This is a genomic window from Natronomonas sp. (genome assembly GCF_046483325.1).
GTDB lineage: Archaea > Halobacteriota > Halobacteria > Halobacteriales > Haloarculaceae > Natronomonas.
The window spans coordinates 1-221,881 of sequence record NZ_JAWODL010000012.1; the positions used below are offsets into that span (position 1 = coordinate 1).

Genomic DNA, 221,881 nt, shown 5'->3' on the forward strand with positions numbered 1-221,881 from the left:
CTGTAACAAGTCACTTGTCAAGTACCTCGATGAATACTACTGGCTACGATTTGCTGACAGCCTGCCCATCCCACCGCCTTGGACTCCGACTTAGTCGCGGTTTGGGGAAAGGGAGAGACCGAATACCCACTTTGACGCTTGCGGCCAGCAAGGCCCGTGTAATGTCAGCTAGTCCTCCTTTGCCGGCGCAAGGCTTTCTCGTCCTACAATCCGGTACCAGTCTTCATAGCAATAGACTCCCTGAAAGCAAACCCGTCCACGTCCTTCAGCGCGGCGACGAGGTCAAAGACATCGTCAACCTCGCCGGCGTCGCCGTCGTCGACGCCCAACCGGAGGATACCTGACCGCGAGACCCACCGGGCCGAGCGGCCTTTTCGGTCCAGGGTTTGCCGCTCGGGTTCGCGGTCGCTCACCGCTCGCGGCAAACCCCCGGAAACGACATCGTCCACCCCGCCGGCGGCGACGCCGGCGACGCCCAAACCGGCGACGCCCAAACCGGCGACGGCCGAATCGGTTCGGAGGCTGTCCGGCCGATCCCCGGCTCGACGGATGCTGAGTTCGCCGTGAACGACGATCCTCCGAGGCCGTGGCGAAATGTCTCTCACGATTCGCGTTCGACGCAACGGCCGAGGTCGACCCCCGAGTCGGAGACGTCCTCGGATCGGAACTGAGCTGATTCCGTCCTCGCCGGTGCGTTACATGAACTCCGAGAGCCCGGACTGTCCGTCGTCCTCCTCGGCCGCCTCGGCGCGTTCGGTGGCAGACGGGTCGTCTTCGGCCGCGTCGTCGGCACCGGCACTCGATCCCCCTTTCGAGTCGCTCGTGCCGAACGCCGCGAGCGTCCCCGCGCTCTCGTCGTCTGTCTCGTCGCCGCCTTCGTTGTCCGCCCCGGAGAACTCACCCCCCGCGAACGCGCCCTCGGAGTGCTCAACGGCCTCGGTCTCGAGTCGTTCTCTGGCCTCCTCGACGATTCCCTGCACTTTGTTCGTCGTCTTTCCGGAACCGGTGAGAAAGGAGACGTGGTCGGCGTCGAGATCGTATCGGGCGGTCATCTGAACCGTTATCTCCCTATTGCGACAGTGGTGAGTCATGGCAGCGAGATACGGCATGATCTCCCGTCTGGCCGTTGCCGTCGAGACGCCCGCGGTCGCGGCGATCCGTTCGGCGATGTGGTCGCGCGTTGAATCGCGTGAAGAGCGGTACGGCGCGCCGCCGTAGCGCGTCCAACCGCCCCGGTCGGACCGCCTGACGGCGGCGACCCCAGCCGCGACGTTGTCCGTCGCGTAGCGCCAGTACGTGTAGTTCTGCGTCGCACGGACGCGTCCGAGCCACACGTCGGCGTCGGCGAGATGCTCGTAGGCGTCGGCAAGCTCGTCGCCCTCGTAGACTTTCGGTACCTTGTCCTCGATCCACTGAACTAAGTTGTCGGGCGTCTCGTCGACGGCGTAGGCCGTCTGAAGCGCCTCTTCGGCGGACTGTTCTTTCAACACGGCGTCGAGGAACGAGAAGATATCTTCCGTTCGGTCGCGTTCGCCCTCGCTGCCCTCCGCGCGTATTTCGCCGTCCTTCTCACGCGTCTGCATGTCCTTTATCGCGCCCCGGAGGTCGCCGCGGTTCGACTCGGCGATCCGTTCGAGCACCGCCTCGTCGAACCCGACGCCCTCTTGCCGACAGATGTCGCGGAGGACCGGGACGATCGAGCGCGCGGAGATGTCCCGAAACTCGATCTCCCGGCAGGCGCTTCTGAGCCCCGAGGACATGTCGTAGTACTCGTTCGCGATGAGGACGATCGGCTGGGTCGCGCCCTTGACGAGCCGCGTCATGGCTGCTGCGCCGCCCCGATCTTTGTGTCGGTGGAGGTTATCGGCCTCGTCGAGGATGATGAGCTGTCGCTCGCTACCGAGCGTCGTGTTCGCCGCCGCCCGCCCCGCGAGGCGTTCGATTTCGTCTTTCGTCCGCGCGTCCGAGGCGTTCATCTCGAGGATGGGCCACCCCATGTCGTTGGCGAGCGCGTGGGCCGCCGACGTTTTGCCGACGCCCGGGGAGCCGTGGACGACGACCGCCTCGCCGTGTTCGTCCCAGGTGTCCGCCCACGCTTTCAGCGCGTCGCGGGCCTTGTCGTTGCCGCGGACCTCCGACAGCGTCGTCGGGCGGTATTTTTCGGTCCAATCGCTCATTGACGGACGAAGGCGGGAGACGCGTTTAGTGGTTGCGGACGCGGGTTCGATCAGTAGCGACGAGCGATCGAGTCGACGACGGCTCGTCGTCGCTCGCCCAACGTTCGGAGCCGACCTAGCGTCGAGGTGATGACCGGAAACGGCGTATCGAGCGCTCGGTAGAGATACTCCTGCAGGAACGTCCGCTTCGACCGGCGCTGGACGTGTCGGTTGTTGACGTGGATTTCGTGTTGACGCTCCTCGAGCAACTGCTGGTACGATTCCATCGCCCCGCGAATGTCCCGATCGTATTCGAGTAGCTCCTCGAACGAACTGTGGATGAGTCGGCGTGGATCGGTTCGTTCGACAAGCCGGTCGGTTTCTTCGAGCTGCCTTCCAGCGCTCACCACGGAGTCGCGTTCGACCGAGAGCGCGTCGAGGTGTCGCTCCCGGTCGGCGATGGACGTCGAGGTTTGTGTGAGAAGCAGCTGCTGGACGGGCCGCGTGAACCGCGCCCCGCCGTTGACGACGACCGTGAGGTCCTCTCCGAACTCCGCGGCGAAACTCCGATCGAACCCGTCGTCGTAGATCTCGTCGTAGTCCGGGACCGACATGACCGTCTCTCGGTACCGTGCTCGTATCTGTGCGAGTTGTTCGGTGTTTCCGGCTCCCACGGCGAGAACGGGCGCGTTCGAGTTCACATTCGGTCCGCCCTGAGCGGTCATGGCGCGTACGTCCGCCGCAAACGCTTCGAGTGCGTCCCGTTCGGCCTCGGTGAACTCCCGTTCGGTCTCGATTTCCCCCAACGCATCACGTATGTATCCCCCCGCGAACGCCACGCCCGCGATCCACTCTCTGTTCGTAAGCTCCCAGAGGAGGTGAATGGTGATCGAGTTGAGAAATCCCCCGATCCCACCGAGGAGGTGCAGAACCCAGACCGGCGCGATCTTCGGGAACAGAAAGACGCTGAAAACCATCCCCGCGACCGGGAGGAGCCCTCTAGTACCGGCCGATCGAGCAGCCCCCAGTGCCCGCGCGACTACCATCGACGTGACGTATGTGTCGGGTTAGCATTAGTGTCACGGTCCGCTCGAGTGCCGATCCCGCACGGCCCCATCGTTGCCCCGCCTCAGATTCCGCGGCTCATGAGGCGGCTACGGACGATGTCGGCGTCCTTGCTGCCGGCGGCGGTGTTTAGGAGCACGACGGTTTCGTCGTCGTCGAAGGCGCCGTTTTCGGCGAGCTCCCACGCGCCGGCCGTGGCGGTCCCACAGGCGACCGAGATCTCGAGTCCTTCGTGTTGGGCGACCGTCACCGCGCTGTCGAGTAGATCTTGGTCGTCGACGGCGACGCCGGCCCCGCCGCTGGCTCGTATCGCTTGCGTCGCGGCCAATCCGCCCGACGGGTCGGGGATCTCGAGGCTTCCGACGACCGTGTCCGGAACCTCCCAGGGTTGTGGATCGCCGCCGGTTTCGAGCGCTTCGATGACGGGCGCACAGCCGTCCGGTTGGGCGGCGTGCAACTCGGGCGTGTCATCGACGATTCCGGCCGATTCGAACTCCCTGGCACCCTTCCAGAGTCCGGCGATCGTCGCGCCGTGGCCCACCGGTGCCACGATCGCGTCGGGTGCCGCCCATCCCAACTGCTCTGCGATCTCGTAATAGATCGGCTTCGTTCCCTCGTGTCTGAACGGCGAATCGAACGGCGCCGCCGGGAACCACGTCTCCCGCTCGGCCGCCGGCATGGACTCGCGCTCCTCCTCGTACACCGCCCGCGCGTCGTCGAACCGCCCCTCGACGACCCGCATGTCGCCGCCGTGGACGTTGATCATCGCCTTGGACATGAACGGTGTTCGGCTCGGAACGAACGAGCGAGAGAGCAATCCGGCGCGGGCGGCGTAGGCCGAAGCCGACTGGCCGCCGTCGCCTGTCGTCGGTAACGCGAGCGTGTCGGCGTCGGCCCGAACGGCGGCTTCGGCGACGAGCGAGAGCCCGCGATCGGTGATCGAACTGGTGGGGTTGTGCGCCTCGTTTTTGATCAGGACGCGCCCGACGCCCAACTCGTCGGCGAGTCTGGGCGCCTCGATGAGCGGGGTTTCGCCCTCACCCATCCCTGACGGGACGAACGGCAGCAGTTCGCGGTGCTTCCAGCCCCCCGAGCGTTCCGCGAGCGTCTCGGACGACAACTTGAGCCCGTCCAGATCGTAACGGGCATCCAAGGACCCGCCGCAGTCAGGACAGCGCGTCGCGCCATCGTCGTCGGTCGTCGCCCCACAGTCGGTGCAGTGAAAGCCCTCGAACGCACTCATACCCGTCGGTTCGCTCGCCGCCGGCAAAGCCCTGTCCTTCGCGGTCGCTGACGCGTTCTGTCGTTCGGGCGGTCGATCAGGTCCGCTCGAACAGTGTGCCGTCACGGATCGAGGCCGCGAGCCTTTCGATTTCAAGGCTATTGAGCGTCCCGCGGGCGACGACCGGCGGCTCGATGTCCGGTCTCTCGCCGAGTGCGATCTTCGGGTACGGCGAGTCGTGAAAGCCCTCGATGAGGATGAAATCGTACCCCTCGGTCCGGAGCCGTTCGACGGTCGCTTCGAGTAGCGCGGACTCGCTTTCGGCCGCCGCTTTGCCGCCCGGTGTGAGTCGGAATGATAACGTTGGCGTGAGCCCGACGACGGTCTCCGCGCCGGCCGTTCGGTGTCGGTGGGTGTCCTTCCCGGGCGTGTCGATCTCGATGTCGTGGTCAATGGATTTGATCGTCCCGACCCGGCCATCGGCTCCGAGAACGGGGACGAGCGACTCGATCAGCGTGGTTTTCCCGCTGTCACTCGGGCCGACAACACAGACCGGAGATACCATGCTGCGAGTCCAACCGCGAGGAATAAAACTGCTGTGTCCCGACAGTCCCGAGCGCCCTGTAGGTGTTTCCACGACCCCCCCATAGCCGACGGAAACCTGTTTGTCGGTCCCCCCCGAAGCCGACCCATGCACGTCGTCGTCGCCGGAGGCGGCCTCGCTGGGCTCGTCGCCGCGCGCCACCTCGCCGAATCGGGGGCCGAAGTCGAACTGTTCGAGACCGAATCGACCGTCGGCGGACGCGTCCGATCGCGAATCGTCGACGGCTACACGCTCGATCGGGGGTTTCAGGTCCTCTTTACGGCCTATCCGGCCGCCCGCCGTGAGCTCGACTACGGTTCTCTCGATCTTCGAACGTTCGCTCCCGGCGCGACTATCGCGCTGCCGAACCACCGTTCGACGCTCGCGGATCCGCTCGGCGATCCCGGTGCGGCCCTCCCCACGCTGTTGAACCGCGACATCCGGACCGCCGACAAGCTCAGACTCTTTCAGCTGCAGCGGGAACTCAAGCGCCGCGACTGGGCGACTCTCTTCGAGGACGACGGTGGAATGACGATCCGGGAGTACCTCGCCGATCGGGGGTTCTCCAGGGCGTTCGTCGAGCGCTTTGCGGCACCCTTCTACGGTGGCATCACGCTCGACCGGTCGCTGGGCACGTCCGCTTCGGTATTCGAGTACACGTTCAAAGCGCTCTCTGTGGGCGAAACCGTGGTCCCCGCCGACGGGATGGGTGCGATCGCAGGCCAGCTCTGTGAGCGTGCCGAATCAGCCGGCGCGACGATCGAAACCGACGCCGCCGTCACGGTCGTCGATGCCGACGGTCCGCACGTCGAAACCGACATCGGGTCCCGCTCTCCCGACGCCGTCGTCGTCGCGACAGATCCCGAGACAGCCAGCGAACTAACCGGCGTCGACACGCCGACGGGGACGAAGGCCTCCGTCACCGTTCACTGCTCGCTCCCCGAGCACCAGTCTCTCGATACGGGATCGCGGATCGTTCTCAACGCGGCCGATCAAGAGCCGAACACCGTCGCCCCGATGAGCGCCGTCTCGCCGGAGTTCGCTCCGAAGGGTAAACAGCTCTTGAGTGCGACGTTTCCGGGTACTCGCGATGAGACCGACGCCGAACTCGGCGCGGTCGTCAAGAACGCGCTCTCCTCGTGGTTCCCCGAGAACCACTTCGGCGAGTTCGAGGTTATCGCCGTCGATCGAGTCGAGTTCGCCCAATTCTCCCAGCCACCCGGATTCCACGAGGAACTCCCGAGCGTCGACGCCCCCGACGGCGCGGTGTATCTGGCCGGCGATTACACGCAGTGGTCGTCGATCGAAGGCGCCTTGGAGAGCGGAAACCTGGCAGCGGACGCGGTGTTGGATCGATAGCGCCAGGGCAGCTTTCCGATACGATGGGTGAGGAGCGCGCCGCCCGTGCATAGGTTTATACTCGGTTCACGGACAGATGCTACCATGCCGAACAGAACTGTCGGCTTTATCGGACTCGGAATCATGGGTCTCCCGATGGCGAAGAACCTGCTCGATGCGGGGTATCGCGTCGTCGGTCACAATCGGTCCGAAGAACCGACCGAGGAACTCGTCGCTCACGGCGGCGAAGACGGCCACTCCCCGGCGGGCGTCGCCGAACGGAGCGACGTCGTCCTCGTGTGTTTGCCCGACTCACCGGACGTGGAAAACGTCGTCCTCGGGACGGGGGCAAAAGCTGATCCCGTGATCGATGGCGTGACGGAGGGTATGACGATCATCGATCACTCGACGATTTCACCGACGGTCGCCGAATCGGTCGCCGACCGCCTCGCCGACGAGGGCGTTTCGACGCTCGACGCGCCCATCTCGGGCGGCGAGAGCGGTGCGATTGAGGGGACGCTCTCGATCATGGTCGGCGGCCCCGAGGACGTCTTCGACGAGCAGATCGACGTTCTCGACGTGATGGGCGAGACGATCACCCACTGCGGTCCGAGCGGCGCGGGACAGACGACGAAGGCGTGCAATCAGATCGTCGTCTCCGCGCAGATGGTCGCGGTCAGCGAGGCGCTCGTGTTCGCCGATAACGCGGGGGCCGATCTCGAAGCCGTCGTCGACGCGATCAGCGGCGGGGCGGCGGGTTGTTGGGCGCTCGACAACCGCGCGCCGAGCATGATCCACGGCGATTTCGATCCGGGATTCTTCGCGGAGTACCAGTACAAAGACCTCCGGATCGCTACCGACGCGGGTGAGGCGTTCGGCTCGCCCATGCCGCAGACGGCGCTCGTTCACGAACTCTACAAGACGATGGTACAAAACGGGATGGGCCGGGACGACAACTCCGGTGTCATGCAGGTGTACGAGAGGCTGTCGGGGTCGGAAGCCAGAGTCGACAAATAAGTACCTGTCTTGGGGGTCGATCGATTTTATTTTGCGTCTGTGTCTGCAAGTCACGTCGTAGAAACGGGAAGCCTCGGGGCTTGACCCCGAGGCGATTCACTTGCAAGTCGTGGACGCCACGCTTTCGGAGGGCTCTTCGATCGACATGGGCGGAACGGATCCGCTGTCGATGTCGACCGGCGCATTAGGGGCCACACTCACCGTGGAATCGGGATCCGAGACCGACGGTTAGACTGGCGATTATGCCGGCGGAGAACGACGATGGGACGTGGGAATTGGGCGCTGGTATACGGGTACCACCCTCCTAAATCGAGATCCGTCACTCTTTCCCTCCCTGTCTCACTCCTCCGCTTCGATTCGTTCCGCTCGCGAAACCGTCACGTCTGGAAGTCCACGTTCGATCTCCTCGCGACGACTCTCGAACGTTCCGGGCAGGACGAGCCGTTCGCCGAGTTCGTCGAACGGCTCGTCGCTGTCGTATCCTGGCCCGTTCGTGGCGAGTTCGAACAGCACGCCGCCGAACTCGCGGAAGTAGACCGACCGGAACCAGTGACGGTCGATCTGCTCGGTCGGGCGCAGTCCGGCCGACTGTGCGGCCTCGCGCATCGCCGCCTGGTCCTCGTCGGTCGGCGTCTGGAAGGCAACGTGGTGGACCGTTCCCGCCCCCTGTCGCCCTCCCTCGATGGTCGGGAGCACGTCGACGTATTCGCCGACGGGCCCTTCTGCGGCGAATCGGGTCCGCTCGTCGCCGGGGGTGTCACCAGGCGATTGTTCGGTCCCCTGCTCTTCGAAGCCCATCGTCCGAAGCAGATCCTGCGTCGGATCGGGGTCGGCGAGCCACAGCGTCACCGAGTGGAACCCGCGGATTGCGGCCTCCTCGGGAACGAACTCCGTCCACGGAACGGTCGGATCGTCGTCGGGAATCTCGACTCCGACGAACTCGACCGGCAGGCCGTCGGGGTCCTCGAACGGGAGGACGGTCTCGCCGAAGCGCTCGACGCGGTCGCCGTACTCGACGCCGTACTCGTCGAAGCGAGCCTCCCAGTAGTCGAGGCTTCCCCCGGGGACGCGGAAGGCGGTTCGGGCCACCTGCCCGGACCCGACCTTGCCGCGGGAGATGTCGCCCCACGGGAAGAACGTCATGCTCGTTCCGGGAGTCCCCTCAGCGTCCGTGAAAAAGAAGTGGTACGTGCTGGGATCGTCCTGGTTGATCGATCGCTTCGCGAGCCGGAGGCCGAGCGTCTCGACCCAGAAGTCGAGGGTTCGCTGGGGATCGCTCGCGATGCACGTCACGTGGTGAATGCCGGGTGTCAGTGGTGGTGTGTCTGCCATTACCGACCCATAAGGGGTTGGGGCACTTGAGTTCGCGCTGACACCGATGTTACCGGGTGCGCGTTTCGGCGTTCGGTCGGCCTACAAAAACCGCCGAAGCCGTCGAAGCGGCGGGAACTCGTGAGTCGTATGGTTCCCCTCGTCGTGGACGATCGGGCGGAGCGATCCGACGTCGGTGACGAGCGGCGATTGAAACTCCGACGCCGACAGCCCGTTCACGCGGATCCCCGCCGGGAGACGGCTAAACGACGGTAGCATCAGCACACCCGCGCCGTGGTACTGGTCCGGGCCGTACAGATAGCAGGGCCGACGAACGCCCTCGATCTCGATCGTTGGGTGGTCGTGTCCGACGACGTACCACTCGGCATCGGTCTCGGGTTCGACGTGCCCGTGGGTGATCACGACCGATTCGTCGGCGTCGGCACTTCCCTCGACGAGGTGTTCGGCTTCGATCGGACCGTCCCACAGTTCTTCGAGCATCGTGTCGTGATTGCCGGGCGTCACGACCAGCCGAAGGTTCGCATCCGTCGCGAGGCCGACGAGCGCTCGAACCGTCGCCGCCGCCCCCGTCGGAATCCGATCGAACGAGTGCAGCAGATCACCGGCGACGACGACCACCTTCGGCTCGTATCGCTCGAGGAGAGCGCCGAAACGCGCAGTGAGGTCCTCGTGTTCGCCGACGCGGAACTCGACGTCCGAGGTCGCGTCCCGCCCGATGTGGAGATCCGCACAGACGAGCGTCCCGGTCGCGGGGAGGTAGGCGGCGCGATCCCGGGAATCGAACTGCATACCGGTCGATCGGTCGCCGCGGACAAAGCGCTGGTGGGATCGCCCGTTCAGTTCGACGCTCGGCCGTCGAGTCGCGGGTGTTTATAAACGGCCGACCCGACATAGTCGTATGGTCGACGTCCTCGACAACAAGCGGTCCGCGACGAAGTTCCGCGTGCTCGTCGAGATCGCCGAACGGCAGCCGGCGGTGAACCAGGGGGAGATCGCTGAGGCGGTCGGCGTCACGAGCCAGGCGGTCTCGGAGTACATCCGCGAACTCGTTGACGAGGACTTCGTCGACAAGGAGGCTCGCTCTCGCTATCGGGTGACGAAACAGGGGGTCGATTGGCTCTTCCAGCAGGCCTCGGACGTTCGCCGGTTCGCCGATCACGTCACCGAGGACGTCCTCGGCAGCATGCAGGAGGACGCCGCTTTCGCGACCGCCGGGATCGAGGCCGGCGACACCGTCTCGCTCTCGATCCAGGACGGACTGCTTCACGCCGCACCCGGGGGCGGCGGGCCGGCGACCGGCGTGGCGACGACGGACGCCTCGGCCGGATCCGTCGTCGGCGTCACCGGGTTCGCCGGTATCATCGACCTCGACCCCGGCGATGTTACGGTCTTTCAGGTCGCACCGATCCGTTCGGGCGAGCCGAACGGATCGCAGGCCCTAGCCGATGCCGCCGCTGCGGCCGACGTGGTCGCCGCCGCGGGCGTCGAGGCGGTCGCGGTGCTCAGAGAGTCCGGTGTCGCCCCCGACGTCACCTTCGCCGCGGGCGATGTCGCTGCCGACGCGGCGAGTCGCGGACTGGAGGTGGTCGTCGTCGCCACGACGGATCTCGCGGGTCGCGTCACCGACGCCCTCCGAGATGCGGGGCTCGCCTACGAAGTCGACGATCTCTGATCGGCGCTCGCGTCGGGTTTCGACGTGTGTCCGCGCCAGAACGGTTATATTTCCAAAGACGCGTTATGGGACAATGACGGAGCCAGTTCGGATCCTCTACGTCGACGACATGCTCGATTCCGCCGAGATGACGGCGACGTTTCTCGAACGCGAGAACGACTGGTTCACCGTCGAGACGGCCGAGGGCGCCGACGAGGGCCTCGGGTATCTCGCCGATCACCGCGTCGACTGCGTGGTGTCCGATCACGATATGGACGGCCGGAACGGCATCGAGTTTCTCGAAGCCGTCCGCGAGGACGATCCGTATCTCCCGTTCATCCTTTTCACCGACAAAGGCTCGGAGGAGATCGCGAGCGACGCCATCTCCGCGGGGGTGACCGAATACCTGCAAACGGAGGGCGGGGTCGAACAGCACGCGGTCTTGGCGAATCGGATCGGGCTCGCGGTCGAGAAGGCGCGCGCCCAACGCGAGCGCCAACGACAGCTCGACGCCATCGAAACCGCCCAGGAGGACATCAGTATCCTCGACGAGGAGGGTCGATTCATCTACGCCAATCCGGTCTACGCCGACATCCACGACTACACTCCCGAGGAGATGGTTGGCAAACATTGGGAGGTGGTGTACCACGAGGAGCGGATCCCCGAACTCCACGAGGTGATCTGTCCCGAGATCGAACGAAGCGGACGCTGGAGCGGGACGACGACCGGGATCCGAGCCGACGGTTCCACCTTCACGAAGTCCCACACCATCGCGGCGACTGCTCACGGTGAGTACGTCTGCACCGGACGCGACGTCACCGAGCGGAGGGAGCGCGACCGCGAGCGCGAACGCTACGAGACGATCATCGAAGCGCTCGGCGACCCGATCTACGCGCTGGACGCGGAGGGCCACTACACGTTCGTCAACGACGCGTTCATCGCCGAAACCGGCTATCCGCGCTCCGAGATCATCGGAGAACACGTCTCGAAAGTGATCTCCGAGGACGATCTCGAACGCGGCCGGGCGATCATCCGGGGGCTCTTGCGGGCCGACGATCGGCGGGCGACGACGTGGGAACTCACCCGAGTCACCGCGGACGGACGGCATGTCCCGATCGAAAACCACATGGCGCTGTTACCCGCCGAAGACGACGGTTTCAGGGGCACCGCCGGTGTGCTTCGAGACATCACCGAGCGAACGGAGCGCGAACGCGAACTCCAGCGCGAGCGTGGTCTCCCACGATCTCCAGAGCCCGCTGAGCGTCGCGGACGGACGATTGGAACTCGCTCGTGAGGAGTGCGACAGCCATCATCTCGACGATGTCGACCGCGCTCTCGATCGGATGGGCGAGTTGATAGAGGACCTCCTGATGTTGGCACGGGAGGGCGACCGAATCGACGAGGTGGAGTCGGTCGATCTCTCGGAACTCACATCGCGTTGTTGGCAGAACGTCGAGACGGTCGAGGCGACCGTCGAGACGGCGTGCGACGGGACGATTCGCGCCAACCGCGGCCGCCTCCAACAGCTGCTCGAGAACCTCCTTCGAAACGCCGTCGACCACGGTGGGCCAGACGTGTCAGTCACCGTCGGCGACCTCGACGACGGATTCTACGTCGAGGACGACGGCCCGGGGATCCCCGACGGCGAACGCGAACGAGTGTTCGAAGCGGGCTACTCGACGTCCGAGGAGGGGACGGGATTCGGACTCCGGATCGTCAAACAGATCGCGGACGCTCACGGGTGGGACATCGAAGTGACGAGCGGGGCCGACGGCGGCGCCCGGTTTGCCGTCACCGGCGTCGAGTCGGTCGACCGCCCCGAGTGAGACGCCCCGTATTTACAACACGTCGCCGAACGCGTACCAACCGGGATCCCTGCCGGCGAGCCACTCGGCCGCGTCGACGGCGCCGGCGGCGAACACGCGTCTCGATTCGGCGCGGTGCGTCAGTGTCAGGACCTCGTCGTTGCCCGCCAAGAGGAGTTCGTGTTCACCGCGGACGGTCCCGGCGCGTCGGACGTGGACACCGACCTCCGAATCCTCGCGGCGATGTTCGCCCTCGCGGCCGTGAGTGCGATCCAGCTCCGATCCGGCGGCCGAATCGACCACGTCGAGAATCGTGTTCGCGGTGCCGCTCGGCGCGTCGCGCTTCCCGCTGTGGTGGGTCTCCGTGAGCTCGATATCGTACCCTGGGAGCGCCTCGACGCCCGCCCCGACCAGTTGCAGGAGGGCGTGGACGCCGCGAGCGAAGTTCGACGCCTTGAGGATCGGTATCGACTCGCTGGCCTCCCGAAGCGCATCGAGCCCCGCCTCCTCGAGGCCAGTCGTCCCCACGACGTAGGGGACTCCCGCCTCGACGACGCACTCGACGTGTTCTCGGGTCGCCGCGGGGACGGTGAAGTCGATCGCGGCGTCGGCGTCCTCCAGCAGCCGCGGGAGTTCCTCGTTCGAATAGACGCGCACGTCCTCGACGGTGTCGGAGGCGGTGGCGACGCCGACCACGTCGTGGCCGCGGCCGCTGGCTTCGGCGACGACCTCGCTGCCCGTTCGGCCGGTCGCGCCGATGACGACGAGACTCATCGTTCGAGGTCGTCGAGGACGGCCCGTAGTCGCTCGCGGTGCTCCGGCTGCAGCGGGCTGAGCGGTGATCGCATCGTCGCCGAGTGGATGCCGCGCATCTCCATCGCCTCGTTGACCGGGATCGGGTTCGTCTCGATGAACAGCGTCCGGAAGAGATCGCCGAGTTCGTACTGGAGTTCGCGGGCGCGATCGAAATCGTCCTCCAGGGCCGAACCGACCAGCGCGACCGTGCGTTCGGGTTCGACGTTCGCCGAGACGCTGATACAGCCGGTGCCGCCCTGCGCGATGACCGGTAGCGTGAGGGCGTCGTCGCCGGAGAGCACCTCGAAGTTCTCCGCTCTGGTCCGTTCGATGACCTCGTTGATCCGGTTGAGATCCCCGCTCGCGGCCTTGTACCCGACGATGTTCTCGTGGGAGGCGAGCGAGACGGCGGTCTCGATCGCGATGTTACGCCCGGTTCGACTCGGAACGTTGTAGACGATCTGTGGGAGGTCGACCGCGTCGGCGATCGTCCGGAAGTGATGTTCCATCCCGGCCGGCTCGGGGTTGTTGTAGTACGGTGAGATGAGCAGCAGCCCGTCGGCGCCGGCGTCGGCGGAGCGTTCGGAGAGATTGAGCGCTTCGCGGGTGTTGTTCGATCCCGAGCCGGCGATCACGGGGACGTTCTCGACCGCGGCGACGACCGTCTCGACGACCTCGATGTGTTCGTCGTGGGTCATCGTCGCGGATTCGCCGGTCGTGCCGACGGGGACGAGCCCGTCGACGCCCGCGGTTTCGAGCCGCTGGGCGTGCGCGCGGAGGGTATCGTGATCGATGCTTTCGTCGTCGTGGAACGGCGTGGTCATTGCGGGGAACACGCCGGTGAATGTGTCGTGGGTCATTGTGGTGTCAGTTGGGGTTCGGTGAACTGTCGAAATCGATGCGTTCGGAGCCGACCTGCGACGGGGGTGCCACGCCCGCCGTAGACCGTTCTACGAGCGTTTGGGTTTCGAAAAAGCGGTCGGGACGACGCGCTCGCGGCTGCCAGCGTGGGGCGGACCGACGAGCACGCGGTGTCGCATACGCGAACGGGCGTCGGCGAGCGACTTATGCGTTTTGAGTTCGCCCGAGCCAGAAGCCATTTGACTGCCAGCCCCCTATACGATGGCTACATGCAACACGTCGGACTCAAAGCCAGAATGGCCGTCGTCGGGAGCATCCTCTTTGCCTTCTATGCGCTCGTCGCCATCATCGCCGTCGAAGCCTTCGGTGTCGGGATACCGATCGTCCTCCTCGGAACGATCGGCTTCGCCGGCTTCCAGTACGTCGTCGGAAAGAAGGTCGCGCTGTGGAGCGCCGGCGCGGAGGACATGCCCGAAGAGCGCTATCCGGACATCCACCGCGCGGTCGAGCGGATCGCCGACGACATGAACCTCGACAAACCGCGGCTGATGGTCGCCGACATGGGCGTGCCGAACGCCTTCGCGGTCGGCCGCCGCGGCGCGGGCGTCGTCGTCGTCTCCTCGGAGCTCATCCGACTGCTCGATCGGGACGAACTCGAGGGCGTTCTCGCCCATGAACTCGCCCACATCGACAACCGCGACGTGATCATGATGGTGATGGGCCAATCGATCGCCTCGATGCTCGGGCTGGCGGCGTACTTCGCGATCGCCTTCTCGCGGGAGGGCGGCATCGGGAACATCGTCCTCGGCTACCTCGCCAGTGTCGTCGTCCAGATGGTCGCGATGGTGTTCGTGCTCGCGATCTCGCGGTACCGCGAGTACGTCGCCGACTCGGACGCCGCCCAGCACGTCGGCGGCGACGCGATGGCGCGTGCGCTGCAGAAGATCTCGACGGCCGGCCAGCGGAGCAACGCCGAGTTGGACGACAACGTGGCCGCGCTGTGCATCTTCGGCGGCGAGCGGTCCTCGCTCGAACGGATCTTCGCGACCCACCCGCCGATCGAAAGGCGGATCGCAGCCGTCCGTGACGTCGAGCGAAGTTACTACTGATCGGTCAGCGAGTGCGCCTTTTCGGTTCGGGCGACGACCGTCCCGGCGGGACGCCCCGGGTGCTCCTTAATTGTAAACGAAATTTACATACTGTTCGTAATACTCGATATGTAATAACTGTCCACTAGCCGGGGCCCGTCTTCTCCAGTGGGAGATCGATTATTTATATACCCGAATATAAATTTTATAAATATCACGTGCGATTCCCTGTCTGCTGCGACGTTTATGATCATATTGGTAAATGCTCGGCTATACCGTTCGCCTTCGATCCCGTGTATATCGCTTTTAGGGGTGCTGAACGGCGATACTGACATCTTTTTGCGCAACGGCGGAGTGTGACAGGTCTGATCGCGGTCGTACCGTTCAAATTTTATAACAATATATTGTTATTTTAGGAAAAACATAATTTTATAAATACTTTGACTGCTGTCCAGCCGTGGATACGCGCTCTCGGTCGATACGCACATATCCCTGCATCGCGAGTGCGGCATCTACCCACCCGTTCACCGCGTCCCGATCTCCCGGTTTTGTCGACCCGGGGCTTCAGACACCGTTAGAGTAATGAACGCTCGACGAAAATCGCCGGACAATACGACCATGACAGAAAATATCGAGGAACTTCGCGACGAGGTCGTCCACGACCCGGACCCGGCGTTCGCCGAATCGACCAACGTCGCGGCGTTCATGGACGAGTACAATATCGCCGACGACGACGAGCTCATCGAGCGGACGACGACGGAGATCGAGTGGTTCTGGGACGAACTCCCCGAGTACCTCGGAATCGAGTTCTACGAGGAATACGACGCCGTGCGCGACGACACGGACGGCCCCCAGTTCACGAAGTGGTATCCCGGCGGCGAATTGAACGTCGCACACAACACCGTCGACCGACACGCCGCCCTCGATTCCGAGCGGCGCAACAAGGTCGCCTGCATCTGGGAGGGCGAGGAGGGCGACGTGCGCGAACTCACCTATCACGAACTCGGCCGCCAGTCGAATCAGGTCGCCAACTACCTCGAATCGGTCGGCATCGACACCGGGGACACCGTCGGCCTCTACATGCCGATGGTCCCCGAGGTCATCTCGATCCTCTACGGCTGTTTCAAGACCGGCGCGATCGCGGTCCCCATCTTCTCGGGCTTCGGCGTCGACGCCACCGCGACCCGGATCGAGGACTCGGAGTGCTCGGTGCTGTTCACCGGTGACGGCTTCTACCGCCGCGGGGGCGAAATCACGCTCAAAGACGCTGCGGACGAGGCGATCGATGAGGCCGGCCACGTCGAACACACCGTCGTCTTCGATCGGCTCGGCGCGAGCGACGACGACAGCGACCTCGGCGTTCCCTTCGACGACGGCCGCGACGCGTGGTGGGTCGACGCCGTCGAGACCCGATCCGACGAGTACGAGACGAAATCGCTGCCGAGCGATCAAGAGTGCATGCTCCTGTACTCGTCGGGGACGACCGGCAAGCCGAAGGGCATCGTCCACACCCACGCCGGCGCACAGCTCCAACCCGCGAAGGAACTCCACTTCGCCTTCGATCTCAAGCCTGCCGATCGGTTCTGCTGGGTGTCGGACATCGGCTGGATGATGGGGCCGTGGACGCTCGTCGGGACGCACACCTTCGGCGGGACGATGGTGATGTACGAGGGCGCGCCGGATCACCCCCAGCCCGACCGGTTTTGGGAGATGATCGACCGCCACGGGATCACCCAGTTCGGCATCTCGCCGACCGCGATTCGCGCCCTCCGCAAGCAGGGCGACGAGTGGGTCGAAGACCACGACCTCTCCTCGCTTCGCCTGCTGGGTTCGACCGGTGAGCCGTGGGATCCCGAATCGTGGCTGTGGTACTACGAGCACGTCGGCGGCGGCGACACCCCCATCATCAACATCTCCGGCGGGACGGAGATCTTCGGTTGCTTCCTGTCGCCGCTGCCGATCCAGCCGCTGAAACCCTGTACGCTCGGTGGCCCCGGTCTGGGGATGGCGGTCGACATCGTCGACGAGACGGGCGCGTCGGTCAGAGACGCCCACGAACGGGGCTATCTGGTCGCGCGCGATTCGAACCCGGCGATGACCAAGTCGCTTTGGGGCGGCGACGACCGCTACCTCCACGAGTACTGGTCGGCGTTTCAGGATCCGCCGATGTGGAATCACGGCGACTGGGCCCAAAAGGACGCCGAGGGCTTTTGGTTCCTGCACGGTCGGGCCGACGACGTGTTGAACGTGGCTGGTCGGAAGGTCGGCCCCGCCGAAATCGAGGGCGCGGGAATGGAACACGACGGCGTAAATCAGGCCGCAGCGGTCGGCGTCCCCGATGACACGACGGGCACGGCCGTCGTGTTGTATCTGATCGTCGAGGAGGGCGTCGAGGAGACCGACGGCCTCCGAGAGGAGGTCCGCGAACTGGTCGGCGAGGAGCAGGGCAAGCCGTTCCGCCCGCGCGAGATCCTCTTTGTCGACGAGTTCCCCAAGACCCAATCGGGCAAGATCATCCGCCGGGCGGTCGAGGCGACCTACACCGGCGAGGACCTGGGCGACCTCTCCTCGATCGAGAACCCCGACGCCCTCGACAACATTGAGCACGCGCGGTAGGTCGGGTAGGAAACCCCTCGCAGCCGACCTGCCTCGCAGGACGCCACGTTCGCCGACCCGGTCGCTGGGAAATTTGTTTATGGGTGGGGTGAGCATATCCTATCGTATGTACGACAGCACGGTGCTCACCGACCTCGAAGAGCAACTGGAGCGGGCGGCCGAACACGACCTCTACGCCGGGACGTTCGACGACGCCGACGTCGACCCGACCGACCTCGACTCGTGGGCGGAGTTTCAGTCGATCCCATTCACCGAGACGGACGATCTAAAAGTCGACTTCAATGAACACGGTCCCGAGGGCTCGCTGTACACCGAGGGTGCGATGATCTCGTTTTCGCCGCTCGGCGACGATCTCGCGCCGATGTTTGACACCCGCGCGGACCTCGACTACGAGGCGGGTGTCAACGCCGATATCTTCGAGGCGGCGGGGATCGACGCGGGCGACCGCGTGCTCAACACGTTCGGCTACCATCTCTTCGGGACCGGTATCCTCCTCCACCGCGGCCTCGAGGAACTCGGCGCGGAAGTGTTCCCGGTCGGTCCGGGCGATTCCGAACAGGCTGCCGGCTTCATTTCGGAGTACGATGTCGACGCGCTGGTCGGCAATCCGAGCTTCGCGCTGAAGATCGCCGAGGCCGGCGCGTCCGTCGATATCTTCGTCGGCGGCGGCGAGCCGTTCACGTCGATCCCCGGCTACCGAGAGGAGGTCAAGGAGGCGCTCGACTGTGAGACGGCGATCGACTACTTCGGAACCCGGCACGTCCTTCCGATCGCCGCGGAGACGGACGCCGAGGACGGCCTCCACGTCGCCACCGACTACGCGATCGTCGAGATCGTCGATCCCGACAGCGGCGAGCCTCTCCCGCTCGGCGAGCGCGGAGAAGTCGTCGTCACCCATCGTCGAAAAGAGGGGTTCCCCCTGGTTCGGTTCCGAACGGGCGACCTCGCGGAACTCGAGCGCCGCGGCGACGACCTCGTCCTTCCCGACGGGGTCATCGGCCGAACCGACGATCGGCTGAAGATCAAGGGCGTGAAGGTGTACCCGGAGAGTATCCCCGCGGTCCTCGCCGCCTTCGACGGACTGACCGGCGAATACGCCGTTCGCGTGACGCGACCCGGATCGACGGATCACCTCGAAATAGTCTGTGAAGGCACCGCCGAGGAGACCGAACTCGCCGAGGCGCTCACCGGCCGACTCGTCATCTCCCCGGACGAGATCACGCTCGTCGACGACCTCGAGGAGCAGGGCGTCTTCGACGAGCGGTACTAGCCGTCGATCCCGAGGAACTCGATCGCCGTTCGGTAGAATATGTCTCGATACGTCTCCTCGGGCAGGTCACGGCCGAGCAGTTCGGCCCGTTCGGCCCGGTAGGGATACGGAATGTTCGGAAAGTCGCTCCCGTACATGATCGACCCCGAGAGTTCGACGAACACCTCGTCGTCGATGCTCGAGGGGTCGAACCCCATCGTCTCCTCGGCCTCCGTCGACATCGCGAACGTCGTATCGAGGTAGACGGTGTCGTGTTCGCGGGCCATCCCGACGAACGCATCGACCTCGTAGGTTCCCATGTGCGCGCAGTTCACGCGGAGTTCGGGAAACGACTCGACCACCTCGGCGAACCGATCGGCCCCGACGTTCGGGTCGTTCTCGTACATCGGCGCGGTGTTGCCGTGGTAGGTGATCGGCCGATCGTATTCGACGGCGACTTCGAGCGCCGGTTCGATGCGTGGATCAGCGGGCGCGCAGTTTTGCACCGGGCAATGGAATTTCAATCCGCGCGCACCAGCCACGAACGCCTCCCGGACGATCTCGTCGACGCCTTCGTCGTCAGGGTGGACCGTCGCGAACGGAATCAGTCGCTCGGAACCGGCCGCTTCCTCGGCGAGCCATTCGTTAAGTCCTCGGGCGATACCGGGTTTGTGCGCGTAGGGTAGCGCGACGTAGCGTTCGACGCCAGCGTCGGTCAGGGTGGCTTCCATCGAGGGTCGGTCGGTTCGATAGGAGAACTCCCAGTCGGTCGCCGCGGTGAGCGTCCGCTGGATCGCGTCGGCCAGCCGTTCCGGAAACAGGTGGACGTGCGCGTCGAGGGCCGGCGCGAACGCGTCCTCATTCGGGTTCGACATTCCGTTAGTTTCCACAGACGAGGACCGGACGCTTGGTGTTCAGGATGACGTCCTGCGTCACGCTGCCGAAGACGGCTTTCCCCGCCGGACTCCGCTCGCGGCCGGCGACGCAGATGAGGTCGGCGTCGTGGTCGTCGGCGACGGTGACGACGATAGTTGCCGGATCGCCGCTCCGCTCTTCGAAGGAGACGTCGACGCCGTGCGATTCGAGGAGCTTTCGCGCCTTACGGGCCGCGCCGACCTGATCGATCGAGGCCCCTTCGGGATTCTTCTCGAAGGAGTGCGTCAGGATCACCTCGATGTCGTCGATGGGTAGCTTGGTGATCTCCTCTGCGACCCGACGTGCGCGGCCCGTGTCCGTGTCGACGCCTGCAACGATGGTGTACATACGCACGTGTGATCGCGCATCACAAATATATGTGTCGGGCACGCCGGTTTCGGTGACGGCTACGGCGGTTCGGTTCCGCTCCCGACGCGTCTGCGGGTCCGACTCGACGCTCGGTCACCCCGACGGAGCGCGACCCCCGTCGGGGCGAAGTACCCGTCAATAGGCGTAGGGCCACTTCCGCAGGTAGTCTTTGATCTGTCCGAGTCCTGCCAGCAGCCCCTTCGGCTCGACCGCGAGGACAACGATGATGAGGATCCCGAAGAACACCGGTTCGAGAGCCGTCGCATCCGACGCGTAGGCAACCAGGAAGTCCCGGATCCCCTCTTCGAGGATAGTCACGATCGAGACGCCGAGTACGACGCCCCAGACGCGACCCATCCCGCCGAGCAGCAACATCACGTAGTGTTCGAGCGTGAGCTCGATCGTGAAGTAGTCGGGGCTGATAAAGCCGATGTACAGCGAATAGAGCGCGCCCGAAGCGCCGATCATGAAGCCGCCGATCGCGTACGCGAGCAACTTGTTTCGGAAGACGTTGATGCCCAACACGGCCGAGGAGAGGTCGTTCTCGTGGATCCCACGGAACATCCGTCCGATCCCCGTTCGGCTGAGGTTGAACGTCACCAGCGCGAACAGCGCCATCGTCGCGAGGACGAAAAAGTACTGCTCGGTCGCCGAACTGATGGTGAGGTACTCGCCGACCAGCCCGATATCGCGGGGGAGGTTCTGCTGGGAGCCGCCGTGGACGAACGCCAGCTGGTTGTTCTCGAAGAACCAGATCGCGATGAACTGCAGCGCGAGCGTCGATATGGCGATATAAAAGCCCTTGACGCGCCAAGATGGCAGGCCGAAGAGGACGGCGACGAAGGCGGTCAACAGCCCGCCGGCGAGCATCCCGGGGACGATCCCGACGCCCGCCTCGGCGACGAGTCGAGTCGAAGCGTACGCGCCGATCGCCATGAACGCCCCCTGTGCGAGAACGATCTCCCCGGCGTAGCCGAGGATGACGTGTAACCCGAGCACGGCGATGATGAATATGTAGATGCGCGTGATCATCGAGACCGCTCCGCCCCCGAACACGAAGGGGATGAGAAACGGGATCGGCAACCCGAGGACGAAGGCGATGCGTTCGATGCGCCAGCGGACCAGTCCCATCCGGTCCTCGTAGGAGGTGAAGTACTCGCCGCAGGGCATCAGACGCACCTCCCGGTAGCCGCGTCGGTCGACGTCGATTCGGTCCGTGCGTATCGTGTGTTTGATGCCATGGTTAGAGCCTCTCTATTCGTTCGGTTCCGAAGAGTCCGTACGGCTTGACGAGGATGACGACGAGCAAGAACACCATCGGCAGCACTTGCCCGACGCCCGGGCCGACGATCGGCTCGGCGTAGTACGCGCCGAGTTGCTGTATCAGGCCGACGACGAGCGAGCCGAGGAACGCGCCCGGAATGCTGTCGAGCCCGCCGAAGACGACGGCGGCGAAGATCAGGATGCCGACCGCTTCGATGGTGAAACCCGCACCCCCCGCCGACATCGCGAACAGCAGTCCGCCGATCGACGTGATGGCGATCGAGAGCGCCCACGACAACAGGATCGTCCGCTCGATCGAGATGCCCAGCACCATCGCGGCCTGCTGGTCGCTCGCGCCGGCGCGGAGGATCGAGCCGAGCACGGTATATCTGAAAAACAGCATGAGCGCGATCACGACCACGAGCGACAGGACGACGCCGAGGGTGAAAGAGGCACTCAGGTCCACCCCGAACGGGAGCGGCAGACTCCAGTCCGGGCGAAGCGCTTCGGGGTACGCGCGGTACTGCGGGCCGATCAGAAACCGGATGCCGCCCGTGATGATCCCGCCGAGCGCGAGCGTGACGATGATCACGGAGAGCACGGGCTCCCCGATGAACTGTCGGAATATCACTCGCTCGAGAACGATGCCGAGCAGCAATCCGAAGATCAGCGTCACCACGATCGCCGCGGCGGCCGGCAACTCGACCGCGATCAAAAGCGGCGTGGTGAGGACGACCACGAGGTACGCGCCGAGCAGCGCGAACTGCCCCTGTGCGAAGTTGAGCACACCCGTCACCTTGTAGATGAGCGAGAACCCGATCGCGACGAGAGCGTACACCGCGCCGAGACCGATCCCGGTAACGATGACCTCGAAGAGGGTTGCGACGTCAACCATCGATCTCACCCTCCACGAGCGCGTCGGATTCGGTCAGATCGACGACCGTCATCTCGCCACGCTCACGCGACTCTCTGCCGTCTTGATACGTTATTGTCACGTCCATCTCGACCGTGTCTTCGTCGCTGTATATCCCCTCGATTAACTCCTCGTATCTGTTCGTCACGACCTCTCGTCTGATCTTGCCAGTTCGCGTCATTTCGCCGTCGTCGGCGTCGAACTCCTTGAACAAGATGACGAACCGATCGATGGCCGGTCCCTCGAGTCGCTCGTTCGTGTCCGCGACGACCCCGCGGAGGAGTTCGAGCACTGGTTGCTTCTGTGTGAGGTCCTTGTATCCGGCGTACTGGATGTCCCGTTGGTCCGCCCACTCGGCGACGTTGTCGAAGCGGATGTTCAACACGGCAGCGAGCGAGTCGCGGCCGGCCCCGACGATGAGCGCCTCCTTGATGTACGGGTTGAACTTGAGCTTCGTCTCGACGCTGATCGGAGCGACCGCGGTCCCGTCCGAGAGCTCCATCACGTCGTCCATACGGTCGAACACCTTGATGTGGCCGTCTTCGGTGATCGCCCCGAAGTCGTCGGTGTGGAGCCACTCACCGTCGAGGGCCTCCGCGGTCTTTTCGGGCTGGTTGTAGTACCCCGAGGTGACGACGGGACCGCGAACGACGAGTTCGCCCTCCGGCGTGATCCCGACGCGAACGTTCGGGAACACCTCGCCGACGGTCTCGACCTGAATATCCTCGTTTCGGTGCATCGTCACGAAGCCACACACCTCGGATTGTCCCCAGATCTGCTTCAGGGGCACGCCGAGCGCGTGGTAGTACTGGAAGTGATCCTCGCCGAGCGGACCGCCGCCCGTGTAGACGTTCTTGGCCCGCTTGAGTCCGATCTTGTCGAGGATCGGTCGGTAGGCGATCCAGTAGGCGATCCAGTGTTGGAATCGGAGAAGAGCCGACGGTTCCTCGTCGCGCTTGTCGCCGCTGACGTACTCGGCGTGGCGCTCGCCGACGTCCATCGCCTTCTCGTAGACCCACCGCTTCAGCCGGGTCGTGTTCTCGATTTTCGCTTTGATATCGGCGACCCACCCTTCGTATGCGCCCGGCGACGAGAAGATGATCTCCGGGCCGATCTCGCGGAGATCCTCGCTTTCGGTCTCGGCCTCCTCCGGGAAATTGGCCGTCCAACCGCCCAAAAACGCCGCGGCCATGAGGATCATCTGTTCGCCGATCCAGGCCATCGGCAGGTACGAGAAGTAATCGGACCCCTCCGGCAGCGGGTCGATCTCGATGGCCGCGTTCGCGAGATTGACGAAGTTGAAGTGCGAAAGCTGGACGCGCTTTGGCATGCCGGTCGTTCCGGAGGTCGGCGGTAACATCGCCGGTTCGTGGGGATCGACGTTTCGGATCCGCGCTTCGAGATCGGAATCGGTCACCTCGCCGCCGTCGAAGCGCTCCTTTCCACGCGTCTCGATCTCCTCGTAACTAATCACGGGGACCTCCGTGTCGTCGTATCGGAACATTCCCTTCTCGTCGCGGTAGACGATCGCCTCGATCGAGGGCGCCCTGTCGACGACCTTGAGGAGTTTGTCGACCATCTCCTGGTCTTCGGCGTAGGCGACCCGCGGCGAGAGGAGTTCGAGCTGGTTGCCCACCGCCTCGGGAAGCATGTCCTCGTAATTCGGCGCGGCCATCCCGCCGAGCGTCTGTGCGCCCATCCACGCCCACAGCTGGTGCGGCCGGTTGTAGCCGATGGTAAAGAGGATATCACCCTCGTCGAACCCCAGCGTTTCGAGCCCCATCGAGAAGTGTTTGACGCGGTCGTAGTACTCTCGCCAGGTGAACTCCTGCCAGACGCCGTACTGCTTCCACCGAAGCGCGATGTCGTCGCCGTTCTTTTGGACGTGGTCCAAGAGCACTTCGGGGAGTGCGGTGTCCTCGACGATGTCGATGTCGCCTTCGGGCGGTTCGACGATCCGGTCGATCGTCGGCCCGTCGCCCCCTTTGTGCTCGGTGAGGCCCTCTTCGGCGTCGGCCATCTCAGTCCACCCCCGTGTAGATGTTTTGAACCTCGGGATCGTCGGTCACGTCGTCCGGCGGCCCGCGTGCGATGACGCCACCTTTGTTGAGCACGATCATCCGCTCGGAGACGTCGGTGACGACCTCGAGGTCGTGTTCGATCATGACGAGCGTCAACCCCTCCTCCTCGTTGAGATCGGCCAGGAACCGGACCATATCGTACTTCTCGTCGAACGTGAGTCCACTCATCGCCTCGTCGAGCAACAACACGTCGGGATTGAGCGCGAGCGACCGCGCGAGATCGACCCGGCGCTGGATGCCGAGCGGAAGACTCGACACGGTGCTGTGGCGGTACTCCCAGAGTTCGAGGTAATCGATGATATCTTCGACCCGTTGCATGTTCCGGGCTTCGACCCTCCGCCCGGTGCCGTAGAACGCGAGCGCCGAGAGCAGATTCGGGCGTTCCTTGACCGCCCGGACCGTCATGACGTTCTCGAGGACGTCCTCCTCCTCGAACAGTTCGAGCCCCTGAAACGTTCGTCCGAGTCCCTTTCGCGCCCGCTTGAACGCCCGATCGGCGGTCACGTTCTCCCCTTTGAAGAAGATCTCGCCGCCCGGATCGGGGTCGTAAAACCCGTTGAGAACGTTCAACAGCGTCGTCTTTCCGGCTCCGTTCGGCCCGACGATCGACACCCACTCCCCCTCGTCGATACCGATCGAGACGTCATCGCAGGCGGTGATCGCGCCGAAGGTCTTCGTCACGTTCCGACAGCCGAGTACGGCATCGTCCGGTGGGACGTACGGGCCGCCTCTGATACCTGCGTTACCGCCCGTCGTTCGTGTATTCTGGGTGCTCATGTATTCAGGTGTAGCGCTTCCGTATCTTGTAGTGGCGGATGTCCGAATATCGGCTCTCTTCGCTGCTGGTGCCGAGATAGAACTCCTTGATCTCCTCGCGGTTCATCAGCACGTCGGCGGGGTCGTTGAGTTCGATCTGGCCGTTCTCGAGGACGTATCCGTAATCGGCGATCTCGAGGGTCCGCTGTGCGTTTTGATCCGCAATGATCATCGTAATGTCCTCCTCGCGGTTGATCTCCCTGAGGGTCTCGTATATGTCCTGGACGAGCTTCGGTGCGAGACCGAGAGACGGCTCGTCGAGCAACAGGAGGTTCGGCCGGTGGATCAGCGCCCGGGCGATGACGAGCATCTGCTGTTCGCCGCCGCTCGTGTATCCCGCCTGCACGTCGAGGAGGTCCTCGAGCTGCGGGAAATAGTCGAAGGCGAGCTCGTAATCCGATTTATCGTATCTGATCCGCCGGCCCTGGCGGTACAGCCCGCACCGGAGGTTCTCCTCGACGGTCAGATCCGCGAAGACGCGTCTTCCCTCCAGGATATGGGTGACCCCACGATCGACCATATCTTTCGTCCGGAAGTTCGTGACCTTCTCGCCCTCATAGAAGACGTCACCGCGGGTCACCTCGCCGCGCTCGGAGCGCCCGATGCCGGAGATCATCTTCAGGATCGTCGACTTCCCGGCCCCGTTCGGGCCGAGCAGCGCGACGATGTCGCCGCGGTCGGCTTTCATCGAAACGCCTTGCACGGCCAGGAAGTTCCGGTCGTAGACGATTTCGGCGTTGTCGAGTTCGACGACCGGCGGCTCGTCGTTCCCAGCCGTCCAGCCGCTCGATTCGGTCTCGCTCATATTACGGGAGCCAGTCCTCGCGACGTTCGAGCTCGACCATCTCATCGGGGACCATCTCGCCGTCCTCGACCACGTAGGTCTGTCCGTTCATCGTCGGTCGGCGGTCGCCGTCCTGATAGTCGTAGGTCTCGGGCAACAGCCCCCAGGCGTCGAAGTCGTCCATGTCGATGAGCGCTTCCCGGACGTTCGCGCCGTCGGTCGGATCGAGGCCCATTTCCTGGGCGTGACGGATCCCTTCGACCGCCAACAGCGCGTGGACGACACCGCGGACGTAGTTGATGTTCGCGATCTCGGGGTCGTCCATGCTGTGCTCCTCGCGCTCGAACGACTCCTCGATGATCTGCCACCCATCGGCATCGGAGTCCATCGCTTGGGCAAACGAGACGTTCGAGTTGACGTATCTGACGCCCTCGAACAGATTGGGTGCCTCCTGCGCGCGGAACTCGTCGACGGTCCAGGTGAGTCCCATCACCTCGATGTCGGATTCTCGCTCCTCGATGGAGCTCAAAAGCACCTGCATCGGTGCCGCCGTGTTCTGGTGAATGAGGTAGTCGACGTCGTTGCTTTCGGCTCGCTGGACCTGCGTGTTGGCGCTGTTGGCGTCGAGTTCGAGGGCGATGCTGTCGACGACTTCGAGCCCGAGTTCCTCGGCGTAGGCCTCCCCCCCTTCGACGGGGGTCTCACCGAACGGGGTCGTGTTGTGGATGTACGCGATCGTCGCGTCCGGGTCGTTGTCGGCGATCCACTTCAGGTGTGCACGCCCCTGGCTGGTGTAATCGAGGTTCGCAAAGAAGTTGTACGGCGTCTCCCCGCCGAGTAGTCCGTCGGAATACGACGCGGAGATGTAGACGATCTCGTCGGCCGCGACGTCACTGGCCAGTGCCTCCGTGTCAGCGGTCCCCCAGCCGATGATGATCGGCGGTTCGCCGTTGGACGTGAAGCTGTCGTAGTTCTGTTGGGCCTGGGGAACTTCGTAGGCGTAGTCGACCCAATCGTGGACGATCTCGAAATCGACCTCGTCGTTCTCGTTGAGCCAGGCCATCGCGTCCCGCGACCCGATGCCGGTCGGCCGACCGACGTCGGCGGTCCCCCCGCTCAGGTCGTAGAGTGCGGGAATGTCGATCTCGGTGACTCCACCGTTACCGTTGCCACCGTTACCGTTGCCACCGTTACCGTTGCCACCGTTACCGTTACCGTTGCCGTTGCCGTTACCCGAACAGCCCGCTAGCCCGACGGTCGTGGCCGCTGCGGCGGCTCCACCTGCCTTACCCAAGAATCCCCGTCGACTGTGAACAGCAGTCTCTGGTGTATTGTCATCTATGTTCATGCTGGTACGATCCCTACATACGAACATGATTATTTAAATCATTCGCTCGATTTTCGGCTTCGGGTGTTTACGGCCTCGGAGACGTCCCTTCGGGAAAACAGTGATTGCGAAGTCATACCGATGGCACGACCCGTGTCCTCGGAAACCGACGGTTTCGGGGATGCTGAAAACGCGCGGCGTTTTCAAGCACGGTTCGCGTGGGACGACCACGAGTGGTCGGGGAAACCACACCCCCACGAACGTCTCAAAGAAGCGTGCACGAACCCGCAAGTTGCCTCCGTGGGTCAGTAGCCGAACCCCCAACGGAGGAATCCTCGCGTTTCGACGCGCGGAGGGTGTAGAAACGCGTCGTCGAGTCCCCGGACACAAACTACTAAATGGGATGAACGACCGAATACAGACGAGGAACGACCATGACATTCGAGACGAGTGCCGAACACTCGATGATCTCTTCGACCGCGACGGAGATCGCGACGGAGTTCGGCCCCGAGTACTGGCGAGAGAGGGAGGAAAACGGGGAGTTCGCGGCGGACTTCTGGGACGAACTCGGTGAGGCCGGCTTCCACGGTCTCCTCGTGCCCGAGGAGTACGGCGGTGCCGGAATGGGGATGGCCGAACTCGGCTTGGCGATGGAGACGCTGTGTGCGGAAGGCTGTGGGATGGCCGGGACCTGGTATCTCGTGTTGACCGCCGGCATGGCGACCGTCGGATTGAACAGGTACGGTACCGACGAACAGAAGGAAACGTATCTGACGGACATCGCGACCGGCGATCGGAACTTCTCTATCGGAATCACCGAACCCGAAGCGGGGACGAACACGCTCAACGTCGCAACCCATGCCGAAAAGGACGGCGACGGGTACGTCCTCAACGGCCAGAAGGCGTGGATCACGTTCTCCGATCGCGCCGACGACATGATCATCGTCACGCGCACGACACCACGCGAGGAGGTCGACCGGGGTACCGACGGTATCAGCCTGTTCATCATCGACATGGACTCGCCCGGAATCGACGTCTCCCCGATCGAGAAACACGCGATAAACTACTCGAAGTCCTGCGAGGTCTTTTTGAACGACGTTCGGGTCCCCGAGGAGAATCTGCTGGGCGATCGCGACGACGGCTGGTGGGCGCTCGTCAGCACGCTCAACCCCGAACGGATCGGGTTCTCGGCGGCGGCGACGGGGATCGGTAAACTCGCGGCCCACACCGCGATCGACTACGCCAACGACCGCGAGGTGTTCGGCACGCCGATCGGCACTCACCAGGGGGTCTCGTTTCCGATCGCGAAACCGTACGCCCGTATGGAGGCGGCCGCCCAGATGCGACGGAAGGCCGAGTGGCTTTACGATCAGGGCGAACCCTGCGGTTACGAGACGAACATCGCGAAGGCGACCGCCGTCGAGGCCGGCATCGAGACGGTCAAACAGTCGATGCAAGCCTTCGGCGGCTGGGGATACGCCACCGAGTACGACGTCGAGCGCTGGTGGCGCGAGATCAACCTCACTCGCCTCGCGCCCGTCACCCAACAGATGGCCTACAACCACATCAGCCAGGAGATCGGGTTCCCGAAATCCTACTAAACATGTTCGAGAAACTACTCGTTGCGAACCGAGGCGAGATCGCGATCCGCGTGATGGCCGCCTGCGAGGAACTCGGAATCGAGACGGTCGCGATCTACAGCGACGCCGACCGCAACGCCGGTCACGTCGCCTACGCCGACGAGGCGTACAACGTCGGGCCCGCACCCGCAGCCGACTCCTATCTCGACGGCGAAACCATCGTCGAGACGGCGAAGCGAGCCGGCGCGGACGCGATCCATCCTGGGTACGGGTTTTTGGCCGAAAACGCCGACTTCGCCCGTCGGGTCGAAGACGCCGAGGGGATCACCTGGGTCGGTCCGAAAAGCGAGACGATGGAGCGGCTGGGCGAGAAGACGAAGGCCCGCACCGTGATGGACGAGGCTGGCGTCCCCGTCGTTCCGGGGACGAACGACCCGGTCGAGGACGCCGAGACGGTCGCCGAACTCGGCGAGGAGTACGGTTATCCGATCGCGATCAAAGCTGAGGGGGGCGGTGGCGGTCGCGGCATGAAGATCGTCCGCGACGCGGCCGAGGTCGAAGACGCACTCGAAGCGGCAAAACGGGAGGGTGAGGCCTACTTCGACAACGATTCCGTCTACGTGGAAACGTATCTGGACTCGCCGAAACACATCGAGGTTCAGATTCTCGCGGACGAGCACGGAAACGTCCGTCATCTCGGCGAGCGCGACTGCTCGCTCCAGCGTCGCCATCAGAAAGTCATCGAAGAGGCGCCGAGCCCGGCGCTCTCGGACGCGTTGCGGGAGGAAATCGGCGAGGCGGCCCGTCGCGGCGTCCGGGAGGCCGGCTACACGAACGCGGGGACAGTCGAGTTCCTCGTCGAAGATAGCGTTGGGCCGGAGGCACAACGAGGGGGAGGCAGCGACGCCGCAGGGCCGGCGTTTTATTTCATGGAGGTCAACACCCGGATCCAGGTCGAACACACCGTCTCCGAGGAGATCACCGGCATCGACATAGTCGCTTGGCAGATCCGCGTCGCCGCCGGCGAGGAACTCGATTTCGAGCAGGATGACGTCGGCTTCGACGGCCACGCGATCGAGTTTCGGATCAACGCCGAAAACCCCGCAAACGAGTTCGCGCCGACGCCGGGACACCTCGAAACGTACGATCCGCCCTCAAGCGTCGGGGTTCGGCTCGATCACGCCGTCTCACAGGCGGACGACATCGGCGGCGACTACGACTCGATGATCGCGAAACTGATCGTCCACGCCCCCGACCGAGAGCGATGTTTTCGGCGCTCTCAGCGCGCGTTAAAACACTTCGAGGTCGAGGGCGTCCACACCACGATCCCGTTTCACCGGTTGATGCTCGAGAACGACGTCTTCCGCGGCGGCGAGCACACGACGAGGTATCTCGACGAGGAACTCCCTCCGGAGCGGCTCACCGACGCCGTCGAGCGGTGGGGATCGACCGCCGGCGGGGCGAGCGCCCGGCCGGCGTCAGCTCGAACGCTGACCGTCGAAGTCGACGGCAGGCGCTTCGAGGTGCTCGTCGAGAACGGTCTCGTCGCGGCCGAGGACGCCGCAGCCGGCGATGCCGGAGATGGGGGCGGGGCCTCGCCCGCGGAGGCTGGCGCGATCACCGCCGAGATGCAGGGGACGATCCTCTCCGTCGACGTCTCGGCCGGCGAAACGGTGTCGGCCGGCGATGTGGTCTGCGTGCTCGAAGCGATGAAGATGGAAAACGACGTCGTCGCCGCGGTGGACGGCACCGTCGCCGACGTTGCCGTTTCGGCCGGCGACTCCGTCGATCAGGGCGATACGTTGCTAACTTTGGAGTGAACACACATGCGAGTCAAAGTTTCCGACGATATGGCGGTCGAACAGGCACGCGCGGTCGCCGAGGCGCTCGCCGAACGGTTCGGCGACGACGTGACGGTTCTCTCGGCGGACGGCGAGGAACTGGGTCACGCGAGTTACGACGGCGACGGGGACAGCGAATTCACGGCCGATGCCGACCCCGAAGCCGACCTCGATCTCGGCCCCACGGAGCGCGAAGAGCTCCTGTGGGAGCAGATCGAGGAGATCGAATCCGGCGGCAAGGAGAAGTACAAACAACAACTCCCCGAACAGGGCAAGAAGTTCGTCCGCGATCGGATCGATCTGTGGTTCGACGACGACTCGGACGGCGACGGCTTCCTCTTTGAGGACGGCAAGTTCGCAGAGTTCGACGCCGACGATGTGCTTCCCGCGGACGGTCTCATCACCGGCGGCGCACAGTTCGAAGGGCGGAACGTCCACTTCATGGCCAACGACTATACGGTCAAGCGCGGCAGCATGGCCGCAAAGGGCGTCGAGAAGTTCCTCAGGATGCAACAGCGCGCGCTGAAGACCGCGCAGCCGGTGTTGTACCTGATGGATTCTTCCGGTGGTCGGATAGACCAACAGACCGGCTTCTTCGCCAACCGCGAGGGGGTGGGCAAGTACTACTACAACCACTCGATGCTGTCTGGGCGGGTTCCACAGATATGCGTGTTGTACGGCCCCTGTATCGCCGGAGCCGCCTACACGCCGGTTTTCGCGGACTTCACCATCATGGTTCGCGGAATGAGTTCGATGGCGATCGCGAGCCCGCGGATGGTCGAAATGGTCACCGGTGAGAAGATCAGCCTCGAAGACCTCGGGGGTCCGGACGTACACGCCACGCACTCCGGAAGCGCGGATCTCGTCGCCGACGACGAGGAACACGCCCGCGAGCTCGTCGCCAAGCTCATCGGCTATCTGCCGAACAACAGCGACGAAAAGCCGCCGCGGATCGATCCGGTCGCGCCCGCCAAACCGCCGAGGGGTATCGACGGCGTCATCCCGCAGGAACCGAATCGCGGCTACGACATGGTCGATCTGATCGATCGGATCGTCGACGCCGGCTCGTGGTTCGAACTCCGTCCGGAGTACGGCAAGGAGATCCTGACCGGCTTCGCCCGCATCGACGGGCGATCGATCGGTATCGTCGCCAACCAGCCGGCCCACCGCGCCGGCGCGATCTTCCCCGATTCCGCCGAAAAGGCCGCCGGGTTCATTTGGACCTGTGACGCCTACAATATCCCGCTTTTGTACCTCGCCGACACGCCGGGCTTCATGGCCGGCTCACAGGTCGAAAAGGAGGGCATCCTCGAACAGGGCAAGAAGATGATCTACGCGACCTCGTCGGCGACGGTGCCGAAACAGTGCGTCGTCGTCCGGAAGGCCTACGGAGCCGGGATCTACGCGATGAGCGGTCCGGCATACGATCCCGAATCGACGCTCGCGCTCCCCTCCGGTGAGATCGCGATCATGGGCCCGGAGGCGGCGATCAACGCCGTCTACGCGAACAAGCTCGCGGCGATCGACGACGAGGAGGAGCGGAAACGACGCGAGCGGGAACTCCGCGAGGAGTACCGCGAGGACATCGACGCGCGACGGATGGGAAGCGAGGTCGTCATCGACGAGATCGTCCCGCCGAGCACGCTGCGCGAGGAGCTGAAGAACCGGTTCGCGTTCTACGAGAACGTCGAGAAGGATCGCCCGGACAAAAAACACGGGACGGTACTATGACCGGACGCTACTACGAGGAGTTCGAGGTCGGCGAGACCATCGAACACGGGAAACGACGCACCATCTCGGAGGCCGACAATCAGGCCTTTTGCGATATGACGATGAACCAACAGCCGTTGCATCTGGACGCCGAGTTCGCCGCCGACACCGACTTCGGCGAACGGCTCGTGAACGGGCTCTATACGATGAGTCTGGCCGTCGGGATCACGATTCCCGACACGACCGACGGCACCATCGTCGCAAACCTCTCGTACGACAACGTCGAGCACCCCGAACCGGTGTTTCACGGCGACACGATCCGAGTCCAATCGACGGTGACGGACAAACGTGAGACGTCGGACGGCGAGCGCGGGATCGTGACGATGCATGTCGAGGTGTTCAAAGTGAACGAGCCGGAGGAGCCGCTGGTCTGTTCGTTCGAGCGCACCGCGCTGTCGTTGAAGGGTCCCGAGAACTGACCGAGCCGCGGGGACGGACGCGATGCCCGTTTTCGCCCGACGCGACGTTACTGGCTGAACTCGTAGCCCGCCTCGCGGTCCCATGCCGATCCGACGCCGCCCTCACGAAGGCGCTTACGCCTGATCTTACCGGTCGGGCTCCGCGGTATCTCGGTTCTGATCTCGATGTAGCGGGGCACCTTGAGGTAGGGGAGCGATCGTTTGGAGTGTCTGTAGACGTCGATCGGGCTCAACGCCGCCTCTGCGTCGTCCTCGGGGATGACGACCGCCTTGATCTCCTCGGTGCCGCTTCGGTTCTCGACGCCGACGACGACGGATTCGCGAACGCTCGGATGGGCATCGATGACGCCTTGAATCTCCAGTGAGGAGACGCGGCCAGCGATCCGGCCGCGGTAGATTGAGTTGTCCTCGTTGGCAATGAAGTAGACGAAGCCGTCCTCGTCTTTGTACCCGATGTCACCGCTGTGAATCCACTGGTTTCGACAGACTTCGACGGTCTGTTCGGGCTCGTTGAGGTATCCCTGCAGCATCGTGTTGGGCCGCTTCGGGCGGATGACGATCTCGCCGGACTCGCCTGCATCGACGGGCCAGTCGTCTTCGTCGACTACCTCGACGTCGGCGTACGAGACCGGCTTTCCGGATGACCCGATCCGGCGGTCGTCGGGGGTGTTGTACGTGGCAATCGTCGACGTTTGCGTAACCCCGTATCCCTCCAACACCGTGATGTCGAAGCGCGACTCGAACTCACGGATGAGCGTCTCGTCGGTGCCGAAGCCGAAGCCGTGACCGATCGCCATCCCGACCGTCTCCGCCGCCGGTTCCGGACCGGTCGATCGGTTGTACAGCACCGATAACAGCCGGCCCAAATACAGTATCACCGTCGCCTCACAGTCGCCGACGTGCCGCCAGTACGTGTCCGGGTCGAACGGGTCCGAACACACGAACTCGGCGTCGCCGAAGAGCGCTCCGACGACCCCGAGTTGGAACGTGAAGATGCTGTACAGCGGGAGCGTGGTGAATATTCGGTCGTCGGGCCCGAACCCGAAGAGATCGGTCGCGACCTCCCAGCCGGTGTTGACGTAGGAGTACTGCGGGAGTCGAACCCCTTTGGGCTGCTCGGTCGCGCGGCGCTGGACGAAGGTCACGGAGACGGTGTCGGCTTGCCCCGGGTCGGCGGCCGGCGCGCGATCGCCGTCGGCGTCGAGCAGCGACTCGAATGACCGGTACGGTCTATCGCGGCGTCTCCCGACGAAATACTCCGACGTGACGTTCGGTAGGTCCGCACGGACCTCCTCGTAGGCCTCTCGTGTCCGTTCGTCGACGAAGATCGTCTCGGCCTCCGACTTCGAGAGCGCTGCGGCGAGCGTCTCGCCGGTAAACCGGGTATCGATTGGAGCGACGATCGCGCCGAGTTTCGCCAGCGCGAAGTACAGGTGGACGTACTCGGCCGAGTTGTACATGAACAGACAGACGGTATCGCCAACGTCGACTCCGCGAGAGGAGAGTCCGTTCGCGACGGTGTTTACCGCCCGGTTCAATTCGGCGTGCGTCTCCCACTCGTCGTACCGAAAGAACCGCCGGTCCGGTGCCGTCTGTGCCTTCCACTCGAGGGCACCGCCGAGCGTCTCGACGTCGCCCGGTGGGCGGTCGCTCGACACGTCAGTTCACCTCCGTCTCGGCATCGATGTCCGCGACCGCGCGCCCGAGCGCCGTTGTCACCTCGCGGTCCGGCGGCGTGCTGAAGTCGTGTGAGTACCCGAAGATCCCGATACCGTGGTGGCCGCTCGCGGGACCCTCGAAGGCGACCCCGACCGACCGGACGCCCAGTGCTGACTCGCCGTCGCCGACCGCGTAACCCCGATCCCGGATCGCCGCCAGCTCCGAATCGAGCCGTTCGGCCTTCTGGATCGTCTCTTTGGTGTGGGCTGTGAGCCCGTGATGCTCGACGATATCCTCGACGTAGGTAGCCGGAAGGGACGCCAGGATGGCCTTCCCCGGCGCGTGGGTGTGGAGGTAGGACCGCTTGCCGACGCGGCCGTACACGGGTGTCGCCCCGTCCGGAACGGCTGACTCGACGAAGAGCCCGCGACCGTGCTCCTCCGTGATCCACCAGACGGGTTGGTCGACCGATTCGGCGAGCGTCCCGAGTGAGTCCGCCACCGCACCTCGAATGCGAAGCCGGCTCTTCGCCGCCATTCCGTGCGTTAGAAAACGGAGGCCGAGGTAGTAGGTACCGTCGCGTTCGACGACGTATCCCATCGACTCGAGCGTCGAGAGGTAGTTGTGGACGGTGCTTTTCGCCAGCCCGACCTGTCGTTCCAGTTCGTCGAGCCCGGCGCCGTCGTGGTTCTGCAGGATCTCGATAATCCTGAAACCGGTCCGGACCGACTTGACCTGCCGGGCGGACGTTTTCCGAATCATATCTCCCTTTTTGAGGGTGGTTTCTTATATTTGTCCCCCGAAAAATTTTTCCAGTTATATAATATTGAAAAATTTAACTCGCTATTCACTTATACTGAACACACCCACTCGTCTGGCGTCATCCGCTGCAGCATGTGTGAACCGCCTCGCTCGGACGCCCAAATCGGCGCGTGCATAACACCGATAACTCTGTGATGAAATATACGCCGCCGACGAGTCTCGTCGCACTCCCCCGTTTGCCCGATGAAGATACTCCCGACTGTGCGGCGACCGCCGTCGATCAGCTCGGTCTCGACTCGTTGATGACCCTACGTTTTTGTGCTCGGCTCGCTAAGGCGTCGAGTATGAAAGGCACGCTCGACCACACGATGATTCGCGTCGCGGACATCGACGCCTCGATCGACTGGTACGAAACCCACCTCGACTACGAACTGAAGGACCGCCACGACGGCGACGGCTTCACCATCGTCTACATGGGGCCCGAAGACATGGGCGGCGACGAGGCCATGCTGGAACTGACGAGCAACGAGGGCCAAGACGAGATCGGGATCGGTGACGCGTGGGGACATATCGCGGTTCGCGTCCGCGATCTCGAGGACGCCTACGACGAGTTGATGGCGAGCGGCGTCGGGGACTACCGCGACCCCGAATCCTGCGGTGGCCGATACGCCTTCGTGAAGGACCCCGACGGCCACGAGATCGAGATCGTCCAGCGCGACCACGGCTCCCGGTGGAGTCTCGATCACACGATGATCAGGGTCGAGGACGCCGACGAGGCGCTCGGCTACTGGGTCCGGAAGTTCGACTACGTCGAGACCCGCCGCTGGGAGGCCGACACGTTCGCGAACTACTTCGTCGAACCCGAGGACGCCCCCGAGGAGGCGATGAGCGTCGAGTTGACGTACAACTACGACGGCCGAACCTACACCGAGGCCGACGGCTGGGGGCACCTCTGTGTCCAACTCGACGACCTCCACGACGACTGGGAGCAACTAATGATCCGCGAAGCGCCCGACTACCGTGACCCCGAATCGTGCGACAACATGTACGCGTTCACCAAGGATCAGGACGGCCACGAGATCGAACTGATCGTCCGCGATTCCGATGCGGGGTCGCTGTTCCCGTTCTGACCGGGACCGATTTTCGACTTTCGACACAGCCGAAAGAAAGAATCGGTGGTCCAAATCGCCCCGCCTTCAGGCCGTGACGAGCGTCTCCTGATACGCGCCGTAGTGGTCCTCGAAGACTGCCATGATCTCGCCCATGGTCGCGTAGGCTTTCACCGCGTCGATGATCGGTGGCATGACGTTCTCGTCGTTCTCGATGGCCTCTCGGACCGCGTCCAGACACGCCTCGACTTCCTCGTCGTCGCGCTCTTCCTTGACTGCCTCGAGCCGGCCGAGCTGTCGATCGCGCGTCTCAGGGTCGACGTGGAGGAGCTCGGGTTCGGTGTCCTCTTCGATCTCGTATTTGTTCACCCCGACGACGGTCTCTTCGCCCGCGTCCACGCGCTGTTGGTACTCGTAGGCGGCTTCCTGGATCTCGCGGTGGAAGTAGCCGTCCGGAATCCCCTTCAGGACGCCGTCGCGAACCGAGCCGTCGCCCATCTCCTTGATCTCCTCGATGTACGCCATGATTTCGGCCTCCATCTCGTTGGTGAGTTTCTCGATGGCGAAGGAGCCGCCCATCGGATCGACGATGTCGGCCGCACCCGACTCGTCGGCGATGATCTGTTGGGTCCGCAGCGCCACTCGAACCGCCTCCTCGCTCGGCAGCGCGAGCGCCTCGTCGTAGCTGTTCGTGTGCAGCGACTGGGTGCCGCCCATCACGGCGGCGAGCGCCTGAATAGTCACCCGAACGATGTTGTTGAGCGGCTGTTGGGCCGTCAGGCTCTGCCCGGCCGTCTGGGTGTGGAACTTCATCCGCTTCGAGGCCTCCTTCTCGGCCCCGTACCACTCCTCCATCACGTTCGCGTAGACCCGGCGGCAGGCGCGGAACTTCGCGATCTCCTCGAAGATGGAGTTGTGGGAGTTGAAGAAAAACGAGAGCAGCGGCGCGAAGTCGTCGACGTCGAGCCCGCGGTCGAGACAGTCCTCGACGTACGCGAACCCGTCCGCGAGCGTGAAGGCGGCCTCTTGAGCGGCCGTCGAGCCGGCCTCGCGGATGTGGTATCCGGAGATCGAAACCGGGTGGATTTTCGGCGTCTCCTCGACGGCGAACTCGATGGTGTCGGTTACGACGTCGAGCGACGGCTCGGGCGGAATCACCCACTCCTTCTGGGCGATGAACTCCTTGAGCATGTCGTTTTGGAGCGTCCCTCGGATCTCATCACGGGGCACGCCTTTCTCGTCAGCAAGGGCGATGTACATCGCGTAGATGACCGCCGCGGAGGGGTTGATAGTAAAGGAGGTCGACACCTCGCCGATGTCGATGCCGTCGAAGAGGATCTCCATGTCCCGGAGCGTATCGACGGCGACGCCCTCTTTGCCGACCTCGCCCTCGCTCATCGGGTGGTCGGAGTCGATTCCCATGAGGCTCGGCATGTCGAACGCCGTCGAGAGCCCGGTTTGCCCCTCGTCGATCAGGTAGTGGAACCGCTCGTTGGTCTCCTCGGCAGTTCCGAACCCGGCGAACTGCCGCATCGTCCACGTTCGTCCCCGATACATCGTCGGGTACGGGCCGCGGGTGTACGGTGAGTCGCCGGGGAAGCCAATGTCCTCTTCGAAGTCGATATCGTCGATGTCTTCGGGGGTGTAGAGCCGGTCTACCTCGTGGTTCGAGACGGTCGCGAACCGGTCTTTTCTCTCGCCGCGCTCCAGGAACGGATCGAGCGTCTCCGATTCCCACTCCGCTTTTCGGTCGCGAATCGCTTCGAGATCGTCGTTATCAAACATTACTCCTACAGACTCCAGCTATCTGCAAAAACGTTGCTCTTCTAATAATCTTATTGACATATTGGTGCTCACGTCCGTTTCGGAACGCTTAATCGAAAACTGCACGAACCCCCGAGCATGGTACGAGCACTCGATTCGATCGACCGGGTCGGCGTCGTCGGGGCTGGAACGATGGGCAGCGGAATCGCACAGGTTGCTGCCACCTACGGTTACGACGTTGTCATGCGCGACATCGAGGAGACGTACGTCGAAAACGGATTCGAAACGATCGCCGGAAGTCTCGAACGACTGGTGGGCGACGAAACGCTCACCGAGTCGGAGGCGAAAGCCGTCGAGGATCGAATCTCCGGTACGACGGCGCTCGACGACCTCACCGAGTGCGATATCGTCGTCGAGGCCGCGCTCGAAGAGATCGACGTCAAACGAGATATCTTCGCCGATCTCGACGATATCGCCCCCAACGAGACAGTGTTGGCCACGAACACCTCGACGCTGTCGATCACGACGATCGCCGCCGCGACCGAGCGCCCCGAATCGGTCGTCGGCCTCCACTTCATGAACCCGGTGCCGGTGATGAAGGGTGTGGAGGTCGTCCGCGGCGAAAAGACCGCCGAAGACGTCATGCATGTGGCCCACGCCTTCGCCGAGGACCTCGGCAAGGAGACGTGGGAGTCCGACGACAAGCCGGGGTTCGTCGCCAACCGCATCCTGATGCCGTGGATCAACGAGGGGATCCGCGCCTACGACGAGGGCGTCGCGACGAAAGAAGACGTCGACAGCGGCATGAAACTTGGGACGAACGTCCCGATGGGCCCCCTCGAACTCGCCGACCACATAGGCCTCGATATCTGTCTGCACGCGACCGAGACGCTCCACGAGGAACTGGGCGACAGATACACGCCCGCGTATCTGCTCAAGCGGAAGGTCGAGGCGGGCGACCTCGGCAAGAAAACAGGTCGAGGATTCTACGGGCACGAGTAAGCCGCCGTCTGCACCTCACCCGTCGAGGTGCCGCGAGATGATCTCCTTTTGAACCTCCGATGTCCCCTCGTAGATCGTCGTGATCTTCGCGTCCCGGTAGTACCGTTCCACGTCGAAGTCCTTGGTGTAGCCGTAGCCACCGTGGACTTGGACGGCCTCGTTCGCGACGTCCACGGCCGTCTCGCTGGCGAAGTACTTCGCCATGCTCGCGGCCATCGGATCGATCCCGTCGTCGTTCTTTTCGGCCGCGTCCCTGGTCAACAGCCGGGCCGCCTGCACGTCCGTCGCCATGTCTGCGAGTTTGTGCGCGATCGCTTGGTGTTCGGAGATCGGTTTGCCGAACTGCTCTCGCTGGTCGGCGTACTCGACGGCGGCGCTGAGGGCGGCCTCGGCTACGCCGACCGCCTGACTCGCGATGGCGATCCGGCCGCCGGTGAGGATCGAAAACGCCGCCTTGAGGCCGTCGCCGACCTCGGTGAGTCGGTTCTCGGCGGGGATCCGTGCACCGTCGAAGATCAACGTCGTCGTGTCGCTGGCTCGGAGCCCGAGTTTGTCCTCCTTTTTGCCGACCTCGAGGCCGTCGGTGTCCTTCGGAACCAGAAACTGCGTCACCGTGTCGGGGTCGTCCCGGTCGGTCTTGGCGAAGAGGACGACGACGCCCGATCGCTGACCGTTCGTGATCCACTGCTTCGTCCCGTCGATGACGTACTCGTCGCCCTGCTTGCGGGCTTCGGCCGTCATTTCGGCGGGATTCGACCCCGCCTCGGGCTCCGAGAGCGCGAACGCCCCGACCGGCCGACCCGCCGCCATGTCGGGGAGCCACGCTTCCCTGTGGGCGTCCGTGCCGAACATTTCGATACACGAGGTCGCGAGACAGTGCACCGAGAGCGCGGTCGCGACCGAGAGGTCGCCCTTCGCCAACTCCTCGTTGACGATGCTGTAGGTCAGTTGGTCGGCGTCGAAGCCGCCGTGCTCCTCCGAGACGGTGAGGCCGGTCAGGTCCAACTCGGCCAGTCCGTCCCAGACGGTCTCCGGAAACGTCTGCGTCTCGTCGGCCTCGGCGGCGGCCGGACGCACCTCGCGGTCGACGAACTCCGCGACGGTATCCGCGATGAGTTGTCGTTCGCTCGCTGTCGTCATACCAGTATATTACCGCCCGGGCTGATAATTCGTACGGGTTCATTCACGATACCCATCACGCCATCACACGTAATCCATGTTCACCTGCGTGATGTTCGCCACCCGCCGGATCGTCGGCAGCATCTCCTCGCGTCGCTCCTCCGTCATCCGGCTTTCGGGTCCACAGACGCAGATCGCTCCTCGGACGGTGTCGCCCCGGTCGAGGACGGGGACGGCGATACAGACGAATCCCGCGATGCGCTCCCCCCGGTCGATCGCGTATCCTCGCTCGCGGATGGTCTCGAGCTGTTCGAGCACGACGTTCCTGTCGGTCGTCGTCCGCTTCGTGATCGGCTCGAAGGCCTGCCGGTCGAGGAGCGTTTCGAGGCGGTCCGGTGAGACATGTGCAAGAATCGCCTTACCTCCCGCGTTCGCGTACAGCGGGACGCGGGCACCGGGGTATGCCGGTAGGTCGACCGCCTGCTCGCCCTCGGCGACCGCCAACAGCACGCCGTCGCCCCCCTCCTCCACGATCAGCGTGGCCTGCTCGCCCGTCTCCTCGGCGGCGGTGGACAGTTCCTCGGCGACCGCCGTGTAGATCTCCCGCTGGCGTCGATCTCGATGGCCGATCTCCAGAAACCGCGTCGAGATCCGGTACTCGGTCCCAATTTTGACCACGTGACCGGTCGAGCGAAGCGCCTGCAGGTAGTCGTGGACAGTGCTCACCGGCAGATCGACCGCCGCTGCCAGTTCGGAGACGCCCATCCCGTCGTGCTTCGAGAGCGCATCGACGATCCGGAAAGAGCGCGTGACGGACCGGTTTTCGGCATCGGGCATGTCCCTACCCGCGTGCCGCGGAGAATTAATGGTTTCGACTGAGTCGAAATATTTTGTTCACCACGCGACCACTAGACACCGCAGAGGTCGTCGGGTCTGCGTACTCGATATCGGAACACGTCTGTCCCCTTCGTTGCGCCCGAATCCTCTCCGATACGACGCGACGCGCTTTGACCGTCGTCGGTCGTAGCGACTGGTACGTTCGGACTCGGTAGCCCCGAAATCGCGTACGACGGACCTCCGTTGCCGATCCGTCGCCGTCTAAGTACATCACTCGACGTCCAGAGCCGAGGGAACTGCTCGTGTACCCCTCGCTGTTTTCGGGCTAACCGAATAACCGTTCGGATTACCGACGGCAAGCCGCGGATCGCGTTTACATAACAGGTATAACGACGTTAGCGTATACGACGCTTCTTCTCCGATGGCAGTCACGTTCGCCACGCCTCCCTGGTCCGCCCCCGACGGTGCCCAACGGAAATATATAATATTTATAAGAATTATTTTCATCTGATATTAATACCCTCCTCGTTTTCGCAGTAGCATTCTCACCGGGGGTTTCGTCACGTTACACGACCCTCTATCGGCGGGTCATTTCCATATTGTTTTTATATTTTTGCCGTACCACGTACTTTATACGCATAGTTCTACGTTTTCGGCCAAAATAACATAAAATTCGTGCCTGAACGGATTCGTATGCAACTGCGATCTTCCGCGTTGTCGACGGATTCGACTGGCTGGCCGTCCTCCGTATATCATATAAGCCAAATATTTATTTCTTCTAATTATATTTTAATTGTTATATCTGGTCCTCTCGCATCCCGACGACGGAAAGCGAAAAGGGATAAACCGTTCGCCACACTTCCATCGGTATGGAGTACTACGAGGCGGCGAATTTCCTGTTCGGCCTTCGGCGGTACCCGTCCCGGACGGGTGTCGCTCCGACCCGACGGCTGCTCGACCATCTCGGGTCTCCGGGAGACGATCTCCGGATCATCCAGATCGGCGGGTCCAACGGCAAGGGAAGCACCGCCCGTATGATCGAGTCCGTCCTCCGCGAAGCCGGATACGACGTCGGACTGTACACCTCGCCACACCTCGACGACCTCCGCGAGCGGGTCCGGATCAACGGTCGCCCGGTCACCAAAGCCGCTGTCTGCAGGTACGTTTCCGAGATTGAACCGTACGTACGCGAGGAGACGGTCGACGGCGATCCGCCGACGTTCTTCGAGGCAGTGACGGCGCTCGCCGTCCGAACGTTCGAACGCGAGAACGTCGACGTGGCCGTCGTGGAGGTCGGAATCGGCGGCAAACACGACGCGACCAGCGCACTCTCCCCCGACGCCGCCGCGGTGACAAACGTCACGCTCGAACACGCGGATCTCCTCGGCGACACGATCGAGGAGATCGCCCTCGACAAGGCCGCTATCGCGCCCGAGAGCACCCCCCTCGTGACGGCTGCGACGGGGGCGGCCCTCGACGTGATCGACGCGGTTGCCGACGAGACGCTTCGGGTCGGCGGTCCGGACGACGAAGTCGAGGTGGCGGTCGTCGACGAGGGTCGAACCGGTGTCGAACAGGGTGTGACGATCACCGCCACCGACGGCTGGCGCGTTTCGACGGCGCTCCCACTCCTGGGAGGCCACCAGTGTGAAAACGCCGGGATCGCCGCCGCACTCTGCCGCCAGATCGGCGACGTGACACCCGGGGACGCGGCCCGTGGGCTCCGAAACGCCCACTGGCCGGGGCGCTTCGAGGTGATGGATCGCGATCCGCTCGTCGTCCTCGACGGCGCGCACAACCCCGGAAGCTGTGTTGGCGTCGCGAACACGCTTTCGACGTTCGAATACGACGAGTTACACCTCGTTTTCGGCGCGATGTGTGACAAGGACGTCCCCGAGATGGTCGCGGCGCTGCCCGCGGCGGCGGCAGTCTACGCCTGCCGTCCAGATTTCGATCGAGCCGAAACCACCGACTCTCTCGCCGCGATCTTCGAGGCCGACGGGCGATCCGGATCAATCGATCGACACGACACCGTCTCCGGGGCGGTCGAATCGGCGCTCGCCGCCGCCACCGCGGACGACGCGGTCGTCGTCTCCGGATCGCTCTTCGTCGTCGCCGAGGCCCGCAGACGGTGGACTCGAACCCACGTCACGAGCCGAGTTCCCGACGGCGACGCGGCGGCCGAACTCCTCGAAAGGGCCGACGTTTTTCCGGGGGCGGTTCGCCACCTTCGAGACGACGGCGTTCACCACGTCGTCACCGCGCGCGTTCGCCCGGCGCAGGCCGACCGCATCGAGCGTGAACTCCTCTCTCTCGGCGGCGAGTGTGCGATCTCGGCCGTCGACGCGGAGTCGCACGAACTCGTCGACGCGGTGTTGATGGGGACGCGCTCGCAGTTCGACCGATTGCTCGAGACCCTCGGCGAATTCGGATCGGGTCCCTCCGCGGTCGCGGCGGGGCTCGAACGGGAACTCGACCGTCTCGACCGACCAGCGAACACTCCCTGGGCCGACAACACCGCCGTCATGGGTATTCTCAACGTGACGCCGGATTCGTTCTACGACGGCGGCCGCTACGAGACGACCGACGATGCGATCAACCGAGCCGAGCGGCTGATCGACGCCGGGGCGGACATCGTCGACGTCGGCGGCGAGTCGACGCGCCCCGGCGCGGAGTCGGTCCCCGTCGACGAGGAGATCGACAGGGTGGTCCCGGTCGTCGACGCGCTCGCCGAGGTCGACGCCGCCGTCTCCGTCGATACCCGCAAGGCGGCGGTCGCCCGCGCCGCACTCGACGCCGGGGCGGACATCCTCAACGACGTCTCGGGGCTCGAAGACCCCGAAATGCGGCTAGTCGCCGCCGAATACGACGTTCCGGTCGTCGTCATGCACTCGATACACGCCCCCGTCGATCCCGACGCCGACGTCGAATACGACGACGTGGTCACGGACACCATCGACGCGCTCGACGAGCGGGTGTTACTCGCCGAGAAGGCCGGGCTCGACCGCTCGCAGATCGTCGTCGACCCCGGAATCGGGTTCGGCAAATCGATCGCCGAGAACTTCGAGTTGCTCGGCCGACTCGACGAGTTCCGTTCGCTCGGCTGTCCGGTGTTGGTCGGTCACTCGCGAAAGTCGATGTTCTCGCTCGTCGACCGGGGGGCGGCCGACGAGCGACTCGCCGCGACCGTCGCCGCGAGCGCGCTGGCGGTCGAGCGCGGCGCCGACATCATCCGAGTTCACGACGTCGCCGAGAACGTCGCCGCGGTGAAGACCGCGGCCGCGACCGCCGATCCCGATCGGTTCGACGCCCAGTGATTCGGTCGACTCTCAGCGCGCTTCGACGCCGAACCTGCGGAACAGGTCGACGTATTCGCCCATGATCGCGGCGTCGTCGAACGATCGAAACGTCTCGTCGATGTCGCGGAAGCCGAGCCGCCACGACTCTTCGATCGCCTCGTCTAGGGCGTCCATATCGGTTACCCTGATGCCGCGCTCGCGGCGTTCGACCAGTTCGTGCGCGCTCGAATCGCCCTGTATCTCGACGACGCCGACGCAGCCACAGGCCAGCGCCCACAGCAGTTCCCGGGCGAACGTTTGCCGACGGGCGGTCTGGACGAAGGTGTGTGCGCCGCGGTAGACGGCGATCCGCTCCTCGCGGGAGAGATCGCCGACGAACTCGACGCGATCGTCGATCAGGAGATCGCGGGCCTGCGTCTCGTATCCAGCCCGCTCGGGCCCGTCGCCGATCACCGTCGCCGTCCAGTCGTCCCGGTTTCGGAGTTCCGCGAGCGCCAAGAAGAGATCCTCCAAGTTCGAGTCGTCGTCTAACTCCGCCGCGTAGGCGATCTCGCGACGCTCGCCGGGTGCGGTCGACGGTATCTTCGAGAAGTCGATTCCGTCGGGAACGACGACCGTGTCGTCCTCGCTGGCGCCGCACTCGCGGACGCGGGTTCGCTGAAACGCGGAGGGCGTCACGATCTGCGTCGGCAGACTCGCGGCTCGCCCGAGCCACCGCGAGTCCACGCTTTCCGGTTCGTCGCCGTACCAGTCGCAAAACAGCGGGACGCGAGCGATCCGGGCCCCGAGCCACGCCGCGACCACCGCCTCCGGCGGCGAGGCCGAGGTCACGATCACGTCCGGATCGTATCGAGCGAGCAGACCGGGCAACCGCGTGTAGTACAGCGCTGAGTGCTCGAAGGTGACGCCCTCGTGGCTGAGGCCGTTGATCTCGATCCGGCGGCTGGCCCCCTCCCACCAGGGGAGACAGTAGACTGTGACCTCGTGACCGCGATCGTCGAGCTCGAGGGCGAGCCGTCGAAGCCGGTCGGCACCGGGGCGCGCCGATTGCGGGGGCGGATCCCTGAGGACGACCGCGATTCGCATACGACGGGCGACGACGGCCTCTGGCAAAAAGGGCCCGGAACGCGGTAGGGGCGAACGGCTAATACTCGTCCGCTCTCACGGACGCGTGTGTACGAGTACGACATCGAACGCTACCTGAACGTTCGAAACGCCTTCGGCGCGGCCTTCCGAACCGACGGGGCCCTTTCGTTTCGAATGGACACGACGGGGACGCCACAGCTGTGGACGATGGCCGGGGCGGACGGGTGGCCGACACAGCGGACCTTCTACGATGAGCGCGTCACGTTCGCCTCGCCGTCGCCCGAACGCGTCGAGACGATCTTCGGCATGGACGAGGGCGGCAACGAACGGCAGGGGCTGTTCCGTCTGGATGACGACGGCGTGGTGACCCCGCTGACAGAGGCCGACGCGAAACACCGGTGGGGCGGGTGGAGCCACGACGGCGAGCGCTTCGCGTTCGCCTCGAACCGCCGAGAACGCTCCGTCTTCGACATCTACGTCCAACCCCGCGACGGCGGCGACGAGGACGCCCGCCGCCTCCACAAGGGCGGCGGCTGGCTGTCCGTCGCAGGCTGGTGCCCGGCCGATTCCCGCCTGCTGGTCCACGAGGCCCGATCGAACTTCGATCAGGACGTCTACGTTCTCGACGCGGAATCCGGCGACCTAACCCATCTTACCGATCACGACGGGGACGTCCGGTACACGAGCCTCTCGTGGGGCCCCGACGGCGGGGGGATCTACTGCTGTAGCGACCTCGACGGCGACACGCTCTCGCTCGTGCGCCTCGACGCCACCGACGGATCGGTTTCGACCGTCGAGGACGGCGGCTCGTGGAGCCTCGACGGCGTGGCGATCGACCACGAGACCGGCCGCCTCGTCTACTCGCGAAACGTCGACGGCTACACCGAGTTGACGGTGGGCGATCTCGTCGGGGCGACGGAAATCGATGCGGGACCGGCTCTCGATTTGCCGTCCGGAATCGCGGGCGGCGTCTCCTTCGACGAGGGGGCCGAGCGGTTCGCCGTGACGGTCACCGCCGATACGGTCAACGCGAACGTCTACGTCGTCGACGTCGAAACCGGCGAGGCCGAGCGCTGGACCCACGCCCCGACCGCCGGCATTCCGGACTCGACGTTCGTCGAGTCAGAACTCGTCCGCTACGGGACGTTCGACGATCGCGAGATCCCCGGGTATCTATCGATTCCAGACACGGTTCCCGAAGACGGCGCGCCGACCGTGATTGACATCCATGGCGGACCCGAGAGCCAGCGACGGCCATCTTTTTCTGCCGTGAAACAGTACCTCCTCGCGCACGGGTACGCCGTCTTCGAGCCGAACGTCCGTGGTTCGACCGGCTACGGGCGATCCTACGCCGCCCTCGATGACGTCGAGAAACGACCGGATTCGGTCGCGGATATCGATGCCGCCGCCGGGTGGCTCGACGATCACCCGGACGTGGACGGAGAGCGGTTAATTCTCAAGGGCGGCTCGTACGGCGGGTTCATGACTCTCGCCGCGCTGACGGCGTACCCCGATCGGTGGGCGGCCGGGATCGACATCGTCGGCATCGCCAACTTCGTCACGTTTCTCGAGAACACCGGGTCGTGGCGCCGAGCGCTCCGGGAGACCGAGTACGGCTCCCTCGAAGAGGACCGCGAGTTCCTCGAATCGATCTCGCCGATCAACACGATCGACCGGATCGAGGCCCCGCTTTTCGTTCTCCACGGCGCGAACGATCCCCGCGTCCCCGTCGGCGAGGCCGAGCAGGTCGCGGCGGCAGCCGAGGACGCCGGCGTCCCCGTTCGAACGCTGATATTCGACGACGAGGGGCACGGTATCTCGAAACTCGACAACCGGATCGAGGCGTACACGGCGATCGTCGATTTCCTCGACGAGCACGTCTGACCGTTCGGATTGGCCGGTGACGGCTCGGAGGGGGAACGGTTTTGCATCGCCGCCTCCTACGCCGTCGCATGTACGTCCGGGACGCGAAAAATCGCGACGAGGCCTGGCTGTTGGAGCACATCGAGGCGATGGACCTGGACGAGACGGCGTTTCGGTCCCGCGATTACGTCATCGCCGTCGACGAGGCGTCGAACACGCGGGCCGGGTTCGGTCGGATCAGGGTCCACAAGGTCGGCGACCGGGAGGTCTGCGAGCTGACGAGCATCGGCGTGTTGGACGGGTGGGAGCGCCAAGGAGTCGGCGCGCACGTCATCGAACGACTCATCGACGGCGCGGAGGCAGAGGGGTTCGATCGCGTCTACTCGCTCACGAGCGCCCACGAGTATCTCGGGGAGTTCGGCTTCGAGGGCGTCCCCGAGGCCGAACTCCCCGAGGTGCTCGCCGACCGCCTCGAAGCGAAGCGAGCCAGTCTCGATCCGGACGCGGTTCCGATGGTGATAGCGACCGACGAGTTTCGGATGCCCAATCGGCTCAGAGAGCGTTTCAAGACCGCTGCGGACATCGACCCCGAACCGGAACCCGAGGAGACGCCCGAGGATTTCGGCATCGACCCCGAGGAGGCGACCTACAAGTACGATACCGGACGCTGACGGCACTCCGATCGATTCGCCGGCCATTATATACCCCTCGCCCGCGAACGACCGGCATGCGCTTGACCATCGGCATCCACGACTCGGTCGACGCCGTCTTTCCGCCCGAGGAACTCCGCGATGTGCTTTCGACGGTCGACGCCGACGTCTCCATCGTCTCTTCCGACGAACTCGGCGACCACGACGCGCTCGTTACCCTCGCGTACGACGACCGATTTCTCTCCGCGGGTCTCGAGTGGATCCACTCGATACAGGCGGGTGTCGACCGATTCCCGTTCGAGACGCTCGAGGCCGACGGGATCGCACTGACCAACAGCACCGGTATTCACGGCGACACTGTCGGCGAGACGGTTCTCGGATACATGCTCTCGTTCGCCAGGGGACTGCACCGCTATCGCGATCGACAGCGCGATCGCGAGTGGACCAAACAACCGTGGAACGTCCCGTTTAGTCTGTCCAACTCGTCGGTCTGCGTGGTCGGACTGGGAACGCTCGGTTGCGGCGTCGCCACGCGGGCCGCGGCCATCGGGATGGACGTCGTCGGGGTGAAACGGACGCCGACGCCGGTCGACGGCGTCGAGACGGTCTATCCGTCCGGGAGACTCGAATCCGCGATCTCCGACGTTCGCTTCGTCGTCCTCACCGTCCCCCTGACCGACGATACCCGGGGACTCATCGGCGAGGCCGAACTCGCCGCGATGGGGCCCAATTCCGTGCTTGTAAACGTCGCTCGCGGGCCTGTCGTCGACGAGGGGGCGCTGATAAACGCACTCGAAACGGACGCGATCGGCGGCGCGGCGCTGGACGTCTTCGAAACCGAACCGCTGCCGTCCGACTCACCGCTTTGGGACGCGGAGAACGTCATCGTGACGCCCCACGTCGCCGCGGCGACGGAGGCGTACTACCGCCGGATCGCGGCGCTCGTCGAGGAGAACGCCATCCGATACGCCGCCGATGACGCGCTTACGAATCGGGTCGTCTGATCCACAACGCGCATTCAGCCGCGATCACAGCGGCATCGGCCCGCTCCTGCCGTCCGCGTCGGCGTCGCTCCCTGACCGGGCCCGCGAGAGCAACTCCGCGACCGGCGATCGGTACTCGTAACCCGGGACGATGCCCTCCATGTACGTCCCCTCGACGTACTCGGTGATCGTTTTCGCGATGTCCGGGACCTGGTCGACGTTCCCCCACTCGAAGTCGAAGACGGCGACCGCGTCGCCGGCTTCCTCGAACACGCGGCGATCCTCGAACTCGACGTCCTGTCGAACGGCCATCCCCGCGTCTTCGAGCCGTCGTTCGTAGGTCTCGAACCAACCCTCCTCGACCGCGGGCCCGACTTCGTCCGCCGTCGCACTCGAGAGCATCGGGGCGCGAACTTCGAGCGTGTAATACAGCGCCCAGTCGTCGGTCTCGTCGGCGGTCACGCGACCATCGAACTTCGTCGTCGTCACCTCGAACCACCGGCCGTCGCGCTCGAAGGCGGCGTGCCCGTCGAAGGCGCGGACGGCGCGGTCGGGAAGTTCCTGGCTCATTGGGTCCCGATAGGATCCGTCGGTTAAAAAGTGCGTCGTGAGACCGTCGGCTATACGCTCGTTTTCGAGATCGCTCCCGACGGTCGCGTTCTCGCCATGCGAGGGGAGGGATTCGAACCCACGGACCCCTACGGGAGCGGATCTTAAGTCCGCCGCCTTTGTCCAAGCTCGGCCACCCTCGCGCAACCGAACCTGAGACGTGGCGAGGAATGTGTGTTTCGGTCGTCGGCCGTCACCAATCGACCGAGAGCGTCCCGTCCCCGTTCGGGTCGGGTGCGATCTCCTCGTTCGTTCGGCGGTCGACGACGTGGATGACGCCCCGATCCTTCTTGGCCGGACACTTCTCGGCGGCGTCGATGTTGTGTTCGAGATCCGCTTCGTCGAAGAAGTAAACCCTCGGCTTCGCGATACCGGTCGTGATGTCCATCGTCCAGTTTGCCGAGACCTCGGCGCATTTGCCGGCCGCGATGCACTTGTTCGCCTCGAAGATGATCTTGTAGGGGGCCTCCTCGATCGGCGGGGCGTCCCCTTCGCCGATCTCGCTCGGATCGATGGGTTCGTCGGCCATACCTCGATTCAGGCGTCGTCGGATTTGGCTCTGACGGATTTCCGGTCGGGCACTCGGTACTGGTCCCCCAGCGATCAGTCGTCCGAACTCGATCGGGCGTCGGCCGCCGTCGTGGTTGCCGAGGTCTCTACCTTCCGCAGCCGATCCGGGCGGCCGATCGCGTACAGCGTGTCGCCGACGGCGATCTCTCGGTGGCGAGTCGGGATCGCGACGATCTCGCCGTCGGCGGTCCCGACCGCGACGACTGCGACGTCGAGCGAACCGACCGGATTTCCGACCAGCAGGCTCCCATCCGCGATGGTCACGACGCCCATCGTCTCCTCCGCAGTTCGGAGTTGGGAGGCGAACTCCCGGTCGGCGCGGACTTCGATCGGGAGTGTCACGAGGCGATAGCGGCGATCCGTATCGAGGCGTCTGGCGTCAGATTCGTCCATCGCGAGGGTCACGATATCGCCCGCAGTCCCGCGGATCTCGGCGTTCGTCACGCGCTGGGGTTTCGTTTTCGAGTTCGCCGTTGCGTCCGTCTCCACATCCGCGTTTGGGACCGAACCCGGAGTCGATCCGGCGTCACCGCTCGTCCACACCTGTACCGCATCGCCCGGACTCGCGTTGTTGGGTGGGTCGGCCCTGACGGCCACCGCGGCGCTCCCCGGCGGAAGCGTCGCGCCGATCCCCGATTCGCGCCCCCCCAACGCGAGATACTCGACCGTGGCGTCCTCGGCGAAGTCGACGTCGACGTGTCCGACGCCGTAGTCCGTCCGGAGCCGATCGGCGAACCGCGTCCGAAGCTCTTCGAGCGTCAGGCGTCTCGGGAAGACGAGCGTGTGGCCGATCAGTTTCTCCTTCGTCGCCGCGTCCACCGGATCGTAGCCGTCGATGTCGCCGATCTCCTCGGGCAACTGGACCGTCGTGACCCGGCCGACGGTTCGAACGATGCGGCTGACGTCGCTATCGAGGCTCTTCGCGCCCGAGACGGCGAAGACGTCCACGCCGAGTCGATCGCCGAGGCGGCCACCGCCGGCCGCTGCCACGCCCGCGAGCAAGAACGTGACCGTGTTGAAGATCGCCGTCTCCACGGCGAGCAGTTCGACCTGGCCGCCGATCACCTCGCCGAGCGCGCCGGCGGTGTTGAGATACAACGCGACAACGCTCAGACTGACGAGTACCGACAAGCCGTCGGGAACGCGCGTACCGGCGTACCACCGATGTACGAAGCCGACGAGTGTTCCGGTCGCCACGGAGACGACGACGAGGGCGGACACTCTGGCGATATCGATCAGGAGCTCGTCGATGAGCCCCAGCTGGCCGGCGGGAATACTCACGTCACCCCCTCCTCGAACGCGTCGAGTGCGTCGCGTTTTCCGACCACGAACAGTTCGTCGCCCACCTGTAGCTCGGCCTCACCGCGCGGTGCGACGAGCCAACCGTCGGGTCGTTTGATCGCGAGGATCGCGACGCCGTACGCCTCTCGGACGCTCAACTGACCGATCGTCTGGCCGGTTAGCTCGCCCCTCGGCTTGACCGAGATCGTTCGGAAGCGTTTGCCGGCGCGCCGAAGCAACGAAATCAACTCGAACTCCCGACGGGTTCCCCGTGACGTGACCATAACCTTCGCTCGCACCGACTCCAACAACGCCCTCGCCTTCGACCGATCCACGGCGACCGTGATTCTCCCGTCGCCGCCGGTCGCCGTCGGCGCGGTGGTCGTCGGCAGCGGTGTCGGATCGATCGTTCCACCGTCCGTTTTGGCCATCTCCTCATTTTTCACCGACGACTTCGCGGCGATGACCGTCCCCGCGAGCTCGGTCTCACCCATCATGACCGTGACCTCGTCACCCCGGGCCAGCCCGGTCGGAACCAGTGTCTCGACCGAGACGGCGCGCTTTCGGGCCGGTATGCGCTTTGAAATCCCCGATAGCGGCGGGGCCGCGATCACCGAGGCTCGGCCGTGGTCATCGATATTCACCGAAATATCCGCGAGATCGAGTTCGGTCCGAAGCCGCTCTTCGAACCGCGTTTCGAGCTCGGAGATCGGCAGATCCGCGGGCAGCCGCCAGTCACCGTTCCGGATATCCGATCGCGTCTCCTCCGAGAGCGGCGGATAGCCCTCCATATCGACCACGTCGCCGATGACTTCGATCCGCACCTCGCCCCGCGAGCCGATGAGCTCGACGACGTCGCTCGATAGTGTCCGATCGCGGAGTTTCCTCAGCGAAAGCCGCTTCGGGACCGACGCCCCCATCTCATCCCCCTTCGAGTGGGCGTACATCGCTAGCATCATCACGACGATCAACGCGACAATAACACGAGATCCCGACTGGATGACTGCGGGGTCGTTCAGGGCCAACAAGCCGCCGTTGATGCCCGCGAGCGCTAGGGCGAGCACGACGACACCGAGAGCGGGAATCGAAACGCCGGTCACGTATTTGAATATAAATCCGAGTCCCCACGAGACGAGGGCCGGAAACATCCCGGTTAACACGCCGAGATAAATGCCGAGGAGGATCTCGACGGGAAGCGGCTGTGTCATGGCTCGTATCTCTGGGGCCACTAATATACGATTGTCGACACCCGGGCCCCGTATCGACGCGCAAACGATGGCTTATTATCGACACGTGGGCAAGCGGATGCTGTAATGGGGGCCACCCACACGCCCGGGGGCGATGACGGCGCCTCGCCGACGCTCCTGCGGACGCACGCCGCGGTCTTTCTCACTGGTCTCGTCGCCGTTCTCTCGGTTATCACCGGTATCGTCAACATCGGTGCGACGGCGATCTCCGGACCGCTGGCCCTGTACATCCCGGAGATCGTGGCTCGGACGGCCGGATTCACCGGGACGATGACCGGCTTTCTGATGTTGTTGAGCGTCTACGGCCTCCAGCGCGGCTACCGGATCGCGTGGTACTCGGTCATCTTTTTGCTTCCGGTCACGGGGCTGCAGGGGTTGGCACAGTCGAGCGTTCTGTCCTTTCCGCTCGTCGTGACGTCCATCGTCGCGTTCCCGACCGTCTTCGTGAACCGAGGGTATTTCACCCGAAACGTCGATCTCTCGTTGACCCAACTCGCCTCGCTCGCTGCCATCCTCGCCGTCCAGGTGTACGGAACCGTTGGCACCTATGCGCTCCGCGAGGAATTCAACGGCGTCGACACGGTACTCGACGCGTTCTACTTTACGCTCGTCACCGCCTCGACCGTCGGCTACGGCGATCTCACGGCCACCTCGCAGTTCGGTCGGCTCTTTTCGATGTCCGTCCTTCTCACGGGGGTGGCGAGTTTCGGTGTCGCCCTCGGTACCCTGCTCGGTCCGCTGATCGAAGCCCGTTTCGCAACCGCACTCGGAAACATGAGCGACAAACAACTCGACCTACTGGAGAACCACTACATCGTCACCGGCTACGGCGATCTGACCGAACCGATCCTCGAGGCGCTCGACGACGCCAACGCCGTCGTCATCGTCAGCGATCCCGAAGACGCCAAACGGCTTCGCGACCGCGGTTACGAGGTCGTCACCGACGATCCGAGCGACGAGGAGCCCCTTCGACGGCTGCACATCGAACGGGCACGCGGGCTTATCGTCGCCACGGAAAACGACGCCGAGGACGCGATGGCCATCTTGACCGCTCGGGAACTCAATCAGGAACTTCGGATCGTTGCGGCGGCGACCGACCGCGAGAACGTTCGAAAACTCAAACGCGCCGGGGCGAACACCGTCTTGAGCCCGTCCGTGCTCGGCGGTCGACTACTCGTCGAATCGGCTTTCGGGACCGACGAGACCGAACGCGCCGTGGATAAACTGTTGGGCGATTGGGAAAACGGAGAATAACTACCGCTACAGTTCCGTGACGGCGTCGAGTGCGATTCGAATCGCACGCCCGACGTTATTCTTCGCCTTCTCGGGGAGTTCCTCGGCGTCCGTCTCGCCTTTCTGTGTCCCCGCGACGAGGTTGCCGTCGACCGTACAGATCGCTCCCGCGGCGAGTCCCTTTCGGCGGGCGAGCGTGAACAGCGCCGCCGCTTCCATCTCGACGCAGAGCAGCCCCGCCTCGGACCAGGCGTCGACGTACTCGTCGCTCTCGGCGTAGAAGGCGTCGTCCGTCGCGATGGGGCCGACGTGAACGGGCGCGTTTCGCGTCTCCGCAGCGTCGACGAGCGTCGAGAGCACGTCGTAATCCGGGACGGCGGGGACGGTTGCGGCCTCGTAGCGCTTTGTCGTTCCCTCGTCTTTCGCCGCGCCGGTGGCGACGATCATGTCCCCGATCTCGATGTCCGACTGGAGCGCGCCGGTCGTGCCGACGCGGATGAACGTCTCGACGCCGACGGCGGCCAACTCCTCGGCAGCGATGGCGGCCGACGGCGAGCCGATCCCCGTCGAGCAGATCGACAGCTCGCGGCCCCCGTAGGTCGCGTTGACGAGCTTGTACTCGCGGTTCTCGGCGACGGTTCGGGCGTCGTCACAGTGGTCGGCGATCCGGTCGACGCGGCCCGGGTCTCCGGGCACGAGCGCGACGTCCGCCAACTCGCCGGACTCGACCAACAGATGTGGTTGTTTCGCCATATCGGTGACTCGACGGGTAGGCTCAAAAGTCGGTCGGGTCACCGATCTAGCATCGACTCGATCCGCTCCCACGAGAGGTTCGCGTCCGGACCCTCCTCGCCGACGGCGAGCGCACCGCAGGCGTTACCCACTCCAAGCGCACGAGCCGGCTCGCGCTCGTCGAGCCAGACGGTCAAAAACCCCGCCGCGAAGGCGTCCCCGGCGCCCGTCGTATCGGCGACGGCTCCGACGTCGATTCCGCCCGATTCGACGACGCCGGCGGGTCCCGACCACCTCGCACCCTCCGCACCGAGTTTCGTCACGGTGACGGGTACGTCCACGTCCAGTGTCTGCGCCTCCTTCTCGTTGACTAAGAGTACGTCTACGTGCTCGAACACGGCGTCGTACGCTCTGTCCGCACCCCGACGTCCCGGGTCGAAACTGACGACGGCGTCGGCTGGCGCTCGCCGTGCGAGCTCGGCCGCCGTCTCGGGACGCTGCCCGGTGAGGTGGAGCGCTCCCGCCGTGTCGAGCGTCCCCGCTGGCAGGTCGTCGGCGCCGAAGGATTCGTTGGCCCCGTCGGTCCCGAGCAACGCGACCTCTCCCGCGCCATTCACGAGGACGTACTTGACTGTCGTCGGCGCTTCGGCGATCCGAACGTGGGGCTCGACGCCGGCTTCCTCGAGACGAGCAGTCGCTTCGGATCCCCGCTCGTCGTCGCCGGCAGCACCGAGCAAGTGGGCGTCCTCGCCCAGTTCGGCGAGGCCGACCGCGACGTTCGCGGCGCTGCCGCCGCCGGATTCGTGTCGACGCTCGATCAGCCCCTCGTCGCCCGGCGTCGGCAGCCGATCGACGTGGAGTCGAACGTCCCAGTTGATATGTCCCGCACAGACGATGTGCATCGCTCGGGTCCGGTGCATCGACTCTCTCCGATCGTTTGTGTTTTTCGTCTAGGCGATGGCGAACAGAACGAGGTTGTGAGCGCCGGGGCCAAGTCCAACGGCGACGACGAGCCCGAGGAGCAGATAGCCTTCGGTCGGTTCGGCGCGGACGTACTCCTCGAAGAGGACGACGATCAGCGCGCCGAGCCCCACCTTCACGAGCGCGAACAGCCAGCCGGCCCCGATCAGCTCCGCCGTCGGCAGCGCCGCGCCGGCTTCGATGATGAGCCGCGACAGCGGGGTCTGTTCGCCGAACCCGAGCAGATCGTAGCCGACGGCCGTCGAGACGCCGTCGAGTGTGTGCCCGAAGACGGCCGATGCGCCGACGGTTCCCGTCGCGTGTACGTCTCGGAGACTTCGTACTCCGGTCCAGACCGCGGCGGCGACGCCGATCGAGACGATCAAAATCACGATCGAGATGATCGGGCTCGCGCCGACCGTGTTCGGCGTGGGGCCGACGGCGGCGATCGCGACGGCGACGAGCAGCACGAGACTTCCGCATCCCGCCAGTATCGCCGGCGCTCCCGTCGGCTCCCACGTATCGGCCGGCCGATCCGCAACGGCGGCCCAGAGGAGCGACGCGAGCACGCCCGTGGTGACGTAGACCGCCGGTGAGCCGAACAGGGGAGCGATCGAGTCCGGCGGTATTCGGGCCTGATACAGCGCGTACAACGCGCCACCGCCCGCCATCCACGGCGTGAGGGCCGTTACCGTCGCCGCGGTGACTGGCGGTCTGCGACGATTCAACGCCGCGAGGGCGACGGCTATCGCGACGACGAGCGCCGCGAGATACGGAAGGGCGGGCAACGAAAACCCGGTCGGAAGTACCACTGTTTCAAACGGGCGCCCCGGCGGTCGAAAGCGTTGCGGTTGCGTCGAACCGGCGTCCCCCTCGTTCGAATTCGAACGCAACCCCTTTTATTCGACCCGGCGAACGACGGGGTATGAGCGTCGATCTCACCGACGAGCAATACGAGAAACACCGCGAAGCCGGCGAGATTCTCGCACAGGTGCGCGACGAAGCCGCCGACCGAGTCGAGGTCGGCGCACGCCATCTCGACATCGCCGAGTACGCCGAGGATCGTATCCGCGAACTCGGCGGCGAACCGGCGTTCCCGGTCAATATCAGTGTCGACGAGGAAGCCGCCCACGCGACGCCGGAACCCAACGACGATTCGACGTTCGGCGAGGAGATGATCAATCTCGACATCGGCGTCCACGTGGACGGCTGGCTCGCCGACACCGCCGTCACCGTCGACCTCTCCGGAAATCCGGACCTCGCGGAAGCGCCCGGGGAGGCGCTCGAAGCCGCGATCGAGGTCATCGAACCGGGGATTCAGACCGGCGAGATCGGCGCCGAAATCGAGTCCGTCATCGACGGCTACGGCTACAATCCGGTGGTCAATCTATCGGGTCACGGACTGGGTCACTGGAACCAACACACGGAGCCGAACATCCCGAACCGCGCGGTCGAACGGGGCGTCGAACTCAACGTCGGCGACGTCGTCGCCATCGAACCCTTCGCGACCGACGGGAGCGGCAAGGTCAACGAGGGTGCCGACGAGGAGATCTTCGCCCTCGAACGGGAGGCGAGCGTGCGAAACCGCGACGCTCGTCAGGCGCTCGAACAGATCGTCGAACAGTTCAAGACGCTCCCCTTCGCCCGCCGGTGGCTCGACACCCGCCGAGCCGAGATGGCGCTTCGGCGGCTCAAACAGCAGAACGTCGTCCACGGATATCCCGTCCTCAAGGAGGACGACGGATTCCTCGTCAGTCAAAAGGAGCACACGGTTATCGTCACCGAGGGCGGCTGCGAAGTGACGACGCGCCCGCAGTGAGTCCCGGGCGACGCGCTCACTGGTCTTCCGTCTTCGATACGAGTGTCCAACTGCATGACATCGGACGATGCGCTCGATCAATATCACCTATCGTCTCGGATACCGCGCTCGTGGCTAGATACGCCGTTGTACGAACGTGCCGCCCGCTCGGCCCGTAATAAAACGCAGAAGTTTTGTTGTGCCGCCAAAGGCGGCTGTTCGTAATCGATTATACGCGGACGACGTTCGTCGCGCGGGGGCCCTTGGGGGCGTCCTCGATTTCGAATTCGATCTCGGTCCCTTCCGTAAGATCCTCTCCGCCAACGTCTTCCATGTGGAAGAACACGTCCTCGTCGGAGTCCTCAGTCGTAATGAAACCGTAGCCGCCAGTGTCGTTGAAGAAATCAACTTTTCCGTCTGCCATTGCAAATAAAAGAATGGTGAGTACACGTATAAGGCCTTCGAATGTCTGTCCAGATCTCGGTCTATGAAAACTATTCAATAAATATGTTCGTCAAGCGATCGAACGACCATTCCGTCGGTTCGGCGCTCCGAAACCGACTGGTCCGTCGGAAGGCGACCTGAACACCGACCGATCGGGGCTTTGCGTCCCGGCAGACGATCAGTCATGAGCGTCCCCGCCCGGTCGCTCCCGCTGGACGACGAACACCGGGCCGAGAAACCGTTCCGCGACCTTGTCAGCCGGGAGACCAAAGACGAACGTCGCGATCGATGGATCCGATTCACCGATAACGACGACGTCGAACAGCTCGGCGGTCTCCGTGATCGAATCGAGCGGCTTCCCTCCGTGTCTAATCGTGAGCGTAATCCGCTTTGGGCCGATGCCCTGTTCTGCCAGTCGGGCCACGAGTCCATCGAGCAACGTCCGAGCGTCCTCGTTACTCTCCCCCTCCTCGGTGATATGGTACAACGTCACCTTGACATCGGTGTCAGCGAACAACCCCGAGACGACCCGAGCAATGCGATCGAGACCAACGGTACCACGGATCGGAACCAATACGTTCTCTATACGCCCGACTGCATCCGGATCCAACACCGCGAGACAACCGTGTTCGTATATCACTCGATCGATCGTTTTCTGCCCGTCCCGAGTGAACACGAGTTGGGTCTCGACCGTCGCACCGGCTGATTCGAGTAGTTCTTCGAGTTCGTCGAGGCGATTTTGCGCCTGCGATTCGAACTGCATTTGCATTTGTCCCGGTGTGGTCTGTTCCGGGACGACGTGATAGCCGAGCAAGACGACGTGGGTGTTCGCGAGCAGTTCGGGAATCCCTTCCGGCAGCGATTCACCTTCCAGCACGCGCACGGGAACGAGTATTTTGGTTGTTTGCATGATCAGAACGCTCCTTTGAGTTCGACCGTTCCAGCGTAGTACCGATACCACAGATACGAAATGAGCATGACGACGACCCCGATGCCGATCGAGGCGGGTCGCATGAACGCGACCAATCCGAAACTCGCCACTGCCCCGATCACCGGTAGAGCCGGGACCCCGGGCATTCGATAGCTCGGGTCGTACCACGGAGGATCGCGTCGTCGAAGGACGATCACGGCGACGCAGATCAGTCCGTACATGATCAAATGGAGAAACGAGGCGACTTCCGCGAGGAGTTCGACCTGCCCCGTCCCGACGAGAAGCAAGATCGGGGCGCCAGCCGCGAGCAACGCGATGTGCGGTGTTCCGTATCGGAGGTTCACCTCGCTCGCACGTTTCGGCAAGAGCGCATCGCGGCTCAGTGCGTAGACGGTTCGAGAGGCGCTGAGAATCGACGCGTTCGCGCTCGAAAACGTCGCCAACAGGCCGGCGAGGAGAATCGCGACCGCGCCGGGGCGACCGAGGAACTCCCTGGCGACCTCGACCATCGCGGTTTCGCCGAACTCCGAGAGCCGCTCTGCACCGAACGCGCTCGTCGCGACGAATATCGTCACGACGTAGAGTACCGCGACGACGAGCACCGATCCGACCATCGCGAGCGGAAGATTCCGGCTCGGCTTTTGAATATCGCCCGCGACGGTCGCGACCTGTGCGAAGCCGAGATACGACGTAAAGACGAGCGCGGCGGTGCTAAACACCGGAAACACCCCTCTTGGAAAGAACGATTCCGGGGCGGTTTCGCGACCGAACACGCCGAGCGCATCGAGGGATCCATACGAGAGAAACAGCGTCAGAATGATGAGCAAGATACCCACGACGAGATTCTGTATCTTGGCGGTGTTTTCGGTCCCGCCGATGCTCAACCCCGTCAGCGCGATACCGAACAACAACCCGAGCGGGACGACCGGGCTGATCGAAAGAACGAGCCCCACTTCGGCGAAGATAGCCGCGGCGTAGTGGCCCAATCCAACGAGATAAAACGCCGACGCGAAGACGAGTCCCAGCCACAGTCCGAGACCGACGACTGACCCGTACGCCGTCCCCATGCTCCGGGAGACGAAAAAGTAGCCGCCCCCACTCCGCGGCATTGCGGTCGCGAGTTCGGAGGTTGGCAAGGCGACGAGCAGAGCGATTACACCGCCGATAGCAAACGAGAGGGCCGCGGCTGGACCGGCGTTTCCGGCCGCCAGGCCCGGAAAAACGAATATCCCTGCCCCGATCATCGTCCCAACCCCGATCGCGAGACCACCCGTGAGGCCGATCGTCCGCTCGAGTTCGGTTTCGCCGGCGTGAATCGTCGCCTCGTCACTGATCGACTCCGGGTCGATCTCGGGTGACTCACCCCCGACGTTCGCGCCGCTCGATTCGGGTGGTACGCCCGCTTTTTCCTCAAACCGGTCGACGTCCCCATCCACCATATGAAAAAGGGCTCCGAATAGCCACATAAATCTGGTGGCGACTACCCGCCTCCGGGACTGCAGCGGTATCGCCGTCGGCCGGGGCGCTACAGTTCGAGTTCGGTCGCGTCGCTGACAATAAAGCGCGTCGCCTCGGGCTCGCCGCCCAACAGTTCGGGTAACTTCGCCTCGAAATTCTGGAAGTGTTCCGTCCCGATGTGGGCCTCGAACGCGTCAGCGTCCTCGTAGCGCTCGATGAACCGGATGTGGGTATCGTTTTGAACGTCGACCGCGGCACGGTAGTCGACCATCCCCGGCTCGCGGTTCGATTTCTCGACGAGTTCGTCGACCAGTTCGAGCGCTTCGTCCATCCGGTCGGGGTCGATCGGAAACATCGCGTGAACGACAAGCATGATTCGAGCGTACTCTCCGAACCGAACATATTCACGTTACTGGATCAGGACATTTGTGCCTCGAAGACGTACCCGCCGTATGGATCCCGTCAGTTCGTCTCGGTCCCGTCGTCTTCTGGCTCACTCTCACCGTCCTCACTCGCATCACTCTCGCGAACTACCAGCGTCGAAATCCGGGCCCCGTCCATCCGTACGACCTCGATGACATGCCCATCGATCTCGATGTGATCACCGGATTCGGGAACGTGCCCGAGGTGGTCCAGCACGGCCCCTCCGATCGTCTCGAATCCATCGCTGTCGAAGGTCGTGCCGAGCGACTCGTTGACCACCGATAACGGAACGCTGCCGTCGACGTCGTATCCCCCGTCATCGCGCTTCTCGATCGTGTGTTCGCGCTCGTCGGTATCGAACTCGTCGCGGAGGTCTCCGACGATGGCTTCGACGACGTCCTCCACCGTGGCGATCCCTTCGAGTGCACCCCACTCGTCGACCACCGCAGTCATCTGTTGGTGCTCGTCGCGGAACTGCAACAGGAGTTCGTTTATCGCGATGGTCTCGGGGACCATGAGGATTCCTCTCGCGAGATCCGCCGCCGTGACGTCGGCGTCGCCCATCTCGCTCGCGCGTAACGCGTCCTTGACGTCGACGAATCCGACGATCTCGTCGTCGTTCTCGGAATCGATGACTGGATAGCGGGTGTGTCCGGCGCTGAAGACGATTTCTCGCAGTTCGTCGAGCGAAGCGTCCGCCGGCACGCTCACCACGTCCGGGCGGGGGACCATAACCTCTCTGACGGTGGTGTCGTTGAGGGCGAACACGCGCTCTATCATCTCGACCTCCGAGACGTCGATGTGACCCGCTTCGCCGGATCGAGCCAGCACCCGCCGAATCTCGCGCTCTTTGAACGTCTCGTCCGTTTCCGAAGCCGGTGGGACGCCGATCATGCTCGTGAACGCGTTGGCCGTTCCGTTGAACACGACGAGGCCGGGGTAGAAAATGTAATAAAAGAACTTCATCGGCGGCGCGACGAGCAGCGAGATCCGCTCGGCCTGAGCGATCGCGATCGTCTTCGGCGCGAGTTCACCGAAGACGACGTGAAGGAAGGTGATGATTCCGAACCCGATCGCGAAGGCGACGAGATGAATGAGACTCGCCGGAAGGAACGCTTCGAGTGTCGGTTCGATGAGCGCCGCGACCGCGGGTTCGCCGACCCACCCCAGTCCGAGCGATGCGATCGTGATCCCCAGTTGGGTGACCGCGAGGTAGTCGTCGAGACTATCGGTTACTTCGGTCAGCGTCTTCGACCCTGCAACGTCGTCCTCGGCCAGCCGTTCGACGACGGTCGAGCGGATTCTGACGAACGCGAACTCGGAGGCGACGAAGAAGCCGTTCAACAGCACGAGAAACAGCGCGAGAAGGATCTGCCCAACCGAGAGCGCAACGTCTACCATCGTCGTCTCCCGGCACTTCCGATCGGTGATTGGGGATCGGCCATACCTCCCGTTCTCACCGATCCTTGAAAACGTTGGCTAGGGCGAAAGACAAACGCGCGTACGCTTCCGATCAATCGGCGGTGCTGTTTTCGGCGGGTGACTGCTCGATGACGTATCGTTGTCCGACCATGGGGTCGAGCAGGCTATCGACCGGCGCGTGGTCGTCCGTCAGTATCGGCACGTCGTCGGTCGGTTCGCTGTCTCGGTAGGATTCGATCTCGTCCCCGAGTTCGATTCCGATGTCCCGTTCGGCGTTCCGCGCTTGCAGTTCCGATTCCGTCACTGTCTCGGGGTTTTTCGACGCGACGACCTCGATGTTCTGGACGACTCCCGGTCCGGCAGTCGGGAAGCTGTACACCTGCGGAAACACCTGCTGCATCGTCCGGTACTCGGCACGGTAGAACTCCGAAGCCGGACCGCTCGGCGCGGAGATGACGTTCGCAAAGAGAAACCCGTCTTCGGAGAGGCGGTCGTCGGCCAGTTGCATGAACTCGACTGTGGTCAACTCGAACGGTACTTTGTCCTTTTTGTACGCGTCCAACACGATCAGATCGTACGTTTTGTCCGTCTCTTGGAGATACTGGCGACCGTCGTCGTTGTATATATTGAGCCGGTCGGACTCCTCGACCGCAAAGTACTCCTTCGCGACGTCGATGACCTCTGGATCGATCTCGACCACGTCGACGGTCGCGTTGTATTCGGTCGCGAACCGCTTCGGCCCGGTGAACCCGCCACCGCCGACGAACAACACCCGATCGATTTCGTCAGGATCTTCGGCGAACAGATACGGCATGTGGAAGTATCGGGTGTACTCGAAGACGTGCCGGTTCGGGTCGTTCAGATCCATCGCGCTGTGCCGTTGGCCGTCGAGATACAGTGTCCGGGTATCCCCGAGATCGGTCACTTCGAGTTCCTGATACGGCGTCTGCGTCTGATAGACGATCTGTCCGCCTGTCGAGATGCCGACCGCACCGCTGCTGATCGCCGCCACGAGAAGGATCGCGACGCCGACGGTGGCGAACAGCGGTTCGCGGTCCATCGACGGAAGAAGGATGAAAAACGCCGTGCCGACGAGCAGCGCTCCGAAAAGAAATCCGATCATCTCGATGCCGAGCGAGGGGATGAGGAGGAACGTCGTTCCGAACGCGCCGAGGATGCTGCCGACGGTCCCGACGGCGTACACCCGTCCCGACGCTTCGCCGACTGCCTCGGTGTCGGAGAGTTCGGCCGCGTACGGACTAATAAAGCCGAGGAGGTACGTCGGCGGGCCGAAAAGCAGCGTGATCGCCGGAAGCGATGCGAATCGACTCGGTAGCGGGAACGCCGACCCCACGGCCAACAGTTGATCACCGGCGAAGATCAACAGAGCGACGTAGGCGGCGGTCCCGAGCAGGAGCCACGACAGTCGGTCGACGCTCGCCCGTTCGGCGGCTCGCTTGCCGCCGTAGTGGTAGCCGAGGCTCAACGCCGCGAGGAACACGCCGATGATACTTCCCCACGTGTAGATGCTGCTGCCGAATTCGGGGGCGACCATCCGCCCCGCGAGGATCTCGAGTCCCATGCTCGCCACCCCTGAGACGAACACCGCGAGTTCGGGGGCCGACACCCGGTCAACGGACCGACCCAGGGACGACGTCATGTACTAACCGTACGGTGTTTCGGAAATAAACCTTGGCGAAGCCACTCGCCGACACTCTCAAGTCGCCGCCCCGTCTCTCCCACGTCGATGTCAACGATCCCCGAGGATTTCCACGACCTCTTCGAGAAACGAACGTTCGCACACTTCGCGACACTCCTACCGGACGGGCGGCCGCACAACTCGGCGGTCTGGATCGACTACGATCCCGAAACCGACCGCCTGTTGATCAACTCCGAACGCGGCCGACGGAAGGTTCGGAACGTCGAGAACGATCCCCGCGTGAGCGTGAGTATGATCGACCCCGACTCCCCATATCGACGGATGACCGTCGTCGGGACCGTCGACAACGTCGTCGAAGAGGGTGCTCGCGAGCACATAGACCAACTCTCACAGCGCTACTCGGGCCACGACTACCCACATCCGGTCGATACGGCTCGTGTCATCATCGAGATCAGGCCCGATCAGGGGGTGGGTCAAGAGTACGTCGGCGATCGGTCGGAGAGCGAATTACGCTCGGTGAGTTTCAGCTACGAGACGTAAGCGTTCGTCGCTACTGTCCCGATTCAGTCGTCGCTCGCGGGCACGTCCTCCAATGTGTCAGAACTCCTAGCGCCGTTGGCGGCGTTCGACCCGTCGAAGTCGGGCGAACCGTCCGCGCGTGGGAAGTTGTCGATCGTGTCAGCACGGAAGACCGATTCGTCGAACTCGTACTCCCCGTCGAAGAAGTCCATCAGAGTCTGCGTATCCTTCATCGCGTTCTTGAGACACGTCGATGCGCCCGGAGACGGGGTGATGTTGAAGATGATGTCCTCGCCGACGATCTTCGCTTCGCCCATGTCGAGTGACTTGTTGTTTGTGTCGACGATCTGGGGACGGACGCCGCCGTACCCCTTCGCGCGCTCGATGTCGTCGAGTTCGACGCTCGGAACGACCTTCTGGACGTGGGGAAGGAACGCTTTGGGTCCGACCTTCGGTAGATCGTACAGGAGGTTCTTGAGGACATAGGGGAGGAGGATCCGATCCGAGAGGATGTTGGCGTAGCTGAGGAATGCGGCGGCGTTCAGTCCGAACACGTCGAAGAAGTCGCTCACAGTCGAGATCCGGCCGCGTTCGAGCGTCGGCACCAGTTTCGCGGTCGGTCCGAACCGCGTGATCGAGGGGTCGTGAACGTCCGCGTCGCCGTGGACGGCGGCGAACGGGAGCTTCTTCATTTGGAGGGTGTACACTTTCCCGTTCAGCAGATCGTCCGCGAGGAAGAAGCTCCCGGCGACGGGGAGCAACACCTTGTCCTCGCCGTAGCCGAGTTCCTTCGCGATCTGGAGGCTGTGGGAACCGGCGGCGACGGTGGCGACGTCACAGTCGAATCGACCGGCGTCCGTCTCGAGGGTGTACCCGTCCAGCGTCGGCGTGATGTCCGTCATCTCCGTGCCGGTGTAGACGTCCACACCGTCTTCGTCCTCGGCGCGTTCGACGAGCGATTCCGTCACGGCACCGTAGTCGACGACGTAGCCGTCAGGCGTCTGGAGGGCGAGCATCTCCTTTCCGGGATCGCGGTCCTTGACGACCTTCGGCTCCAGTTCGGCGATCTCCTCGCGGCCGATCGCTCGAAGCTTCGGGAAGAGGTCGCCGAACCCCTCGTCGTCGTAGCGACGTTCGAGCTTCTCGACTTCCTCGTCGCCGACGCCGAGCACCATCTTGCTCCGCTTTGCGTGCATCTCGCGGTTGCCGTCGTAGTGTTCGAGATAGCCCGCGAGAAGCTCCGCGCCCTCCTTGACCTCCTCGGCCTTCTCGAGGGTGTAGTTGGTCTCGATGTCGCCGAAGTGCAGCGTCTGGGAGTTGTTCGTTCGGTGAGTGTTGATCGCGGCGATCTCCGGTTCCTTTTCGATCAGTGCGATAGAGTCGATGTCGGTGAACTTCGCCGTCGTGTACAACAGCGACGCGCCACTGATTCCGCCACCGACGATGATGAGGTCGTACTTACCAGACATGGTTTCGGATCGGTATCTCGATGAGTGTGCTCCTGACTGATAATGTATCTTCTTTCCGCATCGATGATCGACGAAACGGTATTCGACAATGTAACATCACGAGGATGCCCTCCTCCTTGTTTTCGTCCGTGACCTCCTTCGACGTCGGACAACCGAGCGAGTTCGTCTGACTCGGTTCAGCGGCCGACGAACGCCTTCTCATCCCCCACTCGCCCGTGGAACGCTCTCGTGTACGATTCGAATCGAATCCCTCGGCTCCGATCGCTCTGAGGGTTCGCATCGTCGACGGGCCGGTCCGTGGGGACAACGACGACGACGATGCGCCACCGGTCGCGGTTTGCGAACACAGCCGGTCGGTGTGGGACCGTACCACGCTCCAGTAGGTTTCCGAGCGAATGACTGCCGTTCGCCACGCCATCTCGCGAGCACGACGAAGCGCCGACGCCGATCACCGTTCGTCGAGGTCAGCTATACCATCGCCGGCCGCGGAGAGCCCAGGGGCGTATCGCTCGGTGAGTAGTTCTCGTTGGACGACCACGAGACGCGCGAGTATCGCGTCGATCCGCCGGTGGCCCGCGTGCTTGACGTCGCGACCTGGATAAGGATCGACATCGGTGAACGTCAGCGCGAGATCGTAGACGATGTGGGCGTTGATTCCGAGAAATGCGTCTTGGATCACGACAGCCGGCCCATGGATCGCAGTCCCGAACGCGATGGGCCACGGATCCGGAACGTCGGCGTACGCCCCACGTTCGAATCCGACGAACGCGCATCGATAGTACTCCGCAACCCGAACGAGGTAACGGCGCATCCACTCGGGGTCGTCGAAGCTCCCGCCGTCGATCGTGCGTGCCGTCTGTGCCGTCATCTCCGCGTACCGTGAGAAAGATCAACCGATGGTCGACACGTTCGATTGCTTCTTCGCGGTCGAGCTCGCCGTCGAGGTACTGCCTGAGAACGGGGCCTTCCCACAGGCTTTCGCCGTCCGGTTTATACTGCAATGTTTTTTTAATATGTGGGGTGTTATCTGTGGGTATGCGAAACGACGGAATCGGTCGGAGGATCCTCCCCAGTCGCGATTCCCTCCCACTGGTCGCTGCCGTCGGTGCGCTCTACCTTCTCGTCACGCTGGGAGAGCGGGTGCTCTCCGGGGCTGTGTCGATTCCGGCGTTCTCGGTCGTCGAGTTGACCGCGGTGCTCCCGGTTCCGGTGCTGTTGGCGGCAGGGCCCGCGGCGCTGTGGGGAATTCCGCTCGGATACGTGCTGAGCGATGCGGCGACGAGTTCGCTCGGACCGGGCACCCTCGTCGGCGCGGGCGCCCACCTGTATCTCGGCTACGCAACGTGCAAACTCCTCCGATGGTTCGACGCCGACGCCCCCCGTGTCTCGGTCGGTTTCGGTCGATTCGTTCCCGCCGTCACCATCGCAGCGGCCGGCGCGGCAGCCATCTCCGGATGGGGCGGCGAAGTCATCCACCGGACACCGTTTTTTGTCGCCGCGCCCACGGCGTTCGCCGAGTTCGCCCTCCTGAGTATCCCGTTCGCGCTCCCGCTGGCCGGTCTGTTTGGACGGGTCGCGTCCGCGGGCGCGTCGGCGCTCGGGGTCACAGCCGCCCCGCGACGGCGGTTCGACGGCCGGCCCAACCTCCGCCGAGTCGCAGCCGTAACGCTCGGATGGGTCGGCCTCGGGACGGTAGCGAGCGTCGGCTACCGGACGTTCGAGAAGATTCCCGCCGGTGCGTTCACGAGCCGCGACCTGGAGTTCGTCCTCCTGTTGCGTCAGCCGACGCTGTTCGGACCCGGTGCGGGCCGGCTACAGGTGCTGTTGGGTTCGGTGCTTCTGTCGGTGCTCGTGGTCCTTCTGGTCGAGCCGTCGGAGCGAGAGCGGTCGGAGGTCCCCGCCCGATGAGACCGACTAGACGGCAGGCCCTCCTGGGTCTGGTCGGTGCGAGTTCCGCGGGCGGTCTCGGCGTCTACGAGCTGCTCGACCGGACGATGGTCGACGGCCCGCTCTCCGACGCCGGAATGGACGGCCTGCTCACCGTCGCCGATATCGTCCACCCGGCGGCGCCCGAAGACGTCGAACCCGTGATTTCGGCCTACGTCGACGGACTGAGCGACGACCGGATTCGTGAACTCGTCACCGCCCTGTACGAGCTCGACAGTCGCTCGCGCCGACACTTCGGCGTGTCGTTCGGCGCGCTCTCCCGAGCGCGTGGCGAACGTCTGCTGGCGACGCTCGGGGTAAACCGAGCTCAATCGAGACCGAAGGGGACGCTGGCCGAACGCGTCCGCTATCACATCGTCAACGCCGTTCTGTACGCGCTGTTAACCCGACCCGCCGGGACCGAACTGTTCGGTATCGGCAACCCGGTCGGCTTTCCCGGCGGGTTCGCCTCCTACACGGGGGAACCATGAGCGCGGACGACGGACGACCGACGCAGGTCGATCGCTCCCCGTCGCCGAGGGCGGACGTCTGCGTCGTGGGTGCCGGCGTCGCCGGCGGACTCCTCGCACACTCGCTGGCGACGGCGGGACTCGACGTGGTCGTCCTCGAAGCGGGACCCCGATTCGAGTTCGGCTCGCGAATCGAGCGGATGGAGCGTGCGCTCCGTCCCGACAGCGTCCAGTCCGTCTGGGACATGGGCGGCGAACGCGACGCGTTCACCTCCTCGGGGCCGCAGCACTACACCCTCAATCAGAGACGTGTCAAGGGCGTCGGCGGCACGACGCTCCACTGGGCGGGGTACACCCCGCGCCTCCACGAGAAGGACTTCGAGATGCGCTCGCGGTACGGTCTCGCAAGCGACTGGCCCCTCGGATACGACGACCTGCGGTCGTACTTCGCCGAGGCGGAGACGGAACTGGGCGTCGCGGGCGGCGACGACAACCCGTTCTCCCCGCCGCGCGAACATGACCACCCGCTCCCACCGTTCCCCACGGGACCGGCTGACTCGCGCTACGTCGAAGCGTGTTCGGACCTCGGGATAACGCTGCACTCGGCGCCGCAAGCCCGAAACTCCGAGGGGTACGACGGCCGCAGTCAGTGCATTGGCTACAGCACCTGTATCCCGGTCTGTCCCTCGGGCGCGAAGTACAGCGGCGACGTGCACGTCCGGAAGGCAGAAGAGGCGGGCGCGCGCGTCGTCGACCGCGCACCCGTTCAGTCGCTCGAACACGACGATGCGGGGGAGACCGTCGAAGCCGCGGTATACAACACGCCCGACGCGACGGAACTGCGTCAGGAGGCCCGGTACTTCGTGCTCGCGGGTGGCGCGGTCGAGATTCCGCGCCTCCTCCTGTCCTCGACTTCGGAGGCGTACCCCGAGGGACTGGCGAACTCCAGCGGTCTGGTGGGCAACTACTTCATGGAACACCCCATCGCGAGCGTCCGGGGGACGATACCGAAGCCCGACGGTCAGGAACCCATCTTCTGGTGGCCGCTCGAATCCCACCAGTTCTACGACCACGAAGAAGCGACGCCCGGAAGCATCAAACTGGAGTTCAAGCAGGGGAGTCAGACCGACCCAACCGGCGCGCTCCGCGGGTCCGACAGCTTCGCCAGCCCGGTCGTGGGCGACGACTTATCGGTCGAGGACAGCCCTGAGTGGGGCGGCTGGCGGCTGACGATAAGCGCGCTCGTCGAGATGCTCCCGCGAGAGCGTAACCGCGTGGCGCTGGACGAGAGCCAGACGGACGACCACGGAAACCCCGTCCCGGACGTGGCGCTGGATGTCGGAGATCGAGAGGTCCAAACGCTGGAACACGCTATCGACATCGGCACGCGCATCCTCGAATCGATGGGCGCGACGGACATCGAGACGACCGACCCAGAGAACCCCGGCTACGCGTCGCACCACATGGGTACCACCCGGATGGGAGCGGACCCGACCGAGAGCGTGGTGAACCCGCAGTTGCGGACGCACGACCTCGCCAACCTGTTCGTCTCCTCGTCGAGCGTCTTCGTCACGGCGGGGGCGATGAACCCGACATTGACCATCGGAGCGCTGTCGTTACGGCTCGCGGACCACATCGTCGGGCTGGGGTGAATCCGGTTTTTTGTTGCTGTTCGACAGTCGGCCAAAATCAATCCGGGGGCCAGACGCAGCTTATACCTGACCCAACGCTATCTGTCGGATTTTGGTCGTCGGATGAATCAAACGCGCTCGACGGGCGCGCGCTCTCGTAGGGAACGAAACGTCGCTTCAGATCTAACACGCCGAAAATCGGGCGGCTCAGATCACGGTCAGATCGTGATTTGCGTCACGAAGCGCGATGAGTCGTGAATCACTCGACCCGAAAACCGGAGTAAAACTGCACCTCGCAAACGTATGGATAAAGAGCTGGCCTCAGCACTCATAGGGCTCGTCACCGCCGGCTGCCTACACCGACTCGGGAAAGAGCGCTCGTCATCGGCCGACAAGACGTACGCACGCGAAGAATTAAAAACCTCAGTCGTCGGTGGCGGGCGTCTCGAGCGCCCCCGGCCCGTCCGCGGGTGCGGATCGAACAGCGGGCTCTGTCGACCGGGGACGGACGCGTTCAACAGGAGCGCAACAGCGCGGTCACGACGACGGGCTAGCCGAAGAACGTCTCGGCGGCCTCGGGAGGTCCCGCGAGTGCGCCGAGCCGAGTGGAGACGCCGAACCCGGGCCTCAACGCGACGGCGATGATGACCATGTTGCGCCGGTTGCGGTCGGTCTGTGAGAAGATGAGTCGTGTCCCGCTGGCGGCGATCATTCCAGCCGTGTGCAACACGGCTCCGCCGGAGACGGCGCTCGGGTTCGTCGTGACGAGCGCGCCGATCTTCGGGCTGAGACCCAGCGCCGCGAGAACGATCCCGCCGATACCGACGACGTATCGGCTCATGACGCCGGTGAAGCCGACGATCGCGACGGGGATGAGGTACGGTCCGATAACGATCGGTCGCCAATGGGGCACAAAAGTTGGTTCGTTCTCCCGTTCGAGAGAATGGATTTATGTATGCCAACGCGGTACCATATATCATGGGAACCGTTGAACTCCACCGCTGTCGACGATGTGGTTTCGAGGCGCCACCGGACGCGGGTGCGTGGGGATCGGTCTATCACCCGCCGCTCGGGGAACTGACACAGTGTCCGGAGTGTGGGAGCACGGATACGGTCTCCCTGTAGCGTTCGGGACGGGGTTCGACCACGAACGACTTTTGCTGTCGATCACTCGATCGCATCGAGTGCGCCGGCGACGACGAGTGGAAGCGTGATCGTCGCGTCCGCGTACACGGAGACGTTTCGAGCCTCTTTTTTCAGTTTCCCCCACGATCGGGCCTCGTCGAGCGTCGCCCCCGAGAGGCCACCGGTCTGGGGCGGATCCATCGTCAACTGGACGGCGTAATCGTACGCACCGGGCGTCACGAGCATCGTCTGGAGAACGTAGTTTTTCGGCACGCCACCGCCGATCACCATCGCGGCCGTCGAGTCGGCCTCGTAGGCGAGGTCGTTCAGCGGTGACATGTCCGCGAGCGCGTCGAGCGAAAAGCCGCTGACCTGAGAGTGAAGCCACGCCTGTAGTCCGAGGACGGAATCTTGGATCGCCGGGACGTGGATCGGGACGTCGTGTTCGTACGCCGCCGCCGCGATTCCCGCGTCCTCGTCGATCTCCTCGCGGGCGTTCACATCGGCGTTGGCCCGTCCGAGTTCGCGCGTGAAGTCGGCGATGGAGACGACTTCCTCGCCGATCGCGTCGAACACCTCCGCCCGGAGATGCTCCTCGAAGAGCGTGAAATGCTCCTGGGGAAGGTAGACGTTGTATATCCGGTCGACGCCTTCATCGCGGAGTCGTTCGTCAAACTCCCGCTCCTCGTAATCGGGATGCTCGTGCGTTCCGTGGTGGTGTTTGCCGCCGATCGCCTCGATCGAATCGTGGGTCAGGTTCGCCCCGGTCGTCACCAACGCATCGATGTGCCCCTCTCGGATGAGGCCAGCGACGATCGCGCGCATTCCGGCCGGGACCATCGCCCCAGCCAGCCCGAAAAATACGGTCGTGTCCTCGCGTTCGAGCAGCTCGGCAGTCACGTCGATCGCTTCCGCAAGATCCGCCGCGCCGATCCCGGCGTTCCCGTACTCGGCTGCCAGTTCGGCGACCGTCATCCCCGCGGAAATCTTGGCGTGTCCGATCGGATCGTGACAGAACGCTTCCCGTTCGGGTGATCCGTGGTCGTCCTCACCGGTACCGTCGTCAGTCATTATTCGTGTCTGGGGTGGCGGTCGGTTAAGTTCGCCGCTCCGGCGACGCCGTCGTTCGATGGACGAATCGATCGGTCATGATCGGAGATCGAGTCGAAGCAGTTGGTGGTGTGCCGCCGACCGTCGTCGCGAAATTCGATCCGGACCGGTATTCCTGATGGGCTGAAAAACGACCGGTGTTGTCCCCCTAGCGGTCGTCTCTCGGCAGGCAATGGGGAGTCTTTATTACCGTTCGGCCAAAGACCCACCTTGATGGCAGTGCCCGGTGCCGACAGGCGAAAACCCACCGATGGAATCCGGACGGATGGTATCGATCCGACGACGCCCGACCGTTCGGGGTCCGGTGGTTCACCCACGGCGTCCGGCTCCGACGGTTCGAACCGATCCGTCGGGGTCAGAGTAGCTAACGTGGGATCGTTCGCCGACAACACGGGCAGTCGAGAAGTTCAGGTACTGAACGGAATCGCCGAAACGGACGACGGACTTGCCACCGCACCTCCAGCCATCGAGGTTGTCACGGGGCCAACCGCCGTCGCGGAGCAGTCCGGCGGTACTCCGGACCGGAGTACCGGGTCGGACGGCAACTTCGGTGAACATAGTATTTATCTGCACTGTTTGGACCCCGATCCGGATGCGCACCGACGTGCTGCGATCGTCGATTTGCGCGATCAACCGTGTCCGGACGGGACAGTATCCGTGGCGGGACCACGGAAAACGGTGATTACCAAATGAGTAGAGACGACGACTCCTGTGGTCACGGCAGTTGTGGCTGCGGGGACAACGACAACACAGCGGACGAATCGTTCCATCCGATGGGGGCCGAGCACGAAGACGAGATGCGGGAGATGCTCGACGAAACCGAGTACGATACCGAACTCGGCATGGAAATGGCTAAGGATTCCATGCGGCTCATCCAGGGTGAGATCTCCGAAGCGGAGTTCCACGAGAAATACAACGAAGCGGTCATCGAGGAGTTCGAAGTCGACGACCGGCCGACGGTCGAGGCCTTCGAGGAGATGGAAGCCGAGGAGAACAAAGGGCTCCTCGACAAGCTATCCGGCGACGGAAGCGTCGTGGAGAAACTCTCGAATCTCGATGCGGAGATGAACCAGAGTCGTCGAGACACGATGAAGAAGATGGGTGCCGGGGCTGCGGCACTCGGTCTCGGCGGCGTCGCATCCGCGCAGAGTTCGGGTGACCCCAAAGACGACGGGTACGGTGCCGAACCCGTCGGCGATACCTCCCGAAGCGGCAAACAGATGGGAATGGTCATCGACCTCGAACGCTGTGATGGCTGTCTCGAGTGCGTCACTGGCTGTATCGAGGAGAACCAGACCTCGACCGGTGCGAACTGGATGTACGTGCTCGCCTACGAGGACGAGAACACCGAGCAGGAGAACCTGCTCGTTCGCCCATGCCAGCACTGCACCAACGCGCCGTGTGAAAAAGTCTGCCCGGTTCGTGCGCGACACACGCGAGAGAAGGACGGCATCGTTCTCACGAACTACGAGACCTGTATCGGGTGCCGGTACTGCCAGGTCGCCTGCCCGTACGGCGTCAACTACTTCCAGTGGGGCGAACCCGACGTTCCGTACGAGGAGCTTCCGGGCTCCGAGAACGACTTCGAGGAGCTGAAACAGCTCCCCGATGAGGAGCGCAACCAGCAACTCGTCGACTCCAACGACCACATCCACGACGGACGCGGTCAGTGGAACGATATGCGCCCACCGCAGGGTGTCATGGGCAAGTGTACGTACTGTCCGTCGCGACAGGACGGCCACCAGGGCGAAGAGAAGGTCGGAACGACCGCCTGTCAGGACGCCTGCGATGCGGCCGGAATGAGCGCGATTCACTTCGGCGACATGAACGACCCCGAGAGTCGCCCGCAGCAGTACCTCCGTCAGCGCGCAGAGCAGGAGTTTGAACAAGACACCGAACTCGACAACGGTGAAGATTGGGGCGAGACGGTCACCCCGTGGGGGAAGATGTCGGCGTTCAAACTCCTCGAGGACCTCGGCACCGACCCGAACGTCGTTTACTTGGGTAACGAACCCGGTCCCGAGGCCGAGCAGGTCGATGGCCCGGTCACCTACGAACAGATCGGCGTCGAGGACAACCGAAAACACCACCTCGATCAGTTCACGTTCGGGGCGGGTGATGACTGATGTCGTCGAATACACCCTCTGTCGACGACATCGTGCGCCCGATGCAGAGCACCTCGATGGGATACTACATCGTCTTCGCGGTCGCCAGCGTCCTCGCATTGATCTGGTTCGGCCTGTGGTCGATCCAACTCCAGCGCGGGCTGGCGGTCACGAACCTCGCCGACTGGGGATCCGCGGGTGGCGTCACTTGGGGCCTCTACATCGGCGCGTTCATCTGGTGGGTCGGGATCGCTCACGGTGGTATCATCCTCTCGGCCGCGGTGCGGCTGTTCGGGATGAAACGATACCTGCCGGTCGCTCGACTCGCCGAGCTTTTGACCATCGGCGCGTTGAGCATGGCTGGATTCTACATCATGATCCACCTCGGTCGTCCGGACCGAATGGCCTGGAGTGTGATTCAGTCGTACCCGGTCACCGTCCACCAGTCACCGCTGGTGTGGGACGTGACCGTCATCACGATGTACATGGTGATGACGCTCACGTATCTCGGGTTGACGATCCGTTACGACCTCGCCCGCATTCGCGATGACCTGCCGGATATCCTCGAACCGGTGTACAAGATCGCGACGCTCGGCTACACCGAGACCGAAGACGAGATCATTGAACGGATCGTCTGGTGGCTCGCGCTGGGCGTCATCGTGATGGCGCCGCTGTTGCTTCACGGTGGCGTCATTCCGTGGCTCTTCGCGCTGTTGCCGTCGATGCCCGGCTGGCAGGGCGCAGTTCAGGGTCCGCAGTTCCTGACGATCGCGCTCACGTCCGCTATCGCAGGCGTCATCATCCTCACGCTCGTGTTGCGGCGTGCCTACGACTGGTATCATATCCTCACGGACGATGTCGTCCGTGGACTGACGCTGTGGCTCGGCCTGTTCGGGCTGCTCTTCCTTTGGCTGCAGCTCCAGCAGGTCATCACGGGCGTCTACGCCGCGCCGTTGGATCAACGCGCCGTCGCGGGTGCGAAGGTCACCGCACCGGCGTATCAGTTCGCGATCGGGGTCGTCCTGATCGCAATGGCGTACATCTTCGCACAGGCGGTGAAACCGGACGTCTTCAGTCCCGTCCGTTCACTCGCTGCGTCGCTGTTGATACTCTCCGGTACGCTTGTCGAGAAGGTGTTGTTCGTCTTCGAGGGGCTCGAGTACCCGACGTTCAGCATGTACTACAACTCCCCGGGACACTACTTCCCCAGTCCGATCGAGATGGCGTCGCTCGTCGGAACGATCGCGCTGTGTACGCTGTTCTTCCTTGTGGTGTTGAAAGTCATACCGGTGATCGAGTTACACGCGATCGAAGAACTCCGTGACGAGGGCCACGGATCAATGGAGGGTGATGACTGATGGCCGAATTCGACGTGTGGAACGTTCTATATCCCGGCACTTGGGTAATCTTCGGTATCATCGGTCTACCGGTGTACACCGCGATTATCGGCTGGTTCGTCGGAAAGCCGCGCGATCTCGGTAAAGCGATGCTGGCACTGACGTACCTCGTCGGCTTTATCGTCTCGATGTGGGTCGGAGTTTACATCTTCACGATCCTGCTCGGCATCGTCTTCCCGCCCGCGATGTAGGGCGGCCGCGATCCGATCTCTTTCAGTCTCGCGTCATCGTTGAACGTCGCCTGTGCCGATCGAACGAAGATAAAGTCTCATACGTCCGCAAGCCGTAGAGGAGCCGATCAGATGACCGAACTCGAATCGGAACTCGAAGCGCGGCTCCGGGAGGTCGAAGATCCGCTCGTCGGCGAGGACATCGTCACGATGGGATTGATAAACGACGTGACGATCGACGACGGTACGGCTTCGATCTCGCTGGCGTTCAACACCCCCTTCGCACCCGCGGAACTCGAACTGGGCGACGCCATCCGAGCGGCCGTCAAAGACGTTGGCCTCGAACCGGACCTGTACGCCGAAGCCGGCGAGGAACACGGCTTCGACGAGGAGGTCATGCCGAACGTCCGAAACGTCGTCGCCGTCGCCTCTGGGAAGGGAGGCGTCGGAAAGACGACCGTCGCCGCGAACCTCGCTGCGGGACTCGAACAGATGGGTGCGCGCGTCGGCTTGCTCGATGCGGACATACACGGTCCGAACGCCCCCCGCGTCCTCCCCGTCGAGGATGACCCCGGCGTGACGCCACAGGAGAAGATCGTCCCGCCGACCGCCGACGGAGTAAAGGTCATGAGCATGGGCTTTCTGCTCGGCGAGGAGGACGACCCGGCCATCCTCCGCGGCCCGATGGTCAACAACGTGATGACGCACTTCTTCGAGAACGTCGAGTGGGGCGCGCTCGATTACCTCATCGTCGACCTCCCGCCGGGGACCGGCGACGCCTCGTTGGACCTCGTCCAGACGCTCCCCGTCGCCGGCGTCGTCATCGTCACGACGCCCCAACAGATGGCCGTCGACGACGCCCGCAAGGGGCTTCGCCTCTTCGAGAAACACCACACGCCCGTGTTGGGCATCGTCGAGAACATGAGTCTGTACCACTGTCCGAACTGTGACGACGTGCACGACCCGTTCGGACGGGGCGGAGCCGAGGAGATCGCCGAGGCCTACGACGTTGACCTGCTCGGGCAGATCCCGATTCACGCGGACTTCGGCGCGGACGGCACGGCCGCTCCCGCCGTGAAACTCGAGGACAGCCCGGTCAGAGAGGCGATGGTCGAGTTGATCGATACGATCGCCGACCACATCGGCGAGGTCAACCGCCGCAAGGTCGCCGGCATGCTCGACGTGGGCCGCGAGGAGGACAAGAGTCCGGTCGACGGCTCGCCGCCGGGTGGCGCTCCCGGTTCCCAAGGTCCGCCCAGAGGCGGGCCGCAGGGCGGTCCGGGGCCGAAACTGTAGCCCTGCTCGTCAGTACGGCCGTCCGATTCGTCGTTAATTGTACTCGCGCCAGCGGTAGCCGCAGTCTCGGCACTTGAAAAACCGCGTCGGCGGTTCATCCGCCGCGCCGGTCTGTTTGATCGTATACCACGCCTCCTCGTGGCCGCATTTGTCGCAGATAACGTCGGTCGCCGTGGGTTTCCCCTCGAAGTCCGCGTCCGCCGATGACTCGATCACGTCGTCGTCGGTCTGGGCTTCGGTGCTGACGAACGACTCGGCGCGCGTCGCGTCCTTTCGCTGTACGGCTCCGCAGGACGAACAGACCATCTCGTCGCCGTCGGCGTGCATCAGGGAGCCGCAGTCGTCGCAAAACTGCATGGCCGTGGTTAGACCGTCCCGTTGAAAAGCCTGAGGGCGTCGCGAGTAGTCGGTGTCGGTGCGTCGTGACGGTCCACGGAACCGCGCGCCCGCCCGAAAGCCCTCGGCCGTCTCGACGCCCGCGGCTCGTCGTGCGCGGTCGCTCGCGGTGCACGCTCACAGAAATCGACGAGGAAGCCCACGAGATCAGTCGTGGGTCACTGACGCGCTTGGGTCGCCGGGGTTCGTCGGGACGCCTCGCCTTTTCGATCGGCGGTGGTGGGACCGCGACTGCGCGACGAATCGTGGCGGACGACAGCGGTTACGATCCGTCCGAAAAGACGGCGTCCTCGCGCCGCCGCTCTACGATCGGGCAGTTTCGAACTCGGAACGAGTCGACGCCGACCAACTCGACGATCTCGGTGCCAGGATTCCTGCAGGTCGCGTTGGGTGGTTCGGAAAAATGCTCACAGGTCGTACAGTAGCGCTCTTTCGGCACGACGGCTTCCGGTGGCTCGCCAGACGGATCCGCCGCCGTCTCACCGGCCGCCTCCTCTTCCTCCTCCGTTTCGATCGCCGCCCAGACGGCTTCGTCGTCGAGCGGCGAGACCTCCATCTCCTCGAACAGCGCGTCAGCGTCGACTTCGAGTTCGATATCGTCCCCGTCCAACTGGGCGAACGGGTCGTCGGCGAGCGGGTCCCGATCGCCGTTTTTTCTCGCGGCTGGCTCGTCACTCATCGGCGGACTCCCGCGTTCCCGACCCGACGGCCAGCGTCGGCGACGCGAACAACCCGAACAGCGAGTTCGATTCGTCGAGCCCGCACAACCGGCGATCGCAGTGCGGACACGTCGGGGTCGAGAGGAGCCCGATCCGAACGGACTCGCCACAGCCGCCGCAGTCTGCCGTCGCCGTCCCGCGTCGGTTCGCCGCCTGCTGGAGCTCGTTCAGTTCGGCGTCGGCCGCCGCGTTGGCCTCAGTGTGGCGCTTCCGAGCGACGAGGGCGCGGGCGAGTCGATCGAGCTTCTCCTCGGCCGTCTCGAGTCGGCCGTCGACAGGGCTGATCTCCGCCTCGACGGCTTCGAGCGACGCCTTGACCTCGGCGACCTCCGCTCTCGCCGTTACGAACTCGTCCGAAAGCGTCTCGATGCGATCGGAGAGCGTTTCGAACTCCGCGTGGGAATGGTCGGCTGGCGCGCGTTCCTCGATCGCGTCCCGCAACTGGATGACGCGCTCGCGGAGGTCCTCGACGTTGTTCGTGAGCTTCGCGTCGAGTTCGTTCACTCGACCGTCGATGTCGGTCGTTCTCGCCGCCACCTCGTCGATCCTGTCGTCGGTCTCCTCGAATCGAACGTCGATCCCGTCGAACACGAGCCGGTCGCCGCTCTCGACCGACTCGAACAGCGATCGCGACCCCTCCTCGTCGAACTCCGCGGCCGTTCGGTGCGTTTCGAGCAACTGGACCAACAGTGCCTCGCGCTCGATTCCGAGCGCGGCGGCTCGCTCGTCGAGCCACTCGCACAGCGACGGGGGAAGTGCCACCGACAGTTCTGCATCGCCGGCGGATTCGGTGTCCATTGGGAAGTGGTAGGGCCGACCTACTGTTAAGCGTTCGGCCGATTCGGCGGCTGAAACGGCTGTCGTCGTCCGCTATCTGATCTTCCGGACGTCGCTGATGTCGAATCCGGATTCGCCGATTTCGGTTTCGAACCGGACGATGTCTTCGGCCTCGATTCGCGAGAGCACTCCCCGGAACTGTTTCACTACCATCGTCCGATCGCGCGTCGAGCCGCCGCTTTCCCACTCGAAGAGGAGCGTTCCGTCGGCGGCGTCGACCAGTTGACCGTGCCGCTGCTCGTCGAGCGACTCCCTGTTGACGTGAACGAGTACCATCCCGCCCCATTCGAACGCTGCCCGGGAAATTCCTTTTAAAAGAACGGGGATGTCGTCCCACGCCAGGTCGTCGGTCGGCGCGTCGATGAGATCGACGAGCGAGTCGATGATGACCAGATTACCGGGTGCGTGGTCGGTCAGCGTATCCCCGAGCGCTTCGGGGACGCTCTTTCGATCCCGTGTTTCGCCCGGCTCGAACATGAGGTTCGCCCGCTCGGCGTACCACGTGCGTGGAACCGGACTGAGGCGAAAATACTCGGCCGCGAGGTCGTGAAAAATAACGTTGTCGACGGCTGCGTCGACGATCTCCCCGTCCATCGTGAGTGCCATCTCGGATCGAAGCTGTCGCTTTTCGGCGGTGAATGAGACGTAGTGGACTTCTGGGGGTGCGTGCGCATCTGGCGAAAGCGACCCATAGTACAACTCGAAGAGATCAGTATCGCTCTCGACGAGGCCGTTCATCAGCGCTGTCGTGTAAATGAACTCCCGGGCACCGGCGCCTGCCTCCCCCGACAGCAAGACGACGCTCCCGGCGGGCACGCCGCCACCGATCGTCGTATCCAACCGGCGAATCCCGAAGGGGATGCGGTCCATACGCGCCTCTCGAACGCAACAGGCTTAAACGGTTACCGGATTTCGGTGATCCGCGCGCCGTCGTTTCGGGGTCGGACGATCCGAACGTCGCCTTCGACGTCGATCGACGAGAGCGCCGCTGCCGCGGTGTCTCGTGCCTCCTCGGCGAGCGATTGGTCGGTGATCCCGTACACAGCGGGCCCCCACGAGGACTGACCGACGCCGCGAACGGCGGGCGATTCGGTCAACTCGTCGATGAGTCGGCCGGCCGGGGGCCGGTAGACACCGCCTTGCTCGTCGGCGTACCACGCACCGTTGAGGCGGCCGAAATCGCCGACGGCGTCGCCGAACGCTTCCAGTCGTCCCTCGGCGGCGGCCGGGAGGAGTCGACGAATCAGAAGCGTCGCGAGCGAATCGGCGACCGACGGATCGGCGTTCTCGACGACGCTCCGCATGCTCTCCTCCTCGTTCTCGCCGCTTCGTCCCTCGTTAGCCTCGGGGAGGACGATCAAAAACCGCCACTCGTCGGGAAGGCGGTGCCGCGCCGTGACCGCCGGGACGGTCCACTCGCCAGCCGCCGGTGGCGCGGTGGTGAATCGCTCCGTCGGATGGCCGGCGTCGACGACGAACCCACCCCGTTCGAAGGTCGCGACGCCGACGCCGCTTCGACCGCCTCGGTTGAGCGACGGGGCCAACTCGCGGACGCTCACCGTCACTCCGTGTGCGCGCGAGACAGCGGCGAGCGCAGCGAGTGCGGTCTGCGTCCCGCTTCCGACCCCGACGTGTCGCGGGAGCGCCTCGATCACGTCGATCGACACGCCTCCGACGCCGAGCAGGTCACAGCTTTGCTCCGCGTACGCTTCGACGAGAGCGTCCGAGCAGACGATCCGGTCGGTGGGTTCGGCCTCCAAGACTACTTCGGGTGATTCGAGCGCGACGCCGACGCCGCCGTACAGCCGCTCGTGGGCCAACGAGAGGTTCTGAAACCCGACGTGTAATCTGGCACCGGCGTCGACACGGACGCGCATTGGCGGTCGTATGCGGACGGGACGGTTGTGCGTTTCGACAGCGGGGTAGCGTGCGCTGGTATGCCTGCCGATTACCATTTCGTACAACGGAGTAATGAAGCGAGCCAACCGGTTCGACGTTCACAAATCAACTTTTCGAGCAGTTCCGTGACACCACGGAGCGAATCGCGTACTACCAATCGCTCCTCGAAACCCGGAAAGGGTCCAGCAAACGTATCGACCGATTGCACCGCAAGCGCACGAATCGTCGCACCCACGCCCAGGACAGCCTCATCCGCAATCTCATGGAACGCCGATACGATGAAGACGTTTCGATGTCAACGTGGGCGGTATCGAAGGCGTTCTCTCGACGCACTGGTCTCCGGTTGTGAACGAGAAGACGCACAACTTCAGGGCGTACCGCCGATTCATTAACCGCCTCGGGGACGGTATGCGAAGAGTACGGTATCACGGTCGAAGAAGAATCCGAGGCGCGGGACGAGTTAGGAGTGTCCCAAGTGTGCCAAACGAGAAGAGACGATTCGTCACGAAGATTCGCTGACGTGTCCATGCGGGGTTGAACGACACGCTGACTTGGTAGCGTCGGACTCGTAGCTGAGACAGCAGACGACCGCGGTTGAGTCGATGGCACGACCCGTGTACCTCGAGTGGAACAACCACCGTTGGCGGGACGACCAGCGCCCGCTCTCCCTTGTGGAGACGACGGCCAACGAGGAATACACAAACCAGAGTACTGCTATGGGCGGGAATATCGCTCTCAGGGACTCAGACGACTGAGACTCCAACGAGAGGAATCCCACGACTTCAGGCGTGGGGGGTGTCAAAGGTCCCGTGACCGGCCGAGATGTAACAACTCGCCGCCGCATTCCTCACACGTTCCCGGGTTGATCCCCTCGGCGCGAACGCCACAGTAGAAACATTCGTACACTTCAAAACACGTTTGGGTGTTATTTGGGCGCATACGTGCCGATATGGTAGCAACATAGGTAGTACGTGGCCTAATACAACTAGTAGTATGTAAACACACGTCGCGACGACGGTGGACGAACGTCCACCGTCTCGGAAATCGAGTTACCCCACGTCCCGCGGCTTGGGTGAGATGCGGGTGATTAAGTCGTTCGGCATCTTGGCACACGTATGAGCCAGCAGACTCCATCAAAACAGGAGCCCGGCCGATACGGAAAAGACGAGAGCCTCCGGAGCCGCGACGTGACGGAGGGTCCCGAACGCGCCCCGCATCGGGCGATGTTCCGCGCGATGGGCTTCGACGACGAGGATCTCGCCTCCCCGATCGTCGGCGTGGCGAACCCCGCCGCCGACATCACGCCGTGTAACGTCCACCTCGACGACGTCGCCGATTCCGCCCTCGAAGGGATCGACGAGGCCGGCGGGATGCCGATCGAGTTCGGAACGATCACCATCTCCGACGCCATCTCGATGGGGACCGAGGGGATGAAGGCGTCGCTTATCAGCCGCGAACTCATCGCCGACTCCGTCGAGTTGGTCTCCTTCGGCGAGCGGATGGACGCGTTGGTGACAGTCGCCGGCTGTGATAAGAACCTTCCGGGGATGATGATGGCCGCGATCCGAACCGATCTCCCCTCCGTGTTCCTCTACGGTGGCTCGATCATGCCGGGGCAACACGATGGTCGCGACGTGACGATCGTGCAGGTGTTCGAAGGGGTCGGTGCCTACGCGCAGGGAGAGATGAGCGGCGAGGAACTCGACGACCTCGAACGGCACGCCTGCCCCGGGGCTGGCTCCTGCGGTGGCATGTTCACGGCCAACACGATGGCGTCTATCTCCGAGGCGTTGGGGCTCGCGCCGCTCGGCAGCGCCTCCGCGCCAGCCGAGGATCACGAACGCTACGCGATCGCCCAACGAGCCGGCGAACTCGCCGTCGAGGTCGTCGAGGCCGATCGACGTCCCTCCGACATCATCTCGAAGAAGTCCTTCGAGAACGCCATCGCGCTACAGACTGCGATCGGCGGCTCGACGAACGGTGTGCTCCACCTGCTCGCGCTGGCCGCCGAGGCGGGCGTCGACCTCACGATCGAGGAGTTCGACGAGATCTCCCGTCGGACGCCGAAGATCGCCGACCTCCAGCCCGGCGGCCAGCGCGTCATGAACGATCTCCACGAGGTCGGCGGCGTCCCCGTCGTCATCCGACGCTTGCTCGATGCTGGGCTGTTCCACGGCGACGCGATGACGGTCACCGGTCGAACGATCGAGGAGGAACTCGCCTTCTTGGAGGACGAACACGGCATCCCCACGGACGACGAAATCGAGGCCGACTTCCTCTACACGATCGACGACCCCAAGGAGCAGGAGGGGGCTATCAAAATCCTCAAGGGTAACCTCGCGCCCGATGGCGCAGTGCTCAAAGTCACCGGTGACGACGAGTTCCACCACGAGGGGCCTGCCCGTATCTTCGAAGACGAGGAGGACGCGATGGCCTACGTCCAGGAGGGCGGGATCGAGTCCGGCGACGTCATCGTCATCCGAAACGAGGGACCGAAGGGCGGTCCCGGCATGCGCGAGATGCTCGGCGTCACCGCGGCCGTCGTCGGTGCCGGCCACGAGGACGACGTGGCGCTTCTCACCGACGGTCGGTTTTCGGGCGCGACTCGCGGGCCGATGATCGGCCACGTCGCCCCGGAGGCGTTCGTCGGCGGTCCGATCGCCGCCTTGGAGGACGGCGATCACGTGACGGTCGACATTCCGGAGCGTCGCCTCGACGTCGATCTCTCCGAGTCGGAACTGCAAGCTCGTCTCGACGCGTGGGAACAGCCCGACCCCGCCTACGACGGCGGCGTGCTCAGAAAGTACGGCGACGCCTTCGATTCGGCGTCCAACGGCGCGGTCACGAACCCCGGAATCAAGCGGGACGACTGAACCGCTCCCCTCGGTTGCTCAAGGGGTTTTTTCGGCCTTGATGAACAAATCGTCGGTCTCGCTACGCAGATGGATCGGAACGACATCGAACCCACAGCGGAACAGGACCTCTACGACCTCGGTCAATGACCATCTCTCGAGGAAGTTCTCGAAGATGTGCTCAGGGCGCTTTCGCTGAAACGTCATCGGGAGATGGACTTCGAGATACACGAGGCGACACTCATCTCTCGAGAGGATCTCCTCGAGGCCTTTCACGACGTCGCCCTCGGCACCGAAGACATCTATCTTCACTACTGTCGGGGTCGGTAGTTCGTCGTCATCGAGTATTTCCACCGCGTTCGTCGTCGTGAACTCGGGCGCATCTGTATCACCCAACAGTCCGACCCGCCCGCTATGCGAGTAGTATTGCTCACTCCCCTCGTTGCTTATTGCTTTTTCGACGACGGTGGCTTCCAGCTGTGCGTCCGCCAACCGTCGCTTGAGCCGGGTCGCTCCATCTCCGGGCTCGAAAGCCACGACACGGTCTCTCCCGAGCATACTCGCGACCGGTTCTGTGAACAAGCCGGTGTGTGCTCCAACATCGTAGAACACATCGTCCGCACGGAGGTTGGCGAACAGGTCGCGGAAAATTGGCACCTCCGTCGACATCGCGGCGCGCAATCCCCGCCTTGGATCGATGCCGTATTTCACTGCCCAAACGAACGCCGTGAACCAACCGACGGCGTATAGTTTCCCAACCCGAAGGAACGAGGCCACTCCACCCTCTTCGATGAGCCGGATACTACGGAGTGCCAGGTTTTCGTTCGATCCCATATCAGTGTCCCTTCCTGGCGATGATGCCCGTCCACGGGAACCACTTGAAAAAGACGTCGACGTCGTTCTCCACGTCGAATCCAACGTCAGCGAGAAGGCGCTCGTACTCTTCGACCGTCAGTGGTCGGAGTTGGCCGCGAAGGGTCTTCGCCTTTCCGAGGATCTGCTCGTCTTCGAGCCCTTGCTCGGCTTTGAAATCCCAGTACTCCTCGTTCCAGATATCTTGGAAGAACGGGGATTGTGCGCGCGTCTTTTCGCAGAAGATCAGTGCGCCCCCGTATTCGAGATCATCGTATATCTGTTCGAGGAGCGACTTTCGCTGTTCTTCACGGATAAAGCTGAGCGTGAACAGACTGATCACCAGCGAGGCGTTCGGAAATGACATGTGTGTCGAAATATCAGCCTGGAGGATGTTTACGGCATCTTCGTGTCCCACGCGTTCGCGAGCTTTCTCTAACATCGGCGCTTGGAGATCGATCCCGACGAACTTCGGCGGCGCATCTGCCCCGTGACGTTCGAGCAGTCGCTCGATCGTCGTCCCCGTTGCACATCCGAGATCGTAAACGCGCTCTTCACCCTCCGATTTTAGAAACCACTCGGACAGCTTAACGACTCTCGTTTGGATCTCATCATACAACGGGATAGACTTTCTGACGTGTTCGTCAAACTGCCCCGCGACGCTTTCGTCGAACACCCACTCCCCTTCGCGTTGGCGTAAGTTCGTATCGACCGTCGTCTTCTGTGACATCTTCGTAACCCCTCTCTGTTCGGCCGTTCCCCCTGGTGATACTTCATTAAGAACTGTCTAACGGGCGGTTAGATGCTGCCGAAGATCCTCGCCGACGGATCGACTACGCACGCCCGGTCTGTTCAAAACAGCCCTTCGTCGTCGCCGATCCCGAGCCGTTCGCCGAACTGATCGAGTTCGTCGTTGATGTCGGCACCCTCGGATTCGCCGGGGAGGATGTCGCCCAACGCGCCACCGAAGGCTGCCGCCGTCCAGACGACGGAGATCCGTGCGAGCGCGACCAACGGATCGCTCCACCCGTCGAGACGCCCCCAAAGCGTCATGGTGAACGTCGCGGTCACGAACGAAATGATGACGACCGCGGTCAACCGGCGCGGAATGACGCCGAAGATCGGTCGGTGAATCTTGACGTCTCGGAAGTCGGCGTAGTACAGGAGCCCCGTGGTCAGCGTGATCAAGAATACGACGTTCGCCCCGAGGAACGCGGGCGTCCCGACGAAGTGATCCGCGATGTCGAAGACGCCGTCCTCGACGAGCAACGGCAACGAGATCAGGATGCTCCCGACGAACGCCTCGGCGATATCCCGCCTCGTGAACTTCCGGATCCCGTCGCGGATCGACGGTGTCGGCAGCCGGTCGACGAGCCCGATCGCCCTCCGGACCTCCCGACGCTCGTCGGGGTGGTCGACGGTCCGCTCTAGCGCCTCGAGTTTTCTTCGAACCGCGTCGATGTCGATGTCGTCTCCTCGCGGCTCCGACTCACCGTCTCGGGTGACTGGATCGTGATCACGGGCATCCTCGTCCATAGTCGAGGGTCCGCCGAGCGATCGAAAAAGGTTCCCACGACGGTGGAGCTATCGCCCCGATTCGATCGTCGTTTCGTGACCGTCCGCATGGCCGAGCGACACCTCGTGACCGGTGTGGCGGGCGTGCGTCTCCGCCCACCGCCGCGCCGGACGCTCCGTGAGGAACTCGTCGCCGTCCGAACACTCGGTGCAGCCCACACACCACGGCTGCACGTCGTCCGGGAAGTGGCCCGCGTGACGCTTGTGGTCGAGCGCGAACCGCTCGACGGCTCGGTTCCCGACGCGAAGCGTGTCGAGTTCGTAGTCGAGCGCCCACGTCTCGTCACACCTGCTGCAGGCCACTGTCGGGGTGTCGTCGATATCGTCCGGCTCGAGCCCGCCACCGTCGAACTGGTCTGACACGTCAGCCAATTGGACGGGCTCATATATAGTCGCACGGACCCGCAATCGCGGGGCCCGACCGATCTTACATATGTTGTATAATGGTATTCTGTTTCACCGCTACATATATAGTGAATATTATGTCCTTGGACGACGATTGAATCGATATGGAGACACGGAAGGTACAGCGGCTGGGGCCGTCGACGCTCGCGATGACGCTGCCCGCCGAGTGGGCGACCGCACAGGGTGTCGAGAAGGGGGACGAGGTGTCCCTCCGGATCGGTAGCAAGGGGACGTTGACCGTCATGCCCGAATCCGTTCAAAAGGAAGAAAGCGAGGCGATCATTCACGCGCAGAACCTCGATGCCGATTCCGTCGAGCGCGCGATCGTCGCCCAGTACGTCCTCGGCCGACGGATCATCCACGTCGAGGTCGAAAACGGCGGGACGCTCGACTCTTCGCAGATCAACGCCGTCTACAACGCCGAAACGCAACTGATGGGGCTCGGCGTAATCGAGGAGACGCCCGAGCGGATCGCCATTCGCTGTTCAGTCGATCCGGAGGATTTCACGCTCGATAACCTCCTCGAACGGCTGGAGTCGACCGGTTCGACGATGCGAAACGAAGCGATCAAAGCGCTCGCCCACGGCAACCCCGATCTGGCCCAGCGCGCGTTGAACCGTGAACGGCAGGCCAACAAGATCTTCGTCCTCCTCTTGCGCCTCATCTTTACGTCCTATCAGAACCCGAACCTGGCCCGTGCGGTCGGGCTCGATTCGGGCTTTCCGCTCATCGGCTACCGCTCGATCGCGAAGAACCTCGAGTTGACCGCCGATAACGCCGAGGACATCGCCGAGATCGTCCTCGAAACCGAGGGCCACACGCTCAACGTCGATTCGGGAACGATGCGACGTATCCGGGAGTTCACGGATCAGGTCAACGAGATCACGGAACTGGGCGTGCAGGCCGCAGTCCACCGCGATTACGACATGGCGATCGACACGCGAAACAAGTTCGCGGAGATCCGCAACCGAGAGGTCGAGATCCTCAACGACCTCGAGGAGATGCCGAACGAGGATCTCCTCCGCGTGCGGGAAGTCCTCGTCAGCCTCGGCCAGACCGCGCAGTTCGCGGTCAGAAACGCTGAGATCGCGACGAACCTCGCGCTCAACGAGGACAGCGAGCACGTCACGATCAAGTAGCGATCCGGCTCACTCGTCGTCCGATACGTCCCGGAGGCTCGGATGCATCGTCGGTCGGTCCGGGTGCGGCGTCTCGAAGGCGTCCGTCATGATCGCAATCGACTCGCGCTCGCGCCGCAATCGCTCGTCCTCGTCGATTTCTTCACAACCCGGCGGAACGTCGCGTCCGCGATCGGTGAAGTACCCTTCCGGTGCCACCCAGTCGTGATAGAACGGCACGTCAGAATCGTGAATGAGCGTCAACGCGACGTCAGCGCCGTGTCCGGCGCAGACGACGGTTTGATGTTCGGCACCCGCGAGTCGTCCGGCGGCGTACAGGCCGTTCAGCCCGGTACGACCGTCGTCGTCGATATCGACGTACGTCTTCGAGCCACGCTTGACGAGGCCGACCGAATCGAGTGCCTCCAGGTACGTCGAATCGGCCCACGACGCCGCGATGACGTACTCCGCCTCGAGCGTCGATGGCGCCTCCCCGCCCCTATCGGCCCGCGCCTCGAATCCGCTCTCAGTCGGCGTGATCGCCTCGACGATTCCCTCGTGAACGAGGCAGCCGTTCCGCTCGGTCTGTCGCTCGAGCAAGTCCGCAAAGAGCCGTGGATTGATGCCCGCCGGGAAGCCGGGAACGTTTTCCAGGTGAGCGTTTCGCCGAAGGATGGACTCGCCGTGGGTGAGAACGACTGTGTCGAAGCCCGCCCGAGCGGTGAACGTCGCCGCGGTCAGTCCGGCGACGCCGCCGCCGATGACGACGACGCGCGGTTGCCCGTCCTCCACTCTCTCTGTGGGTTCTGGATCATTCATACGGCGGCTTCGCACACAGGACGTACAAACATCTCGATCTGCCGTCCGCTCTCCGCGTTCACGGTGAGCGCTGCGGCGAGTTCAGGCGCCGTCCGGTGTCGACCTCCGCCGATTCCGGAGGTACAACACGAACGTGCTGGCGAACGCGAGCACGGCCACGCCGGTCGTGATCGCGAATGCGACCCGGTAGCCGAACTCGGTGTAAACGACGGATCCGGCGACGACGTCGTCGGTCCGGTAGCGATCGACGGCAACTCCCATGACCGTCGGGAGGATGGTCGCGCCGAAAAAGCCCGCGCCGTTGACGATCGCGGTCGCGACGCCGCTGGCCTCCGCCGGGTACTGCTCTTTGATGATCGGCAACGCGAGTACCGTCACGCCGAGACAGCTCCCTATAAAAAAATACACTACGGCGATGACCGCCAACGGTGGATCACCGAACACGGGGATGACGGCCAATAGGAGCGCGAAGAACCCGAACCCGATCACCATCGGGAGCCGCCGCCGTCCGATCCGATCGGATATCCACCCCACGCCGGGGCCACCGACCAGGATCCCGATGGATCCGAGGAGGGTGAAATACGACGCGGTCGTGACGTCGAGGTCGTAGACGGCGACCAGATACGGCACGCCCCACAGGCCGATCACGGTCAGAATCGTCCCCATCCCCGAAAAGAACGCGAGCGACAGCAACCACTGCTCGATGTCGCCGACCAGCTCCCGGAGATACCCACCGGTCTCGGCGAGCGTCACCGACGCCTGCTCGGGCACGTTCTCGATCGGATCGAGACCGGCGGCGGCGGGCGACTGTCGCGCGAGCGAAAAGACCGCAGCGGCCGAGGCGAAGCCGACGACAGCGAGGCCGTAGATCGTTCGTTGCCACCCGAACCAATCGACTGCGACCGCAAGCGGCGTGGTCGCGAAGATGGCACCGACTCCCGCCATTCCGGACGTCAACCCGGACATCGTCGCGAACTCGTCGATGCGGAACCAGTTCGCACAGAATCGCAGCGTCGAGATGAATATCACGCCGCTACCGAATCCGATGAACGCCCGCGAGAGGACTGCCGTGAGGTATCCGCTGCTGGACGCGAAACCGATCGCGCCCACACTGAGCACGAACGCGCCGACCGATCCGACGTACCGCGGACCGTACCGATCCGCCAACACGCCCGTCGGGATCTGTATGAACGCGTAGATGACGAAAAACGAGGCGTGAAGCGTCCCGAGCTGAGCGGCCGTAATCCCGAAATCGGCCGTGAGTTGCTCCGATAAGACCGCCGTCGACAGTCGGTGCAGATTGACCAAAAGGAAGACGAGCGCCAGCGATCCCCACGCAAGCCAGCGCCGCTTCGTAGGGTCCGTAAGGAGGTTCACGTTCCCCGTTCTCCGCTGGGTTTGGTAAGCGTTATGATGTCACTACTGCGTCGCGATGTATCCGCCTGCCACGGGCGGATTTTTATCCCCCGGCGACGACGGTCTCGCCGATGGTTCGCTATTTCGAAGATTACGAGACCGGGCTCGTGTACGAACCCGACGGACGGTACGAGGTGACGAAAGACGAAATCAAGCAGTTCGCGGAACGATACGACCCGCAGCCGTTTCACATCGACGAGGAGGCCGCGAAGGATTCGATCTTCGGCTCGCTCGCGGCGTCGGGATGGCACACCGCGTCGATGTGTATGCGAGTGTTCGCCGACGGCTTCCTCGACGAGGAATCGTCGATGGGCGCACGAGGGATCGACGAACTGCGGTGGCGCAAACCCGTCTATCCCGGAGACACGCTCCGCGTCGAGGTAGAAATTTTGGACAAGCGGGTCTCGGAAAGCCGCCCGGAGATGGGACACGTCCGAACGAAACTCAGGGGGTACAACCAAGACGACGACTGCGTCGTCGAGTGGGTCGCACTCGGGATGCACCGTCGTCGGGATCCGGACGCCGAGTAGGCGCTATCGCGGTCGCGCGCCCGTCCCGGCATCGACTGCGCTGAGGTCGAATCGCCCCGCAGTCACGGGGACGCCCGCGTAGGGATCGCTTTCGAGCAACAGCGAGCCGTCGAGATCAGCATAATCGAGCAGCGGCAACAGCTGTGCTGCCCCGGCGATGGCTGCGTTCGTCTCGATCATACACCCGCACATCACCTCGAGTCCGTGTGCGCGAGCCGTATGAATCAGTTCGATCGCGGGCGTCACGCCCCCCGTCTTCATCAGTTTGAGATTCACGATGTCGCATCGATCCGCGATCCGCGGAACGTCGGCGGCGGTGAGACAGGACTCGTCGGCCGCGATCGACAGCGGTGAGTGTTCGTAGACGTGTCTGAGTCCCTCAGGGTCCTCGGCGGCGACCGGCTGTTCGACGAACTCGACGCCGAACGTTTCGAGCGCGCGACAGTTTCGGACGGCCTCCTTCGGACGCCACGCCTCGTTTGCGTCGACGCGGATGATCGCTTCGGGTGCGGTCGACCGGATCGCCTCGACGATCTCGAGATCCCGGTCGGTGCCGAGTTTCACTTTCAGAATCGAGTAGCCCGAATCGATCGCTTCGCGTGCGCGCTCTGCCATCGCCGTCGTCTCATCCAAGCCGATCGTGAACGAGGTCTCTGGACAGCCGTGGGCGTCCGGCGAGAGGCCGAGCAACCGATACACCGGCAGATCGAGGAGTTTCCCGGCGAGGTCCCACAGCGCGAGGTCAACGGCGGCCCTGGCGGCCGGATTGTCGCGGGCGACGGACAGCACCCGATCGGCGATCTCGCGTCTGGCGTGGGGATCGCCGGCGTCTTCGGCGGCGGCTAGCAGGTCGGGCAACAGCGCCTCGACGGTCGCCGCCGTCTCCCCGTAGTGCGCGGAGGGTGCCGCCGCCCCGTAGCCCGTCTCGCCGCCAGCGTCGAGCGTCACGACGACGTTCTCGGTCGTCTCGGCGGTCCCCCGCGAGATCGTAAACGGCACGTCGAGCGTCAACTCGACGGTTTCGAACGCGGTGTTCATCGGTCGTCCAGCAACCGCTCTACGATCGCGTCGGCGCCGTCGCGTACGGGATCGACCGCTGGGGCACCGATCGATCCCTCGTACTCGGTGATCGCTTCTTCGGCCTCGTCGGCGTCGAGTTCGTAGGTGTTCAACGAGCCGCCGAGCAACTCCGTCGGTGCGACCGGTTCGGCGAGGTCGGCGTACAGTTCGACGAGATCGGCCGGATCGGGGATCGGGAACGACTCGTAGCCGTGGATCGCCTCCCGGCCCGCCTCGTGGCAGAGTACGAGGTGGTCGGGCTGTGCGCCGTGGAGGATACCGCAGGTGACCGCGGAGTAGGCAGGATGAATGATCGACCCCTGCCCCTCGACGAAGAGGTAGTCGTACTCGTCGGCGCGCTCTCGGATCAACCGCTCCGTGGCCCCGTTCGTGAAGTCGCTGATCGTACGATCGATCGGGATCCCACCGCCGTCGATCATGATCCCGGTCTGTCCCGTCGGGACGAATCCCGCGTTCAGTCCGGCGTCTCGAGCGGCTTCGACCAGTTCCAGCGTCGCCGTCATCTTGCCCGTCGAGCAGTCCGTTCCCACGGTGAGGATCACTTCGACGTCGAGACCGCGGACGATTCCCTCGGCGACGGTGAGATCGTCCGGGGGTTTCCGAACGTCGCGCAACTCGATGCCGTGGTCGGCGGCGAGCGCGGTGAACTCCTCGTCCTCGGCGAGGAAGTAGTGGAGGCCGGAAACGACGTCCGCGTCGCGTTCGATGGCGCTCCGAACGTCGTCCCGCCAGGATTCGTCGAAGCCGCCCCCGATGGGCGCGATGCCGATCAGGAGTGCGTCGAAGTCGGGCGCGTCCGCGACGCGCTCGACGACCGGAACCCCCTCGGCGCCGACGTCAGGGAGGTGATCGCCGACGGTGGTCCCCGCCGTCTCGCGGTCGAGGACGGCGACCACCTCCTGGTCGCCGTAGCGGAGGACGCCGACCGCGGTCTTCGCGCGGTCGGGAAACCGTTCGTGGGCAAGGATTGCGACTCGCATACGCGATCAAAGGACGGCCGCCGGTAATAAGCGCATCAATCCGCGAGCAGATACGTGACGACGCGGCCACACCTTCCGAGTGTCACAGTCCGTGCAGTCGTACGGACCAAAAGTCCGAGAAGGCGTTCTCGAGTGCGTCCCTCGGCTTTCCGCTCGCGTCGACGGCCGCCGTTTCGTCGGCGTCGAACCCGGCGATCAGTCGACGGTCGCCGACGACGTAGCGGCGCTCCGCCTCGACCGACTCGAGCGCTTCCGAGCAATCATCCAGGTGGGCCGCGATCTGCTCGTCGCGGAGTCGCTCGAAGCGCCCCTGCGAAAATCCGCCCTTCGAATGATCGCTTTTCACCCGGCTCTCGAATCCCTCGTACGAGATCCGCTCGCTCCCCTCGTAGACGCCGACCGCGAAGATGTCCGAGCGTACCACCGCCAGCGCGAACCGGCCGGTCGGCCGGAACCACGAACGGTCGATTACCGGGCTCTCGGCCCATTCGCTGAACGTGTCAGGGGTCACTGGCGGTCGGAGCGCGACGGCGACGATCCCGGCGTCGTCCACACAGACGAGACACGGCGACGCACGCGCAGCGAGGGGGGTTCGATCCCCGAGGAGTTCTCGGAGCCCCGCCGACGGTTCCTCTTCGACGTACGAGGTGAGTACGCTCTCGGGACCGCCGCCGTACGACGCGAGTCGGTCGAGAACCGAATCGATTCGTCCGCCACGAAGCGTTTCCTCGTATCTAAACCCGACGTTCGCGTTATCGGTGTCCGTCTCGGCGGCTTCGAGCCGTCCTTCGAGGTCGGCGATGCGGTCTTCGAGCCGATTCGCCCGTTCCTCGACGCTCTGTTTTGCGCTGACCGCGTCCGCTCGGCGCTCGCTTTCGGCCTCGAGTTGGGCTTCGAGGCGATCGCGACGCTCCTCGAGAGCTTCGATTCGCGCCTTCAGTTCGGTCCGACCGAGAAGATCATCGAGCATCGACGGATCGACGATCGGGTCGGATTAAAATCCCGCGGGACCGTCGGGGTCGAACTCGAGCAGTTGCCGGGCGCGATCGGCCTTTGCGAGGAGTACCTCGCGGAGCATCGGCGGATTGTCCGTTCCGGTCGCCGACAGCGCGCTCTCGGGAAGTGCGACCGTTCGTCCGGGAACGTTGTCGGCACCGTGAACGGCCACGTGTGTCGAGCCGATCTTCATCACGAGCGGTTCGCGTGCCGACTCGTACAACTGCTCTGTAACCCGTTCGTGGTGCTCGCGGTGGATTACGGCGCGGTCGCCGTCGTAGGGTTCGACGTAAAGACGACCCAGGTAATACCCGCTGGAGAACTGTTCGAACATGCCGTCATTTCCCTGTTGTATGTTAGCACATATAAGTATTGTCCGGTTGTCGGCTGCCGGTACCCGAAACCGGTGTATTGGTCGCGGTGCCTCGACCGACGACTCCCCCGATAGGCTCCGGGTCGTCCGACCGGGGACGCGTGTGAACGGGCGGCGCTCCTACAGTTATAAACGGTTTTACCGCTTCTCGATCCATGCATTTGAATCGTTAAACGGTTCGAACGGAGCGTGGGTTTTTATTCGATGACCCGTCTATCCCGTCGTAATGAGCCGAGGTCTCGTCGGTATCGGTACGCTCGTCGTGTTCGCCGGGGTCACAGGCGTTCTCGTCTTCGGGGTGGCCACCGGCCCGGTCGGCGCAACGACTCCGGCAGACAACGCCTCGCTCGGTGCGGATATCTCCTCGTTCATGCAGGCCAGCGACGTCGAAACGGCTGACAACGTGGAGGAAGGGCGATTCGAGGTCGCGATGAACCGAACCGAAGATTCCGACGAACGTCGGGCGCTGATCCGGGCACGACAGGCGCGATTGGAGGAACGAAGCGAACGGCTTCGCTCACAGCGCGAGACGCTGGGCGAGACGCCCGATGTCCGGAACCGGTCGGTTGCGACGGGAATCTCGATCGGCGCGGCGGGACTCGAACGCTCCGTGAACGAGACCGAGCGCCGTGCCCAAGCCGCTGACGTCCCCACGGAGCGGTTCTCGGAACTCCGCGAGAGTGCCCGAGCGGTTCGCGGTCCGGACGTTGCGGGATTAGCCCGCGGGGTCGGTCGACCGCCGAACGCGGGACCTCCTGACGGGACTCCCCCCGCGAACCGATCCGGGACGCCCGGCCCTCGCGAGAGAGACGAACAGGTCCCCGAACCGTCCCGTTCGCCGATCGAAAGCGACGCACCGACGGACGCCCGCGATGTCGACCAGGGCGGATCGCGGGGTAGTGACGGCGGTTCCCTGGGAGGTGAGTCACCTGACGATGGACCGCCGGGTGCCGACGCTGCCCCCGGCGTCGATTCCAACAACGACGACGGTGTAAACGGGACGAACAGCCCGACGGGGAACGGTGAGCACGGACCGCCGACCGCCGCAGGATCGTCCGGGAATCCTGGAACGGACGGCCGTCCATTGCCTCCCGGTAGCGACGCGAAGAAGCCGCCGGAAAACAGCGGACGATAACGCTCGGTGCGGTTCCGTCGATATCGGCGACCCGAACGTTGATAGCGGATAAACGACAACCGAAAGATATGCCGGACATACTCGCTGAGAACCTCTCGGATAAAGAGGTCATGGGATCGGACGGGTCCAGCCTCGGCACCCTGTACAACATCACGATGGATCTGAAGACGGGAACGCTCCAACATCTCGTGTTGGATCCCGGCCAGCAGACCGGTGAACTCGAGTTCGAACGCGACGAGGCGGGGAACTACCGGGTTCCGGTCGGCCGCGTTCAGGCGGTCAAAGACACGATCATCATCGACCGCTGACCTCGTTATGAACGTTCTCGATTCGTCGGCGTTCATAGACGAGTACACCACCGACGAGCCGGTCGCGACCATTCCGATGGTTCGTGAGGAACTCCAGGACGAGGCGGGGTATCGGTTCGATGCTCTCGAAGGATCGGGGATGCGCATTCACATCCCCGATCCCGAAACCGTCGAACGGATCGAACGCGCCGCCCGCGAGACGGGCGACGCCGAAACGCTCTCGCGGACGGATATCCGCCTGCTCGCGACGGCGTTCGAACTCGACGCCGTCCTCGTCACCGACGACTACGCGATGCAAAACGTCGCCGAGAAGCTCGATATCGCCGTCGACGTGATCGCACAGGGAGGGATCGACGAACGAAGGGACTGGACGTTCCAGTGTCAAGGCTGCGGTCGCGTCTTCGACGACAACCGTGATCGCTGTGAGATCTGCGGCAGCGAGCTCACGCGCAGGCGGCCCTGAGCTAGCGGGTCGGGGCGCTGTCGAGTTCGTCGAGACCGACCTCGACGAGCTGCCCGACGACTTCCTCCTCGGTCAAGCCGTATCTGGTTGCAATCCCCTCTATCCGCCGGGCCAATCGGTCGTCGCACTCGAGGTAGTATCGGGGCATAGCTCGCGGTATGCCACCCGTTCGCATAAATATGTGTCAGACGTATGACGGACGCGCGTTGCCAGACGGACAGGCTTAATCGACGACCGCCCCAACTCGGAGCAATGAGTGAGTCATCCGATCGGCCCTCGCCCGGTCGCCGCCTCGCCGCGATGACGGTACTCGGCGCGATCGGGTTGCTCGTCGGGCTCATAGTCGGGATCGTGACGCTCGGGCTTATCGGAGCGCCGCTTTCGCTCTCGGTGGACGCACCGTCCGGCCAGTTGCTCTTTACGCTCGGTACGTATCTCGGAATGGGGGGTGTCGCGTGTCTCTATCTGCTCCGCCACGAGATCTCGCTGTCGTACGTCGGACTACGTCGCCCGACCCTCCACGATATCGGAGCCATCACCGCCACGACCGTCGTCCTGATCGCGCTCGCCGTCGCGATTCCCAATCTCATCTCGTGGCTCGGGCTCCCCTTTACCGAACACAGCGTGACCGAGAGCATCGAAATGAACCCGTCGATCGCGCTCGTTTTCCTCCCCCTCTCGATTCTCGTGGTCGGCCCGGCCGAGGAGTTCCTCTATCGAGGAATCATCCAGACGCGACTCGGGGACGTGTTCGATGCCGGCACGGCGATCGCGCTGGCGTCGCTCATCTTCGCCGTCGTCCACTTTTTCGCGTATCTCGACCCCGCGAACGTCCCCGGTACCCTCGTGACGATCTTTCTGCTCTTGTTGCCGCTCGGTGCGATCCTCGGCGTCGTCTACGAATACACGGGCAATCTCGTGGTCCCTGCGCTCGCTCACGGGATCTACAACGCGATCACCTACGCCACCGTCTACGCCGAGGTCGTCGGCCTGTTCTGACGGTCTCCGTTTCGATCGCCCGGGCTATTCGACGCGCCGAACGGTCTTATGATCGACCGCATCGGCCTCTTCGAACTCGCCGCCGCCCAACAGCCCGCGAGCGGCTCGTTTGCCCCACTCGACGGCGGGTTGCGTGAACGTCTCCACGCCCGATAGCTCGCCCACGAGGATGCACGCGGCCTCCAGATCGTAGAGCAATCGCCCGACGCTCCTCGCGTCGAGACGGTCGATCTCGAGTCGGACGTTCGCCTGTCCGGCCGCGGCCAGCGAGGCCTCGGTCGCCTCGAACTCCGCGTCGAGCAACTCGCCGAGAGTCACGCCGCCGAGATACGACAGCGATTCGACGCCGGTCTCGGGAATCGGTACGTCGGCCCGCTCGCGGGGGCGAAGCAGCGTGACGAGTTTGTCCGTGCGACCTGCCCGGTACAACTGCAGTTGGGAGTGTTGGTCGGTCGCGCCGAGAGCACGGACAGGGGTCTGGCCGAGGCCGTCCTTACCGAGGCTTTCGGCCCACAGCTGGGCGAACCACTCGGCGAGCGGTTCGAGCGACTCGGCGTACGGAACAAAGGCGTTCATCGTCGCACCTCGTGACTCGAGCGCGTACGCGACCGCGCCGTAGGCGTAGGCCGGACACTGGAACAGCGACGGGGCGAGCGTCGCCCGTCCCGCTGCCCCGCCGTCGAGTACCGTTTCGATATCGCACCCGAACGCGGCGGCCGGCACCAATCCGACCGGCGACAGCGCCGAAAATCGGCCGGGGACGCCGTCCGGGACGGCGCACGTGGGGAGGTCGTGTTCGTCGGCCAGCTCCCGGAGCGGTCCCGATTCGCCGGTCGTGACGATCGTTCGATCCGCCCACTCGACGCCGGCTTCTGCCATCGCATCCTGTATGACGAGGAAGTTCGCGAGCGTTTCGGCGGTCGTTCCGGACTTAGAGACGACGTTGACCAGCGTCGATTCGAGGGGCAGTTCGTCCAGGAGCCGTCGCGTTCGGGCGGGATCGACGTTGTCGAGGGTGTAGTGTTCGGAGATCCCCAGCGCCGCGGTGATCGTCTCCGCACCGAGCGCCGAGCCGCCGATTCCCACGGTCAACACCGCGTCGGGATCGAACCCCTCGACGGCCGCTTCGATCGCCTCGGGATCGGCGTCCTCGGGCAACGCGAGGCTCGCGTAGCCGAACTCTCGATCCACGATTCTCGCTTCGATACGGTCGTGAATCCGCCGGACGCGCTCGTCGAGCCGTTCGAGCGAGGCCTCCGAGACACCGAGCGTCGCCTCCGAAGCCAGCGCGTTGCCGAAATCTACGTTCATACGTTCTACCGTGTGGCGGGTGACAAAGGTGTTGACGATCGGATCGGGCGGAGACCGGTCGTCGCCGAAACCCCAAAAAGGGACGGGAGCGTTCCTCCCGTATGGAACAGGAGGGACGGTTCGTGGTGACGCATGCCGACGCCGACGCGGCGGTACTGAAAGACGTCGACCGTGGACAGGTCCACACGCTCGGGGGCAATCCCGGCGTCGAACAATCGGAGGTCATCGAGGGCGTGCTCGAACCCGAACCGCCGATGGAGGTGACGTACCGGCTCGTCGAGATCGAGACGCGACGACATCTCCCCATCGAGGAGAGCCCCGAACCGCCGACCGAACAGGAACGCGAGCTCGCGGCCGAGCAGGCCGCCGGGGAGGTGACGAGACGCGAGCGGGCCGGGATCGGCGAACTACACGTGCTAACCGTCCCCGACGAAACCACCGAGGCAGCCGTCGAGGACGTGCTGGACGACGAGGCGACGCTGGTCCGCGCCGCGCGCCTCGAGGTGAACCGCGTCGAGATCCGCAGCGAACCGGGCGTCGTGAGCGTCAGATACCTCCCGTGACATGAAGCGGTATCCGTCGATTCCGAGCGTCGAAGATGCTCCGGACGGGATGTTCGAATCCGGTCACCTGTGGGTGCTCGAAAAGATCGACGGCGCGCTCTTCCGGTTTCAGCTCCGCGAATCGGGACTGGTTCGGTTCGGGGATCGGACCCGCGTTTACGACGATCCAGACGCGATTCCGGCCCCATACGAACACGCGGTCAGGCACGTCCAACGTCGACTCGACCGCGGGGCGCTCCGAAACGCCGTCGACGACGTCGAGTCGGTCGTCTTCTTCGGCGTTTCGACCCACCGACACGCGATCGAGTACGACTGGGATCGGCTGCCGTCGTTTCTGGGATTCGACGTCTACTCGACCGGAGCGGACGCGTTTCGTCCACCGGGCGCTACTCAGGGAATCTTCGAACGGCTCGGTCTCGATCCGGTCAACGCGTTCGCCCGGGAACTGCACACGCGGGACTTCGATCCGGAGTCGTACTCCGTCCCGGACTCGGCGTGGTACGACGGTCCCGCGGCGGGCGTAGTCATCCGGAACAAACGCCGTGGTCGGGCGACGATCCTCAACTCCAACGCCCCGACGAACGACGGGACCGGCTCAGATCTAATTTCGCCCGACACCTCCGCGGCGGAACTGGCGGAGACGTACGCCACCGACCACCGACTCCGCCGGCTCACGTCGTCTCTCGAGGCCGACGGCGAGGCGGCGACGGTCGAGACGCTGTACGATCGAGCGATGGCGGAAATCGTCCGCGAGCATCACACGCGACTCCTCGACGGCGCGTCGTCGGTCGACATGTCGGCGTTCCGGTCGGGGGTCGCCGCTCGGGTTCGGTGGTTTCTGGATGGGACGCCGGGATAATTCCCCCGAACCCCGAGTAGAAACCGTTTTGTGTCCGACCCGACGAAGTACGGACGGGAACCGCGCGACCGTAAGTCCGACTCGCCGGTCGATTGGCCGGCTTGGGATTGCGGTAGTGCTGGCGCGGCTGCCGGGACGGTATCTCCCGTCGCGGCGACCAGCGCCGTTAGGAGCGGTCCGTGCAGTTCCAATTCACAGAAACAATGGCACGAATGCATTCACGCCGCCGAGGGTCGTCCGGATCGGACCGCCCCGCGGCAGACGAACCACCGGAGTGGAGCGACGTAGACGAGGACGCGATCGAGGAGCGAGTCGTCGAACTGGCCGAGGATGGGTACGGACCCAGCCAGATCGGTCTGAAACTCCGTGACGAGGGCGTTCAGGGTGTTCCCGTCCCGGACGTGAAACTCGCGACCGGCAGGAAGGTCACCGAGATCCTCGAGGACAACGACTCGACCGGCGACCTACCGGAGGACCTCCGAAACCTGATGCAGCGCGCGGTCGGCCTGCGCGATCACATGGAGCGAAACCCCGGCGACGCCCAGAACAAGCGAGCGCTCCAGAACACGGAGTCGAAGATCCGCCGACTCGTCGACTACTACCGCGGCGACAAACTCGACGAATCGTTCACGTACGAGTACGACGAAGCCAAAGAGCTGCTGGAGTAATCCGATGTCGGCAGCCGGTCATCCGGAGGAAAATCGCTCCCGCGTCGCCGCGGCGCTCACCGACGCCGAGTTCGTTCGGCTCGTCGGGACCGCCGACGGCGACGCGTTAGCCGCGGCCGGGCTCGTCGCCCGCGGGCTCGACGCCGCCGGGGTTCCCTATCAGGCGAGCCTCGCGGCCGTCCCCGACTCCCCGGCGACCGATGCCGACTGCACCGTCGCCATCGGCCACCCGGCCGGCGACGTCGTCGTCGTCGACGACTCCCTCGCCGTCGAAGCGGCCAACATCGTCACCGAGTTCGCCCCCGAGGCGGTCGATCCGGAACTCGCACTCGCCGGTTCGATTTGCGCCGGCGTCGAACCGTCGGGACGACCCCTCGAACGGGCTGACCTCGACCGCCGTCCCGGCGTCGCGATCCCGATCGGCGATCCGATCGAAGGACTGGCCGGAACGACGCTCCTTCACGCGTCGTTTTCGGGCGACGGACGGGCCGTCGAAGACGTCCTTTCGACGCTCGACGCCCCCGACGATCGGGAACTCGCTTCCCTCGTCGCGCTGTCGGCGATCGAGGGCGCGCCGCCGCGCGCGGCCGAGGCGGTCGAACGGGCGCTTCGCCCGTACGTCACAGATCGCTTTGAAACGCTCGGCGGTTTGGCCGACGTGCTCGACGCGCTCGCCCGGACGCAGCCCGGAACCGGCATCGCGCTGGCGCTCGGCCACGAGGTCGAGACTGCCGCGATCGACGCCTGGCGCGCCCACGGCCAGCGGGCGCACACGGCGCTTCGGGAGGCCGACACGGGCCGATACGACGGCGTCTACGTCGTCCGGATCGACGACGCTTCGCCGGCGCTGCTCGGAACCGTCGCCCGACTGTGCTTTTGGTACCGATCGCCGGAACCGATCGCGCTCGCCGTGACGGACGGCGGAGCCGCGGCCGTCGGCGCCGGGGTTGACGCCCCGTTTCGCGCGGCCGAGACGGCTCTCGGCGGCCGAGTACTCGTCCGAGACACACACGGCGTAGCGACCTTCGACGGAACGATTTCGGGATTCACCGCGGCGTTCAGGGAGGCGCTATGACGGCCGAGGACCGCCGAGCGACGATCCGGACGGTCCACGCGCACCCCGACGTGATCGCCGCGGCGATCGCCCCCGACAACACCGACGAGATGTCGACGCGCGTCGACTCCGAGGGCTCCGGTGGCGGAGCCGTCGTCACGACGATACGGCGCGAGACGACCGGCGGCCTTCGGACGACGGTCGACGATTACGTTTCGAACCTCACAGTTGCACAGCGAATAACCGACACGACAATTCAATCATGAGCGAACGTTCAGTATCCAAGCGGAAACAGGAGAAACGATGGTACACCGTGATGGCCCCCGAGATGTTCGACCGGGCCGAACTCGGTGAAACACCCGCGGACGAACCGGAGATGGTGTACGACCGCACCATCCAGACGACCCTCGGCGAGTTGAAAAACGACCCGAGCGAGAACAACACGAAGCTAACGTTCCAGATCACGGACGTCGGCAGCGACGCCGCCTACACCGATTTCGTTCAACACGAACTCACCCGTGACTACCTGCGCAGCCTCACCCGCCGCGGCACCTCGAAGGTCGACGCCTTCGTCACCGTCCTGACGACGGACGACTACCGCGTGCAGGTCCAGCCCGTCGCCTACACGACCAAGAGCGCGGACCACAGCCAAGAGCGCGCCATCCGAAAGACGATGGTCGATCTGGTCGAAGAGGCCGCCGCCGAGCGCACCTTCGAGGGGCTCGTCGAGAGCATCGTCGAGGGGCGACTCTCCTCGGCGATGTACAGCCAGGCGAAGACGATCTACCCGCTTCGACGCGTCGAGATCCAAAAGACGCGCGTCGAGGCCCAACCCGAAGAGGTCGCCGCCGAGGAAGAGGCGAGCGTCGACATCGACGAGGACGAGGAGTAGCCGCGTTTTCGCGCCGACGAGGTTCTTTCGCGATGTACACGCCCGGAGCGACGGCGCTAGCGCTGATCATCGTGCTTGAGCGGGATCGGTGAGTCGAGGACGAACCCGCTTGTCGGCTACGATAATCAGTATAATATACGGCCGCTCCGATCGTCGCCGTATGCTCATCACGCTCGAAGGGATCGACGGGGGTGGCAAGACAACGGTTCGAGAGGCGCTCGAATCGACGCTTCCCGCCGAGCGCACGGTCTTCACCCGAGAGCCGACCGACTCGTGGTACGGCGACGCCGTCTATCGATCGATCGGCGACGACGACGCCGACTCTATCGCGGAGCTGTTTTTATATACCGCGGACCACGCGGATCATCTCTCCCGCGTGATCCGCCCGGCGCTCAACGATGGGAACACCGTCGTCTCCGATCGGTACTCCGATTCCAGATACGCGTATCAGGGGGCGACGCTCGCCGGCGCGATCGAGGAGCCGATGGAGTACATAAGAGCGATCCACGAGCCGTTCACCCGGCCCCCGGACGCGACGCTGTATCTCGACGTGCCGCCCGAAATCGGGGCCGAGCGCGCCGGCGCGACGAACAAGTTCGAGACCGCGGCGTATCTACGCGACGTGCGCGAGAACTACGAGCGTCTTATGCATGCCGAACCGGGCCGATTCCACCGGATCGACGCGACGCGACCCGAGGCCGAGGTCATCGAGACGGCGCGCGAGATCGCCGCTGGCCTTCTCGAGTAGATCGTTCGGCGTGCCCTACACCCCAAGATATATCGATCGAAACGCCAGATATTGAGACACAATGTCAACCGAAGTCGCTCCCGGCGTGTATCAGCGGCGACTCGCCCACTCGAAGGTCGTCTACCTGTCCGAGGCGAATCTCCTCGTCGATACCGGCCCCGAGTCGGAGTGGGACAGTCTCCCGGAATTCCTCGATGAACGGGGCGACGTCGACCGATTGTTCGTCTCCCACGCCCACGGCGATCACGTCGGCAACGTCAAGCGGGTGATAGAGACGTACGATCCCGAGGTGCTCGTCCCCGAGAACGAGCCGCTCGACGAGGTGGATTTCGGCGACGCGTCCGTCACCGAAGTAGCCGACGGCGACGAGATAGCGGACGGCGTGTCCGTCGTGGAAGTCCCCGGTCACACCGAAGGGATCTGCGGGATTCATATCCCCGAAAAATCGCTGTTGCTCTGTACCGATATCTTGGATGGGTCGGATCGCCGCGGGCTTCCGGCCGGATTCTTGCTGCCGCCGCCCGCGATATACACGTGGGACAGCCGAAAGGCGGAGACGAATCTGGAGAGGCTCCTCTCGCTGTCGTTCGACACCGCCGTCGTCACCCACGGCACGAACGTCGACGACGATCCTCGCGGGAAACTCGAGGCGTATCTGGACTTCCCGAACCACTACCGGAAGGACCTCCTCGCGGAACGTTCCTGAACGCCGACGTTCGACGGCCGTCACTCCTCGGTGTCGCTACGATTTTTACCCCCTGGCCCGTCCCCCCGGTATGCACCGTGTGATCGGCGAACGCGCTCCGAGCGGGATCGACGGCGAGTTGGCTCGGTCGCTCCTCCGATCGATGGTCCGCGCTCGCGTCTTCGACGAGCGGGCCGTCTCGCTCCAACGACGCGGCTGGATGAGCGGCTATCCGCCGTTCGAAGGGGCGGAGGCGTCACAGGTCGGCGCGGCGACGGCGATGGCCGACGAGGACGTGCTCGTCCCGACGTATCGGTCCAACGCCATGCAGTTGGCCCGAGGCGTTCCGATGGCGGACATCCTTCGATTCCGGCGCGGCTTTCCGGAGTACGGCTCCGGACACGACGTTCCGGTCTTTCCGCAGTCGATCACGATCGCCACGGGTATCCCGCAGGCCGTCGGCATCGGGATGGCCGCGACGCATCGCGATACCGGCGAGGCGGTCCTCTGTTACTTCGGCGACGGCGCGACGAGCGAGGGCGACTTTCACGAGGGGTTGAACGTCGCGGGCGTCTTCGACGCGCCGGTCGTCTTCTTCTGTGAGAACAACGGTTGGGCGATCTCGACGCCCGAACCCCGACAGACTGCCAGCGGGACGATCACGCAAAAAGCCGACGCCTACGGGATCGGCCGAAAGCGCGTCGACGGCAACGATCCGATCGCGGTGTATGAGACCGTTCGAGAGGCGCTCTCGGCGGCCCGCGCCGGCCTTCCGGTGCTCGTCGAAAGCCTCACCCATCGGCGCGGCCCGCACACGACGAGCGACGATCCGAGCCGGTATCGCGACCGCGCGTCGTTCCCCGAGTGGCGGACGGCCGATCCGATCGAACGGTTCGAGGCATATCTCCTGTCGGGCGACGTACTCGATGCTGATCTCGTCCAGTCGGTCAGGGCAGCAGTCGAGGACGAGCTCGACGCTGCCGTTCAGGAGGCGGAGCGAGCGACGCGAGACCCAGAGGACCTCTTCGAGTGGGCGTACGCCGAGGCGACACCGGCGCTCGATCGACAGCGCGAGGCGATTCGGGAGTGGCTGGACCGACACGACGACCCGTACGGGAACGAGAACCAAAACGAGTAGCTCGTCCTCACTCGAGACAGACGTACGTCTTCGTGTCCTCGACGTCTTCGAATCCCCGAATGCGGGTGGCGACGGAGTGGATGATGTCGTACACCTCCTCGGCCTCGGCCTCGACGATCACGTCGAAGTTCCCGGCGACGACGTTCGCGACGGTGACGTGATCGAGTTCGCCGAGTCGGCCGGCAAGCGCTTCGGCGTGTCCCGTCCCGGCTTTCACCATAATGAACGCACGCATCATGTATGTGAGTCATTGTCACTGAGCAAAAGTCTTTCCCGGACATCCGAACACGTTAGCCGGCGTCCCCGGCGGGTGCGGCCAGCAATCGAAGTTCGACGATCGACCCGTCCGGAGTCTCGCGTATATCCAGCGAGCCCTGAGACGCTTTCAGCACCTGGTCGGCGAACCCAAGCCCGAGTCCGCGTCCGTGATGGGTCTGTGAGAGCTCCGCATCGGGGGCCAACACGTCGCGTTCGACCTCCGGAACGCCGGGACCGTTGTCGGCGATCAGGATCCCTACGTCGTCGTTTCTTCGGTCCGGACGCACGGTTACGTCGACGGCGGGATCGTCCCGTTCGGCGTGAACGATCGCGTTCTCGACCAGTTCGGCTATCGCCTCGTCGAGCTGTGGGACCGCCGAAACGCGGAGCCCAGCCGGACAGTCCACCGCTATCGTGCTCTCGGGGAACCGCTTTCGGGCGTCGGTGGCGATTCGATCCAGCATCGCTCCGATGAGTATCGACCCGTTCTCCGGTGGATCGACGAGGAGGCCGACGATCTTCCGTTTCGTCTCGGCGAGGGTGACGAGTTCCTGTCCGGCGTCGATGATGCGGTCCGTGACGGTCTCGTCCCCGTCGTCCAGCTCGTCGCGTACGAGTTCGGCGTTGCCGAGGACGATCGACATCTTGTTGTTGATGTTGTGTCGGAGGATCCGAACCAGGACTCTGAGCTGCCGCTCGCGTTCGAGTTGCTCGGTAACGTCTCGACAGATGGCGATAGTACCATCGACGCTCCCGCGCTCGTCACGCTTCGGATATCTGGTCGTGACGAAGGACCGTTCGCCCTTGGTCGGCAGCGTCGGCCTCACCTCGTAGGTCTCCGGTTGCTGGTTCTCCAGGACACGCCGTTTCCGCTCGGCGATCGCTTCGGCGGCCGCTCGATCCATGAACGCGAACTCGTCCGAGCCGATGAGTTCGCTACTCGGCGCGCCCGCGTACTCGCCGACGGCGTCGTTTGCGAGCTCGAACTTGCCCTCGGCGTCTTGAATCATGATCGGGTCGTCGACGCGTTGGACGATCCGTTTGAACGTCTCGAGTTGCTCGCGAGTTTCGATCCGCTCCGTGACGTCCGTCTGAACGGCGACGTATCCCTCGATTTCCCCCGACTCGTCGGTGAAGGGGGCGATCGTCTCCTCCGCGTGGTATAATTCGCCGGATCGGCGTCGGTTGAGTATCGGCTCGGACCAGACGTCACCCGAGCGTATCGTCTCCCAAAGCGTCGAGTAGTACCGCTCCGGTATCCGTCCCGATTTGAGTATCCGCGGCGTGGATCCGATCGCAAACTCGGCGCTGTATCCCGTGATCTCCTCGAACGCCGGGTTGACGTACTGGATGTATCCGTCGGGATCGGTGATGAACACGGCGTGTCCCGCGGCATCGATCGCCCGATCCAATCGCGTGCTCTTGAAGCGACTGCGCGCCCGCTCGGCAGTCTGTCGACCGTCGATCGTCTGACGAATCGCGTGTATGAGTACGGCGTGATCGTCCGTATCGGTCGACTGTCGGAGGTACCTCGTGATCCCCGCGTCGACGGCGCGTGTCGCCATTCGATCGGCGTGGCGCTTCGGGTACAGGATGACCGGTACGTCCGCTTCGATCGTCCGTAGTTCGTCGAACAGCGCCAGTCCGTCCGTGTCCGGAAGTTCGTACTCGCTGACGACGCAGTCGATCGATTTCCCCGTGAGTGCTCGCATTCCGTCTTCTCCAGTCCGAACGATCCGGACGGACAGCGAGGGGTCCGCTTGACCTGCGGCGTCTGAAATCGACCTCGGCAGATCGGCTCGACCGCTGATCAAAAGCAACTCCGTCGTTTCGTGGCCGTCCGAACTAGGTTCGTCGTCGGCCAACGTCTCGTCTGTCGCGGGCAACTCTACCGAGCGCTTGCGTGCAGACGATTAAACCCTTTGCGGATTAATATATATTCGCAGACGGACCCGTCCGCAGTTGCGTGTTTTTGTCCGACACGGCTTTATCAATGCCTCCCACGGACCGATGGCTCCACTCGAGACGTTGGATCCCATGACGCTTCGCCCATCCGTCCACACGGCGGGGTCGACCCCCACGAGTGTGAGAGGGAGTAACATTCTTGAGCACCGTCGGCATAGTGTGTGTCATGAAATTCGTTATCGTGGGTGCCGGCCGGGTCGGTATGCGAACCGCGCGCGTCCTTCGGGAGGAAGACCACGAGGTCGTCATCATCGAACCCGACGCGACCAAAGTCCAACGGCTCCGTGACGAGGGGTTCGAAGTCATCGAGGGAGACGGCAGCGACGAATCGACGCTCCTCGATTTGAATCTGGACGACATCGACGGAATTGCAGCGCTCTCGGGCGATATAACCGTCAACTTCATCGCCTGTATGGTCGGCAAACGGCACGAATGCCGAACCGTCCTACGGGTCGACGACGACGATCACGAGTACATGATCGGCAAGTACGCCGGCGACGTCGACGAGGTCATCTACCCCGAGCGTCTCGGTGCGATCGCCGCGAAGAACGCCCTCGTCGGCGGGAGCGTCAAGGCCGTCGCCGACATCGCTCACAACCTCCAACTGGTCGAACTCACCGTCACCCCCGGTTCACCGATGCGCGGCTACTCGCTGTCCGAACTCGAACTCCCGGCCGATTCTCGCGTGCTCGCTTTCGGCAAGGACGGCGATCCCCTCCAACTCCCCGACGCGGACGCCTCCCTGGAGGTCGGCGATAGAATCGTCGCTATCGCCGATTTCGGCGTCCTCCGCGAAGTCGAACAGATCATCGTCGGCGAGTCGGGAGGCGTGCTCGCGCAGGGGGGTGCCTGAGATGGTCGTCGCCTACGTCATGGTCAAAGCCCACACGGGCGAGGCAGGGCGACTTCGAGACGATATCGAGGCGATCGACGGCGTCGTCTCGGCGCATATCGTCGCCGGAGACATCGATATCATCGCCAAGGTCGACGTGGATTCGCCCGCCGGCGTCAAGGATATAGCCGCCGACGCGATCCAGGCGCTCGATGGGGTCGAGGACACGCACACGTATATCGCGATGGGATAAGAGAGAGGTCGAGTGTCGGCAGTAGTTTACCGCTATCCGCACCTATATGTTTCTTGGTAGCTAACATCAAGATTGGCCGATCCGGCCATTTGGGGATATATCATGAACGGAATACAAGACGGTGTCGCGATCGTATCGGGTGCGAGTTCGGGGATCGGACGGGCAACGGCGAAGCGGTTCTCGACGGAGGGTGCACGGGTCGTCGTCGCCGATATCGACACGGACGGCGGCGAGGAGACTGCTTCACAGATCGAGTCGGACGGCGGTGACGCCGTGTTCGTCGAAGCCGACGTCACCGACGAGTCCGACGTCGAGGCGGTGGTCGAGACAGCGGTGGATACGTACGGTGGGTTGGACTTCGCGTTCAATAACGCCGGCATCGAGGGCGCCTCGGCGTCGACGAACGAACAGTCGCTGGAGAACTGGTCCCGGGTGATCGACATAAATCTCGAGGGCGTCTTCTTGGGTCTGCGCGCACAAATCCCGGCAATGCTCGAAGACGGCGGCGGGGCCATCGTCAGCACCGCGTCGGTCGCCGGCCTGTTGGGCTTTCCGAACCTCAGCCCGTACGTCGCGAGCAAACACGGCGTCATTGGGTTGACCAAGACGGCCGCCGTCGAGTTCAGCGGTGAGGGAATCCGGGTGAACGCCGTCTGTCCGGGAGTCATCGACACGCCGATGGTCGCCCGGACGAAAGAGGAGGACCCAGAGACGATAGACGCGACGGCCGCCGCGACGCCGATCGGCCGTCTCGGTCAACCCGAGGAGATCGCCTCGGCGGTCGTGTGGCTCTGTTCGGACGACGCCTCGTTCGTGACCGGCGAGTCGCTCGTCGTCGACGGTGGCTTCTCGGTGCAATAAGGCGTCCTTCGACGCGTCACAAATCGGGAGCGAGCGAGAATCAGTCGTCGCTGGTCACCGACTGTTCCTCTCTCGGTCCGCCGGGATGCCCCTCGTGGGTGACAGCGTGACGGAGGAGTCTCTGTGAGATCGCCGGCACGTCGGCTTCGGTGACGGGGCCGAGATCCTCGATCGCATCGAGGTCGCGGGGGAACGCCCGGAGATCGTAGTGGTTACCGATCCCACAGCGAGCGCCCTCACCCATCGCCGTCGGAATCTGGTTGTGGCCGGGGGTAACGTCACCGACGGCGTAGACGCCGTCGACGGTCGTTCTACCGTGGTCGTCGACGGCGATCGTGCCGTCGTCGTTCAACTCGACGCCGAGCGATTCGGCGAGATCGGTGTTGTAGTTGGAACCGTACATCGGGAAGCCGCCGCGGTACTCCCGAACGGTTCCGTCCTCGAACTCGAACGCGGAGAGCCACCCGTCGTCGTCTTTCTCCATGCCGACGATCTCTTCGCGAACGACGTCGATCGGGTGGTTTTCGAGCAGTTCGGCGGTCTCGTCGGACCACTCGATCTCGTTGCCCCGCGTGAGAACGTCGACGTCAGGGGTGAAATTCAGCATTATCATGGCAACGTACGCGGCGGAGTCGCCGGTGCCCATCACGTAGACCGGCTCGTCGACGAACATGTACGCGTCGCAGTGCAGACAGTAGTGCAGCCCCTTTCCTGTCCGCGGGAGCGGTGGATCCGGACGGGCGTCGGAGAAGCCGGCCGCGAGGACGACGTGGTCGGTCGTCACCTCGACGTTCCCGGCCGTGACGTGAAACCCATCGCCATTGGCGGTTTCGATCGGTTCGATCTCGGTGACGTAGTCTTGGAAATAGTCCGCGCCGTACGATTGTACCTGTTCAGTCGCCGTCGCGAGGAACTCGTTACCTGATGTCTCCTCCGTGACGCCGATGACGTTGTGGGTATCGAGCATCATCGCCGCCCGTCCGCCGCCGCGGTTTATGACCGCAGTGTCGTGGCCGAGTCGGGTGGTGTACAGCGCCGCAGTTAGTCCGGCCGGCCCGCCGCCGACGACCGTCACCTGGTAGTGGTCTGTCATCGACGCTCTCTAGCGCGCCGATCGGCTTAATTCCACGGCCGGTGTGTTGCGCGATCGAACGACCGTTACGGATCGCTATCGTGGTGTGACATACCAGCACACCCTGAAGGACAGGTGATATAAGTAATGAACTCCTACAATCGGTCGTACCACTCGCGCCAGGGGACATCCCCCCGATGTGGGACAGAGATACCATGACCAGTCGCGTATACAGACTTCATTCGACACTGGAACTGAAACTCGACGACGTTCACGAATTCTTCGACGGTTACGAACTGCCCGTCGAAATCGAAGACGTCGAGGTGACACGGCGGAACAACACGCTCATCGTCAGCGCTGTCGCCGCCGAGGACAACATTTCGAAGTACACGCCGACGGCACAGCTGAAGGCGAGCATCACCGAGAACAGGCTCTACGAAACCGAAGACGGATGGCAGGAGACACCCCCTGAACCGGACGCCGGCGCATCCGTCGGCGACGATGACGGACCGCAGTGGGGAAGCTTCAGCGACAGCGCGCAGATGCAGGAAGAGCCGGAAATAAACTCGAAACTCGTCGAGTACGCCTGCTTCAAGGGCGACCGCGAGACTGTGCTTCAAAACACTGCCTTGCAGTATCCGATGTTCGAAGTGCTGTGTGACCTCGCTAAGTTCGCCGAGAAGGGAACGCTCACCGCGATCGCGGCCGTCGACGACGAGCTGGTCGCCGTCCGGATCGTCGACGGCGAGGAACGATCGGCGAGCGTCGAGGTCGTCGATGATCCCCGCGAACGCGAATCGGAAAACACCGTCAACTGGCGCGACAACAAGTTCATCAGCGGCTGAGACCCGAAACGAATCCGTGTCTTTCGATTCCGTGAGCCACTGCTTCGGCAGCGGTTGTCTCGACTAGGACCCGTCCGCCCAACGGACTTCCCTCGGCGTCGACGGTGACGAACGCGTCACTTGTAACCGTCGCTCGCGAGATGGTGGTTCATTACCGTTTCGAGCCCGTCTACGAGCGATTCACCGTCGATGCTTTGGAGTTCGGCCGCCTGTTTACGTGACGCTTTTTGTCGGATCTCCCACTCTCGGATGAACTCCGCCTCGATGCCGTGCGTCGTGATCCGGTCGACGAGTCGATCGATGTCCCCGCGTCTCGCTTCCGAGGCGGTGATGACGCGGCGTCGGATCGCACAGACGACGATACCCGAACTGAAGTCGCCCTCGGTGAGTTCGCGCTCCCACGTTGTCAGCCAGTTGCCGATCCGTGCCATCTGTTGGAGTTCGCACAACAGACTTCGAAGCGCACCCAACTCCCGTCGTTCGAAAGACGGGGAGTACATCAGGTCGAGACACGCGTACGGGAACATACACATGTTGTACGCGTCGTATCGGTCCGTTTCCATGCGGTTGGCCATTGCCGGATTGGCGTTTAATAATCTGGCGTGCTCCATCGCGTTTATGGTCTGTCTGAAGTCGTACTCGAAGATATCCGCGAACTCGGCGTAGCGCGGTGCCTGTTCGATCCCGGTCCGAATCGCCTTCCAGAGGTCCTTGAGGAACCCCCATAGCTCGGGATCGATATCGGGGGCGGAGTCGCGTTTCGCGGGCGTCGTTTCCGCGAACGGGATCCAGCGGACACGATCGAACGCGTCGTCGCCGTCGTTTCGTTCAGCCAGGTCATCGAGGGTCGTGACGAGGATCGTCAAGAGGCTCTTCCGCTCGCGGACCTCGTTGAGCACGTCGTGGGGGACGCAACTCAAAGTGAACTCGTCGAACAGGTTGTGGATCCACTTCCAGAGAAAGCGGTCGCGGTGGCCAACTACTCGGTCGTATCTCTCGACGAACTCCCGCACCGTCGACGGTAGCTCAACTTCGCCGATCGTTCGCTCGTATTCGCCCGGTGGCTGTCGGTTCAATCCATTCGTCCGTCTCGTCATATGGTGGCCAGTCTCCGTCGACGCCCAGTCCGTCCTGTGTGCCATGGGTGGTTAGTATTCCCATAATGGTATAACACTTTTGTTCAGTATTTATCAACTAATAAAAAGTCTAATAATATGACTGTCATTATTCTTCTAATAAATATATTTATATATCCACGAATTCGAGCTCTCTGGCGTTTGTGCCGTCGCTTAAGCTTTCATTACCGGTCGATCGTGGAGCGAAGGAGATCGGGTATGTCCATATTTATTTGATACTACTATCGACGCTGGCAAAATCTCCGCATCTGTCGGGGCGTTTATATACTACTACACGAGACCATACGGCATGGTTCGGAAGCGATCGGATATCGCACTCCCCGACACCTCGGATACGGCGGTAGATCCTTCCTTAGTTCCCCGATTTGGGGCGTTCTTGGATCGGGCGAACATCGGTCTTCTGTTTGCGGACGAGGGGCTGGTCGTGACTCGCGTAAACCGAACGATCGGGGAGCTTTTGCAGCTCCCCGACGACGCGGTTGGGAAGCCACTCGGATCAGTCGGCCATGAGATAGACGACGAGATACTGGCCGCGGTTCGAGATGCGGTGCAAACCGAGGCCGTGGTAGAATTCGAGACGATGATCGAGGGAGGTGAACACGTCGGGATCCGAGCGGTTCCGGTGGCCGATGGCGTGACGCTCTACGTCGAGGACGCGAGCGACCGTATCGACTTACGCCGAGGGCTCAAACGCTCGAGACGTATCCTCGAAACGCTCGACGACGGGGTGTACACGCTCGACGAAGCGTTCGTCATTACCTCGGTCAACGAGGCCGTGACGAGCATGACCGGTTACGACCGCGAGGAGCTCGTCGGCTCGCACGCGTCGATGCTCGCGGGCGATGAGACGCTGTCGATGGCCGATAAAATCCTCGAACAACTGCGCTCGAACGGATCGGACATCGGCCTGATCGAGTCGTCCATACAGCGCAAGGACGGATCGAGGCTACCGATCGAAACCCGGTTTTCGACGGTCGAATTCGACAACGGGGATCGTCAACGGGTCGGCATTCTCCGGGACGCGACCGATCGGAGACGCCACGATCGTACGCTCCGCGAACTGAACCGTTCGGCGAGGCTACTTTTGGACGCGGACAGCGAGACCACTGTCTGTGAAACGGTCGTGTCGGTCGCGAATTCGGTGTGGCCGACTGCGTGCGTCACGGTGTATCTGCTCGACACCTCGAGTTCGGTACTTCGCCCGGTCGAGGCCTCGGGCGACGACCCAAAGAGCCGTGGTCCGGGTACGATCGAATGGGAGGCGTTCGTGAGGGGGGATGGGTCACCCGGAATCGACATCGACGCCGACGTCGAGCAGGATACCACCGTGGACGACGCGCTGTCGTTTCGCCAACTGAGCGATGCATCTGGGCCACAGTTCGGGAGCACCGCGGCCGATCGAGACGGGCCGAGTGGATACGTCATCGAGCGATCCGACGACGGCGAACCGAGCTCGGAACGAACGCTGTTCGCCACGCTGGCTGAATACGGGCTGTTGCGGATCGAGTTCGGCTCGGAGGCGGATTCTGAGACGCTCGCCGAACCCGTCGAACTGCTCGCGGCGAACGCGATCGCCGCGCTCGGCCGCGTCGAACGCGAAGCCGAACTGTCACAGCGTCGCGAGGCGCTCGCCGAGCGGAACCGCCGGCTCCAGCGCCTCCACGGATTCAACGACCTCCTTCGACGGATCAACGGCGCGCTCGTCGAAGCGGACGCGCTCGAGGACATCGGACGGGCGGTCTGTGATCACCTCGTGAGTGCCGAGGGGATCGCGTTCGCGTGGCTCGGTGAATGCTATCGGTCCGGCGGTGGGATCCAGTCCGTCGCGCGTGCAGGTGACGGTGGGGGATACCTCGACGGACTCGGAGTTCTCGAGACGGGTGCCGCTGGCTCGACCGGCGGGACGGCCGAACCGACGCATCGTGCGCTCGATACCGGAGACCCCGCCGTGGTCTCGAACGTCTCCTCCGGGTTGCACGACGCACAGTGGCGCGAACGAGCGCTCGTGCGCGGCTTCCAGTCGGTCACCAGCGTCCCGCTGGAATACAACGGGCTTCAGTACGGCGTGCTCTCCGTGTACGCCGATCGAGCGGACGCCTTCGATGGACCGCTCGGCGAGTTACTCGAGGAGTTCGGCACGACCGTCGCGAACGCGATCAACGGCGTCGAGGCGAAGCGCTCGCTGCAGAGCGAGGCGCTCGTCGAACTCGATCTTCGAATCGACGATCCGAACGAACTGCTCGCTCGCCTCTCCGCCACGCTCGACGAGCAGCTTCGGATCGACGGAACGGTTCCAAAGGGCACCGATCGCTCGGTGATCTATCTCCGATCGCCGGTGGACCCCGATCGACTGACGTCTTCGGCTCACGCCGTCGAAGCGGTCCGGTCGGTCGGCGACGATACCGATCCCCGCGTCGAGGTCACGGTGCGTGAATCGACCGTCGCCAACTGGCTGGGTGACTACGGCGTGAGCATCGAGGAACTCGTCGCCGATCCGGAGGGAGTCGACGCCACCGTCGTTCTCCCCCGCACGGCGGACGTTCGTACGCTCGTCGAAAGTCTCGGCGAGCGGCATCCATCCGTTGAACTCCTCGCTCGCCATGAATCAGACGTATCGACGGCCGGAATGGCTGAACTGGCGGGTGCGAGTAAAGATCGGCTCACGGATAAGCAGCGACAGGCGCTTCGAACGGCATACCTCTCCGGGTACTTCGAATGGCCCCGTGCGAGTACCGGCGAGGAAGTCGCGGACGCGCTCGACATCACGCAACCGACCTTCAACAGGCACCTCCGGACGACCGAGCGAAAGCTCTTCTCGGCGCTGTTCGAGGACTGATAGGGATTGTCGTAGGAATTCATACGTTTTCAGCGGGAGAATCGGGACACAGCGTCGAACGCCCGACTTCGAAATCGCTGGGCCGCTATCGGTGGCACCGGACGCTGACGGTCGATACCGGTGTACTACGGCATCGATACTACACATGTAGTATACGATTTCTTGACATACTATGTGCGTTTCATCAATGCCGATGCCCCCTGGACCTGTCTTTGTCGATAGAACACGAAGATGGACTCCGATTCGAACAGCACTCTCTGTTGGCGTATTATCAGCGAAATCGCACAGGAACGCGGTGTCGATCCGACGAACGTCGACGAACGCCTATACGATGTCATCGACGTGGAATCGCTCACCAAACTCGCCACCCAGGCGAACCACTCCGACGAGATCGATCTGTCGGTCTCGTTCAGGTTGAACGGCTGCTTCGTCACCGTAACCGGAGATAACACCGTGCGCGCCACGTGCCCGAATTGAAGCGGTAGATCGATCTTTCCTCGATCGCCGTTCTCGGCGAGTCACGACGAGGCGGTTCGGTCGGCTCCATTTCGATGGAGCGTGCGCCCATGGTAAACCGATACTATAATTTCCGTTGACGAACAGTCTCGACCATGGGAAACACCACAACGACGAACGTCGATCTCGTCGGAGACGAAACCGCACTCAACGTCGCCCGCGCCGCCCTTTTCGCCGCGCTCTTGGGTGCGTTCGCGTACGTATCGTTTCCGTACCCGCTCTCGCCAGCCCCGGTCACTCTGCAGGTTCTCGGCGTCTTCCTCGCCGGACTGTTTCTCGGGCCGCTTTGGGGCGGCGCTGCGATGGTACTGTATCTCCTCGCCGGGGCACTCGGCGCGCCGATCTTCTCGGGCGGCGGTGCCGGACTCGGCGTGTTGCTCGGGCCAACCGGTGGTTACCTCTTCTCGTACCCGCTCGCGGCTATCGCGGTCGGGGTGATCACTCACGGCGGGTTCGGACTTCGATCGCTGTCCGACAGGTCGATCGGTCGCCTCGTCGTCGGGATGGCCGCAGCCACCGTCGTCATTTACGGAATCGGCGTGCCGTTCCTGTGGTGGAACCTGGACATGACACTACAGACCGCCGTGATAACGGGTGCGGTGGTGTTCATCCCCGCCGAGGCAGTCAAAATGGCGGCGGCGATCGGGATCGTTCGGAGTGATGCGATCCGAGCGGAATGATCGCGGTACAGGACCTCGTCAGCCGACGCGGCGACACGACCGCCCTCGATGGTATCTCGCTTCGGATCGATGACGGCGAGTCAATCGCTCTCGCCGGAGCCAACGGATCAGGCAAGACGACGCTCGTTCGACACCTGAACGGGCTACTCGAACCCGAACGCGGGTCGGTTGCTGTGGACGGAACTCCAGTTTTGGACGATCCCGTCGCCGCCCGAACCTCCGTCGGGATGGTCTTTCAGAATCCCCGCGATTGCTTCGTCGCGCCGACCGTCAGTGCCGACGTCGCGTTCGGCCCGGAGAACCTCGGACTCGCCCGCGAAGAGATCGAGAGACGGGTGCGCGATTCCCTCGAAAAGGTCGGAATGGCCGACCACCGTGACGCACGTATCGACCGGTTATCTGGCGGCCAACAGGCCCGCGTCGCGATCGCGGGCGCGCTGGCCATGGAATCCAACCATCTCGTGTTGGACGAGCCGTTTACCGGGCTCGACGACCCCTCGCGGACGGCGATCCTCAGTCGGCTCGACGCCCTCTCCGCCGATGGAACGAGCCTGATCGTCGTCACCCACGACCTCCGCGATCTCGACGGCCTGGTCGACCGAGTCGTCGTCCTCTCGGAGGGACGGATCGCCGCCGAGGTCGATTCGACCGACGACGATCGACTCGCGGCGTACGGCGTCCGCCCGTGTTGAGCTACGAGTCGGGCGAGTCGTTCGCCCATCGACTCGATCCACGTTCGAAACTTGCGGTACAGTGTGGGTTCGCCGCCGCGGCGTTCGCCTACACGACTCCGCGTGGGCTCGCCGTGTTGACGGCCGTCGCGCTAGCCATCCTGCTCGCCGCCCGGACCTCACCATCAGGGGCACTGTGGGAGTTTCGATTCGTCTTTCCGTTCCTCGTCGCCGCTCCGCTCCTCGAGGGGCTCTCGTGGGGTGCGTGGTTCGTCATCGAAGACGCAGTCGCCCCCGCACTCGCCGGCTATCGGGTTCTGCTCGTCTTGCTCGTCGCCGCCGCGTACGTTCGAACGACACCCGTTCGGGACTCCCGTGCGGCGATACAGTGGGCCGTTCCGGGACGCACCGGTCGGCTGCTCGGGATGGGTGTCGCGTTCGTCTTTCGGTTTTTGCCCGTCTTGCAGGCGGACATCGGGCGAATCCGCGATGCCCACCGTGCCCGACTTGGGACCGAACGGTCGGTTTCCGACCGGATGAGTTCCCTCGCCGTCGCGGCGTTCAACCGCGCGTTCGAACGGGCTGATCGGTTCGCACTCGCCCTCAGAGCGCGATGTCTCTCGTGGAATCCGACGCTTCCGGCGCTTCGGTTCTCGCGGTCCGACGTGGGTGCCACGGCGGTTGCGATCGTTCTCTTCGCCGTCTCACTCTACGCCGCCGTCTGACCGGCGGACGGCCGTGAACTCCCCGAGCGTGTGTCTCCGTGTAACAAAACTTAAGCGCGTCCGCTCCTGCGTCTTCTCGTATGCTTCCGGTGGTTCCGATGCAGGCGGCGAACGAGGTCACCCGCAAAACCTTCTGGCTCATCTCTAGCTACGAGAAGGTCGTTTTCTACTTCCTGGCTACTGTGACGGTGTTCGTCTTCGCCTACGGCACGTACCAACGCTTCGGGCGGTACGCTCAGGGGAGCGACGACTGGTTCGATCGCCTCGACGACCTGCCCGGCCGTATCGCCTCGGCAGCGAAGATCGTCGCCTCGAACGAAAAGCAGTTCAACCGCGACCTGGTCGGCGGGCTGATGCACGCGTTCATCATGTGGGGTTTTCTCACCCTCCTGATCGCCACGACGATCCTGTTCGTCGACGAGTGGTATCGCGTGTTCACGATCGCGCTGGGCGAACGACAGTCGTTTTGGGTCGGGGACTTCTATCTGTCCTATCAGCTCGTGACGGACGCCCTCGGGCTCCTCTTCGTCGTCGGGCTCGGCATCGCGCTGTGGCGGCGCTACGTCGTCCGAACCGAACGGCTCTGGGGCAAACACACGAACTGGGAGGACGCCTTCCTCGTGTGGTCGCTCTTCGCACTCGGCGTCGGCGGCTTCCTGCTCGAAGGGCTCCGCATCGTCGGGGCGGGCGAGCCGATTCCGACCGTCGAACCGGTGAGCTTCGTCGGCACGGCGACCGCGCTCGGCCTCGCTGCGCTCGGAATGGACGCCTCGGCTGCGGCGACGGTGTACCCCGTCGCGTGGTGGTCCCACGCGCTGTTGGCCTTCCTCTTCATCGCAGCGATCCCCTACGCCAAGCCGTTCCACATGATCTCGTCGTTCGCCAACGTCGTCACGCGTGATGAGAAGTCCGGAGCACGCCTTCCCGGCATCCCTTCGGACCTCGATGCGACGAACGCCGAATCGATCGACGACTTCTCCTGGAAGGAACTGCTCGACCAAGACGCCTGTACGAAGTGCGGTCGCTGTTCGTCTGTCTGTCCCGCGAAGGCGTCGGGCCGTCCGCTCGACCCCCGCGACGTAATCCTCGATCTCAAATCCTATCGGGAATCGCTCGAACGCGAGGGCGGCGACGAAAAGGAGATCGTCGCCGCCGACGGCGGCGTCATAGACGCCGCGACGATGGAGTCGTGTATGGCCTGCATGGCCTGTATGGACGCCTGTCCGGTCGAGATCGAACACCTCAACAGCTTCACGCGGTTGAACCGCCAGCTCACCGATCAAGGCGACATCCAGCCGAGCATGCAAGACGTCTTCCAGAACGTGATGATGAAGGGCAACACGTTCGGCGACTCGCCGAGCGCGCGCGCCGACTGGACTGATGACCTCGAATTCGAGGTCGCGGACGCCAGAGAGACCGAAGTCGAGTACCTCTGGTACGTCGGCGACTATCCGAGCTACGACGACCGCAACAAGAAGGTCGCCCGCTCGCTCGCGAAGATCTTCGAACACGCCGACGTCGAGGTCGGGATCCTCTACGACGAGGAAGTCTACGACGGCAACGACATCCGCCGGGTCGGCGAGGAGTTCCTCTACCTCGAACAGGCGGGGACGCTCATCGACTCCTTCGAGGCGTGTGAGTACCAGAAGATCGTCTGTACGGATCCGCACTCCTACAACACGTTCAAAAACGAGTATCCGGAGATCGATTTCGAGGAGTTCGCCGACGATCCGATGATGGAGTTCGAGATCGAGGGCTTTTGGAACGCCGAGGGCGACGTCGAGGTGTACCACTGGACGCAGGCCGTCGAGGAGTTGGTAGAAACCGGTGCCGTCGCACTCGACGGGACTGAACTCGACTACACCGTCACCTACCACGATCCGTGCCACCTGGGCCGGTACAACGACGAGTACGAAGCCCCCCGCGAGCTGGTCATGGCGACCGGCTGTGACCTCTACGAGATGCCCCGAAACCGCGCCAACAGTTTCTGCTGTGGCGGCGGTGGCGGTGGCCTATGGATGGAACTCGACGAGGAGGGGAAACCGAGCGAGGAACGGCTCCGCGAGGCGCTCGAAGACACCGGCGCCGGAAGCTCGGTCGAGAAGTTCGTCGTCGCCTGCCCGATGTGCATGACGATGTACGAGGACGGCCGAAAGACCGGCGACTTCGAGGACGACATCGAGATCGTCGACGTCGCCGAACTCATCGTCGAAGCGCTCGAAACGAAGGATGCGACCATCGCGGCTTCGACCGACGCCGACGCGAGTCCCGACGCCGCACCGGCCGATGACTGAGCGATAACCGCAGTCGCCTACGCGGTCGGGTCGTCGCGCCACGCCGTTTCGCCGGTTACCCCGCTGGTTTTGTACGTTCCTCTCGCCATCGCGATCGTTCGTTTCTCGTCGTCCGTTACCGTCACCTCGACCGTGGCGACGCTGTTGCCGTTTCTGACGATCTCGGCTTCCGCCCTGAGGGTGCCACCGGTCGCCGGGGCGAGGTAATCGATCCGCATGTCGATCGTCGGGGTGACGGTCATGTTAGCGGCGACGACCGCAGCGCCGGCGACGGTATCCGCCAGCGCGTATGCGACGCCGCCGTGTGCGATCACGCGGTCGGGGTTCGAGGAGTGTTCGACACCGAGTTCGAGCTCGCCGATCGCGTATCCATCGCCGATATCGATCACCTCGATGCCGAGGCGTTCGTTGAACGGCATGCGGTCGAACATCTCGGAGACGTCCATACGGTGTCTGAATGCCGGGATGATAAAAGGGCGCTCGGTTCCGTTCGGTCTCGGGGAAACGACTGCACACCGAGGCGCGGATCCGGACGTAACTGACAACACACCCCGCCTCGATGTCCGTATATGTTCGACGAGATCATGCGGAAATTCGAGGACAGCCCGAGCCAGCAGGCTGTCATCCGACTGCTGCTCGAACGGGGGTTTTCGGTCAACGACGAGGGGCGCGTCGTCTCCGGCGGCATCGAGATCCCGAACACGGGGATCGCCCGCGAGATCGACGTCGACCGCCGGGTCGTCGACGCGACGACGGACGCGATCCTCGCCGACGAGGAACTCAAACACATCTTTCAGAACATCTCCGCGATCCCCTCGCTTCGGGACCTCGCACCCGTCTTGAATCTGACCGTCCTGACCGTTGACGTACTCGACGCCGACGAGCCCGGAATCGTCGCCACGGTAACCGGACTGCTCGCGGATCACGGCATCTCGATCCGGCAGACGATAAGCGAGGATCCGGAGTTCACCGACGAGCCGGTGCTCTACATCATCATGGACGCCGATCTAGACGGCGAAATAATAAACGAACTTCGCGATCTTCCGTTCGTTCGACGGCTCTCGATCGAGTGAGCGGTGGCGATTCGGTCCGGTGTTCAGGTTTTGTTTGGATCCGATCTGCCGTCGGTCGTTTGGGACTCCGGTGGGGCGTGTCCCTCGACGGCTTCCGCGATGTCCGTCTCCTTCGGCGTATCGACGTGCCATCTGTCGACCGACTGCTCGTAGTCGGCGAGCTTGTTCGACACCCGTATTTTGAGGTCGTCGTCGTTGACGTTGATCTCGAAGACGTAATCGCCCGAGTCGGCCTTCGCGCGATCGAGGTTCGCGCTGACGAGTTCGTTGTCGAAGTAATACGGCGACATCTGCGTCATCACCTTCTCGTAGACCTCCCCCTCGACCTTCCGGATCGCCTTTCGAGTCGCCGAATCGGCCGCACGCGCGACGTAGTTTATCGACTTTCGCCACTCGCTGACGGCCTCGCTCGGCTTCTCGAGTCGATCGTACGACTCCGACAGCTTCTCGCCGGCGGTTTTGAGGTCTTCGTCGGGCGCTTTGCCGGCCCTTTCGCCCTCCCCCTCACCGATACTCGCCTTATCGGCGGTCTTTTCGCTGACGTCCTCGCCCAAGCGCTCGTCCGCTTTCGGCCGCCACTCGTCCCACTCATCGAGGGGCTCGGCGTCGACCGGTTGATCACCGCCTCGCAGGTCCTTCAGTGCCCGCGTGATGCGCTCACCGTGTTCGACGATCTCTCCCCAACTCCCCCGTACCTTGAATCCAGAGACGCTCTCCTCGACGTCCATCTGGTTAGGGATACGCGTCGAGCGACTTTATACCATCGACCTTGATGGCCACCGTTCCGGCTTCAACGAATGGGGTTTAAGCCCGCGGAGGTCGCCTGTACCGATATGCCCATCGAGGACCGCGGTGATGCCCACGTCATCACACACGCGCTCGCGAAACACACACTTTCGAAGCTCCGATCGAGCGACACCGATCAGGTGGCGTTCCGAAACGGTCTGATCGAACTCGGGCGACTTTGCGGGTTCGAAATCATCGACGGGATGATGGACACCGAGTTTGTCTCTATCACGACGCCGCTTGCGGAGACGACCGGCGAGGTCGTGAAGGGGCTCGACGACGTCGTCATCGTGAACGTGCTTCGAGCCGCGACGCCGTTCGTCGAGGGGCTCGTCGGAGCGTTTCCCGGCGCCCGACAGGGCGTCATCTCCGCCGGCCGTGACGAGGAGGCCGGGATGGACGAAGACGGTGAATTTCCGATCACGGTGGATTACGTCAAAATCCCGGATATCGACGATGACGACACCGTGATCATCGCAGACCCGATGCTCGCGACGGGCAGTACGATCGTCGCGGTTCTGGAGGAAGTCCTCGAGGTGGGCGATCCCGACCGGCTCGTCATGCTGTCGGCCGTCAGCGCACCGCCGGGGCTCGTTCGCGTCGGCGACGCGTTCCCCAGCGCGGATATACTCACTGTGAGCATCGACGAGCGACTCGACGAGGACGGCTATATCGTTCCGGGCGTCGGCGACGCTGGCGATCGGTCCTTCGGTACGTAACCCCTCTAACACAACCCCTTGTTTTCCGCTGGACTCGCTCGCAGTGGTGCGGTTTCGTTCCTAATGAAACGTCAGACGAACGGCTGACGGCGGGTTATCGCAGTTCGATCCGGCCGCTCGTCGCGCTTCGTAGCCGATCGAGAACGCCGGCCGCATCAGTCGTTGGCACCGACACATCGAAGACGACGCGCTCACCGTACTCCGCGTCGAATTCGGCGCCTTCGCTCTCGAGGATCCCGCGTACGGTCCCCGAATCGCCGTACTCGACGACGGCCTCGAACCGCGTTCGTGGGCGCTTTTCGACGATTTCGGCCGCATCGAGGACGCCCTTCGTCGCCGTCGAGTACGCTCTGACGAGGCCGCCGACACCCAACTTCGTCCCTCCGAAGTATCTGGTGACGACCACGCAGACGTTTTCGAGTTCCCGTCCCCGAAGCACGGACAGCATCGGCTTCCCGGCACTTCCGGACGGTTCGCCGTCGTCCGAGGAGTACTCTCTGAACGGATCCGATCGGACTCGATACGCAGGGACGTTGTGCGTCGCGTCGGCGTACTCCGTTCGGACGTCGTCGACGAACGCCTCGGCGGCCGCTACCGTCTCGACCGGCGCGACGTGACCGATGAACTCCGATCCCCGGACGGTAAACCGCGTCATCGCCCCCTCGGTGATAGTCAGATATACGTCCGTTTTCGACACGGTTTCGTCTCGGTTCGGGCTGACTTTACCGTTTTCGTCGGCGACGATTCGCACGGAGTATCTGACGACTCACCGAACGTCGGTGGTATGGATCGGCGATGATCGATGCCCGACTGCGGCTGTCCGTATCCGGCAGACGCTGCCGTCCGACGGGTGTTTATACGTCCGGATAGTGTACCCGTTATCGATGGATGCAGCGACCGTCGCGACGTTTCTCGCGGCAGGGGGTGCGAGTCTGTTCATGGCGTGGGCGATCGGTGCCGGATCATCAGGATCGACCCCGTTCGCACCGGCCGTCGGCGCGAACGCGATTTCCGTGATGCGTGCGGGATTTTTCGTCGGTATTCTCGGATTGCTCGGCGCGACGCTGCAGGGTGCGAACGTCACCGAAGCGGTCGGCCGGGATCTCGTCGTCGGGACGACGCTGTCGCCGATCGCCGCGATCGTCGCGCTCTCGATCGCGGCGGGGCTGGTCGCGCTCGGTGTCTTCGCCGGCTATCCGGTCGCGACGGCGTTCACCGTCACCGGTGCCGTCGTCGGCGCGGGGCTGGCGATGGGCGGCGCTCCGGCGTGGCCGAAGTACTACGAGATCATTGGCGTCTGGACGCTGACGCCGTTCGTCGGCGGTGGAATCGCCTACGGGACCGCAAAGCTACTTCGACACGGATCGGTCCCCGAGGCCGTCGCCACACCGGCGCTCGCAGGTCTCGTCGGGGCGATTTTGGCAAACGTCGAGTTCGTCTTGCTCGGGCCGTCGGATGTCGCAGAAAGCGTCGCCGGGACGGTCGCATCCGGAGGGCTTGGACGGATCATCGTCACCGCGGCCGTCGCCGTCGCCGTCGCCGCGATCATGGCCGCGGACGTGCGGACCGACGTCGCGGCCGGACAGCGACACTTTCTGTTGGTTCTCGGCGGGTTGGTCGCGTTCTCGGCCGGCGGTAGTCAGGTCGGGTTGGCGCTCGGACCGCTGTTGCCGCTGTTCGATACGGTCGACGTCGCGATCCCGCTCATCGCGCTGTTGTTCGGCGGTGGACTCGGCCTGTTGGCCGGATCGTGGACGGCGGCCCCTCGGATGATAAAAGCGATCGCACAGGATTACTCCTCGCTCGGCCCCCGTCGCTCGATCGCCGCGCTCATCCCCTCGTTCGTGATTGCCCAGGCGGCCATCCTGCTCGGCGTACCGATCTCGTTCAACGAGATCATCGTCTCCGCGGTGATTGGTGCCGGTGCGGCCGCCGGATCCGGCGGTATCAGTCGCGGAAAGATCGGCTACACCGTCCTCGCGTGGGTCGGTTCGCTCGTCGGTGCGGGCGTCCTCAGCTTCGGACTGTACACGGCGTTGAACGCCATCTTGTAACCGACTGTCGACCCGGGTCCGAGCGCTACTCGGTCGGTTCCTCGATTTCGCTCTCGGGTTCCCGTTGTTCGTAGGCCTCACTTCGCGTTATGCGGGCTTTCATGATCCGAGTGTTTTCGACGCGTTCGACACCGATCTCGATCCCGTCGTACTCGATGCGCTCGCCTTCCTCGACGAGGCGGCCCGCGCGATTGAATATGAACCCCGCGATCGTCTCGAACTCCTCGCCCTCCGGGATGTCGATGTCGAGCGCCTCGTTGACTTCGTCGATATTGAGTTCGCCTTTGACGATCGCCTCGTTGTCGCTGACGAACTCGATCGGTTCCTCCTCGCCGGCTTGGAGGATCTCTCCAACGATCTCCTCGGTGACGTCCTCCATCGTGACGAGCCCCTCGGTCGTCCCGAACTCGTCGATGACGACGACCATGTGCATCCGCTGTTCGCGCATCTCCGCGAGCAGTTCGTCGACGTTCTTCGATTCGGGGACGTGCAGCGTCTCCTCGATCAGGTCTTCGAGCGCGACGCCATCGCGCTCGCCGTAGACGTAGTCGCGCACGAGATCGGAGATGTGAACGATGCCGAGGATGTTGTCGAGACTCCCGTCGTAGACCGGCAACCGCGTGTGGCCGGACTGGACGCACTGTTGGATCGCCTCGTCGACCGTGGCGTCCTTCGAGACGGCGTCCATGTCGAGTCGCGGGGTCATCACCTCCTTCGCGATGGTGTTGGTGAACCGAAAGATCCGCTGGAGCATCTCGCGCTCGTCCTCCTCGAGGACGCCCTCTCGCTCGCCGGTCTCGATGATGTCGCGGATCTCCTCGCGGGTTACGTAGGTCGATTCGATCTCCGCTCGCCCGCCCGTGACCCGGTTGACCTGTCTGGTCAGATAGTCGAACGTGACGATGAGTGGCAACAGGAGGTACTCCGAGAGCTTCAGCGACCTCGAGATGCGAAGCGCCCACGATTCGGTGTTCTCGACCGCGTAGGACTTGGGCGCGCTCTCGCCGAAGAGCAACACCAAGGCGGTGATGCCGAACGTCGCGGCGAGGACGGCCACCGACTGTGAAAAGTAGTACGAGAGCAACCCCGTCGCTATCGAGGACATCGCGATGTTGACGATGTTGTTCCCGACGAGAATCGTGACGAGCAAGCGGTGAGGGTCTTCCTTGAGGTCCTTCAGCGTTTCCGACCCCGGCACGTTGTCGGCAACCAGCGCGTCGACCCGATGTGGGGGCAACGAGAACATGGCGATCTCCGAGGATGAAAAAAACGCCGAGAGTACCAACAGGAGGATGATAACTGCTCCCCCGACGATGGCGACGGCGGTGTCACTCAGCGGGAGTTCACCTGTGTTGGGGGCGGCCTGCATCACGACTGTAGAGACATTCCACGGGAGAGAGCCCATTTAGACGTACGCCCTTGAGGGGGGGCGAGATTAAGGCTTGCCATGACCACCCGCCGTGGCTGTCCGCGACGGTAACCAAACGGCGATACACTTAGACGACGCCCGGCCCTACCAGTGCCCATGAGCGATCCCGACATAACGGTGTATCGGCTGCAGGCGTGTCCGTTCTGCGAACGTGTCATTCGGGTGTTGAACGACCTCGATATCCCCTACCGGTCGCGGTTCGTCGAGGCTCGTCACTCACGCCGCGACGTCGTCAAACGACTGACCGGCGCTCGGACGGTGCCGGCGCTCGTCGACGAGCGAACCGGCGTGACGATGAGCGAAAGCGCCAACATCGTCGACTACCTCGAAACCACGTACGGTGAAGATACGGCTGTACGGGAAGAATCCGCCGCGAGCGCGGCCGACGGGGGGACAGTAGAATGAAACTCTCGTTCGACGTCGTCGAGCTCGGTCCGGTGGATCACCCCGAAATCGGCGAGAAAGCCCCCGATTTCACGCGTCCGCTCGTCAACGACGAGTACTGGGAGGACGTCTCCCTCTCGGAACTCACGAACGATAGACCGGTCGTCCTCGTCTTTCACCCCATGGACGGCGACTTCCCGGCGACGTACATCTGGCAGGAGATCCGAGATCGGGAGTGGGACGAGTACGACGCCGAAGTCGTCGGCCTCTCTATCTCCACGCCGTACGAACATTCCAGATTCCTCGAAGAGTGGGACGTCGAGAGTTTCAGACTGTTCTCCGATCCCGGGAACGAGGTCGCTGAACGGTACGGAATCGCACACGAACTCGACGGCATGTCCGGCATCGAAGAGCCCCGCCCCGCGGTATTCGTCATCGACGAGGACCGGACGATCGAAACCGGGTGGGTAGCCACCGAGTGGCCCGAGTTCCCGCCGTACGACGACATTGAGTCAGCGATCGAGGGCCTGTGAGCGACCCGGATCTCACTGACGCCGTCGCGGCGATCCGCCGCGGTGACCTCGTCATCTATCCGACGGAGACGGTGTACGGACTCGGCGCGAACGCGCTCGACTCCGAAGCCGTCGAACGGGTGTTCGACGCGAAGGGTCGATCGCGCGACAAACCGATCTCGATGGCGCTGCCCGAACTCTCGGTGGCCGCCGACTACACTCGAATGACCGACCGAGAGTGGCGGTTCTGCGAGCGGTTCCTCCCCGGCCCGGTGACGGTGCTTGTCGAGCGGACCGACCGGATTCCCGACTCCCTCGTCAGCGGCGCCGATCGAGTCGGCCTCCGAGTTCCGGACCACGAGGTCGCACGCGAGTTGGCCCGCCGAACCGGCCCGATCACCGCTACCAGCGCGAACCGGTCCGGCGAGGGGAGCGCCCGCCGAACCGACGAGATCGCCCCCGATCTGGTGGAACGGGCGACGGTCGTGGACTGTGGCGAGACGCCGGGTGGCGAAAGCAGCGTCGTCGACGTCGTTGCCGGACGCATCGTCCGCCGCGGCGCGCTCGCGGACGAAATCGAATCGTGGCTGACCGCACCCTCCGACGCGTAGTTACAGCGAGAGCCGCGACCGGAGCGACCGCGTTTTCGTCCCACACTCGCCGCGATACGCGCAGCCCTCACAGCGCGAATCGTCACGTAGCCGTGGTGGGGGACCGTCGACCGATTCAGCGACCCGGAGTGCTTTCCGGTATATGGCCTTCCGACGCGTTGTCATTCGAACGTGTCGAACGACGCCGTAGGCGGGATACTCGACGTACGCGGTTTCGACCATCTCCCCTTGCTCCCACGAAAGTGCCTTCGCGGCCGCGGTCGCCCACACGCTATGTGACTCCCACACACCTTCGTTCGGGGGACTCCCCGGAGAGACGATCACCGGAGCCGAGGGATTCGACAGGAGTTTGTGTGCGATCCCGTTGGCGTCTTTCCCTCTCAAAAGCGCTCGCGTCTCGGGCGGGTCGACGAGTTCGTCCCAGCGATCGAGGCGGGCCTTCACACGTCCGAGGTTCGATCGATAGCTCGTCAGCGTGGTGGCGATCGGCTCGGCGTCCAAGTCGGCTCGCGGATCGAGAAGCTCTCGATATCTGAACGCGAGGTTTCGGATCGATGCGACGTTCTCGGACGGTTCGAAGTCGTCGTGGAGACGCCGATAATAGAGTTTTCGCGGACAGTACGCTGCCGTCGCGAGGTCGGTGAACGCTTGCACGAGCGGTCTGGTCCGGTGTTCGTATATAAGTTGTCGGCCGACCGTTTCCCCTACTTCCCGTTCGTCTTTTCGAGATATCGCAGAACGCCGCGGACGTTCATGTCGATCTCTTCGGCGGCGTTTCGTTCGCCCCACACCGCGGTCGTCTCCGATCGCTCGACGAGCCGTTCGACGATCGCGTCCACGTCGCCGACCTCCTCTCGCATGTCGGCGATCGTCTCAACCCAGCGTTCGGTCACGTGGATGTACTCTTCGATTCGGTCGTCGGCGGGGGCCGGCCCGAAGTGCCCATAACAGATCGTCTCCGGATCCAAGTCGTCGATCATCCGCGCGTCGGCGATGACACCTTCGAGATCGAAGCCCGGCGGCGGTGACGTCTCGGCTATGGCGTCGAGCGCCGGCACGTAGATCCCGGCGGCGTCGGCAGCGAACACGGTCTCGGCGGCGGCATCGTGAAATATCGCCTGATGGAACGCATGCCCCGGTGCGTGATACACGTCGAGCACCGCGTCGCCGAGATCGATCGCGTCTCCTTCCTGGATCGGATGCACCCGATCGGCCGGAATCGGTTCGGGCTCGGTGTAAAAACGGATCCGGTCACCGACCGCCTCTTTGGTTCCCTCCCAGAGGCGCGTCGGGTCGATGATGAAACCGGCCCCCGTTTCGTGGACGTGTACGTCGGCGTCGGTCTCCGCCGCGAGAAATCCAGCACCCCCCGCGTGATCGAGGTGGACGTGCGTCGGGATGATGTACTCCAACTCGTCACGTCCGATCCCGAGTTCGTCGAGTGCGCCCAGAATGTACCGGTAGCCAGTCCCGATGCCGGTATCGAGTATTGCGGGACGATCGGTATCGTAGATGTATACGGCCCCGTACTCGAATCGATCGTACATGCCCGTATCCACGTAGTAGCAATCCGGAACCGACTCCACAGCGTGTACGTCACCGACTCCCATACTGACGATTCTGTCGTCCGCTATTAAAATTCCACGTTTCGGCCGTTCGATCGATACGACTTTGCCACGCCGTGGCGAATCGACGCCAAATGCTATCGAGGCAGTTCGTCCGGGAAAATCCAGCCGAGGTCCGACGTGCGCTCGAGATCAAAAGCGTCGACGTCGATCTCGACCGGATCCTCGAAATCGACGACGAGTGGCGCGGTCTCAAGGCGACGGGCGATGACCTGCGACGCCAGCGAAACGAGGTCTCGAAGGAGATCGGCGAACTCAAACGCGACGGAAAAGACGAGGAAGCCGAGGCCGCGATCGAACGCTCGAGTGAGTTAAAAACGGAACTCGAGGAACTCGAGACCCGTGCCGACGAGTTGGAATCGAAACTCGAAGCCGCGCTGCTCGAACTCCCGAACGTTCCCCATCCCCATGCCCCGGTCGGTGACGACGAAGCCGACAACGTCGAAGTCGATCGATGGGGGTTCGACGACCCGCGGGAGCTCCCCGACCCGGTCGTCCCCCATTACGATCTCGGAGAGGAACTCGAAATTCTCGATTTCGACCGCGGCGCGAAGGTCGCAGGCGGCGGGTTTTATTTCGCGAAGGGTGAGGGGGCACAACTGGAGCACGCGCTCGTCCAGTTCATGCTTGACCTCCACCGCGAAGAGCACGGGTACACGGACGTGTTTCCGCCGATTCCGGTCAACTCCGCGTCGATGCGGGGGACCGGACAGTTCCCGAAGTTCGTCGAGGACGCCTACCGCCTCGGTGCCGACAACGACGAAGCCTACGAAGACGACGATCTCTGGTTGCTCCCGACAGCGGAAGTGCCAGTCACCAATATGTACCGCGACGAGATCCTCCTCGACGACGATCTGCCGATCAAACATCAGGCGTACACGCCGAACTTCCGCCGGGAGGCAGGCGAACACGGCACCGAAACGCGCGGTATCGTCCGCGTCCACCAGTTTAACAAAGTCGAGATGGTGAATTTCGTTCGGCCCGAGGAAAGTTACGATCGACTCGACGGACTGCTCGGGGAGGCGACCGACGTCCTCGAACGTCTCGGACTCCCGTATCGCGTCCTGGAGATGTGTACCGGTGACATGGGATTCTCGCAGGCGAAAAAGTACGACGTCGAAGTTTGGGCTCCCGGCGACGACATGGAGGACGGTCCCGAGTTCGGCGGTCGCTGGCTCGAAGTCTCCTCCGTCTCGAACTTCGAAGACTTTCAGGCACGCCGTGCAGGTATTCAGTACCGCCCCGAACAGCACGAGTCCGCGGAGTACATCCACACGCTCAACGGGTCCGGACTCGCCGTGCCGCGCGTCGTCGTCGCGATACTCGAATACTACCAGAATCCGGATGGCACCGTCGAGATCCCGGAAGCGTTGCGACCGCACATGGGCGGTGCCGAACGGATCGAAGGGCAGCCTTCCGTCGGCGAATCGGCGCTCGGTCGCGGCGAGTGACGGCTACTGGCCGTTTGGAACACCGGACTTAGCTACTCCGGATCGGCGTCGGTGTACGTCTGAACGGTTTCAATTCTCGACCCGGCGAGTTCGAACGTGTCGACGAACCGAAACCACTCTTGCTCGGCGTCATCGAGCAGTCGACCTTCCGCCGCGATTTTTCCTCCGCCAGATTCGACGTAGACCGATCCGACGTCGTGTGTCGTCTCCCGTTCGGGTCGACCGCGCTGCATGAACGTGACGAACTCATCACGCCCCTCGATCGTTCGATCCGGCCGTTGATGGACGAATCCGGCCGATAGGAGTTCGGTGAGCGATCCGTACTCGTCTTCGTCAATCGTCCGGTAGTACTCGGTGACCAACGTGACACCGTCCATGTCTCGTACGGTTTTGCGCGACGGGTATATATCCGCCGGGTACCGTCGGGCGAGCGACTTTTATTTACCCCACGGCAATGCAAGCCGTGGAGTTACACGTGCGCTACGAAGGCGATGACGATCCGGACAAGTGCTCGGCTCGAAAACTCGACCGCTTCGACTTGGCGACTCTCCACCGATCCGCTCGGTCGACGCCATCGGGAATCGTGCTCGACCCGTACGCAGATCGCGCGCTTTCGCCGGCTGAGGGTGCTACCCACAGCGTCGGCTCCGAGCGGCTTGTTGCCCTCGATTGCTCCTGGGAAACCGCCGAATCGGAGGCGTTCAAGCTCGACGGTCCTCACCGGTCGCTACCGTTTCTCGTTGCCGCGAACCCGGTCAACTACGGGACGCCGTTCCAGCTCAACACCGTCGAGGCCTTTTCTGGGGCGCTCTGTATCCTCGGCCATCGCGAGCACGCCGAAGAGATCCTTGGGAAGTTTCGGTGGGGTCACACGTTTTTGGAGCTGAACGACGAGCCGCTCCGGCGGTACGCGGACTGTGCGGATTCCTCAGAGATCATCGAGATTCAATCCGAGTACCTCGACGCCTGAGCGTCCGTCGTAGGCGCCGTCCGACCGTTTATATACGATCACGCGGCCATCTCGTCGCGTGACGTGAGCTGTATCCGTGGCGACCACGGCTGGGGTCCGGCACACCGCCACGGAGTCGAGCGAGTGTCGGCTGTTAGCCCAATCGAAGCGGGTCGGCCGTCGGTTCAATCCGAACGGTGAGTTCGTCGCCCACGGAGGACCTGTGGCCAGCGTGGAACACCAACTTTAGGCCGAACTGCTTTCGCGATGTGAAGAGCGAAAGCCCGGTTGCTCGTCGGCCGTTGGCGTACACCGCTACATCGCCCCAGGTGACGTCTCGTCCGTCGCCCGTCCCGATCGGCGTCCCGAGGAGCGATCTTTCTCCGCTGACCGTTTGTAACGCGCCACCGCCGCTGTAGTGAGGGAGCCCGCCATCGAGCGGAACGCCGTCGTCATCGGCGAGCGCGGCGAACCCCGATCCACCGTGATTCGGTGCATCGAGCCGAACGTGTGTCTTCCCGGTTTCGACGACCGTTCCAGTTCCGTCCCACGCGAGACCTGTTACCGACACGTCCGGCTGGATCGGCATCGAGCCGCTCGCTCGCTGAAGATTCTGCTCAGGACGCCGGAACCCCAGGTGGATGTGGTTGTCGACCCATCTACCGAAGAATCCCGACCGGACCAACGTCCCGAGCCGATCGCCGATCTCGACGCGGTCACCGGCGTCGACAGCCGGGTCGACGTGTAGAATCCGCGCGACGTGCGTCTCACAGTCGATGAGAATCAGGTGATCCTCCGAGACGGCGTACGGTCGTGCCGGACAGCGAACGGTTCGAACGGCTCGAACGACGCCGGCGACGGGCGAGACCGCCACGTCGTTTCCCGGGTACAGATCGATGGCACAGCCGGCGTCGTGCGCTGGATACGGCGAGTTGTAGAGCGAAAACCGCTCGTATTGGCTGATTACGTCCGCCGACACCACGACCATGAGTGCCGTTCGTCCCGTGCCGCTTTAGCCCCATCGACCCGTACGGTCCGTATGCGTCTCGTCCGCGGTTCGATAAACGACGTTATCCGTGACCGATCGGTTACGAATGCGCTCGTTGACATCGCTTCGGAGACCGGTGACCCAGTCGTCCGCGTGTGGACGCCGCCGAGACAGATCGCGTTCGGCCGCCGCGATACGACCACAGACGGGTACGCCCGAGCGCGGTCGATCGCCGTCGAACGCGGGTACGAACCGGTCGAGCGCGACGTCGGCGGGAGCGCGGTCGCCTACACCGGACGAACCGTCGCGTTCGCACACGCCGTCCCCATCGACGGCGGACGTAACGGGATCGATCGCAGGTATCGGGAGACGATCGACTCGCTGGCCCGGGCCCTCGGTGATGTCGGCGCGACCGTCTCGCGCGGCGAGCCCGATCGGTCGTTCTGCCCCGGCGATCACTCGATTCAGGGCTCCGGCAAGATCGCCGGAATCGCACAGCGCGTTCGAAAATCGAGCGCCCTCGTCGGTGGCTGTGTCATCGCTCGCTCGTCCGATCGTCTGTCCATCGCCAACGTCCTCGATCCTATCTACGCCGAACTCGACATCCCGTTCGATTCGGACTCGATCGGATCGGTGGCGAACGCCGGCGGCCCCGACGATGAGCGGGCGGTTATCGATGCGCTCGAGGATGTTCTCACAGCTGGTGGCGACTCCAGCGTCGTCTCTGCAGTCGAATTAGCCGATGGCGGTCCGTGAGGCTTAGGGCCTTCGGCGGAGGAGACGGTAGCATGCTCTTTCACGACGCGACCCTGGCCGACGGACGGGTACGCGACGTTCGAGTGGAGGGAGAATCGATAGCCGAGATCGGGTCGGAGTTGGAGACCAGCGACGAATCGATCGACGCGAGCGGGAAACTCCTGCTACCCGGGATGATCGATGCGCACGTTCATTTTCGCGAACCCGGATTCTCGGACAAAGAAACCTGGGAGACCGGCGCTCGAAGTGCCGCTGCCGGTGGCGTTACCACCGTTTTCGATCAGCCGAACACCGACCCACCGACCATCGACGCAGCGAGCTACGAAAAAAAAGCCGAGTTCGCCGCGGAGTCGATCGTCGATTACGCGATCAACGGCGGCGTGACGGACGAGTGGGTTCCGGACGAACTCCTCGTGAAGCCGCTCGGCGCGCTCGGTGAGGTGTTTCTCGCCGATTCGACCGGCGAAATGGGGATCGGCACCGATCTGTTCGAGAAGGCTGTCGAACGCGCCCACAATGAGAATATTCCGGTCACGGTACACGCTGAGGATGCGGCGCTGTTCGACGAGTCGGTTCGAGACCGTACCGATGCCGACGCGTGGAGCGCCTACCGGACTGCCGAGGCGGAGATCCAGGCGATAGAACACGCCTGCAGCGTCTCAGATCGGCTGAACTCGACCGTCCACATCGCCCACACGTCGACACCGGAGGGCGTCGACGTCGTTTCCGAAGCGGGAATGACTTGCGAGGTATCGCCTCACCATCTGTTCTTGTCCCGCGACGATCTCGCCGAGCTGGGGACGCTCGGGCGCATGAATCCGCCGCTCCGAAGTGAGAACCGGCGCGGTGACATGTTTCGGCGACTCGTGGATGGTACCATCGATATCGTCGCGACGGATCATGCCCCTCACACGCTCGAAGAGAAGGACGCGGGCATCTGGGACGCCCCGAGCGGCGTTCCGGGAGTTGAGACCGCGCTCCCGTTGCTTTTGGAGCAAGCTCGTCGAGGGCGGATTAGCTACGAACGGGTCCGAGACGTTACGGCGGCGAACGTTGCGGAGATCTTCGACCTCGATTCGAAAGGACGTATCGAGGCGGGATTCGACGCCGATCTCGTGTTGGTCGACCCGGACGAGAGTGCTGAACTTCGTGCAGACGAGCTACACTCGAAGTGTGAATGGACGCCGTTCGAAGGAAAGCACGGCGTTCTCCCGGAGCTGACGGTGGTTCGCGGCACGATCGTTTTCCGCGATGGGACGTTCGCGAGTAACGACGGTCGAAACGTTCGCGCTTAATCGCTCGCTTCGTCGGTCTTCGCTTCCATCTCGTGGCCACAGTTCGGACAACACAACTCGTCGTGTCTGAGCGCGGCCGATGATTCTCTGACCTCGCGCATCACGCTCGAAATCCGTTCTTCGGCGTCCAGCTCCTCGTCGACGGTCAACTCGACACCCTCGACTTCGAGTAAGAACTTCGCGACCTCCGTGATCTCGTACATCAACTCGTCGAGTTCCTCCGCGGTGTAGAAATCACACATCGCCCCATAAAGGAACGTCGCACCGGCCTTCCTGACCTTCCCGTCGAAGGACGAGCGCGCTTGGTTCACCGCCTGTGGACTGTACGTGTCCGTCATGAACGGGACGAGTTCGGGCAGGTTCTCCCCGATTTTCGTCATCTCGACGCCCGTCCCGGTTCTGAAATCCGCACAGAGCCGAGCCATCGCCCACTCGCGGGCAGTGATGTACGTCCGGTCGCGGAGAAACTCGTTGGCACGCTCGTACGTCGCCCCATCGATCTTCGAAAACCGGGCGTACTCGCGGACGTCTTCCGGCAGGTCCTCACCGGTTGAACCGTCGACCGGCCGGTCCTCGTCGTCTTCAGCCGCTTCCGTTCGGTCCCCATCGACCGTCGCCTGTGCGTCCTCGGGCATACCGAACGTAGCGACCCGACGCCGAAAAAGCGTATCGGCGATGTCTGACGGGCGACGGACGCACGATTTCATCCGCAGGCGGGAGGCTTTTGCTTTCAGGGACTGAGGGCCAGGTATGAAGACGCTGTTAGGGATCGGCGGAAGCGAGGATTCGCTTCGAGCTCTGGAAAAAGCGGTCGATCGGGCCAAAGAGGCCGGCGACGAGCTGACGATCGCGATCGTGGAGAACCCGGACGCATCCCTTTCGAAAGCGGAGATCCGAGCGCACGCGAGTGACGTTCTCGACGCAGCCGGCTTCGAGGCGGAGATACGGACGTTGTCGGGCCATCCGGGAAGTCAACTACTCGAACTCGCCGAACGTGGCTCGTACGACCGCATCGTTCTCGGCGGCGGTGAAACGAGCCCCCTCGGAAAGGTTCAACTCGGATCGATCTCCGAATTCGTTCTGTTGAACGCTCGAACGACGGTGACCCTCATCCGATGACCCGCGAATACCCAGACACCGTGGCAGGACCGTACGAGAGTCCACCGTGTGAGTTCGACGATCGTAACGGTCGGCACATAGAAGTTCGTCGCTACGACGATGGAATCGAGACGTTGCTCGACATGTACCGTCAGTTCGATCCTGAGGATCGCGCCCAGGGGATCCCACCGGCCAACGAGGAGCAGATCAGAAATTGGCTCGAGAAGCTACTCGTCAAGGACTGCATCAACGTCGTCGCGTGGCACGACGAGATGCCCGTCGGCCACGCGATCTTGGTTCCGGACGGACACGACGCGTTCGAGCTCGCGATCTTCGTTCTCGGTGAGTACCAGAACGCTGGGATCGGAACCGGCCTGATACAGGGGCTGCTCGGTGCCGGGCGCGAGGACGGTGTCACGCACGTCTGGTTGACCGTCGAGCGCTGGAACAAATCCGCAATCGCGTTATATCGAAACGTGGGATTCGCTCCAACGAACGACGGGAGCTTCGAGTTAGAGATGGCGGCGAGGTTACTCGAAGACTGACGCCTCGACTTACTAAAGCCCACTCGAGATTGCGATCGAGGCGACCGTCCTCTCGTGGTGAATAAACCGTATTTCGATCTATCGAACGATCGTAACCCAGCACGTTTTACACCGAGAGAACCGGCTGTGAGGCGTACGCGAGGACGTACTCGGCCGCCTTCTCGATCACGGCCTCCGTGTCTCCAGTGACCGGTTCACGGGGAACGACGATGAACTCGACGTCCAGCATCTCGGCGACATCGAGGATGACGCTACCGGGATGTTGGCTCAACCTGGATACCGAAAACCCACACGCAGAGGAGTGATCGATCGGGACGCTGCCGCCGGCTGCCCTGACGCCAGCCATGACCTGTTCGCCGCGGTCGGCGACGGCTTCGGCTTGAATACTCCCGTCGTCCATCGCGACGGCGGCGTTCTCTCCGATGAGATACAGCGCGTGAACACATGCGCCGTACCGGTCCGCGATCGCGATGGCGTATTCGACTGCCTCCATCGCCGCCCGGGTGCCGTCAACCGGAACGAGTACCGTATCGATCTTCATACCCGGGCTTCGAGAGATACCGACATAAATCACACCCGATGTGTTATGTTCGTTCGATCCGGTCGTTCGCCAACGGGACGGCACGTAATACATCGTGTACGCGATCGCCCGCCACCAACGCATAGCGTATGGGTTTATGGTTATCGCGAATCCAGCAAAACGCATGTTCGAGACGGTGGTCGTGGCGACGGACGGCTCCGAGAGCGTTTCGCGGGCGGTCGAGTGTACGCTCGATCTCGCACGGCGGTTCGACGCCACCGTACACGCGCTCTACGTCGTCAACGAGGGCCGCGTACAGCCGCTTCCCGAACGAGTACAAAACGACGTTCGAAGTGCCCTCGACGAACAGGGTGCGGAAGCGCTCGATCGGATCGTCGACGCGAACCAGTCGCTCGACGATCCTGTGGAGTTGGAGACGGCGGTTCGCGTCGGTCACCCCGGCGAACAGATCGTCGGGTACGTCGACGACATCGGGGCCGACGGCGTCGCGATGGGGACGCGAGGTCGAAGCGGTGAACACTCGTTTCTCCTGGGAAGCGTTGCAGAACACGTCGTTCGAACCTGTCCCGTGCCCGTACTGACGGTTCGACAGCTCGAATAACGACGCCGCGAAACTGATGTTGAACGGGAGGCTTATGACTGCGCCCCTCGGTCGTGAGGTATGGATGATCGACTAATCGACGACGGGACGATTCCGCTGTACCGTCGATCACTGCTCCCGGGCGAGGGATTTTTCACTCCGGACTCGTTCGACGATACCGTCGCCGAGCGCGAAGCGAAGGAGGCGATCTCCGGGGTCGAACGGGTCGTCATCGCGGATCCAGACGCCGACGGACTCGGCTGTGTCGCTCTGTTGCGAGTCGCCTTCGGAGCTGCTGGCCTGCTCGCAGCCGGCCCGCATGAACTCGGTGAGGCACTCGAATACGTCGCCGAGTACGGAGCCCTCGGCGTCGAACTGTATATATGTGATCTCTGTCCCGATTCCGAACGCGATCTCGAAGCGCTTCCGGCGGTCGCCGATATGGCGGCAGACGTGTACTGGTTCGATCACCACCAGTGGGACCCGTCGCTTGCCGACACCGTTTCGGAACACGCCGAATTAGTCGTCGGGGATTCGGATGCCGTCTGTACGACCGATGTAGCGCTCGACACACTGGATTACGACTTTGAGGACCGGTACGTCGATCTCGCCACCGTCACTCGCGACCACGATCTGTGGCTGCGCGAGGATCCTCGCAGCGACGATCTCGCGGACTACGCGTACTGGATCGAGCCGGAGGAGTACATCGAGACGGTCGTCGAACACGGTGCTGACCTGCCAGGGTCCGTCATGTCCTTTCTCGACGAACAACGCATCGAAAAGGAGGCGCTCATTGAGAAAGCGGTCGACCGCGCGGAGTACCGGGAAGTCAGTGACTGGACGGTCGGCGTTACCTACGGTCGGTGCTCACAGAACGAGGTCGCGGAGGCGATGCGACAGGAGGGCGCGGACGCGTCGGTTATCGTCAAACCTGCGGGATCGGCGTCGATTCGTGGCACTGATCGATTCGAGCGATGTCACGAGGTCGCCCGGCAAGTCAACGGCGGTGGGCACCCGAAGGCCGCCGGTTGTAAACCCGATATCTACGACGACATGCTCGATTACGCCCACCACTGGACGACCCACGGTGCGATCGCGAAACGAACGATTCTCGACGCTTTCTTGACGCTCGATACGGGCGAATCGACCGAGTAAAGCCTCTCGGTGGCTGATTCGGACCGTCAGGCTTTACCCGTATCTCCCGATAACCGGTGTATGGATCAGCTTCAGCGGTCGTTGCTCGAATCGCCGATCGTGAAAAAGGACGATTACCACTATTTTGTTCACCCGATCAGCGACGGCGTCCCGATGCTCAAACCGAGCCTGCTCCGCGAGATCGTCATCAAAATCATCCGAAAGGCCAAACTCGAAAACGTCAATAAGATCGTCACGCCGGCCGCGATGGGGATCCACATTTCGACCGCCGTCTCGCTCATGACCGACATTCCCCTCGTCGTCATTCGAAAGCGCGAATACGGTCTCAAGGGCGAGACGCCGCTGTTCCAACGAACTGGCTACTCGGAAAATCAGATGTACATCAACGACGTTGAGGAGGGGGATAACGTTCTCGTCCTCGACGACGTGCTCTCGACCGGCGGAACGCTCTCTGCGATCTGTGCCGCACTCGAGGACATCGGCGCCAACATTGTCGACGTTGTCGCCGTTATCAAGAAAGTCGACGGAACGAACGAACTGGACGACTCGCCCTACAGCGCGAAGACGCTCATCAACGTCACCGTCGAGAACGGCGAAGTCGTGATCATCGATCCGACCGGCGACAACTGATCGGGAGTATTGTGGGTGTGTATAGATTCGCGGCACCGATTTGAGAGGCATCTCCGAGGAGTTCTCTGGCACCCCACCCTGCTACGATACCCCCCTACGAGGCTCGTTTCCCCCTCGATAATTACGGTCTCGCCAGCCCACGGCGTTCGGTCATCAAATAACGACGATCCGTGCGTTCTCCGAGTCGCAGACGTACGTCTCACGAATTAATACTCGAAGAGAATAGCGGGAGGACGATTTGAACGTCCGATCTCCGGGTTATGAGCCCGGCGGAATCTCCTGGCTATCCCATCCCGCTATTACCTCGTAGTTGGGTCCGCCAATTAAGGGTTGTGATTGACCCGCCGTCTGTGGAATCCTGGTGTGACAGTCTCACTCGTCATCGATGGAGTCGCCACGTGATGAGACTCTCCGTGACGTAGTTGACGAGCATTCCACAGCCGATCCCGGCCGCGCTGGCGACGAGGAGCCACAGATCTAGACCGAACACCAACAACTCGATATACAGCCACCGGTAGACGAGAGAAAAGACCACGAGCTGGACCGCTATACCGCCGATCCGAACGACGTTCGACGTCGCCAATCGTCGTAACGTCGGCACCAGCCCCGAGCGCCCGGCTTCGGCGAACGTCCAACGTTCGTTAAGGACGAACATGACCGCGATCGCCGTTTCGATACCGACGAACTTCGCGAGTTCCGGGAGCACTCCAAACGTCGTTAGTGTGAGTAAGACGGCGTTGTCACAAACTGCCCCGACCGCACCGACGCTCACGAACCGACCGAACCGGAACGGTGCGTACAGCGCCTCGCCGATCTCCGTTAGGTCTATCATCGGTTCCGGTCGACGAGCGCGATCGGATCGCTTCCACGCTGAATCGCGTGGTGAAACGAACTGTCTTGGAGTCGTTTCGTCCGGTGTCGGGTCACAACGAGCGATCTCGCCATCGAGAGTGTGGTTGTGATCGGCGACACCGTCGATCCAGGCTGGTCTTCCCAGACGATCGGGACCTCTCGAATCCCCAGGTCGAGCGCCCCGGCGACTGCGAGAACTTCGAGATCCCACGCGAACCCGGGTTCGTATATATGTGGTCGAATGCGCTTCCAGGCGTTGGCGTCGATTGCCTTGGCCCCACACTGGTAATCGTGGAGGCTCGGTTCCAGCGCTCGCCGGGCGAGCCACGCGAACCCATCGCCGAGCAGTCGGCGGACGTACGTTCGGTGGCCGACGATGATCGATGCGGGATGCCGTCTCGAGCCCACCGCCACGTCGGCCGAGTCCAGCGCGTCGATAACGCGCCCGAGTTCCGACGCGGACGTACTTCCGTCCGCGTCGGTGAACGCCAATCGATCGGTCGAGAGCGCTTCGAAGCCGGCCGTGACCGCAGCACCCTTGCCCCGACGGTAGGGAACTGCACTCACCTCTACGCTCGGAATATCGATCGCCGAAAGTCGCCGTACACGATCTTCGCCCGGGTCATCGATCTCGACGCGGATCGTCTTCGGAGCAAGTTCTGTGTGTAGCCCACCGATATACTGCTCCAACCGCTCGATATCCGGCCGAAACGCCGGAACGACGATCCCGAGCGAACTCATACTGTAGCCTGAACCGGCCGTCCGCAAAAGCGATTCGACTTTGCGTGGCGCGACTCCACAAGCGATATACGGTCACACACCGCCGATACGCCTAATGGAGTACGGTCTCGTCGTCCTGTGGCTCGCCACGTACCTCGTGATCGGAGCACTCGCGTTACCACTCTCCGCAGTCGCGTTCCGACGATTCCACGACTCGGGAGCGGCGTTCGCGATTCCGATCGCCCTCGTTACGATCGCCGTCGTCGGGTATCTTGTCGGACATCTCACGTTCGGAATCCCTGCATTGGTCGCTGGATTGGTTGTTCTCGGTGGATTGAGTCTTCAATTCGGCGACCACGGCAGAGTCGAGTGGCGATCCTACGCCGAAGTCGGCGTCGTCTTCACGCTCGCGTTTTTTATTATGATTTCGATCCGTGCCGCCTCGCCGGCCATCGCGCCGCTGCCGATCTCTGCGGGTGAGAAATTCCTCGATTACGGGCTGCTTCGGACGCTACTCAGAAGCGACGCCTTACCGCCCGAGGATATGTGGTTCGCCGGTGAATCGGTCCAGTACTATTACGGTGGACAGATGTTGACTGCGCTTTTGACGATCCTCACTGGAACCGCGCCGCGGTTCGCTTACAACCTAGCACTCTCCGGCTTCTACGCGTCGCTCGTCACCGCTGCCTACGGGCTTGCGGGTTCGATCGCGGCTGACCACGGCGCGCCACGCCGTTTTGCGGCGGCGATAGGCGCGTTCTTCGTCGGTCTCTCCGGGAACCTCTACACCGCCGTTCAGGTCGTAGCGTGGCTGCTTCCATCGACCGCCGTCACTGCTGTCCCCGGTATCGGCCGGGATTCGGAACTGCTCACGTGGTCTCCGTCGTCGTTTTACTATTGGGATTCCAGTCGGGTCATAGAGGGAACGATCAACGAGTTTCCGCTTTTCGCGTGGCTCAACGGTGACCTCCACGCCCACATGATAACGACGCCGTTCACGCTTCTCGTCGCCGGACTCTGTTACAGTTACTGGCGAACGCCCGAAGCGCAAACCGGACGCCGACGCGCACTGGTGCTGGCGACGGCACCGGTCGCCGGCTTTCTCGCCATCACCAACACGTGGGACTTTCCAGTTGCCGGCGGGCTCGTCTTTCTGACGATCGCGTTCGCACCGGCCGATCCGGCGACGCTGTTGCCGACGCCGATCTCGATACGATTTCCCGCACGGGCTGGTTTTCGCGAAGAGATCCGACGCGACGGAGTCTCGCTCCTCGGAGCGGCGGCGGTACTCGTCGCCGGCGGACTCGTCGTCGCCCCGTTTTGGCTGTCGAGTGCGAGCACCCGAAGTATCGGATTCTTCCCGTCACGGAGCGATCTCGGACCGTTGTTGATCGTCCACGGCGGCTTTTTGTTACTTTTCATTCCGTATCTCACGCATCGGATCGTCGCCGACCTCGATGATCGGAATCCCTCGCGAATGATCGTCGCCGCTGTTGCCGTCGGTGCGGTCGTCGCGTGGCTCGCCGGATTCGCCGCTATCGGGCTGTTCGGTCCGATCCTGCTCGCCGCGTGGCTGCTCCTTCGGGGTCGGACGGACGTCGGCTTCGAGACGGTTCTACTGCTCGCCGGACTCGGGCTCGTGCTCATCGTCGAGTTCGTCTACGTCGTCGAACCCCAACAGCGAGGTACCGGTCTCGAGCGTCTCAACACCGTTTTCAAGGTGTACTCACAGTTGTGGGTCCTCTGGTCGTCAGCCGCGGGCGTTATCGCGGCTCGACTGGTCGCCCATCGTGTCCCCGGTTCGGCGAACGTACTCGGATCGATCGAGACCGATCAGTGGCGATCGGTCGGAACCGTGATTGTCGGCATTGCCGTCGTCTCGACGGGACTGTACGCGGGCTTGGCCATCCCGGCCCATCTCGGCGGCGAACCGATCGGAAGCGACGGCGCGACCCTCGACGGCGAAGCGTATCTCGACGCGAGATACCCCGGTGAAGCAGCGTCGATCGCGTGGCTCGACGACCGCGAGGGCCAACCCACGATCGTCACGGCTGCCCCCGGCGGATACCAATGGATTCCCGAGGACGGTGAGGGTGCCTCGGCGCCCGCGAGTCTCACCGGCGTCCCGACGGTGCTCGGTTGGTTCCACGAGGCACAGTACCGTGGGAGCGAGCCATACGAGGTGCGGCTCGACGACGTGACGACGATCTACGAAGGGGACCCCGAGCATCAGTCGGCGCTCCTCGACCGATACGACGTTTCGTACGTCTACGTCGGACCCGCGGAGCGAGCCTCCTACGAACTCACGGTCGACGAACATCCACGGCTCACACCTGCCTTCGAGGACGGTGACGTAGTCGTGTACGAGTACGAGGCCGACTGAACGGCAGTCATCGAACACGAGCGACTACGTTCGAACAGGCGGTGTCCCCGCCGACGATCCGTCCACCGCGCTCCCGCTCGCGGACCGTCGGTGATCAGTCAGCGCATACGCGCTGTGGCCCCGGTCTCAGTTATAAAACCTCGCCCGGTCGACCAGTTTCGGCGACCTCCTCGGCGACTTCCAGCAGCGTCTCCCACGTATTTAACGCCGCTCGCAGCGCGACGAGATCGTCGGCTTCGATCTCGATGACGACCGTCGAACCGTGTCGGAACAGCGCGGCCGTCGCCCGGTCCCCATCGATCTCGCCGACTTCCCGTTCGACCGCGTCACAGACGAGCGCCGCCGCTCCCTGAGAGCGATACTGAAACCGAAGTTCGGCGGTGTGCACGCTACTCGACGTCGACTTCTTTGATATCGCGGCTCCGCTCTTTCAACAGCACGCGGTGGCCGCAGTACGGACAGCGGACGCCGCCGTACTCGTCGAGTTCGACATCGCGCTTACAGCGGGAGCACTTGTAACTCATCGGTCGTTATTCGTCGTCTTCGTCGCCGATTGCGGCTCGAATGGATCGCTTGACTGTCTTCCCGGCCGGTGTCTCCGGCCGGTAGGCACCGCCGGTGAACGTCTCGCCGGTCTCTTTGTTGACCCAGATGCCGGTTCCGACGCGTTTGACGCTGTCGCCGTCGACCGTCGCGCTCTGCATGTCGGATTCGATCTCCGCAACTCGGCGGCGTGCGACCCGTCCGTAGCGTGCCCCGAACCGACCGGCGCTGCCTGTCTTGCCCTTCTTGGCCATAGTATCGTACTATGGCCGTAGCGAACGGATAAATCCCACGTTTCGCGCCGGCCGATGTGGCGTACTCATCCCCGAAGATCGGCCTCCGAGAGCGCATCGTTGAGGTCCGCTCGGACGTGCTCGCCGAGTTCGCGGCTGCCAGCCGTCGTGACGATCCGGTTCTCCTGAACGCTCGACCCGTCTCGAATCAACAGGCGGACGTTCCCGTGTTGATCGGCACGGGTGGCTTTCGCTCGGACGCCAGTTCGCGAGCTGGAGCCACCGGCGTCTATCGGCCCGGGGATGATCTTCTTGACGTGCGGGTGTTCGGCGACCGTTTGCAGCGTTCGACGTCCGATGCGTCCACCGATTACGGTACTGTGGCTACCGCCGAGTTTCTCTTCGACCGTGGCTTCAACTACCTCCAGTGCGGGCTGGCCGCGCTTTCGTCGGACCGCTTCGATCGGAGCGTCGTCTTCGACGCGGTAGAACGGGAAATGAAGCTCCGCCCGAACGGCGGCGATCACGTCTCGATCCCCCGTCGCGTACACCTCCTCGGGTCGCTTTCTGCGCGCTTCGTCGGCGATTCGCCCCGCGAAGTTCCGGCGTTCGGTCGGTGCCCACCGTTCGTCGGTCTCGCGCGTCGTCGTGACCGTTCGTTGGCTGACGATCTCATCGTCGAGCAGCGTGGTTACCGCCGCTCGCTCCGCGTCGCATTCGATGACGACGGTGTCGGCGTTGGCGCTTCGACACACCAAGCAGTAATCACCCGGTCGATCGAGTGACGACGCACAGCACCGACAGTCCATATCTGATTGGAAGCGATCGGCTCGGATAAGCGAGGCGGTTTTTCGAACGGATCAGGCGAGGCCGCCGGGATCGACTTTCAGGAACTCGCGAGCGAGCACGGTCGCGTAACTTCCCTTCGGCAGCGAGAACGCGAGCGTGAGCGGCTCCGATCCGAGTCCAAGATCAGTGGCCACCCGGATCGCCCGACGCGTCCCGCTCGATCCGAACTCCCCGGGACGATCGAAGTCAGGTCGATCGAGCCCGAGATCGTCGAGGACGCGCCGAGCGATTGCCGCCGGTTTCCCGTCTCCGAACTCCGTTTCGGTTCCGACGAGCGGGGCGGTGACGAATGCACGATTCCGCTCGCAGTGTCGCTTTATGATTCCCAACTGGTCCTCCTCGACGACTTGCGTTCGATCCGGATCCGGAAGTCCATTCTCGTCGGCGAAACAGACGATGTCGCCTTCGATCGGTCGGCCGAACGGAAGCCCCCGGCGGAGCCGCTCGGATACGATTCGGTTGAACGCGTACGATTGGGCGGCATTCGTGAACATTCGCTGGAGATTCGTCGGCAAGCGTTCGAGTGCGGCCCGGTAGTCCTCGTCGGTTTCGGCCCCCTCGGCCAGCCGACTGGCGATCGCCCGTTCGAACCGAAGCCCTCCGGGAAGGAGTTCGTCAGCCCGTTCCCACTCGCGGCTCTCTCCGAGGCGCTCTCTGGCCGTTCGAGTCCGTTCCGGTTCACGCTGGCTCGTTTCACAAATGTAGCGGGTGGCCGCGGACTTCCAATCGCCACGCACGATGTCGACGCCGACGCGGTGGGTGATCGCTCGCTTCGAGCCGAACCGCTGTTGGCCGAAGTAGTTCGGAACGGCGACGTCCTCGCTTGTGCCCTCGCCCTCGCCCGCAAACCGACGAAGCTCATTCGCGATCGCCTCGGCGTTTTCGGGCCGATCAGCGTCGCGGACGACCAACTCGAACTCGTTGCCGATGAGGTCGCCGAACAACACCGGCCGCCCCGCTCGGCCGAGCACTTCGATCTCGGCACCGGCTATCGCCGGTAGGTCGTTCTCTCCGTGCTTCACGGAAAACAGCTGAGTCGTGACCGCGTGTTTGTCCTTCGTCCCGGCCCACGAGACGCGCTCGCGGCTGATCGCGAGTTTGTTCGAGAGCGCCGAGGCGAAATCGTTCGTATCCCACCCCCGAAGCGTCGCCCGGAAGACGAGATGTGGATACGAACCGACAACGGCGTCGAGTCCCCGGAGGTCCGCGCCGAACGCCTCCCGCTCTCGAACCCGGAAATCGGTCGGTCGATCCCGGAGATGGCCACCGACGCCGTCGGAATCAGTGACGTAGTACTCGATCCCGACGGCGGCCTCGACCGAGTGCGAATCGCGCATATTAGCGTGTACGCATCCCCGAACATGGCTCTTCGTATTCGGTTCGGTGGATGGGGCCTCCCAATCGACGAACGGTGACCGAATTCACGGCTCGGAACGGCTGACCGATATACGAAGGGTCTTTTGACTCCTCCTCGAATCCGGAGTACATGCATCTGTTCACTCCGTTCGAGTGTCGGGACGTAACCGCCAGAAACCGCGTGATGGTGTCGCCGATGTGTCAGTACTCCTGTGAAGACGAAGATGGTCTCGCGACCGATTGGCATCTGGTTCACCTCGGCAGTCGAGCGACCGGCGGTGCCGGTATCGTGATGACCGAGGCGACCGCGGTCGAACCCCGCGGACGGATCTCCCCACAGGACCTCGGAATCTGGAGCGACGAACACGCGGAAGCGCTTCGCCCGATCACGGAGTACATCGAATCTCAGGGCGCGACGTCAGCGATCCAACTCGCCCACGCCGGTCGAAAGGCATCCGCGTTCAGACCGTCCGATGGCGGCGGTCCGATCCACGGTGACTCGGGGTGGACGCCAGTGGGCCCGACCGACGAACCGTGGCCGTACGACGAACCGATCGAAACTGAAGGTCTCGATGCCGAGGGTATCGAAGACCTCAAACAACAGTTCGTCGATGCCGCCATCCGGGCCGTCGACGTCGGCTTCGATATCATCGAGATTCACGCGGCCCACGGGTACTTGCTCCACGAGTTCCTCTCGCCGGTGACGAACACCCGGGAGGACGAATACGGCGGCAGTTTCGAGAACCGGACGCGGCTGGTCGAGGAGATCGTTACCGAGGTTCGGGACGTGATCCCGGAAGGTATGCCGCTTTTCGTCCGCGTTTCCGCGACCGACTGGCTCCCGGACCGGGAGTCGTGGACCGTCGAGGACTCAACGAAGCTCGCCGGCGAACTGCAGCCGCGCGGCGTCGATCTCGTCGACGTGAGCGCAGGCGCGATCCACCCCGACCAACAGGTTCCATCGACAGGTCCACACTATCAGGTCCCCTACGCCGAGCAGGTCGCCGAAAGCGGCATGCCGGTCGGCACCGTCGGTGCCATCACGACCCCGGAGGGTGCGGACGAAATCATTCGGAACGGCCGCGCAGATCTCGCGATCCTCGGCCGAGAACACCTTCGGGACCCGTACTTCGCGATCCGTGCCGCACAGGAACTCGGGCGCGACGCCCCCGTCCCACGGCAGTACCACCGCGCGTTCTAGGGGGATTACGAAAGCCACGGGTCACCCGACCCGTGGTCGTTTACCGGTCTCAGTCCCCGATACCCATCTTCAGTAGAGACTCAGATCGCCGGTCACCTTGTCGACGATGTTCTCGGGCCCCGGACCGACCGCCAGCGCCGTCACCGTCCCCGGTTCGAGTTGTGTGTGGCCGGCGTCGGTCACGAGCGCGTACGGAAGCCGCTCCTGACGCGCCTTGTCGGCGAGTTTCCGGAGTTGTCTCTCACCCGAACACTTCAAGACGATCTTCTTTTGCCCGTCAGATTTCCACTCCCGTTGGGCGTCCGCACCGGCGTTTTCGTACGCTTTCAGCGACGCGTGGGCGACCTGTGCCGCGAGCTTTCCCGTCCCCATTCCGATGTCAGTCCGGGCGACGATCGCTTGCTTCATACGTGTGTCTCGGGACACCCGTCCCTGAACGTTCCGACGCTACGTCGTCCGCCACCCTCGCTCGCGTCGGTTGGCTGCTGTCACGTCGGCGAGGTCCTCGAGCGTCGCGTTGGCCACGTCTCCCGGTTCGATCGGTGCCATCTCCCACGCCGGCAGTCTGGTATCCAGTTTCGGTCGCTCGATCGCGTCGGCGTAGGTGTCTATCTGCGCCAGTTCATCGGCCCGATCGTACTCGAATCCATTGAATGCGGCGTCGAGCGCGTAGCCATCGACGAGGCGCTCGGCAGCCGTACGGTATCGGTCTTCGAGCGTCTCGTAGGGCGGCTCGACCCCGTTGTCCTCGAGCGCCTGGAGCAATGTGCGTCCGACCTGTCGGGACATATCCGAGAGTCCGCTGGGTCCCGAAACGGCTCGGTGATCGTGTTCGTGTACGCCGAGATCGACCTGTGCGGATCCCTCAGCACCCACCAGCCGGAACGCCTCGCCGAGCGTTCCGACTTCCAGTCCCCAACCGCGTTGGATACGGAGTCGTCGAGCGAGTCGGCCGGTCGTGGCGAACTCCCCCGCGAGCGCGTACCGAAACGCCCCGAGATACTCGAGTATCGGCGCGTCACGTTCGGCTTCGATCGCTTCGATCAATGGTCGATAAAACAGTCGGAAGAGTCGGCCGTACAGTCGGTCGTTCTCCACGCGGGCGTAGTACCCCTTCGAGACCGCTTTTCCGTGCGCGAGCGGGAATAGGAGCTTCGGAACGTGACGCGCGTCGTAGCTCTTCGCATCGGCGTCGTGAACGACGATGTATTCACTGTCGCTCGCGATTCCGAGTGCGAGCCACACGTCACGACCCTTTCCGCGGGCCCCGTTGAGATCTGCCTCCGACAGGAGTTCCGAGAGCCGCGGGCCGTCACACCAGAGTATCGACAGCGGGAGGTCGAACTCGTCGAGCCACTCGACAATTGCCTCGACGCGATCCGCCGACGCACGCAGCGGAACGACGACGCGCTCCGGGGACACGGCTTCGAGCGCCGAGAGGACGCGTTCGGCAGCTAATCCTGCGTGTTCTCGCTCCGTCATCGGGACGACGACGGTTGCGCTGTCCGTCGGGGCGGCTGGGCTGGCGTCGCCGAAATCGTGGAGTGTCGCGATACCCTCTTGGACGTATTCCATCGTCTATCGACACGGACTGTGCGTCGAAAAAGGCCGTGTTTGCGGCACCGTCTGCGGTTGCTCCCGAATCATTGTCCGCGACGGTAGTCGTCGATGGCTGCTCGGTACCCCTCTCGGTACGTCGGGTAAGTGAACGTATATCCCAATTCGCGGACTCGATCGTTCGAACATCGCTTGCTCGTTAGGATCCGTCGGCGAGCGGCGTCCGAAAGCCCTTTGTCGTCGAGGCGTTCGGGTTTCGTTCGCTTCGGCGGACGCTCGACGCCGCATGCGTCGGCCAACCAATCGGCGAACGACCACTTATCGACCGGTTCGTCGTCGACGGCCAACAGCAATTCCTCGTCGGTGGATTCCAGCATGAACCGGACGATTCCGGCGGCGTCGTCGCGGTGAATCATATTTAGATATCCATCCGTCACCGGTCCGTTCACGTACCGGTCCAATCGGTAACGGTCCGGCCCGTAGAGTCCGGCGAACCGCGCGACACCCCCGTCGATCCCGTACTTCGGCGCGAGTTCGCGGGCGATCCGTTCGGCTTCGGCGAGCACTCGCGTCTTGTCGGTCGTCGGCGATAGCGGCGTTTCTTCGTCCACCCAGTCGCCGCCGTGATCGCCGTACACTCCCGTACTCGACGTGTATATCAATCGATCCGGCGTCGTGTCACGCTCGCCGAATTCCTCGACGACCGTCCGGAGGCCATCGACGTAGACTCGCTCGGCGGCCGCCGCTCCACGGCCCCCCGACGACGCCGCGAACACGAGTGCGTCCACGTCCGGAATCGATTCGAGGGACGTCCGGTCGGTAACGTCGGCCTTGATCGCCGTCGCGCCGGCGGCCTTGACCGCGGCGAGTCCGTCCGCGGACCGTCGGACGCCGATCAAGTCGTGCTCCTCGGAGAGCTGTCGGGCGAGCTCGAGTCCGACGTACCCGCAACCGAGGATCCCCACCTGCATCCTTACCGTGCCCCGTCGATGTACTGATACAACAGGGCGAACTCCCGCAGCGTCATCGGGAACCGGCCCTCTATTTTCGATTGGATCTCGCGGGCTTCGAGTTCACCGTCGAGGCCGGACTCGACGGCTTCGACGTCCAGTACCGCCGTCGTCATCCCCATGAGCAGTTCGTCCCTAGCTATCATCGCGATCGTTTCGGCGTCGCCCGTCTCATCGACGAGCGACAGGATCGCTGCCGCCTCCTCGAGCGTCAGTTCGGCTTCACCACCGTCGACCAGCTCGCGTAGCACCTCCTCATCGACGCCGGATCGTTCTGCGACCGTCTCGACGCCGTGTTCGGTGATCGCCGCGACGATCGACTCGAGATACAGTTCGTAGAGTTCAACCGGCGTTCGATCCCCCGGTGAGTCAACTTCGTGGAGCATACTCACTGTTCGGTCTCCCGGTTGAAGTAGCGTTCGGGCCGTCGATTACGATTCCCATCCCGGGGAGTGCTTGTACGGTTCCCCGTCGGTGTCCCCGACACCGCGTGGACCCGGTGGAACGACCACGACGACTGCGGTTTGGGTCCGAAACGAGACCGGCTCTGCCGTTCCGAGCTGTTTCGATTCGCTGCCGTGGGTGACCCACGCCGTTCGGTTGTCCCGCAGGTACGCTGTCGATCCGACTCCGTCGCCCCGGTTTGTCCGGACGGCGAATCGCTCGTACTGTCCGTCGATCGTCACGTACCAGACGTTCGCCGTCGCGTACCAGTATCCCGGAATCGGTGCGACCGGAAGTCCCGCGGGAATCGCACCCAGGCGTTCGCCGAGCGCATCCTTTCGCTCGCGCTCCTCCGCGGCCTCGACGCCGTCAGCGAGCAGATCCTCGAGCTTCGTTCTGTACTCCCGTTGAAGCTGCTGTTGTGCGTTCGTCGTCGTCGCCTCCGTCGGACGTGCTGCGGTTTCCTCAAGCTCTGAATCGAGGCGCGTCCGCAACCGAAGCTCGATCCGTTCCGTCGTGGCCGGTCCGTCGATCGATTCGGCCGCCCGTTCGACCGTCGTCCCGTTCGTCAGCATGAGCGCTTCCTCGGCGGTAGATGCGTCCGTTCGGAGTGCGCGCCTCGCGTCGTGTTCCGAGACGCCGATATCGACCAGCTCGGCGACCAGTTCTCCGCGGACGTGTCTCGTCGAAGACTCGACCTCGCGTTCGAGGTCGCCGTGTCGGTCATACCCGTCGGCCGCTGCCAGTGTCCGCGCCGCTGTCGACAGCGGGACGCGCTCGGTGTCGAGAAACGGGATCCGATCGAAGATGCCGCTCGAAACCTGTCCGTGTGGTGAACTGAAGACGTTGATACTCCGCGTCGAGAGCGGGTAGATCGTTCCGCCCCCACGCTCGTCGATCCGGTCACGGGTCACTTCGCTCGTCGTCAGATACGACGGCGCCGTGTCGACTGCCATGGTGAGATTTCCGGCCGGATCGGTCATCGGCGCGGCCGATGGATTCGACGCCGCCCTGTGGGCGCCCAACGCACCATCGAGTCGGTCGGCGTCGAGATGTTCACCGATCGCGTCGCCGATTCCAGCGCTCGTATCGTCGAACGCACCCGTTCGGGTTTCGAGCTCCGAATCGAGCGAGTCGAGATATTCGAGCCGCGCCGCACGAATCGCCCGCTCGCGTGTCGTTCGATCCGCATCGATCAGCAGTTCTCCGCGTCGGTCCGCCATCGTCTCGCGTAACTGTTCCGGGGGATTCGCCCGTCCGGTCCCGACTGCGGGTGCCGGAAGCGTCACGCTGATCTCCCGACTCCGGTCCCTGACCGTCCCGAGATCGGACTCCAATGTGGCTCGATCGATAGCCGGTGACGCGGTCGCCCTCCCGGTCGATCGAACTGCGCTCCCTCGCGCTGCGCTCCGGGCCGCTCCATCGAGTCCCCCAACTCCGTCGAGTGCGTCGTCGACAGCGCGGTCGGTCGCACCTCGGAGGTGGCCGTCCAGCCGCCCGGCCGGAACGCCTTCGACCGGGACGGTCCGAGCTTGAGCGGCGACCTCGACGCGATAGGTCCGCCTTCGAGTCTCACTCGTCATCTTCGTCTCGTTACCGTGTTTCCACCGTCGTGTTGTCGTCCGTGTTCTCGTCACGTCGAACGTTCCGCCGTCTACCGTCTCCCAGTTCATGTCGTGGGGCCCCCAGTTACTGACCCGGTCGATGGTCGTTCGCTTCCGCGTCCCCATCGACGCGAGCGTCCAATTCCCGCCCGGTTCGACGCCGCCCCACCGGCTCCGACCCCGGAGATCCGATGAGATTACGACTCTCGATTCGACCGTGTGTGCTCGATCGACGACGCTCCCAACCCGATCGCGACCGCGAACGCCGATCGCATCGGCGAAGGCGTGATCCGCCGACGCGTTGACGCCGACGGTGACGGATGGATCTTCCGGCTCGTCGAACCAGGTTCCGACCGGTCGCTCGGCTGGTCGGTCCTCCCGGAACTCGTCGGTGGACCCCAACACCTCGTCGTGCCACTCCTCGTCGCCACCGACTCCCGCGATGATATCGGTGTTTACCACGCGCCCTCCGGCGGCCGAAACGCCGCGATCACCGTCCGGATCGGCCTCACCGAAGACCGCTCGCTGTTCGGCGAGCAGCGCGCCGTTCGTCGCGAATTCGACGTGGCGCGTTCCGAGCACCGTCGAGATCGGTGCGCCGCCGTACTGGGCGTAACCTCGCATCCAAGCGATGGGATAGAGCCGCGTCGTCAACCGCTGTCCGAGTCCGCGTCTCGTCACCGGCGCGTTCGCCCGACGCTCGAATTGCTCGGTCCGGTCGTGGAGGGCGAGAACCGGGTTCGCGACGACGAACTCCGGCGATCGTTCGACTGTCGCGACAGTTCGGCCATCCCTGACGGCCGACAGCCGCACACCGTCGATTTTCACCCGCATTGCTGCGTCGTCCTCACCGGCACGTTCGATGTCGACTCGCCCTATGGCACGTCGGTAGCCGTCCGTGGTCGGTTCGACCGTCGGCAGAGCGGCCGTCGCCGTCACCGGTCCCCGAGTCGTTTCGGTCCCGTCGATCCGTTCGACGACGCGCAGGTATATCCGTAATTTGAGCGCATCTCTGAACGGGTGGTCGTCGTCTAGTGCACGGCCTGCTGGCGTGTCGTTCGGCTTTGTGACTGGCGCGGCCGAAGCTTCCTGTGCGGCGTCGTCGGCCGCCCCTCGGAGTTCTGTCACTGCGGCGGCGGTCGTGCCGTCCATTGCGGCATCGACGTGTGGCGATTCGTTCGTCTGCTGTGTCACAGTCGTTACGGCAATCGTCGTGCTGGTGAGCACGAGCAACACGCCGACGAGTGCGAAGGGAACCCGGCCACGATCGCTCATCGTTCCCACCGCCTGACTACGATCTGTACGTCGCTTGCGACCGTCCCGTTCGGTACCGACTCGATCGTTTCATACGCCGTTCGTAGATCGTCTTCGATTCGGCCGGTCAGTTGCGCTTTGAGACGCTCGTTCGCCCGTCTCGACGATGCATCGGTAATCGGCGGTTCGATGTCAGTTCCCACGACCCCGGCCATCTCTCTATATCGATCCCCCGTCGCTGTCGCGGTCCTGGAGTCGACGAGTCGGACCCTGGTCCGCTCCGGTGGGAAGAGTCGGTCAACGTACGCGCTGGCTATGGATTCGGCGAGCGAACGGAACGACGATGGTGATCCCGCTGTTGCCATTCCGCCATCGATTCGCACGCTCGTTGCGGCCGTGTCGGCCGTCGAAGGAGGTGTCGGTCCCGCTTCGACCGTACTCCGCAGGGGCGACTCCGGATACGGTTCCCATCGCGCCGTGATGTGGACTCTACTCTCGGTTCGCTCCTCGACGGTGTGCCGGACGGCATCCGGATACGGTGAATCGGTGAGTCGCTCCCCGTCCAACGTCGCGTTCAACACGGTCGCCTGGGCGAGATGCTCGGCGAGCGTCGCGTGTGCGATTTCGTGTTCTTCGCTCGATACCGCGGCCGTTTCGGTTAGCACCGAGTTCGCGATCGAATCACTGTCGACCGTCATCGCCGCCCGTTCGTTCGGAATTGCCGCCGTGAGCGTACCCACAGCGACGCCGACCAGCAGGAGACACAGCGCCACGTCTAACACCGTGCTTACCGCTCGGGCCATACACACACCTCCACGGTTCCCGGTCGAACGGTACCGGGAGCGGTTCGAACGCTCACCATCCGCTTCACACAGTCCGCAACGTCGGTCCTCGCCGGACCTTCAACCCACGTTCCCGAGTTGGCTTGGAGAGTCACATTCATCGCATGCCCGTTCGGGCGTGCGGCGTCTACGGCCGCTCCGAGGGGCGGCTGAACGACGCCGAAGGACGATGCCTCGGCTACGAGCGTTTCGGCCGCGATCGGTGCCATGTCGTCGCCGCCCGCCAGCGAGGTGAGCGTCGAATCGAGTACCCCAACGTATATCGAGAGTCCGACTCCGAGTGCGACGACCGCCACGAGTGCGGCGAGTGGCTCCGTCTGTCCTCTATCCGACGAGGACAGCATCCGTTCCCTCCCACTGAACGCGACGGACGATCAACCGGTCGGCACCCTGCCACCGTTGATCCGCTAGCTGAGCGTGACGGATCGCCCCATCGAACTGTTCCGGACTCTCGAAGATCCGATGGGGTAGCTCACCGAGGAGCAGGCTCCGAAGCTCCGTATCCTGCAACACGGGAACGACGGGACCGTACCCGAACGACGCGTGTTCGGTTCCACCCGCTCCCCGAACCGAGATCGAGTCCGTGCCGACTCGGACGGTCTCCGCGTTCGAGAGTGGGTGTTTCCCGACGGCTTCATGCTCGCTTGCAGCCACGCCGTCGACCGTTCGCGCCGCTCCCTCCGCGTCGGGCGGTGCAGCCGACGGGAGGGCAGTCGCCACGCCAAACGCGGTGCTGCTGACGATCGCCAATCCGATCCACACGTACCACGCATCCAACGGGACGTCGAACATGGAGGGTCTGCCCCCGTCATCGGTTATAAACCTCCGGAGACCGCAGACGTGACAGAAACCGCCACTAAATACGTCACGGTCGCCGTACAGAGGGCGATCCCTATCCGGTAGCCGACCGTAGCTCGATCGATCCCATGCTGTAGCCCCGTCGAGAGCCCGGTGAGTATCGCGGCCATGAGCAGCACGTATACGCCGACCGCGATTCCGAGGCTGGCAGTCTCGGGGGAACTTCCACCCAAAGCGTCGGTCGCCCCGACGCTGTCTGCGAGTGCGACGGTCGCCCCGCCGACGAGCGGCCCGAAGAACGCGGCCGTGTTCGAAAGCGTCGACGTCACTCGGCTGAGATCCTGTCTCGCGTCGCGCTCGACTCGTCGAAGCTCGTCGAGGTGATCGGCCGTCTCGACGAGTGCCCGACCGGCTGGTGTTCCGGCACCCGCCGCCATCCCGAGCAAGCGAGCCGCACTCTCCGCGCGCTGGCTGGGTAGGTCCTCGAGTGCTCCGTACTCCCCGATGAACGCGGCTTCAACGCCGATTCGGAGCTGGCGCTGTCGTTTGGCCGCCGCCTCGAACGTTTCGCCGGCGATTCCATCCAGTTCCCCAGCGGAGTCGGCGACCGCCTGTTCGACGGCGATCCCCTCGGAGACGCGCCGCCCCACGAGATAGAGCGCGTCCGAAAGCGTCGCTTCGAGTTCCTCAGCCCGCTCTCTGACTGCGACGATCGGTCGGTGCCGCACGATGAGGGCGACGCCGACGCCGACTCCCACCGTCGCGAGGGGGACGGTCCATTCGGGCAACAGGAAGTGAGAAGCGGCAGCTGAACCCGCACCGACAACGATACTCGTCCCCACGTAAAGTGCGGGATGTGTCGCCACCTCGGAATCGACCGGTATCGGCGGAAACGCGACCGGGCGGTTGGCGAGCAGCCACCCACTCGTACACACCAGCCCGATGGGGAGGATGAAATCGTACACCGCGACGATGGCAGGAAGCGTGGCGTCGACACCCGCCGCACCCGCCGCCGGCAAAACGCTGACGAGCGCGAGCGGGAGGAGAACACCGAACGCGTACACCGCCGTCGATGGACCGCGAAGCGCGTTGGCCGCTTCTCTGGCCCGATCTCGCGTCCCGTCTAAGATCGTGTCCATCGCTCGATCGAGCGTTCGATCCCGCTCACCTGCAGGCGCGTTCGAGGCAGCTTCGACGAGCGTCAACGAACGATACAGCGCTGGAAACCGCTTCCGCCACGATTCCGCGAACGAACCGAGACCGGAGTTCGGGGTTCCACGAGCCCGTCCGACGTGATCCGCCAGACGGTTCCCGAGTCGACCGTCGGTCCCGGCGGCGAAGCCTGCGGCCTCTTCGGCCGTCGGCGTGATCCGCATCCGGAGCACTGCACGACTGACCAGGGTCGGTGCCGTTCCGAGCGTTCGGCTCCGGCGGGCATTGGCGACCGCCAACACGCCCCCGCGAGCGAACATGGCCGCGCCGTACCCTCCACCGACGGCGACGACGAACAGCGACGGCTCTCCGGTGGCGATCGCCACCGCGGCTACCACTCCCCCGACCACGATCCCGACGCCGTCGGTCGCGGCAGACAGCGTTCTCGAATCTTCGTTCAGAAAGGGTTCGACGGTCCGGATTGCGTCCGGTGGCGACGATCGTGGCGATAGCTCTGCGACTTCGCCTAGTAAGCGAGACCCGCCGGAAGGCACGGGAATCACACCTCCAAGTCGGCGGTTCGATCGTGCATATCCGCCCAAACGTCCCCTGCGGTCTCGGTCGGTGTAGAAAGTTCTTCGAGTAGACGGCTGTCTGCCCCGTCGAACGTCTCCGTCTCCGGATCGTACAGCGATTCGAACGCGACTCCGTTCGGCGTTCTACGGACCGCCTCGACCGACCGTACTCGACGCCGTCGGGTCCCGGCCTCGTCGTACGCTTCGAGCGTCACGACGAGATCGGTGTCGGCGAACGCCGACTCCTCGACGCCGAGATCCGTGACGACGCGCTCTCTGACCGATTCGCCGCCTCCGCCGTGGATCGTACCGAGCACGGTGCCGTCGGCCGCACCGACCCGCATCGCCTCGTAGAGCACTTTGGCTTCCTCTCCGCGAACTTCCCCGACGACGAGCGCCCCATCGCCGAGCCGGAGCGCGGTTCGGAGGGCATCGGACGCCCCGATGGACATCCCGTCGCCTTCCGTTACTCGCAACGGTTGTACGTCGCGGTCGTCGCGTTGAAGCTCCGAGACGGGGAGTTCGGCCGTATCCTCGATCGCGACCGTTCGGACGTCCGATGGAATTTCCCACAGTAGGGCGCTGAGAAGTGTCGTCTTTCCGGCGCCTCGAGCCCCGGCGACGAGCGTCGCCGCGCCGCGGTCCGTCGTGATCGAGAGGAACGCCGCTATCTCGGCCGATAGCGTTCCGTTCTCGACGAGATCGGCGATCCGGAACGCTTCCTCGTCGTGTGCCCGGAAGGTGAACCCGGTGCCGTCGCTCACCGGGTCGGTGACGCCGGCGATCCGGATTCGTCGACCGCCCGCGTCTGCGGTCGCATCGAGCGTCGGACTCGCCTGCGAGAACGCGCGTCCGCTCGATCGACGAAACCGCGACGCCAGCGCCGCGACGCCGTCTTCGGTCAGCCTGATGTTCGACAGTAGCGTCGTTCCGTCACAGCGCACTCGGAGACGGTTGTCGGCCACGGGCGCCGTTGCGAACACGTCGGCCACGCCCGGATCGGCGAAACAGTCGTCGAGGACGCCGAGGCCGCGTGTGTGTTTTTCGAGAGCCGCGGCCAAGACGCCGACCGATTGGTCCTCTGTCGCGACCGACCGGACCGCTCGGGACGCCGCCCGCTCGCCCCCTTCGACCTCCCCACGGGCCAGCCTGGCGTGCGCAGCCGCGAGCGTCGATGTCTCCTCGGGATCGAGGCGGTGCTCGGCAGGAGTGAGGTGGTAGGTCCCCGTTCCCGCACGCTCGTACCGGCGGACGATCGCCCCGGTGTCGAGTTCGTACCGATCTCGAAGCGTCGCGTCCGCCGGTGGTTCCATCGCGACTCGGGATCTGGCGACCGCGGGACCGATCTGTGGGCGGAGAACCGTCGGGTAGTCGCCACCGAGAAACGTGGCCAACCCGGTTTCGGCGACCAGATCCGAGAGGCCCCCGTCGCGTCCGACCGCCGTCCGCGCCGCGCCGAGCGGATCCTCCCGGGCGCGATCGGCGAGCGCCCCGTCGTGAAATCCCGCCGCCTCGGCGAACCGCCCGGCAGCGACGAGCAACGCCGCCGCCTCGTCCTCGTAGGCCCGCTCGAACCCGTCCGATCTCGTACAGACGGATTCGACGTCTCGACGTTCGAGCGCCTCGATGACGGTTCGACGGCACGTCGCTTCCTCCGTCAGTCGACCACCGCCGGGACATTCGTTGCTGTCGATGCTGAGTAGATCGGCGCGAAACGTCGGCTCACAGCGGCATTCGCCCTCGGACGAGAGCAAGCGAGTGAACATGGGGGGGTCTGGCCGCGGCTTCGAACTTAAACCCTCGTCCGATCGAGGCGCACTCGAATCATCGTACTGCGGCCGAGTCGAACCAGCGACAGCCGCACGCGCGCCCGTTCCGAAACGACGATCGGCGTTTCGACGTGCAACGGCGCCGTTGGCTCGATCGTCCGATTTCGCCCACGGGGCGGGAGCCACCGGAGTTCGTCGGCCCCGATTCGGATCCGCCCCGGATCGACGAACATCGGCTGCGGCGGGTCGAGCGTGACGGTCGTCGCCGGCGGCGTTTCGGACGGATCGACGGGGTCGTTTTCGGCGGCGAGTCGGCTCGCGGCCTCGTTCACCCGTTCGAGTTCGTCGAGTGCAAGCGCAGTGGCTCGGTCTCGGTCGGCGTGCTCGGCGCTCGGCAAGGCGACGCCGAACAGTGCAGATCCCAGTACCACTGCGAGGACGACGCGGATCACAGCCGCTTGCGGAGCTTCTGAATCGGCGTCGAACGCGGTCTTTCATCCTCCGCCTCCTGTTTTGAATCGGGGTTCGAACCAATCGGGCGAGTCGGCGCGACGTTTCGTTCGACGGCTTTCGCCGTCCGAAGCGCTCGGTCGGCTCGTCGCTCGATATCGTCGTTGACGGCCCTGACGGAGCCGACGTAGCCGCGGAGCGCCTGTACGGCGGCCTCCAACTCGTCGATGCGAGTCTCTAACTCCTCGATCCGATCGGTTCGCTCGAGCGGTTCGTCGGTCGAAACCGCGCGTTCGATCGCCGCCAAGCGGCGCTCTACGGATTCTCGGTCGTGACCGCGATCGTCCTGTGACACACGGTCGGGTGGTTCCCAATCGTTTATAAATATTCGGGCGGCCCTTGACCGTCAGTCGAGGCGAATCCTCCGAGACCGCTCACACGAGCGATGCGCCGTCGAAGTCGCCGCGGTCGGTATCGACGTCGAGTAACTCCAAGATCGTCGGGGCAATATCGTACAGGTCCGCATTCTCGACCTTCGCGCTCTTGTCGTCGATAAACAGACAGGCGTTCTCGAAGCTATGCATCCCGTTTCGTGGACCGATCCCGAAGACTTCGCCGCTGCCGCGGAAGCCCGCTTTGAGATCGAATCCGTCGTTCGGGATGACGACGAGGTCGGGGGCGATCTCGTCGTGTTTGCCGCGGAAGGCGTCCTCCTTTGTCACCACTCGATCCGCGACGGGTCGCCCGTCCGGCCCCTCGAACGCTTCGAGCTCTTCTTTCAGTTCGGCTCGAACCGACTCGTACTCGCTTTTTGCGACCGATCCGCGTGGTTCGCGACCTTCGAGGTTAATGTAGAATCGTCCGGGGATGAGCGAGTACGCTCGTGTATCGTCGGAGATGTCGCTGAGTTTCTCGTGGTCCTCACCGTCGAAGGAGAGCCAGCCGTTTTCGTCCAACCAGACGTTACATTTGACCTCGTGGTCGAGCGTCGTGAAGCCGTGGTCGGACGCGACGATCATCGTCGTGTCGTCGTCGAGCATCTTCCGAAGCTCGCCGAGATACCGGTCGAGCTTCGCGTAAAATTCGAGGAACTCCGCTTTGTACTCGCCGTTTTGGGCGTAATCTTTGAACAGGAAGTGGTTGACCCGGTCCGTCGTCATGAAGACGCCGAAAAAGAGGCTCCAGTCGTCCTGTTCGACGTAGTGCTTGAACGCCTCGAAGCGGGCGTCGAGCGTTCGGTGGGCGTCTTCGATGAACTTCGACTTGTCGTCTTGGTGACCGAGTTTGGCGTTCACGTCGATCTTGTAGTCGAGTTCCTCGAGCGTTTCCCGGAGTTCGTTGGGATAGGCCGCTTTTTCGACGCCCGGAGAGAGGAAGCCGCTGACCATCCGCTGGATGTCCCGATCCGGCGGGAACGTGACGGGTACGTTCATTACTGTCGCTTCCCCGCCCGCGGCGTCGACTCTCGACCACAGCCGAGTCGCCTGTACGTCCTGCCCCATAGGGACGTACGTATCGTAGCTGTCGACTTCGCGGTCCTGAAAGCCGTAGACGCCGGTTCCACCGGGATTGACGCCCGTCGTCAGCGCCGGCCAGCAGGCGCTTGATTCCGGTGGCACGATCGAATCGATCATGCCGCCGGACGCGAAGTCGTTCAGGTTTTCGAACGTTTCCTCGTTGTCGGCGACCAGTGAGTACGGTACGCCGTCGATGCCAAAAAAGGCGACCCGCGGTCCGCTCCCGCCACGAAGCCGGTCGAACAGTCCCATATCCCTGTCTGCGAGAGGAAGCTACAAGAAGTTTCGTTTCCACGGACAATCGGGACTCGGGTCGTCGACACCGGCAATCCGTGCGTGCGTCGAGTCCCCCGCACGTTCTGTCGGCCTTATCTATCGTCCGATTCGGCGCTTCGGTCCCCTTCGTCCGCCCCATCGGACCCCCCCGCCTCCGGCTCGAAGTTTTCGGGAACGACCGTCAGGTGGTGGACCCCGAACGTGTCCGTCCGTCGAGCCTGTTTACGTTTCGTCTCCATACTTCTCGATACGATCCGACGGCATAAATATCATAGCATAATCATAATGAATATACGTGCAAGTTAGATTACCTGGGGTAATATGTCACGCGCCTACGGTCGAATGGATGCCCGTTGTTCGAATTACCCCGAATTATTCGCTCCGATTACCGTTTCCGCGAACGTCCCCAACGTCGCCCCGCCTGTCTTCGCTCGCCACACACCCTTGACACCCTGCGTCGAAAGGGGGCTGTTGTCGATTCGAGTCGATCCACAACCAGACCGATCAGCCGAAGTGTTTCTCGTAGAGGTCTTGGGCGTGCTCGATCGCGTCCATCGCCGCCTGTTTGTCCTCCCAGCCCTGCGTTTCGACCTCTTTGCCCTCTTCGAGGTTCTTGTACGTCTCGAAGAACTCGGCAATCTCGTCGAGCGTCTGTTGAGGGAGGTCGTCGATGTCGTCGACGTGGTCGTATCGCGGATCCTCACTCGGCACGGCGATGACCTTGTCGTCCTGCTCGCCGTCGTCGTCCATCTTCATCAGCGCGACCGGGCGCGCTTCGATGATGCAGCCGGGGAACGTCCGGTCTTCGACCAACACGAGCACGTCGAAGGGGTCCTCGTCGTCGTAGTACGACTGCGGAATGAAGCCGTAATCCGACGGGTAATGGACGTTCGAGTGGAGCACGCGATCCAGTACGACGCCCGGAATGTCCTTGTCGTACTCGTATTTGTTTCGCTCGCCTTTGAGACACTCGACGACGGCGTAGATCTCTTCGGGAGCGTTCGGACCGGTTTCGAGGTCCTCCCACAGGTTAGCTGCGGCCATACTCGATCGGTGCGTCTGAAAGCCGCAAAGAGCTTTCGACATCCGACCGTCGTCCGGTCGCCACCGGTCAATCCAACCGGTAGGCGTCCTCCGACCCGTCTCGTCGGGTCACCGCGAACCGGGCATCCCCGCTGCCGCCCGTCGCGGCGAGCTCCCAGCGGTGCCTGTCACAGATTCCCTTCACCATCGAAAGCCGGAATCCGGGGCCGTCCTCGCCGGTTGAGAGTCCGGAGTCGAACGCGTTCGAAAAGAGGTTTCCGAAGCGGCGACGCTATCTCGTTCGAGGAGACACGATACGTGTCCATGCCGGTGTTCACCGAGGATGTCCTCTCGACCGTGATCGCAGCGCGCGGAAAAGAACCGTATGTAGTCGAACTATTAGCCGTCGCTCCCGTCGGATGCGACCTCGACGATTCGTCGGAGCGATTCGTCGATCCGACGGCGCTGTTCCTCAGAGGGCCACGCGTTTCGCGGAAAATACTCCGTCCGAAACTCCTCGCGCTCGCCGGCGGTCGCCGCCTCTATCGGCTTCGCGTAGTGGTTGCTCATGAAGTCGGCGAACGCCGCCGCCGTCGCGCCGTGAACCTCGCCGTGTCGCTCCTCGATGCGCGCGGCGATCGCCCGATTGTGCTCGTCGATCGCGTCCCAATCCGCGTCGGCTCCCGGTCCCGAGATCGATCGCTCGACCGCGCGAGTCGTGTCCGTGATCCGATCGAGCCGAACCGTGCCGTCCTCAACCCACTCGACCGGGTACAATACGAGCGTCTCGCCGGTGTCGCCCTCGCGAACCCGGGCGGTGTAGCCGTGCGCGTCGAGCAGTTCCTCACGCTCGTCTCGATACGCAGTCCGCTCGTTTTCGTCGGTCGCGCTTCGGACGCGGCGAGTGAGCGTCTCCGCGCGGGCGATCACCTCCTCGGGGAGGGGAAGTGACCCCTCGCCATCGTGATCGTCGATCAATGCCGAATCTGGTGTTGGGGTCTCGTCAACCATCGAGTGCCTCGTTCGCTAGTTCGTCCGCGCGGCCGTTTATCTCTCGCGGAACGTGATCGATCGACCATTTCTCGAACCCGTCGAGCACCTCGCGGACGCGAACCCGCTTTTCGCGCAGCGTCGGATCGTTCGCGTTCCACTCCCCGCGGACCTGCTTGATGATAAGCTGTGCGTCGCCCTTTACGACGAGCTCGTCGAAGCCGTACTCGGCGGCGACCTCGAGCGCATCGATGAGCGCCTCGTACTCCGCTTGGTTGTTCGTCGCGCGGCCGATCCGCTCCGATCCCTCGGCCACAATCCCATCGCTGGTCACGATCACCCAGCCGATTGCGGCCGGTCCCGGATTCCCGCGCGAGGCGCCGTCGAAGTAGACGTGCGCCCGGCCGCCGCCCTCCTCGATGAGCGCAACCAGTCGTGCGGGATCGGTCCCTTGCACGACGACCGACCCTTCGTAGGCGACCGCCGTGGCCCCATCGCGTTCGGCCCGCCAACGTTCGTGCTCGGTGTTACCCGGACGGATCTCCACGCCCTCGGCTTCCAGACGCTCTCGGACGCTGTCGGGATCGCACTCGATGACGGGCATGTGTTTCGCTCCCCGACGGGCCGGGTTAGGGGTTCCGGTCGCAAGCTTCGCACGCCCGAATAGCATTTTACGGTCGGCCCCGAACGTCACGCATGCGCCTCGACGAGTACGTCGACGACCTCGACCGCGACGAGTCGGTCGAACTCCGAAAGCTCGCCGAGGAGAAGTCGTACGCTGTCACGGAGTTCCTCGACGACGCCCGAACCAGATTCGACGAGACGCTCTCGGGTGAGACACTGGTCGGCTCGACCGCCCCCTCGGTGTTCGTCGGCCGATCGAGCTATCCGAACGTATCGGCGGGCCTCCTCTCTCCCGTCGGTGACGAGGACGCCGCCGCCGACTACGCGACGACCGGCGAGTGGTACCGACGCGGGTACCAAATCGAAGACGTTTTTGAACGCCGGACGGGTCTGTTGAACTCGACGCGACGCTCGAACGTCGACGTGTACGACGTGTGGGACGGGTTCGTCGGCACCCAACGCGAGGTTGCGATCGCGGATCGCCCGGTCGATATCGAGTTGGGGCTAGACGGCCGCCCGGGGTTCGCTCTCGACGGCACGCTCGAGGATATCGCCGCACCGCGCGGCCCACGTGTCGGTGCCGATAGCGCGCGCGTGACGGAGAACCCGTCGGTACCGCGGGCGATCGAGAAGACGCTCTCGGACGACGATTGGCGCGCCGAGGGAGCGATGACGTATCTCTACCGGCGCGGGTTCGACGTGTATCAGATCAACAACGTCCTGTCGGTCGGCGCGCTCGGCCAGGGTGATCACCGTCGACTCGTCCCGACTCGGTGGTCGATCACCGCCGTCGACGACACCATCGGCCAGTATCTCCGCGGGACGATCCGTAACGCGTCCTCGATCGACCAAACGCTGGTGTGGCACGCCGACTACATGGGCAACGAGTACTGGGTCGTCGCCACGCCCGGCGAGTGGGAGTTCGAACTAATCGAGCTGAAGGCGCCGGGCAGCATCTGGAACCCCGATCCGAACGGTCACCTCTACATGGCGGCCGACGGTGAGGGGTATGAGGGGCGGCGCGGCTACGTCGAGGAGACCTCCGGCGCGTACTACGCCGCTCGCCTCGGCGTCCTCGAGGCGCTTTCGGAGCTAGCTCGGCAGGCGAAGGTGTTCGTCGTCCGCCACGCGACCAACGAGTACTGGGCACCCGTCGGAGTCTGGCAGATCCGCGAGTCGATCCGCGATGCCGTCGAGAGCGAACCGGCCGTCGCAGAGAGCTTCCACGGTGCCGTCAGCGAACTCGTTCCCCGACTCCCCGTCTCGATGGCCGACCTTCGCCGAAAGTCGACGATGGTCGCGGGCATCCAAAGCGATCTCTCGGCGTTCGGCGCGGGGATCGGTGATCCCTGATATGCCCGCCCTTTTCAGCGGTCCCGAGCTGCTCGTCGTTCTCTTCTCGGTCCTCCTTGTCGCCCTTCCTGGTGCGTATCTATACATGATGGTTCGCGAACGTCGCCCGCTAGCGCGGCTCAGGCGCCGATGGCGATAGCAGTACAGCGCGGGGGAAGGGACTTAACCTACGGCGTGAAACGACCTGTAACGAGCGATGCTTCTCATCCTCTGTGTCGATCTCGACGACGACCTCGGCCGGAAGACAGCGTTCGACACGCCCGTCATCGGCCGCGATGCCGTCGAGAAGGCCGCCGTCGCGCTCGCAACTGCTGACCCCGAGGATTCGGACGTGAACGTCTGTTTTCAGGGCGTCCACCTCCACGATAGCATCGAAGACGAGTCCGTCGAGGTGGCGATCGTCACCGGAACGGTGAAATCCGACGTCTCCGCGAATCGGAAGGTCGGCGAGGAGGTCGACACCGTTCTCGCATCTCTGTCGACGGGCGAGGACGTCAAAGCCATCGTTGTCACCGACGGCGCTCAAGACGAGAGCGTGCTGCCCGTCATCCGATCGCGAGTGCCGATCGACGGCGTTCGGCGCGTCGTCGTCAGACAGGCTCAGGACCTCGAATCGATGTACTACACGTTCAAACAAGTGCTCGCGGACCCGGAAACGCGCGGGACGATCCTCATTCCGCTCGGCATCCTGCTTTTGATCTACCCGATTTCGATCCTCGCGGAGATGATCGGTCTCCCGGGCTCGTCGCTCGGCGTTATTTCGGCGCTGTTGGGGTTATACATCCTCTTTCGCGGGCTGGGTCTCGAGGACACGATCGACCGGACGCTCGAACGCGTGCGCGTCGGGCTCTTTTCGGGTCGCGTCCAGCTCATCACGTACATCGTTGCGACGGCGCTCGTTATCGTCGGCGTCGTAGGCGGGATCGAAGCGACGGAGGCGCTCGTCGAAACCGACTCCGAGCCGGTTCAGACCGTCGCGGCGTTCGTCTACGGAGCCGTCCAGTGGATCGCCGCCGCCGGCGTCGTCGCTGCACTCGGGCGGATCACCGACGAGTATCTCAGCGGTGGCTTCGAGTGGCGCTATCTCAACGCGCCGTTCTACGTCGTCGCCATCTCCATCGTTCTCCACGGGATGAGCGCCTTCTTCGCCGCGCTCCCGTTCGCCGGACTGTCGTATCTCGCGGTAACGCTGACGACCGGAACCTTCCTGGGTCTCGCGAGTACGCTCGCCTTCGCGGTCGCCGAACAGCGCTATCCGAGGGATCGTGATACCGAGCTCACGGGCTGAGATGAGCTATACGACTGCGATCCCCGAGACGCCCGAGAGGCCGAGGGACCGGTGTCGCCAGCCGTCACCGACGTTCGCGAGGAAGACGCCGTCGGCCGTGACGGCGTAGACGCCGTCGCCGCATGCGATGTCGACGATCGACCCATCGACCGGAAGTGCAACTGCCGTCCACGTCCCTCCCGAAGAGCGCGCATAGAGCGTCTCACGCGTCGCCGCGTGAGCCCGATCGCCGTCGCTCGAAACGCACGTGAAGGAGCCATCGATCGAACGCATCCAGCCGTTGGCGAGGTAGTACAATCCCTCGGCGGTCCCGGCAAGCGGCGTTCCGGCGCTCGAAACGTCCCGAACCGCTTCGAGTCCGACGTGGGTTCCATCCAATCGGTGGACGCCCGACGTTGCGGCGACCATGTCGCCGTCGATGGCCCGGACCCCGTCGATCTCCGCCACAGTCTCCCAGGCTCCGTCGTACCGTGCGACGCGTTCTCCATCGGACGCGACGAGGCTGTCGTGGTAGTCGACGGCGACCGCGGCTCCGAAGTCGGTCCCGTAGAACCCGTCATCGTCTCCGACAAACACGTCGTCCGGCGTCCCGACCGCGAGGCGTCTTCCGTCGGACGCAACCGCCGTCGTTTCGCCGCGGTGTTCGAGCGAGAACTCCCCGACGATGTCGTCAGAGACCGCGACTCGGGCGAGTCCAAACTCGGAGGCGACGAACGCAGTCGTCGCCTCGTCCCCCCCGGCGAAGACGCGCTTTTCGGTGAGACTGCTGTCCTCATCGCTCATGCTTCCTTTCGGAGTGTCGACACCGAAAGCGTTTATATTCGCTCCGCGCAATCGAATATGCGCTCGAAGGTACGCTCTCCCCATGCGAGAACGTCTCGACAGTCGGTGAACGCCGCGCCGACGAGCAGTCCATCCTCGTAGCCGAATAGCCCGAGCGTGTCCGAATCGAACAGGACGAGCGCGTAGGGGAGTTCCTCGGAAACGCTGTATAGATCGAGTCCGTCCGCGGTCACCGCCTCGCCGAATCGTTCGTAGCTGGATTCCAATCGAGTCATCGCATCGACTTCGGTGACGATAGTCGCGGTCTGCTCGTCCGCCTCGACGTTCGCGTGAATGTCGCCGAGGAACCGGGGCATCCCCGACGGCGAGAGCACTCGGAGGTGGTCGGCCCGCTCGCCGAGATTCGACAACCGATCCAAGGGCCGCTCGGGCGCGTGTCGTCCCGGAACGGCGATCCGCCCGTGTTCGAACAGCGTCGGCGGTAGCTGTTGATCGTCGGGAAGGGTCTCGATGAGTCTTCGTCCGGCGTCGAGGCGGCTAAGCCGGGCGATGTAGTCGTCGTGGCGCTGCCAGGCGAGTCGACCGAAGCCGGTCAGTGCGTACCGTCCGTTCTCCTCGGTGATGAGTCCCGCTTTCTGAAGGCGCTGTAACGACTTGTAGACGGTCGAACGCGAGACGTCGAGTCCGTCGCGGAGGTCGCGCTGGTCGCGTGGCGCATCCGCGAGCAGTTCCAACAGTGGCGCGCGCTTTCGTAGGATGTCCGCGATGGCCTCGACATCGGTGGGAGTCGGTTCCGGTGACCGCATCTTTTGCCGCTTGTGCCGCCGATGTTCTGAACGTTTCGCCTCTCGAGACGAGTCCGAAGATTCGAACACCGTTCGGTATACGAACGATGGGGTGGCGTTTAACGTAAAGTGGTCGCGCCCTCTCGGTTCATCTGCGAACCGCTGACGCTTTTGCCCTCCATCCTCCGACGGTGTGCCGTTCGCGTTCGACTCCGGATCAGGTGTCGGAATCCCTTTGATGTTCGCCGACAAGGTGCTGACATGGATGTATTCGGATCGAGCGGGGTTCGCGGCGTCGTCGGCGATGGGCTGACGGTGCCGTTCGTCGGACAGGTCGCGTCCGCCGCCGGTCGGGTTCTCGACGCCGAAACGATCGCTATCGCACGGGATACGCGCACGACTGGCCGTATGCTCGCCGATATCGCGGCCGGGAATCTGGCGTCAGCCGGCGTCTCCGTCGACCGTCTCGGGATCGTCCCCACGCCGGGTGCGCAGGCGTACGCCGAGCGCCACGGCGTTCCGGTCGTGATGATCACCGCCAGTCACAATCCCCCGGAGTACAACGGTGTCAAACTGATCGGTAGCGACGGGATCGAACTCCCCGAACGGACGCTCGAACGCATCGAGGCCGAACTGTCCGGCCCGGACGCCGCCTCTGTCGGATACGCCGACGTGGGTGCGACTCGACGAGTCGAGAGCGCACCGGACGAGTACGTTCGCGAACTCCTCGCGAGACTCGACGCCGAGGGACGACGTGACCGGATAGCCGAAGCCGACCTCACCGTCGCGCTCGATCCCGGTCACGGCGCCGGCTGTCTCACGAGCCCGCAGTTTTTCCGGAAACTGGGCTGTCGAGTCGTGACGGTCAACGCCCAGCCCGACGGTCACTTCCCCGGTCGTGACCCCGAACCGGTCGCCGGCAACCTCGACGATCTCCGACGGCTCGTGCGCGTGACCGACGTCGACGTCGGTATCGCCCACGACGGCGACGCCGACCGCGCGATCTTCGTCGACGAGAACGGTGCTCACATCGGCGGTGAAGCGTCTTTCGCCGCGCTCGCTGCCGCGGAACTCGACGCCGGTGACACCGCCGTTTCGGCCGTCAACGTCTCACAGCGAATCGTCGATATCGTCGACGATGCGGATGCCGATCTGGAACTGACGCCGATCGGGAGTACGTATCTCATCACGCGGATACGAGAGCTCCGCGGCGATCGAACCCCGATTCCGGTAGCGGGGGAGGGCAACGGTGGAATCCTCTTCCCCGAGTATCGGATCGCCCGCGACGGAGCGTACACGGCGGCTCGGTTTCTCGATCTCCTCGTCGACCGGCCCGCCAGCGAGGTCGCCGCCGCGTACGACGGCTACGTCAACGTTCGCCGAAACTTCACGTTCGACGATCCTGACGAGCGCGAGGCGATGCTGGACGCGGCAGAGACCCACGCCCGCGCGGCCGACGCCGAGTTGACGACAATCGACGGCTACCGCCTCGATTACGGCGACGCGTGGGTGCTCGTTCGACCGAGCGGAACGGAACCGCTCATCCGCCTATACGCCGAGGCGCGGGACGAACCGAGAGCAGAGACGCTACTCGACGAGATGTACGAGGCGACGGTTCAGGAGCGGGCGCGGCCGTAGGGGTTCGAGCCGTTCAGTCCGTGTGTTCGTCGAGACTGGATTCGAGAGTTTCGAGCGCCTCCCGAGCGGTTCCGAGCGCTTCTTCGACCTCGCCGCGTTCGAGTCGTTCTTGCTGTTTCTCAGTGAGCTCTTCGGCGGCGCGCGCGGCCCGACGTATCCGTTCGTATTCGTCATCGCGCGTCAGGGACCGTATCTCACGGAGCGTCGCGACCGCCGTCTCGTCGCCGAGCCGCCCGACGATTCCGACGAGCTCGTCGATCCGAAACCGGAGCCGTTCGGCCGTCTCCGGCGGCCACTCGACGTTGAGTGGCTCCGCCGACAGCCGTTCGAGGTAGGTCCGGTTCGTCGCCACGCGCCGTTTCAGCAGATCCGCGTCGTCGACGTAGTGGGTGAGCTTCGACGGGGAGTACGTCGCGTACTCGAGGAACTTCTCGATCGGATACTCCCCCGCGTCCCGGCTTCGAACGTATTCGAGTAGTTCGGCCGGTGGCGCTTCGTAATCGACGAACGGTGTGTGTGCGGCACCATCGACGAATTCGAGGAACGTTTCAGCGGTCGCCTCGCGCCGGAAGGTCTCGAAGGCCTCCGCGACTCGTGCGTTATAGGCCTCGATCGGGCCGTGGAGACGGTCGATCGGCGCGCCGAGATCAGCTTCACCCAACTCCGCGAGCCGCTCGAGCGTCCGGATCCGTTCGCGGAGCGCGCGTCGTTGCTCCCCGGCGCGCCGTTTCGCCGCCCGGTGCTTCTCGCTTGCCGATTCTAGGTCCGCCCGAAGCCCCGCGTACCGCCTCGCCGGCGCGAGCGCCTCCCGCGCGGCGTCGAAATCCCCCGATCGAAGGGATTTCGAGACGCCGCCAGTTTTGACGCAGTCGTCGGCGTCGACGAACGCGTCCCGTTCCGGAACGTCGTCGGGGATCGATTCGAGGGTTTCCGCCAGATCGTTCCGGAACTTGACGTACCCCTCGAAGTCGTCCCAGTCCGTCGCTCGCTCCTCCCAGCGATCCAGCACCGCCTCGACCGACCGGTACGCGTCGGCGACCGTCTCTAGTTCCTCCCGATCGAGCCCTTCGTCGGCCAGTTCCGAACGGAGCCGTTCGATCCGCGCTGCGGTGGCTCGGAGGTCCTCGGTGGCAGCCGCGGCGGTCGCGATCACGTCTGCGTCGTTCATCGTCGGATCACTCGTACACGTCGTCCGGATCGAACACCCGGTCGCCGACGATCTCTCCGTCGAGCGTTCGATAGAAACAGCTCTCATAGCCCGTGTGACAGGCTCCACCCTCCTGCTCGACGAGATAGAGTATCGCGTCGCCGTCGCAGTCGATTCGGATCTCCTCGATCCGCTGGACGTGGCCGCTGGATCCGCCCTTGTGCCAGAGTTCGTCGCGGCTCCGCGAGTAGTAGTGTGCCTCGTTCGTCTCGCGGCTTCGTTCGAGCGCCTCCCGTGTGACGTAGGCCAACATCAACACGTCACCGCTGTGGGTGTCCTGTGCGATCGCCGGTAACAACTCGTTCTCGTCGAAGGCGAGATCCACGCTCATTGTCGAGTAGTCGACGCTCGCTGGAATAGGCCTTTTCGTTGGGGCATCGAAGGGGTCCGCGAACACGGACCGTGAGTGTCTCGCGCTCGAATACTTCCCACGATCATATCCATTACCAAGGGGCGCGTAGTGATTCGAGTGTTATGAAACGACGTACACTGCTCTCGATGACCACCGTGATCGTCGCAGCGACCGCCGGCTGTAGCGGGAACGAGAACGACACCGATGGTGGGGGCAATGGAGGAAACGGAGGGGAAACCGGTGACGACACGGATGGTGAGTGTGAGCAAGACGTGCTCGTCGACACGACCGAGACCGTCGCGGCGGGCGACGCGTTGACATACGCGTTCGAACTGAACGAGGGATGGACGCTCGACATGATCATCGAGTCGTTGGGGGAGGGTGCGCGACCGACGGTCCACCTGGAAGACCCTGAGGGGACCCTCGTTCTCGAGGAGGGGCCTGCCGAACTGATCTACGAGCTGGTCGAGATCGGTTCGAGCGGCGAGCACACGCTTCGGATACGCAACGAAGATCTCGAAGCGAGCGGCGAGTTCGACGTACGGGTCGACCACGTCAGTCCGGCCTGTTGATCGTGGCCGTGCGACCGTCGACTCGCATCGACCGGCGGACACGCGTCTGACGAACGCTTATATGGGTGGGATCACGAATTGTGACAACGATGGGCAACAAGAACAAGACGATCTCCTTTCGGGTCAACGAAGAGGCGTTCGAGACCCTCCGAGAGATCGCGGAGGAGCGGGATATCTCCCTCTCGGCCGTGTTCCGCGACTACGTGGACACCCTCGTTGCTCACGACGGGCAGGTCCGTGTCGTCCCCGAACACGAGCTCAAGGCCGGCAGCGCCTCGGAAACCGCGTCCGCAGCCGAGAGCTTCCCTCCGAAGGTTGAGGTTCCCAAGAGTTTCGTTCGCGAACACGAACGGCTGGAGTTAGAGGCTGAACACCTCCGCGAACAGCTCGACGAGTACAAACAGTACGTGACGCGACTCAGCCAGCAGGTCGAAGAGCAAGAGGCCGAGGACATCATCCAGCTCGAAGATCTCGACGGGGACGAGAGCGAAGAAGAGCCCTTCAGACTCGGGTAAGACCCACTTTCGCTACCGCGATAGCTCCCGCTTTCGCCGTTCGATCCGCTCGCCCGCTTCTTTCTGACCGTCGACGTCCGCCAGCCGCTCGGCCGCTTCGAGCGTCCTGACGGAGTCGTCCAGGAACGAGAGTACATCGCCCGGGTATGCGTACAGCATGTAGTCATCGCCCATCACGTCGACGATGGCCTCGGGGCCGAGTCCCTGTGCCCTGAGTTCGAGCAGGTAGGCGACGAACGTCCGCTCGGGACACCCGCAGTGGGGGTGGCCCTGACAGTCACAATCGAGGAAATCCTCGGCGAATTCGAGGACCCGATCCCGTGAGGCGTCATCGAGTTTCGCGATCCCGTCGCCCGAAAAGAGGATATCGAGCGTCGCCCCGGAGAAGGCGCTCTTCGGGAAACTCGTCTCCAACTGCGAGGCGAGCTGTCGGTGATTTTTAACGTATATTTTGTCCGTTATCGCCACGTTCGAGCGTAGTCGGTCACCGTTGAAAAACCCACGGACGGCGTGTGCGCCTCTCTTGCACGCGTCTGGAAAAGACGAAACGTATATACGCCCGACTTGGCTTATGTTCAGTTGCGTGTCCGGGTTGGGGTAGTGGTATCCTCCAGCCTTGTGGTGGCTGGGACGTGGGTTCAATTCCCGCACCCGGACTGATAAATTTTCCATAATTTATGTCGGTGAGTACTGTCTCACGAAGATTTTTCTGCGAATGGTGGATTAACCGATGCGATGCATCAGTGCCCATCGTGCGAGGGTTCGTTCGAAACTAGACGGGGATTCGGTGTCCACCACAGTCGCGTACATGGAGAGCAGTTACCGAACCGGACCTGTGACTACTGCGATGCCGAGTTTCACTCGCCGTAGGAAAAACGGTACTGTTCAAAAGAGTGTCTGGATGCTTGGGACTCGTTCGAGGGAAAGAACCACCCGAACTGGAAAGGTGGCAAAGAAACGACGAAGTGTGTGATCTGTTCGGCGGAGTTCGAATATTATCCGTCTGAGAAGCGGGGATTGTACTGCAGCACGTATGTCGGGGATGAACAGTGGAGATATCGACCAGATATCGCTGGCGAAAAGCATCCCCGATAGACCGGGGACACGGGAGTTCGACTGTGACCACTGCGGTTCGACGGTCGTTCGACAATCGAAGAACCTCACCGGAGAGCACCTCCTCTGCAGCGACGACTGCCTGTACGAGTGGCTCTCGGAGACGTTCACCGGGGAGGGTCACCCAAACTGGAAGGGCGGGTCGACGCAGAACTACGGCCGAGGCTGGCAACGCGTCAGGAAGCTGGCACTCGAACGGGACGGCCACGCGTGCGTGGTCTGTGGGGCGACGAAGGCCGAACTGGGCCGCAACCTCGACGTCCACCACATCGTTCCGGTCCGCGCGTCCGTCGAGACGCCGGTGGCGACTGAGTTCGACGCGCACCACCTCGAAAACGTCGTTTGTCTCTGCCCGGCCTGTCACCGGAAGGCCGAGTTCGGGCAGCTCGAACGGGCCGAACTACCGGCCACACCGTCGTGAACGCCGAGTCCCTTTTTATATTGGCGGGCCTGCGATAAGATATGAACGCGGCCCTATTGACCGTCGGCGACGAACTTCTCGCCGGGGATACGGCGAACACGAACGCGACGTGGATCGGTGCCCGACTCGCCGAGCGCGGCGTGACGGTGAAACGCGTGCTGACCGTCCCCGACGAGACGGCGGTGATCGCCGAGGCGACGCGGCGATACAGCGACCAGTTCGACGCCGTCATCGTGACCGGCGGGCTCGGCGGGACGCCCGACGACATAACGATGGACGGCGTCGCGTCGGCGTTCGACCGCGACCTCGTCGAGAACGACCTCGCGCGTGCTGACGTGGAGCGCCACCTCGAATCGATCGCGGACGCGTATCCGGATCTCGACGTCGATATCTCCGCGGAGGCGGAGATACCCGAGGGAGCGCGACCGCTGTTGAACAACGCCGGGCTGTCGCCGGGCTGTGTCCTCGAAAACGTCTACGTTCTCCCCGGAATCCCCTCCGAGATGAAACGGATGTTCGAGGACGTCGCCGAGGAGTTCGACGGGGACGTCGACACGCGCTTTCTGTACACGCAGGAGCCGGAGGCGAACCTCATCGGACGTCTCGACGAGGTTCAACAGCGTTTCGGCGTCCGCGTCGGCTGTTACCCGGACCGAGAGGCGGGACACAACCGCCTGAAAGTCAGCGGGACGGATCCCGAGTCACTCGCCGATGCGGAGGCGTGGCTCCGAGAACGGGTCGCACTCTCTCCGTCTCCGAAGGAGTAACTCCCAAGACGTCAGGGGCCGTGGTCGTTCGTATGTCCGAGACACTACAACCAGTGATCAAACGAGCAGAATCGATCGAGTACCACACCGTCGACGCCGGTGAAGGCTTCCGAAAGAGCGTCCTCATCGGCCCCGAGGACGGCGCGCCAAACCTCGCGATCCGGCGATTCGAGTTGGAACCGGGCGCGTCCGTGCCGAAACACACGAACGAAATCGAACACGAGCAGTACGTCCTCGAAGGCCAGTACACCGTCGGAATCGACGGGGAGGAACACACCGTCTCCGCGGGCGATGCGCTCCTCATCCCGGCAGGTGCGGTCCACTGGTACCGAAACGACGGCGATTCCCCGGGTGCGTTCCTCTGTGCGGTTCCCAACGGCGATGACGCGATCGACGTTCTCGAGTAATCCCGCTTGTCCCTCGTCCACAGGTCGTCTCGAACGCCTCCGATTCGAAATTCGAACTCGGATTACGAATTCCGTATTCTTTCGCCGGGCTTATTACGATGTACGGACTTCGGTCGAACAATGCCAGACGAGGACCGTACTATTTTGCTCATCGGCAGCGGACCGATCCAGATCGGACAGGCGGCGGAGTTCGACTACTCGGGCGCGCAGGCGTGCCGAGCGCTCAGAGAGGAGGGTGCTCGGGTCGTCCTCGTCAACTCGAATCCCGCGACGATCATGACCGATCCCGAGATGGCCGACAAGGTCTACGTCGAGCCGATCACGACCGAGGCCATCGCCGAAGTCATCCGCACAGAGAACCCCGACGGCGTCATCGCCGGACTCGGCGGTCAGACGGGATTGAACGTCACCGCCGAACTCGCGGAGGAGGGCGTCTTAGAGGAGTACGACGTCGAGATCATGGGTACGCCGCTCGATACGATCTACGCCACCGAGGATCGTGATCTCTTCCGCGAGCGAATGAAGAAGATCGGCGAACCGGTCTGTAGCTCCGAGACGATCTCCTCGATGGACGAGATCGAAGACGCCGTCGAGGCCGTCGGTGGTCTCCCGGTCATCGCCCGCACCGCCTACACCCTCGGCGGTTCCGGATCCGGTGTCGTCGACGAGATGGACGAACTCAAAGAGATCGCGCGCAAGGGCTTTCAGCTCTCCCGCAACCACGAGGTACAGATCACCGAATCGATCGCCGGCTGGGTCGAACTCGAATACGAGGTAATGAGAGACGCGGACGACTCGTGTATCATCATCTGCAACATGGAGAACATCGACCCGATGGGGATTCACACCGGCGAATCCACGGTCGTCACGCCGTCGCAGATCATCCCGGACGAGGCACACCAGAAGATGCGCAACTCGGCGCTGAAGGTCATCCGCGAGTTGGGTATCGAGGGGGGCTGTAACATCCAGCACGCCTGGCGCGACGACGGCACATCGTCCGGCGAGTACCGCGTCGTCGAGGTCAATCCTCGCGTCTCCCGATCCTCCGCGCTCGCCTCGAAGGCGACCGGGTACCCGATCGCCCGCGTCACGGCGAAGGTCGCGCTGGGGAAACGCCTCCACGAAATCGAAAACGAAATCACCGGCCAGACGACCGCCGCCTTCGAACCGGCGATCGACTACGTCGTCACGAAGGTCCCCCGATGGCCGAAGGACAAGTTCTCCGATGTGGAGTTCGAACTCGGTCCGGCGATGAAGTCGACGGGCGAGGCGATGTCGATCGGCCGAACGTTCGAGGAGTCGCTTCTGAAGGCGCTTCGCTCATCCGAGTACGATCCGGCCGTCGACTGGACCGACGTGGACGACGACGAGCTCGAATCGGCGTACCTCGTGCGGCCGACGCCGGATCGCCCCTATGCGATCCTCGAGGCGTTCGACCGCGGCTACACCGTCGAGGAGATCCACGACCTGACTGGGATCTACGAGTGGTACCTCGAGCGCTTCGGTCGGATCGTCGAGGCCGCAGAGGCCGCCCGCCACGGCGAGTTCGAGCCCGCGGCCGACGCCGGCTTCACGAACCAAGAGATCGCCGCCATCGCCGGCGGGGAGTTCAACGACACGCACGCCTCTTGGCTCCCCGCGTCGGTCGTCGAGATCGAGGCCGAGGAGGGTCGCCCGGTCGAGACCGACGGTTCCGGAACCACCGTCGACGACGTAGAGGCCGGTACGTCTCCGCGGACGTACAAGCAGGTCGATACCTGCGCCGGCGAGTTTCGCGCTTCGACGCCGTACTACTATTCCGCGCGCGAACCGCCGACGGGCTGCGGCGCGAGCGAGGTACAGGTCGACCGCGACGTCGAGTCGGTCGTCGTGGTCGGAGGCGGCCCGATACGTATCGGACAGGGTGTCGAGTTCGACTACTGCGCGGTCCACGCGGTCCACGCCCTACGCGAGATCGGAATCGACGCGCACGTCGTCAACAACAACCCGGAGACGGTTTCGACGGACTACGACACCTCCGACGGCCTGTTCTTCGAGCCGATCACCGCCGAGGAAGTCGCCGATATCGTCGATGTGACCGGCGCGGACGGCGTGATGGTCCAGTTCGGGGGGCAGACCTCCGTCAACGTCGGCGAACCGCTCGAGGCGGAACTCGACCGCCGCGGTCTCGACTGTGAGATCCTCGGCACCTCCGTCGAGGCAATGGATCTCGCCGAGGACCGCGACCGGTTCAACGTCCTCATGGACGAACTCGGAATCAGCCAGCCCGAGGGCGGCACCGCAACGAGCAAGACAGAGGCGCTCGACCTTGCCCACGAGATCGGTTACCCCGTCCTCGTCCGACCGTCGTACGTTCTCGGCGGCCGCGCGATGGACGTCGTCTACTCCGACGAGGAACTCGAGGAGTACATCGAAGAGGCCGTTCGCGTCGCGCCCGACAAGCCGATCCTCGTCGACGACTTCCTCGCCGACGCCGTCGAACTCGACGTGGACGCGGTCGCGGACGGCGAGGATGTCCTGATCGGTGGTATCATGGAACACGTCGAGGCGGCCGGCGTCCACTCCGGCGATTCGGCGTGTATGATCCCACCTCGGTCGCTATCGCAGGACGTCCTCGAGCGCGTTCGTGAGGTCGCGCTCGAGATCGCGCGTGCGCTCGAAACCGAGGGACTGTTAAACGTTCAACTGGCCGTCCGCGACGGCGAGGTGTACGTTTTAGAGGCCAATCCCCGATCCTCGCGAACCGTCCCGTTCGTCTCGAAGGCGACGGGCGTGCCGATCGCGAAGCTCGCCGCGAAGGTGATGGCCGGGAACTCGCTCGCCGAGCTCCAGACCCACGAGCAGATCCCCGAACACGTATCGGTAAAGGAGGTCGTCCTGCCGTTCGACCGACTGCCTGGCTCGGATCCGCGTCTCGGCCCCGAGATGAAATCGACCGGTGAGGTGATGGGGACGGCCCGATCGTTCGGAAAAGCCTACCTGAAGGCCCAGTCGGCGACCGGGAAAGGAATCCCGACAGAGGGTACGGCGATCGTGGACCTCGGAACGCTGCGTGGGATGTCCCAAAAGAACGAGGACATCTCCGACGTGTGGGACGGCGCCGAGCGCCACTTCGATGTGCGCGAGCCGGACGCGTTCGACGATATCACCGGTGCGCTGCGCGACGGCGAGATCGACGTCATATTCTCTCGCGATCGCGACGTGCTCGAGGTCGCCGTCGAGGAGGGGATCACCTACTTTTCGACGGTGCCGAGCGCCCGGGCGACCCTCGAGGCGCTCGAAACGGTCGAGGAACCGCTCGACGTGATGGCTCTCTCCGAACGCCCGACCGAGCGCAGAAACTGGGGCAAATAGCGCCGAACACCCCATATGGGTGACCCTATTCTCCGGAGGGGTCCGTCCGTAGGGTTTAGTTCACCGACGCCGACACCCGCATATGGATATCGAAACGGTATTCCCGGAACTCGAGGTCATCGACGACGATACGCTCCGTTCGGGCGTCGTCGCGTCGTGGACGACCGCCGCGGAGGACAACGGGATCGGCGTTACCGAACTCGAGCGGTTCCCGTGGTTTCCGCCGGCCCAACACGAACTCGGGATGGCCGCTGACGACGTGCTTCTCGTCGATCACGTTCGAGACGTGACCGATTGTGCGGTCGGCCTCGCTGAGCCGCTCACGCAACGCGACTACGTCCCCAACATCGACATGGATACCGTGATCGCAGGTGCGCTCGTCCACGACGTCTCGAAGCTCTACGAGTTCGTCGGGATGGACCGAACCGAGATCGGACGACTGCTCGGGCATCCGTACTTCGGTGTGTCGGTGACGGCCCGTGCGGATCTCCCCGTCGAGATGGCGCACATCGTCCTCTCGCACACGCCGCGAACGAACGTCGAACCGGCCACGCTGGAAGCGGAACTCATCCGCCGTGCCGACGAAGCGGCGGCGACCGCGATCCACGCGAACGTACTCTCGGATCTGCGGGACACATGAGCGACGAAGATTCGTCGACGGGGGCGTTCGACGGCGGGCTGCGCTCGCCGCTTCGACTCGTCTGCTATGGGCTGATCCTCTCGGGGCTCCTAACGCTTCTCGTCGCCACTGTCAGCACCCGCCCACACGGGATCACCGCGTTCGGCCTCGGCGGGTTGGCGGTCTCGACGCTCGTCTTCGAGCGGACGCAGGGCGGCGCGATGGGTCTCTCGCTGGGGTTTTTGACCGGCTCCATCGCCGCGTGGCTGTGGCCGACGATCGGGGACGGCGGGTTCTACTTCCTCGGGGCGGTGTTGGTGACGGCCGGTGCGGTCAACGCCGTCTTGCTCCCGCCGTTCTATCGGCTGGGACAACAACTCGGTGCGGGCAGTCGTCCACCCCAGTGAGGTACTTTCAAGAGCCGTCGCAGCGAAGGCAACGGGAGAGAGATGAATATCGCAGATATCGCCACCGAGGAGTTCATCCAGGTGGACACCGACGAGCGGCTCGGAAAGGTTCGGTCCATTTTCGAGCGGGAGAACCCGAAGGGAATTGTGGTCACCGAAGACGGCGAGTACGCGGGCGTACTCACCGAACGACAGCTGCTCCAGTCGCACATCGCCGACGACGCGAAGGTGAACGTGCTCGCTCGGAGCAACGTACCGCGGGTGGATCGGGAGTCCGGAATCCGTGAGGTCGCGCGAATGCTCGTCGAGGGCGGAACGAAAGTCGCCCCCGTCTTCGAGAACGGCGAGTTATGGGGGATCATCACCGAGGACAAAATCCTCGAAGCCGTCATCGACAACCTCGACGTCCTCACAGTCGAGCAGATTTACACCGAGAACGTCGTCACCCTCAGAGATGACGACCGACTCGGCAAGGTCATCAATTATCTGCGCGAGAACGATATCTCCCGGCTCCCCGTGGTCAACGAGAACGGACGGCTGACCGGGATGGTGACGACCCACGACATCGCCGAGTTCGCCGTTCGAACGATGGAGCGACAGCACAGGGGCGATCGGTCAGGGGACACGGATCGGATGCTCGATCTCCCGGTCTACGATCTGATGAACAGCCCCGTCGAAACGATCGGTCGAGACGAGACGGTCACGGCCGCCGTCGAACGGATGTTCGAACACGACTACGCCGGCCTCGTCGTCACGCCGGACGACGAGAACGAGACGACCGTCGCAGGGATCCTCACGAAGACCGACGTACTTCGGGCACTCACCTACACCGAAGAGGAAAACATGGACGTACAGATCACGAACATCGAGCTGCTCGATACGATCTCCCGCGGCGACATTCAAGCGGCGATCGCGGACGTGGCGGACAAATATCAGGCTATGCAGGTCCAACACGCACACGTTCGGCTCACCGAACACAAAGAGCGACTCCGCGGGACGCCGCTGATCCACTGTCAGATCCGCCTCCGAACGAATCACGGGCAGGTCGCCGGTTCCGGTGAGGGATACGGTGCCGAGACCGCGTTTCACGTCGCGCTCGACAAACTCGAACGGAACGTCCTCGAACTGAAGGGGATCCGTGCGGACGAGCAGTACGAGGGGCAGCTACTCCGAAAGCTCAACGAACTGTAGCCTCGCTGATTTTCGACGAATTTCGGCAGATCAGTACTCTCTGGTCAACTGTTCGATAACGCGAGACGGCATACGCTCGCGCATCTCTTCGGGAATCGCATCCGGTGCCGTCGGTGGTGCCGCAGGGTCCAGATCGAACGCTGGTCCGAAAAGTCTCAGCGCCGTGTGTATCGTCGACCAATCGTCCTTTTCGGCGGCGTCGCGGAGACTCTGGGTCGGCGCCGACAGGAGCTGTCCCACGAGCGCATCGGCCATCGACTCGAGAATCTCGCGCTCGGTTTCCGAAACGCCATCATCGGATTCGCTCTCCAGTCGCGCGATGGCGGTCCGAAGCTCCCTCGATTTGATCCGTTCGGCGCCCTCGTACATCGCGCCGATAACCTGGTCGGCGCGCTTTCGCTTGTACTGACTCAAGAGGTGATCGAGTTCGTCGTCGATCATCGATTCGACGGCTTCGGCAGCCGCCTGTCGCTTCAATTTGGTCCCATCGGTGACAGTCTCTATCGCGTCGAGATCGTACACCGAGACGTGCTCCAGCGACTCGACATCCGGCGCGACGTCGCGTGGCTGTGCGATGTCGATGACACACGTCTCGCCGACGGTTTCGAGGTCCTCTACACCGACGACGTGCTCTGGGCTTCCCGTCGCCGAAACGACGAGGTCGGCGTCGGCCGCCGCGACCGAGAGCGCGTCCAACCCGACCGTCGAGGTGTCGGTTTCGAGCCGATTTGCGAGGCGTTCGGCTCGCGAGCGGGTTCGATTCGCGACGACGAGCCGGGAGACCGACTCGTCGAGGGCTTTCGCCGCGAGTGTCGCCATCTCGCCGGCTCCGATGACGAGCGCCGTCGCCGCATCCAATCCGTGCTGTGATTCGGCGAACTGGACCGCCGCGGAGCCGAGCGAGAGCGCACCCTCGTTGATCGCCGTCTCGCTTCGCGCCCGTTCGCCGACGTGGAGGGCCTTCAAGATCGCGTCGTCGAGCGTCGAACCGATCGCCCCGACGCCGCGAGCGGTCTCGTATGCCTCGCGGATCTGGCCGATGATCTGATCTTCGCCCAACACGAGCGATTCGAGGCCGCAGGCCACCGACATCAGGTGTCTGAGGCTCGCCTCGTGGTCGAGCGTTCTGGCGACACTCGAATCGACGTCGCCCAGGTACGTCGAGAGCGCCTGCTGTCCCACCGACGCGGTTTCGGCGACGACGTACGCCTCCGCGCGATTACACGTCTGGAGAACGAACGCTTCCGTGACGCCGGGTTCGTCGAGCAGTGCCCTGATGACTTCCTGCTCGGGATCGGCGGCTACGGCCTCGATCCGCTCGACGCTCGCGTGGCTGTGCGAAACGCTGACGCCGGCAACGACTTTGGTTTCTGGTCCCGTGGTCACGACTTCTCACCCAACGCCGAATCGACGACGGCGTCTACTGTTTGGCGGGGGTTAGAGGTACCCGTACCTAAATCCTTCCAAACCCGTGAAGATCGCACGACCGTTCGAACGGCGTGTCGGCGACGCGTCGGATCGACGCCGCGGGCTTTCAGTTCCTCGCGAACGTCCGCCGTTATCTCGGCGAGTTCACCCGCGCCTTCGATCTCGCGTTCGATTCGTCGTCTGAGTTCCGCCGACAGCGCGGGACTCGCGCCGCCGGTCGAGATAGCGACGGACACCTCACCGTCGCGAACCGTCGCCGGAACGACGACGCCGCCCGGACCGCGATCCCCAGAGTGATCGGCGCGGTTTATGAGTACGCCTCGGGTTCGGGCCTCGCGCTCGATGGCCGCGTTCACCGATCGGGCGTTCGTTGCGGCGATTGCCAACGCCGGAGTCGTCCGTTCGAACCACTGCTCGACGTCCTCCTCCTCGGGCTTCGCGCGCACGAGTTCCGCATCGCCGTAGTCGTCCTCGGTGAACTCGGGGCTCACGACGACGACGCGCGCTTCCCGCACGAACCGCCGGGACTTTCGAGCGCCGACCGGCCCGCCGCCGAACACCAACACCGTCCGGTCGGTGAAGTCGTGATACAGCGGAATCATTCGCGCGTGTTGGCGTCGGCTCGCTCGTCCAGCCGAATGCCCGTCTTTTTTAGAATTCGCGTCGAGAACAGCGAGTCCCAGTCGTCCTCACCGACGTCCCAGTAGTCGTCCATGGTCGATTTGACCTGCCCGATCCGTCGTTCGCTCTCGGCCTCGCTTCGGCCGTGTGTCATCGCAAAGAAGTTGTACGGCCAGACGCCCTCGTGTCGGGGGCGCTCGTAGCAGTGGGTGACGAACTCCAAGCTGGCGATTTCGGGGCCGACGGTGTCGAGCACGTTGTCGGGGACGTTCCAGACGGTCATCCCGTTCTCCGTGTACCCGAGCGCGTAGTGATTCGGGACGACGCCGACGCGGCGGACCTTTCCCTCCGCGTCGAACCGTTTTATCGCCCTGACGACCCACTCGGCCTCGACGTCGAGCGCCTCGGCAACGTCGGCGTACGGGGTTTCGGTCACCGGAAGTCCACCCTGTATCTCGACGACGAGATCGCGTTCCTCGGGCGTCAGAGTCCCCCGACCTGTCGGTTCGACTTCGGGGCCGAGATCCGAGCAGTCGACGTCGCCCTCGGGGATCGGTCCGTCGAGGAGGAATTTCGCCTCGACGCGAAACTCCTGTCTTTTCGGTAGGTTGTAGGTCCGCTGTCCGGTTTCGGTCTCTATGGCGTCGAGCACTCGATCGACGGACTCGGGATCCGCGACCGAGACTACGAACCACATGTTGAGATGCGGGTGCTCGCGCTCGTAGTTGTGCGCGACCTCGCGGTGGGCGTTCACCGCCTCGGCGATATCTTCGAAGCGCTCCTCCGGGGCGTGCATGGCAACGAGCGTCGCAGCACCCCCTATCTCGGCGGCGTTTATCAGCGCGCCGAAACGCGTCAGGACGCCGTCGTCGTCGAGCGTTCGGATACGTTCGAGCAGTTCGTCCGCAGTGATCTCCACGCCGCGTTCTCGAAGGGCTGCCGCGGCCGGTTCGAAGGGACGCTCGACGACCGGAAAGCCGCCTTGATAGGCGTTGATGATCGCGCGGTCGATGCGGTCCAACCGGGCGGTTTCACTCATTGGTGGTCTAAGGGGCGTCCCGGAAATAAGCCCCTCGCTCGGTCCCGCGTGGATGGACGTGCCCCCTCGAGTCGACACATCGGCCGAGACGACGGCCGGCACGAACTTCGCCCTGAAGAAGCTATTTACGAGTTCCGGCCCAATTCGAACCGAAGATGGAGCTTTTGGACACCGCCGTCGTTCCGGAGCATGCCCACGAAATCAAACGGGAGGCACGGGAGTTCGCGGCCGAGCACATCGCCCCCAACGCCGCGGAGTACTACGAGTCCGGCGAATACCCCTGGGAGATCCTCGAAGCGGGAATGGATGCCGATCTCATCGCCCAGGACATCGGCGAGGAGTACGGTGGGCGCGGACTCGATCTCTACGAGATCCTCGCGCTCGCCGAGGAGTTCTACCGGGCCGACGCGGGGATCGCGCTCACGCTTCAACTCGCGAGTTTCGGGACGGCGATCGTCGAGGAGTACGGCGACGAAGAGCAAAAGGAGACGTACCTCCGACCCGTCGCCGAGAACGAACAGATCTCCGGACTCGCGGTGTCGGAACCCGACACCGGCTCCGATCTCGCGGGAATGGAGACGACTGCAAAAAAAGACGGCGACGAGTGGGTGTTGAACGGCGAGAAGTACTGGATCGGCAACGGCGTCGAGGCCGATTGGGTCACCCTCTACGCGAAGACGGGTGATGACTCGGACAACCGATACGGCAACTACTCGATGTTCATCGTTCCGACGGACGCCGACGGGTACGACGCCGAGCACATCCCCGAGAAGATGGGCTTTCGGGCCTCGAAACAGGCGCACATCGAGTTGAACGACGCGCGAATCCCCGAGGAGAATCTCGTCGGCGTCGAGGGTGCCGGCTTCTACATGGTCGCGGAGTTTTTCAACCACGGCCGAATCATCGTCGGCGGCCACGGCCTCGGCCTCGCCGCCGCGGCGATCGAGGAGGCCGCCGACTTCGTCCACGGTCGATCGGCGTTCGGCCGCCACGTAAGCGAGTTTCAGGCGGTCCAGCACGACCTCGCGGACATGGTCACCGAGTTTCAGGCCGCCCGAACGCTCAACTGGCAGGCGGCCGATCGGGTCGTCGACAACGACGACGCCGGCCACTGGGCCGCGATGGCGAAGGTCAAATCCACCGAGACGGCGACGAAGTGCGCCGAGCGCGGGATGCAACTGCACGGGGGCCGGTCTGTCCTCACTGAAAACCGCATCGCACGCGTCTATCGCGACGTGCGAATCCCGGTGATCTACGAGGGGGCAAACGAGATCCAGCGAAACCTGATCTACGGACAGGCGCAGTGGTAGGGTTCCGTTAGAGGTCGCCGATCAGTGCGACTCGATGAGCCCGTACGTCGATTCGAGGTGGTCGATGATCCAATCGACCGTGGAGGGATCGTAGGTCCAAAAGCCGTAGAACGAGCGGGATTCCCGTTCCTCCGCCAAGAGGGCGCACTTGTTGACGTCGATGCCCGCCCCATCGTAGGCGACGAACCACGTCCGTTCTATCTCGTCGCTCCGTTCGACGTGGATCGTGAGATCGGTGTCGTGATCGGGGACGTCCGCATCGGGGGCGGCGTAGGCGTGTACGTCGAGGTCGCGTTTTTCGGCCAACTGCTCGTAGATATCCATCTGTCCGGCCAGGATCGAGAGCCTCTGGAACCCCGAGTGGATCGACCCCTTCCCGATTCGCCAGGCGCGGTCTTCAATCTCCCGCGAGGCGGCAACCATCTGTTCGATGTCGTAGGAGGTGAACATCGTCTCGTCCAGGTGATCGAGGATCGGCCGATACGCGTCCCCTTCGAACCCCGGTTCCGTCTTTCGGCCAGCGGTGTGGGCGGCCGGATCGGCCCTCGTCTCGATCTCTGGATCGAGGATCGTGTCGATCGCGGCAGCGGTGACGAACTCGTCGCCGTCCGCGAGGACGGTGAACGCCTCGGGTTTACCGCTCGGTGTGTGCTCCCCGAAGACGGAGAGGTTTCGGTCGTGAAACTGCTCGCGGAGGGTCGTGATCGTCTCCTCCTCGGCGTTGAAGACCGTCAACGTCTTTTCGTGGTCTGCGACCCCCGCGATGAGCTCGATGAGAGACATTCCCTTCAATCGAATCCATGACATTCGGAGTAATAAGCCTGTGCCCTGGGTCAAGCGCGAAATTTTGTGAAACAAAACGTCGGTTATTTGAAGCAGTACGGTGTTAACCCCTCGCGCTTCAGCGCGGTGAGACAGCGCCCGCACGAGGTTTATAATGGGTTCCCCGTCCTACGGGACGCCGACCGAGGCGGACTCCCCGCCCATCCCAGTGGGACAGTGTCGGGATTCGCCCGTTCATCGTGGAAGACATTTCTTCCTCGTGATGAACGTGGTTTGTTCACCAATCGTCGGATTCTCTCCCGCGATAAACGGCGCGATTCCCTCCTTGCAGAGAGATGGTAAGCCGTAATTCGCCAAACCCAGCAAGCCCCCGCTTGCGGGAAACCTCGCCGTCGTCGGGCTCTGCGGACTGCCAGAGGAATCTTCGATCCCCCTCCGTTCACCGCGGGGAGGACATCACCGCGGCCGATCGGCTTCGCATCCGGTACGCTCGAACGCGCCGCACGTTCGCAAACGAGCTGCCAAGACGAACGGATCTCCTCACGGTAACGGATTTGTTCATCCGCGGACACGAGGCTCGACCCCCGTCCTCGAGTGTGTCGGGCTCCGGCGACGAACGGAGCTATCGAGATCCGCCGGGATGCCGTCCCCGGGGGTATGAGGTGGGAGACCTGGGGGCGATCAGTGTGATCGCGGAACTCCGCCGTGCCAACTGATACGTCCATCGGTCAGTCAGCACGAACCGGCGAAACCCGGGGGGAGCATTGTGATTAATATACCTATATCATAATTAATGCATGCTAATGTGTAGCAAATGCTTTTATTATCGGCGTCCGAACCTCCAGTAACGCGCCCACGGGCGCAGTGATATCCAATGACAGACGAACTTATCTGGCGAATCGCGGGGGGTTCCGGCGACGGGATCGACTCGACGAGCCAGAACTTCGCGAAAGCGTTGATGCGATCGGGACTCGACGTATTTACGCACAGACATTATCCGTCCCGTATCCGCGGCGGCCACACCTACGTCGAGGTGCGGGCAGCACCGGACCCGGTGAAATCCCGCGGTGACGGCTACAACTTCCTGCTGGCGCTCGGCGACTCGTTCGCGAGAAATCCGAAGGAGGACGCGATCTACGGCAACGAGGAACTGAAGCCGATAGTCGAGAACCTCGATGAACTCCGCGAGGGCGGCATCATCGTCTACGACGAGGGGCTCATCGATATCGACGAGGTTCCCGAATTCGAGGCGCGAGTCGAGAAGAACAACTGGCACGTGTATCCGCTCGACCTCCGAAGTCTCGCCCGCGAGAAGGGTCGAGAGGTCATGCGGAACACCGCCGGCGTCGGCGCGACCGCGGCGCTTCTCGATTACGAGCTCGAACACATCGAGGATCTGATGGCCGACGCGATGTCCGGCGAAATATTGGAGACAAACCTCGACATCCTTCAGATCGCCTACGACGAGGTCAAAGAGAAGGAGTTCACCCACGATCTCCGGATGCCGACAGGCGAGCACGAGGAGGATCAGGTGCTCCTCTCGGGTAGTAACGCCATCGCCTTCGGTGCGCTCGATTCGGGCTGTCGGTTCATCGCTGGCTACCCGATGACGCCGTGGACCGAAGTGTACACGCTCATGAGCCAGTACCTCCCCGAGGTCGGCGGCATCTCCGAGCAGGTCGAAGACGAGATCGCCGCGGCAGCGCTCGCCCTCGGCGCGTCGCACGCCGGCGTCAAGGCTATGTCGGGCAGCAGCGGCGGCGGGTTCGCCCTGATGAGCGAACCCCTCGGCCTCGCGGAGATGACCGAAACGCCGGTCGTCCTCCTCGAGGCGACCCGCGCCGGCCCCTCGACCGGGATGCCGACCAAACCCGAACAGAGCGACCTCGAACACGTCCTGTACACGAGTCAGGGCGACTCGTGTCGGGTCGTCTTCGCACCGGGGAACGTCGAGGAGGCCTACGAACAGACCCGCGCGGCCTTCGAGATCGCCTACGACTACCAGCTCCCGGCGATCGTGCTGTACGATCAGAAGATCGGTGGCGAGTTGCGGAACGTCGACGAGTCCTTCTTCGACCGCGAACCGGATCCGAGCCTCGGCGCGACGCTCACCGAGGAGGAGATCGCCGAGGCGGCCCACCACACTTCCGGGAAGTTCAGCCGCTACCAGCACAACCCCGGCAACGAGCGTGGCGTTTCACCGCGGTCGATCCCCGGTCAGAAGGACGGTCGCTTCCTCGCGACCGGCAACGAGCACAACGAGCAGGGTCACATCAGCGAGGACCCCGGAAACCGAGTCGCCCAACTCGAACGGCGACTCGGCAAGCTCGACTCCATCCGCGGCGATCTCGACGCGGACGAGTCGAGCCACCAGACCTATCGCGGTCCGGAGGACGCCGACTACGGCATCATTACGTTCGGGAGCCAGCAGGGCACCGTCGAGGAGGCTGTCGACCGACTCAACGACGGGGGCCACAGCGTCCGCTCGATGGGCGTCTCCGATCTGATGCCGTTGGCCGAGGAGGAGCTGACGGAGTTCCTCTCGTCGGTCGACGAGGCGCTCGTCGTCGAGATGACCGCGAGCGCCCAGTTCCGCGGTCTCATTCAAAAGGAACTCGGCCGGTTCGGCCCGAAGCTGCACAGCCTTCTGAAGTACAACGGCAACCCGTTCGAGCCCAGCGAGATCGTCGACGGGTTCGAAACGATTATCGAGGGAGACGAGCCCGCACCGACGACGAAGTTCGTCCCCGCGGCAGGTGACTAATCATGAGTGCGTTCAATGCGATAGGAGAGAAACGGGAGGTACAGAGAGACGACTTTACACCCGGCATCGAGCCGCAGGCGACGTGGTGTCCCGGGTGTGGCGACTTCAGTGTCCTCAAAGCGTTGAAGGGCGCGATGACCGAACTCGGGAAGAATCCCGATGAGGTGCTGTTGGTCACCGGAATCGGCTGTTCGGGCAAGCTAAACAGCTACTTCGAGAGTTACGGCTTCCACACGCTACACGGCCGGTCGCTGCCGGTCGCTCGGGCGGCGAAGCTCGCCAATCCGGACCTCGAGGTCGTCGCCGCGGGCGGCGACGGTGACGGCTACGGAATCGGCGGCAACCACTTTACCCACACGGCCCGGGAGAACCACGATATGACTTATATCGTGTTCAACAACGAGATCTTCGGGCTAACCAAGGGGCAGACGTCGCCGACGAGCCCAAAGGGCCACAAATCGAAGACACAGCCGCACGGGTCGGCGAAAGACCCCGTCCGGCCGCTGTCGATGTCGCTCACCTCGGGTGCCTCCTACGTCGCCCGGACGGCCGCGGTCAACCCGAACCAGGCCCAGGAGATCCTCCTCGAGGCGATAAAGCACGACGGATTCGCCCACATCGACTTCCTCACCCAGTGTCCGACCTGGAACAAGGACGCAAAGCAGTACGTCCCCTACATCGACATTCAGGAGAACGAGGAGTACGACTTCGACGTGACGGACCGCATCGAGGCCTCGGAGATGATGTACGAGACCGAGTCCGCACTCCACGAAGGGAAGGTGCTGACCGGCCGGTACTACCGCGACGACGATCGTATCTCCTACGGAGAGGAGAAACGTGCCCTCGGCGACATGCCCGAGGAACCGCTCGCCGAACGGTACCACGACGACAGCTACGAGTGGGAGCGCAGCTACGACATGCTGGACGCTCACAAGTGACATCCCCCTCGCCGTAAACGGCGAGGCTTCCCGCGCCGCAGGTGGGATATTCGCCGGTCTACGACACGACCTGTTCTCGCGGGGCGAACGCCCCACTTGAAGCGAACGCATGTACCGGGGGCTGTGCCACACAGCCGGTACTGCTTTGAGGCGGCGTCTCCGAGCGAGTCGAGGCCATCGCTGACCCGTTGCTGGTTCTGGATTGAACCAACGTAGGTGCGAGTGACCTCAATTGCGATACGTAGACCGTGTAAACAAACCTGGTTAATGATCCGGATTAGCGCGGAATATCCGGACCGAGTGCCGTCGGTGGACTGTGGAGGAGTTGTCGGATTCACGCCCGCCGTGAACGGCGGGGTTCTCTCCCCGTAGAGAGATATAGACCACGCATCTACCGCCGCAGGTCGTTCATGTGGTCGATCCGCTGTTGAACCAGCTCTGGCTTCCCGATGTCGTGGCGGACGCGCAGGCCGTCCGTCCCCGTCCGCTCGAAGGCGTCTTCGACTATCGCTTCGGCCTCGGCGATCGAGTCGGCCATCCCGACGACGGCGAACGATCGGGAGGTGGTGGTATAGATCCCGTCGTCACGGGCGTCGACGCTCGCGTAAAACAGTTCGGCCTCGCCCGCGCTCTCGGCGTCGATCGCCACCTTCGCGCCAGCCACCGGATCGGTCGGGTAGCCCTCGGGGACGGCGTACTTGCAGACCGTCGCCTTCGGTTCGAATTCGAGTTCGGGAAGCGATTCGCCCTCCCGTCCCGCGACGAGCAGGTCGACGAAATCCGTTTGCAGGACGGGCAGGGTGTTCATCGCCTCGGGATCGCCGAAGCGGGCGTTGAACTCGACGACCTTCGGCCCCTCCGTCGTCAGCATGAACTGACCGTAGAGAATCCCCTTATATTCGGGCATCGCCCCGACGACGGCGGCGATGATCTCGACCGCGGCGTCGTAGTCGGCCTCGGTCATGAAGGGTAGGTTGGGCGTCGAACCGCTGTACGAACCCATCCCGCCGGTGTTCGGGCCTCCATCGCCCTCGAAGGCCCGCTTGTGATCCTGCACGGCCGGGGAGACGCGGTACTCGCCGTCGGCGACGAACGCTTGGATGGTAAACTCCTCGCCGATCAACCGCTCCTCGAGGACGAACGACTCGTACTCGCTGTCGAGGACGAACTCGATCCCCTCGGCGTCGGTGATCTGGTCGCCGATGACCCGTACGCCTTTGCCGCCGGTCAGCCCGCGCGGTTTGATCGCCAGATCGCCGTCGTACTCGCGGATGTACTCGGCGGCGGCCTCGCCGCTCTCGAACGTCGCGAAATCCGGACAGCCGGGAACCCCGTGTTCGGCCATGAACTCCCGCTGGAACGCCTTGTCCGTCTCGATCTTTGCTTCCGCCTCACGCGGGCCGAACGCGTAGATTCCGGCGTCGTCGAGCGCGTCCGCCACGCCCGCATTGAGCGCCGACTCGGGCCCGATCGCCGCGAGCGTCGCCCCGATTGACTCAGCGTACTCGACGATCGCCGAACCGTCCGTCTCGTCGATCGTTTCGTAGCCGGCCGCGATCCCCGTGATTCCGGGATTTCGGTTCGATGCGCACGCGTACAATTCGCCGTTCGTGGAGGTTGCGACCGCACGGGCGATGGCGTGTTCGCGCCCGCCGCCGCCGACGAGGAGCACCGTCTCTGTCATATCCGCAAACGGTTCACGGAGAAGCCTAAACGTTGCCCTTGCGACCCCCTACTGTATCCACGAATGTGTATATCATGAGCCGAGCCGCCGTCTCCGTCGGCCACCGTGACACCGCTTTGCACACCACAATACGTATGTCGCTCATACCAGTGTGGTAGGATATGTCGACTGTCCCTGACCTCGAGGCTTACCGGTTTTACGAGCGCGAGTGGAGCGAGTACGACGACCTGCTCGATTCGTTCGAGTGGGAGGTCCCCGAGCGCTTCAACATGGCGTCGTACATCTGCGATCGGTGGTGTGCGGACGGCGATCGGACGGCGCTCATCGCCGACGACGGGGACGGTGGCGGCGACACCTATTCGTTCGAACGCCTCCGCGAGGAGGCGGACGCGACGGCGGCGTTCCTCGAAGAACGCGGCGTCACGCGCGGCGACCGCGTCGGAATCAACGCCCGTCAGCGCCCCGAGACGGTCGTCGCACACGTCGCCTGCTGGAAACTCGGGGCCGTCTCCGTCCCGTTGAGCACGCTCTTTGGAACTGACGCGCTCTCGTATCGGCTCGACGACTCCGGGTCGGTCGCCTGTTTCGTCGACGACTCGAACGTCGAGACGCTCCGGGAGGTTCGAGACGGCGTCCCCTCGTTGGAGACGGTCGTCGCGATCGGTGACATCGAGCCGACGGACGACGAAACGGCGTTCGATGCGGTTCGGTCGCGGGACGCGTCGGGGGTCGAAACCGCCGACACTGCCGCCGAGGACGACGCTATCATCATCTACACCTCGGGGACGACCGGCGATCCGAAGGGCGTTCGCCACGCCCACCGCGTCCTGCTCGGTGATCTGCCGCTTTTCATCACGAGCTTCTGTAACCTCGAGTTGAACGACGACGACGTGTTCTGGACGCCCTCCGAGTGGGCTTGGGTGGCGACGCTCTTCGACGTCGTCTTCCCCGGGCTCTACTACGGCCGGCCGGTAGTCGCCCACACGGCCGACGAGGGGTTCGACCCCGAGACGGCGATGAACGTCTTGGAACGACACGACGTGACGAACTTCTTCGCGCCGCCGACGGCGCTCCGTATGATGGAGCAACTCGACGCACCGGACCGGTGGGACGTCTCGAGCGTCCGTTGTATCCCGAGCGGCGGCGAATCGCTCGGCGACACGATCGTCCAGTGGGCCGAGTCGACGTTCGACGGGGCGGCCGTTCACGAGGCGTACGGCCAGACCGAAGCCAACATGACCGTCGGCGACTGCACCACACTCCTGGACTCGAAGGACGGTAAGATCGGCCCGGTCGGGCCGGGACACGACGTCGCGATCGTCGACGCCGAAACCGCAGAGCCGACCGTCGAGCCCGGCAAGACGGGCGAGATCGCCGTCAGATACGAGGGCAATCCGGTCTGTTTCAAGCAGTACTGGAACAAACCCGAGGCGACGGCGGCAAAGGTGCAAAACGGCTGGCTTCTGACCGAGGACCTCGGCCGGATGGACGAGGACGGCTTCGTCGAGTTCGTCTCCCGAAAGGACACCGTCATCATCTCGGCGGGCTACCGGATCGGCCCCGTCGAGATCGAGGAGGCGCTGTCGGCGCACGAGGCCGTCGCCGACGCGGGCGTCATCGGTATCCCCGACGACGAGCGCGGTGAGGTGCCGAAGGCGTTCGTCACGCTCGCGGCCGGCTACGTGCCGTCGACGGATCTCGCCGATGGGCTCCGGAAAGACGTCAGAGAGCGGCTCGCAGCCTACGAGTACCCCCGCGAGATCGAGTTCGTCGACGAACTCCCGAAGACGAGTTCCGGGAAGATACGGCGCGCATCGCTCGAAGAGCGCGAAGGGTCGGTCGAGTAACGTCGCCGCAGCGTCACCGCCGGCGATGTGAGAGGATTTAATGCCACTGCCGGAGCAGATTCGGGCATGTTCGAAGCGGAGACCGTCTGGGAGTTTAGCATGGCCGACCGCGTCAAGTTCGGGACCGGCGCGATCCACGAACTCGCCGCGGAACTAATCGATCTCGACTGCTCGGCCGCGATGGTCGTCACGGACGAGGGCGTGCTCGCCGCGGGGATCGCCGACGAAGTCATCGCCGCGTTACCCGACGACGCCGAGCACGCCGTCTTCTCGGACGTCGAACCCGACCCGTCCATCGACGTCTACGAGGCCGCCGCCGAGTTCGCGAGCGAGTTCGATCCCGACATCATCGTCGGCGTCGGCGGCGGTAGTTCCCTCGATGTGGCCAAGACGACCGGCATCGTTCACGAACACGGCGGCGACATCCTCGATTACGTCGCGCCGCCGACGGGCGGGGGCAAGCCGATTCCGGGGCCCGGCGTCCCGACGATCGCAGTTCCAACCACCTCCGGGACCGGCTCGGAGACCTCGCCCGTCTCCGTCATCTCCCTGCCCGACAAGAAACTGAAGGTCGGCATCTCAAGCCGTCACCAGTATCCGAACCTCGCGGTCGTCGACCCGGCGCTCACCGTCTCGCTTCCGCCGGGACCGACGGCGGCCTCCGGTATGGACGCGCTGACGCACGCCATTGAGGCGTTCACGACCCGTCGCTACGACGCCAAACCGCGTCCCGACTCGCCCGCTGAACGCCCCGACTACGACGGTCGGAACCCGTTCACCGACCAGCTCGCACGAAAGGCGATCGATCTGATCAGCGACAACCTGCGCCGTGCGGTCAACAACGGCGAGGACCTCGAGGCTCGACGCAACATGGCGCTCGCGAGCATGCTCGCCGGGATCGCCTTCACCAACGCCGGCGTCGGCGCGACCCACGCCATCGCGTACCCGGTCGCGGGCGAGTACCACACCCCGCACGGCGAAACGGTCGCCGCGCTGTTGCCCGAGGTCATGCGCTTTAACGCCTCGAGCGCGTTCGAGCGCTACGGCGAGATCGCGGAACTCATGGGCGAGAACGTAGACGGCCTAAGCCGAGATGAGCGGGCGGATACGGCGGCCGAAGCCGTCGGGAAGCTCTCGGCCGACGTGGGTATTCCGCAGGGGCTCGAAGCGTTCGGCGTCGACGACGACGCGATCGAGCAGCTCGCGACCGACACCATGGAAATTCAGCGTATCCTCGTCGGTAATCCGCGTCGGGTCGAACAGTCCGACGTCGAGGGCATCCTCCGACGGTCGCTCTGAACGCCGCGGACGCGGTTAAATCGTTTCCTCGAAGTCGTATCCGAGGCCCATCGTCCAAAAGAGGCCGTACTCCCCGTCCCGCTCGACCTCGCAGACGCCGTTCGCGGACTGGGACGCCTCGATGTCTCCCCGCCAGTCAACGGTGTAGAGACCGGTTTCCTCGAGGACGGACGTCGTGTCGATCGATCCGCCGCGCACGGGGAACCGACCCGATGGCGGCGTTCCGAGGCCGACCGACGCTTCACCGTTCGACGCGCTCGGCGTCGCGGCGTCGGTGAGAATCCCGTTTCGGAGACGAACACCCGTCGAAATCCTCGTCAGGTTCACATCCCTGACCAGGCGACCGTCGGTCGGATCGGCTGCGACCCACAGCCAGTACCGATAGCGGCCGTCCCCGAGATCGTACCGGGTGAGACACGAATCGCCGATCAGGACAGGGGCTTCGGGATCGACGGTTTCCGGAACGAGGCTGAACTCGCTGTTGGTCGGATTCCCGGGCGTCTCACGCGTGATCGCGTACCGCTGGACGTACGCGACGTCGAACGACTCGGGGCGTTCGGCTTCGAGCCCCCAGACGCCGCTGTCGTCGTATCTGTCGGTCATCCGTTCGACGTAGTTCTCGAACGATTGGATATCGAGCGCCACGTCCTCGTCGTCTGGCGAAAGCGTCCACGTGTTGGTGTCGGTCGACCGCGTTTCCCGTCGGGTCACGCGCTCTTCGATACAGCCGGCAACACCTGCAGTTGCGAGCAATGCACCGCTCGCACGGAGCAGATCCCGTCGCGATCGTTCCATGTGCGTTCGGAAACGTCCACGGCCCAAATAACGTACCGTTGTGATCACGGTCCGCCGAGCGTCTGCGATGAAGCGACCGTCCTCTCGAAAGCCGCGCTGTTTAGTATCCGGAGGTCCTGGGTTCGGTATGCAAAACCGCCTCGACGAGGCCGCCTCGCCGTATCTCCGCCAACACGCCGAGAATCCAGTTGCGTGGCAGCCGTGGGACGATGAGGCGCTCGGACTCGCCACGGAACGAGACGTCCCGATCTTTCTGTCGATCGGCTACGCCGCCTGCCACTGGTGTCACGTCATGGCCGAGGAGAGCTTCGAGGATCCGGCCATCGCCAAACGACTCAACGAGAACTTCGTTCCTATAAAGGTCGACCGCGAGGAGCGTCCCGACGTCGATACGCTCTACATGAACGTCTGTCAGATGGTTCGCGGATCGGGGGGATGGCCCCTCTCGGTGTGGCTCACTCCCGAGCGAAAGCCGTTCCACGTCGGGACGTACTTCCCGCCGGAACCGACGAGTAACATGCCGAGTTTCGGCTCCGTTCTCGACGACATCGCCACTGCGTGGAACGACCCCGAGCGAAGACCGCAACTCGAAGCCCAAGCCGACCAATGGGCTACCTCGGCGCGCAACGAACTCGAGGGGACGCCCGACGCCGTCGGCGACGCGCCCGACGAGGGATTCCTCGACACCGCGGCGAACGCCGCCGTCAGCGGCGCGGATAGACAACACGGTGGCTGGGGTCGCGGCCAGAAGTTCCCCCACGCGGGTCGGATCCACCTCCTGTTTCGAGCCTACGATCGGACCGACCGGGAGACGTACCTCGACGTCGGGGTCGAAACGCTCGACGCGATGGCGTCGGGCGGACTCTACGACCACGTCGGCGGCGGCTTTCACCGCTACTGCGTCGACCGCGAGTGGACCGTACCGCACTTCGAGAAGATGCTCTACGACAACGCGGAGATCCCGCGTGCGTTCCTCGCCGGCTATCAACTGACCGGCGAGGAGCGATACGCAGAGATCGCCCGCGAGACGTTCGAATTCGTCGAGCGCGAACTCACCCACTCCGAGGGCGGCTTCTACTCGACGCTCGACGCCCAGAGCGCCGACAGTACAGGCAGTCGGGAGGAAGGCGCGTTCTACGTCTGGACGCCGGAGGCGGTTCGGGACGCGGTCGACGACGGTACCGCCGCCGATCTGTTCTGCAAGCGCTACGGCGTCACCGAGACGGGGAACTTCGGGAACGACACGACGGTTCTCACCGAGTCGACGCCGACGAGAGAACTCGCCGCCGATTCGGTTATGGACCCTCAGACGGTCGAGGAGTTGATCGCCGAGGCGGCCGACCAACTCCTCGATGCCCGCGAAACGCGGTCGCGACCGCCCCGCGACGAGAAGGTTCTCGCCGCGTGGAACGGTCTGATGATCTCGGCGTACGCGGAGGGCTCGATCGTCCTCGATTCTGACTACGCGACGCTCGCCGAGGACGCGCTCTCGTTCTGTCGGGAGCATCTTTGGAACCCCGAGGAAAAGCGACTGTATCGCCGATTCGAGCGCGGCGAGGTCGGCATCCCCGGCTACCTCGAGGATTACGCGTTCCTCGGCCGCGGTGCCTTAGACGCTTATCAGGCGACCGGAAACGTCGGGCACCTGGGGTTTGCGCTCGAACTCGGCCGCGCGATCCGAGAACGATTTTACGACGAAACCGAGGAGACGCTGTATTTCACTCCGATCGACGGCGAGAAACTCCTCGCACGGCCCCAACAACTCGTCGACAGTTCGACGCCGTCGAGTACGGGCGTCGCCGCACAGCTACTGTCGGTGCTGTCGCACTTCGCTCCCGACGCCGGATTGGATACGGTCGTCGAATCGGTTCTCGAGACGCACGCGTCGACGCTGGAGTCTGATCCGCTCTCGTACACGTCGCTCGTTCTCGCCGCGATCGATCGAACCGCCGGAACCGCCGAGCTGACCGTCGCGGCCGAACGACTGCCGGAGACGTGGCGTGAGACGCTAGCAGAGGCGTATCTTCCGGCTCGCATCCTCACCGTTCGGCCACCGACGGACGCGGGACTTTCGACGTGGCTCGATCGGCTCGATCTCGATTCGACGCCGCCGATCTGGGCCGAACGCGACGCGATCGACGGGCGGGATACTGTCTACGCCTGTCGATCATTCACCTGCTCGCCGCCGAAACACGACATGTCTGAGGCCATCGAATGGCTGCAGGACGATCGGTAACCATCCCCTCATCCTCTAGGCGCGTCGATACGGGCCCAATCGGGTTCCATCTAACAGATACGCCTCCCCATCCGCGAGGCCGTCGGGGAGAAACGGCGAGAGAAAGCCATCGTCCTCGTTGACCGCCGTCCCGCCCGAGAGGTCGTTGAACGCCGGACAGACGACGAGTTCCTCGCCGACTTCGGGATACCCCGAGAAGCCATCGGGATCGAGCCGTCCCCGGAGCCATACGCGTTCGGTCCTGCGGCCGCCGACCGAATCCGCCAATCGGACGAGCGGGTGTTCGTGTGCGGTGCAGACGAGCGGGGCCGCGACAACCGACTCGGCCGGCCACGTGTGGCCGTGACAGAATCCGACCGACCCGATCCGAATTCCGTCTCCGTCGGTCACGTCGACGCCGTCGATCCCGCCGATGACCGTCTCGATCGCCCCGTCGTGATTGCCCTTCGTCACCGTTACCGGAACGTCGGCGGTTACCGCCTTCAGGAGTTCTCGGAGTTCCGTCCGCTCCTCGCGCCCGGGCTCGCCGATACTGTCGCCGAGATCGCCGAGAAAAATCGCACGTTCGACCGCGTGGCGATCAAAAAGCGCCAGCACGCTCTCGCGTCGCCGCGCCGCTCGGCTATCGATTTCGACGCCGTCGCGCCGCAATCCGACTTCGAGTCCCGCGTGATAGTCCGCGACGACGAGGACGCGTTCTGGGCCGCACTCGGCGATCGCCGCGGGCTCGCCGGGGATCGGTTCGAGCATTCAGATCGGCTTCAGCGTGCCGTCCGCCGGCTCGTAACACTGGCCGCTCATGAGCGCGTCCTGAATCGCCTCCTCGACGGAGTCCGAGTCGATGTCGAACTCCTCGGCCAGCGTCGTCACGAGTTCTGCCTTGTCGGCACCGTCGCCCTCGTCCAGCCGTTTCATCGTGTCCATGACGGCTTCGCCGAGATCGACGTCCTCGTCGTCGGCCGGCACGGCGTCCGTTTTCCCGTTGGCGGTCGATTCCTCGGTGACCCTCTCCTTGTCGGACTCGGGTTCGGCCGCCGTAGATGCCCGTCCGTCGTCCGCTTCGGGTCCGGTCTGCTCTTCGGTCTCGGCCGCCGCTGTGTCCTGCGACTCTGCTTCGGCGTCGTCGGTCGGTTCTTCGGCGACGCCCTCGGGTTCGATACCCGCGGGCTTCACCTCGTCCGCGGTCGAAAACTCCGTCCCGAACTCCTCTTCGACCTCGCGTCGCTCCTCCTCGCCGAGTTCGAACTCGGCGGGGTCGAAGTCATCCAACTCGTCCGCACCATCGGTGTCGGCTTCACCCTCGTCCTCCCGGGGTTCGTCTGTCGTCACGGGCTCGGATTCCGCTTCTGGCTCTCGGATCGGCGCCGATTCGGACTCCACTTCGGGCTCCGACGGTGGCTCGGATCCGATCTCCGTCTCCGATTCCGCACCGAGCGCTTCCGATTCCGCACCGAGCGCTTCCGATTCCGCACCGAGCGTCTCCGTCGATCCGGTATCGATCTCGCTCACATCTCGCCGATCAACAGATCCAGTTTCCGACTCAGAGGCCGCTTCCCCCCTCGAAGGCGATTCGGGTTCCGCGTCGGCTTTGTCAGCCTGCTCTCCGTTCGTTTCGGACGCGGGTTCGATCGTCGACGCCGTCTCGACTCCCCCCTCCGACTCGACGGCGTCTGCGGCGGCCGCCGCGCTCTGCGGCGAGGGGGTACCCGAGAGATCGATCGTCGCCAGCGCGCTCGGGTCGCCAGCCCCCTCGTCCGGCGCGAGTTCGAGCCGTCCCACTTCGTCGCGTTCGCCGGCGACGACGCGAACGGCATCGATTGCGACCTCCCGAAGCGCCGCGAGATACCCCGGTGAGGTCCCGTAGTAGTCGAGCGCGAGCGCGACGCCGTCCGCGAGTCGGTCGTCCACCCCGGCGTCGACGAGCGCGGCCCGAAGTTGTTCGCCGGCCAGCCCGGATTCGATAGCCGCGGCCATCGCGCCGATCCGTTCGAGCGTGCGCTCGGCGGTCGTGACGACCCACCGATCGCGCGTCTCCGCGTCGACCTCACTGACCGATTCCGGGCGGACGGACGTGTATATCCGATCCCCGTCATCCGGTTCGTAGGTCCGGGCCTTTCCGGACAACGCGAAGAACGCAGGCGGGTCGGCCCGTTCGAGCGCCGCGAGCGCCTCCGGTTGGTACTGGCCGGCGTAGGTGACGAACGCCCCCGTCGGATCGACGAGGCGGCCGCGGATCATCTCTTGGTTCACGTCCTCGACCTCGGTGAGTACGCCGACGGCGAACAGCCGGTTGATTCGAGCGCCAGTCGGCGTGACGACGTAGTTCGGCGCGCGCTCCTCGTCGCTTTCGCTGTAGGAGAGCTCAGCACCGTCGAACTCCGCCGCGAAGATCCGATACGCGACTTCCCGTCGACCGGGCGTCGAACCGCTCATACGTCCACCTCCGCGAGGAAGGCCGACGCACGCGCTTTCGGATCGTCCTCGCTCTCGTCGAACTCGGTCGCGTTGAGGTTCGCGCCGTACTCGTCGACAGAGAGCGCGCCCCGAACGCTGAACTCGCGACCTTCGAGCGCTCCGGCGATCCGTTCGGCAACGACCCCTCTGTCCATCGCGTCGCGGGCGTGTTCGAGCGCGTCCGCGAGCGAGCCGCCGTACACCCGCGCGGTGAGGTCGTTTCCGAGGATGATCGTCACCGTCTCCGTGCCGTCGTCGAGGATCGCCTTCACCCGCATGTCGTCTTCGGGATCGACCTGTCCGTGCGTCCGGCACTGATCGTTCTGGACGACGCGACCGCACTCGGGACACCGCTGGATCAGCCCCGAGCCGTCGCGAACTTCGATCACGTTTCCGGTCAACAGGACGTCGTAGACACCGCCGGATTCGACCGCCTCCCCGATAGACATCTCGGTGGCGGACTCGCTGACGGCCACCTCGTCGATCGACTCGGCCGTGGTAAACTCCGTTGCGTTCACCGAGGGAACGCCGCGAAACTCGTCAATGTACACGTCTTTGAGCCGGACTGACGATCCCTCCGACATCTCGGGGCGCGGATCCCAGTCGGTGAACGGGAGTCGGGTCGTCTCGTCGCCGAGTTCACCGCTCAGGATTTCGGTTTCGCCGTCGCGGCCGTCGATCGTTCGGCGCTCGACCTCCAGCACCCGAACCTCGATAGTCCGGCCCCGATCGCCCGGTTCGAGATCGATGAGGTCGCGTTCGCCGCCGACCTCGTGAGGCACCGAGAGCGGCTCCTCTTCGAGCGTGACGGTCGTCGACCCGCCGAGATTCAGTTCGGGTTCGCCGTTCCACTCGCGAACGCCCGCGTTGCCGACCGTGATCGTGTCCCCGGGGGACAAAGAAAAGTCGTTCCACGCGGTGTAGGAAATCCGTCCGCTCTCGTCGGCGAGTTCCCCCTCGAAGATGGTCTGGTTTTCGCCCTCGTACCGAATCGAGCGCTTGCCGACGGTCAACACCCGCGCGGTTACGGTCACGTTACCCGACTCAGGCGTGATGTCACCGATGGCACTCTCCGGCGGCGATCCGCTCTGCCCGCCGCCGGAACCGGTATCGCCGTACTTGCGTCGAAGGCTTTGTTTCGCCTCGTCCATCGGCACCGAGTACGAGACCAGCTTTTCGAGATCCGCTTTGACCTCCGCTTTGTCAACGCCGAGGGTGGAGGCGAGTTCCTCGGCAGCGTCGTCGAGACTCATCACCGATCGATTGGACGGCTGGTGGCAAAAGCGTTCGTAAGCGTCGACCCGACGAACTCGAACGTTCAGGCGTCGATCTGTTCGGCCAGGTGTACGACGATCGGCTCGTTGGCGTCCTCGACGAACCTCGCGAGCTCCTCGCCCGACTCGGCGTCCTCGACGATTACGGTGGGAATGAACTCGATCCCGTAGGCGTCGACCTCGGGGCCGATCTTCGAGCCGTCGTCTGCCTTCTCGACCGGGTAGTGGTCGACCCCCTCGACGCCGGCGACCTCCATCGCCGCACCGAAGTCGGGTAGCTGTGAGCGGCAGTCCGTACACCAGTCGCCGCCCCAGACCTTCACGACGATATCGTCGGCTCGCGATTCGAAGACCGCGATCGCCTCCTCGTAGGAGTCCGCGTCCCACACGGGATTCGGACGCATGGTTTCGAGTTCCATACGCACCGATTCGTCTCGTTCGTCTTAAGGGACGCGCTCGGACGGGTGTTATCGATCCGTGACGAGAAACGTTCGGTCACCTCGGCGCTCGAAGTGCACCTCGCCGGCGTCGTCGGCGTATCCTCGGATCTGAGAGATGGACAGATCGCTGATCTCGAGAACGCGGGCACCTTTCGTCTGGCTCGTTGCTCGGTAGGGTTGTGCTGACATACCCCCGAATACGGTGGCGGTTAATAAATCGGCCAGCCAAGCGCGGAGTGAAAGTGAAAGTAAACACAAAGCGGACAGTCACCGCATTCTACAGTTCCGTGTCGACGCCATCGGTCCGTTCGACCACGACGGCTCCCTCGAAGTCTCGACGTGTATCGTCCGCCCACCCCCTCCAGCGACCTCTTTACCGACGATCCCGATGCCGCGATCGGCGAACACGCGCCAGGCGGTCGCCACGTTTCGGTCGCCGGTCGAATCGCCTCTGGCGTCACCGAAATCGACGAATGCGGTCCCGCCACTCAACTTCGCTCGGAGCGCGGATTCGTCTGCGCCCTCCGGCAAAAGCGCCCCGATGAGCCGTCGATCCCGGCGTCGACGAATCGCTCCGGTTCGACGCAGGTTGGCGGTGAGATGTCGATGGTCGCACTGAGGTGGTCCGCCCAGCCGTGAATAACGTCGCCCGTCGAGACGTTGCCGATCTCTTCGATCGAACGCCGACGCATCCGCTCGTCTGCCTGCGCGATTAGGGTGTCGGTGATTGCCACGCGCGCCGCCTCGTCGAACGTGAGTACCACCTCGCCGTCGAGCGCGCCGTCGAGGCCGATTCGAACCCCCCGCGAACCTCCCATCGAGATACTCGTACTCGAGATAGTCGAGTGCGATGAGCGAGATATTCGTCACCTCGACGTCCGTGTCGATCCCCGTCAGATACGACGGCGAGTCCGCCGCCGAGCGCGCTTCGTCGCGGGCGAGGCTGTTGTAAGTTTCGAGCGACTCGATATCGATCCGCCCCCCTATCCAGCCACTACGCTATCGATCTCGTCGAGGACGCTCGGCTTCTGGAACGGTTTCGTGGTGTATCCCTGTTCGCCGGCCTGAATGGCGCTTTTCATCCTCTGCTCTTGGCCGACGCTGGTACACGTGATGACGTTCGCGCCGGGTTCCGACTCGGTTATCCCGTTCGTCGCCCCGATGCCGTCCCGGATCGGCATCACGGTGTCCATCATGACGACGTCCGGTTCGCGTTCGTTGTAGCGCTCTATCGCCTCGACGGCGTTTCGGGCCTCGCCGACGATGGCGTACTGCTCCTCTAAGATCTCGCGTAGGGGACCGCCGATGACCTCCGAGTCGCCCGCGATCAGGATCCCCACCCTGTCTTTACTCGTGGTACGTTCCCGGACAGGCCAAGGCCCCTCAACACTCACCGTTCGAAACGAATCCGAAGCCACGACGCCGATCAGTAGACGCCCGATTCTTCGCGGATCGCGTCGACGAGATCGTCGATCGGATCGGTGCTGTCGAGGTCGTGTCGTTCGAGGAGGTCGGCCAAGTTCGGCGTTTCCTCGGTCTCGAACGTCGATTCACGCAATAGGATGTCGACCACTTCGTCCGGCGGCGTCCCGTCCGTGACGTGGCCTGCGTACCACCGAACGAGGTTCTCGAAGGTCGCGATCACGTCGTCGGAGACGGTCCGATGTCGGACCGTATCCCCTTCGAGACGGGCGACGATGTCGAGTCCATATCGGGCCTTCGAGCGCGCTAACTCCTCGGCAAGTAGCGTGCGCGCCGCCTCCGGACTCGCCGCAGCGTCGAACTCGCGCCGTCGGTCGGAGGCGAGTCCGCCCCCGGATTCGCTCTGACGCTCGTCGCTCCGGCACTCGTCGGCGTCGTCGCGCTCGGCTATCGATTTCGATTTCGAGACCCTGGGCGGACCGTTGCCGGGAGACACCACGTACCGTCCGTTCTCGTCGAGCTTTTCGACGTATTCGCTGTCGGAGATCTCGAGCTCTTCGGGCGAAAGTACAGGCCGCTTCGGATCATCGTCGAGTCCCGGTGACCGCTCCGGATCGCCGCGTTCGTCGGTCGGTTCGGTTCTATCGGGGCTGTCATCGGTCATAATGTACCTCACACTCGGAATCTGATGGCGTCCTCGTTGTCCCTGACGGCGACCGTCACACGCGTCTCACCGCTGATGTCGACACCCGTGACGGTCACCTCGACGACCGATCCGGCCGGCCACCGGTCCGACCCCGAACCGTCGGCCCGCGCGACGCTCTCTGGGGTGGTGAACGAGCCCTCGATCAGCACGTCGACGGCTTCCGGATCGGGACGCAGCTCGGTTCTTCCCGTGTTCTTGACGTACAGCGTGAGTTCGTTGGCGCCGGCGTCGTATACCGCGTCGGGACTGCCAGTGTCGCTGATTATTTGGATATCGGTGTCGATCCGCTCCTCGACGCCCTCGCTTTGGTCCGCAATCGACGTGCTGACGCGATCGACCTCCGTGACGAGCGTGCCGGCGACGCCTGCCGCAACGACGATGCTCACGATGAAGATGACGAGGTGCGACGCCGAGACGCTGCTCATCGGTGTCGGCCTCCGGTTGCGGTGGCTTTCGGTTGCGGTTCGCGTCGGCGTGGATTCGTTCGGATCATGATCAGTCGGCGTTGAACTCCAGCGATCGTTCCGTTCCACTCGTCGAAACGGTGAGTCGATTGCCGCTGCTGTCGAGTTCTCGATCGAGGCTGACGACGAACTCCAGTACTTCGCCTTCGGCCCAGACGCCGTCGTCGTCGCCGTTCATCGAGGCGATCGTCAGGTCGGCGCTCGCGACGAAGCCGCCGTTGAGCAACACGTCGATCTCACCGGAGTCCTGTAACAGCGCCGTCGAACCGGTGTTGCGAACGTAGAACGTGATCTCGCTGTTCCCGGCGCCGTCCTCAACGTAGAAGTTCGAACCGCCGCCGTCGTTGAGCAACTCGATGTCGGCGTCGATCGTCTCGGTGATCGCATCGCCCCGCGTCTCCGCCGAGCTCGAGATGTCCCCGACGGTGGTTACGAGCGTTCCCGCGACCCCAGCCGCGACGAGAATGCTGGCGATGAATATCACCAGCGTGGAGGCCGAAACCCCGCTCATAGTATCACGATCTCCGATCCGCTCGCCGTCTCGGCTATACCGTTCTCGGCGACGATCTTCGCGCGGTCGGGCTCGGTGTCGACACGCTCGACCGTAACGGTGAGCGTGTCGCCGGGGAGCCACAACCCGGCGGTTTGATCGCCCTCGACGTCGGTCGTCACGTCCGAACTCGGCGGGATCGTCCCGTCGACCAACACACTCGTCTCCTCGACGCCGAGCGTCGTGCTGCCGACGTTTTTCAGATCGATCGTGAACTCGTCGGGCTCGCCGTCGTATGTCGCCGTCTCGATCGAGATACCGGTGTTCAACGCGTCGACACCCCGATCGACCTGGTTTCCGTGTGCGCCGGTGAGTGAACCGAAACTACCGACCATCGAGGGGACGGCGATCCCCGCGGCGACCATGACGCCAATGAAGACGATGACCGCCGAGCCGCTGACGCTAAAGCCCATCGCTCACTCCTGTATAACCAGCCTCTCGACGCGGGACGGACGGCCGTCTGGCGACAGGGGCGACCGTCCGTGCTGAATCGTGGTGTGGGCTCATTCGATCGGTGTGGCCTCTCGCCGTGGAGTCGGTTTCTCCTACCCCAACGGCGCGCCGGTGACCGCACTACAGGAGTCGGTCACGGTACTCGTTGTACCCTTCTCGCGTACGTCACTAAAGGCGGCAGTCGGTTTCAGCGTCCGAAACCACGGGCGATATCTGCGGGAAGCGGCGCCTCTCACGATCGGTATTTAAATCGCCACTCGACAGAACGCGGCGATCCGGGGCGGAAACGGCCGGTTATTCGTCCGTCTCGTTCAGCTCGGCGTCGCCCTCGTCGAGAATGAGCGTCTGCTCCATCGTCTCGCTGATGCGCTGGCCGTACTCACCCGCCTCGATCGCGCCGTCGAGGTACTCGCGCGCCCACGCGGCCTCGGCGTGCCAGACCATATCGGGGCTCGCGCGGGCGAGCCCCTCGAGCCGGTCGACTCGCCAGCCGTCATCGACGCGCTCGACGAACGCCATCGCGACCTCGGCGAGGTCGTCGTTCGCGGATTCGGAACTCGATTCGTAGGCGACGCGAACCAGCCCGTCGTTCAGCTCCATGCCCGTGACGGTGACGCCGCGGGATTCGATTTCGGTTCTGAGCGCGGATTTGTGGTCGTTCTCGGCGAGACAGCCGGCGAGGCCGACAGCCGTTGTGCCGGCTGCGGTGGCGAGAAAGGAGCGTCGGTTCATGTGCTCATCGACGGGGCGTTGGGGTTTAATAAACGGGCGCGTTTCAGCGTTCGAATCGCGGAGAGAACCGTCGGTGGGGAGTATGATATCGGGGATGTTCACAGTTGACACTCGACATGTAATTAAAATAAAATGTTTGCGGACCCTTACAGCCGAACGTCGCCGCCAACCTCACCGCTCGTGATCGGATCGGGGGCCGAGATGATCTGTGTTGTCTGTGAGCCATCTGCCGTTACGATGAGGATCTCGGCTTCGTTACCGGCTTCAAGACCATTCGTTGGGTCGCTACCATAACTACCGAAGACATCGTTATTATCGAAGGCAATCGTCGCTTCATTACTACTGTCGCTCAACTGTGTGTCACCACTGATCGTAACACTCGGGTTTGTGGTTGACGAAGCGCCTTCCGGGTAGACTTCAATTGTGGCATCATCGAGGGCAATCGGATCGGATCCCGGTGACAACTTCACCGACACCTCGATCGATTGTACACCACGGGTCCCATCAGTGTCTTCTGTAACAGTTCCGACACTGCTGATTACTTGCAGGTTATTGGCGACCTGCGCGGTGCTTTCCTCACCGGTTTGTTCTGCTTGTGACTGAAGGAATCCGGCGGTGTTGATCAGGACGCCGGCGGCAAGCCGCGACGAGAACGAGGGCGATGAACACGATAAGTGTCCCAATGCCCACCTGACCTCGTTCGCCATTATGTTCTGATTTCGTTTTGAACATGACTTTTAGAGCCTAACGTCCCCGCCATCGTCACTGTCTGTGATCGGGTCAGGCGGTGAGATGATCTCGGTCGTCTGTGACCCATCTGCCGTAGTGATGACGACTTCGACGTCGTTACCTTGTGGGATTCCATCAGTCGGCCCGTCACCGAAGTCACCGAAGTCGGAGTCAGTGAATCCGCTCAGGGTGGATGTTTCAGTACCTTCGCTGAGTTCCGTTGACGACCAAGACGCACCAGAACCATCAACAGCCTCAAATGAAGACGAGCCCTCGGGGAAGATCTCGACGGTTGCATCTTCAAGATCGATCGGATCTGATCCGGGGGCTAATTGAACAGTAAGTTCGGGACTAGTCACACCGGCACCACTTCCATCGACTGTAGCAGTTCCCGACGCGGAGACGAGTTGCAGGTTATTGGAGACCTGCGCGGTGCTTTCCTCACCGGTTTGTTCTGCTTGTGACTGAAGGAATCCAGCGGTGTTGATCAGGACGCCGGCGGCGATAGCCGCGACGAGAACGAGGGCGATGAACACGATAAGTGTCCCAATACCCACCTGACCGCGCTCTTCTTTCGTGTTTTCTTCGAACATTTGTGTAATATTATATCAGATTTTAGAGTCGGATCTGGCCGTCAGTCGTGATCGGATCTGGCGCTGTGACGGCGGTTTCAGCTTGGGAGCCATCGTTCGTCACGAGAATGATCTCTAACTCTTCACCTTCCTCGAGCGTGATCGTAGCACCAGTAACGCTATCAACATCGATTTCCGCACTTTCACCAGCTTCGAGCACACCTCCGCTCGTCGTACCTGACTCAGACGTGCCTGTTCCGGTGAATACCCTAAGTTCGGTCTGATCGAGATTAATCGGCTCAGAACCGGGAGCGAGCTGCACATTCACCAGAACAGTGTTTATCTCTGGTGCGCCCGAGTCAGCAGTCGCTTCGATCGTAGTGAACTGCAGGTTATTGGCGACCTGTCCTGTACTTTCTTCTCCGGTCTGTTCTGCCTGACTCTGGAGGAACCCAGCCGTGTTAATCAGCACGCCTGCCGCGATCGCCGCCACCAGCACGAGTGCGATGAAGACGATGAGGGTGCCGATCCCCACCTGACCGCGTTCCTGCGCTTTCGTATCTGTGTCGAACATGCTTTCAATTGCACGCCCGCCGATCCCACCGCATAGAGGGTTCGATTCGGACGTTGTCCCCCCTACAGACGGTTTCCCCCTAAAAGCGCCAGCGAACTCCGAACGCGTATCTCGCGCCGAATTGACGGCTAACTCGGCAACAAGATTTATATGGAAAGTCGCGACCGTCCGCTGGACGCGTGCGTGCTAGCGGCGAGAAGCCGTGACCCCACCGCTTCTCGCCCGACGCGCCGTTTCTACCAGCCATCGCCCCGGTCGACGTCGACTGCCCATGCGGACCGTCGATGCTACGGTCGGCCAGCGCGCCCGGAATCACGCCACGCTCGCTCTTTTTCGACCCGCGTTAGCATCGCCAGATACAGCGCGAGCATCAACAACAGCACGGCTCCGGCAACCGCGACGCCGAGTGCGTTCGCGCCGAGAAACACCGGTTCGTCCCGTGCGAGCGGCAAGAACGTGTGATGCAGCTCGCCGCGGACCGGCACGAAGTAATCGACGGTCGTGTCGACGGCGTACCAAACCGTCGCGACGCCGACGGCGGCGGGCGAGAACTCGGAGATCCGGTGGAGAAAGAACGCCTGTAGCACCATCGCGGCGTGACTCCAGATCAGGAACTGGCGCATTGCGGGGTGGAGGTAGCTAAAATCCGCCCAGAAAGCGAGATGCACCCAGACGGTCCACCCGCCCAGGATGATGTTGCCGAAGAAGGCCAGCGCGGTGAGCCACTCCTGTGGGTGGCCGAGCTTCCACGCTGCGAGCGCGAGCGCGATAAACAACGTCGCGACGGGGCTGTCGGGGACGAATATCCACATCTCGACGGGCGTCCGGGCGAACTGAAAGCCGTAGTAGTAGAATCCGAACGCCGTTCCGACGAGGTTGACGAGAACGATCGGCCACGCGAGCGTGAGCGCGAGGTTTTCGAGCGGTTCGGCCAGCGGTGCGACGTACCGAGGGAGGTCGTCGCGGGGTACGTCCGACTCGAAGAGCCCACCGAGGTTCATACCCTCACCTCCGGGCGGGAACATAAAAGCGCGCCGAGAGTCCCTGACTGAGCGGTTCGTCCGTCCCGCCGGATCGTTTCGACGTCGGCAAGCCCGGGTGGGGAAAGACACGCATTAAGTGTATCCGGACCGTACCTTGAGGTATGAGTGAGACGGATTTGGAGGATCTCAAGCGAGGAACGGAGCTGGTAAAGCGTGGGTTTGCGAAGATGCAAAAGGGCGGCGTGATCATGGACGTGGTGACGCGCGAGCAGGCTCGGATCGCCGAGGACGCGGGTGCGGTCGCCGTGATGTCGTTGGAGGCGGTGCCGGCGGACATCCGCAAGCGCGGCGGGGTTGCCCGGATGGCCGACCCCGGCGAGTTAGAGGCGATCATCGAGGAGGTGTCCATTCCCGTGATGGGGAAAGCCCGGATCGGTCACACGGCGGAGGCGCAGATTCTGGAGGCGACGGGTGCGGACATGATCGACGAGTCGGAGGTGTTGACGACCGCCGACGAGCGGTATCACATCGACAAGCGGGGATTCACTTCGCCGTTCGTCTGCGGGGCGCGCAACCTCGGCGAGGCGCTGCGTCGGATCGACGAGGGCGCGGCGATGATCCGGACGAAAGGGGAGGCCGGGACGGGCGATGTGAACCAGGCGGTCACCCACCAGCGCAACATTCAGCGGTCGATTCGGAAACTCTCGGGGATGAAACACGAAGAACGCGACGAGTGGGCGCGAGAGAACGAAGCGCCGCGGGATCTGGTCCACGAGACTGCGGAGATGGGTCGACTTCCGGTGGTCAACTTCGCGGCGGGCGGGATCGCGACGCCCGCCGACGCGGCGCTGATGATGCAGTTGGGTTGTGACGGCATTTTCGTTGGCTCGGGGATTTTCGGCGCCGAAGACCCCGTCGAGATGGGGACGGCGATCGTCGAGGCGGTCACCAACTACGACGACCCCGAGAGGCTGCGCGACATCGCAAAGGGGATCGGTAAGGGTATGAAAGGGCAGGCGAACGAGACGATGCCCGAAGAGGAGAAACTGCAGGGCCGCGGCGTCTGAACGGTCGACACTGCACTCCCCTCGGTATTTTCTACGACGGCGACCGGCTGGGGAGCCGGCGATCCCGTTTAGACCCAAACCGTAACCGAGACGACACAGATCGAGACCGTGACCGATACAGAGACGAATCTAACTGACGATGGCGATGGCGGAGACGACGGTGGTCGTCTTTCGGGCAGGTGATCCCGTCGTGAGTTTCGTCGTCTTCGAACCTCCTTTCTACCCCCGTTCGAGCGCGTGACGCTGTGTCTGCCTACTCTCCGAAGGTTATAACTCCTCGAACCCGAACGGTCCGTATGGCTCGACTTCCGGGGATCGACGCGCCCGAACAGGTCGTCTGCCACGTTGATATGGACTGTTTTTATGCGGCCTGCGAGCGGCTTCGAGACCCGACGCTCGACGGCGAACCGCTCGTCGTCGGCATGGGGTACGAAACGGGGGAGACGCACGGCGCCGTCGCGACCGCGAGTTACGAGGCTCGCGAGTACGGTGTCGAGTCAGCGATGTCGATCACGGAAGCGCTGGAACGGCTACCGCGGCGTGGCGAGGGCGATACCGATATGGACGGATCGAACGGCGTGTATCGATCCGTCGATATGGACTTCTACAAGGCCGTCAGCGAGGACGTTCGGTCGGTTCTCTCACGAGCGGCTGAGACCGTTCGGAACGTCTCCATCGACGAGGCGTATCTCGACCTCGGAGACCTCGAATGGTCGGAAGTGACGGCGTTCGGTCGATCGTTGAAACGCGAAATCGAAGCCGACGCCGGGGTGGTCGCCTCTGTGGGTATCGCCCCCGATATGACCACGGCTAAACTCGCCTCAGATGCGGACAAACCGGATGGATTGGTCGTCGTCGAGCCTGACGACGTACGGTCGTTTCTCGCTCCCATCCCCATCGATGAACTACACGGTGTCGGACCCGTTACCGCGTCGAACCTGCGCGAGCTGGGATTCGAAACCGCAGGCGATATCGCCGCCGCCGAAGAGTCGGTTCTCGTCGATGCGTTCGGCAAGCGCGGTCGGGATCTCTACGCGCAGGCACGCGGTGAAGACGATCGAACGGTCGAACCCAAGGGCGACCCGAAGAGCGTTTCGAGCGAATCGGCGTTCGTCGAGGCGATCGAAGACGCCGCCAGGAAGCGCGAAAGAATCGAAGCGCTGGCCGCCGACGCTTCGGAACGAGCCACCGCGAAGAACGCGCTGTATCGAACGATCGGCATCAAGGTCGTCGAGCCGCCGTTTGACGTACACACGCGGTCGCAGTCGCTATCGGGTCCGGTCGACGATCCGGAACTGGTCGAACGTACGGCTGTAGAACTGTTGACCGAGTTCGAGGCGGACAGGGTTCGAAAGCTCGGCGTGCGACTCTCGAACCTCTCGTTCGACGATCGCGAACAGGCGACGATCGCCGAATGGGGGACGGACGGCGAGAATGGGCGCGAAGGCGACCCGAGATGGACTCGAACCAGTGGCAGACAGGCTCGACTCTCCCGATTCGAGTGACGGTCGCGGACAGACTTTTTTCCCCCGGCGCCGGATCGGAGGTATGAACCACCTCGCGGAAGTTGGGGAGGACCGGTGGCGTCTCTCTCGACACGCACACGTCATCGTCCACGAGACTGATGATGGGAACGAACTACTGACGGTCTACGACTGCGGAGCCGCCCAGAAACCCCCCACCGCGCAATTGATCGGTAATCTGGTTCGCGTCGATGCCGATCACGAACTCCTCAGACAGCCGACCGGCTACATCGCCAAACTCCGAGAGCCGTCGGCGCTCGAACGACAGGACGAGCGGCACTGGATCATCCGACGCAGATAGCGAACAGGCGACGCGTGGCTGTCGGTCTCCGGTATCGGCGCACCGCGCAACCGCTTTGACCGATACCGGCGGTGGTCAGCGCATACCGGCGTTGCTCCCGTGCTCGTATATGAACTCGTGGCTTCGGCGTGCGAGATCGCATGACGATCGTCTGACGGAGAACTATATCGGTTGCGCGTCTGTGCTCCGACGATGGGCGAGGAAACGATCAGCGTCGGTGAGACCGAGGACGGGAGCGATGTCGAACTGCCCGTCGTCGATCTGCTCACCGGACGTGGATTTATAACGGGAAAATCGGGGTCGGGGAAGTCGAACTCCGCGAGCGTGATCGCCGAAAAGATCCTCGATCGGGGATACAGCCTGCTCGCGGTCGACATCGATGGGGAGTACTACGGGCTCAAAGAGGAGTACGAGATCCTCCACGTGGGTGCGGACGAGGAGTGTGACCTGCGCGTCGGTGTCGAACACGCCGAAAAGATCGCGGAACTCGCGCTGGGGCAGAACGTTCCGATCATTCTCGACGTATCGTCGTTCCTCGACGAATCGGACGCGAGAGAGCTTCTGACAGAGGTGACGAAACAGCTGTTCGCGAAGGAAAAGAAGATGAAACAGCCGTTTTTGATGCTCGTCGAGGAAGTCCACGAGTACATCCCCGAAGGCGGCGGTGTAGACGAGTGCGGGCGGATGTTGATCAAAGTCTCGAAACGAGGTCGCAAACACGGTCTCGGGATCGTCGGCATCAGCCAGCGCCCGGCCGACGTAAAGAAGGATTTCATCACTCAGTGTGACTGGCTCGTCTGGCACCGCCTCACGTGGAACAACGACACGAAAGTCGTTGGCCGGATCTTGGGCAACGAATACGCGGGTCAAATCGAAGATATGGACGACGGCGAGAGCTTTCTCATGACCGACTGGAACGAGTCGATTCGACGCGTCCAGTTCGAGCGAAAACGGACCTTCGACGCCGGTGCGACGCCCGGACTCGACGATTTCGAGCGACCGGAGCTGAAAAGTGTCAGCGGCGACCTCGTCGACGAGCTGCAGGAGATCACGGACGAGCGAGAATCCAAGCAGAATCGGATCAACGAACTCGAACGGCAGCTCCAACAGCGCGACGAGCGGATCCGCGACCTCCAACGACAGCTTTCCGATGCCCGTGATCTCAAACAGATGGCGGATCGGTTTTCGCGCGCGATGATCGAGCAAGTCACCGGCCGTCCGTTATCGGTCGCTCCGGGACGACAGAGCGAGCTCGACGAGGCCGTCGCCGGCCGGATCGAGCGAGATCCGGAACTCGAAGCCGAACTCGACGCCGTCCGAAACGGCGAGCGTGACCCGACTCCGCCGCCGGTCCCGGACGCCAGATCCGAACGGGAAGCGAACGCCTCCGGCGAGGACACGGACCAGTCCAACGGCGAGGACGTTACCGAGGTAGCTAACCCATCGAGCGGCGGCGTTGACGGTTCGTCGGATACGTCGATGGTGTTCAATCGTTCGCCACCGGTCACCGGGGAGGTGGAGACCGATACCGAGGCTGACGCCGATACTGATTCCGGCCTCGAAACCGACCCGGATATCGATGGCTTGAAGCGGGATCCGACGACGGGCCTCTCGGCGGTCGATGCCCCCGCGACTGGCGATCCGCTCGTCTCCCGGCTCCGGGACGATATCGAGTCTCTCGACGACGTTTCGGCCGATATGCTCCGCCAGTACCGGCGTTGTGGGCCGATGGAACCACAGGACGCTCATTCGAAATCAGGTGGATCCGGCGATCGCGCACCGGCGTACGCTGCGAATCGAGGGCTCCGACAGCGCGGACTGATCGCACATGTCGGCTGCGGCAAGTACGACTATGCGCTCGCGGAACTCGTTCGAGAAGAGTTGACGAATCCGCTCCGGCCGGAAGAACCGCCCGGACGAGACGAGATTGACGAAACTGTCGAGGCGATCGAACGCGCCGTCGAGTCTGACCGATCGGATCAGCGAGTTTCGAATCGACCCGAATCCGTCCTTGAGGAACCATCCCCTGACGCCGAGTGGCCAAGCGTCGGTTTCTGACCCGCTATATTGGATCGACGAGCGCTTCGAGCGCTGATCGGGGGTCGTCCGCTTTTGCGACGCCCGACGCCAACAGGACGCCTTCAGCGCCCAGTTTTCCGGCGGCGTCCAGATCTTCGCCGGTCGAGATTCCCGCCCCACAGAGAACCGGAACGCCGGATGCGGCCTCGACGGAGTCGGTGACGATCTGCGGATCGGCTTTCGAGACCGGCGTTCCGGTCCCGATCAGCGCCGGCGGCTCGACGGCGACCGAATCGGGGTCCAACCGGGCGGCTGCGGCGATCTGACGGGGGTTGTTCGCGCAGACGATCGTTTCGAGATTGGCCCGTTCTGCGGCCCGGAGCCCGGCGTCGATGTCGGCCAGCCGGAGTCGGCTCTCCGAGTGGTTGAGCAGCGTTCCGTCCGCCCCCGCTCGAGAGACCGCCTCGGCGAGTGTCGATCCGGTGTGGGAGCCGTGTTCGACCGGCGAGACGTGCTGAGCCCACGTTTCGACGCCGATTTGGGCGACGGACGCGATGTCTGCAGCCTGGGGTGCGATCGCGATTCTGACGCCGGTGGTCTCCGCCACCTCGGCTGCTATCTCCGCGATTTCGACGGGATCGCAGGGATACGCTTTCAGGTTGATCAGAACGAACATATCGGAGGAGCGTCAGCCAGCGAAAAATAGCTATCCATCCACAGCGTGCGGTGTTCGCCGGCCAAGCGTAACTGTTTCGCGGGGTTCTTGTGTGAACCTCCCCTGTCGGGCGGTATGGATCGGGTCGTGGACCGGCGAACCGTACTGGCGGCCACCGGCGTGGCACTCGCCGGCTGTTCGGGCGTGGGAAACGAACCGCATTCTCGAACGCCGACCGCTGACGCCGACCGTGAGCCGTTTTCGAGCGACTGGCCGACGTTTGCCCGCGACGAGGCGAACACGGGCTACGCAGCGGATATCTCGGGGCCGTACATCGAGATCGAAGAGCGGTGGCGCTTCGACGCGGAGGGATCGTTCGTCGCGAGTCCCGCTGTCGCCGGTAACACCCTGTACGTCGGTGGGAACGACGGGTCGGTGTACGCCATCGATCCGTACGTCGGCGCCGAAATCTGGTCATTCGAGTCCGAGGGCTCGATATCGGGCACTCCGGCGGTCATCGACGGGACGGTCTACGTTGGCTCCAGCGACACCCTCTTTGCGCTCGACGCGCAGGATGGGTCCGAACGGTGGCGGTTCGATGCCGGTGGGCGTATCGCGACGAGTCCGACCGTCGTCGACCGGATCGTCTATTTCGGCGGTGTACACAGTACCGTATTCGCCGTCGATCGCGAATCAGGTGAGCGCCAGTGGCGATTTCGGACCGGTGCCTCGGTACTCGGCGCACCGGCGGTCATCGACGGGACGGTCTACGTCGGCTCCAGCGATCAGCGCGTCTACGCGCTGGATGCGGCGACCGGCGATGAGGCGTGGCGGTTCGGCGCTCGCGGCTCGATTGGTGGTGGGCCGGCGGTCGCCGACGGAACGGTCTACGTCAGTCCCCACGACGGGAACGTCTACGCGTTGGATGCGGCGACCGGCGACGAGGCGTGGCGATTCGATCTCGGTGGATGGGCACACGGGACCCCGGCCGTTACCGACGATGCCGTCTTCGTCGGTTCGAACGACGGGTATCTGTATGCGATCGGCACCGGAACCGACGAACCGGACGGACTGTGGCGATTTCGAACCGGCGACTCGGTCATCGCCAGTCCCGCGGCGACCGGCGAACACGTTTTCGTCGGTTCGACGAGCGGGAACGTGTTCGCGATACTCCCGGACGAAGGTGCGACCGTCTGGCGTTTCGAAACTGAGACCGAAATCCACGGCGGGCTCGCCGTCACCGACGACTGGCTCTATTTCGGTGGGACCGACGGCACGGTGTACGCTCTCGGATCGGGATGATCTCGATCGCCCCGCCGTCTGTCCGACCGCTTCGAGTTCCGAGTCGCCGATTTCGACCCGGATACTCATTATGGTCGCTTCGATGGAAACCTGTGGCTGAGCCGCCACGGCCACGCTCGCGCCGTTATCCATCGGCGTCGACTCCGCTAGATTTATTATCAACGGAAATCCGCTCCTTCGGCCGACGGCGACGTCGACGAACAGTCAGACCAACACCATCCGCACGCCCACGGCGACGGTACCGACGATGACGAACCGTCGTAGTCGCAGCGAGAACGGGGCCCGAAGGAGCGTCCCAATGAATGTCTCGGGCATCTATGCTATCGGTAGCCGAGTGCCTCCAACCGCGCTTCGAGTTCTTCGTCCATCTCCGCGTCAACCGCCGCCTCGTCACGGTCGCGGAGAACGGCGACGTGTCCTTCGACGTAGGGACTGAGTCGTTCGATCGCGCGTCGCCCCTCGGCCGTCGGATCGACCGACTGATCGTCCTGCTGGGTCGGATCGGACGGGCGGTGATACAGTTCCCTCGTTCCCGCATCGACGTTTTCGATATACGTCCAGTCGCGGTCCCGAACACTCACCAGGAGGTCACCGTCGGCGAGCGACCGGGGGATCGGCTGTGAAGTAACCTTCTCACCTCGAACCGTGACCGACACGACGGGATCGTCCGCCGGCGGTGTTCCATCGAGGACGCCCGGAACGAGAGTCTCGCCGGTCCACTCCGTATCCGGGGCGACACCGAACAGGTCCACGATCGTCGGCGGAATCGCGTCGAGACCGACCTGTGTGTCGATCCGTCGAGCGGGCGTCCCGGGAACGTCGACGATGAGCGGGACCCGAATCAGTTCGTCGTACAGCTTCGGATAGTGGGCGAGGTGGCCGTGCTCTTGGAACTCCTCGCCGTGATCGCCGGCCAGAACGACGGCGGTCCGATCGTCGACGCCGCTGTCCGAAAGCGTCTCCAAGAGCCGACCGATACTGGCGTCGATCTGTCTGACCGCCGCCTGATAGAGCGTCCGGAGGTCCTTCAGCGTCCGTTCGCTGACGCCCAACCCGAGCCCCGTTCGGGTGTGTGCGCTCAACATCCGATGGGTTCCGAGTATGCCGGAGGAGACCTCGCGGATGTACCGCGGTGCGGGGACGTACGGGGTGTGTGCGTCCATGTAGTGAACCCAGAGAAAGAACGGATCGTCGGTCTCCTCGATGAACGACGTCGCGGCGTGCTCGACGTCGAACATCCGTGACGTATCCAAAAACGGTCGGTCGTCGGTTTCGCCTCGAAGTTTCGATCCGATCCGTCTGATCGGCGACGCCGCCAACTGTAGCCATGCCTCGACCGTGGGATGCGTCGCGAGATAGCGGCTGTATATGCTCGATCCGACGCTCGCGACGAACGGCTCGAACTCGTCGAAGCCGTCGTCGTACCCCCAATGAGACGTGAGAAATCCGTTCGCCGCATTGAACCCCGCAGTCGAGATGTCGGCGTCGGAGAGCGCCGATGCGAGCGCCGGGGACCCGGTGATGCCGATCCCGCTCGTATCGGTGAACACCGGCCGCGACGCCAGCATCGACGGGAAGGAAAACGGTGTCCAGTTCCCGGTCGCGAACGCTCGATCGAAGACGGTTCCTCGATCGGCAAGCGAATCCATGACCGGCGTGTGTCGGGTCTCGTCGTATGCACCGATCGCGTCCGCTCGGAGGGAGTCGATAGTGATCAACACGACGTTTGCGGGGGTCGGGTCCGTATCAACGTCGCCGTCGGAGTCTGTTCCCGTACCCGTGGCTGTGTTCATGGATCGGCTCCTGGGACGTTCCCGGGTGTATCCCGATGGCGACCGACCTCCGATTCGGAGTGGATATAAAAAGCCGCTCCTCTTCGTCGATTCGATCGGGATACCACAGTAACGATATCATGGCCAGTAGTTGACTTCACAGTTTCGATGTGGCAGGTTCAACAGCGGCAGTCACTCCTCCAGCGCCGTTCCGGCCCGGTCTGGAATCAAATAGTGGTGAGTTCAGCCGCGATTTTGGTGACGATCGCCCCGTCGTTGGTCCAAAAGCCACTGTAGCCGTCCACTCGGTCCTGTGCGAGGAGCCCGCAGGCTTGTGTCTCGTCGTCTCCGCCGTCGAAGGCGAGCACCCAGTACCGATCGATCGTCTCGTTCCCACGGTGCAACGTGATCCCCTCGGTGTTTGATCGGCTTTCCGCTGCCGGATCGACGCTGTATACGTGGATTTCGAGGTCCGTGTCGGCCGCGAGACGTCGGTAGCCCTCCAGCTGTGCATCGAACGCCGCGGGCGTTTGAAACCCGACGCGTAGCGTGCCGGTCCCGACGCGGTACGCGCGGTCTTCGACCTCGCGGCTCACGGCGAGGAGTTCGCGGCGCGTCATCGCGGAAAAAACCGTATCGTCGAGCGCGTCGAACAGCGCGCGATACCCCTCGGAGATGCCCTCTCGATCGGTCGGTCTGACGATCGGCGGTTCGAGCAGCCACGCCAGTTCCGAAACGCCGAGCGCGCCCGCGAACTCGCCGTCACGCTCGATGACGACGAACGACTCCGGGCCGCCGGACGGGAGCGATCCGCGCGCCAGCTCGACGCCGTGGCCGTCGAACCATCCCGCGATCGTCTCCGCGTCGTCGTTTCCGTAGAGGGTGACCTCGATATCCGACCTCCGGGTGCCCTCGAGGAGCGAACCGAGCATCGTTCACGAACGCGTACGTGGTCTGTGATCGACGCTTCGCTCTAAGAGCTCTTCGAGGAGGGGATCTACCGATTCGACGTCCACCGTCCCACGCTGTCGGTCGTACTCTACCAAGCCGAAATCCGCGAGCAATGGCAGGTGGACGTGTCGGAGTTCGACCAGCGTCCGTTCGCGATCGTCGCCCGTCCCCATCGTTCCCGTTTCGGTGGCATCCCATCCGGTCAACACGGTGGCGAGCTCCTCGATGCGCCGCTCCCCTCCATCCAGTAGCAGATACAGCAGCCGCCGACGCTCGGTCGCGGCGAGCGCACGGTAGAGTCGATCGTCGGAAAACGACGGTACCCTATCGGGAGTCGGTTCCTCCTCGCTTCGGTGGTCTCCGTTCTGCATGTCCCCCATAGGTTCTAAAAAGATAACGGTTATACATGATAAATGTTTTCGTGTGTGAGCCGGCGTTTCCTCGTCGCCGTTCTCTTTTTGATGTGTGCTTTTATGTGACTCGCTCGATGAGAGAGTATGTTCGACCGCATTCTGTTTCCGGCTGACGCCGAGAGTGGGGCGTCCACCGTCTTCGACCACGTGCTCGATGTCGCAGAGAGCCACGAGGCGACGCTTCACATTCTTCACGTCGCCGACACGAACCAGGATAGCGTCACGCGGATCGACGGCCAAGTCATCGACGTCTTCGAACGCGAGGGGGAGCGAATCGTCGACGAGTACGCCGAGCGCGCCGCACGCCGTGACGTCCCGGTCGTCACTAACGTCGTCCAGGGGGGCGTTCCAGATACCATCACCGCATACGCCGACGAGTACGATATCGACCTCATAATCATGTCGACGCGCGGCCGAACCGGGCTCGAACGCCTGCTCCTCGGGAGTACCACGGAGCGAGTCGTTCGGCGCGCTCGGGTTCCCGTCCTCACACTCCATCCGGACGACTGATCCGGGGGGATCGAACCCCGCTTCGATAGCTCCTGAAATGCACCGACCACGACGTTTCGTTCCGACGTCGAACTCACCGTCCGCTATCGGGACCCGGACACGCTCGATGGCGTCAACAATGCGGTTTAGGTGACGTATCTCGAACAGGCCCGCTACCAGTACTTCGACCACGTGCTCGATGTCCCATACGAGGAACGCGAGATGGTGCTCGCGAATCTGGAGATCGACTTCTTGCGGCCGCTGACGCTTTCGGATCGGACGGTTACGATCGCCTGTGGCGTCGTCGCTATCGGGGATTCGAGCTTTCGGATGCGCTATTGTGTCGCTTCGGCGGAGGGTGACGATCCCGCGGCGACGGCGGAGAGCGTACTCGTCACCGTCGAGGACGGCCAGTCGCGATCGATCCCATCGCGGTGGCGCGAGCGGTTCGTCGAGTTCGAACCGGATCTCGACGTCGGGACGGACTGACGAGCCGTCGACACGCTGATACCGCACGCGGTCCGAAAACGACGTGTGGAATCCGACGATCCGACCGTGCTTCGCGTCCTCGCGGTGACGACAGATGACATCGTGACCGCTATCGAAGCCAACGAGCGCCGAGACGTCGGCGCGGTACTCCGCGTGACGCCGCCGTTCAGCGGGAGAATGCGCGCCCGCCTCCACCGGGAGGGGACCGAACACGGCTACGACGATCCGTCGCCGATTCACGTTCCGCCGGCTCGGTTCGTCGACTCGGTTCCGCCGTTTCCGTCCCCCGACGACACCGAAGACGAGATCCGAGCCGACCCGGAGACGGCGTACTCTCGCGAAAGCCATCGCCGACGACACGAGACCGCGGTCGAGGCGTGGCGAACCCGGGTTCGCGAGTCGATCCGCGAGTCGGTGTCGATCCGGACGTCGGAGGGTCCACACGAGGTTCGGCTCGCACTGCTCGGGTAGCGTTCCCGATACGTCTCTCCGAGTGACTGTCTCTGATGGGTTTATGAAACGTCTTGGGGCGTTTCGGCCGGTGTTGAAAGGATCTATCCCGTCCCTAATTACGTGAAATCAACCGAAGTCTCTGGCGGTTATTAGTTCTCCGCCCCCGTTCTCCCTGTCGAGATGGCCTCCTCCGCACCGACGAACGATTCCGGCACGGCGGCTCCGTCCCCCGCGCTCTCGGCGCTTATCAGCGCCGCCGCGTTCTGGCTGGCCGTTCTGTTGCCGTTCTGTTCGTTGGCGCTTCTCGCCACCGGGATCGACACCACCGACCGGTCGCTACTTTTCGTCGGATTGGTCGTCGGAAACGTCGTCGCGCTGATCGTGGGTCACGGATACGGACGGTAGCCCGGTGAACCCCTCATCGGTCGGTTCGGTGACGCTGCAGTTCGCTTTGTATGGCCCGATGTTTGACGAGCACGAAACCGACGAGAATGATTACGAAGCCAGCCACCGTGGGAGCACCGATGTACTCCCCGAGGAAGAGAAAGCCCGTGAGCGCGGCGAAGATCGGTGCGACGTACGAGACGAGATTGATCTCTATCGGCCCGAGCCGATCGAGGAGTTCGAAGTAGATGAGAAATCCGAGGGCGCTCGAAACGATCGCGAGATACGCTAACGCGGCCGTCTCTCCGGTGTCGGGTATCCCGGAGACGGTTTCCCCGAGCCCGAGACTGGTAGCGTGCATGAGTATCGCCCCACCGATCATCGACCACGCCTCCATCGTTTCGGTCGCGAGTTCGCTGTCGAGACGGCGAGTCAGGACGCTTCCCAGGGCGAAACAGAGCGCGGCCGCGAAGACGAGCGCCTCGAACCGGGAACTGATCAGGTTTGCCGGATCGGGCCGCGACAGCACGACCACGCCGACGAGGCCGAGCACCATTCCTACGATACCGACGACCGTCAACCGTTCCTCGGGGAGGAACGCCCGCGCGAACGCGGTCGTCAACACCGGCGATAGGGAGACGATGACTGCCGCGGCGGCGCTCGTCGTCCCGCGTTGCCCGACGAACAAGAGCGCGTGGTAGCCGGAGATGATCAGAACGGCTCCGACGCCGATCGTCGCCCACTCGTTCCGCTCGCTGGGTAGCCACCGATCCGCCACCCAAACGGCATAGGCGAGCATGATCACGCCGGCGATATCGAATCTGACGGCGGCGAAAAGAACCGGTGCGTCGTAGAAGTACGCCGGGGCGTCGGGTCCACCGACCCCGGCTTTGATCGCCATGAAGGCCGATCCCCACACCGCAGCGAGCGTCAAAAACAACAGGAGATTGCGATAGCGCACGGTCGAGAGTTGACCGAAATCGGCCTCAAACTTTCGACATCGTCCGCTCGTTCGCTGGCGGTTTGTCCCCCGTCGCGTCTCGCCCCGCTCGGAGGCCCGTCACTCGCCGCTTCGTTCCGTTTTGAGCGCGCGGAGCAGGTCCTGACGGGCGATGATACCGAGAAGCGCTCCTGCCTCGTCGACGACCGGCAGCCGATTGATGTCGCGCTCATCGTCGGCCAGCAGGTCGAGCATCTCGTCGAGCCCCGTCTTCGGTCCGACCGTCACCACGTCCTCGGTCATCACGTCGCGGATCGGCCGTCCGGCGTTGCGGGCCATGTCGATGCCGAAATCGAGTTCGTCCCACGAGATATCGACGGCGTACGTGAGCGATTCGAGAAACGGCGGGAAACCGACCGGGATCCAGAGCGTCCGATCGGAGGGTTGAAACAGATCGACGAGGTCGCCCTGTGTAACGATTCCGACGACGATTCCGTCCTCGGTGACGGGAAATCCGTTGAAGTCGACGCGGGCGAGTCGACCGAGCACCTCACCGATGTCGTCGTCGGGCGAGACGGTTTCGACCTCCCGAGTCATGATCTCATGTGCGTTCATACACCGTTCGTTTCCGACCCGAGTGCATAGACGTTGCGACAGCGAAAGCGATCGTCCCCGTCTCCCCGGCGGACGAATGCTCACGAACTCGCGAGTTCGAGCCTCACCGTCGTCCCATCGTCACCGGTGTCGAGTCCGAAGACGCGACCGTAGGGGTCTATGGCCCATCGGACGAACCACAATCCAAGCCCCTGCGCGTGCGGCATCTGGTCGGTCTCGACTTTCCGAGTGACCACCGATCGATCCGGTTCGGGAATCCCGGGACAGTTGTCGGTCACCTCGAGTTTGATTCGGCGGCCGGACTTCGCCCCCGACACCCAAACGTCCGGCTCTCCGTCGGCGCAGACGATCGCGTTCTCTAGTAACTCCTCCAGAACGGTTCGAAACTCGCTTCCGGCGCTGACTCGGTACGCTTCGGGGACCTCGACCGTGATCGCCGCGTCCGGATACATCGATCGGTATTCACGGACTACGTCCTCGACGGCCTCGCGGAGGTCGAGCGGTCCGGTCGATCGATCGCCGCTTCGGATGAGCTCTTGGGAGCGCCTGAGCGTGTCGTGCGTTTCCGACAGTCGGTTCGCGATGGTCCGAATGCGCTCCGTGAGCTCTTTTCGCACCTCGGGCGTCTCCGCGTCGGCGATCTGGCTTTCGACGCCGAGGAGATACTGCGCCTCGTGTCTGAGATTGTGTCTGATCAAACGGTTGGGCACCGCTAGCTTTTCGCGCTGTATGGCGAGTTCCTCGACACGAATCCGCTGGACGTCTCGGACGCCGATGATGACGTGAGCGAACGGCTCACGGAGAGGAGCGTCGCACCGGCGTAGAGCAGCAGATCGACTCGCAAAAA

233 protein-coding genes, 3 tRNA genes and 4 pseudogenes (1 of these 240 cut by a window edge) are annotated in these 221,881 nt (G+C 63.7%); 103 read left to right on the plus strand and 137 right to left on the minus strand.

Annotated elements, in window-relative coordinates; translation table 11 throughout:
* Window positions 1-203 precede the first annotated feature (203 nt).
* From R6U53_RS02920 to mobB, 5 genes are all read right to left on the minus strand, one after another.
* Complete coding sequence (locus tag R6U53_RS02920; RefSeq protein ID WP_410321135.1) at window positions 204-605, minus strand: hypothetical protein; 402 nt, start codon at window positions 603-605, stop codon at window positions 204-206.
* 90 nt (window positions 606-695) lie between these two features.
* Complete coding sequence (locus R6U53_RS02925) at window positions 696-2,177, minus strand: replication factor C large subunit (protein ID WP_410320873.1); 1,482 nt, start codon at window positions 2,175-2,177, stop codon at window positions 696-698.
* A gap of 50 nt (window positions 2,178-2,227) precedes the next feature.
* On the minus strand, window positions 2,228-3,202 hold the full coding sequence (locus R6U53_RS02930; protein WP_410320874.1) for a hypothetical protein: 975 nt from the start codon (window positions 3,200-3,202) through the stop codon (window positions 2,228-2,230).
* An 83-nt stretch (window positions 3,203-3,285) separates the two neighbouring features.
* Window positions 3,286-4,464 carry a pyridoxal-phosphate dependent enzyme gene (locus R6U53_RS02935; RefSeq protein WP_410320875.1) on the minus strand — a complete coding sequence of 393 codons (1,179 nt, stop codon included), beginning with the start codon at window positions 4,462-4,464 and terminating at the stop codon, window positions 3,286-3,288.
* A gap of 76 nt (window positions 4,465-4,540) precedes the next feature.
* On the minus strand, window positions 4,541-5,008 hold the full coding sequence (gene mobB, locus R6U53_RS02940) for a molybdopterin-guanine dinucleotide biosynthesis protein B (RefSeq protein ID WP_410320876.1): 468 nt from the start codon (window positions 5,006-5,008) through the stop codon (window positions 4,541-4,543).
* 126 nt (window positions 5,009-5,134) lie between these two features.
* On the opposite strand from mobB, the gene R6U53_RS02945 reads away from it, so the two are divergent.
* Window positions 5,135-6,385: an FAD-dependent oxidoreductase gene (locus R6U53_RS02945; protein WP_410320877.1), complete on the plus strand. Its 1,251-nt coding sequence runs from the start codon at window positions 5,135-5,137 to the stop codon at window positions 6,383-6,385.
* Window positions 6,386-6,469: 84 nt separating this feature from the next.
* Window positions 6,470-7,381 (plus strand): NAD(P)-dependent oxidoreductase, encoded by a 912-nt coding sequence (locus R6U53_RS02950; RefSeq protein ID WP_410320878.1) that lies wholly within the window; start codon window positions 6,470-6,472, stop codon window positions 7,379-7,381.
* A 339-nt stretch (window positions 7,382-7,720) separates the two neighbouring features.
* On the opposite strand, the gene R6U53_RS02955 is transcribed toward R6U53_RS02950, so the two are convergent.
* Window positions 7,721-8,713 carry a ring-cleaving dioxygenase gene (locus tag R6U53_RS02955; RefSeq protein WP_410320879.1) on the minus strand — a complete coding sequence of 331 codons (993 nt, stop codon included), beginning with the start codon at window positions 8,711-8,713 and terminating at the stop codon, window positions 7,721-7,723.
* Between the two features lie 81 nt (window positions 8,714-8,794).
* A complete protein-coding gene (locus R6U53_RS02960) occupies window positions 8,795-9,502 on the minus strand; it encodes a metallophosphoesterase (RefSeq protein ID WP_410320880.1) in 708 nt (235 codons plus the stop codon).
* A gap of 109 nt (window positions 9,503-9,611) precedes the next feature.
* On the opposite strand from R6U53_RS02960, the gene R6U53_RS02965 reads away from it, so the two are divergent.
* The 3 genes and pseudogenes from R6U53_RS02965 to R6U53_RS02975 form a co-directional block, all read left to right on the plus strand.
* Entirely contained in the window at window positions 9,612-10,385 is a 774-nt protein-coding gene (locus tag R6U53_RS02965) for a MarR family transcriptional regulator (protein WP_410320881.1), read from the plus strand.
* A gap of 127 nt (window positions 10,386-10,512) precedes the next feature.
* On the plus strand, window positions 10,513-11,658 hold the full coding sequence (locus tag R6U53_RS02970; protein ID WP_410321130.1) for a PAS domain S-box protein: 1,146 nt from the start codon (window positions 10,513-10,515) through the stop codon (window positions 11,656-11,658).
* Window positions 11,591-12,190: pseudogene (locus R6U53_RS02975) on the plus strand (sensor histidine kinase); the annotation flags it as partial. The gene R6U53_RS02970 and the pseudogene R6U53_RS02975, both read left to right, overlap by 68 nt.
* Before the next feature lie 12 nt (window positions 12,191-12,202).
* On the opposite strand, the gene dapB reads toward R6U53_RS02975, so the two are convergent.
* Both dapB and dapA read right to left on the minus strand, forming a co-directional pair.
* Window positions 12,203-12,943 (minus strand): 4-hydroxy-tetrahydrodipicolinate reductase, encoded by a 741-nt coding sequence (dapB, locus tag R6U53_RS02980; RefSeq protein ID WP_410320882.1) that lies wholly within the window; start codon window positions 12,941-12,943, stop codon window positions 12,203-12,205.
* Window positions 12,940-13,824, minus strand: a complete 885-nt coding sequence (gene dapA / locus R6U53_RS02985) for a 4-hydroxy-tetrahydrodipicolinate synthase (RefSeq protein ID WP_410320883.1) — start codon at window positions 13,822-13,824, stop codon at window positions 12,940-12,942. Before dapA ends, dapB begins: the two co-directional genes overlap by 4 nt.
* Window positions 13,825-14,094: 270 nt before the next feature.
* On the opposite strand from dapA, the gene R6U53_RS02990 reads away from it, so the two are divergent.
* The 3 genes from R6U53_RS02990 (at window position 14,095) to R6U53_RS03000 (ending at window position 18,799) form a co-directional block, all read left to right on the plus strand.
* Window positions 14,095-14,934, plus strand: coding sequence for a M48 family metalloprotease (locus tag R6U53_RS02990; RefSeq protein ID WP_410320884.1), 840 nt, complete (start codon window positions 14,095-14,097; stop codon window positions 14,932-14,934).
* Between the two features lie 597 nt (window positions 14,935-15,531).
* Window positions 15,532-17,529, plus strand: a complete 1,998-nt coding sequence (locus R6U53_RS02995) for an AMP-binding protein (protein ID WP_410320885.1) — start codon at window positions 15,532-15,534, stop codon at window positions 17,527-17,529.
* A gap of 106 nt (window positions 17,530-17,635) precedes the next feature.
* Window positions 17,636-18,799 carry a phenylacetate--CoA ligase family protein gene (locus R6U53_RS03000; protein ID WP_410320886.1) on the plus strand — a complete coding sequence of 388 codons (1,164 nt, stop codon included), beginning with the start codon at window positions 17,636-17,638 and terminating at the stop codon, window positions 18,797-18,799.
* Here the strand turns inward: R6U53_RS03000 and R6U53_RS03005 are convergent.
* The 8 genes from R6U53_RS03005 to R6U53_RS03040 all read right to left on the minus strand — a co-directional run bounded on the left by R6U53_RS03005 (window position 18,796) and on the right by R6U53_RS03040 (window position 27,267).
* Window positions 18,796-19,653, minus strand: a complete 858-nt coding sequence (locus R6U53_RS03005; RefSeq protein WP_410320887.1) for an amidohydrolase family protein — start codon at window positions 19,651-19,653, stop codon at window positions 18,796-18,798. The genes R6U53_RS03000 and R6U53_RS03005 overlap by 4 nt on opposite strands.
* A 4-nt stretch (window positions 19,654-19,657) precedes the next feature.
* Window positions 19,658-20,041 (minus strand): universal stress protein, encoded by a 384-nt coding sequence (locus R6U53_RS03010; RefSeq protein WP_410320888.1) that lies wholly within the window; start codon window positions 20,039-20,041, stop codon window positions 19,658-19,660.
* 156 nt (window positions 20,042-20,197) lie between these two features.
* Complete coding sequence (locus tag R6U53_RS03015; protein WP_410320889.1) at window positions 20,198-21,232, minus strand: branched-chain amino acid ABC transporter permease; 1,035 nt, start codon at window positions 21,230-21,232, stop codon at window positions 20,198-20,200.
* Window positions 21,233-21,305: 73 nt separating this feature from the next.
* Window positions 21,306-22,220 (minus strand): branched-chain amino acid ABC transporter permease, encoded by a 915-nt coding sequence (locus tag R6U53_RS03020; protein WP_410320890.1) that lies wholly within the window; start codon window positions 22,218-22,220, stop codon window positions 21,306-21,308.
* Window positions 22,213-24,258, minus strand: a complete 2,046-nt coding sequence (locus R6U53_RS03025) for an AMP-binding protein (protein WP_410320891.1) — start codon at window positions 24,256-24,258, stop codon at window positions 22,213-22,215. Before R6U53_RS03025 ends, R6U53_RS03020 begins: the two co-directional genes overlap by 8 nt.
* A 1-nt stretch (window position 24,259) precedes the next feature.
* A complete protein-coding gene (locus R6U53_RS03030; protein WP_410320892.1) occupies window positions 24,260-25,096 on the minus strand; it encodes an ABC transporter ATP-binding protein in 837 nt (278 codons plus the stop codon).
* 4 nt (window positions 25,097-25,100) lie between these two features.
* Window positions 25,101-25,940: an ABC transporter ATP-binding protein gene (locus R6U53_RS03035; protein WP_410320893.1), complete on the minus strand. Its 840-nt coding sequence runs from the start codon at window positions 25,938-25,940 to the stop codon at window positions 25,101-25,103.
* 1 nt (window position 25,941) lies between these two features.
* Complete coding sequence (locus R6U53_RS03040; RefSeq protein ID WP_410320894.1) at window positions 25,942-27,267, minus strand: ABC transporter substrate-binding protein; 1,326 nt, start codon at window positions 27,265-27,267, stop codon at window positions 25,942-25,944.
* A gap of 69 nt (window positions 27,268-27,336) precedes the next feature.
* Here R6U53_RS03040 and R6U53_RS03045 point away from each other — a divergent pair.
* The 5 genes and pseudogenes from R6U53_RS03045 to R6U53_RS03065 form a co-directional block, all read left to right on the plus strand.
* Window positions 27,337-27,558 (plus strand): annotated as a pseudogene (locus R6U53_RS03045) (hypothetical protein); the annotation flags it as partial.
* Between the two features lie 122 nt (window positions 27,559-27,680).
* Entirely contained in the window at window positions 27,681-28,847 is a 1,167-nt protein-coding gene (locus tag R6U53_RS03050) for an acyl-CoA dehydrogenase family protein (protein WP_410320895.1), read from the plus strand.
* Window positions 28,848-28,849: 2 nt separating this feature from the next.
* Complete coding sequence (locus tag R6U53_RS03055; protein WP_410320896.1) at window positions 28,850-30,646, plus strand: acetyl/propionyl/methylcrotonyl-CoA carboxylase subunit alpha; 1,797 nt, start codon at window positions 28,850-28,852, stop codon at window positions 30,644-30,646.
* A 6-nt stretch (window positions 30,647-30,652) separates the two neighbouring features.
* Window positions 30,653-32,398 (plus strand): acyl-CoA carboxylase subunit beta, encoded by a 1,746-nt coding sequence (locus R6U53_RS03060; protein ID WP_410320897.1) that lies wholly within the window; start codon window positions 30,653-30,655, stop codon window positions 32,396-32,398.
* Window positions 32,395-32,856 carry a MaoC family dehydratase gene (locus tag R6U53_RS03065; protein WP_410320898.1) on the plus strand — a complete coding sequence of 154 codons (462 nt, stop codon included), beginning with the start codon at window positions 32,395-32,397 and terminating at the stop codon, window positions 32,854-32,856. Before R6U53_RS03060 ends, R6U53_RS03065 begins: the two co-directional genes overlap by 4 nt.
* Window positions 32,857-32,903: 47 nt before the next feature.
* Here the strand turns inward: R6U53_RS03065 and R6U53_RS03070 are convergent, their stop codons facing one another.
* Complete coding sequence (locus tag R6U53_RS03070; RefSeq protein WP_410320899.1) at window positions 32,904-34,514, minus strand: class I adenylate-forming enzyme family protein; 1,611 nt, start codon at window positions 34,512-34,514, stop codon at window positions 32,904-32,906.
* A 1-nt stretch (window position 34,515) separates the two neighbouring features.
* On the minus strand, window positions 34,516-35,277 hold the full coding sequence (locus tag R6U53_RS03075; protein WP_410320900.1) for an IclR family transcriptional regulator: 762 nt from the start codon (window positions 35,275-35,277) through the stop codon (window positions 34,516-34,518).
* Between the two features lie 344 nt (window positions 35,278-35,621).
* Here R6U53_RS03075 and R6U53_RS03080 point away from each other — a divergent pair, with 344 nt between their 5' ends.
* The gene (locus tag R6U53_RS03080; protein WP_410320901.1) at window positions 35,622-36,407 is read left to right on the plus strand and encodes a VOC family protein; all 786 of its coding nucleotides are present in this window, start codon (window positions 35,622-35,624) and stop codon (window positions 36,405-36,407) included.
* Between the two features lie 66 nt (window positions 36,408-36,473).
* On the opposite strand, the gene R6U53_RS03085 is transcribed toward R6U53_RS03080, so the two are convergent.
* A complete protein-coding gene (locus R6U53_RS03085) occupies window positions 36,474-38,171 on the minus strand; it encodes a methylmalonyl-CoA mutase (protein WP_410320902.1) in 1,698 nt (565 codons plus the stop codon).
* Between the two features lie 117 nt (window positions 38,172-38,288).
* Here R6U53_RS03085 and R6U53_RS03090 point away from each other — a divergent pair, with 117 nt between their 5' ends.
* A complete protein-coding gene (locus tag R6U53_RS03090) occupies window positions 38,289-39,152 on the plus strand; it encodes a 3-hydroxyacyl-CoA dehydrogenase family protein (RefSeq protein WP_410320903.1) in 864 nt (287 codons plus the stop codon).
* A 15-nt stretch (window positions 39,153-39,167) separates the two neighbouring features.
* Here the strand turns inward: R6U53_RS03090 and R6U53_RS03095 are convergent, their stop codons facing one another.
* The gene (locus tag R6U53_RS03095) at window positions 39,168-40,292 is read right to left on the minus strand and encodes an acyl-CoA dehydrogenase family protein (RefSeq protein WP_410320904.1); all 1,125 of its coding nucleotides are present in this window, start codon (window positions 40,290-40,292) and stop codon (window positions 39,168-39,170) included.
* Between the two features lie 63 nt (window positions 40,293-40,355).
* Window positions 40,356-41,108, minus strand: coding sequence for an IclR family transcriptional regulator (locus tag R6U53_RS03100; RefSeq protein WP_410320905.1), 753 nt, complete (start codon window positions 41,106-41,108; stop codon window positions 40,356-40,358).
* 869 nt (window positions 41,109-41,977) lie between these two features.
* Here R6U53_RS03100 and folP point away from each other — a divergent pair.
* Window positions 41,978-44,425, plus strand: a complete 2,448-nt coding sequence (folP, locus tag R6U53_RS03105; RefSeq protein ID WP_410320906.1) for a dihydropteroate synthase — start codon at window positions 41,978-41,980, stop codon at window positions 44,423-44,425.
* A 12-nt stretch (window positions 44,426-44,437) separates the two neighbouring features.
* On the opposite strand, the gene R6U53_RS03110 is transcribed toward folP, so the two are convergent.
* Window positions 44,438-45,493: a glycosyltransferase gene (locus tag R6U53_RS03110; protein WP_410320907.1), complete on the minus strand. Its 1,056-nt coding sequence runs from the start codon at window positions 45,491-45,493 to the stop codon at window positions 44,438-44,440.
* Window positions 45,494-45,580: 87 nt separating this feature from the next.
* Between R6U53_RS03110 and R6U53_RS03115 the strand changes: the two genes are divergently transcribed.
* The 3 genes from R6U53_RS03115 (at window position 45,581) to ddh (ending at window position 49,010) form a co-directional block, all read left to right on the plus strand.
* On the plus strand, window positions 45,581-47,377 hold the full coding sequence (locus R6U53_RS03115) for a S9 family peptidase (RefSeq protein WP_410320908.1): 1,797 nt from the start codon (window positions 45,581-45,583) through the stop codon (window positions 47,375-47,377).
* Window positions 47,378-47,445: 68 nt separating this feature from the next.
* A complete protein-coding gene (locus R6U53_RS03120; RefSeq protein WP_410320909.1) occupies window positions 47,446-48,027 on the plus strand; it encodes a GNAT family N-acetyltransferase in 582 nt (193 codons plus the stop codon).
* A gap of 56 nt (window positions 48,028-48,083) precedes the next feature.
* Window positions 48,084-49,010 carry a D-2-hydroxyacid dehydrogenase gene (gene ddh / locus R6U53_RS03125; RefSeq protein ID WP_410320910.1) on the plus strand — a complete coding sequence of 309 codons (927 nt, stop codon included), beginning with the start codon at window positions 48,084-48,086 and terminating at the stop codon, window positions 49,008-49,010.
* Window positions 49,011-49,034: 24 nt separating this feature from the next.
* Here the strand turns inward: ddh and R6U53_RS03130 are convergent, their stop codons facing one another.
* The 5 genes from R6U53_RS03130 to R6U53_RS03150 all read right to left on the minus strand — a co-directional run bounded on the left by R6U53_RS03130 (window position 49,035) and on the right by R6U53_RS03150 (window position 52,657).
* Window positions 49,035-49,559, minus strand: a complete 525-nt coding sequence (locus tag R6U53_RS03130) for a DUF5813 family protein (protein WP_410320911.1) — start codon at window positions 49,557-49,559, stop codon at window positions 49,035-49,037.
* Between the two features lie 97 nt (window positions 49,560-49,656).
* Window positions 49,657-49,741 (minus strand) — tRNA-Leu (locus tag R6U53_RS03135).
* A gap of 50 nt (window positions 49,742-49,791) precedes the next feature.
* On the minus strand, window positions 49,792-50,127 hold the full coding sequence (locus R6U53_RS03140; protein ID WP_410320912.1) for a ferredoxin: 336 nt from the start codon (window positions 50,125-50,127) through the stop codon (window positions 49,792-49,794).
* Between the two features lie 74 nt (window positions 50,128-50,201).
* Window positions 50,202-51,449, minus strand: a complete 1,248-nt coding sequence (locus R6U53_RS03145; protein ID WP_410320913.1) for a TrkA C-terminal domain-containing protein — start codon at window positions 51,447-51,449, stop codon at window positions 50,202-50,204.
* Window positions 51,446-52,657, minus strand: coding sequence for a potassium channel family protein (locus R6U53_RS03150; RefSeq protein WP_410320914.1), 1,212 nt, complete (start codon window positions 52,655-52,657; stop codon window positions 51,446-51,448). The genes R6U53_RS03145 and R6U53_RS03150 overlap by 4 nt, the downstream gene beginning before the upstream one ends.
* Window positions 52,658-52,762: 105 nt before the next feature.
* Between R6U53_RS03150 and R6U53_RS03155 the strand changes: the two genes are divergently transcribed.
* Window positions 52,763-53,950, plus strand: coding sequence for an NAD-binding protein (locus tag R6U53_RS03155; RefSeq protein WP_410320915.1), 1,188 nt, complete (start codon window positions 52,763-52,765; stop codon window positions 53,948-53,950).
* A gap of 6 nt (window positions 53,951-53,956) precedes the next feature.
* Here the strand turns inward: R6U53_RS03155 and R6U53_RS03160 are convergent, their stop codons facing one another.
* Genes R6U53_RS03160 through R6U53_RS03170 form a run of 3 tightly spaced genes read right to left on the minus strand, consistent with a single transcriptional unit; the run spans window position 53,957 to window position 56,433 of the window.
* Window positions 53,957-54,682, minus strand: coding sequence for a nucleoside phosphorylase (locus tag R6U53_RS03160; RefSeq protein ID WP_410320916.1), 726 nt, complete (start codon window positions 54,680-54,682; stop codon window positions 53,957-53,959).
* A gap of 38 nt (window positions 54,683-54,720) precedes the next feature.
* Window positions 54,721-55,581, minus strand: coding sequence for a carbohydrate kinase family protein (locus tag R6U53_RS03165; RefSeq protein ID WP_410320917.1), 861 nt, complete (start codon window positions 55,579-55,581; stop codon window positions 54,721-54,723).
* 30 nt (window positions 55,582-55,611) lie between these two features.
* Window positions 55,612-56,433 carry a DUF63 family protein gene (locus R6U53_RS03170; RefSeq protein ID WP_410320918.1) on the minus strand — a complete coding sequence of 274 codons (822 nt, stop codon included), beginning with the start codon at window positions 56,431-56,433 and terminating at the stop codon, window positions 55,612-55,614.
* A 113-nt stretch (window positions 56,434-56,546) separates the two neighbouring features.
* Between R6U53_RS03170 and map the strand changes: the two genes are divergently transcribed.
* Window positions 56,547-57,440 carry a type II methionyl aminopeptidase gene (gene map / locus R6U53_RS03175; protein WP_410320919.1) on the plus strand — a complete coding sequence of 298 codons (894 nt, stop codon included), beginning with the start codon at window positions 56,547-56,549 and terminating at the stop codon, window positions 57,438-57,440.
* A gap of 208 nt (window positions 57,441-57,648) precedes the next feature.
* On the opposite strand, the gene R6U53_RS03180 is transcribed toward map, so the two are convergent.
* The 6 genes from R6U53_RS03180 to R6U53_RS03205 all read right to left on the minus strand — a co-directional run bounded on the left by R6U53_RS03180 (window position 57,649) and on the right by R6U53_RS03205 (window position 63,757).
* Window positions 57,649-57,843, minus strand: coding sequence for a cold-shock protein (locus tag R6U53_RS03180; protein WP_137275886.1), 195 nt, complete (start codon window positions 57,841-57,843; stop codon window positions 57,649-57,651).
* Between the two features lie 198 nt (window positions 57,844-58,041).
* Window positions 58,042-58,773, minus strand: coding sequence for a universal stress protein (locus R6U53_RS03185; RefSeq protein ID WP_410320920.1), 732 nt, complete (start codon window positions 58,771-58,773; stop codon window positions 58,042-58,044).
* Window positions 58,774-58,775: 2 nt separating this feature from the next.
* Window positions 58,776-60,233 carry an APC family permease gene (locus tag R6U53_RS03190; protein WP_410320921.1) on the minus strand — a complete coding sequence of 486 codons (1,458 nt, stop codon included), beginning with the start codon at window positions 60,231-60,233 and terminating at the stop codon, window positions 58,776-58,778.
* An 86-nt stretch (window positions 60,234-60,319) separates the two neighbouring features.
* On the minus strand, window positions 60,320-60,625 hold the full coding sequence (locus tag R6U53_RS03195; RefSeq protein ID WP_410320922.1) for a putative quinol monooxygenase: 306 nt from the start codon (window positions 60,623-60,625) through the stop codon (window positions 60,320-60,322).
* Window positions 60,626-60,714: 89 nt separating this feature from the next.
* Window positions 60,715-62,076 (minus strand): hemolysin family protein, encoded by a 1,362-nt coding sequence (locus R6U53_RS03200; RefSeq protein WP_410320923.1) that lies wholly within the window; start codon window positions 62,074-62,076, stop codon window positions 60,715-60,717.
* Window positions 62,077-62,188: 112 nt separating this feature from the next.
* On the minus strand, window positions 62,189-63,757 hold the full coding sequence (locus R6U53_RS03205; protein ID WP_410320924.1) for a spermidine synthase: 1,569 nt from the start codon (window positions 63,755-63,757) through the stop codon (window positions 62,189-62,191).
* Between the two features lie 87 nt (window positions 63,758-63,844).
* Between R6U53_RS03205 and R6U53_RS03210 the strand changes: the two genes are divergently transcribed.
* Complete coding sequence (locus tag R6U53_RS03210) at window positions 63,845-64,297, plus strand: PPOX class F420-dependent oxidoreductase (RefSeq protein ID WP_410320925.1); 453 nt, start codon at window positions 63,845-63,847, stop codon at window positions 64,295-64,297.
* 23 nt (window positions 64,298-64,320) lie between these two features.
* Here the strand turns inward: R6U53_RS03210 and R6U53_RS03215 are convergent, their stop codons facing one another.
* Both R6U53_RS03215 and R6U53_RS03220 read right to left on the minus strand, forming a co-directional pair.
* Window positions 64,321-65,745: an FAD-dependent oxidoreductase gene (locus tag R6U53_RS03215; RefSeq protein WP_410320926.1), complete on the minus strand. Its 1,425-nt coding sequence runs from the start codon at window positions 65,743-65,745 to the stop codon at window positions 64,321-64,323.
* Window positions 65,746-66,193: 448 nt separating this feature from the next.
* Window positions 66,194-66,613, minus strand: a complete 420-nt coding sequence (locus R6U53_RS03220) for a DUF5995 family protein (RefSeq protein ID WP_410320927.1) — start codon at window positions 66,611-66,613, stop codon at window positions 66,194-66,196.
* A gap of 167 nt (window positions 66,614-66,780) precedes the next feature.
* On the opposite strand from R6U53_RS03220, the gene R6U53_RS03225 reads away from it, so the two are divergent.
* From R6U53_RS03225 to R6U53_RS03235, 3 genes are read left to right on the plus strand one after another with little or no spacing between them, the layout of a single operon-like run.
* Window positions 66,781-67,653, plus strand: a complete 873-nt coding sequence (locus tag R6U53_RS03225; RefSeq protein ID WP_410320928.1) for a hypothetical protein — start codon at window positions 66,781-66,783, stop codon at window positions 67,651-67,653.
* Window positions 67,650-68,162: a hypothetical protein gene (locus R6U53_RS03230; protein WP_410320929.1), complete on the plus strand. Its 513-nt coding sequence runs from the start codon at window positions 67,650-67,652 to the stop codon at window positions 68,160-68,162. The genes R6U53_RS03225 and R6U53_RS03230 overlap by 4 nt, the downstream gene beginning before the upstream one ends.
* On the plus strand, window positions 68,159-69,793 hold the full coding sequence (locus R6U53_RS03235) for a GMC family oxidoreductase (protein ID WP_410320930.1): 1,635 nt from the start codon (window positions 68,159-68,161) through the stop codon (window positions 69,791-69,793). Before R6U53_RS03230 ends, R6U53_RS03235 begins: the two co-directional genes overlap by 4 nt.
* 455 nt (window positions 69,794-70,248) lie before the next feature.
* Here R6U53_RS03235 and R6U53_RS03240 read toward each other — a convergent pair.
* Window positions 70,249-70,640, minus strand: a pseudogene (locus R6U53_RS03240) (solute carrier family 23 protein); the annotation flags it as partial.
* Between the two features lie 110 nt (window positions 70,641-70,750).
* On the opposite strand from R6U53_RS03240, the gene R6U53_RS03245 reads away from it, so the two are divergent.
* On the plus strand, window positions 70,751-70,897 hold the full coding sequence (locus R6U53_RS03245; RefSeq protein ID WP_410320931.1) for a hypothetical protein: 147 nt from the start codon (window positions 70,751-70,753) through the stop codon (window positions 70,895-70,897).
* Between the two features lie 42 nt (window positions 70,898-70,939).
* Here the strand turns inward: R6U53_RS03245 and R6U53_RS03250 are convergent, their stop codons facing one another.
* Window positions 70,940-71,968, minus strand: coding sequence for a deoxyhypusine synthase (locus R6U53_RS03250; RefSeq protein WP_410320932.1), 1,029 nt, complete (start codon window positions 71,966-71,968; stop codon window positions 70,940-70,942).
* Window positions 71,969-72,316: 348 nt separating this feature from the next.
* Complete coding sequence (locus tag R6U53_RS03255; protein ID WP_410320933.1) at window positions 72,317-72,565, minus strand: hypothetical protein; 249 nt, start codon at window positions 72,563-72,565, stop codon at window positions 72,317-72,319.
* 131 nt (window positions 72,566-72,696) lie between these two features.
* Here R6U53_RS03255 and R6U53_RS03260 point away from each other — a divergent pair, with 131 nt between their 5' ends.
* From R6U53_RS03260 to R6U53_RS03275, 4 genes are all read left to right on the plus strand, one after another.
* Complete coding sequence (locus R6U53_RS03260; RefSeq protein WP_410320934.1) at window positions 72,697-74,133, plus strand: 4Fe-4S ferredoxin N-terminal domain-containing protein; 1,437 nt, start codon at window positions 72,697-72,699, stop codon at window positions 74,131-74,133.
* The gene (gene nrfD, locus R6U53_RS03265) at window positions 74,133-75,470 is read left to right on the plus strand and encodes an NrfD/PsrC family molybdoenzyme membrane anchor subunit (RefSeq protein WP_410320935.1); all 1,338 of its coding nucleotides are present in this window, start codon (window positions 74,133-74,135) and stop codon (window positions 75,468-75,470) included. Before R6U53_RS03260 ends, nrfD begins: the two co-directional genes overlap by 1 nt.
* Window positions 75,470-75,700 carry a hypothetical protein gene (locus tag R6U53_RS03270; RefSeq protein ID WP_410320936.1) on the plus strand — a complete coding sequence of 77 codons (231 nt, stop codon included), beginning with the start codon at window positions 75,470-75,472 and terminating at the stop codon, window positions 75,698-75,700. Before nrfD ends, R6U53_RS03270 begins: the two co-directional genes overlap by 1 nt.
* A gap of 111 nt (window positions 75,701-75,811) precedes the next feature.
* Window positions 75,812-76,975 carry a P-loop NTPase gene (locus R6U53_RS03275; RefSeq protein ID WP_410320938.1) on the plus strand — a complete coding sequence of 388 codons (1,164 nt, stop codon included), beginning with the start codon at window positions 75,812-75,814 and terminating at the stop codon, window positions 76,973-76,975.
* Window positions 76,976-77,008: 33 nt separating this feature from the next.
* Here R6U53_RS03275 and R6U53_RS03280 read toward each other — a convergent pair whose 3' ends face one another.
* The 5 genes from R6U53_RS03280 to R6U53_RS03300 form a co-directional block, all read right to left on the minus strand.
* Entirely contained in the window at window positions 77,009-77,332 is a 324-nt protein-coding gene (locus R6U53_RS03280) for a transcription factor S (RefSeq protein ID WP_410320939.1), read from the minus strand.
* Window positions 77,333-77,633: 301 nt separating this feature from the next.
* Window positions 77,634-78,050 (minus strand): hypothetical protein, encoded by a 417-nt coding sequence (locus tag R6U53_RS03285; protein WP_410320940.1) that lies wholly within the window; start codon window positions 78,048-78,050, stop codon window positions 77,634-77,636.
* A complete protein-coding gene (locus R6U53_RS03290; RefSeq protein ID WP_410320941.1) occupies window positions 78,043-78,888 on the minus strand; it encodes a hypothetical protein in 846 nt (281 codons plus the stop codon). Before R6U53_RS03290 ends, R6U53_RS03285 begins: the two co-directional genes overlap by 8 nt.
* 72 nt (window positions 78,889-78,960) lie before the next feature.
* Entirely contained in the window at window positions 78,961-79,797 is an 837-nt protein-coding gene (locus R6U53_RS03295) for an RAD55 family ATPase (RefSeq protein ID WP_410320942.1), read from the minus strand.
* Window positions 79,798-79,829: 32 nt separating this feature from the next.
* Window positions 79,830-80,804, minus strand: coding sequence for a beta-ribofuranosylaminobenzene 5'-phosphate synthase family protein (locus tag R6U53_RS03300; protein WP_410320943.1), 975 nt, complete (start codon window positions 80,802-80,804; stop codon window positions 79,830-79,832).
* Between the two features lie 164 nt (window positions 80,805-80,968).
* On the opposite strand from R6U53_RS03300, the gene R6U53_RS03305 reads away from it, so the two are divergent.
* A complete protein-coding gene (locus R6U53_RS03305; RefSeq protein WP_410321131.1) occupies window positions 80,969-81,175 on the plus strand; it encodes a transposase in 207 nt (68 codons plus the stop codon).
* A 148-nt stretch (window positions 81,176-81,323) separates the two neighbouring features.
* Entirely contained in the window at window positions 81,324-81,398 is a 75-nt protein-coding gene (locus R6U53_RS03310) for a hypothetical protein (RefSeq protein WP_410321132.1), read from the plus strand.
* A 226-nt stretch (window positions 81,399-81,624) separates the two neighbouring features.
* Here R6U53_RS03310 and R6U53_RS03315 read toward each other — a convergent pair whose 3' ends face one another.
* The gene (locus R6U53_RS03315) at window positions 81,625-81,960 is read right to left on the minus strand and encodes a rubrerythrin-like domain-containing protein (RefSeq protein WP_410320944.1); all 336 of its coding nucleotides are present in this window, start codon (window positions 81,958-81,960) and stop codon (window positions 81,625-81,627) included.
* On the opposite strand from R6U53_RS03315, the gene ilvD reads away from it, so the two are divergent.
* Window positions 81,942-83,699, plus strand: coding sequence for a dihydroxy-acid dehydratase (ilvD, locus tag R6U53_RS03320; protein WP_410320945.1), 1,758 nt, complete (start codon window positions 81,942-81,944; stop codon window positions 83,697-83,699). The two genes, R6U53_RS03315 and ilvD, sit on opposite strands and share 19 nt — an antisense overlap.
* A gap of 18 nt (window positions 83,700-83,717) precedes the next feature.
* Here the strand turns inward: ilvD and R6U53_RS03325 are convergent, their stop codons facing one another.
* The 4 genes from R6U53_RS03325 to R6U53_RS03340 all read right to left on the minus strand — a co-directional run bounded on the left by R6U53_RS03325 (window position 83,718) and on the right by R6U53_RS03340 (window position 86,468).
* Window positions 83,718-84,596, minus strand: a complete 879-nt coding sequence (locus R6U53_RS03325; protein ID WP_410320946.1) for an FkbM family methyltransferase — start codon at window positions 84,594-84,596, stop codon at window positions 83,718-83,720.
* Complete coding sequence (locus tag R6U53_RS03330) at window positions 84,514-85,260, minus strand: methyltransferase domain-containing protein (protein WP_410320947.1); 747 nt, start codon at window positions 85,258-85,260, stop codon at window positions 84,514-84,516. The genes R6U53_RS03325 and R6U53_RS03330 overlap by 83 nt, the downstream gene beginning before the upstream one ends.
* A gap of 122 nt (window positions 85,261-85,382) precedes the next feature.
* Window positions 85,383-86,066, minus strand: a complete 684-nt coding sequence (locus R6U53_RS03335; RefSeq protein WP_410320948.1) for a DUF2391 domain-containing protein — start codon at window positions 86,064-86,066, stop codon at window positions 85,383-85,385.
* 48 nt (window positions 86,067-86,114) lie between these two features.
* Window positions 86,115-86,468: a hypothetical protein gene (locus R6U53_RS03340; RefSeq protein ID WP_410320949.1), complete on the minus strand. Its 354-nt coding sequence runs from the start codon at window positions 86,466-86,468 to the stop codon at window positions 86,115-86,117.
* A gap of 146 nt (window positions 86,469-86,614) precedes the next feature.
* Between R6U53_RS03340 and R6U53_RS03345 the strand changes: the two genes are divergently transcribed.
* Entirely contained in the window at window positions 86,615-87,649 is a 1,035-nt protein-coding gene (locus tag R6U53_RS03345; RefSeq protein ID WP_410320950.1) for a PhoU domain-containing protein, read from the plus strand.
* A gap of 9 nt (window positions 87,650-87,658) precedes the next feature.
* Here the strand turns inward: R6U53_RS03345 and R6U53_RS03350 are convergent, their stop codons facing one another.
* Together R6U53_RS03350 and R6U53_RS03355 are read right to left on the minus strand one after the other, a co-directional pair.
* Window positions 87,659-88,447, minus strand: a complete 789-nt coding sequence (locus tag R6U53_RS03350; protein WP_410320951.1) for an FAD-binding protein — start codon at window positions 88,445-88,447, stop codon at window positions 87,659-87,661.
* A gap of 81 nt (window positions 88,448-88,528) precedes the next feature.
* The gene (locus R6U53_RS03355; protein WP_410320952.1) at window positions 88,529-89,824 is read right to left on the minus strand and encodes an MFS transporter; all 1,296 of its coding nucleotides are present in this window, start codon (window positions 89,822-89,824) and stop codon (window positions 88,529-88,531) included.
* A gap of 110 nt (window positions 89,825-89,934) precedes the next feature.
* Here R6U53_RS03355 and R6U53_RS03360 point away from each other — a divergent pair, with 110 nt between their 5' ends.
* Window positions 89,935-90,393: a MaoC family dehydratase gene (locus R6U53_RS03360; protein ID WP_410320953.1), complete on the plus strand. Its 459-nt coding sequence runs from the start codon at window positions 89,935-89,937 to the stop codon at window positions 90,391-90,393.
* Window positions 90,394-90,396: 3 nt separating this feature from the next.
* Here R6U53_RS03360 and R6U53_RS03365 read toward each other — a convergent pair whose 3' ends face one another.
* From R6U53_RS03365 to R6U53_RS03380, 4 genes are all read right to left on the minus strand, one after another.
* Window positions 90,397-91,431: a dipeptide epimerase gene (locus R6U53_RS03365; RefSeq protein WP_410320954.1), complete on the minus strand. Its 1,035-nt coding sequence runs from the start codon at window positions 91,429-91,431 to the stop codon at window positions 90,397-90,399.
* Window positions 91,428-92,453 carry a DUF1611 domain-containing protein gene (locus R6U53_RS03370; RefSeq protein WP_410320955.1) on the minus strand — a complete coding sequence of 342 codons (1,026 nt, stop codon included), beginning with the start codon at window positions 92,451-92,453 and terminating at the stop codon, window positions 91,428-91,430. The genes R6U53_RS03365 and R6U53_RS03370 overlap by 4 nt, the downstream gene beginning before the upstream one ends.
* An 82-nt stretch (window positions 92,454-92,535) precedes the next feature.
* Window positions 92,536-93,423 (minus strand): Vms1/Ankzf1 family peptidyl-tRNA hydrolase, encoded by an 888-nt coding sequence (locus R6U53_RS03375; protein WP_410320956.1) that lies wholly within the window; start codon window positions 93,421-93,423, stop codon window positions 92,536-92,538.
* A 24-nt stretch (window positions 93,424-93,447) separates the two neighbouring features.
* The gene (locus tag R6U53_RS03380) at window positions 93,448-93,783 is read right to left on the minus strand and encodes a DUF5802 family protein (protein ID WP_410320957.1); all 336 of its coding nucleotides are present in this window, start codon (window positions 93,781-93,783) and stop codon (window positions 93,448-93,450) included.
* Window positions 93,784-94,048: 265 nt separating this feature from the next.
* Between R6U53_RS03380 and R6U53_RS03385 the strand changes: the two genes are divergently transcribed.
* The 3 genes from R6U53_RS03385 to R6U53_RS03395 all read left to right on the plus strand — a co-directional run bounded on the left by R6U53_RS03385 (window position 94,049) and on the right by R6U53_RS03395 (window position 95,728).
* A complete protein-coding gene (locus R6U53_RS03385; protein WP_410320958.1) occupies window positions 94,049-94,957 on the plus strand; it encodes a hypothetical protein in 909 nt (302 codons plus the stop codon).
* A gap of 68 nt (window positions 94,958-95,025) precedes the next feature.
* The gene (locus tag R6U53_RS03390) at window positions 95,026-95,265 is read left to right on the plus strand and encodes a PRC-barrel domain-containing protein (protein WP_410320959.1); all 240 of its coding nucleotides are present in this window, start codon (window positions 95,026-95,028) and stop codon (window positions 95,263-95,265) included.
* 7 nt (window positions 95,266-95,272) lie between these two features.
* Window positions 95,273-95,728, plus strand: coding sequence for an NOB1 family endonuclease (locus R6U53_RS03395; RefSeq protein ID WP_410320960.1), 456 nt, complete (start codon window positions 95,273-95,275; stop codon window positions 95,726-95,728).
* Between the two features lies 1 nt (window position 95,729).
* Here the strand turns inward: R6U53_RS03395 and R6U53_RS03400 are convergent, their stop codons facing one another.
* Window positions 95,730-95,876, minus strand: a complete 147-nt coding sequence (locus R6U53_RS03400; protein WP_410320961.1) for a CopG family transcriptional regulator — start codon at window positions 95,874-95,876, stop codon at window positions 95,730-95,732.
* Window positions 95,877-95,980: 104 nt separating this feature from the next.
* On the opposite strand from R6U53_RS03400, the gene R6U53_RS03405 reads away from it, so the two are divergent.
* Window positions 95,981-96,727 carry a CPBP family intramembrane glutamic endopeptidase gene (locus R6U53_RS03405; RefSeq protein ID WP_410320962.1) on the plus strand — a complete coding sequence of 249 codons (747 nt, stop codon included), beginning with the start codon at window positions 95,981-95,983 and terminating at the stop codon, window positions 96,725-96,727.
* Between the two features lie 24 nt (window positions 96,728-96,751).
* On the opposite strand, the gene R6U53_RS03410 is transcribed toward R6U53_RS03405, so the two are convergent.
* Complete coding sequence (locus R6U53_RS03410; protein ID WP_410320963.1) at window positions 96,752-98,038, minus strand: glucose-6-phosphate isomerase; 1,287 nt, start codon at window positions 98,036-98,038, stop codon at window positions 96,752-96,754.
* A gap of 101 nt (window positions 98,039-98,139) precedes the next feature.
* Between R6U53_RS03410 and R6U53_RS03415 the strand changes: the two genes are divergently transcribed.
* From R6U53_RS03415 to R6U53_RS03455, 9 genes are all read left to right on the plus strand, one after another.
* On the plus strand, window positions 98,140-98,601 hold the full coding sequence (locus R6U53_RS03415) for a DUF5812 family protein (RefSeq protein WP_410320964.1): 462 nt from the start codon (window positions 98,140-98,142) through the stop codon (window positions 98,599-98,601).
* A gap of 1 nt (window position 98,602) precedes the next feature.
* On the plus strand, window positions 98,603-99,460 hold the full coding sequence (locus R6U53_RS03420; protein WP_410320965.1) for an RNA ligase family protein: 858 nt from the start codon (window positions 98,603-98,605) through the stop codon (window positions 99,458-99,460).
* A gap of 203 nt (window positions 99,461-99,663) precedes the next feature.
* Window positions 99,664-100,128, plus strand: coding sequence for a 30S ribosomal protein S15 (locus R6U53_RS03425; protein ID WP_410320966.1), 465 nt, complete (start codon window positions 99,664-99,666; stop codon window positions 100,126-100,128).
* Between the two features lie 4 nt (window positions 100,129-100,132).
* Window positions 100,133-101,203 carry a hypothetical protein gene (locus tag R6U53_RS03430; RefSeq protein ID WP_410320967.1) on the plus strand — a complete coding sequence of 357 codons (1,071 nt, stop codon included), beginning with the start codon at window positions 100,133-100,135 and terminating at the stop codon, window positions 101,201-101,203.
* The gene (locus R6U53_RS03435; RefSeq protein WP_410320968.1) at window positions 101,200-101,448 is read left to right on the plus strand and encodes a KEOPS complex subunit Pcc1; all 249 of its coding nucleotides are present in this window, start codon (window positions 101,200-101,202) and stop codon (window positions 101,446-101,448) included. The genes R6U53_RS03430 and R6U53_RS03435 overlap by 4 nt, the downstream gene beginning before the upstream one ends.
* Window positions 101,445-102,074, plus strand: coding sequence for a 30S ribosomal protein S3ae (locus R6U53_RS03440; RefSeq protein ID WP_410320969.1), 630 nt, complete (start codon window positions 101,445-101,447; stop codon window positions 102,072-102,074). Before R6U53_RS03435 ends, R6U53_RS03440 begins: the two co-directional genes overlap by 4 nt.
* A gap of 160 nt (window positions 102,075-102,234) precedes the next feature.
* The gene (gene tmk, locus R6U53_RS03445; RefSeq protein WP_410320970.1) at window positions 102,235-102,822 is read left to right on the plus strand and encodes a dTMP kinase; all 588 of its coding nucleotides are present in this window, start codon (window positions 102,235-102,237) and stop codon (window positions 102,820-102,822) included.
* Window positions 102,823-102,883: 61 nt separating this feature from the next.
* Window positions 102,884-103,528: an MBL fold metallo-hydrolase gene (locus tag R6U53_RS03450; RefSeq protein WP_410320971.1), complete on the plus strand. Its 645-nt coding sequence runs from the start codon at window positions 102,884-102,886 to the stop codon at window positions 103,526-103,528.
* A gap of 70 nt (window positions 103,529-103,598) precedes the next feature.
* Window positions 103,599-104,645 (plus strand): thiamine pyrophosphate-dependent enzyme, encoded by a 1,047-nt coding sequence (locus tag R6U53_RS03455; protein WP_410320972.1) that lies wholly within the window; start codon window positions 103,599-103,601, stop codon window positions 104,643-104,645.
* 7 nt (window positions 104,646-104,652) lie between these two features.
* Here R6U53_RS03455 and R6U53_RS03460 read toward each other — a convergent pair whose 3' ends face one another.
* A complete protein-coding gene (locus tag R6U53_RS03460; protein ID WP_410320973.1) occupies window positions 104,653-104,880 on the minus strand; it encodes an Lrp/AsnC ligand binding domain-containing protein in 228 nt (75 codons plus the stop codon).
* Window positions 104,881-104,935: 55 nt separating this feature from the next.
* Complete coding sequence (locus tag R6U53_RS03465) at window positions 104,936-106,789, minus strand: PAS domain S-box protein (RefSeq protein ID WP_410320974.1); 1,854 nt, start codon at window positions 106,787-106,789, stop codon at window positions 104,936-104,938.
* A 245-nt stretch (window positions 106,790-107,034) separates the two neighbouring features.
* On the opposite strand from R6U53_RS03465, the gene R6U53_RS03470 reads away from it, so the two are divergent.
* The 3 genes from R6U53_RS03470 to R6U53_RS03480 all read left to right on the plus strand — a co-directional run bounded on the left by R6U53_RS03470 (window position 107,035) and on the right by R6U53_RS03480 (window position 108,814).
* Window positions 107,035-107,721, plus strand: coding sequence for a potassium channel family protein (locus R6U53_RS03470; RefSeq protein WP_410320975.1), 687 nt, complete (start codon window positions 107,035-107,037; stop codon window positions 107,719-107,721).
* A 1-nt stretch (window position 107,722) separates the two neighbouring features.
* Window positions 107,723-107,953, plus strand: coding sequence for an Lrp/AsnC family transcriptional regulator (locus R6U53_RS03475; RefSeq protein ID WP_410320976.1), 231 nt, complete (start codon window positions 107,723-107,725; stop codon window positions 107,951-107,953).
* A gap of 102 nt (window positions 107,954-108,055) precedes the next feature.
* Window positions 108,056-108,814: an SDR family oxidoreductase gene (locus R6U53_RS03480; RefSeq protein ID WP_410320977.1), complete on the plus strand. Its 759-nt coding sequence runs from the start codon at window positions 108,056-108,058 to the stop codon at window positions 108,812-108,814.
* Window positions 108,815-108,854: 40 nt separating this feature from the next.
* Here the strand turns inward: R6U53_RS03480 and R6U53_RS03485 are convergent, their stop codons facing one another.
* The gene (locus tag R6U53_RS03485; protein ID WP_410320978.1) at window positions 108,855-109,907 is read right to left on the minus strand and encodes an NAD(P)/FAD-dependent oxidoreductase; all 1,053 of its coding nucleotides are present in this window, start codon (window positions 109,905-109,907) and stop codon (window positions 108,855-108,857) included.
* 194 nt (window positions 109,908-110,101) lie between these two features.
* Between R6U53_RS03485 and R6U53_RS03490 the strand changes: the two genes are divergently transcribed.
* Window positions 110,102-110,731: a hypothetical protein gene (locus R6U53_RS03490; protein WP_410320979.1), complete on the plus strand. Its 630-nt coding sequence runs from the start codon at window positions 110,102-110,104 to the stop codon at window positions 110,729-110,731.
* 116 nt (window positions 110,732-110,847) lie between these two features.
* On the opposite strand, the gene R6U53_RS03495 is transcribed toward R6U53_RS03490, so the two are convergent.
* A complete protein-coding gene (locus R6U53_RS03495; RefSeq protein ID WP_410320980.1) occupies window positions 110,848-111,873 on the minus strand; it encodes a hypothetical protein in 1,026 nt (341 codons plus the stop codon).
* Between the two features lie 283 nt (window positions 111,874-112,156).
* On the opposite strand from R6U53_RS03495, the gene R6U53_RS03500 reads away from it, so the two are divergent.
* From R6U53_RS03500 to R6U53_RS03525, 6 genes are all read left to right on the plus strand, one after another.
* Complete coding sequence (locus R6U53_RS03500; RefSeq protein ID WP_410320981.1) at window positions 112,157-114,703, plus strand: bacterio-opsin activator domain-containing protein; 2,547 nt, start codon at window positions 112,157-112,159, stop codon at window positions 114,701-114,703.
* A gap of 231 nt (window positions 114,704-114,934) precedes the next feature.
* Window positions 114,935-115,180, plus strand: coding sequence for a HalOD1 output domain-containing protein (locus R6U53_RS03505; protein WP_410320982.1), 246 nt, complete (start codon window positions 114,935-114,937; stop codon window positions 115,178-115,180).
* Between the two features lie 134 nt (window positions 115,181-115,314).
* Window positions 115,315-115,899 (plus strand): biotin transporter BioY, encoded by a 585-nt coding sequence (locus tag R6U53_RS03510; RefSeq protein ID WP_410320983.1) that lies wholly within the window; start codon window positions 115,315-115,317, stop codon window positions 115,897-115,899.
* Window positions 115,896-116,591, plus strand: a complete 696-nt coding sequence (locus R6U53_RS03515) for an energy-coupling factor ABC transporter ATP-binding protein (RefSeq protein WP_410320984.1) — start codon at window positions 115,896-115,898, stop codon at window positions 116,589-116,591. Before R6U53_RS03510 ends, R6U53_RS03515 begins: the two co-directional genes overlap by 4 nt.
* Entirely contained in the window at window positions 116,585-117,295 is a 711-nt protein-coding gene (locus R6U53_RS03520) for an energy-coupling factor transporter transmembrane component T family protein (protein WP_410320985.1), read from the plus strand. The genes R6U53_RS03515 and R6U53_RS03520 overlap by 7 nt, the downstream gene beginning before the upstream one ends.
* Window positions 117,296-117,375: 80 nt before the next feature.
* Window positions 117,376-119,589 (plus strand): heterodisulfide reductase-related iron-sulfur binding cluster, encoded by a 2,214-nt coding sequence (locus R6U53_RS03525; RefSeq protein WP_410320986.1) that lies wholly within the window; start codon window positions 117,376-117,378, stop codon window positions 119,587-119,589.
* 17 nt (window positions 119,590-119,606) lie between these two features.
* Here the strand turns inward: R6U53_RS03525 and R6U53_RS03530 are convergent, their stop codons facing one another.
* Window positions 119,607-120,035 (minus strand): PaaI family thioesterase, encoded by a 429-nt coding sequence (locus tag R6U53_RS03530; RefSeq protein WP_410320987.1) that lies wholly within the window; start codon window positions 120,033-120,035, stop codon window positions 119,607-119,609.
* Between the two features lie 123 nt (window positions 120,036-120,158).
* Here R6U53_RS03530 and R6U53_RS03535 point away from each other — a divergent pair, with 123 nt between their 5' ends.
* Window positions 120,159-120,662, plus strand: a complete 504-nt coding sequence (locus R6U53_RS03535) for an ACT domain-containing protein (RefSeq protein WP_410320988.1) — start codon at window positions 120,159-120,161, stop codon at window positions 120,660-120,662.
* A gap of 23 nt (window positions 120,663-120,685) precedes the next feature.
* Here the strand turns inward: R6U53_RS03535 and R6U53_RS03540 are convergent, their stop codons facing one another.
* Window positions 120,686-121,390 (minus strand): DUF5828 family protein, encoded by a 705-nt coding sequence (locus R6U53_RS03540; protein WP_410320989.1) that lies wholly within the window; start codon window positions 121,388-121,390, stop codon window positions 120,686-120,688.
* Between the two features lie 105 nt (window positions 121,391-121,495).
* Between R6U53_RS03540 and upp the strand changes: the two genes are divergently transcribed.
* Window positions 121,496-122,167, plus strand: a complete 672-nt coding sequence (gene upp, locus R6U53_RS03545) for a uracil phosphoribosyltransferase (protein ID WP_410320990.1) — start codon at window positions 121,496-121,498, stop codon at window positions 122,165-122,167.
* Between the two features lie 94 nt (window positions 122,168-122,261).
* Here the strand turns inward: upp and R6U53_RS03550 are convergent, their stop codons facing one another.
* The gene (locus R6U53_RS03550; protein WP_410321133.1) at window positions 122,262-122,822 is read right to left on the minus strand and encodes an IMPACT family protein; all 561 of its coding nucleotides are present in this window, start codon (window positions 122,820-122,822) and stop codon (window positions 122,262-122,264) included.
* Window positions 122,823-123,051: 229 nt separating this feature from the next.
* Here R6U53_RS03550 and R6U53_RS03555 point away from each other — a divergent pair, with 229 nt between their 5' ends.
* Window positions 123,052-124,221, plus strand: a complete 1,170-nt coding sequence (locus R6U53_RS03555; protein WP_410320991.1) for an inorganic phosphate transporter — start codon at window positions 123,052-123,054, stop codon at window positions 124,219-124,221.
* A gap of 25 nt (window positions 124,222-124,246) precedes the next feature.
* Here R6U53_RS03555 and R6U53_RS03560 read toward each other — a convergent pair whose 3' ends face one another.
* Window positions 124,247-125,626, minus strand: a complete 1,380-nt coding sequence (locus R6U53_RS03560; protein ID WP_410320992.1) for a hemolysin family protein — start codon at window positions 125,624-125,626, stop codon at window positions 124,247-124,249.
* A gap of 120 nt (window positions 125,627-125,746) precedes the next feature.
* Here R6U53_RS03560 and R6U53_RS03565 point away from each other — a divergent pair, with 120 nt between their 5' ends.
* The 3 genes from R6U53_RS03565 to R6U53_RS03575 are packed head-to-tail and all read left to right on the plus strand — an operon-like array spanning window position 125,747 to window position 127,157.
* A complete protein-coding gene (locus tag R6U53_RS03565) occupies window positions 125,747-126,055 on the plus strand; it encodes a glutathione S-transferase N-terminal domain-containing protein (protein ID WP_410320993.1) in 309 nt (102 codons plus the stop codon).
* Complete coding sequence (locus R6U53_RS03570; RefSeq protein WP_410320994.1) at window positions 126,052-126,567, plus strand: peroxiredoxin family protein; 516 nt, start codon at window positions 126,052-126,054, stop codon at window positions 126,565-126,567. Before R6U53_RS03565 ends, R6U53_RS03570 begins: the two co-directional genes overlap by 4 nt.
* A complete protein-coding gene (locus tag R6U53_RS03575) occupies window positions 126,564-127,157 on the plus strand; it encodes an L-threonylcarbamoyladenylate synthase (protein ID WP_410320995.1) in 594 nt (197 codons plus the stop codon). The genes R6U53_RS03570 and R6U53_RS03575 overlap by 4 nt, the downstream gene beginning before the upstream one ends.
* Here R6U53_RS03575 and R6U53_RS03580 read toward each other — a convergent pair whose 3' ends face one another.
* Together R6U53_RS03580 and R6U53_RS03585 are read right to left on the minus strand one after the other, a co-directional pair.
* Window positions 127,158-127,811 carry a hypothetical protein gene (locus R6U53_RS03580; RefSeq protein WP_410320996.1) on the minus strand — a complete coding sequence of 218 codons (654 nt, stop codon included), beginning with the start codon at window positions 127,809-127,811 and terminating at the stop codon, window positions 127,158-127,160. It lies immediately after the preceding gene.
* Between the two features lie 50 nt (window positions 127,812-127,861).
* Complete coding sequence (locus tag R6U53_RS03585; RefSeq protein ID WP_410320997.1) at window positions 127,862-128,767, minus strand: MBL fold metallo-hydrolase; 906 nt, start codon at window positions 128,765-128,767, stop codon at window positions 127,862-127,864.
* 89 nt (window positions 128,768-128,856) lie between these two features.
* On the opposite strand from R6U53_RS03585, the gene serS reads away from it, so the two are divergent.
* Entirely contained in the window at window positions 128,857-130,233 is a 1,377-nt protein-coding gene (gene serS, locus R6U53_RS03590) for a serine--tRNA ligase (protein ID WP_410320998.1), read from the plus strand.
* Between the two features lie 32 nt (window positions 130,234-130,265).
* On the opposite strand, the gene R6U53_RS03595 is transcribed toward serS, so the two are convergent.
* Window positions 130,266-130,610, minus strand: a complete 345-nt coding sequence (locus R6U53_RS03595) for a nuclear transport factor 2 family protein (RefSeq protein WP_410320999.1) — start codon at window positions 130,608-130,610, stop codon at window positions 130,266-130,268.
* A gap of 86 nt (window positions 130,611-130,696) precedes the next feature.
* Between R6U53_RS03595 and R6U53_RS03600 the strand changes: the two genes are divergently transcribed.
* The gene (locus tag R6U53_RS03600; protein ID WP_410321000.1) at window positions 130,697-131,203 is read left to right on the plus strand and encodes a DUF367 family protein; all 507 of its coding nucleotides are present in this window, start codon (window positions 130,697-130,699) and stop codon (window positions 131,201-131,203) included.
* Between the two features lie 133 nt (window positions 131,204-131,336).
* Here the strand turns inward: R6U53_RS03600 and R6U53_RS03605 are convergent, their stop codons facing one another.
* Window positions 131,337-132,170 (minus strand): hypothetical protein, encoded by an 834-nt coding sequence (locus tag R6U53_RS03605; RefSeq protein ID WP_410321001.1) that lies wholly within the window; start codon window positions 132,168-132,170, stop codon window positions 131,337-131,339.
* A 51-nt stretch (window positions 132,171-132,221) separates the two neighbouring features.
* On the opposite strand from R6U53_RS03605, the gene R6U53_RS03610 reads away from it, so the two are divergent.
* On the plus strand, window positions 132,222-132,926 hold the full coding sequence (locus R6U53_RS03610) for a lipoyl protein ligase domain-containing protein (RefSeq protein WP_410321002.1): 705 nt from the start codon (window positions 132,222-132,224) through the stop codon (window positions 132,924-132,926).
* Between the two features lie 32 nt (window positions 132,927-132,958).
* Window positions 132,959-134,221, plus strand: a complete 1,263-nt coding sequence (locus tag R6U53_RS03615; protein WP_410321003.1) for a dihydroorotase — start codon at window positions 132,959-132,961, stop codon at window positions 134,219-134,221.
* Here R6U53_RS03615 and R6U53_RS03620 read toward each other — a convergent pair.
* Complete coding sequence (locus tag R6U53_RS03620; RefSeq protein WP_410321004.1) at window positions 134,218-134,856, minus strand: DUF5806 family protein; 639 nt, start codon at window positions 134,854-134,856, stop codon at window positions 134,218-134,220. The genes R6U53_RS03615 and R6U53_RS03620 overlap by 4 nt on opposite strands.
* A 115-nt stretch (window positions 134,857-134,971) precedes the next feature.
* Here R6U53_RS03620 and R6U53_RS03625 point away from each other — a divergent pair, with 115 nt between their 5' ends.
* The gene (locus tag R6U53_RS03625; RefSeq protein ID WP_410321005.1) at window positions 134,972-135,340 is read left to right on the plus strand and encodes a universal stress protein; all 369 of its coding nucleotides are present in this window, start codon (window positions 134,972-134,974) and stop codon (window positions 135,338-135,340) included.
* Window positions 135,337-135,864: an N-acetyltransferase family protein gene (locus R6U53_RS03630; RefSeq protein ID WP_410321006.1), complete on the plus strand. Its 528-nt coding sequence runs from the start codon at window positions 135,337-135,339 to the stop codon at window positions 135,862-135,864. The genes R6U53_RS03625 and R6U53_RS03630 overlap by 4 nt, the downstream gene beginning before the upstream one ends.
* Window positions 135,865-135,970: 106 nt before the next feature.
* On the opposite strand, the gene R6U53_RS03635 is transcribed toward R6U53_RS03630, so the two are convergent.
* Complete coding sequence (locus R6U53_RS03635; protein WP_410321007.1) at window positions 135,971-136,405, minus strand: universal stress protein; 435 nt, start codon at window positions 136,403-136,405, stop codon at window positions 135,971-135,973.
* Window positions 136,406-136,568: 163 nt separating this feature from the next.
* Here R6U53_RS03635 and R6U53_RS03640 point away from each other — a divergent pair, with 163 nt between their 5' ends.
* The 3 genes from R6U53_RS03640 to hpt are packed head-to-tail and all read left to right on the plus strand — an operon-like array spanning window position 136,569 to window position 138,770.
* On the plus strand, window positions 136,569-137,006 hold the full coding sequence (locus tag R6U53_RS03640) for a universal stress protein (protein ID WP_410321008.1): 438 nt from the start codon (window positions 136,569-136,571) through the stop codon (window positions 137,004-137,006).
* Between the two features lie 60 nt (window positions 137,007-137,066).
* Complete coding sequence (locus R6U53_RS03645; protein ID WP_410321009.1) at window positions 137,067-138,140, plus strand: DHH family phosphoesterase; 1,074 nt, start codon at window positions 137,067-137,069, stop codon at window positions 138,138-138,140.
* 60 nt (window positions 138,141-138,200) lie between these two features.
* A complete protein-coding gene (gene hpt, locus R6U53_RS03650) occupies window positions 138,201-138,770 on the plus strand; it encodes a hypoxanthine/guanine phosphoribosyltransferase (RefSeq protein ID WP_410321010.1) in 570 nt (189 codons plus the stop codon).
* 223 nt (window positions 138,771-138,993) lie between these two features.
* On the opposite strand, the gene R6U53_RS03655 is transcribed toward hpt, so the two are convergent.
* The 3 genes from R6U53_RS03655 to R6U53_RS03665 form a co-directional block, all read right to left on the minus strand.
* Window positions 138,994-139,068, minus strand: a tRNA-Met gene (locus tag R6U53_RS03655).
* An 81-nt stretch (window positions 139,069-139,149) separates the two neighbouring features.
* Window positions 139,150-139,602, minus strand: coding sequence for a GtrA family protein (locus R6U53_RS03660; protein ID WP_410321011.1), 453 nt, complete (start codon window positions 139,600-139,602; stop codon window positions 139,150-139,152).
* Window positions 139,599-140,363 (minus strand): glycosyltransferase, encoded by a 765-nt coding sequence (locus R6U53_RS03665; RefSeq protein ID WP_410321012.1) that lies wholly within the window; start codon window positions 140,361-140,363, stop codon window positions 139,599-139,601. The genes R6U53_RS03660 and R6U53_RS03665 overlap by 4 nt, the downstream gene beginning before the upstream one ends.
* 94 nt (window positions 140,364-140,457) lie before the next feature.
* Here R6U53_RS03665 and R6U53_RS03670 point away from each other — a divergent pair, with 94 nt between their 5' ends.
* Entirely contained in the window at window positions 140,458-142,725 is a 2,268-nt protein-coding gene (locus R6U53_RS03670; RefSeq protein ID WP_410321013.1) for a DUF2298 domain-containing protein, read from the plus strand.
* 130 nt (window positions 142,726-142,855) lie between these two features.
* Here the strand turns inward: R6U53_RS03670 and R6U53_RS03675 are convergent, their stop codons facing one another.
* The 5 genes from R6U53_RS03675 to truD form a co-directional block, all read right to left on the minus strand.
* Window positions 142,856-143,113 carry a KEOPS complex subunit Pcc1 gene (locus R6U53_RS03675; protein ID WP_410321014.1) on the minus strand — a complete coding sequence of 86 codons (258 nt, stop codon included), beginning with the start codon at window positions 143,111-143,113 and terminating at the stop codon, window positions 142,856-142,858.
* A gap of 1 nt (window position 143,114) precedes the next feature.
* Window positions 143,115-143,249 carry a DNA-directed RNA polymerase subunit P gene (locus tag R6U53_RS03680; RefSeq protein ID WP_137276262.1) on the minus strand — a complete coding sequence of 45 codons (135 nt, stop codon included), beginning with the start codon at window positions 143,247-143,249 and terminating at the stop codon, window positions 143,115-143,117.
* Between the two features lie 6 nt (window positions 143,250-143,255).
* Window positions 143,256-143,522 carry a 50S ribosomal protein L37ae gene (locus tag R6U53_RS03685; protein WP_410321015.1) on the minus strand — a complete coding sequence of 89 codons (267 nt, stop codon included), beginning with the start codon at window positions 143,520-143,522 and terminating at the stop codon, window positions 143,256-143,258.
* 65 nt (window positions 143,523-143,587) lie between these two features.
* A complete protein-coding gene (locus R6U53_RS03690; protein ID WP_410321016.1) occupies window positions 143,588-144,310 on the minus strand; it encodes a DUF2103 domain-containing protein in 723 nt (240 codons plus the stop codon).
* 51 nt (window positions 144,311-144,361) lie between these two features.
* Window positions 144,362-145,687 (minus strand): tRNA pseudouridine(13) synthase TruD, encoded by a 1,326-nt coding sequence (gene truD, locus R6U53_RS03695; RefSeq protein WP_410321017.1) that lies wholly within the window; start codon window positions 145,685-145,687, stop codon window positions 144,362-144,364.
* A 149-nt stretch (window positions 145,688-145,836) separates the two neighbouring features.
* Between truD and R6U53_RS03700 the strand changes: the two genes are divergently transcribed.
* Complete coding sequence (locus R6U53_RS03700) at window positions 145,837-146,907, plus strand: NADH:flavin oxidoreductase/NADH oxidase (RefSeq protein ID WP_410321018.1); 1,071 nt, start codon at window positions 145,837-145,839, stop codon at window positions 146,905-146,907.
* 69 nt (window positions 146,908-146,976) lie between these two features.
* On the opposite strand, the gene pth2 is transcribed toward R6U53_RS03700, so the two are convergent.
* The 17 genes from pth2 to rnhA all read right to left on the minus strand — a co-directional run bounded on the left by pth2 (window position 146,977) and on the right by rnhA (window position 162,772).
* A complete protein-coding gene (gene pth2 / locus R6U53_RS03705; RefSeq protein WP_410321019.1) occupies window positions 146,977-147,315 on the minus strand; it encodes a peptidyl-tRNA hydrolase Pth2 in 339 nt (112 codons plus the stop codon).
* Window positions 147,316-147,354: 39 nt separating this feature from the next.
* Window positions 147,355-148,482: a glycosyl transferase family 2 gene (locus tag R6U53_RS03710; protein ID WP_410321020.1), complete on the minus strand. Its 1,128-nt coding sequence runs from the start codon at window positions 148,480-148,482 to the stop codon at window positions 147,355-147,357.
* A gap of 68 nt (window positions 148,483-148,550) precedes the next feature.
* The gene (locus tag R6U53_RS03715; protein ID WP_410321021.1) at window positions 148,551-149,435 is read right to left on the minus strand and encodes an SDR family oxidoreductase; all 885 of its coding nucleotides are present in this window, start codon (window positions 149,433-149,435) and stop codon (window positions 148,551-148,553) included.
* A gap of 2 nt (window positions 149,436-149,437) precedes the next feature.
* On the minus strand, window positions 149,438-149,860 hold the full coding sequence (locus R6U53_RS03720) for a DUF5791 family protein (RefSeq protein ID WP_410321022.1): 423 nt from the start codon (window positions 149,858-149,860) through the stop codon (window positions 149,438-149,440).
* Window positions 149,861-149,905: 45 nt separating this feature from the next.
* Entirely contained in the window at window positions 149,906-152,797 is a 2,892-nt protein-coding gene (locus R6U53_RS03725; protein WP_410321023.1) for a hypothetical protein, read from the minus strand.
* Window positions 152,794-153,579: a hypothetical protein gene (locus tag R6U53_RS03730; protein WP_410321024.1), complete on the minus strand. Its 786-nt coding sequence runs from the start codon at window positions 153,577-153,579 to the stop codon at window positions 152,794-152,796. The genes R6U53_RS03725 and R6U53_RS03730 overlap by 4 nt, the downstream gene beginning before the upstream one ends.
* Window positions 153,564-153,962 carry a hypothetical protein gene (locus tag R6U53_RS03735; RefSeq protein WP_410321025.1) on the minus strand — a complete coding sequence of 133 codons (399 nt, stop codon included), beginning with the start codon at window positions 153,960-153,962 and terminating at the stop codon, window positions 153,564-153,566. Before R6U53_RS03735 ends, R6U53_RS03730 begins: the two co-directional genes overlap by 16 nt.
* Complete coding sequence (locus tag R6U53_RS03740) at window positions 153,943-154,410, minus strand: hypothetical protein (protein WP_410321026.1); 468 nt, start codon at window positions 154,408-154,410, stop codon at window positions 153,943-153,945. Before R6U53_RS03740 ends, R6U53_RS03735 begins: the two co-directional genes overlap by 20 nt.
* A gap of 23 nt (window positions 154,411-154,433) precedes the next feature.
* A complete protein-coding gene (locus R6U53_RS03745) occupies window positions 154,434-155,954 on the minus strand; it encodes a type II secretion system F family protein (RefSeq protein ID WP_410321027.1) in 1,521 nt (506 codons plus the stop codon).
* A gap of 173 nt (window positions 155,955-156,127) precedes the next feature.
* Entirely contained in the window at window positions 156,128-157,909 is a 1,782-nt protein-coding gene (locus R6U53_RS03750) for an ATPase, T2SS/T4P/T4SS family (protein WP_410321028.1), read from the minus strand.
* A gap of 26 nt (window positions 157,910-157,935) precedes the next feature.
* Window positions 157,936-158,343 carry a hypothetical protein gene (locus R6U53_RS03755; protein WP_410321029.1) on the minus strand — a complete coding sequence of 136 codons (408 nt, stop codon included), beginning with the start codon at window positions 158,341-158,343 and terminating at the stop codon, window positions 157,936-157,938.
* A gap of 17 nt (window positions 158,344-158,360) precedes the next feature.
* A complete protein-coding gene (locus R6U53_RS03760; RefSeq protein WP_410321030.1) occupies window positions 158,361-158,717 on the minus strand; it encodes a hypothetical protein in 357 nt (118 codons plus the stop codon).
* Window positions 158,718-158,796: 79 nt separating this feature from the next.
* On the minus strand, window positions 158,797-160,131 hold the full coding sequence (locus R6U53_RS03765) for an alkaline phosphatase family protein (RefSeq protein WP_410321031.1): 1,335 nt from the start codon (window positions 160,129-160,131) through the stop codon (window positions 158,797-158,799).
* Window positions 160,132-160,247: 116 nt separating this feature from the next.
* Window positions 160,248-160,394: a hypothetical protein gene (locus tag R6U53_RS03770; RefSeq protein ID WP_410321032.1), complete on the minus strand. Its 147-nt coding sequence runs from the start codon at window positions 160,392-160,394 to the stop codon at window positions 160,248-160,250.
* A 265-nt stretch (window positions 160,395-160,659) separates the two neighbouring features.
* Window positions 160,660-161,199 (minus strand): inorganic diphosphatase, encoded by a 540-nt coding sequence (locus R6U53_RS03775; RefSeq protein WP_410321033.1) that lies wholly within the window; start codon window positions 161,197-161,199, stop codon window positions 160,660-160,662.
* Window positions 161,200-161,577: 378 nt separating this feature from the next.
* On the minus strand, window positions 161,578-162,189 hold the full coding sequence (locus R6U53_RS03780; protein WP_410321034.1) for a rnhA operon protein: 612 nt from the start codon (window positions 162,187-162,189) through the stop codon (window positions 161,578-161,580).
* A complete protein-coding gene (gene rnhA / locus R6U53_RS03785) occupies window positions 162,182-162,772 on the minus strand; it encodes a ribonuclease HI (RefSeq protein WP_410321035.1) in 591 nt (196 codons plus the stop codon). The genes R6U53_RS03780 and rnhA overlap by 8 nt, the downstream gene beginning before the upstream one ends.
* A 92-nt stretch (window positions 162,773-162,864) precedes the next feature.
* On the opposite strand from rnhA, the gene nreA reads away from it, so the two are divergent.
* Both nreA and R6U53_RS03795 read left to right on the plus strand, forming a co-directional pair.
* Entirely contained in the window at window positions 162,865-164,145 is a 1,281-nt protein-coding gene (gene nreA, locus R6U53_RS03790) for a DNA repair protein NreA (protein ID WP_410321036.1), read from the plus strand.
* 196 nt (window positions 164,146-164,341) lie between these two features.
* Complete coding sequence (locus R6U53_RS03795) at window positions 164,342-165,433, plus strand: DUF373 family protein (protein ID WP_410321037.1); 1,092 nt, start codon at window positions 164,342-164,344, stop codon at window positions 165,431-165,433.
* 6 nt (window positions 165,434-165,439) lie between these two features.
* Here R6U53_RS03795 and R6U53_RS03800 read toward each other — a convergent pair whose 3' ends face one another.
* A complete protein-coding gene (locus R6U53_RS03800; RefSeq protein ID WP_410321038.1) occupies window positions 165,440-166,216 on the minus strand; it encodes a hypothetical protein in 777 nt (258 codons plus the stop codon).
* A gap of 32 nt (window positions 166,217-166,248) precedes the next feature.
* On the minus strand, window positions 166,249-167,022 hold the full coding sequence (locus R6U53_RS03805; RefSeq protein WP_410321039.1) for a helix-turn-helix transcriptional regulator: 774 nt from the start codon (window positions 167,020-167,022) through the stop codon (window positions 166,249-166,251).
* Window positions 167,023-167,262: 240 nt separating this feature from the next.
* Between R6U53_RS03805 and glmM the strand changes: the two genes are divergently transcribed.
* Window positions 167,263-168,639, plus strand: a complete 1,377-nt coding sequence (glmM, locus tag R6U53_RS03810) for a phosphoglucosamine mutase (RefSeq protein WP_410321040.1) — start codon at window positions 167,263-167,265, stop codon at window positions 168,637-168,639.
* Between the two features lie 13 nt (window positions 168,640-168,652).
* Here the strand turns inward: glmM and R6U53_RS03815 are convergent, their stop codons facing one another.
* Both R6U53_RS03815 and hisI read right to left on the minus strand, forming a co-directional pair.
* Window positions 168,653-169,807, minus strand: coding sequence for a hypothetical protein (locus R6U53_RS03815; RefSeq protein WP_410321041.1), 1,155 nt, complete (start codon window positions 169,805-169,807; stop codon window positions 168,653-168,655).
* Between the two features lie 7 nt (window positions 169,808-169,814).
* Window positions 169,815-170,177, minus strand: coding sequence for a phosphoribosyl-AMP cyclohydrolase (hisI, locus tag R6U53_RS03820; protein WP_410321042.1), 363 nt, complete (start codon window positions 170,175-170,177; stop codon window positions 169,815-169,817).
* A gap of 143 nt (window positions 170,178-170,320) precedes the next feature.
* Here hisI and R6U53_RS03825 point away from each other — a divergent pair, with 143 nt between their 5' ends.
* Window positions 170,321-170,770 (plus strand): hypothetical protein, encoded by a 450-nt coding sequence (locus R6U53_RS03825; protein WP_410321043.1) that lies wholly within the window; start codon window positions 170,321-170,323, stop codon window positions 170,768-170,770.
* An 89-nt stretch (window positions 170,771-170,859) separates the two neighbouring features.
* Window positions 170,860-171,285 carry a ribbon-helix-helix protein, CopG family gene (locus R6U53_RS03830; protein ID WP_410321044.1) on the plus strand — a complete coding sequence of 142 codons (426 nt, stop codon included), beginning with the start codon at window positions 170,860-170,862 and terminating at the stop codon, window positions 171,283-171,285.
* A 12-nt stretch (window positions 171,286-171,297) separates the two neighbouring features.
* Here the strand turns inward: R6U53_RS03830 and R6U53_RS03835 are convergent, their stop codons facing one another.
* Window positions 171,298-171,753, minus strand: a complete 456-nt coding sequence (locus tag R6U53_RS03835) for a DUF5814 domain-containing protein (RefSeq protein WP_410321045.1) — start codon at window positions 171,751-171,753, stop codon at window positions 171,298-171,300.
* 118 nt (window positions 171,754-171,871) lie between these two features.
* On the opposite strand from R6U53_RS03835, the gene R6U53_RS03840 reads away from it, so the two are divergent.
* The 8 genes from R6U53_RS03840 to R6U53_RS03875 all read left to right on the plus strand — a co-directional run bounded on the left by R6U53_RS03840 (window position 171,872) and on the right by R6U53_RS03875 (window position 179,564).
* Window positions 171,872-171,942: transfer RNA gene (locus R6U53_RS03840), tRNA-His, on the plus strand.
* 385 nt (window positions 171,943-172,327) lie between these two features.
* The gene (locus tag R6U53_RS03845; protein ID WP_410321046.1) at window positions 172,328-172,819 is read left to right on the plus strand and encodes an HNH endonuclease; all 492 of its coding nucleotides are present in this window, start codon (window positions 172,328-172,330) and stop codon (window positions 172,817-172,819) included.
* A 41-nt stretch (window positions 172,820-172,860) separates the two neighbouring features.
* Window positions 172,861-173,586, plus strand: a complete 726-nt coding sequence (locus tag R6U53_RS03850; protein WP_410321047.1) for a competence/damage-inducible protein A — start codon at window positions 172,861-172,863, stop codon at window positions 173,584-173,586.
* 32 nt (window positions 173,587-173,618) lie between these two features.
* Complete coding sequence (locus R6U53_RS03855) at window positions 173,619-173,993, plus strand: cupin domain-containing protein (RefSeq protein WP_410321048.1); 375 nt, start codon at window positions 173,619-173,621, stop codon at window positions 173,991-173,993.
* 120 nt (window positions 173,994-174,113) lie between these two features.
* Window positions 174,114-177,347, plus strand: coding sequence for a carbamoyl-phosphate synthase large subunit (gene carB / locus R6U53_RS03860; RefSeq protein ID WP_410321049.1), 3,234 nt, complete (start codon window positions 174,114-174,116; stop codon window positions 177,345-177,347).
* 82 nt (window positions 177,348-177,429) lie between these two features.
* Window positions 177,430-177,987 carry an HD domain-containing protein gene (locus tag R6U53_RS03865; protein ID WP_410321050.1) on the plus strand — a complete coding sequence of 186 codons (558 nt, stop codon included), beginning with the start codon at window positions 177,430-177,432 and terminating at the stop codon, window positions 177,985-177,987.
* On the plus strand, window positions 177,984-178,373 hold the full coding sequence (locus tag R6U53_RS03870) for a hypothetical protein (protein WP_410321051.1): 390 nt from the start codon (window positions 177,984-177,986) through the stop codon (window positions 178,371-178,373). Before R6U53_RS03865 ends, R6U53_RS03870 begins: the two co-directional genes overlap by 4 nt.
* Window positions 178,374-178,415: 42 nt before the next feature.
* Window positions 178,416-179,564 carry a CBS domain-containing protein gene (locus R6U53_RS03875; protein WP_410321052.1) on the plus strand — a complete coding sequence of 383 codons (1,149 nt, stop codon included), beginning with the start codon at window positions 178,416-178,418 and terminating at the stop codon, window positions 179,562-179,564.
* Window positions 179,565-179,594: 30 nt separating this feature from the next.
* On the opposite strand, the gene hemA is transcribed toward R6U53_RS03875, so the two are convergent.
* The 3 genes from hemA to R6U53_RS03890 are packed head-to-tail and all read right to left on the minus strand — an operon-like array spanning window position 179,595 to window position 182,652.
* Window positions 179,595-180,950, minus strand: coding sequence for a glutamyl-tRNA reductase (gene hemA / locus R6U53_RS03880; RefSeq protein ID WP_410321053.1), 1,356 nt, complete (start codon window positions 180,948-180,950; stop codon window positions 179,595-179,597).
* Window positions 180,947-181,594, minus strand: a complete 648-nt coding sequence (locus R6U53_RS03885) for a bifunctional precorrin-2 dehydrogenase/sirohydrochlorin ferrochelatase (RefSeq protein ID WP_410321054.1) — start codon at window positions 181,592-181,594, stop codon at window positions 180,947-180,949. Before R6U53_RS03885 ends, hemA begins: the two co-directional genes overlap by 4 nt.
* Window positions 181,591-182,652 (minus strand): Lrp/AsnC family transcriptional regulator, encoded by a 1,062-nt coding sequence (locus R6U53_RS03890; RefSeq protein ID WP_410321055.1) that lies wholly within the window; start codon window positions 182,650-182,652, stop codon window positions 181,591-181,593. Before R6U53_RS03890 ends, R6U53_RS03885 begins: the two co-directional genes overlap by 4 nt.
* A 155-nt stretch (window positions 182,653-182,807) precedes the next feature.
* On the opposite strand from R6U53_RS03890, the gene R6U53_RS03895 reads away from it, so the two are divergent.
* Window positions 182,808-183,962, plus strand: a complete 1,155-nt coding sequence (locus tag R6U53_RS03895) for an acyl-CoA dehydrogenase family protein (protein WP_410321056.1) — start codon at window positions 182,808-182,810, stop codon at window positions 183,960-183,962.
* 21 nt (window positions 183,963-183,983) lie between these two features.
* Here the strand turns inward: R6U53_RS03895 and R6U53_RS03900 are convergent, their stop codons facing one another.
* Window positions 183,984-184,745 carry a DICT sensory domain-containing protein gene (locus R6U53_RS03900; protein WP_410321057.1) on the minus strand — a complete coding sequence of 254 codons (762 nt, stop codon included), beginning with the start codon at window positions 184,743-184,745 and terminating at the stop codon, window positions 183,984-183,986.
* Window positions 184,746-185,619: 874 nt separating this feature from the next.
* Here R6U53_RS03900 and R6U53_RS03905 point away from each other — a divergent pair.
* Window positions 185,620-187,509 carry a 2-oxoacid:acceptor oxidoreductase subunit alpha gene (locus tag R6U53_RS03905; RefSeq protein WP_410321058.1) on the plus strand — a complete coding sequence of 630 codons (1,890 nt, stop codon included), beginning with the start codon at window positions 185,620-185,622 and terminating at the stop codon, window positions 187,507-187,509.
* Between the two features lie 2 nt (window positions 187,510-187,511).
* Window positions 187,512-188,447: a thiamine pyrophosphate-dependent enzyme gene (locus R6U53_RS03910; protein ID WP_410321059.1), complete on the plus strand. Its 936-nt coding sequence runs from the start codon at window positions 187,512-187,514 to the stop codon at window positions 188,445-188,447.
* A gap of 143 nt (window positions 188,448-188,590) precedes the next feature.
* Here the strand turns inward: R6U53_RS03910 and R6U53_RS03915 are convergent.
* Window positions 188,591-188,686 (minus strand): annotated as a pseudogene (locus tag R6U53_RS03915) (transposase); the annotation flags it as partial.
* Between the two features lie 152 nt (window positions 188,687-188,838).
* On the minus strand, window positions 188,839-190,131 hold the full coding sequence (purD, locus tag R6U53_RS03920; protein WP_410321060.1) for a phosphoribosylamine--glycine ligase: 1,293 nt from the start codon (window positions 190,129-190,131) through the stop codon (window positions 188,839-188,841).
* A 161-nt stretch (window positions 190,132-190,292) separates the two neighbouring features.
* On the opposite strand from purD, the gene R6U53_RS03925 reads away from it, so the two are divergent.
* Window positions 190,293-191,978 carry an acyl-CoA synthetase gene (locus R6U53_RS03925; RefSeq protein WP_410321061.1) on the plus strand — a complete coding sequence of 562 codons (1,686 nt, stop codon included), beginning with the start codon at window positions 190,293-190,295 and terminating at the stop codon, window positions 191,976-191,978.
* A 66-nt stretch (window positions 191,979-192,044) separates the two neighbouring features.
* The gene (locus R6U53_RS03930; RefSeq protein WP_410321062.1) at window positions 192,045-193,277 is read left to right on the plus strand and encodes a hydroxyacid-oxoacid transhydrogenase; all 1,233 of its coding nucleotides are present in this window, start codon (window positions 192,045-192,047) and stop codon (window positions 193,275-193,277) included.
* A gap of 15 nt (window positions 193,278-193,292) precedes the next feature.
* Here R6U53_RS03930 and R6U53_RS03935 read toward each other — a convergent pair whose 3' ends face one another.
* Complete coding sequence (locus tag R6U53_RS03935) at window positions 193,293-194,072, minus strand: twin-arginine translocation signal domain-containing protein (protein WP_410321063.1); 780 nt, start codon at window positions 194,070-194,072, stop codon at window positions 193,293-193,295.
* 127 nt (window positions 194,073-194,199) lie between these two features.
* Between R6U53_RS03935 and R6U53_RS03940 the strand changes: the two genes are divergently transcribed.
* Complete coding sequence (locus tag R6U53_RS03940) at window positions 194,200-196,308, plus strand: thioredoxin domain-containing protein (RefSeq protein ID WP_410321064.1); 2,109 nt, start codon at window positions 194,200-194,202, stop codon at window positions 196,306-196,308.
* A 15-nt stretch (window positions 196,309-196,323) separates the two neighbouring features.
* Here the strand turns inward: R6U53_RS03940 and R6U53_RS03945 are convergent, their stop codons facing one another.
* From R6U53_RS03945 to R6U53_RS04030, 18 genes are all read right to left on the minus strand, one after another.
* Window positions 196,324-197,058, minus strand: coding sequence for a metallophosphoesterase (locus R6U53_RS03945; RefSeq protein WP_410321065.1), 735 nt, complete (start codon window positions 197,056-197,058; stop codon window positions 196,324-196,326).
* Window positions 197,059-198,741 (minus strand): hypothetical protein, encoded by a 1,683-nt coding sequence (locus R6U53_RS03950; protein ID WP_410321066.1) that lies wholly within the window; start codon window positions 198,739-198,741, stop codon window positions 197,059-197,061.
* A complete protein-coding gene (locus tag R6U53_RS03955) occupies window positions 198,738-200,015 on the minus strand; it encodes a Single-stranded DNA binding protein (RefSeq protein WP_410321067.1) in 1,278 nt (425 codons plus the stop codon). The genes R6U53_RS03950 and R6U53_RS03955 overlap by 4 nt, the downstream gene beginning before the upstream one ends.
* A gap of 65 nt (window positions 200,016-200,080) precedes the next feature.
* Window positions 200,081-200,455, minus strand: a complete 375-nt coding sequence (locus R6U53_RS03960) for a TlpA family protein disulfide reductase (RefSeq protein WP_410321068.1) — start codon at window positions 200,453-200,455, stop codon at window positions 200,081-200,083.
* Between the two features lie 48 nt (window positions 200,456-200,503).
* Window positions 200,504-200,665 (minus strand): hypothetical protein, encoded by a 162-nt coding sequence (locus R6U53_RS03965; protein WP_410321069.1) that lies wholly within the window; start codon window positions 200,663-200,665, stop codon window positions 200,504-200,506.
* A gap of 78 nt (window positions 200,666-200,743) precedes the next feature.
* Window positions 200,744-200,968 (minus strand): hypothetical protein, encoded by a 225-nt coding sequence (locus tag R6U53_RS03970; RefSeq protein ID WP_410321070.1) that lies wholly within the window; start codon window positions 200,966-200,968, stop codon window positions 200,744-200,746.
* Complete coding sequence (locus R6U53_RS03975) at window positions 200,965-201,294, minus strand: chemotaxis protein CheC (protein ID WP_410321071.1); 330 nt, start codon at window positions 201,292-201,294, stop codon at window positions 200,965-200,967. Before R6U53_RS03975 ends, R6U53_RS03970 begins: the two co-directional genes overlap by 4 nt.
* Window positions 201,295-201,459: 165 nt before the next feature.
* Window positions 201,460-201,816 carry a response regulator gene (locus R6U53_RS03980; protein WP_410321072.1) on the minus strand — a complete coding sequence of 119 codons (357 nt, stop codon included), beginning with the start codon at window positions 201,814-201,816 and terminating at the stop codon, window positions 201,460-201,462.
* Window positions 201,817-201,902: 86 nt separating this feature from the next.
* Window positions 201,903-202,562, minus strand: coding sequence for a flagella cluster protein (locus tag R6U53_RS03985; protein ID WP_410321073.1), 660 nt, complete (start codon window positions 202,560-202,562; stop codon window positions 201,903-201,905).
* A gap of 8 nt (window positions 202,563-202,570) precedes the next feature.
* Window positions 202,571-203,029: a flagellin gene (locus tag R6U53_RS03990; protein ID WP_410321074.1), complete on the minus strand. Its 459-nt coding sequence runs from the start codon at window positions 203,027-203,029 to the stop codon at window positions 202,571-202,573.
* Between the two features lie 70 nt (window positions 203,030-203,099).
* Window positions 203,100-203,579, minus strand: coding sequence for a flagellar protein G (locus R6U53_RS03995; RefSeq protein WP_410321075.1), 480 nt, complete (start codon window positions 203,577-203,579; stop codon window positions 203,100-203,102).
* Window positions 203,576-204,031 (minus strand): flagellin, encoded by a 456-nt coding sequence (locus R6U53_RS04000; protein ID WP_410321076.1) that lies wholly within the window; start codon window positions 204,029-204,031, stop codon window positions 203,576-203,578. Before R6U53_RS04000 ends, R6U53_RS03995 begins: the two co-directional genes overlap by 4 nt.
* 334 nt (window positions 204,032-204,365) lie before the next feature.
* On the minus strand, window positions 204,366-204,803 hold the full coding sequence (locus R6U53_RS04005) for a hypothetical protein (protein WP_410321077.1): 438 nt from the start codon (window positions 204,801-204,803) through the stop codon (window positions 204,366-204,368).
* 146 nt (window positions 204,804-204,949) lie between these two features.
* Window positions 204,950-205,429, minus strand: coding sequence for a hypothetical protein (locus R6U53_RS04010; protein ID WP_410321134.1), 480 nt, complete (start codon window positions 205,427-205,429; stop codon window positions 204,950-204,952).
* Window positions 205,380-205,535, minus strand: coding sequence for an archaellin/type IV pilin N-terminal domain-containing protein (locus tag R6U53_RS04015; RefSeq protein ID WP_410321078.1), 156 nt, complete (start codon window positions 205,533-205,535; stop codon window positions 205,380-205,382). The genes R6U53_RS04010 and R6U53_RS04015 overlap by 50 nt, the downstream gene beginning before the upstream one ends.
* A 5-nt stretch (window positions 205,536-205,540) precedes the next feature.
* Window positions 205,541-206,125: an archaellin/type IV pilin N-terminal domain-containing protein gene (locus tag R6U53_RS04020; RefSeq protein ID WP_410321079.1), complete on the minus strand. Its 585-nt coding sequence runs from the start codon at window positions 206,123-206,125 to the stop codon at window positions 205,541-205,543.
* 22 nt (window positions 206,126-206,147) lie between these two features.
* Window positions 206,148-206,678, minus strand: coding sequence for an archaellin/type IV pilin N-terminal domain-containing protein (locus R6U53_RS04025; RefSeq protein ID WP_410321080.1), 531 nt, complete (start codon window positions 206,676-206,678; stop codon window positions 206,148-206,150).
* A 287-nt stretch (window positions 206,679-206,965) separates the two neighbouring features.
* The gene (locus R6U53_RS04030; RefSeq protein WP_410321081.1) at window positions 206,966-207,679 is read right to left on the minus strand and encodes a DUF1405 domain-containing protein; all 714 of its coding nucleotides are present in this window, start codon (window positions 207,677-207,679) and stop codon (window positions 206,966-206,968) included.
* 143 nt (window positions 207,680-207,822) lie between these two features.
* Here R6U53_RS04030 and pdxS point away from each other — a divergent pair, with 143 nt between their 5' ends.
* The 4 genes from pdxS to R6U53_RS04050 all read left to right on the plus strand — a co-directional run bounded on the left by pdxS (window position 207,823) and on the right by R6U53_RS04050 (window position 212,610).
* Window positions 207,823-208,728, plus strand: coding sequence for a pyridoxal 5'-phosphate synthase lyase subunit PdxS (pdxS, locus tag R6U53_RS04035; protein WP_410321082.1), 906 nt, complete (start codon window positions 207,823-207,825; stop codon window positions 208,726-208,728).
* A gap of 296 nt (window positions 208,729-209,024) precedes the next feature.
* Complete coding sequence (gene dinB / locus R6U53_RS04040) at window positions 209,025-210,233, plus strand: DNA polymerase IV (protein WP_410321083.1); 1,209 nt, start codon at window positions 209,025-209,027, stop codon at window positions 210,231-210,233.
* A gap of 43 nt (window positions 210,234-210,276) precedes the next feature.
* Entirely contained in the window at window positions 210,277-210,552 is a 276-nt protein-coding gene (locus R6U53_RS04045; RefSeq protein ID WP_410321084.1) for a hypothetical protein, read from the plus strand.
* Window positions 210,553-210,744: 192 nt separating this feature from the next.
* Complete coding sequence (locus tag R6U53_RS04050; protein WP_410321085.1) at window positions 210,745-212,610, plus strand: helicase HerA domain-containing protein; 1,866 nt, start codon at window positions 210,745-210,747, stop codon at window positions 212,608-212,610.
* A gap of 4 nt (window positions 212,611-212,614) precedes the next feature.
* Here R6U53_RS04050 and tpiA read toward each other — a convergent pair whose 3' ends face one another.
* Window positions 212,615-213,247: a triose-phosphate isomerase gene (gene tpiA, locus R6U53_RS04055; RefSeq protein WP_410321086.1), complete on the minus strand. Its 633-nt coding sequence runs from the start codon at window positions 213,245-213,247 to the stop codon at window positions 212,615-212,617.
* Between the two features lie 114 nt (window positions 213,248-213,361).
* Here tpiA and R6U53_RS04060 point away from each other — a divergent pair, with 114 nt between their 5' ends.
* A complete protein-coding gene (locus R6U53_RS04060) occupies window positions 213,362-214,528 on the plus strand; it encodes a PQQ-binding-like beta-propeller repeat protein (protein WP_410321087.1) in 1,167 nt (388 codons plus the stop codon).
* A gap of 320 nt (window positions 214,529-214,848) precedes the next feature.
* Here the strand turns inward: R6U53_RS04060 and R6U53_RS04065 are convergent, their stop codons facing one another.
* From R6U53_RS04065 to R6U53_RS04075, 3 genes are all read right to left on the minus strand, one after another.
* Complete coding sequence (locus tag R6U53_RS04065) at window positions 214,849-216,321, minus strand: sulfatase-like hydrolase/transferase (RefSeq protein ID WP_410321088.1); 1,473 nt, start codon at window positions 216,319-216,321, stop codon at window positions 214,849-214,851.
* Between the two features lie 206 nt (window positions 216,322-216,527).
* Complete coding sequence (locus R6U53_RS04070; RefSeq protein WP_410321089.1) at window positions 216,528-217,232, minus strand: DICT sensory domain-containing protein; 705 nt, start codon at window positions 217,230-217,232, stop codon at window positions 216,528-216,530.
* A gap of 3 nt (window positions 217,233-217,235) precedes the next feature.
* Window positions 217,236-217,631: an ArsR family transcriptional regulator gene (locus R6U53_RS04075; protein ID WP_410321090.1), complete on the minus strand. Its 396-nt coding sequence runs from the start codon at window positions 217,629-217,631 to the stop codon at window positions 217,236-217,238.
* A 117-nt stretch (window positions 217,632-217,748) separates the two neighbouring features.
* Here R6U53_RS04075 and R6U53_RS04080 point away from each other — a divergent pair, with 117 nt between their 5' ends.
* The 4 genes from R6U53_RS04080 to R6U53_RS04095 all read left to right on the plus strand — a co-directional run bounded on the left by R6U53_RS04080 (window position 217,749) and on the right by R6U53_RS04095 (window position 219,500).
* The gene (locus tag R6U53_RS04080) at window positions 217,749-218,174 is read left to right on the plus strand and encodes a universal stress protein (protein WP_410321091.1); all 426 of its coding nucleotides are present in this window, start codon (window positions 217,749-217,751) and stop codon (window positions 218,172-218,174) included.
* A gap of 129 nt (window positions 218,175-218,303) precedes the next feature.
* Window positions 218,304-218,642 carry an acyl-CoA thioesterase gene (locus R6U53_RS04085; protein WP_410321092.1) on the plus strand — a complete coding sequence of 113 codons (339 nt, stop codon included), beginning with the start codon at window positions 218,304-218,306 and terminating at the stop codon, window positions 218,640-218,642.
* Window positions 218,643-218,687: 45 nt separating this feature from the next.
* On the plus strand, window positions 218,688-219,113 hold the full coding sequence (locus R6U53_RS04090; RefSeq protein ID WP_410321093.1) for a hypothetical protein: 426 nt from the start codon (window positions 218,688-218,690) through the stop codon (window positions 219,111-219,113).
* Window positions 219,114-219,275: 162 nt separating this feature from the next.
* The gene (locus R6U53_RS04095) at window positions 219,276-219,500 is read left to right on the plus strand and encodes a hypothetical protein (protein WP_410321094.1); all 225 of its coding nucleotides are present in this window, start codon (window positions 219,276-219,278) and stop codon (window positions 219,498-219,500) included.
* 13 nt (window positions 219,501-219,513) lie between these two features.
* Here R6U53_RS04095 and R6U53_RS04100 read toward each other — a convergent pair whose 3' ends face one another.
* The 4 genes from R6U53_RS04100 to R6U53_RS04115 form a co-directional block, all read right to left on the minus strand.
* The gene (locus R6U53_RS04100; protein WP_410321095.1) at window positions 219,514-220,440 is read right to left on the minus strand and encodes a DMT family transporter; all 927 of its coding nucleotides are present in this window, start codon (window positions 220,438-220,440) and stop codon (window positions 219,514-219,516) included.
* A gap of 99 nt (window positions 220,441-220,539) precedes the next feature.
* Window positions 220,540-221,034 carry a CBS domain-containing protein gene (locus R6U53_RS04105; protein WP_410321096.1) on the minus strand — a complete coding sequence of 165 codons (495 nt, stop codon included), beginning with the start codon at window positions 221,032-221,034 and terminating at the stop codon, window positions 220,540-220,542.
* Between the two features lie 80 nt (window positions 221,035-221,114).
* The gene (locus tag R6U53_RS04110; protein WP_410321097.1) at window positions 221,115-221,744 is read right to left on the minus strand and encodes a sensor histidine kinase; all 630 of its coding nucleotides are present in this window, start codon (window positions 221,742-221,744) and stop codon (window positions 221,115-221,117) included.
* A 2-nt stretch (window positions 221,745-221,746) separates the two neighbouring features.
* Window positions 221,747-221,881, minus strand: partial view of a hypothetical protein gene (locus R6U53_RS04115; RefSeq protein ID WP_410321098.1) — the final stretch only. 288 nt of this gene lie beyond the right edge of the window; 135 of the gene's 423 nt are visible here — the last part of the coding sequence; its start codon lies off the right edge, out of view; the stop codon is at window positions 221,747-221,749.

Excerpts from the sequence above, each read along its gene's own strand:
- dinB (WP_410321083.1), top strand. The coding sequence starts at position 209,025 with ATGGCTCGACTTCCGGGGATCGACGCGCCCGAACAGGTCGTCTGCCAC.
- R6U53_RS03040 (WP_410320894.1), bottom strand. The coding sequence starts at position 27,267 with ATGAACATAGATGACAATACACCAGAGACTGCTGTTCACAGTCGACGG.
- R6U53_RS03220 (WP_410320927.1), bottom strand. The coding sequence starts at position 66,613 with ATGACGGCACAGACGGCACGCACGATCGACGGCGGGAGCTTCGACGAC.
- R6U53_RS03075 (WP_410320900.1), bottom strand. The coding sequence starts at position 35,277 with ATGATTCGGAAAACGTCCGCCCGGCAGGTCAAGTCGGTCCGGACCGGT.
- R6U53_RS03975 (WP_410321071.1), bottom strand. The coding sequence starts at position 201,294 with ATGGGAGGTTCGCGGGGGGTTCGAATCGGCCTCGACGGCGCGCTCGAC.
- R6U53_RS03680 (WP_137276262.1), bottom strand. The coding sequence starts at position 143,249 with ATGAGTTACAAGTGCTCCCGCTGTAAGCGCGATGTCGAACTCGACGAG.
- R6U53_RS03485 (WP_410320978.1), bottom strand. The coding sequence starts at position 109,907 with ATGACAGACCACTACCAGGTGACGGTCGTCGGCGGCGGGCCGGCCGGA.
- R6U53_RS03210 (WP_410320925.1), top strand. The coding sequence starts at position 63,845 with ATGTCAACGATCCCCGAGGATTTCCACGACCTCTTCGAGAAACGAACG.
- R6U53_RS04030 (WP_410321081.1), bottom strand. The coding sequence starts at position 207,679 with ATGAACCTCGGTGGGCTCTTCGAGTCGGACGTACCCCGCGACGACCTC.
- map (WP_410320919.1), top strand. The coding sequence starts at position 56,547 with ATGAGCGTCGATCTCACCGACGAGCAATACGAGAAACACCGCGAAGCC.
- R6U53_RS03535 (WP_410320988.1), top strand. The coding sequence starts at position 120,159 with ATGTTCGACGAGATCATGCGGAAATTCGAGGACAGCCCGAGCCAGCAG.
- R6U53_RS03140 (WP_410320912.1), bottom strand. The coding sequence starts at position 50,127 with ATGGCCGACGAACCCATCGATCCGAGCGAGATCGGCGAAGGGGACGCC.
- R6U53_RS03050 (WP_410320895.1), top strand. The coding sequence starts at position 27,681 with ATGACATTCGAGACGAGTGCCGAACACTCGATGATCTCTTCGACCGCG.
- serS (WP_410320998.1), top strand. The coding sequence starts at position 128,857 with ATGCTATCGAGGCAGTTCGTCCGGGAAAATCCAGCCGAGGTCCGACGT.
- R6U53_RS03935 (WP_410321063.1), bottom strand. The coding sequence starts at position 194,072 with ATGGAACGATCGCGACGGGATCTGCTCCGTGCGAGCGGTGCATTGCTC.
- R6U53_RS04045 (WP_410321084.1), top strand. The coding sequence starts at position 210,277 with ATGAACCACCTCGCGGAAGTTGGGGAGGACCGGTGGCGTCTCTCTCGA.
- R6U53_RS03770 (WP_410321032.1), bottom strand. The coding sequence starts at position 160,394 with ATGGAGACGAAACGTAAACAGGCTCGACGGACGGACACGTTCGGGGTC.
- R6U53_RS03020 (WP_410320890.1), bottom strand. The coding sequence starts at position 22,220 with ATGGTTGACGTCGCAACCCTCTTCGAGGTCATCGTTACCGGGATCGGT.
- R6U53_RS03290 (WP_410320941.1), bottom strand. The coding sequence starts at position 78,888 with ATGGACACCGAATCCGCCGGCGATGCAGAACTGTCGGTGGCACTTCCC.
- R6U53_RS03725 (WP_410321023.1), bottom strand. The coding sequence starts at position 152,797 with ATGAGCGATCGTGGCCGGGTTCCCTTCGCACTCGTCGGCGTGTTGCTC.
- R6U53_RS03195 (WP_410320922.1), bottom strand. The coding sequence starts at position 60,625 with ATGCTTGTCGTTCACGCGATGTTTCCGATCGACCCCGACCGGATGGAC.
- R6U53_RS03950 (WP_410321066.1), bottom strand. The coding sequence starts at position 198,741 with ATGAGCGGTTCGACGCCCGGTCGACGGGAAGTCGCGTATCGGATCTTC.
- R6U53_RS03255 (WP_410320933.1), bottom strand. The coding sequence starts at position 72,565 with ATGTTCACCGAAGTTGCCGTCCGACCCGGTACTCCGGTCCGGAGTACC.
- R6U53_RS03455 (WP_410320972.1), top strand. The coding sequence starts at position 103,599 with ATGCACCGTGTGATCGGCGAACGCGCTCCGAGCGGGATCGACGGCGAG.
- R6U53_RS03750 (WP_410321028.1), bottom strand. The coding sequence starts at position 157,909 with ATGTTCACTCGCTTGCTCTCGTCCGAGGGCGAATGCCGCTGTGAGCCG.
- R6U53_RS03090 (WP_410320903.1), top strand. The coding sequence starts at position 38,289 with ATGGTACGAGCACTCGATTCGATCGACCGGGTCGGCGTCGTCGGGGCT.
- R6U53_RS03250 (WP_410320932.1), bottom strand. The coding sequence starts at position 71,968 with ATGACTGACGACGGTACCGGTGAGGACGACCACGGATCACCCGAACGG.
- R6U53_RS03205 (WP_410320924.1), bottom strand. The coding sequence starts at position 63,757 with ATGACGTCGTCCCTGGGTCGGTCCGTTGACCGGGTGTCGGCCCCCGAA.
- R6U53_RS03690 (WP_410321016.1), bottom strand. The coding sequence starts at position 144,310 with ATGGACTGTCGGTGCTGTGCGTCGTCACTCGATCGACCGGGTGATTAC.
- R6U53_RS03510 (WP_410320983.1), top strand. The coding sequence starts at position 115,315 with ATGGGAAACACCACAACGACGAACGTCGATCTCGTCGGAGACGAAACC.
- R6U53_RS03060 (WP_410320897.1), top strand. The coding sequence starts at position 30,653 with ATGCGAGTCAAAGTTTCCGACGATATGGCGGTCGAACAGGCACGCGCG.
- R6U53_RS02945 (WP_410320877.1), top strand. The coding sequence starts at position 5,135 with ATGCACGTCGTCGTCGCCGGAGGCGGCCTCGCTGGGCTCGTCGCCGCG.
- dapB (WP_410320882.1), bottom strand. The coding sequence starts at position 12,943 with ATGAGTCTCGTCGTCATCGGCGCGACCGGCCGAACGGGCAGCGAGGTC.
- R6U53_RS03965 (WP_410321069.1), bottom strand. The coding sequence starts at position 200,665 with ATGTCAGCACAACCCTACCGAGCAACGAGCCAGACGAAAGGTGCCCGC.
- R6U53_RS03440 (WP_410320969.1), top strand. The coding sequence starts at position 101,445 with ATGAGCGAACGTTCAGTATCCAAGCGGAAACAGGAGAAACGATGGTAC.
- R6U53_RS03740 (WP_410321026.1), bottom strand. The coding sequence starts at position 154,410 with ATGTTCGACGTCCCGTTGGATGCGTGGTACGTGTGGATCGGATTGGCG.
- hisI (WP_410321042.1), bottom strand. The coding sequence starts at position 170,177 with ATGAGCGTGGATCTCGCCTTCGACGAGAACGAGTTGTTACCGGCGATC.
- R6U53_RS03460 (WP_410320973.1), bottom strand. The coding sequence starts at position 104,880 with ATGCGTGCGTTCATTATGGTGAAAGCCGGGACGGGACACGCCGAAGCG.
- R6U53_RS03010 (WP_410320888.1), bottom strand. The coding sequence starts at position 20,041 with ATGTACACCATCGTTGCAGGCGTCGACACGGACACGGGCCGCGCACGT.
- R6U53_RS03300 (WP_410320943.1), bottom strand. The coding sequence starts at position 80,804 with ATGCGCGTCCGTGTCGACGCCGGTGCCAGATTACACGTCGGGTTTCAG.
- R6U53_RS03285 (WP_410320940.1), bottom strand. The coding sequence starts at position 78,050 with ATGAGTGACGAGCCAGCCGCGAGAAAAAACGGCGATCGGGACCCGCTC.
- R6U53_RS03120 (WP_410320909.1), top strand. The coding sequence starts at position 47,446 with ATGTACGTCCGGGACGCGAAAAATCGCGACGAGGCCTGGCTGTTGGAG.
- R6U53_RS04000 (WP_410321076.1), bottom strand. The coding sequence starts at position 204,031 with ATGGGCTTTAGCGTCAGCGGCTCGGCGGTCATCGTCTTCATTGGCGTC.
- glmM (WP_410321040.1), top strand. The coding sequence starts at position 167,263 with ATGGATGTATTCGGATCGAGCGGGGTTCGCGGCGTCGTCGGCGATGGG.
- R6U53_RS03890 (WP_410321055.1), bottom strand. The coding sequence starts at position 182,652 with ATGAGTGAAACCGCCCGGTTGGACCGCATCGACCGCGCGATCATCAAC.
- R6U53_RS03015 (WP_410320889.1), bottom strand. The coding sequence starts at position 21,232 with ATGCCCTGCGGCGAGTACTTCACCTCCTACGAGGACCGGATGGGACTG.
- R6U53_RS03415 (WP_410320964.1), top strand. The coding sequence starts at position 98,140 with ATGGAACAGGAGGGACGGTTCGTGGTGACGCATGCCGACGCCGACGCG.
- R6U53_RS04020 (WP_410321079.1), bottom strand. The coding sequence starts at position 206,125 with ATGTTCGAAGAAAACACGAAAGAAGAGCGCGGTCAGGTGGGTATTGGG.
- nreA (WP_410321036.1), top strand. The coding sequence starts at position 162,865 with ATGCGCCTCGACGAGTACGTCGACGACCTCGACCGCGACGAGTCGGTC.
- R6U53_RS03100 (WP_410320905.1), bottom strand. The coding sequence starts at position 41,108 with ATGCCCGATGCCGAAAACCGGTCCGTCACGCGCTCTTTCCGGATCGTC.
- R6U53_RS02930 (WP_410320874.1), bottom strand. The coding sequence starts at position 3,202 with ATGGTAGTCGCGCGGGCACTGGGGGCTGCTCGATCGGCCGGTACTAGA.
- R6U53_RS03165 (WP_410320917.1), bottom strand. The coding sequence starts at position 55,581 with ATGCACCGGACCCGAGCGATGCACATCGTCTGTGCGGGACATATCAAC.
- upp (WP_410320990.1), top strand. The coding sequence starts at position 121,496 with ATGCCCATCGAGGACCGCGGTGATGCCCACGTCATCACACACGCGCTC.
- R6U53_RS03905 (WP_410321058.1), top strand. The coding sequence starts at position 185,620 with ATGACAGACGAACTTATCTGGCGAATCGCGGGGGGTTCCGGCGACGGG.
- R6U53_RS03550 (WP_410321133.1), bottom strand. The coding sequence starts at position 122,822 with ATGACGCGGTTTACCGTCCGGGGATCGGAGTTCATCGGTCACGTCGCG.
- R6U53_RS03845 (WP_410321046.1), top strand. The coding sequence starts at position 172,328 with ATGAACAGTGGAGATATCGACCAGATATCGCTGGCGAAAAGCATCCCC.
- R6U53_RS03865 (WP_410321050.1), top strand. The coding sequence starts at position 177,430 with ATGGATATCGAAACGGTATTCCCGGAACTCGAGGTCATCGACGACGAT.
- R6U53_RS03595 (WP_410320999.1), bottom strand. The coding sequence starts at position 130,610 with ATGGACGGTGTCACGTTGGTCACCGAGTACTACCGGACGATTGACGAA.
- R6U53_RS03560 (WP_410320992.1), bottom strand. The coding sequence starts at position 125,626 with ATGGGCTCTCTCCCGTGGAATGTCTCTACAGTCGTGATGCAGGCCGCC.
- R6U53_RS03625 (WP_410321005.1), top strand. The coding sequence starts at position 134,972 with ATGAAGACGCTGTTAGGGATCGGCGGAAGCGAGGATTCGCTTCGAGCT.
- dapA (WP_410320883.1), bottom strand. The coding sequence starts at position 13,824 with ATGACCCACGACACATTCACCGGCGTGTTCCCCGCAATGACCACGCCG.
- hpt (WP_410321010.1), top strand. The coding sequence starts at position 138,201 with ATGGATCAGCTTCAGCGGTCGTTGCTCGAATCGCCGATCGTGAAAAAG.
- R6U53_RS03380 (WP_410320957.1), bottom strand. The coding sequence starts at position 93,783 with ATGTTCGAACAGTTCTCCAGCGGGTATTACCTGGGTCGTCTTTACGTC.
- R6U53_RS03955 (WP_410321067.1), bottom strand. The coding sequence starts at position 200,015 with ATGAGTCTCGACGACGCTGCCGAGGAACTCGCCTCCACCCTCGGCGTT.
- tpiA (WP_410321086.1), bottom strand. The coding sequence starts at position 213,247 with ATGTTCGTTCTGATCAACCTGAAAGCGTATCCCTGCGATCCCGTCGAA.
- R6U53_RS03360 (WP_410320953.1), top strand. The coding sequence starts at position 89,935 with ATGGTTCGCTATTTCGAAGATTACGAGACCGGGCTCGTGTACGAACCC.
- R6U53_RS03035 (WP_410320893.1), bottom strand. The coding sequence starts at position 25,940 with ATGAGCGAGACCGAATCGAGCGGCTGGACGGCTGGGAACGACGAGCCG.
- R6U53_RS03030 (WP_410320892.1), bottom strand. The coding sequence starts at position 25,096 with ATGAGCACCCAGAATACACGAACGACGGGCGGTAACGCAGGTATCAGA.
- R6U53_RS03990 (WP_410321074.1), bottom strand. The coding sequence starts at position 203,029 with ATGAGCAGCGTCTCGGCGTCGCACCTCGTCATCTTCATCGTGAGCATC.
- R6U53_RS03095 (WP_410320904.1), bottom strand. The coding sequence starts at position 40,292 with ATGACGACAGCGAGCGAACGACAACTCATCGCGGATACCGTCGCGGAG.
- R6U53_RS04065 (WP_410321088.1), bottom strand. The coding sequence starts at position 216,321 with ATGAACACAGCCACGGGTACGGGAACAGACTCCGACGGCGACGTTGAT.
- ilvD (WP_410320945.1), top strand. The coding sequence starts at position 81,942 with ATGAGCCAGCAGACTCCATCAAAACAGGAGCCCGGCCGATACGGAAAA.
- R6U53_RS03540 (WP_410320989.1), bottom strand. The coding sequence starts at position 121,390 with ATGGACGTCGAGGAGAGCGTCTCTGGATTCAAGGTACGGGGGAGTTGG.
- R6U53_RS03565 (WP_410320993.1), top strand. The coding sequence starts at position 125,747 with ATGAGCGATCCCGACATAACGGTGTATCGGCTGCAGGCGTGTCCGTTC.
- R6U53_RS03870 (WP_410321051.1), top strand. The coding sequence starts at position 177,984 with ATGAGCGACGAAGATTCGTCGACGGGGGCGTTCGACGGCGGGCTGCGC.
- R6U53_RS03610 (WP_410321002.1), top strand. The coding sequence starts at position 132,222 with ATGCGTCTCGTCCGCGGTTCGATAAACGACGTTATCCGTGACCGATCG.
- R6U53_RS03345 (WP_410320950.1), top strand. The coding sequence starts at position 86,615 with ATGGAGACACGGAAGGTACAGCGGCTGGGGCCGTCGACGCTCGCGATG.
- R6U53_RS03940 (WP_410321064.1), top strand. The coding sequence starts at position 194,200 with ATGCAAAACCGCCTCGACGAGGCCGCCTCGCCGTATCTCCGCCAACAC.
- R6U53_RS03775 (WP_410321033.1), bottom strand. The coding sequence starts at position 161,199 with ATGGCCGCAGCTAACCTGTGGGAGGACCTCGAAACCGGTCCGAACGCT.
- R6U53_RS03475 (WP_410320976.1), top strand. The coding sequence starts at position 107,723 with ATGGTCGTCGCCTACGTCATGGTCAAAGCCCACACGGGCGAGGCAGGG.
- R6U53_RS03150 (WP_410320914.1), bottom strand. The coding sequence starts at position 52,657 with ATGACACAGCCGCTTCCCGTCGAGATCCTCCTCGGCATTTATCTCGGC.
- R6U53_RS03215 (WP_410320926.1), bottom strand. The coding sequence starts at position 65,745 with ATGTCTGGTAAGTACGACCTCATCATCGTCGGTGGCGGAATCAGTGGC.
- R6U53_RS02950 (WP_410320878.1), top strand. The coding sequence starts at position 6,470 with ATGCCGAACAGAACTGTCGGCTTTATCGGACTCGGAATCATGGGTCTC.
- R6U53_RS03910 (WP_410321059.1), top strand. The coding sequence starts at position 187,512 with ATGAGTGCGTTCAATGCGATAGGAGAGAAACGGGAGGTACAGAGAGAC.
- R6U53_RS03795 (WP_410321037.1), top strand. The coding sequence starts at position 164,342 with ATGCTTCTCATCCTCTGTGTCGATCTCGACGACGACCTCGGCCGGAAG.
- R6U53_RS03200 (WP_410320923.1), bottom strand. The coding sequence starts at position 62,076 with ATGGTAGACGTTGCGCTCTCGGTTGGGCAGATCCTTCTCGCGCTGTTT.
- R6U53_RS03055 (WP_410320896.1), top strand. The coding sequence starts at position 28,850 with ATGTTCGAGAAACTACTCGTTGCGAACCGAGGCGAGATCGCGATCCGC.
- R6U53_RS03405 (WP_410320962.1), top strand. The coding sequence starts at position 95,981 with ATGAGTGAGTCATCCGATCGGCCCTCGCCCGGTCGCCGCCTCGCCGCG.
- R6U53_RS03025 (WP_410320891.1), bottom strand. The coding sequence starts at position 24,258 with ATGGCCGACGCCGAAGAGGGCCTCACCGAGCACAAAGGGGGCGACGGG.
- R6U53_RS03850 (WP_410321047.1), top strand. The coding sequence starts at position 172,861 with ATGAACGCGGCCCTATTGACCGTCGGCGACGAACTTCTCGCCGGGGAT.
- R6U53_RS03315 (WP_410320944.1), bottom strand. The coding sequence starts at position 81,960 with ATGGAGTCTGCTGGCTCATACGTGTGCCAAGATGCCGAACGACTTAAT.
- R6U53_RS03945 (WP_410321065.1), bottom strand. The coding sequence starts at position 197,058 with ATGCTCGAACCGATCCCCGGCGAGCCCGCGGCGATCGCCGAGTGCGGC.
- R6U53_RS03420 (WP_410320965.1), top strand. The coding sequence starts at position 98,603 with ATGAAGCGGTATCCGTCGATTCCGAGCGTCGAAGATGCTCCGGACGGG.
- R6U53_RS03155 (WP_410320915.1), top strand. The coding sequence starts at position 52,763 with ATGGGGGCCACCCACACGCCCGGGGGCGATGACGGCGCCTCGCCGACG.
- R6U53_RS02965 (WP_410320881.1), top strand. The coding sequence starts at position 9,612 with ATGGTCGACGTCCTCGACAACAAGCGGTCCGCGACGAAGTTCCGCGTG.
- rnhA (WP_410321035.1), bottom strand. The coding sequence starts at position 162,772 with ATGCCCGTCATCGAGTGCGATCCCGACAGCGTCCGAGAGCGTCTGGAA.
- R6U53_RS04070 (WP_410321089.1), bottom strand. The coding sequence starts at position 217,232 with ATGCTCGGTTCGCTCCTCGAGGGCACCCGGAGGTCGGATATCGAGGTC.
- carB (WP_410321049.1), top strand. The coding sequence starts at position 174,114 with ATGCCAGACGAGGACCGTACTATTTTGCTCATCGGCAGCGGACCGATC.
- R6U53_RS03605 (WP_410321001.1), bottom strand. The coding sequence starts at position 132,170 with ATGGTCGTGGTGTCGGCGGACGTAATCAGCCAATACGAGCGGTTTTCG.
- R6U53_RS03410 (WP_410320963.1), bottom strand. The coding sequence starts at position 98,038 with ATGAACGTAGATTTCGGCAACGCGCTGGCTTCGGAGGCGACGCTCGGT.
- R6U53_RS03685 (WP_410321015.1), bottom strand. The coding sequence starts at position 143,522 with ATGGCCAAGAAGGGCAAGACAGGCAGCGCCGGTCGGTTCGGGGCACGC.
- R6U53_RS03635 (WP_410321007.1), bottom strand. The coding sequence starts at position 136,405 with ATGAAGATCGATACGGTACTCGTTCCGGTTGACGGCACCCGGGCGGCG.
- R6U53_RS03260 (WP_410320934.1), top strand. The coding sequence starts at position 72,697 with ATGAGTAGAGACGACGACTCCTGTGGTCACGGCAGTTGTGGCTGCGGG.
- R6U53_RS03365 (WP_410320954.1), bottom strand. The coding sequence starts at position 91,431 with ATGAACACCGCGTTCGAAACCGTCGAGTTGACGCTCGACGTGCCGTTT.
- R6U53_RS03185 (WP_410320920.1), bottom strand. The coding sequence starts at position 58,773 with ATGCAAACAACCAAAATACTCGTTCCCGTGCGCGTGCTGGAAGGTGAA.
- R6U53_RS03555 (WP_410320991.1), top strand. The coding sequence starts at position 123,052 with ATGGATGCAGCGACCGTCGCGACGTTTCTCGCGGCAGGGGGTGCGAGT.
- R6U53_RS03235 (WP_410320930.1), top strand. The coding sequence starts at position 68,159 with ATGAGCGCGGACGACGGACGACCGACGCAGGTCGATCGCTCCCCGTCG.
- R6U53_RS03085 (WP_410320902.1), bottom strand. The coding sequence starts at position 38,171 with ATGTTTGATAACGACGATCTCGAAGCGATTCGCGACCGAAAAGCGGAG.
- R6U53_RS03895 (WP_410321056.1), top strand. The coding sequence starts at position 182,808 with ATGGAGCTTTTGGACACCGCCGTCGTTCCGGAGCATGCCCACGAAATC.
- R6U53_RS03245 (WP_410320931.1), top strand. The coding sequence starts at position 70,751 with ATGGGAACCGTTGAACTCCACCGCTGTCGACGATGTGGTTTCGAGGCG.
- R6U53_RS03825 (WP_410321043.1), top strand. The coding sequence starts at position 170,321 with ATGAAACGACGTACACTGCTCTCGATGACCACCGTGATCGTCGCAGCG.
- R6U53_RS03830 (WP_410321044.1), top strand. The coding sequence starts at position 170,860 with ATGGGCAACAAGAACAAGACGATCTCCTTTCGGGTCAACGAAGAGGCG.
- R6U53_RS02995 (WP_410320885.1), top strand. The coding sequence starts at position 15,532 with ATGACAGAAAATATCGAGGAACTTCGCGACGAGGTCGTCCACGACCCG.
- R6U53_RS03190 (WP_410320921.1), bottom strand. The coding sequence starts at position 60,233 with ATGGTGGATGGGGACGTCGACCGGTTTGAGGAAAAAGCGGGCGTACCA.
- R6U53_RS03720 (WP_410321022.1), bottom strand. The coding sequence starts at position 149,860 with ATGCTCCACGAAGTTGACTCACCGGGGGATCGAACGCCGGTTGAACTC.
- R6U53_RS04025 (WP_410321080.1), bottom strand. The coding sequence starts at position 206,678 with ATGTTCGACACAGATACGAAAGCGCAGGAACGCGGTCAGGTGGGGATC.
- R6U53_RS03665 (WP_410321012.1), bottom strand. The coding sequence starts at position 140,363 with ATGAGTTCGCTCGGGATCGTCGTTCCGGCGTTTCGGCCGGATATCGAG.
- R6U53_RS04050 (WP_410321085.1), top strand. The coding sequence starts at position 210,745 with ATGGGCGAGGAAACGATCAGCGTCGGTGAGACCGAGGACGGGAGCGAT.
- R6U53_RS03710 (WP_410321020.1), bottom strand. The coding sequence starts at position 148,482 with ATGGAATACGTCCAAGAGGGTATCGCGACACTCCACGATTTCGGCGAC.
- R6U53_RS03225 (WP_410320928.1), top strand. The coding sequence starts at position 66,781 with ATGCGAAACGACGGAATCGGTCGGAGGATCCTCCCCAGTCGCGATTCC.
- R6U53_RS03130 (WP_410320911.1), bottom strand. The coding sequence starts at position 49,559 with ATGAGCCAGGAACTTCCCGACCGCGCCGTCCGCGCCTTCGACGGGCAC.
- R6U53_RS03000 (WP_410320886.1), top strand. The coding sequence starts at position 17,636 with ATGTACGACAGCACGGTGCTCACCGACCTCGAAGAGCAACTGGAGCGG.
- R6U53_RS03875 (WP_410321052.1), top strand. The coding sequence starts at position 178,416 with ATGAATATCGCAGATATCGCCACCGAGGAGTTCATCCAGGTGGACACC.
- R6U53_RS03800 (WP_410321038.1), bottom strand. The coding sequence starts at position 166,216 with ATGAGCGATGAGGACAGCAGTCTCACCGAAAAGCGCGTCTTCGCCGGG.
- ddh (WP_410320910.1), top strand. The coding sequence starts at position 48,084 with ATGCGCTTGACCATCGGCATCCACGACTCGGTCGACGCCGTCTTTCCG.
- R6U53_RS03280 (WP_410320939.1), bottom strand. The coding sequence starts at position 77,332 with ATGCAGTTTTGCGACGACTGCGGCTCCCTGATGCACGCCGACGGCGAC.
- truD (WP_410321017.1), bottom strand. The coding sequence starts at position 145,687 with ATGCGCGATTCGCACTCGGTCGAGGCCGCCGTCGGGATCGAGTACTAC.
- R6U53_RS03585 (WP_410320997.1), bottom strand. The coding sequence starts at position 128,767 with ATGGGAGTCGGTGACGTACACGCTGTGGAGTCGGTTCCGGATTGCTAC.
- R6U53_RS03530 (WP_410320987.1), bottom strand. The coding sequence starts at position 120,035 with ATGGACGTCTCCGAGATGTTCGACCGCATGCCGTTCAACGAACGCCTC.
- R6U53_RS02960 (WP_410320880.1), bottom strand. The coding sequence starts at position 9,502 with ATGCAGTTCGATTCCCGGGATCGCGCCGCCTACCTCCCCGCGACCGGG.
- R6U53_RS03780 (WP_410321034.1), bottom strand. The coding sequence starts at position 162,189 with ATGGTTGACGAGACCCCAACACCAGATTCGGCATTGATCGACGATCAC.
- R6U53_RS03670 (WP_410321013.1), top strand. The coding sequence starts at position 140,458 with ATGGAGTACGGTCTCGTCGTCCTGTGGCTCGCCACGTACCTCGTGATC.
- R6U53_RS03005 (WP_410320887.1), bottom strand. The coding sequence starts at position 19,653 with ATGTCGAACCCGAATGAGGACGCGTTCGCGCCGGCCCTCGACGCGCAC.
- R6U53_RS03645 (WP_410321009.1), top strand. The coding sequence starts at position 137,067 with ATGGATGATCGACTAATCGACGACGGGACGATTCCGCTGTACCGTCGA.
- R6U53_RS03435 (WP_410320968.1), top strand. The coding sequence starts at position 101,200 with ATGACGGCCGAGGACCGCCGAGCGACGATCCGGACGGTCCACGCGCAC.
- R6U53_RS03500 (WP_410320981.1), top strand. The coding sequence starts at position 112,157 with ATGGTTCGGAAGCGATCGGATATCGCACTCCCCGACACCTCGGATACG.
- R6U53_RS03270 (WP_410320936.1), top strand. The coding sequence starts at position 75,470 with ATGGCCGAATTCGACGTGTGGAACGTTCTATATCCCGGCACTTGGGTA.
- R6U53_RS03985 (WP_410321073.1), bottom strand. The coding sequence starts at position 202,562 with ATGACCGATGACAGCCCCGATAGAACCGAACCGACCGACGAACGCGGC.
- pth2 (WP_410321019.1), bottom strand. The coding sequence starts at position 147,315 with ATGAAGCAAGCGATCGTCGCCCGGACTGACATCGGAATGGGGACGGGA.
- R6U53_RS03385 (WP_410320958.1), top strand. The coding sequence starts at position 94,049 with ATGAGCCGAGGTCTCGTCGGTATCGGTACGCTCGTCGTGTTCGCCGGG.
- R6U53_RS04015 (WP_410321078.1), bottom strand. The coding sequence starts at position 205,535 with ATGTTCAAAACGAAATCAGAACATAATGGCGAACGAGGTCAGGTGGGC.
- R6U53_RS03160 (WP_410320916.1), bottom strand. The coding sequence starts at position 54,682 with ATGGCGAAACAACCACATCTGTTGGTCGAGTCCGGCGAGTTGGCGGAC.
- R6U53_RS03730 (WP_410321024.1), bottom strand. The coding sequence starts at position 153,579 with ATGGCCCGAGCGGTAAGCACGGTGTTAGACGTGGCGCTGTGTCTCCTG.
- R6U53_RS03995 (WP_410321075.1), bottom strand. The coding sequence starts at position 203,579 with ATGAGCGGGGTTTCGGCCTCCACGCTGGTGATATTCATCGCCAGCATT.
- R6U53_RS03660 (WP_410321011.1), bottom strand. The coding sequence starts at position 139,602 with ATGATAGACCTAACGGAGATCGGCGAGGCGCTGTACGCACCGTTCCGG.
- R6U53_RS03700 (WP_410321018.1), top strand. The coding sequence starts at position 145,837 with ATGCATCTGTTCACTCCGTTCGAGTGTCGGGACGTAACCGCCAGAAAC.
- R6U53_RS04005 (WP_410321077.1), bottom strand. The coding sequence starts at position 204,803 with ATGAACCGACGCTCCTTTCTCGCCACCGCAGCCGGCACAACGGCTGTC.
- R6U53_RS02990 (WP_410320884.1), top strand. The coding sequence starts at position 14,095 with ATGCAACACGTCGGACTCAAAGCCAGAATGGCCGTCGTCGGGAGCATC.
- pdxS (WP_410321082.1), top strand. The coding sequence starts at position 207,823 with ATGAGTGAGACGGATTTGGAGGATCTCAAGCGAGGAACGGAGCTGGTA.
- R6U53_RS03110 (WP_410320907.1), bottom strand. The coding sequence starts at position 45,493 with ATGCGAATCGCGGTCGTCCTCAGGGATCCGCCCCCGCAATCGGCGCGC.
- R6U53_RS04105 (WP_410321096.1), bottom strand. The coding sequence starts at position 221,034 with ATGAACGCACATGAGATCATGACTCGGGAGGTCGAAACCGTCTCGCCC.
- R6U53_RS03430 (WP_410320967.1), top strand. The coding sequence starts at position 100,133 with ATGTCGGCAGCCGGTCATCCGGAGGAAAATCGCTCCCGCGTCGCCGCG.
- R6U53_RS03470 (WP_410320975.1), top strand. The coding sequence starts at position 107,035 with ATGAAATTCGTTATCGTGGGTGCCGGCCGGGTCGGTATGCGAACCGCG.
- nrfD (WP_410320935.1), top strand. The coding sequence starts at position 74,133 with ATGTCGTCGAATACACCCTCTGTCGACGACATCGTGCGCCCGATGCAG.
- R6U53_RS03930 (WP_410321062.1), top strand. The coding sequence starts at position 192,045 with ATGTTCGAAGCGGAGACCGTCTGGGAGTTTAGCATGGCCGACCGCGTC.
- R6U53_RS04060 (WP_410321087.1), top strand. The coding sequence starts at position 213,362 with ATGGATCGGGTCGTGGACCGGCGAACCGTACTGGCGGCCACCGGCGTG.
- R6U53_RS02935 (WP_410320875.1), bottom strand. The coding sequence starts at position 4,464 with ATGAGTGCGTTCGAGGGCTTTCACTGCACCGACTGTGGGGCGACGACC.
- R6U53_RS04075 (WP_410321090.1), bottom strand. The coding sequence starts at position 217,631 with ATGGGGGACATGCAGAACGGAGACCACCGAAGCGAGGAGGAACCGACT.
- R6U53_RS03765 (WP_410321031.1), bottom strand. The coding sequence starts at position 160,131 with ATGGGACTGTTCGACCGGCTTCGTGGCGGGAGCGGACCGCGGGTCGCC.
- R6U53_RS03350 (WP_410320951.1), bottom strand. The coding sequence starts at position 88,447 with ATGAATGATCCAGAACCCACAGAGAGAGTGGAGGACGGGCAACCGCGC.
- purD (WP_410321060.1), bottom strand. The coding sequence starts at position 190,131 with ATGACAGAGACGGTGCTCCTCGTCGGCGGCGGCGGGCGCGAACACGCC.
- R6U53_RS03275 (WP_410320938.1), top strand. The coding sequence starts at position 75,812 with ATGACCGAACTCGAATCGGAACTCGAAGCGCGGCTCCGGGAGGTCGAA.
- R6U53_RS03395 (WP_410320960.1), top strand. The coding sequence starts at position 95,273 with ATGAACGTTCTCGATTCGTCGGCGTTCATAGACGAGTACACCACCGAC.
- R6U53_RS03515 (WP_410320984.1), top strand. The coding sequence starts at position 115,896 with ATGATCGCGGTACAGGACCTCGTCAGCCGACGCGGCGACACGACCGCC.
- R6U53_RS03620 (WP_410321004.1), bottom strand. The coding sequence starts at position 134,856 with ATGCCCGAGGACGCACAGGCGACGGTCGATGGGGACCGAACGGAAGCG.
- R6U53_RS03505 (WP_410320982.1), top strand. The coding sequence starts at position 114,935 with ATGGACTCCGATTCGAACAGCACTCTCTGTTGGCGTATTATCAGCGAA.
- R6U53_RS03640 (WP_410321008.1), top strand. The coding sequence starts at position 136,569 with ATGTTCGAGACGGTGGTCGTGGCGACGGACGGCTCCGAGAGCGTTTCG.
- R6U53_RS02925 (WP_410320873.1), bottom strand. The coding sequence starts at position 2,177 with ATGAGCGATTGGACCGAAAAATACCGCCCGACGACGCTGTCGGAGGTC.
- R6U53_RS03295 (WP_410320942.1), bottom strand. The coding sequence starts at position 79,797 with ATGGACCGCATCCCCTTCGGGATTCGCCGGTTGGATACGACGATCGGT.
- R6U53_RS03735 (WP_410321025.1), bottom strand. The coding sequence starts at position 153,962 with ATGCTGTCCTCGTCGGATAGAGGACAGACGGAGCCACTCGCCGCACTC.
- tmk (WP_410320970.1), top strand. The coding sequence starts at position 102,235 with ATGCTCATCACGCTCGAAGGGATCGACGGGGGTGGCAAGACAACGGTT.
- mobB (WP_410320876.1), bottom strand. The coding sequence starts at position 5,008 with ATGGTATCTCCGGTCTGTGTTGTCGGCCCGAGTGACAGCGGGAAAACC.
- R6U53_RS03855 (WP_410321048.1), top strand. The coding sequence starts at position 173,619 with ATGTCCGAGACACTACAACCAGTGATCAAACGAGCAGAATCGATCGAG.
- R6U53_RS03230 (WP_410320929.1), top strand. The coding sequence starts at position 67,650 with ATGAGACCGACTAGACGGCAGGCCCTCCTGGGTCTGGTCGGTGCGAGT.
- R6U53_RS03400 (WP_410320961.1), bottom strand. The coding sequence starts at position 95,876 with ATGCCCCGATACTACCTCGAGTGCGACGACCGATTGGCCCGGCGGATA.
- R6U53_RS03490 (WP_410320979.1), top strand. The coding sequence starts at position 110,102 with ATGACCAGTCGCGTATACAGACTTCATTCGACACTGGAACTGAAACTC.
- R6U53_RS03960 (WP_410321068.1), bottom strand. The coding sequence starts at position 200,455 with ATGGAACTCGAAACCATGCGTCCGAATCCCGTGTGGGACGCGGACTCC.
- R6U53_RS03630 (WP_410321006.1), top strand. The coding sequence starts at position 135,337 with ATGACCCGCGAATACCCAGACACCGTGGCAGGACCGTACGAGAGTCCA.
- R6U53_RS03370 (WP_410320955.1), bottom strand. The coding sequence starts at position 92,453 with ATGCGAGTCGCAATCCTTGCCCACGAACGGTTTCCCGACCGCGCGAAG.
- R6U53_RS03375 (WP_410320956.1), bottom strand. The coding sequence starts at position 93,423 with ATGCTCGATGATCTTCTCGGTCGGACCGAACTGAAGGCGCGAATCGAA.
- R6U53_RS03495 (WP_410320980.1), bottom strand. The coding sequence starts at position 111,873 with ATGGCACACAGGACGGACTGGGCGTCGACGGAGACTGGCCACCATATG.
- R6U53_RS03080 (WP_410320901.1), top strand. The coding sequence starts at position 35,622 with ATGAAAGGCACGCTCGACCACACGATGATTCGCGTCGCGGACATCGAC.
- R6U53_RS03065 (WP_410320898.1), top strand. The coding sequence starts at position 32,395 with ATGACCGGACGCTACTACGAGGAGTTCGAGGTCGGCGAGACCATCGAA.
- R6U53_RS03335 (WP_410320948.1), bottom strand. The coding sequence starts at position 86,066 with ATGGACGAGGATGCCCGTGATCACGATCCAGTCACCCGAGACGGTGAG.
- R6U53_RS03900 (WP_410321057.1), bottom strand. The coding sequence starts at position 184,745 with ATGTCTCTCATCGAGCTCATCGCGGGGGTCGCAGACCACGAAAAGACG.
- R6U53_RS03525 (WP_410320986.1), top strand. The coding sequence starts at position 117,376 with ATGCTTCCGGTGGTTCCGATGCAGGCGGCGAACGAGGTCACCCGCAAA.
- R6U53_RS03450 (WP_410320971.1), top strand. The coding sequence starts at position 102,884 with ATGTCAACCGAAGTCGCTCCCGGCGTGTATCAGCGGCGACTCGCCCAC.
- R6U53_RS03480 (WP_410320977.1), top strand. The coding sequence starts at position 108,056 with ATGAACGGAATACAAGACGGTGTCGCGATCGTATCGGGTGCGAGTTCG.
- R6U53_RS03570 (WP_410320994.1), top strand. The coding sequence starts at position 126,052 with ATGAAACTCTCGTTCGACGTCGTCGAGCTCGGTCCGGTGGATCACCCC.
- R6U53_RS03425 (WP_410320966.1), top strand. The coding sequence starts at position 99,664 with ATGGCACGAATGCATTCACGCCGCCGAGGGTCGTCCGGATCGGACCGC.
- R6U53_RS03390 (WP_410320959.1), top strand. The coding sequence starts at position 95,026 with ATGCCGGACATACTCGCTGAGAACCTCTCGGATAAAGAGGTCATGGGA.
- R6U53_RS03180 (WP_137275886.1), bottom strand. The coding sequence starts at position 57,843 with ATGGCAGACGGAAAAGTTGATTTCTTCAACGACACTGGCGGCTACGGT.
- R6U53_RS04080 (WP_410321091.1), top strand. The coding sequence starts at position 217,749 with ATGTTCGACCGCATTCTGTTTCCGGCTGACGCCGAGAGTGGGGCGTCC.
- R6U53_RS03885 (WP_410321054.1), bottom strand. The coding sequence starts at position 181,594 with ATGATTCCGCTGTATCACGACTTCACCGACCGGACGGTGTTGGTGTTC.
- folP (WP_410320906.1), top strand. The coding sequence starts at position 41,978 with ATGGAGTACTACGAGGCGGCGAATTTCCTGTTCGGCCTTCGGCGGTAC.
- R6U53_RS03925 (WP_410321061.1), top strand. The coding sequence starts at position 190,293 with ATGTCGACTGTCCCTGACCTCGAGGCTTACCGGTTTTACGAGCGCGAG.
- R6U53_RS03715 (WP_410321021.1), bottom strand. The coding sequence starts at position 149,435 with ATGCAGGTGGGGATCCTCGGTTGCGGGTACGTCGGACTCGAGCTCGCC.
- R6U53_RS04095 (WP_410321094.1), top strand. The coding sequence starts at position 219,276 with ATGGCCTCCTCCGCACCGACGAACGATTCCGGCACGGCGGCTCCGTCC.
- R6U53_RS02970 (WP_410321130.1), top strand. The coding sequence starts at position 10,513 with ATGACGGCGACGTTTCTCGAACGCGAGAACGACTGGTTCACCGTCGAG.
- R6U53_RS03615 (WP_410321003.1), top strand. The coding sequence starts at position 132,959 with ATGCTCTTTCACGACGCGACCCTGGCCGACGGACGGGTACGCGACGTT.
- R6U53_RS02955 (WP_410320879.1), bottom strand. The coding sequence starts at position 8,713 with ATGGCAGACACACCACCACTGACACCCGGCATTCACCACGTGACGTGC.
- R6U53_RS03805 (WP_410321039.1), bottom strand. The coding sequence starts at position 167,022 with ATGCGGTCACCGGAACCGACTCCCACCGATGTCGAGGCCATCGCGGAC.
- R6U53_RS03330 (WP_410320947.1), bottom strand. The coding sequence starts at position 85,260 with ATGTCACAGAAGACGACGGTCGATACGAACTTACGCCAACGCGAAGGG.
- R6U53_RS03815 (WP_410321041.1), bottom strand. The coding sequence starts at position 169,807 with ATGAACGACGCAGACGTGATCGCGACCGCCGCGGCTGCCACCGAGGAC.